General features: G+C 63.4%; 201 protein-coding genes, 2 tRNA genes, 9 pseudogenes and 2 riboswitches (2 of these 214 running past the window's edge). Of the genes and pseudogenes, 108 read left to right on the forward strand and 104 right to left on the reverse strand.

Features of this window, described 5'->3' with window-relative positions; all coding sequences use genetic code 11:
• The 11 genes and pseudogenes from LOY22_RS26935 to ubiE all read right to left on the reverse strand — a co-directional run.
• Positions 1 to 520, reverse strand: partial view of a methyl-accepting chemotaxis protein gene (locus LOY22_RS26935; protein WP_374045263.1) — the 5' portion only. 353 nt of this gene lie to the left of the window's left edge; 520 of the gene's 873 nt are visible here — the first part of the coding sequence; it begins with the start codon at positions 518 to 520; its stop codon lies off the left edge, out of view.
• A pseudogene (locus LOY22_RS26940) lies at positions 503 to 1618 on the reverse strand (methyl-accepting chemotaxis protein); the annotation flags it as partial. The pseudogene LOY22_RS26940 and the gene LOY22_RS26935, both read right to left, overlap by 18 nt.
• A gap of 24 nt (positions 1619 to 1642) precedes the next feature.
• A complete protein-coding gene (locus tag LOY22_RS01805) occupies positions 1643 to 2350 on the reverse strand; it encodes a 16S rRNA (uracil(1498)-N(3))-methyltransferase (protein ID WP_213602671.1) in 708 nt (235 codons plus the stop codon).
• Positions 2347 to 3138 carry a twin-arginine translocase subunit TatC gene (gene tatC / locus LOY22_RS01810; protein WP_045193879.1) on the reverse strand — a complete coding sequence of 264 codons (792 nt, stop codon included), beginning with the start codon at positions 3136 to 3138 and terminating at the stop codon, positions 2347 to 2349. The genes LOY22_RS01805 and tatC overlap by 4 nt, the downstream gene beginning before the upstream one ends.
• A pseudogene (gene tatB, locus LOY22_RS01815) lies at positions 3135 to 3517 on the reverse strand (Sec-independent protein translocase protein TatB). Before tatB ends, tatC begins: the two are co-directional and overlap by 4 nt.
• A 3-nt stretch (positions 3518 to 3520) precedes the next feature.
• Positions 3521 to 3789: pseudogene (locus tag LOY22_RS01820) on the reverse strand (twin-arginine translocase TatA/TatE family subunit).
• A 25-nt stretch (positions 3790 to 3814) separates the two neighbouring features.
• Positions 3815 to 4150 (reverse strand): phosphoribosyl-ATP diphosphatase, encoded by a 336-nt coding sequence (locus tag LOY22_RS01825; protein ID WP_010222337.1) that lies wholly within the window; start codon positions 4148 to 4150, stop codon positions 3815 to 3817.
• A gap of 1 nt (position 4151) precedes the next feature.
• Positions 4152 to 4544, reverse strand: a complete 393-nt coding sequence (hisI, locus tag LOY22_RS01830; RefSeq protein ID WP_038997556.1) for a phosphoribosyl-AMP cyclohydrolase — start codon at positions 4542 to 4544, stop codon at positions 4152 to 4154.
• A 72-nt stretch (positions 4545 to 4616) separates the two neighbouring features.
• The gene (gene ubiB / locus LOY22_RS01835) at positions 4617 to 6224 is read right to left on the reverse strand and encodes a ubiquinone biosynthesis regulatory protein kinase UbiB (RefSeq protein WP_045193871.1); all 1608 of its coding nucleotides are present in this window, start codon (positions 6222 to 6224) and stop codon (positions 4617 to 4619) included.
• Positions 6221 to 6844, reverse strand: coding sequence for an SCP2 domain-containing protein (locus LOY22_RS01840; RefSeq protein ID WP_123564872.1), 624 nt, complete (start codon positions 6842 to 6844; stop codon positions 6221 to 6223). The genes ubiB and LOY22_RS01840 overlap by 4 nt, the downstream gene beginning before the upstream one ends.
• Positions 6844 to 7614 (reverse strand): bifunctional demethylmenaquinone methyltransferase/2-methoxy-6-polyprenyl-1,4-benzoquinol methylase UbiE, encoded by a 771-nt coding sequence (ubiE, locus tag LOY22_RS01845; protein WP_045193869.1) that lies wholly within the window; start codon positions 7612 to 7614, stop codon positions 6844 to 6846. Before ubiE ends, LOY22_RS01840 begins: the two co-directional genes overlap by 1 nt.
• 124 nt (positions 7615 to 7738) lie before the next feature.
• Between ubiE and LOY22_RS01850 the strand changes: the two genes are divergently transcribed.
• From LOY22_RS01850 to LOY22_RS01860, 3 genes are all read left to right on the forward strand, one after another.
• Entirely contained in the window at positions 7739 to 8014 is a 276-nt protein-coding gene (locus LOY22_RS01850) for a polyhydroxyalkanoic acid system family protein (RefSeq protein WP_045193867.1), read from the forward strand.
• A 228-nt stretch (positions 8015 to 8242) separates the two neighbouring features.
• Positions 8243 to 8662, forward strand: coding sequence for a phasin family protein (locus LOY22_RS01855; protein WP_045193865.1), 420 nt, complete (start codon positions 8243 to 8245; stop codon positions 8660 to 8662).
• A gap of 10 nt (positions 8663 to 8672) precedes the next feature.
• On the forward strand, positions 8673 to 9473 hold the full coding sequence (locus LOY22_RS01860) for a phasin family protein (RefSeq protein ID WP_258595985.1): 801 nt from the start codon (positions 8673 to 8675) through the stop codon (positions 9471 to 9473).
• A gap of 117 nt (positions 9474 to 9590) precedes the next feature.
• On the opposite strand, the gene LOY22_RS01865 is transcribed toward LOY22_RS01860, so the two are convergent.
• The 15 genes from LOY22_RS01865 to gshB all read right to left on the reverse strand — a co-directional run bounded on the left by LOY22_RS01865 (position 9591) and on the right by gshB (position 24542).
• A complete protein-coding gene (locus LOY22_RS01865; protein WP_045193863.1) occupies positions 9591 to 10205 on the reverse strand; it encodes a TetR/AcrR family transcriptional regulator in 615 nt (204 codons plus the stop codon).
• A gap of 13 nt (positions 10206 to 10218) precedes the next feature.
• Positions 10219 to 11901 carry a class II poly(R)-hydroxyalkanoic acid synthase gene (gene phaC / locus LOY22_RS01870; RefSeq protein ID WP_093376960.1) on the reverse strand — a complete coding sequence of 561 codons (1683 nt, stop codon included), beginning with the start codon at positions 11899 to 11901 and terminating at the stop codon, positions 10219 to 10221.
• A 119-nt stretch (positions 11902 to 12020) separates the two neighbouring features.
• Positions 12021 to 12872, reverse strand: coding sequence for a poly(3-hydroxyalkanoate) depolymerase (gene phaZ, locus LOY22_RS01875; protein WP_045193860.1), 852 nt, complete (start codon positions 12870 to 12872; stop codon positions 12021 to 12023).
• A 60-nt stretch (positions 12873 to 12932) separates the two neighbouring features.
• A complete protein-coding gene (gene phaC / locus LOY22_RS01880; protein WP_213602665.1) occupies positions 12933 to 14612 on the reverse strand; it encodes a class II poly(R)-hydroxyalkanoic acid synthase in 1680 nt (559 codons plus the stop codon).
• 350 nt (positions 14613 to 14962) lie between these two features.
• Positions 14963 to 15340, reverse strand: coding sequence for a DUF971 domain-containing protein (locus LOY22_RS01885; protein WP_258595995.1), 378 nt, complete (start codon positions 15338 to 15340; stop codon positions 14963 to 14965).
• Between the two features lie 104 nt (positions 15341 to 15444).
• Positions 15445 to 16782, reverse strand: a complete 1338-nt coding sequence (hslU, locus tag LOY22_RS01890; protein WP_258595997.1) for an ATP-dependent protease ATPase subunit HslU — start codon at positions 16780 to 16782, stop codon at positions 15445 to 15447.
• A gap of 77 nt (positions 16783 to 16859) precedes the next feature.
• On the reverse strand, positions 16860 to 17390 hold the full coding sequence (gene hslV / locus LOY22_RS01895) for an ATP-dependent protease subunit HslV (protein WP_028945572.1): 531 nt from the start codon (positions 17388 to 17390) through the stop codon (positions 16860 to 16862).
• 177 nt (positions 17391 to 17567) lie between these two features.
• A complete protein-coding gene (locus LOY22_RS01900) occupies positions 17568 to 18839 on the reverse strand; it encodes a dihydroorotase (RefSeq protein ID WP_213602663.1) in 1272 nt (423 codons plus the stop codon).
• Entirely contained in the window at positions 18836 to 19840 is a 1005-nt protein-coding gene (locus LOY22_RS01905; RefSeq protein WP_010221491.1) for an aspartate carbamoyltransferase catalytic subunit, read from the reverse strand. Before LOY22_RS01905 ends, LOY22_RS01900 begins: the two co-directional genes overlap by 4 nt.
• 12 nt (positions 19841 to 19852) lie before the next feature.
• A complete protein-coding gene (gene pyrR / locus LOY22_RS01910) occupies positions 19853 to 20371 on the reverse strand; it encodes a bifunctional pyr operon transcriptional regulator/uracil phosphoribosyltransferase PyrR (protein ID WP_258596000.1) in 519 nt (172 codons plus the stop codon).
• A 62-nt stretch (positions 20372 to 20433) separates the two neighbouring features.
• Positions 20434 to 20865 (reverse strand): Holliday junction resolvase RuvX, encoded by a 432-nt coding sequence (gene ruvX / locus LOY22_RS01915; RefSeq protein WP_093376944.1) that lies wholly within the window; start codon positions 20863 to 20865, stop codon positions 20434 to 20436.
• A complete protein-coding gene (locus tag LOY22_RS01920) occupies positions 20865 to 21434 on the reverse strand; it encodes a YqgE/AlgH family protein (protein WP_045193852.1) in 570 nt (189 codons plus the stop codon). The genes ruvX and LOY22_RS01920 overlap by 1 nt, the downstream gene beginning before the upstream one ends.
• A gap of 71 nt (positions 21435 to 21505) precedes the next feature.
• Positions 21506 to 22489: an ankyrin repeat domain-containing protein gene (locus LOY22_RS01925; protein ID WP_093376935.1), complete on the reverse strand. Its 984-nt coding sequence runs from the start codon at positions 22487 to 22489 to the stop codon at positions 21506 to 21508.
• An 84-nt stretch (positions 22490 to 22573) separates the two neighbouring features.
• Entirely contained in the window at positions 22574 to 23479 is a 906-nt protein-coding gene (locus tag LOY22_RS01930; RefSeq protein ID WP_038997538.1) for an energy transducer TonB, read from the reverse strand.
• A gap of 109 nt (positions 23480 to 23588) precedes the next feature.
• The gene (gene gshB / locus LOY22_RS01935; protein WP_045193851.1) at positions 23589 to 24542 is read right to left on the reverse strand and encodes a glutathione synthase; all 954 of its coding nucleotides are present in this window, start codon (positions 24540 to 24542) and stop codon (positions 23589 to 23591) included.
• Here gshB and LOY22_RS01940 point away from each other — a divergent pair.
• The 9 genes and pseudogenes from LOY22_RS01940 (at position 24541) to LOY22_RS01975 (ending at position 34759) form a co-directional block, all read left to right on the forward strand.
• The gene (locus LOY22_RS01940) at positions 24541 to 24819 is read left to right on the forward strand and encodes a hypothetical protein (RefSeq protein ID WP_258596004.1); all 279 of its coding nucleotides are present in this window, start codon (positions 24541 to 24543) and stop codon (positions 24817 to 24819) included. The two genes, gshB and LOY22_RS01940, sit on opposite strands and share 2 nt — an antisense overlap.
• A gap of 37 nt (positions 24820 to 24856) precedes the next feature.
• Positions 24857 to 25267, forward strand: coding sequence for a twitching motility response regulator PilG (gene pilG, locus LOY22_RS01945; RefSeq protein ID WP_045193849.1), 411 nt, complete (start codon positions 24857 to 24859; stop codon positions 25265 to 25267).
• Positions 25268 to 25310: 43 nt separating this feature from the next.
• A complete protein-coding gene (gene pilH / locus LOY22_RS01950) occupies positions 25311 to 25676 on the forward strand; it encodes a twitching motility response regulator PilH (protein WP_045193983.1) in 366 nt (121 codons plus the stop codon).
• Complete coding sequence (locus LOY22_RS01955; protein WP_082075373.1) at positions 25673 to 26227, forward strand: chemotaxis protein CheW; 555 nt, start codon at positions 25673 to 25675, stop codon at positions 26225 to 26227. Before pilH ends, LOY22_RS01955 begins: the two co-directional genes overlap by 4 nt.
• A 15-nt stretch (positions 26228 to 26242) precedes the next feature.
• Positions 26243 to 28288: a methyl-accepting chemotaxis protein gene (locus tag LOY22_RS01960; protein ID WP_045193845.1), complete on the forward strand. Its 2046-nt coding sequence runs from the start codon at positions 26243 to 26245 to the stop codon at positions 28286 to 28288.
• A gap of 1039 nt (positions 28289 to 29327) precedes the next feature.
• Positions 29328 to 33110 (forward strand): annotated as a pseudogene (locus LOY22_RS01965) (Hpt domain-containing protein); the annotation flags it as partial.
• 129 nt (positions 33111 to 33239) lie between these two features.
• Positions 33240 to 33626, forward strand: a pseudogene (locus LOY22_RS26945) (PleD family two-component system response regulator); the annotation flags it as partial.
• Complete coding sequence (locus tag LOY22_RS01970; RefSeq protein ID WP_093376918.1) at positions 33619 to 34086, forward strand: chemotaxis protein CheW; 468 nt, start codon at positions 33619 to 33621, stop codon at positions 34084 to 34086. The pseudogene LOY22_RS26945 and the gene LOY22_RS01970, both read left to right, overlap by 8 nt.
• Before the next feature lie 55 nt (positions 34087 to 34141).
• On the forward strand, positions 34142 to 34759 hold the full coding sequence (locus tag LOY22_RS01975) for a PAQR family membrane homeostasis protein TrhA (protein WP_045193841.1): 618 nt from the start codon (positions 34142 to 34144) through the stop codon (positions 34757 to 34759).
• On the opposite strand, the gene LOY22_RS01980 is transcribed toward LOY22_RS01975, so the two are convergent.
• Both LOY22_RS01980 and LOY22_RS01985 read right to left on the reverse strand, forming a co-directional pair.
• Positions 34756 to 35475 carry a 16S rRNA (uracil(1498)-N(3))-methyltransferase gene (locus tag LOY22_RS01980; protein WP_045193840.1) on the reverse strand — a complete coding sequence of 240 codons (720 nt, stop codon included), beginning with the start codon at positions 35473 to 35475 and terminating at the stop codon, positions 34756 to 34758. The genes LOY22_RS01975 and LOY22_RS01980 overlap by 4 nt on opposite strands.
• 99 nt (positions 35476 to 35574) lie before the next feature.
• A complete protein-coding gene (locus LOY22_RS01985) occupies positions 35575 to 36981 on the reverse strand; it encodes an adenosylmethionine--8-amino-7-oxononanoate transaminase (protein WP_045193839.1) in 1407 nt (468 codons plus the stop codon).
• A 190-nt stretch (positions 36982 to 37171) separates the two neighbouring features.
• Here LOY22_RS01985 and LOY22_RS01990 point away from each other — a divergent pair, with 190 nt between their 5' ends.
• The 3 genes from LOY22_RS01990 (at position 37172) to LOY22_RS02000 (ending at position 40449) form a co-directional block, all read left to right on the forward strand.
• On the forward strand, positions 37172 to 39022 hold the full coding sequence (locus LOY22_RS01990; protein WP_093376915.1) for a flavin monoamine oxidase family protein: 1851 nt from the start codon (positions 37172 to 37174) through the stop codon (positions 39020 to 39022).
• A gap of 262 nt (positions 39023 to 39284) precedes the next feature.
• On the forward strand, positions 39285 to 39836 hold the full coding sequence (locus LOY22_RS01995; protein ID WP_045193834.1) for a cytochrome b: 552 nt from the start codon (positions 39285 to 39287) through the stop codon (positions 39834 to 39836).
• A 34-nt stretch (positions 39837 to 39870) separates the two neighbouring features.
• Positions 39871 to 40449, forward strand: coding sequence for a YceI family protein (locus tag LOY22_RS02000; RefSeq protein ID WP_093376912.1), 579 nt, complete (start codon positions 39871 to 39873; stop codon positions 40447 to 40449).
• A 64-nt stretch (positions 40450 to 40513) separates the two neighbouring features.
• Here the strand turns inward: LOY22_RS02000 and LOY22_RS02005 are convergent, their stop codons facing one another.
• From LOY22_RS02005 to LOY22_RS02035, 7 genes are all read right to left on the reverse strand, one after another.
• The gene (locus LOY22_RS02005; RefSeq protein ID WP_176794195.1) at positions 40514 to 42397 is read right to left on the reverse strand and encodes a DEAD/DEAH box helicase; all 1884 of its coding nucleotides are present in this window, start codon (positions 42395 to 42397) and stop codon (positions 40514 to 40516) included.
• Positions 42398 to 42618: 221 nt separating this feature from the next.
• Positions 42619 to 43404: an ABC transporter substrate-binding protein gene (locus LOY22_RS02010; RefSeq protein WP_258596022.1), complete on the reverse strand. Its 786-nt coding sequence runs from the start codon at positions 43402 to 43404 to the stop codon at positions 42619 to 42621.
• A 65-nt stretch (positions 43405 to 43469) separates the two neighbouring features.
• Positions 43470 to 44552 carry a hypothetical protein gene (locus tag LOY22_RS02015; protein WP_093376904.1) on the reverse strand — a complete coding sequence of 361 codons (1083 nt, stop codon included), beginning with the start codon at positions 44550 to 44552 and terminating at the stop codon, positions 43470 to 43472.
• Positions 44553 to 44661: 109 nt separating this feature from the next.
• Positions 44662 to 45507: a methylenetetrahydrofolate reductase [NAD(P)H] gene (gene metF, locus LOY22_RS02020; RefSeq protein ID WP_045193827.1), complete on the reverse strand. Its 846-nt coding sequence runs from the start codon at positions 45505 to 45507 to the stop codon at positions 44662 to 44664.
• 93 nt (positions 45508 to 45600) lie between these two features.
• Complete coding sequence (gene ahcY / locus LOY22_RS02025; RefSeq protein ID WP_045193826.1) at positions 45601 to 47010, reverse strand: adenosylhomocysteinase; 1410 nt, start codon at positions 47008 to 47010, stop codon at positions 45601 to 45603.
• Positions 47011 to 47031: 21 nt separating this feature from the next.
• Positions 47032 to 47136: riboswitch (S-adenosyl-L-homocysteine riboswitch) on the reverse strand.
• Positions 47137 to 47235: 99 nt separating this feature from the next.
• Positions 47236 to 47745: a hypothetical protein gene (locus LOY22_RS02030; protein ID WP_093376898.1), complete on the reverse strand. Its 510-nt coding sequence runs from the start codon at positions 47743 to 47745 to the stop codon at positions 47236 to 47238.
• A 78-nt stretch (positions 47746 to 47823) separates the two neighbouring features.
• On the reverse strand, positions 47824 to 48330 hold the full coding sequence (locus tag LOY22_RS02035; RefSeq protein ID WP_123564896.1) for an inclusion body family protein: 507 nt from the start codon (positions 48328 to 48330) through the stop codon (positions 47824 to 47826).
• 336 nt (positions 48331 to 48666) lie between these two features.
• Between LOY22_RS02035 and LOY22_RS02040 the strand changes: the two genes are divergently transcribed.
• On the forward strand, positions 48667 to 49065 hold the full coding sequence (locus tag LOY22_RS02040) for an acyl-CoA thioesterase (RefSeq protein WP_010221517.1): 399 nt from the start codon (positions 48667 to 48669) through the stop codon (positions 49063 to 49065).
• 66 nt (positions 49066 to 49131) lie between these two features.
• Here LOY22_RS02040 and LOY22_RS02045 read toward each other — a convergent pair whose 3' ends face one another.
• The gene (locus tag LOY22_RS02045) at positions 49132 to 50367 is read right to left on the reverse strand and encodes a sodium:proton antiporter (RefSeq protein WP_045193825.1); all 1236 of its coding nucleotides are present in this window, start codon (positions 50365 to 50367) and stop codon (positions 49132 to 49134) included.
• A gap of 200 nt (positions 50368 to 50567) precedes the next feature.
• On the opposite strand from LOY22_RS02045, the gene LOY22_RS02050 reads away from it, so the two are divergent.
• Together LOY22_RS02050 and LOY22_RS02055 are read left to right on the forward strand one after the other, a co-directional pair.
• On the forward strand, positions 50568 to 51401 hold the full coding sequence (locus tag LOY22_RS02050) for an EamA family transporter (protein ID WP_045193824.1): 834 nt from the start codon (positions 50568 to 50570) through the stop codon (positions 51399 to 51401).
• A 25-nt stretch (positions 51402 to 51426) separates the two neighbouring features.
• Positions 51427 to 51813 carry an MAPEG family protein gene (locus LOY22_RS02055; RefSeq protein ID WP_093376890.1) on the forward strand — a complete coding sequence of 129 codons (387 nt, stop codon included), beginning with the start codon at positions 51427 to 51429 and terminating at the stop codon, positions 51811 to 51813.
• A gap of 6 nt (positions 51814 to 51819) precedes the next feature.
• Here the strand turns inward: LOY22_RS02055 and LOY22_RS02060 are convergent, their stop codons facing one another.
• Positions 51820 to 52971 (reverse strand): murein transglycosylase A, encoded by a 1152-nt coding sequence (locus tag LOY22_RS02060; protein WP_045193821.1) that lies wholly within the window; start codon positions 52969 to 52971, stop codon positions 51820 to 51822.
• Between the two features lie 130 nt (positions 52972 to 53101).
• On the opposite strand from LOY22_RS02060, the gene LOY22_RS02065 reads away from it, so the two are divergent.
• Positions 53102 to 53548, forward strand: coding sequence for a cytochrome c (locus LOY22_RS02065; protein ID WP_258596027.1), 447 nt, complete (start codon positions 53102 to 53104; stop codon positions 53546 to 53548).
• Positions 53549 to 53594: 46 nt separating this feature from the next.
• On the opposite strand, the gene LOY22_RS02070 is transcribed toward LOY22_RS02065, so the two are convergent.
• The 4 genes from LOY22_RS02070 to LOY22_RS02085 all read right to left on the reverse strand — a co-directional run bounded on the left by LOY22_RS02070 (position 53595) and on the right by LOY22_RS02085 (position 58097).
• The gene (locus LOY22_RS02070) at positions 53595 to 53990 is read right to left on the reverse strand and encodes a DUF1090 domain-containing protein (RefSeq protein WP_045193820.1); all 396 of its coding nucleotides are present in this window, start codon (positions 53988 to 53990) and stop codon (positions 53595 to 53597) included.
• A 59-nt stretch (positions 53991 to 54049) separates the two neighbouring features.
• Entirely contained in the window at positions 54050 to 55729 is a 1680-nt protein-coding gene (gene ligB / locus LOY22_RS02075) for an NAD-dependent DNA ligase LigB (RefSeq protein WP_258596028.1), read from the reverse strand.
• A gap of 163 nt (positions 55730 to 55892) precedes the next feature.
• Positions 55893 to 57083 (reverse strand): methionine adenosyltransferase, encoded by a 1191-nt coding sequence (gene metK, locus LOY22_RS02080; RefSeq protein ID WP_038997515.1) that lies wholly within the window; start codon positions 57081 to 57083, stop codon positions 55893 to 55895.
• 12 nt (positions 57084 to 57095) lie between these two features.
• Positions 57096 to 58097, reverse strand: a complete 1002-nt coding sequence (locus LOY22_RS02085) for a metalloregulator ArsR/SmtB family transcription factor (RefSeq protein ID WP_045193817.1) — start codon at positions 58095 to 58097, stop codon at positions 57096 to 57098.
• A gap of 259 nt (positions 58098 to 58356) precedes the next feature.
• Between LOY22_RS02085 and tkt the strand changes: the two genes are divergently transcribed.
• From tkt to LOY22_RS02130, 9 genes are all read left to right on the forward strand, one after another.
• Entirely contained in the window at positions 58357 to 60354 is a 1998-nt protein-coding gene (tkt, locus tag LOY22_RS02090; RefSeq protein WP_093376877.1) for a transketolase, read from the forward strand.
• Positions 60355 to 60457: 103 nt separating this feature from the next.
• Positions 60458 to 61525, forward strand: a complete 1068-nt coding sequence (epd, locus tag LOY22_RS02095; protein WP_093376873.1) for an erythrose-4-phosphate dehydrogenase — start codon at positions 60458 to 60460, stop codon at positions 61523 to 61525.
• Positions 61526 to 61537: 12 nt separating this feature from the next.
• Positions 61538 to 62701: a phosphoglycerate kinase gene (locus tag LOY22_RS02100; protein WP_045193813.1), complete on the forward strand. Its 1164-nt coding sequence runs from the start codon at positions 61538 to 61540 to the stop codon at positions 62699 to 62701.
• Positions 62702 to 62732: 31 nt separating this feature from the next.
• Positions 62733 to 62951 (forward strand): hypothetical protein, encoded by a 219-nt coding sequence (locus LOY22_RS02105; protein ID WP_045193812.1) that lies wholly within the window; start codon positions 62733 to 62735, stop codon positions 62949 to 62951.
• 51 nt (positions 62952 to 63002) lie between these two features.
• On the forward strand, positions 63003 to 63329 hold the full coding sequence (locus tag LOY22_RS02110; protein WP_045193810.1) for an MliC family protein: 327 nt from the start codon (positions 63003 to 63005) through the stop codon (positions 63327 to 63329).
• A gap of 95 nt (positions 63330 to 63424) precedes the next feature.
• Entirely contained in the window at positions 63425 to 64489 is a 1065-nt protein-coding gene (gene fba, locus LOY22_RS02115) for a class II fructose-bisphosphate aldolase (protein ID WP_043863595.1), read from the forward strand.
• A 213-nt stretch (positions 64490 to 64702) separates the two neighbouring features.
• Entirely contained in the window at positions 64703 to 66823 is a 2121-nt protein-coding gene (locus LOY22_RS02120; RefSeq protein WP_213602647.1) for a bifunctional diguanylate cyclase/phosphodiesterase, read from the forward strand.
• A 39-nt stretch (positions 66824 to 66862) separates the two neighbouring features.
• Entirely contained in the window at positions 66863 to 67363 is a 501-nt protein-coding gene (locus LOY22_RS02125) for a YgjP-like metallopeptidase domain-containing protein (protein WP_045193804.1), read from the forward strand.
• 17 nt (positions 67364 to 67380) lie between these two features.
• The gene (locus LOY22_RS02130; protein WP_093376863.1) at positions 67381 to 67677 is read left to right on the forward strand and encodes a helix-turn-helix domain-containing protein; all 297 of its coding nucleotides are present in this window, start codon (positions 67381 to 67383) and stop codon (positions 67675 to 67677) included.
• Between the two features lie 80 nt (positions 67678 to 67757).
• Here LOY22_RS02130 and LOY22_RS02135 read toward each other — a convergent pair whose 3' ends face one another.
• Positions 67758 to 68210, reverse strand: coding sequence for a GNAT family N-acetyltransferase (locus LOY22_RS02135; protein WP_258596032.1), 453 nt, complete (start codon positions 68208 to 68210; stop codon positions 67758 to 67760).
• Between the two features lie 232 nt (positions 68211 to 68442).
• On the opposite strand from LOY22_RS02135, the gene LOY22_RS02140 reads away from it, so the two are divergent.
• The gene (locus tag LOY22_RS02140; RefSeq protein WP_093376858.1) at positions 68443 to 69183 is read left to right on the forward strand and encodes an ABC transporter substrate-binding protein; all 741 of its coding nucleotides are present in this window, start codon (positions 68443 to 68445) and stop codon (positions 69181 to 69183) included.
• Here LOY22_RS02140 and yccS read toward each other — a convergent pair whose 3' ends face one another.
• The 7 genes from yccS to LOY22_RS02175 form a co-directional block, all read right to left on the reverse strand.
• A complete protein-coding gene (yccS, locus tag LOY22_RS02145) occupies positions 69184 to 71367 on the reverse strand; it encodes a YccS family putative transporter (protein WP_093376854.1) in 2184 nt (727 codons plus the stop codon).
• 118 nt (positions 71368 to 71485) lie between these two features.
• The gene (locus LOY22_RS02150; RefSeq protein WP_258596035.1) at positions 71486 to 72667 is read right to left on the reverse strand and encodes an NAD(P)/FAD-dependent oxidoreductase; all 1182 of its coding nucleotides are present in this window, start codon (positions 72665 to 72667) and stop codon (positions 71486 to 71488) included.
• Positions 72668 to 72766: 99 nt separating this feature from the next.
• Complete coding sequence (dbpA, locus tag LOY22_RS02155) at positions 72767 to 74104, reverse strand: ATP-dependent RNA helicase DbpA (RefSeq protein WP_249744453.1); 1338 nt, start codon at positions 74102 to 74104, stop codon at positions 72767 to 72769.
• Between the two features lie 105 nt (positions 74105 to 74209).
• A complete protein-coding gene (gene mdtD / locus LOY22_RS02160) occupies positions 74210 to 75667 on the reverse strand; it encodes a multidrug transporter subunit MdtD (protein ID WP_258596037.1) in 1458 nt (485 codons plus the stop codon).
• A gap of 40 nt (positions 75668 to 75707) precedes the next feature.
• Positions 75708 to 77039, reverse strand: a complete 1332-nt coding sequence (locus LOY22_RS02165; protein WP_258596039.1) for a TldD/PmbA family protein — start codon at positions 77037 to 77039, stop codon at positions 75708 to 75710.
• A complete protein-coding gene (locus LOY22_RS02170) occupies positions 77039 to 78481 on the reverse strand; it encodes a TldD/PmbA family protein (RefSeq protein ID WP_093376844.1) in 1443 nt (480 codons plus the stop codon). The genes LOY22_RS02165 and LOY22_RS02170 overlap by 1 nt, the downstream gene beginning before the upstream one ends.
• A gap of 32 nt (positions 78482 to 78513) precedes the next feature.
• Entirely contained in the window at positions 78514 to 80316 is a 1803-nt protein-coding gene (locus LOY22_RS02175) for an acyl-CoA dehydrogenase (RefSeq protein WP_258596042.1), read from the reverse strand.
• A 189-nt stretch (positions 80317 to 80505) separates the two neighbouring features.
• Between LOY22_RS02175 and LOY22_RS02180 the strand changes: the two genes are divergently transcribed.
• Positions 80506 to 81105 carry a hypothetical protein gene (locus LOY22_RS02180; RefSeq protein WP_195885528.1) on the forward strand — a complete coding sequence of 200 codons (600 nt, stop codon included), beginning with the start codon at positions 80506 to 80508 and terminating at the stop codon, positions 81103 to 81105.
• 278 nt (positions 81106 to 81383) lie between these two features.
• Here LOY22_RS02180 and putA read toward each other — a convergent pair whose 3' ends face one another.
• Complete coding sequence (putA, locus tag LOY22_RS02185; RefSeq protein WP_213602642.1) at positions 81384 to 85337, reverse strand: trifunctional transcriptional regulator/proline dehydrogenase/L-glutamate gamma-semialdehyde dehydrogenase; 3954 nt, start codon at positions 85335 to 85337, stop codon at positions 81384 to 81386.
• Positions 85338 to 85689: 352 nt separating this feature from the next.
• Between putA and putP the strand changes: the two genes are divergently transcribed.
• The 10 genes and pseudogenes from putP to LOY22_RS02230 all read left to right on the forward strand — a co-directional run bounded on the left by putP (position 85690) and on the right by LOY22_RS02230 (position 96534).
• Entirely contained in the window at positions 85690 to 87174 is a 1485-nt protein-coding gene (gene putP, locus LOY22_RS02190) for a sodium/proline symporter PutP (RefSeq protein ID WP_045193789.1), read from the forward strand.
• A 262-nt stretch (positions 87175 to 87436) separates the two neighbouring features.
• Complete coding sequence (locus tag LOY22_RS02195; RefSeq protein ID WP_045193787.1) at positions 87437 to 88273, forward strand: 23S rRNA (adenine(2030)-N(6))-methyltransferase RlmJ; 837 nt, start codon at positions 87437 to 87439, stop codon at positions 88271 to 88273.
• A gap of 104 nt (positions 88274 to 88377) precedes the next feature.
• The gene (locus tag LOY22_RS02200) at positions 88378 to 90135 is read left to right on the forward strand and encodes a carbamoyltransferase (RefSeq protein ID WP_038997493.1); all 1758 of its coding nucleotides are present in this window, start codon (positions 88378 to 88380) and stop codon (positions 90133 to 90135) included.
• Positions 90119 to 91249: a glycosyltransferase gene (locus tag LOY22_RS02205; protein ID WP_258596050.1), complete on the forward strand. Its 1131-nt coding sequence runs from the start codon at positions 90119 to 90121 to the stop codon at positions 91247 to 91249. The genes LOY22_RS02200 and LOY22_RS02205 overlap by 17 nt, the downstream gene beginning before the upstream one ends.
• Positions 91249 to 92145 carry an antimicrobial resistance protein Mig-14 gene (locus tag LOY22_RS02210; protein ID WP_258596052.1) on the forward strand — a complete coding sequence of 299 codons (897 nt, stop codon included), beginning with the start codon at positions 91249 to 91251 and terminating at the stop codon, positions 92143 to 92145. The genes LOY22_RS02205 and LOY22_RS02210 overlap by 1 nt, the downstream gene beginning before the upstream one ends.
• A pseudogene (locus tag LOY22_RS26950) lies at positions 92142 to 92349 on the forward strand (PIG-L family deacetylase); the annotation flags it as partial. The gene LOY22_RS02210 and the pseudogene LOY22_RS26950, both read left to right, overlap by 4 nt.
• A 98-nt stretch (positions 92350 to 92447) precedes the next feature.
• Positions 92448 to 93542, forward strand: a pseudogene (locus LOY22_RS02215) (PIG-L deacetylase family protein); the annotation flags it as partial.
• Positions 93543 to 93593: 51 nt separating this feature from the next.
• A complete protein-coding gene (locus LOY22_RS02220; protein WP_045193782.1) occupies positions 93594 to 94550 on the forward strand; it encodes a glycosyltransferase in 957 nt (318 codons plus the stop codon).
• A gap of 67 nt (positions 94551 to 94617) precedes the next feature.
• Complete coding sequence (locus tag LOY22_RS02225) at positions 94618 to 95391, forward strand: glycosyltransferase family 2 protein (RefSeq protein WP_093376811.1); 774 nt, start codon at positions 94618 to 94620, stop codon at positions 95389 to 95391.
• A gap of 48 nt (positions 95392 to 95439) precedes the next feature.
• Positions 95440 to 96534, forward strand: coding sequence for a glycosyltransferase (locus LOY22_RS02230; RefSeq protein WP_258596057.1), 1095 nt, complete (start codon positions 95440 to 95442; stop codon positions 96532 to 96534).
• A 5-nt stretch (positions 96535 to 96539) separates the two neighbouring features.
• On the opposite strand, the gene LOY22_RS02235 is transcribed toward LOY22_RS02230, so the two are convergent.
• Positions 96540 to 97142 (reverse strand): toluene tolerance protein, encoded by a 603-nt coding sequence (locus tag LOY22_RS02235; protein ID WP_093376803.1) that lies wholly within the window; start codon positions 97140 to 97142, stop codon positions 96540 to 96542.
• Positions 97143 to 97241: 99 nt separating this feature from the next.
• On the opposite strand from LOY22_RS02235, the gene LOY22_RS02240 reads away from it, so the two are divergent.
• The 3 genes from LOY22_RS02240 to hldE all read left to right on the forward strand — a co-directional run bounded on the left by LOY22_RS02240 (position 97242) and on the right by hldE (position 101794).
• Positions 97242 to 98417, forward strand: coding sequence for an O-antigen ligase (locus LOY22_RS02240; RefSeq protein WP_258596059.1), 1176 nt, complete (start codon positions 97242 to 97244; stop codon positions 98415 to 98417).
• A 15-nt stretch (positions 98418 to 98432) separates the two neighbouring features.
• Positions 98433 to 100241, forward strand: coding sequence for a lipid A export permease/ATP-binding protein MsbA (msbA, locus tag LOY22_RS02245; RefSeq protein ID WP_045193777.1), 1809 nt, complete (start codon positions 98433 to 98435; stop codon positions 100239 to 100241).
• A 131-nt stretch (positions 100242 to 100372) separates the two neighbouring features.
• Positions 100373 to 101794, forward strand: coding sequence for a bifunctional D-glycero-beta-D-manno-heptose-7-phosphate kinase/D-glycero-beta-D-manno-heptose 1-phosphate adenylyltransferase HldE (gene hldE / locus LOY22_RS02250; protein WP_258596061.1), 1422 nt, complete (start codon positions 100373 to 100375; stop codon positions 101792 to 101794).
• A 33-nt stretch (positions 101795 to 101827) separates the two neighbouring features.
• Here hldE and LOY22_RS02255 read toward each other — a convergent pair whose 3' ends face one another.
• From LOY22_RS02255 to LOY22_RS02270, 4 genes are all read right to left on the reverse strand, one after another.
• The gene (locus LOY22_RS02255) at positions 101828 to 102790 is read right to left on the reverse strand and encodes a hypothetical protein (protein ID WP_045193775.1); all 963 of its coding nucleotides are present in this window, start codon (positions 102788 to 102790) and stop codon (positions 101828 to 101830) included.
• 47 nt (positions 102791 to 102837) lie between these two features.
• Positions 102838 to 103647, reverse strand: a complete 810-nt coding sequence (locus tag LOY22_RS02260) for an aldo/keto reductase (protein ID WP_093376798.1) — start codon at positions 103645 to 103647, stop codon at positions 102838 to 102840.
• Positions 103644 to 104819 carry an FAD-binding oxidoreductase gene (locus LOY22_RS02265; RefSeq protein ID WP_093376795.1) on the reverse strand — a complete coding sequence of 392 codons (1176 nt, stop codon included), beginning with the start codon at positions 104817 to 104819 and terminating at the stop codon, positions 103644 to 103646. The genes LOY22_RS02260 and LOY22_RS02265 overlap by 4 nt, the downstream gene beginning before the upstream one ends.
• 67 nt (positions 104820 to 104886) lie before the next feature.
• Entirely contained in the window at positions 104887 to 105219 is a 333-nt protein-coding gene (locus tag LOY22_RS02270; RefSeq protein WP_028945643.1) for a multidrug efflux SMR transporter, read from the reverse strand.
• A gap of 86 nt (positions 105220 to 105305) precedes the next feature.
• Between LOY22_RS02270 and LOY22_RS02275 the strand changes: the two genes are divergently transcribed.
• Positions 105306 to 106196, forward strand: a complete 891-nt coding sequence (locus tag LOY22_RS02275) for a LysR family transcriptional regulator (RefSeq protein WP_045193769.1) — start codon at positions 105306 to 105308, stop codon at positions 106194 to 106196.
• 14 nt (positions 106197 to 106210) lie between these two features.
• Positions 106211 to 107479 (forward strand): lipid IV(A) 3-deoxy-D-manno-octulosonic acid transferase, encoded by a 1269-nt coding sequence (gene waaA, locus LOY22_RS02280; protein WP_258596074.1) that lies wholly within the window; start codon positions 106211 to 106213, stop codon positions 107477 to 107479.
• 88 nt (positions 107480 to 107567) lie between these two features.
• Here the strand turns inward: waaA and LOY22_RS02285 are convergent, their stop codons facing one another.
• Positions 107568 to 109001, reverse strand: a complete 1434-nt coding sequence (locus LOY22_RS02285) for a TolC family outer membrane protein (protein ID WP_045193767.1) — start codon at positions 108999 to 109001, stop codon at positions 107568 to 107570.
• Positions 109002 to 109142: 141 nt separating this feature from the next.
• Positions 109143 to 109247: riboswitch (TPP riboswitch) on the forward strand.
• A gap of 157 nt (positions 109248 to 109404) precedes the next feature.
• Between LOY22_RS02285 and thiC the strand changes: the two genes are divergently transcribed.
• Together thiC and cytX are read left to right on the forward strand one after the other, a co-directional pair.
• Positions 109405 to 111291, forward strand: coding sequence for a phosphomethylpyrimidine synthase ThiC (thiC, locus tag LOY22_RS02290; protein ID WP_258596076.1), 1887 nt, complete (start codon positions 109405 to 109407; stop codon positions 111289 to 111291).
• A gap of 113 nt (positions 111292 to 111404) precedes the next feature.
• On the forward strand, positions 111405 to 112697 hold the full coding sequence (cytX, locus tag LOY22_RS02295; protein ID WP_093376774.1) for a putative hydroxymethylpyrimidine transporter CytX: 1293 nt from the start codon (positions 111405 to 111407) through the stop codon (positions 112695 to 112697).
• Here cytX and LOY22_RS02300 read toward each other — a convergent pair.
• On the reverse strand, positions 112666 to 113412 hold the full coding sequence (locus LOY22_RS02300) for an RsiV family protein (protein WP_093376769.1): 747 nt from the start codon (positions 113410 to 113412) through the stop codon (positions 112666 to 112668). The two genes, cytX and LOY22_RS02300, sit on opposite strands and share 32 nt — an antisense overlap.
• Positions 113413 to 113598: 186 nt before the next feature.
• On the opposite strand from LOY22_RS02300, the gene LOY22_RS02305 reads away from it, so the two are divergent.
• The 9 genes from LOY22_RS02305 (at position 113599) to LOY22_RS02345 (ending at position 122865) form a co-directional block, all read left to right on the forward strand.
• Complete coding sequence (locus LOY22_RS02305) at positions 113599 to 114219, forward strand: NUDIX domain-containing protein (protein ID WP_093376764.1); 621 nt, start codon at positions 113599 to 113601, stop codon at positions 114217 to 114219.
• Complete coding sequence (locus LOY22_RS02310) at positions 114210 to 114662, forward strand: DUF1249 domain-containing protein (protein ID WP_045193762.1); 453 nt, start codon at positions 114210 to 114212, stop codon at positions 114660 to 114662. Before LOY22_RS02305 ends, LOY22_RS02310 begins: the two co-directional genes overlap by 10 nt.
• Positions 114663 to 114746: 84 nt before the next feature.
• Complete coding sequence (cpdA, locus tag LOY22_RS02315) at positions 114747 to 115562, forward strand: 3',5'-cyclic-AMP phosphodiesterase (protein WP_093376759.1); 816 nt, start codon at positions 114747 to 114749, stop codon at positions 115560 to 115562.
• Positions 115563 to 115664: 102 nt separating this feature from the next.
• A complete protein-coding gene (locus LOY22_RS02320; RefSeq protein WP_258596079.1) occupies positions 115665 to 116273 on the forward strand; it encodes a YqiA/YcfP family alpha/beta fold hydrolase in 609 nt (202 codons plus the stop codon).
• 36 nt (positions 116274 to 116309) lie between these two features.
• Positions 116310 to 118214, forward strand: coding sequence for a DNA topoisomerase IV subunit B (gene parE, locus LOY22_RS02325; RefSeq protein ID WP_045193757.1), 1905 nt, complete (start codon positions 116310 to 116312; stop codon positions 118212 to 118214).
• Positions 118211 to 119197 carry an esterase-like activity of phytase family protein gene (locus tag LOY22_RS02330; RefSeq protein ID WP_045193756.1) on the forward strand — a complete coding sequence of 329 codons (987 nt, stop codon included), beginning with the start codon at positions 118211 to 118213 and terminating at the stop codon, positions 119195 to 119197. The genes parE and LOY22_RS02330 overlap by 4 nt, the downstream gene beginning before the upstream one ends.
• Positions 119194 to 119712: a TIGR02281 family clan AA aspartic protease gene (locus LOY22_RS02335; RefSeq protein WP_045193755.1), complete on the forward strand. Its 519-nt coding sequence runs from the start codon at positions 119194 to 119196 to the stop codon at positions 119710 to 119712. The genes LOY22_RS02330 and LOY22_RS02335 overlap by 4 nt, the downstream gene beginning before the upstream one ends.
• A gap of 10 nt (positions 119713 to 119722) precedes the next feature.
• A complete protein-coding gene (gene parC / locus LOY22_RS02340) occupies positions 119723 to 121981 on the forward strand; it encodes a DNA topoisomerase IV subunit A (RefSeq protein WP_045193754.1) in 2259 nt (752 codons plus the stop codon).
• A 176-nt stretch (positions 121982 to 122157) separates the two neighbouring features.
• Positions 122158 to 122865, forward strand: coding sequence for a membrane integrity-associated transporter subunit PqiC (locus LOY22_RS02345; protein WP_045193753.1), 708 nt, complete (start codon positions 122158 to 122160; stop codon positions 122863 to 122865).
• Between the two features lie 505 nt (positions 122866 to 123370).
• Here LOY22_RS02345 and LOY22_RS02350 read toward each other — a convergent pair.
• Positions 123371 to 124873, reverse strand: coding sequence for a histidine kinase (locus tag LOY22_RS02350; protein WP_258596093.1), 1503 nt, complete (start codon positions 124871 to 124873; stop codon positions 123371 to 123373).
• A gap of 135 nt (positions 124874 to 125008) precedes the next feature.
• On the opposite strand from LOY22_RS02350, the gene serB reads away from it, so the two are divergent.
• Positions 125009 to 126223 (forward strand): phosphoserine phosphatase SerB, encoded by a 1215-nt coding sequence (serB, locus tag LOY22_RS02355; protein ID WP_045193750.1) that lies wholly within the window; start codon positions 125009 to 125011, stop codon positions 126221 to 126223.
• Between the two features lie 56 nt (positions 126224 to 126279).
• Here serB and asd read toward each other — a convergent pair whose 3' ends face one another.
• The 3 genes from asd to LOY22_RS02370 are packed head-to-tail and all read right to left on the reverse strand — an operon-like array spanning position 126280 to position 129544.
• Complete coding sequence (gene asd / locus LOY22_RS02360) at positions 126280 to 127143, reverse strand: archaetidylserine decarboxylase (protein ID WP_045193749.1); 864 nt, start codon at positions 127141 to 127143, stop codon at positions 126280 to 126282.
• A 9-nt stretch (positions 127144 to 127152) separates the two neighbouring features.
• A complete protein-coding gene (locus LOY22_RS02365) occupies positions 127153 to 127962 on the reverse strand; it encodes a rhodanese-like domain-containing protein (RefSeq protein WP_093376749.1) in 810 nt (269 codons plus the stop codon).
• Positions 127963 to 128008: 46 nt separating this feature from the next.
• On the reverse strand, positions 128009 to 129544 hold the full coding sequence (locus LOY22_RS02370) for an HDOD domain-containing protein (protein ID WP_258596102.1): 1536 nt from the start codon (positions 129542 to 129544) through the stop codon (positions 128009 to 128011).
• Positions 129545 to 129675: 131 nt separating this feature from the next.
• Here LOY22_RS02370 and motA point away from each other — a divergent pair, with 131 nt between their 5' ends.
• Complete coding sequence (gene motA / locus LOY22_RS02375; RefSeq protein WP_038997459.1) at positions 129676 to 130527, forward strand: flagellar motor stator protein MotA; 852 nt, start codon at positions 129676 to 129678, stop codon at positions 130525 to 130527.
• Positions 130528 to 130530: 3 nt separating this feature from the next.
• Positions 130531 to 131553: a flagellar motor protein MotB gene (motB, locus tag LOY22_RS02380; RefSeq protein WP_258596104.1), complete on the forward strand. Its 1023-nt coding sequence runs from the start codon at positions 130531 to 130533 to the stop codon at positions 131551 to 131553.
• A gap of 67 nt (positions 131554 to 131620) precedes the next feature.
• Here the strand turns inward: motB and LOY22_RS02385 are convergent, their stop codons facing one another.
• Both LOY22_RS02385 and rsgA read right to left on the reverse strand, forming a co-directional pair.
• Positions 131621 to 132103 (reverse strand): TIR domain-containing protein, encoded by a 483-nt coding sequence (locus LOY22_RS02385; protein WP_045193744.1) that lies wholly within the window; start codon positions 132101 to 132103, stop codon positions 131621 to 131623.
• Positions 132104 to 132361: 258 nt separating this feature from the next.
• On the reverse strand, positions 132362 to 133393 hold the full coding sequence (gene rsgA / locus LOY22_RS02390) for a small ribosomal subunit biogenesis GTPase RsgA (protein WP_093376733.1): 1032 nt from the start codon (positions 133391 to 133393) through the stop codon (positions 132362 to 132364).
• A gap of 91 nt (positions 133394 to 133484) precedes the next feature.
• Here rsgA and orn point away from each other — a divergent pair, with 91 nt between their 5' ends.
• Positions 133485 to 134027 carry an oligoribonuclease gene (gene orn, locus LOY22_RS02395; protein WP_045193742.1) on the forward strand — a complete coding sequence of 181 codons (543 nt, stop codon included), beginning with the start codon at positions 133485 to 133487 and terminating at the stop codon, positions 134025 to 134027.
• Positions 134028 to 134127: 100 nt separating this feature from the next.
• Entirely contained in the window at positions 134128 to 134739 is a 612-nt protein-coding gene (locus LOY22_RS02400; protein ID WP_038997454.1) for a trimeric intracellular cation channel family protein, read from the forward strand.
• A 46-nt stretch (positions 134740 to 134785) separates the two neighbouring features.
• Here the strand turns inward: LOY22_RS02400 and queG are convergent, their stop codons facing one another.
• Complete coding sequence (gene queG / locus LOY22_RS02405) at positions 134786 to 135883, reverse strand: tRNA epoxyqueuosine(34) reductase QueG (protein ID WP_258596114.1); 1098 nt, start codon at positions 135881 to 135883, stop codon at positions 134786 to 134788.
• Positions 135884 to 135945: 62 nt separating this feature from the next.
• On the opposite strand from queG, the gene LOY22_RS02410 reads away from it, so the two are divergent.
• The 13 genes and pseudogenes from LOY22_RS02410 to LOY22_RS26960 all read left to right on the forward strand — a co-directional run bounded on the left by LOY22_RS02410 (position 135946) and on the right by LOY22_RS26960 (position 150243).
• On the forward strand, positions 135946 to 136806 hold the full coding sequence (locus LOY22_RS02410) for an NAD(P)H-hydrate dehydratase (protein ID WP_258596116.1): 861 nt from the start codon (positions 135946 to 135948) through the stop codon (positions 136804 to 136806).
• Positions 136794 to 137264, forward strand: a complete 471-nt coding sequence (gene tsaE, locus LOY22_RS02415; protein ID WP_045193739.1) for a tRNA (adenosine(37)-N6)-threonylcarbamoyltransferase complex ATPase subunit type 1 TsaE — start codon at positions 136794 to 136796, stop codon at positions 137262 to 137264. Before LOY22_RS02410 ends, tsaE begins: the two co-directional genes overlap by 13 nt.
• 3 nt (positions 137265 to 137267) lie before the next feature.
• Positions 137268 to 138692, forward strand: coding sequence for an N-acetylmuramoyl-L-alanine amidase (locus LOY22_RS02420; RefSeq protein WP_213602626.1), 1425 nt, complete (start codon positions 137268 to 137270; stop codon positions 138690 to 138692).
• A complete protein-coding gene (mutL, locus tag LOY22_RS02425) occupies positions 138689 to 140590 on the forward strand; it encodes a DNA mismatch repair endonuclease MutL (protein WP_045193737.1) in 1902 nt (633 codons plus the stop codon). Before LOY22_RS02420 ends, mutL begins: the two co-directional genes overlap by 4 nt.
• A 1-nt stretch (position 140591) precedes the next feature.
• The gene (gene miaA, locus LOY22_RS02430; protein WP_258596124.1) at positions 140592 to 141563 is read left to right on the forward strand and encodes a tRNA (adenosine(37)-N6)-dimethylallyltransferase MiaA; all 972 of its coding nucleotides are present in this window, start codon (positions 140592 to 140594) and stop codon (positions 141561 to 141563) included.
• A 96-nt stretch (positions 141564 to 141659) separates the two neighbouring features.
• A complete protein-coding gene (gene hfq / locus LOY22_RS02435; RefSeq protein ID WP_010221594.1) occupies positions 141660 to 141920 on the forward strand; it encodes an RNA chaperone Hfq in 261 nt (86 codons plus the stop codon).
• A gap of 12 nt (positions 141921 to 141932) precedes the next feature.
• Complete coding sequence (gene hflX / locus LOY22_RS02440) at positions 141933 to 143234, forward strand: ribosome rescue GTPase HflX (RefSeq protein WP_010221595.1); 1302 nt, start codon at positions 141933 to 141935, stop codon at positions 143232 to 143234.
• Positions 143235 to 143330: 96 nt separating this feature from the next.
• Positions 143331 to 144491: an FtsH protease activity modulator HflK gene (gene hflK / locus LOY22_RS02445; RefSeq protein WP_045193733.1), complete on the forward strand. Its 1161-nt coding sequence runs from the start codon at positions 143331 to 143333 to the stop codon at positions 144489 to 144491.
• Complete coding sequence (hflC, locus tag LOY22_RS02450) at positions 144491 to 145360, forward strand: protease modulator HflC (protein ID WP_045193732.1); 870 nt, start codon at positions 144491 to 144493, stop codon at positions 145358 to 145360. Before hflK ends, hflC begins: the two co-directional genes overlap by 1 nt.
• Positions 145361 to 145635: 275 nt before the next feature.
• On the forward strand, positions 145636 to 146823 hold the full coding sequence (locus tag LOY22_RS02455; protein WP_045193730.1) for an ATP phosphoribosyltransferase regulatory subunit: 1188 nt from the start codon (positions 145636 to 145638) through the stop codon (positions 146821 to 146823).
• A 54-nt stretch (positions 146824 to 146877) separates the two neighbouring features.
• Entirely contained in the window at positions 146878 to 148170 is a 1293-nt protein-coding gene (locus tag LOY22_RS02460; RefSeq protein ID WP_010221599.1) for an adenylosuccinate synthase, read from the forward strand.
• A 954-nt stretch (positions 148171 to 149124) separates the two neighbouring features.
• Positions 149125 to 149337 (forward strand): annotated as a pseudogene (locus LOY22_RS26955) (methyl-accepting chemotaxis protein); the annotation flags it as partial.
• 201 nt (positions 149338 to 149538) lie between these two features.
• Complete coding sequence (locus LOY22_RS26960) at positions 149539 to 150243, forward strand: methyl-accepting chemotaxis protein (RefSeq protein ID WP_408980944.1); 705 nt, start codon at positions 149539 to 149541, stop codon at positions 150241 to 150243.
• Positions 150244 to 150324: 81 nt separating this feature from the next.
• Here the strand turns inward: LOY22_RS26960 and LOY22_RS02470 are convergent, their stop codons facing one another.
• The 4 genes from LOY22_RS02470 to LOY22_RS02485 all read right to left on the reverse strand — a co-directional run bounded on the left by LOY22_RS02470 (position 150325) and on the right by LOY22_RS02485 (position 153343).
• On the reverse strand, positions 150325 to 151893 hold the full coding sequence (locus tag LOY22_RS02470) for an iron ABC transporter permease (RefSeq protein WP_195885554.1): 1569 nt from the start codon (positions 151891 to 151893) through the stop codon (positions 150325 to 150327).
• Entirely contained in the window at positions 151893 to 152906 is a 1014-nt protein-coding gene (locus LOY22_RS02475) for an extracellular solute-binding protein (RefSeq protein WP_045196863.1), read from the reverse strand. The genes LOY22_RS02470 and LOY22_RS02475 overlap by 1 nt, the downstream gene beginning before the upstream one ends.
• 176 nt (positions 152907 to 153082) lie before the next feature.
• Positions 153083 to 153169: transfer RNA gene (locus LOY22_RS02480), tRNA-Leu, on the reverse strand.
• Positions 153170 to 153256: 87 nt separating this feature from the next.
• Positions 153257 to 153343, reverse strand: a tRNA-Leu gene (locus LOY22_RS02485).
• Positions 153344 to 153609: 266 nt separating this feature from the next.
• On the opposite strand from LOY22_RS02485, the gene rnr reads away from it, so the two are divergent.
• The 11 genes from rnr to LOY22_RS02540 all read left to right on the forward strand — a co-directional run bounded on the left by rnr (position 153610) and on the right by LOY22_RS02540 (position 170125).
• Positions 153610 to 156207 (forward strand): ribonuclease R, encoded by a 2598-nt coding sequence (rnr, locus tag LOY22_RS02490; RefSeq protein WP_045196866.1) that lies wholly within the window; start codon positions 153610 to 153612, stop codon positions 156205 to 156207.
• Entirely contained in the window at positions 156204 to 156956 is a 753-nt protein-coding gene (rlmB, locus tag LOY22_RS02495) for a 23S rRNA (guanosine(2251)-2'-O)-methyltransferase RlmB (RefSeq protein WP_045196868.1), read from the forward strand. The genes rnr and rlmB overlap by 4 nt, the downstream gene beginning before the upstream one ends.
• 254 nt (positions 156957 to 157210) lie before the next feature.
• Entirely contained in the window at positions 157211 to 157633 is a 423-nt protein-coding gene (rpsF, locus tag LOY22_RS02500; RefSeq protein ID WP_045196870.1) for a 30S ribosomal protein S6, read from the forward strand.
• 28 nt (positions 157634 to 157661) lie between these two features.
• Complete coding sequence (rpsR, locus tag LOY22_RS02505) at positions 157662 to 157892, forward strand: 30S ribosomal protein S18 (RefSeq protein WP_009403887.1); 231 nt, start codon at positions 157662 to 157664, stop codon at positions 157890 to 157892.
• 36 nt (positions 157893 to 157928) lie between these two features.
• A complete protein-coding gene (locus LOY22_RS02510) occupies positions 157929 to 158828 on the forward strand; it encodes a hypothetical protein (protein ID WP_045196874.1) in 900 nt (299 codons plus the stop codon).
• Positions 158829 to 158849: 21 nt separating this feature from the next.
• Positions 158850 to 159296, forward strand: a complete 447-nt coding sequence (rplI, locus tag LOY22_RS02515; RefSeq protein ID WP_093376705.1) for a 50S ribosomal protein L9 — start codon at positions 158850 to 158852, stop codon at positions 159294 to 159296.
• A gap of 110 nt (positions 159297 to 159406) precedes the next feature.
• Positions 159407 to 160804: a replicative DNA helicase gene (dnaB, locus tag LOY22_RS02520; RefSeq protein WP_045196878.1), complete on the forward strand. Its 1398-nt coding sequence runs from the start codon at positions 159407 to 159409 to the stop codon at positions 160802 to 160804.
• A 101-nt stretch (positions 160805 to 160905) separates the two neighbouring features.
• On the forward strand, positions 160906 to 163209 hold the full coding sequence (locus tag LOY22_RS02525) for a YgiQ family radical SAM protein (protein ID WP_093376702.1): 2304 nt from the start codon (positions 160906 to 160908) through the stop codon (positions 163207 to 163209).
• A 200-nt stretch (positions 163210 to 163409) separates the two neighbouring features.
• On the forward strand, positions 163410 to 166694 hold the full coding sequence (locus LOY22_RS02530) for a DUF2126 domain-containing protein (protein WP_258596137.1): 3285 nt from the start codon (positions 163410 to 163412) through the stop codon (positions 166692 to 166694).
• Positions 166695 to 166733: 39 nt separating this feature from the next.
• Positions 166734 to 169220: a circularly permuted type 2 ATP-grasp protein gene (locus LOY22_RS02535; protein ID WP_258596139.1), complete on the forward strand. Its 2487-nt coding sequence runs from the start codon at positions 166734 to 166736 to the stop codon at positions 169218 to 169220.
• Positions 169220 to 170125 (forward strand): transglutaminase family protein, encoded by a 906-nt coding sequence (locus LOY22_RS02540; RefSeq protein WP_258596141.1) that lies wholly within the window; start codon positions 169220 to 169222, stop codon positions 170123 to 170125. Before LOY22_RS02535 ends, LOY22_RS02540 begins: the two co-directional genes overlap by 1 nt.
• A 28-nt stretch (positions 170126 to 170153) precedes the next feature.
• On the opposite strand, the gene LOY22_RS02545 is transcribed toward LOY22_RS02540, so the two are convergent.
• A complete protein-coding gene (locus LOY22_RS02545; protein ID WP_045196888.1) occupies positions 170154 to 170741 on the reverse strand; it encodes a TIGR00730 family Rossman fold protein in 588 nt (195 codons plus the stop codon).
• Between the two features lie 355 nt (positions 170742 to 171096).
• Here LOY22_RS02545 and azu point away from each other — a divergent pair, with 355 nt between their 5' ends.
• The gene (azu, locus tag LOY22_RS02550) at positions 171097 to 171543 is read left to right on the forward strand and encodes an azurin (RefSeq protein WP_258596143.1); all 447 of its coding nucleotides are present in this window, start codon (positions 171097 to 171099) and stop codon (positions 171541 to 171543) included.
• Positions 171544 to 171605: 62 nt separating this feature from the next.
• On the opposite strand, the gene nadE is transcribed toward azu, so the two are convergent.
• Together nadE and pncB are read right to left on the reverse strand one after the other, a co-directional pair.
• Positions 171606 to 172433, reverse strand: coding sequence for an ammonia-dependent NAD(+) synthetase (nadE, locus tag LOY22_RS02555; RefSeq protein WP_045196892.1), 828 nt, complete (start codon positions 172431 to 172433; stop codon positions 171606 to 171608).
• Between the two features lie 3 nt (positions 172434 to 172436).
• Complete coding sequence (gene pncB, locus LOY22_RS02560; protein WP_045196893.1) at positions 172437 to 173639, reverse strand: nicotinate phosphoribosyltransferase; 1203 nt, start codon at positions 173637 to 173639, stop codon at positions 172437 to 172439.
• Between the two features lie 469 nt (positions 173640 to 174108).
• On the opposite strand from pncB, the pseudogene LOY22_RS02565 reads away from it, so the two are divergent.
• From LOY22_RS02565 to LOY22_RS02590, 6 genes and pseudogenes are all read left to right on the forward strand, one after another.
• Positions 174109 to 175230 (forward strand): annotated as a pseudogene (locus LOY22_RS02565) (branched-chain amino acid ABC transporter substrate-binding protein); the annotation flags it as partial.
• Between the two features lie 174 nt (positions 175231 to 175404).
• Positions 175405 to 176319 (forward strand): ABC transporter permease subunit, encoded by a 915-nt coding sequence (locus LOY22_RS02570; protein ID WP_010221625.1) that lies wholly within the window; start codon positions 175405 to 175407, stop codon positions 176317 to 176319.
• 2 nt (positions 176320 to 176321) lie between these two features.
• The gene (gene livM / locus LOY22_RS02575) at positions 176322 to 177605 is read left to right on the forward strand and encodes a high-affinity branched-chain amino acid ABC transporter permease LivM (RefSeq protein ID WP_045196897.1); all 1284 of its coding nucleotides are present in this window, start codon (positions 176322 to 176324) and stop codon (positions 177603 to 177605) included.
• Positions 177602 to 178477, forward strand: coding sequence for an ABC transporter ATP-binding protein (locus LOY22_RS02580; RefSeq protein WP_038997426.1), 876 nt, complete (start codon positions 177602 to 177604; stop codon positions 178475 to 178477). Before livM ends, LOY22_RS02580 begins: the two co-directional genes overlap by 4 nt.
• A complete protein-coding gene (locus LOY22_RS02585; RefSeq protein WP_258596156.1) occupies positions 178474 to 179190 on the forward strand; it encodes an ABC transporter ATP-binding protein in 717 nt (238 codons plus the stop codon). The genes LOY22_RS02580 and LOY22_RS02585 overlap by 4 nt, the downstream gene beginning before the upstream one ends.
• A 676-nt stretch (positions 179191 to 179866) precedes the next feature.
• Positions 179867 to 180634 (forward strand): SDR family oxidoreductase, encoded by a 768-nt coding sequence (locus LOY22_RS02590; RefSeq protein WP_093376681.1) that lies wholly within the window; start codon positions 179867 to 179869, stop codon positions 180632 to 180634.
• 12 nt (positions 180635 to 180646) lie between these two features.
• On the opposite strand, the gene LOY22_RS02595 is transcribed toward LOY22_RS02590, so the two are convergent.
• The 3 genes from LOY22_RS02595 to LOY22_RS02605 all read right to left on the reverse strand — a co-directional run bounded on the left by LOY22_RS02595 (position 180647) and on the right by LOY22_RS02605 (position 183010).
• The gene (locus LOY22_RS02595; protein ID WP_258596159.1) at positions 180647 to 181756 is read right to left on the reverse strand and encodes an AGE family epimerase/isomerase; all 1110 of its coding nucleotides are present in this window, start codon (positions 181754 to 181756) and stop codon (positions 180647 to 180649) included.
• A gap of 133 nt (positions 181757 to 181889) precedes the next feature.
• Positions 181890 to 182519 (reverse strand): TetR family transcriptional regulator, encoded by a 630-nt coding sequence (locus tag LOY22_RS02600; protein WP_045196907.1) that lies wholly within the window; start codon positions 182517 to 182519, stop codon positions 181890 to 181892.
• A gap of 134 nt (positions 182520 to 182653) precedes the next feature.
• Complete coding sequence (locus tag LOY22_RS02605; protein ID WP_258596162.1) at positions 182654 to 183010, reverse strand: hypothetical protein; 357 nt, start codon at positions 183008 to 183010, stop codon at positions 182654 to 182656.
• A 341-nt stretch (positions 183011 to 183351) separates the two neighbouring features.
• Between LOY22_RS02605 and LOY22_RS02610 the strand changes: the two genes are divergently transcribed.
• The gene (locus LOY22_RS02610) at positions 183352 to 185412 is read left to right on the forward strand and encodes an AsmA family protein (protein WP_258596170.1); all 2061 of its coding nucleotides are present in this window, start codon (positions 183352 to 183354) and stop codon (positions 185410 to 185412) included.
• Positions 185413 to 185528: 116 nt separating this feature from the next.
• Here the strand turns inward: LOY22_RS02610 and LOY22_RS02615 are convergent, their stop codons facing one another.
• Both LOY22_RS02615 and osmE read right to left on the reverse strand, forming a co-directional pair.
• On the reverse strand, positions 185529 to 186059 hold the full coding sequence (locus tag LOY22_RS02615; protein WP_045196913.1) for a bacterioferritin: 531 nt from the start codon (positions 186057 to 186059) through the stop codon (positions 185529 to 185531).
• 90 nt (positions 186060 to 186149) lie between these two features.
• A complete protein-coding gene (gene osmE / locus LOY22_RS02620) occupies positions 186150 to 186503 on the reverse strand; it encodes an osmotically-inducible lipoprotein OsmE (protein WP_045196915.1) in 354 nt (117 codons plus the stop codon).
• A 123-nt stretch (positions 186504 to 186626) separates the two neighbouring features.
• Between osmE and LOY22_RS02625 the strand changes: the two genes are divergently transcribed.
• On the forward strand, positions 186627 to 187517 hold the full coding sequence (locus LOY22_RS02625) for a triacylglycerol lipase (RefSeq protein ID WP_045196917.1): 891 nt from the start codon (positions 186627 to 186629) through the stop codon (positions 187515 to 187517).
• Here LOY22_RS02625 and LOY22_RS02630 read toward each other — a convergent pair.
• On the reverse strand, positions 187498 to 188391 hold the full coding sequence (locus tag LOY22_RS02630; RefSeq protein WP_258596173.1) for a DMT family transporter: 894 nt from the start codon (positions 188389 to 188391) through the stop codon (positions 187498 to 187500). The two genes, LOY22_RS02625 and LOY22_RS02630, sit on opposite strands and share 20 nt — an antisense overlap.
• Positions 188392 to 188489: 98 nt before the next feature.
• Between LOY22_RS02630 and LOY22_RS02635 the strand changes: the two genes are divergently transcribed.
• Both LOY22_RS02635 and LOY22_RS02640 read left to right on the forward strand, forming a co-directional pair.
• Complete coding sequence (locus LOY22_RS02635; RefSeq protein WP_093376659.1) at positions 188490 to 189281, forward strand: helix-turn-helix transcriptional regulator; 792 nt, start codon at positions 188490 to 188492, stop codon at positions 189279 to 189281.
• Between the two features lie 62 nt (positions 189282 to 189343).
• Positions 189344 to 189625, forward strand: coding sequence for a PsiF family protein (locus LOY22_RS02640; RefSeq protein ID WP_045196923.1), 282 nt, complete (start codon positions 189344 to 189346; stop codon positions 189623 to 189625).
• Positions 189626 to 189631: 6 nt separating this feature from the next.
• Here LOY22_RS02640 and LOY22_RS02645 read toward each other — a convergent pair whose 3' ends face one another.
• The gene (locus LOY22_RS02645; protein ID WP_143013252.1) at positions 189632 to 190552 is read right to left on the reverse strand and encodes a hypothetical protein; all 921 of its coding nucleotides are present in this window, start codon (positions 190550 to 190552) and stop codon (positions 189632 to 189634) included.
• A 219-nt stretch (positions 190553 to 190771) separates the two neighbouring features.
• Here LOY22_RS02645 and LOY22_RS02650 point away from each other — a divergent pair, with 219 nt between their 5' ends.
• Entirely contained in the window at positions 190772 to 191779 is a 1008-nt protein-coding gene (locus LOY22_RS02650) for an AI-2E family transporter (protein ID WP_045196927.1), read from the forward strand.
• A 50-nt stretch (positions 191780 to 191829) separates the two neighbouring features.
• On the opposite strand, the gene LOY22_RS02655 is transcribed toward LOY22_RS02650, so the two are convergent.
• Entirely contained in the window at positions 191830 to 193095 is a 1266-nt protein-coding gene (locus tag LOY22_RS02655; RefSeq protein ID WP_093376649.1) for an Hsp70 family protein, read from the reverse strand.
• A gap of 159 nt (positions 193096 to 193254) precedes the next feature.
• On the opposite strand from LOY22_RS02655, the gene cbpA reads away from it, so the two are divergent.
• Both cbpA and LOY22_RS02665 read left to right on the forward strand, forming a co-directional pair.
• Positions 193255 to 194214, forward strand: a complete 960-nt coding sequence (cbpA, locus tag LOY22_RS02660; protein WP_045196930.1) for a curved DNA-binding protein — start codon at positions 193255 to 193257, stop codon at positions 194212 to 194214.
• A 2-nt stretch (positions 194215 to 194216) separates the two neighbouring features.
• The gene (locus LOY22_RS02665; protein WP_045196932.1) at positions 194217 to 194522 is read left to right on the forward strand and encodes a chaperone modulator CbpM; all 306 of its coding nucleotides are present in this window, start codon (positions 194217 to 194219) and stop codon (positions 194520 to 194522) included.
• Between the two features lie 64 nt (positions 194523 to 194586).
• Here LOY22_RS02665 and LOY22_RS02670 read toward each other — a convergent pair whose 3' ends face one another.
• The 7 genes from LOY22_RS02670 to urtA form a co-directional block, all read right to left on the reverse strand.
• Complete coding sequence (locus LOY22_RS02670) at positions 194587 to 195108, reverse strand: GNAT family N-acetyltransferase (RefSeq protein WP_093376645.1); 522 nt, start codon at positions 195106 to 195108, stop codon at positions 194587 to 194589.
• Between the two features lie 5 nt (positions 195109 to 195113).
• On the reverse strand, positions 195114 to 195641 hold the full coding sequence (locus tag LOY22_RS02675) for a GNAT family N-acetyltransferase (RefSeq protein WP_093376640.1): 528 nt from the start codon (positions 195639 to 195641) through the stop codon (positions 195114 to 195116).
• Between the two features lie 38 nt (positions 195642 to 195679).
• On the reverse strand, positions 195680 to 196378 hold the full coding sequence (gene urtE, locus LOY22_RS02680) for an urea ABC transporter ATP-binding subunit UrtE (RefSeq protein ID WP_093376637.1): 699 nt from the start codon (positions 196376 to 196378) through the stop codon (positions 195680 to 195682).
• Positions 196379 to 196398: 20 nt separating this feature from the next.
• On the reverse strand, positions 196399 to 197259 hold the full coding sequence (gene urtD / locus LOY22_RS02685) for an urea ABC transporter ATP-binding protein UrtD (protein ID WP_371128632.1): 861 nt from the start codon (positions 197257 to 197259) through the stop codon (positions 196399 to 196401).
• The gene (gene urtC / locus LOY22_RS02690; protein WP_258596183.1) at positions 197256 to 198335 is read right to left on the reverse strand and encodes an urea ABC transporter permease subunit UrtC; all 1080 of its coding nucleotides are present in this window, start codon (positions 198333 to 198335) and stop codon (positions 197256 to 197258) included. The genes urtD and urtC overlap by 4 nt, the downstream gene beginning before the upstream one ends.
• Positions 198335 to 199831: an urea ABC transporter permease subunit UrtB gene (gene urtB, locus LOY22_RS02695; protein ID WP_258596185.1), complete on the reverse strand. Its 1497-nt coding sequence runs from the start codon at positions 199829 to 199831 to the stop codon at positions 198335 to 198337. The genes urtC and urtB overlap by 1 nt, the downstream gene beginning before the upstream one ends.
• Before the next feature lie 115 nt (positions 199832 to 199946).
• Positions 199947 to 201212, reverse strand: coding sequence for an urea ABC transporter substrate-binding protein (urtA, locus tag LOY22_RS02700; RefSeq protein ID WP_195885576.1), 1266 nt, complete (start codon positions 201210 to 201212; stop codon positions 199947 to 199949).
• A gap of 246 nt (positions 201213 to 201458) precedes the next feature.
• On the opposite strand from urtA, the gene LOY22_RS02705 reads away from it, so the two are divergent.
• Positions 201459 to 202034: a hypothetical protein gene (locus LOY22_RS02705; protein WP_256326692.1), complete on the forward strand. Its 576-nt coding sequence runs from the start codon at positions 201459 to 201461 to the stop codon at positions 202032 to 202034.
• 54 nt (positions 202035 to 202088) lie between these two features.
• Positions 202089 to 202637, forward strand: coding sequence for a hypothetical protein (locus LOY22_RS02710; protein ID WP_038997400.1), 549 nt, complete (start codon positions 202089 to 202091; stop codon positions 202635 to 202637).
• Here the strand turns inward: LOY22_RS02710 and cycA are convergent, their stop codons facing one another.
• The 16 genes from cycA to cbiE all read right to left on the reverse strand — a co-directional run bounded on the left by cycA (position 202638) and on the right by cbiE (position 217132).
• Positions 202638 to 204056: a D-serine/D-alanine/glycine transporter gene (gene cycA / locus LOY22_RS02715; RefSeq protein ID WP_093376614.1), complete on the reverse strand. Its 1419-nt coding sequence runs from the start codon at positions 204054 to 204056 to the stop codon at positions 202638 to 202640.
• A 110-nt stretch (positions 204057 to 204166) separates the two neighbouring features.
• A complete protein-coding gene (locus LOY22_RS02720; protein WP_093376609.1) occupies positions 204167 to 205189 on the reverse strand; it encodes an iron ABC transporter permease in 1023 nt (340 codons plus the stop codon).
• Positions 205186 to 206136, reverse strand: a complete 951-nt coding sequence (locus LOY22_RS02725; protein ID WP_045196954.1) for an ABC transporter substrate-binding protein — start codon at positions 206134 to 206136, stop codon at positions 205186 to 205188. The genes LOY22_RS02720 and LOY22_RS02725 overlap by 4 nt, the downstream gene beginning before the upstream one ends.
• Positions 206133 to 206921: an ABC transporter ATP-binding protein gene (locus LOY22_RS02730; RefSeq protein WP_258596191.1), complete on the reverse strand. Its 789-nt coding sequence runs from the start codon at positions 206919 to 206921 to the stop codon at positions 206133 to 206135. The genes LOY22_RS02725 and LOY22_RS02730 overlap by 4 nt, the downstream gene beginning before the upstream one ends.
• Positions 206922 to 206982: 61 nt before the next feature.
• Positions 206983 to 208350 (reverse strand): PepSY domain-containing protein, encoded by a 1368-nt coding sequence (locus LOY22_RS02735; RefSeq protein WP_258596193.1) that lies wholly within the window; start codon positions 208348 to 208350, stop codon positions 206983 to 206985.
• A 56-nt stretch (positions 208351 to 208406) separates the two neighbouring features.
• Positions 208407 to 210473 carry a TonB-dependent copper receptor gene (locus tag LOY22_RS02740; RefSeq protein WP_093376590.1) on the reverse strand — a complete coding sequence of 689 codons (2067 nt, stop codon included), beginning with the start codon at positions 210471 to 210473 and terminating at the stop codon, positions 208407 to 208409.
• 78 nt (positions 210474 to 210551) lie between these two features.
• A complete protein-coding gene (locus LOY22_RS02745; protein ID WP_093376587.1) occupies positions 210552 to 210980 on the reverse strand; it encodes a DUF2946 domain-containing protein in 429 nt (142 codons plus the stop codon).
• A 19-nt stretch (positions 210981 to 210999) separates the two neighbouring features.
• Positions 211000 to 211473 (reverse strand): copper chaperone PCu(A)C, encoded by a 474-nt coding sequence (locus LOY22_RS02750; protein ID WP_045196966.1) that lies wholly within the window; start codon positions 211471 to 211473, stop codon positions 211000 to 211002.
• A gap of 47 nt (positions 211474 to 211520) precedes the next feature.
• Complete coding sequence (locus LOY22_RS02755; protein WP_045196971.1) at positions 211521 to 211913, reverse strand: DUF2946 domain-containing protein; 393 nt, start codon at positions 211911 to 211913, stop codon at positions 211521 to 211523.
• 96 nt (positions 211914 to 212009) lie between these two features.
• Entirely contained in the window at positions 212010 to 212867 is an 858-nt protein-coding gene (locus LOY22_RS02760; protein ID WP_045196972.1) for an SPFH domain-containing protein, read from the reverse strand.
• A gap of 23 nt (positions 212868 to 212890) precedes the next feature.
• Positions 212891 to 213328, reverse strand: a complete 438-nt coding sequence (locus tag LOY22_RS02765) for an NfeD family protein (protein WP_045196974.1) — start codon at positions 213326 to 213328, stop codon at positions 212891 to 212893.
• A gap of 59 nt (positions 213329 to 213387) precedes the next feature.
• Positions 213388 to 213798, reverse strand: a complete 411-nt coding sequence (gene vapC, locus LOY22_RS02770; protein WP_213602580.1) for a tRNA(fMet)-specific endonuclease VapC — start codon at positions 213796 to 213798, stop codon at positions 213388 to 213390.
• Positions 213798 to 214028 (reverse strand): type II toxin-antitoxin system VapB family antitoxin, encoded by a 231-nt coding sequence (gene vapB, locus LOY22_RS02775; protein ID WP_093387177.1) that lies wholly within the window; start codon positions 214026 to 214028, stop codon positions 213798 to 213800. The genes vapC and vapB overlap by 1 nt, the downstream gene beginning before the upstream one ends.
• 92 nt (positions 214029 to 214120) lie before the next feature.
• Positions 214121 to 214834 (reverse strand): cobalt-precorrin-6A reductase, encoded by a 714-nt coding sequence (locus LOY22_RS02780; RefSeq protein ID WP_258596203.1) that lies wholly within the window; start codon positions 214832 to 214834, stop codon positions 214121 to 214123.
• Complete coding sequence (locus LOY22_RS02785) at positions 214831 to 215928, reverse strand: cobalt-precorrin-5B (C(1))-methyltransferase (RefSeq protein WP_093376577.1); 1098 nt, start codon at positions 215926 to 215928, stop codon at positions 214831 to 214833. The genes LOY22_RS02780 and LOY22_RS02785 overlap by 4 nt, the downstream gene beginning before the upstream one ends.
• On the reverse strand, positions 215921 to 217132 hold the full coding sequence (cbiE, locus tag LOY22_RS02790; RefSeq protein ID WP_093376572.1) for a precorrin-6y C5,15-methyltransferase (decarboxylating) subunit CbiE: 1212 nt from the start codon (positions 217130 to 217132) through the stop codon (positions 215921 to 215923). The genes LOY22_RS02785 and cbiE overlap by 8 nt, the downstream gene beginning before the upstream one ends.
• A 116-nt stretch (positions 217133 to 217248) precedes the next feature.
• Between cbiE and cobG the strand changes: the two genes are divergently transcribed.
• The 7 genes from cobG (at position 217249) to LOY22_RS02825 (ending at position 223780) form a co-directional block, all read left to right on the forward strand.
• Entirely contained in the window at positions 217249 to 218583 is a 1335-nt protein-coding gene (gene cobG, locus LOY22_RS02795; RefSeq protein WP_283817167.1) for a precorrin-3B synthase, read from the forward strand.
• Positions 218576 to 219202: a precorrin-8X methylmutase gene (locus LOY22_RS02800; protein ID WP_093376563.1), complete on the forward strand. Its 627-nt coding sequence runs from the start codon at positions 218576 to 218578 to the stop codon at positions 219200 to 219202. Before cobG ends, LOY22_RS02800 begins: the two co-directional genes overlap by 8 nt.
• Entirely contained in the window at positions 219202 to 219933 is a 732-nt protein-coding gene (locus tag LOY22_RS02805; RefSeq protein ID WP_213604495.1) for a precorrin-2 C(20)-methyltransferase, read from the forward strand. The genes LOY22_RS02800 and LOY22_RS02805 overlap by 1 nt, the downstream gene beginning before the upstream one ends.
• On the forward strand, positions 219933 to 221633 hold the full coding sequence (cobJ, locus tag LOY22_RS02810; protein ID WP_258596207.1) for a precorrin-3B C(17)-methyltransferase: 1701 nt from the start codon (positions 219933 to 219935) through the stop codon (positions 221631 to 221633). The genes LOY22_RS02805 and cobJ overlap by 1 nt, the downstream gene beginning before the upstream one ends.
• Before the next feature lie 103 nt (positions 221634 to 221736).
• Positions 221737 to 222426 carry a hypothetical protein gene (locus LOY22_RS02815; RefSeq protein WP_213602571.1) on the forward strand — a complete coding sequence of 230 codons (690 nt, stop codon included), beginning with the start codon at positions 221737 to 221739 and terminating at the stop codon, positions 222424 to 222426.
• Between the two features lie 54 nt (positions 222427 to 222480).
• Complete coding sequence (locus tag LOY22_RS02820) at positions 222481 to 223164, forward strand: hypothetical protein (protein ID WP_213602569.1); 684 nt, start codon at positions 222481 to 222483, stop codon at positions 223162 to 223164.
• The gene (locus tag LOY22_RS02825; RefSeq protein WP_093376545.1) at positions 223157 to 223780 is read left to right on the forward strand and encodes a hypothetical protein; all 624 of its coding nucleotides are present in this window, start codon (positions 223157 to 223159) and stop codon (positions 223778 to 223780) included. Before LOY22_RS02820 ends, LOY22_RS02825 begins: the two co-directional genes overlap by 8 nt.
• On the opposite strand, the gene LOY22_RS02830 is transcribed toward LOY22_RS02825, so the two are convergent.
• Positions 223777 to 224373 carry a MarC family protein gene (locus LOY22_RS02830; RefSeq protein ID WP_093376541.1) on the reverse strand — a complete coding sequence of 199 codons (597 nt, stop codon included), beginning with the start codon at positions 224371 to 224373 and terminating at the stop codon, positions 223777 to 223779. The genes LOY22_RS02825 and LOY22_RS02830 overlap by 4 nt on opposite strands.
• 45 nt (positions 224374 to 224418) lie before the next feature.
• Positions 224419 to 225903: the 3' portion of a hybrid sensor histidine kinase/response regulator gene (locus LOY22_RS02835; protein ID WP_045196995.1), read on the reverse strand. 1287 nt of this gene lie beyond the right edge of the window; the window shows 1485 of its 2772 coding nt (coding positions 1288-2772); the start codon falls outside the window, past its right edge; it ends in the stop codon at positions 224419 to 224421.

The following is a 225903-nucleotide window of genomic DNA, read 5'->3' on the forward strand; positions in this document are numbered from 1 at the left end:
CGGTGGACTGCTGGGTGCGCTGGGCCAGGCTGCGCACTTCATCGGCGACCACGGCAAAGCCACGCCCGGCTTCACCGGCGCGGGCAGCTTCGATGGCGGCGTTGAGGGCCAGCAGGTTGGTCTGCTGGGCCACCGACTTGATCACATCGAGCACACTGCCGATCTTGTCGCTTTCGGCCTTGAGCTGGCCCATGGCTTCGCTGGAGTGGTTGACCTCGCTGGCCAGGCGCTCGATCTGGGCGATGGCTTCGCCGACCACCCGATCGCCTTCGCGGGCCTGCTGGTCGGCCATCACCGCCGCCTCGGAGGCTTCCTCGGCGTTGCGCGCGACTTCCTGCACAGTGGCGGCCATTTCGTTCATGGCGGTGGCGACCTGGTCGGTCTCGACCTTTTGATTGTTGACCCCGGCGCTGGTCTGCTCGGTGACTGCCGACAGCTCTTCGGCGGCGCTGGCAATCTGGGTGACGCCGTCGCCGATGCCACCGATCAGTTCGCGCAGGCTCACAGTCATGCGCTGCATGCTGCGCTGTAATTGGCCCAGCTCGTCACGGCGATCGACCTTGAGGTCGTGGCGCAGGTCGCCACTGGCGACGCGGTCGGCGGCGTTGAGGGTCTGGCGCAGGGGGATGACGATCTGCCGGGTAATCGCCCAGGCGGCCAGCAGGCCGAACAACAGGGCCAGCACGGTGGCCAGGGCTAGCATCGACTTGGCATGCTGCGACTCGGCATCGCGCAGGCCGGTGAGGGTGGTGGTCAGTTGCTGGCTTTGCTCGATCAGGCTCTGGCCGAGCACGATCATTTGCTGCGCGGCCTGCTCGGAGGCGCTTTGCGCATTGCCGAACTCGATCACCGCGCCACGGTAGTTGCCCAGTGCGCGGGCGGCCTGGTTGAAGTTGCTGGTGTAGCTGGCCGGCAGGACTTCGGCCAGGGTCTTGAGTTGCGAGGTGGCCTGGTCGATGGCTTCAAGCGCCGTTTGCTGGAACTCGGGCTTGCCGCTGTAGGTATAGCCACGCACCTGGAAGCGCGCCTGTTGCAGCAGTTTGCTGGCGCCGACCACGCTGTTGAACAGGTTCAGATCGCTGCCGCCGAGCAGTTGTTGCTCGACCTGGGCGATCAGCGCTGCGGCCTCGTCGGCGCTGCTGCCGAGCACGGCGCGAGCGGCTTCGCGCTGCTGGGCGGCTTTGTCGGCACTGGTCAGGGCCTGGTGGTACTGGCGCACGGCGTCGTGCTGCTGCTCGATCCGGCGGCGGTTCTCGGGCAGGACAATACGTTGGTCGACCGCTTGCAGCTGGCGTTCAAGCGCCGCCAGGGCGTTGCTCAGGCCCTGCGCTGCAGCCTCGTCGCCCTTGAGCTGGAAGCCCTGGCGGGCAATGCGCAGCTCCAGGGTGGCCTGGTGCACCTGGGAGATGCCGCCCAGGGTGTCGCCACGCTCGGTAATGCCGTTCAGGCCCTGCCAGCCGGTCAGGGTAATGGCCAGGGTCAGCAACAGGACCAGGCCGAAGCCGATGCCGAGTTTGAGATTGACGCTCACGTTACCCAGGTGCTGGGCTAACCAACGGTACATGGTGGGACTCCATTGCGATCGGCAGAGGCGATTATTGTTCTGGTGCCAATGCATCGGCCTGGAGCGGCAAAACTGAAGTCAGAACAAGCGTGCCAATAGCGCGGTGACCGCGGTCTCGACGCGCAGGATGCGTTCGCCAAGCTGTACCGGGGCAAGGCCGGCTTTGCCCAGCAGGTCGATCTCGTAGGGAATCCAGCCACCTTCCGGGCCGATGGCCAGGGTAACGGGCTCGTTCAACCCGCGTGGGCACGGCGGGTACTGGCCAGGATGGCCAACCAGGCCGAGGGTGCCGGCGCTGATGGCTGGCAGGCGGTCTTCGACAAACGGCTTGAAACGCTTTTCGATGATGACTTCGGGCAGCACCGTGTCGCGGGTCTGCTCAAGGCCGAGGATCAGCTGTTCGCGGATCGCCTCGGATTCGAGGAACGGTGTTTGCCAGAAGCTCTTTTCGACCCGGTAGCTGTTGACCAGGATGACCTTCGGCACTCCCATGGTGGCAACGGTCTGGAACACCCGGCGGAGCATCTTCGGCCGTGGCAGCGCCAGCACCAGGGTCAGCGGCAGTTTGGCCGGAGGCGGCTGGTCGAAACTGACCTTGAGTTCTGCTTCATGGCCTTCCAGGCGCAGGACTTCGGCCTGGCCCATCAGCCCGCCGATACGCCCGACCCGCAGGCTGTCGCCCACTGCCACGCGGTGGATTTCCTGCATGTGGGTGAAGCGCCGGTCAGCCAGCACCACACGGTCGGCCGCGATGAAATCGGCTTCTTCGAGTAACAGCAGGTTCACGGCTGGGTCGCTGGCGGTTGGTCGTTATGGTCGTCGGCAGCATCTTGCGGGTGCTCGCTGCGTTTGCGGATCAGCCCGCCAAACAGCACGCCGATCTCGAACAGCAGCCACATCGGCACCGCCAGCAGGGTCTGCGAGAAGATGTCCGGCGGGGTGAGGATCATGCCGACCACGAAGCAGCCGATGATCACGTACGGGCGGATCTTTCTCAGGTACTTCACGTCGACCACGCCGATCCACACCAGCAGCACTACGGCCACCGGGATCTCGAAGGCCACGCCGAAGGCGAAGAACAGGGTCATGACGAAATCCAGGTAGCTGGAAATGTCCGTCATCATCGACACCCCTTCCGGGGTGGCGCTGGCGAAGAAGCCGAAGATCAGCGGGAACACCAGGAAATAGGCGAAGGCCATGCCGGCGTAGAACAGGATGATGCTCGACACCAGCAACGGAATGGCGATGCGCTTTTCATGGCGGTACAGGCCCGGCGCGATGAAGCCCCAGATCTGCTGCAGGATCAGCGGAATGGCCAGGAACAGCGAAACGATCATGGTCAGCTTGAACGGCGTCAGGAACGGCGAGGCGACGTCGGTGGCGATCATCGTTGCGTTGGCCGGCAAGTGCGCGCGCAATGGCGCCGAGACCAGGGTGTAGATCTGCTGCGCGAAGGAAAACAGCCCGGCGAAGATCAGGAAGATGGCCGCGACGCAGCGCAGCAGGCGTGTACGCAACTCGGTGAGGTGCGAAACCAGCGGCATCGGCTGGTCGTTTTCCGGAATATCGCTCATGGGGCTCGCGGTGGCTGTGTCGGTTCGGTGGGCGCGCTGGTGGCTGGCGACGTGGGTTCGCTGCTGACCGGGCGGGCGCCGGGGCGCTTTCGCTGGTAGCTGCCGGGGTTGCCGGCGGCTCGGGCGTGACGCTGTTGGGGTTGAGGATCTTGCGCGCTTCCTGCTCCATGGAGAGGATGTGCTCGTTGTGCAACTGACGACGGATGTCATCGGCGCCGATTTCGCGCTCGACCTCCTGCTTGATCGCATTGAAGCTGCGCTTGAGCCGGCCGATCCACAGCCCGGCGGTGCGCGCGGCACCCGGCAGGCGCTCGGGGCCGAGCACCAGCAGGGCCACCAGGCCCACGAGCAACAGTTCGCTGAAGCTGATCCCGAACATTGATCAATCTTTCCTGATCGGCTCTTCGACCTTGTGGGCCTGGCCGTCGATGGTCTGCGGCTGGTTCAGCGGCGAAGCGGCCTGGGCTGGACCGGTTGCACTGGCGGTGGCGTCTGCTCGGCCGGCTTGGACTCTTCTTCGTTCATGGCTTTCTTGAAGCCCTTGATCGACTCGCCCAGGTCGCTGCCGAAGTTCTTCAGCTTCTTGGTACCGAACACCAGTACCACCACGACCAGCAGGACGATCCAGTGTTTCCAGTCAAAAATACCCATGGTGCAATCCCTCGAAATAATTCAGTTAGGCCGACGGCTGACGCGCTGCTTTCTCGGCGTGCCCGGACAGGCCGAAGCGGCGGTCCAGTTCGTCCAGCACCGCCTGCGGGTGCTGGCCCAGTTGAGCGAGCATGACCAGGCTATGGAACCACAGATCGGCGGTCTCGTAGATGACATCGCTGCAGTCGCCACTGTGGGCGGCGTCCTTGGCGGCGATGATGGTCTCGACCGACTCTTCGCCGAGCTTTTCCAGAATCTTGTTCAGGCCCTTGTGATACAGGCTGGCCACGTACGAGCTGTCGGGCTCGGCGCCTTTGCGCGCTTCCAGTACTTCGGCCAGGCGGGTCAGGGTGTCGCTCATGTCAGTGTCCTGCGCTGTAGATGGCATTCGGGTCCTTGAGGACGGGGTCGACGGTCTTCCACTCACCGTGCTCGAAGACCCGGTAGAAGCAGCTTTCGCGGCCGGTATGGCAGGCGATATGACCCAGTTGCTCAACCATCAGGATGATCACGTCGGCGTCGCAGTCCAGGCGCATTTCGTGCAGTTTTTGCACGTGGCCGGACTCTTCGCCCTTGCGCCACAGTTTGCCACGCGAACGTGACCAGTAGATGGCCCGCTGCTCAGCGGCGGTCAGCGCCAGCGATTCGCGGTTCATCCAGGCCATCATCAGCACGCGCCCGGTCTTGTGGTCCTGGGCGATAGCCGGTACCAGGCCATCGCTGTTCCAGTTGATCTCGTCCAGCCAGTCTTTCATCTTCGACTCCAAAACCGGGTTCGATCCTTTGCCGAACCCTTGCGCTAGTGTGCCAGCCAGCGGCCCGGCTGGCTATCGACGCACGATCAGGTAGAGGCCGGCGGCCAGCATCAGCCAGGCCGGCCAGGCAGCAGGGGCGCTGAGGCTCACCGCGCCGGCTGCCAGAGTGGCGCCGCCGCCAAGCAGGCCGGCACCGAGCAGGCGCAGGGCCCAGTGATCGCTCTTGTGCTGCCAGGGCGCTGGCGGGTCGGCCAGGTGCGGCTGCGACATGCGTTCGAGCAGGTCGCGGGTCATGCCGGCCAGGTGCGGGATCTGCTCGACCTGGCCATGCAGGTTCTGCAGCAGGGTCTTGGGGCTGACGCGCTCGCGCATCCAACGTTCGAGGAACGGCTGGGCGGTGCTCCACAGGTCGAGGTCGGGGTACAGCTGGCGGCCCAGGCCTTCGATGTTGAGCAGGGTTTTCTGCAGCAGCACCAGCTGCGGCTGGACTTCCATGTTGAAGCGCCGCGCGGTCTGGAACAGGCGCATCAGCACCTGGCCGAAGGAAATATCCTTTAACGGTTTTTCGAAGATCGGCTCGCACACGGTGCGGATCGCCGCTTCGAATTCGTTGAGCTTGGTCTGCGCCGGTACCCAGCCCGAATCGATGTGCAACTGCGCCACACGGCGGTAGTCGCGCTTGAAGAAGGCAAACAGGTTGCGCGCCAGGTAGTCCTGGTCCTCGGGGGTCAGGCTGCCGACGATGCCGCAGTCGATGGCAATGTACTGCGGGCTCCACGGCTTGACCGTGCTGACGAAGATGTTGCCGGGGTGCATGTCGGCGTGGAAGAAGCTGTCACGAAACACCTGGGTGAAGAAGATCTCCACGCCGCGCTCGGCGAGCATCTTCATGTCGGTGCGCTGGTCGGCCAGGGTCGCAAGGTCAGTGACCTGAATACCGTAGATGCGCTCCATCACCAGCACTTTCGGCCGGCACCAGTCCCAGTACACCTGGGGCACGTACATCATCTCCGAGCCTTCGAAGTTGCGCTTGAGCTGGCTGGCGTTGGCCGCCTCGCGCAACAGGTCGAGTTCGTCGTAGATGGTCTTTTCGTAGTCGTTGACCACTTCCACCGGGTGCAGCAGGCGCGCATCGGCCGAAACCCGTTCGGCACCACGGGCGATCAGGAACAACCAGGCGAGGTCCTGGGCAATGATCGGCTTGAGGCCCGGGCGCACGACCTTGACCACCACCTCTTCACCGCTCTTGAGCTTGGCCGCGTGGACCTGGGCTACCGACGCCGAAGCCAGCGGCTCGACGTCGAAGCGGCTGAACACCTCGCTGATCTTCGCACCGAGCTGTTCTTCGATCAGGGCGATGGCTTTTTGCGGATCGAACGGCGGAACCCGGTCTTGCAGCAGCATCAGCTCGTCGGCGATGTCTTCGGGCAGCAGGTCGCGGCGGGTCGAGAGCAACTGGCCGAACTTGATGAAGATCGGCCCCAGGTCCTGCAGTGCCAGGCGCAGGCGCGCGCCACGGCTAAGCTGCAGCTCCTTGCGCGGTAGCCAGCGCCAGGGCATGGCATAGCGCAGGCCCATCAGCCACCAGGGCAGGGGCAGGGCGAACAGCAGGTCATCGAGACGGTAACGGATCACGACGCGCTGGATGCGCAACAGACGGCGGACGGCAAGCAGCTTCATGCGTTATCGCTGGTATCAAGGGATCGGGCAAGGCGCTCGATGCGCGCCTCAAGGCGTTCAATATCGACTTTGAGCGTGTCGAGTTCGCTGAAACGGGCTTCGGCTTCGCGCTGGCCGACCAGGGTCCGGGCCTCTTCGGCGAGGTACTCGGAAAGGTTCTGGTTGAGCGCCGCCAGGCCCTGGCGGGTCCAGTTGGCGCGGCTGCGCAAGTGGCCGCTGAGCAGTTGCGTGGCGACCGGGCCGAGCCAGCGCGAGACTTCGTACTCCCAGTCGAGCTCCAGGTCCTGCAGTACCGCCACCAGGTCGAGCAGCACCGCGCTGTCGCCTTCAAGCTCGACCTGCGGGCTGTGCAGCACGGCGCTCTTGTCCTGGCTCAGGGCCAGGCGCAGCAGGCTGCTGGCCGGCGCGCGCAAGGTGCAGTCGGCCTCATTGGCCCAGTGCGTGGCAAGCATCAGGCCTTCGTCACTGGGCAGGATGAACAGCTGCAGGGCCGGCTGGCGGCAGTCGATGGCAATCACCTTGCCGTCGAGCGGGCGCAGGCGCGGCAGCGCTGTGCTGTCCAGGCGCAAAACACGGTTGAGGCCGTGTTCGACGCTGGCGAGCAGGCCGGCCAGGAGCATCAGGGCTTGATTCCGCGGTGCAGGGCGACGATGCCGCTGGTCATGTTGTGGTAGGTGACGCGGTCGAAACCGGCCTCGACCATCATCGCCTTGAGGGTTTCCTGGTCAGGGTGCATGCGGATCGATTCGGCCAGGTAGCGATAGCTTTCCGAGTCGTTGGTGATCAGCTTGCCGGCCAGCGGCATGAAGGCGAACGAATAGGCATCGTAGACCTTGGACATCAGCTTGTTGGTCGGCTTGGAAAATTCCAGCACCAGCAGGCGGCCGCCGGGCTTGAGCACCCGCAGCATGGAGCGGATGGCGTCTTCCTTGTGGGTGACGTTGCGCAGGCCGAAGGCGATGGTCACGCAGTCGAAATGGTTGTCCGGGAACGGCAGCTTTTCGGCGTCGGCCTGGACGAACTCGATGTTGCCGGCCACGCCGCGGTCGAGCAGGCGGTCGCGGCCAACCTTGAGCATCGACTCGTTGATGTCGGCCAGTACCACCTGGCCGGTGGGGCCGACCAGTTGCGAGAACTTGGCCGCCAGGTCGCCGGTGCCGCCCGCGATGTCGAGCACCCGGTTACCCGGACGCACGCCCGACAGCTCGATGGTGAAGCGCTTCCACAGGCGGTGCATGCCGCCGGAGAGTACATCGTTCATCAGGTCGTACTTGGCCGCCACCGAGTGGAACACCTCGGCGACTTTCTCGGCCTTCTGGCTTTCCGGCACGTCTTTGTAGCCGAAGTGGGTGGTGGGTTCGGCGTGGTCGCCTTTGCGCTGATCGTTCATATCGCTTCACCGGAAAAAATTACTGGCCATTCTAGGGCGTACGGTCGGATTTGTCTTGGCGGGGTGTGTCGCAGGTGGGGCGCGGGCATAATATAAGTATGCCTTCGAACCCAGGATTGAATGAATGACCCAGATCAGCGTTGAACGCAAACACAGCCTGGGCCGCGACGCGGCCCGGCAAAAGGCCGAGGCCCTGGTCGACAAGCTGGCCCGCGAATACGACCTCAAGGCCAGCTGGAATGGCGACCGCGTCGAGGTCAAGCGCAGTGGCGCCAACGGCAGCGTGCAGATTGGCGAGGACAGCATCAAGGTCGAGCTGAAGCTGGGCATGATGCTGTCGATGATGAGCGGGACCATCAAAAGCGAGATCGAGCGGGCGCTGGATAAGGCGCTCGCCTAGCGGCTCAAGGGGGGAGCTGCAAGCTTTAAGCTGCAAGTGGTTCGCGGTGAGTGGGAGGGGCACGACAGTTTCAAGATCACCGCTGCCCTTTCTTGCCGCTTGAAGCTTGAAGCTTGTCGCTGCCCCCTTTATTAGTGTGCCAATTCTAATTTTTCCCCCTACCTTGTGCTCAAGCCCAACTTCGCTGGGCAGTTCCTCCATTTCCGTTCAGAGCGTGAGGTGCAGAGCATGGCCAAAGTTATCCTGAAGAAAAAAGACGACGCCCAGCGCACGTTGGGTGAAGTGCGCAGCTACGCGCGCAAGATCTGGCTGGCAGGCCTCGGGGCTTACACCCGGGTCGGCCAGGAAGGTGCCGACTACCTGAAAGAGCTGGTCAAGGCCGGTGAATCGGTAGAAAAACGCGGCAAGAAAAAGCTCGATGCCAAGGTCGATGCCGCCAACTCCGAGATCGATTCGGTGAAGGGCGAACTGAGCAGCGTGAAGGGCAAGGTCGAGGTTCAACTCGACAAAATCGAAAAGGCTTTCGACACACGGGTCGCGAGCGCCTTGAATCGCATCGGCATTCCGTCTAAACATGACGTGGAGACACTCTCTGTCAAGCTCGATGAGCTCACGGCATTGCTTGAACGTGTCGCACGTAAACAATAAGGAGAGCGGGATGGCTGGCAAGAAGAATACTGAAAAAGAAGGCAGCTCCTGGGTCGGGGGGATCGAGAAGTATTCCCGCAAGATCTGGCTGGCTGGTTTGGGTATCTACTCCAAGATCGATCAGGATGGCAGCAAGGTGTTTGACAACCTGGTCAAGGAGGGTGAGAAAGCTGAAAAACTCGCCAAGGGCTCTGTCGACTCCGCCAAGGCAACCGCCAAGTCGGCGACCTCGCGCATCAGCGACGTCAAGGACCGCGCCCTGGGCAAGTGGGACGAGCTCGAAGGTGCTTTCGACAAGCGCCTGAACAGTGCGATCTCGCGTCTTGGCGTACCGAGCCGCAGTGAGGTCAAGGCGCTGCATTCGAAGGTCGATACGCTGACCAAGCAGATCGAGAAGCTGACCGGTGCATCGGTTACGCCTATCTCGAAGAAACCGGCAGCGAGCAAGACCGCAGCCAAGCCATTGGCCAAGGCTGCAGCGAAACCTGCGGCCAAGCCTGCAGCCAAGCCAGCGGCGAAAACTGCAGCGGCAAAACCTGCAGCCAAGCCAGCGGCGAAAACCGCAGCGGCAAAACCTGCGGCCAAGCCAGCAGCCAAGCCGGTAGCAGCCAAGCCAGTAGCCAAACCGGCTGCGGCGAAGAAGCCAGCAGTGAAAAAGCCAGCGGCCAAGCCAGCAGCTAAACCTGCAGCGGCGAAGCCGGCGGCCCCTGCGGCCAGCGCTGCACCGGCGCCAAGCCCGGCGCCAGCAGCCAGCGCTGCTCCGGTCGCAGCGGTATCGTCGCCATCGGCAAGCCCGACCAGCCAGGCCTGATTTCAGGCGGCTGTCAGTCTACGCCCGGCCTTGTGCCGGGCGTTTTCATTATGGGTGTTGTACCGGGTTTGTGGGAGCCGGCCTTGCCGGCGAAAGGGCTGCGAAGCAGTCCTAGGGTCAGCCATCCAGATACCTCAAGGCCAGCTGCTCTGCCGCATACCGCGACCCCGCCTCCAGGTGCGGCGCCACCAGCATCATCACCTGGTAGACCACCACTCCGACCTCACCTTCACGGGCCAGCACCCGTTGGTAATCGAGCGAGAACAACAGGGTCAGGGTGATCTGTTCCACCAGTTGCCCCAGCGCCCGCGTATCGCTGAGCACCTGGCCCTGGGCCTTGAGGCTGGCCAGCAGCGCCGCCAGGGTGCGCTTGAGCGCGTTGAGCAGGTTGCGCATGCCGCGGGCCAGCTTGGGCAGGCGCCCGGTCAGGTTCGACAGGTCCTGGAACAGAAACCGGTACTGGGCCATGCGCTCGACGATCAAGTGCAGGAACAACCAGTAGTCCTCGGCATCCAGGCGCACTTCCAGCGGCGGGTCGAGCAGCGGCGTGAGCTCGTCCTCGAAGCGTTCGAACAACCCCAGCACCAGCGGCTCCTTGCCGTGGAAGTGGTAGTAGAGGTTGCCCGGGCTGATGCCCATTTCGTTGGCAATCTCCAGGGTCGAGACATTCGGCTCGCCCTGGCGGTTGAACAGTTGCAGGGCACATTCGAGGATACGGTCGCGGGTTTTCATCCGTTCTTCTTGTTCAGCGCGCCTGCACGTAGCTGCCGGGCGCGGGGTCCATGGGAGGGTAGTTCTGGTTGCCGAGGGCCATCAGGGTTTCGCGCTGCACGCCGGAGCGTGCCTGAATCCACTCCAGCCACTGCGGCCACCAGCTGCCGTCGACCTGCTTGCCATCGTAGAGCCAGGCCCGCGGGTCGCTGCTCAGGCGCGGGTTGTCGACGTAGTGCGCCTTGGGGTTGCCCGGCGGGTTGATGATGCTTTGCACATGGCCGCTGTTGGCAAGGATGAAGCGCTTGTCGCCGCCGAGCAGTGCCGCCGAGCGGTACACCGCATCCCAGGGGGTGATGTGGTCGTTGCTGCCGGCGACGCTGAAGCTGTCGACGTTGACCTTCTGCAGGTCGATCGGCGTGCCGCATACCTCAAGGCCTGCGGCGCGGGCCAGCGGGTTGTGCTTGAAGAAGTCCAGCAGGTCGCCGTGCAGCGCCGCCGGCAGGCGGGTGTTGTCGTTGTTCCAGTAGAGGATGTCGAACGCCGGTGGCGCCTTGCCCAGCAGGTAGTTGTTGACCCAGTAGTTCCAGATCAGGTCGTTGGGGCGCATCCAGGCGAACACCCGGGCGATCTCGCGGCCATCGAGCACGCCTTGCTGGTAGGAACGGCGCTTGGCCGCTTCGAGGGTCTGCTCGTCGGCGAACAGGCTCGCCGGGCTGTCGATCTGGCTGTCGAGCAGGCTGACCAGGTAGGTGGCGCTGCTGACCCGGCGCAGTTGGCGCTTGGCTTGCAAATGGCCTTGCAACGCCGCCATGGTCAGGCCACCGGCACAGGCGCCCATGAGATTGACCTCGCGGCTGCCGGTGATCGCCCGGCACACGTTGAGTGCTTCCTCCAGCGCCTCGACATAACTCGACAGGCCCCACTCACGGTGGCGCGGGTCGGGATTGCGCCAGCTGATCATAAAGGTCTGCAGGCCGTTCTTGAGCATGTACTGGACGAAGCTGTTGGCCGGGCTGAGGTCGAAGATGTAGAACTTGTTGATCTGCGGCGGCACGATCAGCAAGGGCCTGGCGTACTGTTTTTCGCTCATCGGCTTGTACTGGATCAGTTCCAGCAGCTCGTTGCGAAACACCACCGAGCCCGGCGTGGTGGCCAGGTTACGGCCGACTTCGAAGGCCTGCGGATTGACCTGGCGCGGCAGACCGTCGTTGTGGCGCAAATCATCGAGCAGGTGGTTGATGCCGCGCACCAGGCTCAGGCCGCCGGAGTTGAACAGCTCCTTGACCGCCAGCGGGTTGAGCAGCGAGTTGCTCGGCGCCACGGCATCGTTGAGCAGGGTGAACAGAAAGTGTGCGCGGGCGCGATCATCGGGTGCCAGCTGGCTTTCATCGATCCACAGGCGGGTCTGCTTCTGCCACGCCAGGTAGGCCTGCAGGCCGCGACTGTAGAGTGGGTTCTGGCTCCAGGCGGGGTCTTTGAAGCGGTTGTCGCGAGGGCCGGGCTGGTAGGGCGTTTCACCCAGCAGCACCTTGCCCAGCTGACCGCCCAGGGCGAGCATGTGCTTGGCGGTATGCAGCGGATGGCGTAAGCCATGACGGCTGACGCTGCGCAAGGTCGAGAGCAGGTCGCGGCCGCGCAGACCGCTGATTGCACTCTGCACGTTCATATAGGTGGCGGGGACCGGTAGCGATCCCTTAGCGGGTTTGTCTTTCATCAGGCAACACTCCGTCGTCAGGCCATCAACAAACACATCAATGCAAGAGCGACACCAACCTCACGCCGCGCACCCGGGGTGCCTGGCATCCTGCCATGGGCTCGGGTGTGGCAGGCGTCTCAGCTGCTGGGGGCGGGCCGAGGGTGCATGACGGCGCGTTGGCGCTCTTGCTGGAGAAACTTCATGATGATCGGGGCGACGGCCTCGGCCCGGGTGATCAGGAACAAGTGGCCGTCGTCGATTATGTGTAGCTGGGCATTGGGAATTCGCCAGGCCAGCAGGCGCATGTTGATCAAGGGAATCAACGGGTCATCGTCACCGGCCAGCACCAGGGTCGGCTGCTGGATCTTGTGCAGCCAGTGAATGCTGGTCCAGCCGAGCCCGGCGAACAGTTGCCAGTAGTAACCGAGCTTGCCACCTGAGCGCACCTTGGCCGCGTGCGACAGGGCCAGGTCCGGGTCCCGGCGAAAGGCGCCGCCGTAGATCTGCGGGGCGATGCGGATCACATGGGACGGTTGCACGTAGCGCCGGGGGCTGGCCATCAACCACAACACCTTGGGCTTGCCCGGCACCATCACCGCGCCAGCGGCGGTGGCAGCCAGCACCAGTTTCTTGCAGCGCTCGGGGTAGTCATGGGCGAACTGCTGGGCCAGCGCCCCGCCCCAGGACACGCCAATGACATTGACCTGGCCATAGTCGAGGTAATCGAGCATGCGCGCGGTAAGCTTGGCCAGGCCCGGAAAACGGTAGGGGTGGCGCGGGGTCGATGAACCGCCGACCCCCGGCACGTCGAAAGCAATTACCTCAAGGTCCGGGTCCAGGGCCTGGATGAAGGGGAACACCAGCTCCAGGTTGGCGCCGATGCCATTGAAGATCAGCAAGGGCGTCAAGTGCGGCTTGCCGGGTCGGACGGCGGTGCGGATGGTCTGGCCATCCAGGTCGACGGTCCTGAAAATATACGGTTGCGGCATGCGCGAAGCCCTGTGTTGGATAAACGCCGCAGCCCTCGCGAGCTGCGGCGGTGTTCGCTATCAACGCTCGTGAACGTAGGTCCCTGGCGCGGCGGCACCGGCGACGTAAGCCTTGTTGCCAAGGTTGACCGGGGCTTTTTTCAGCTTGCCGGAACGCTCGGCCAGCCAGGTGTGCCAGTACAGCCACCAGGAATCGGTGTGCTTGGTCGAGTTCTCTTGCCAGTCGAGGGCGCTGGCGGGCATTTCACTGTTGGTCATGTAGCGCGCCTTGGGGTTGCCCGGCGGGTTGAGGATGCTCTGGATATGGCCGCTGTTGGACAGCAGGAACTCGACCTTGCCACCGAACAACTGCGCCGACTTGTAGCATGACTGCCACGGGGTGATGTGATCGGCGGTACCGGCGACGCTGAAGATGTCGGTGGTCACCTGCTTGAGGTCGATCGGCGTGCCGCACACTTCCAGTGCATCGGGGCGCAGCAGTGGGTTGTTTTTGAACATTTCGATCAGGTCGCCGTGGAAGGCGGCCGGCAGTCGCGTGGTGTCGTTGTTCCAGAACAGGATGTCGAACACCGGCGGCTCGTTGCCCAGCAGGTAGTTGTTGACCCAGTAGTTCCAGATCAGGTCGTTGGGGCGCATCCAGGCGAATACCTTGGCCATGTCGCGGCCTTCGAGCACACCGGCCTGATAGGAGTGGCGCTTGGCCGCCTCGAGGGTCTGCTCGTCGACGAACAGCGCCACCTGGGTATCGAGGGTGGTATCGAGCACGCTGACCAGCAGGGTCAGGGCGTTGACCTTCTTTTCGCCCAGCGCCGCGTAGTGGCCCACCAGCGCAGTGCAGGTGATACCGCCGGAGCAGGCGCCGAGCATGTTCAGGTCCTTGCTGCCGGTGATCGCCAGGATCACGTCGACCGCTTCCTTGAGCGCGTCGATGTAGGTCGACAGGCCCCATTCGCGCTGGGACTTGGTCGGGTTGCGCCAACTGACGATGAAGGTCTGCACGTTGGAGCGCAGGCAGAAACGCGCCAGGCTCTTTTCCGGGCTGAGGTCGAAGACGTAGAACTTGTTGATCTGCGGCGGTACCACCAGCAGCGGCTTTTCCAGCACCTGCTCGGTGATCGGCCGGTACTGGATCAGTTCCAGCACGTCATTGCGAAACACCACCGCGCCTTCGCTGGTGCCGAGGTTCTTGCCGACTTCGAAGGCGTCCATGTTCACCTGGCTGGGCATGCCGCCATTGTTGACCATGTCCTTGGCCAGGTTCGACAGGCCGTCGAGCAGGCTCTTGCCACCGGTTTCGAAGAAGCGCTTGACCGCCGCCGGGTTGGCTGCGGTGTTGGTCGGCGCCATGGCCTCGGTCATCAGGTTGATGACGAAGTGGCCGCGGCTGATGTCCTGGTCGGAGAGGTTGCTGGTATCGATCCAGTCGTGCAGTTCCTTGCGCCAGGCCAGGTAGGTCTGCAGGTAGCGGCGATACAGCGGGTTCTGGCTCCAGGCCGGGTCGTGAAAACGGCGGTCATCGCCCTCGGGCTGCAAGCTCGACTTGCCGAAGATCACATCTTTCAGCTCCATGCCGAAATGGGCGACATGCTTGGCACTGTGCAGCGGTTGACGAATGGCCTGACGCAGGACCATTCGAGCAGATGTCAGCAAATCCTTGCGGCGCAAGCCGATCACCGGGTTCAGACCCAGGGTGTTTTCCGAGGCTTGGCGCTGCAGGTCATCGTTATTCTTGTTACTCATCTACGACGCTCCGTTGTCCTGAGACGAGTACCGGTTTGACTGTGCGCGTTACACAGACGAACGCCCGGTACTGCTGCTCGGGTGACCAGTGATAACGAACTGCGGTCCTGCGGCCGGATGCAAACGACGATGAGCCATGCGGGTTTTTTCTGCGTGAGAAGACTGCCTGCTTTCGCTCGCGACCTCTACATACCAGCCCGACCCTGCATTAAATCCGATGCAGGGAACTTGCCAGATCCATTGGTTACCCGACTTTTTGGTATAGCGCAAGACGGCCACTCATTGGCCGTGGTGCAGGCATTCAAGCAAATAGAATTAGAAAATGCGCTCTAAACCCTGAGGGGCCCGAGCTAGAGCATCAGCTTGACGATCGACTCGTTGGGGTCGCGGGATTTGCCGGCTTTTTTCAGCTCGCCAAGGTAGTCATCCCAGAGTTCCTGCTGGCGCAGGCACAACTGCTCGAGGTATTCCCAGGTGAACAGGCCGCTGTCGTGGCCGTCGTCGAAGGTCAGTTTCAGTGCGTACTGGCCGGCAGTTTCCAGCCCGCTCAAGCCAACGCCAAGCTTGCCGTACTGGAGGATCGGATTGCCGTGGCCCTGGACCTCGGCGGAAGGGGAGTGCACGCGCAGGAATTCGGCGGGCAGGTTGTACACCTCGCCTGGCCCGTAGGTCAGGGTAAGGGTCTTGGAGGCTTTGTGCAGGTTGATGCCGGTGGGGATTCTGGTCATGGATAAGGGCTCTTGGGCTACAAGCTGCAAGCTACAAGCTACAAGAGAAGGCGTCCAGCGCACTTGACTTGCAGCTTGCAGCTTGCCGCTTGAAGCTTGCCGCTTTAGAGAATGTAGCGAGACAGGTCTTCGTTCTGCGCCAATTCGCCCAGGTGGCTGTTGACGTAGTCGGCGTCGATGCGGATCGGCGCTTCGCTGTGGGCGCTGGCCAGGTCGCCGGCGCTGAACGACACCTCTTCGAGCAGGCGCTCGAGCAAGGTGTGCAGGCGACGGGCACCGATGTTCTCGGTTTTCTCGTTGACCTGCCAGGCGATCTCGGCCAGGCGCTTGATGCCGTCGGCGGCGAACTCGATGTTCAAGCCTTCGGTTTTCAGCAGCTCACGGTACTGCTCGGTGAGCGAGGCGTGCGGTTCGCTGAGGATACGCTCGAAGTCTTCCGGGCTCAGGGCCTTGAGTTCGACACGAATCGGCAGGCGGCCTTGCAGCTCCGGCACCAGGTCGCTCGGCTTGCTCAGGTGGAAGGCACCGGAGGCGATGAACAGGATGTGGTCGGTCTTGACCATGCCCAGCTTGGTGTTCACTGTGCAGCCTTCGATCAGTGGCAGCAGGTCGCGCTGCACGCCCTCACGGGAAACATCGGCGCCGCCAACGTTACCGCGCTTGGCAACCTTGTCGATTTCGTCGATGAACACGATGCCGTGCTGCTCGACCGCTTCCAGGGCCTTGGCCTTGAGCTCGTCTTCGTTGACCAGGCGCCCGGCTTCTTCGTCGCGCACCAGCTTGAGCGCTTCCTTGACCTTGAGCTTGCGGCTCTTGCGCTTGCCCTTGCCCATGTTGGCGAACAGGTTCTGCAACTGGTTGGTCATCTCCTCCATGCCCGGCGGCGCGGAAATATCGACACCCACGGCCTCGGCCACTTCGATCTCGATTTCCTTTTCGTCCAGCTGGCCTTCGCGCAAGCGCTTGCGGAACAGCTGGCGGGTGTTGGAGTCCTGACTGGCGACCTGGTCTTCGTTGAAGCCGGTGCGCGCCGGTGGCAGCAGGGCGTCGAGGATGCGCTCTTCGGCAGCATCTTCGGCGCGGTGGCCGACGCGGATGATTTCCTGCTCGCGGAGCATCTTGATCGCGGCATCGGCGAGGTCGCGGATGATCGACTCGACGTCACGGCCGACATAGCCGACCTCGGTGAACTTGGTCGCTTCGACCTTGATGAACGGGGCGTTGGCAAGCTTTGCCAGGCGCCGGGCGATTTCGGTCTTGCCGACGCCGGTCGGGCCGATCATCAGGATGTTCTTCGGCGTCACTTCAACGCGCAGCTCGGCCGGCAGCTGCATGCGCCGCCAGCGGTTGCGCAGGGCGATGGCGACGGCGCGCTTGGCGTCGTCCTGGCCGATGATATGGCGGTTGAGTTCGTGGACGATCTCGCGGGGGGTCATGGACATGATAGTGATGGTCCTTGGGCTCGATAAGTCAGCGTGGAAAAGCCCGGCCACCGGGGCCGGGCGCCAGAACAGCTGAATTACTCGGCCAGGTCCTGCTCCTCGATGGTCAGGTTGTGGTTGGTGAACACACAGATGTCACCGGCGATGTTCAGCGCGGTCTCGGCGATTTCGCGGGCCGAGAGGTCGGTCTTTTGCAGCAGCGCGCGGGCGGCGGCCTGGGCGTAGGCGCCACCGGAGCCCATGGCGATCAGGCCGTCTTCGGGCTCGACCACGTCACCGTTGCCGGTGATGATCAGCGATGCGTCCTTGTTGGCTACCGCCAGCATGGCTTCCAGGCGGCTCAGGGAACGGTCGGTACGCCACTCCTTGGCCAGCTCCACGGCGGCGCGGATCAGATGGCCCTGGTGTTTTTCCAGTTGCCCTTCGAAGCGTTCGAACAGGGTGAAGGCGTCGGCGGTGGCACCGGCGAAACCGGCGATGACCTGGCCGTGGTACAGGCGGCGGACTTTCTTGGCGTTGCCTTTCATCACGGTGTTGCCGAGAGAAACCTGGCCGTCGCCGCCCATGACGACTTTGCCGTGGCGGCGAACTGAAACGATGGTGGTCAAGGGAGAGTCTCCACGCAGCGGGGCGAAAATGCCTGATGCAGACTCATATGGGGGTGGTGGGAAGGATTTCAACCTTGCAGGATGAGTGGTAATGGCTATCGCGGGTCAAGCCCGCTCCCACAGAGATGGGTGAAATCCTGTGGGAGCGGGCTTGACCCGCGATGTAGCAGCGCAAACTCAGGCTTCGTGACTGATATGCCCATCGACCAAGGTATAACGCACCGCACTCGGCAGGCAGTGGCCGATGAACGGGCAGTTGTCGCCCTTCGAGCGCCATTGCTCGCCGGCCAGGGTCGAGGCCTTGGCGTCGAACAGCACCAGGTCTGCGGCACTGCCTACCTTCAGCTCGCCCGCTGGCAGGCGCAGCGCTGCTGCAGGGCCTGCAGACAAACGTTGCAACAAAGTCGGCAAGTCAAGCAGACCGTCTTCCACCAGGGTCATGGCCAGCGGCAGCAACAGTTCGACACTGCTGATGCCCGGCTCGGTGGCGCCGAACGGTGCCAGTTTGGCATCCCGCTCGTGGGGCTGGTGATGGCTGGAAATCGCCTGGATCACCCCGGACTTCACCGCCTCGCGCAGGCCGTCGCGGTCGGCGCGGGTGCGCAGCGGCGGTTGCACGTGGTAGAGGCTGGAGAAGTCGCGCAGCGCTTCATCGGTGAGGATCAGCTGGTACAGGGCCACGTCGGCGGTCACCGGCAGGCCCAGTTCCTGGGCCTGGGCGATCAGCCGCGCGCCGCGGGCGCTGGTCAGCTGGCTGAAGTGCGCACGCACGCCGGTCTGTTCGACCAGCAGCAGGTTGCGCGCCAGGGCCACGGTCTCGGCGGTTTCCGGGATGCCCGGAAGGCCGAGGAAGCTGGCCATGGCGCCTTCGTGGGCCAGGCCACCCTGGGCCAGGTCGCGGTCCTGGGAGTGGAAGATCACCGTCAGGTCGAAGGTCGCGGCGTATTCCAGGGCGCGGGCCAGGGTGCGGTTGTTGGCAAAGGCATTGAGGCCGTTGCCAAAGGCCACGCAGCCGGCGTCGCGCAGGGCAATCAGCTCGGCAAGCTGCTCGCCTTCAAGGCCTTTGCTCAGGGCGCCGATCGGGTAGACCTTGCTGTGCCCGGCTTCGCGGGCGCGGTCGAGAATCAGCTCGGCCACTGCCGAGGTGTCCAGCACCGGCTTGGTCTGCGGCGGGCAGCACAGGCTGGTGACGCCACCGGCAGCGGCAGCGCGGGTTTCGCTGGCGATGCTGCCCTTGCGGCTGTAGCCGGGCTCGCGCAGGGCGACGTTGAGGTCGACCAGGCCGGGGGCGGCTACCAGGCCTTGGGCGTCGATGCTGCGCGCCGGCTTGAAGCCTGCCGGGGCGGCGCCGATGGCGATGATCTTGCCGGCATCGATGTGCAGGTCAGTGGTCTGGTCCAGGCCGCTCAGCGGGTCGATGACCCGGGCGCCGAGAATACTGAGGGTCACTGGGCGTTCTCCTGCTCGAATTGACGTTGCGCGGTCTGCCCGCTCATGGCCATGGACAGCACCGCCATGCGCACGGCGATGCCGTAGGTGACCTGGTTGAGGATCACCGAGTGGGCGCCGTCGGCCACCGCTGATTCAATCTCGACGCCGCGGTTGATCGGGCCCGGGTGCATGACGATGGCATCCGGCTTGGCCCCGGCCAGGCGCGCGGTGGTCAGGCCGAACAGGCGGTAGAACTCGCCTTCGCTGGGCAGCAGGCCGCCGGCCATGCGCTCACGCTGCAGGCGCAGCATGATCACCACGTCGACGTCCTTGAGGCCTTGCTCGAGGTCGGTGTAGACCTTCACCCCATACTGCTCGATACCGATCGGCAGCAGGGTTTTCGGGCCGATCACGCGGATGTCCGGGCAGCCCAGGGTTTTCAGCGCGAGCATGTTCGAGCGCGCCACCCGCGAGTGCAGGATGTCGCCGACGATGGCCACCGAGAGGTTCTCGAAGCCGCCCTTGTGCCGACGAATGGTGAGCATGTCGAGCATGCCCTGGGTCGGGTGGGCGTGGCGGCCGTCGCCGCCGTTGATGATCGCCACCTCCGGGCACACGTGCTCGGCGATGAAGTGCGCGGCGCCCGAGTCGGCATGACGCACGACGAACATGTCGGCGGCCATGGCTTCGAGGTTGCGCAGGGTGTCGAACAAGGTTTCACCCTTGCTGGTCGAAGAGGTCGACACGTTCAGGGTGATGACGTCGGCCGACAGCCGCTGGGCGGCCAGTTCGAAGGTGGTGCGGGTGCGCGTGGAGTTCTCGAAGAACACGTTGCAGACGGTCTTGCCGCGCAGCAACGGGACCTTCTTCACGGCCCGGGCGCCGACTTCGAGGAACGAGTCGGCGGTGTCGAGGATTTCGGTCAGCAGTTCGCGGGGCAAACCGTCGAGCGAGAGAAAGTGGCGCAGCTGGCCCTGATCATTGAGCTGCAGCGGGCGCTTGGCGTCGATTGGCGTCATCGCGGGGGACTCTTAAAGGGCGGAAGCGGAGGCGAGGTCCTGGCGCTCGAGGGCGAGCGGTGCGGGTCCGGTCAATTTTACCCGTTCATGGGCAGCCAGCGACAGGGTGGCGCCGACCACATTCGGCCGGATCGGCAATTCGCCGGCATCCAGGTCGAGCAGGCAGACCAGGGTCACGCTGGCCGGGCGGCCATAGTCGAACAGCTCGTTGAGGGCGGCGCGGATGGTACGCCCGCTCATCAGTACGTCGTCGATCAGCACCAGGTGCTGGCCTTCGATCTCGAACGGCAGGTCGGACGGGCGCACCTGCGGGTGCAGGCCGTTCTGGCTGAAGTCGTCGCGGTAGAAGGAAACGTCGAGCGTGCCCAGGGCGGCGTCGCTGCCCAGCTCTTCGAGCAGGGCCTGGGCGACCCAGACACCCCCGGTGCGGATGCCGATGAAACGCGACTCGGCAATGGCGCGGCGGGCCAGATGGGCGCGAAGGTCGACGGCCATCTGCCGGATCAGTTCGGCGGGATTGGGTAGGCTCATGCTTGCTCCTCAAGAGGCCGGGGAGCGGTGCGCTGGCCCGGCTTGAATGCGATGATCGGGTCTCAGGCCCCGGTATTGGCCTCCAGCCAGCCCTGCAGCAGCAAGGCGGCGGCAATGGCATCCACCGGATTGTCGCGGTAACTGCCGCGCTGGCCGCCACGGGCCATGCGCTCGCCCTTGGCTTCGAAAGTGGTCAGGCGTTCGTCGTGGGTGTGGACCGGCAGGTTGTATCGACCATTAAGGCGGCGGGCGAATTTTTCTGCGCGCTCGCTCATCTCGCTGGGGCTGCCATCCATGTTCAAGGGCAGGCCGACCACCAGGGCGTCGGGTTTCCACTCTTTGATCAGTTTTTCCACCTGGGCCCAGTCCGGCGTGCCGTTCTGCGCCTTGAGGGTGCACAGCTCGCGGGCCTGGCCGGTGATCACCTGGCCGACGGCGACGCCGATCTGGCGGCTGCCGTAGTCAAAGCCCAGCAGTAGACGTACTTCGGCCATCAGGCGTGCCCCGCCTGGCTGGTCAGCAGGCTGAGGTTGATCCCCAGGCTTGCCGCCGCGGCGGCAAGGCGCTGCTCACAGGCCATGCCGAAGATGATCTCGGGGTCGAACGGGCAGTTCAGCCAGGCGTTGTCGGCCAGTTCCGCTTCCAGCTGCCCGGCTTCCCAGCCGGCATAGCCGAGGGTAATCAGGCTCTGTTTCGGGCCCAGGCCGTCGGCGATGGCGAACAGCACGTCCTGGGAGGTGGTCAGCGACAGGCCGTCGAGTTCGACGGTGGCCTGGAAGCTGCGCTCGCTGGTGTGCAGGACGAAGCCGCGGTCGGTTTGCACCGGGCCGCCCATATAGATTGGTACATGAATGCAACTGGCCGGCGGTTCGACGTCCGGGCGCAGCTGTTCGAGGATATCGGCCAGGTTGAGGTCTTGTGGCCGATTGACCACCAGCCCCATCGCCCCATTGGCGTTGTGCTCGACGATGTAGGTCAAGGTCTGCGCGAAGTTCGGGTCGGCCATGTGTGGCATGGCAATCAGGAACTGATGCTTGAGGTAATCCGGGCTGAGGTTCTTCATGCCTGATAGTGTGGCGGTGAGTGGCCACGCTGACAAGGTGCTGGCGTCACCTTGTCAGCTTTACTGCGGGGTTACTTGAACAGCTTGACCACTTCTTCGGTGTACAGGGTTGGCGACTCTTCAGCGGCCGACAGCACGTACTCCTGGACGGTTTGCTGCTTGGCCTGCGGGTACTTGGCCAGGTAGCTCTCCGGGAACGCCGGGGCCTTGAGGCTGGAGCCGGCCTTGATCAGCGCGGCGACGCAGTCCGGGTTGTCCGTGCGGGCGGCTTCTTCCAGCGGCGTACCGACCGGGAAGGTGCCGTGCTGCTCGTGGTAGGCATCGATCGAGCTGCCTTTTTTCAGCAGCAGGGCAATGCGCTCGGCCGCTTGTGGGTCAGGCTGGCCGTTCATCTCAAAGGCGCGTTCGCAAACATGGTGCAGCGGCGTCGTGCCGGTCAGGGTTACCTGGTAGGGATTGGCGCCGGCAGCGACCAGCAGCTTGATCACCTCCAGGTTCGAGGCACCCGGTCCGGTCAATGGGGTAAAGCCGTTCGGCCGGACGGCCTTGGCATCGGCGCCGGAAGCCAGCAGCAGCTTGATCAGTTCGGCTGAGCCCTTGCCTGCTGCGGTGTTCAGCGGCGTAGCGGAATCGCCCTGGGCCAGCACGTTGACGTCGGCGCCGGCCTTGATCAGGCCCTTGACCATGCGCAGGTCGGCCTCGGAGGCCTTCGATTGCTCGGCCTGGTTGAGGACGAACAGCAGCAGGGTTTCGCCGTTTTCCTGGATAGGTGTGTTGACGTCACCGATCTTTGGCAGGAACAGCTCGAACGGCGCGACGATCTTGTAGGAGGCGGCCAGGAACATCGGCTGGCCTTTCGGATCGGCACCCTGGTCGAGCAAGGCCTGGATCTTGGCCAGGCGCGCCGGGGTTTCGTCGTACTTGTACTCGCCAACTTCGTTGTACAGCTTCTGCGACAGCTCGGCGGCGTCGGCGAAGGCAGTAGCAGGCAGGACGCAGGCCGCCAGGGCCAGGCCGAGGGCGGCTGTTTTGCGGGCGAAATTGATGCGCGACATCAACAGAATCCTTTCTTGAGGGGGATATACGGGCGCGCATCATCGCAAAATGGCTATTGTTTTGCCATCAGGCGGAGCCTTAGATCAATTACTCTGCAGCCGGTCGCCGCGGGCGAAACGCCAGGTACGGATGATCTCCAGCCGGTCGATATCGGCCAGGTCGCCGGTGAACGGCGCGAATGGTGCGGCCAGGCGCACGATGCGCTGGGCGGCCTGGTCGAGCAGCGGCTGGCCTGAGGACTCCAGCACCAGCACTTCATACAGCGAACCGTCGCGGTTGATCGACACCATCAGCCGCAGGCTGCCGTAGATCTGCTGGCGCCGGGCTTCGTCGGGGTAGTTGAGGTTGCCGATACGCTCGACCTTCTTGCGCCACTCGTCCTTGTACCAGGCACCCTTGTCGCGCATGGTCGAGGCGGCATTAAGCCTGTGGATGCGCGGGCGCTTGGCGTACAGCTGCTGCTCGTTGGACAGTTCGGCTTCGAGGCTGGCGATCTGGCTGGACAGCTGCGAGCTGTCGAAGTCCGGGGTCGCGGCCTTGGGTTTGGGCTGCGGCTTGGCTTCCTTGGGTCGGGTTTCGACCTTTTCCGGCTTCGGCGCCTTGGTCGCCACTACTGCCTTGGGCGGCGTCGGTTGCGGTTGTACTTCGGGCTTGGCGGCCGGCGGCGGGGTGACCTTGTTGATCTTGCTGTCCTGGAAGGGCGCTACTTCGGTGGTTTTCGGCACCGCCTTCTTGTCCAGGGTGCCGCTGCCTTGCTGATTGTCCTGGGCCAGGTAATCGGCCTTCTGCGGCGCTTTCTCGCTTTTGAAGGTGGCCAGGGTGATTTCCATGGTCCGGCGGATTTCTTCGGGCTTGGCGAAGGTGAAGCCGACACCGAGAATCAGCGCCAGGTGCAGCAGCGCTGCCAGGAACAAGGTAAAACCCAGGCGATCCACCGGGCGTACGCGGGGTGGAGAGAAGTCGGCAGGGATGTCAGCAGGAAGCGTCATCAGGTATCCAGCAGCTGCAAAGACCGGGGGAAACCGGCAGAGCAGGTGCCCAGGTCATAAAAACGACCGGCATGATACCCCACTCTGCGCGGTTGCTCCGCGTCGGCTGTCAGCGCGCCTTGAGCTTGCGATCAATGGCATCCATCAACTGCACGCCGATCTGGGTGCCGAAGGCGTTGTCGATCTCGCGGATGCAGGTCGGGCTGGTGACGTTGATTTCGGTCAGGTGCTCGCCGATCACGTCCAGGCCGACGAACAGCAGGCCCTTCTCGCGCAGGGTCGGGCCGACCTGTGCGGCGATCCAGCGGTCGCGGTCGGTCAGCGGGCGGGCTTCGCCACGGCCGCCGGCGGCAAGGTTGCCACGGGTTTCGCCCGAGGCCGGAATGCGCGCCAGGCAATAGGGCACCGGCTCGCCGTCGATCATCAGGATACGCTTGTCGCCGTCCTTGATGGCCGGCAGGTAGCCTTGCGCCATGATTTGCTGGGTGCCGTTGCCGGTCAGGGTCTCGAGGATTACCGAGAGGTTCGGGTCGCCCGGGCGATGGCGGAAGATCGAGGTGCCGCCCATGCCGTCCAGCGGCTTGAGGATGGTGTCGCCCTGCTGGTTGACGAATTCGCGCAGGATATCGGCGCGGCGGCTGACCAGGGTCGGTGGCGTGCACTGCGGGAACAGCGTGGCGAACAGCTTTTCGTTGCAGTCGCGCAGGCTCTGCGGGCGGTTGACCACCAGCACGCCGGCGGCTTCGGCCTGTTCCAGCAGGTAGGTGCTGTAGACGAACTCCATGTCGAACGGTGGATCCTTGCGCATCAGGATCACGTCCAGCTCGCTCAGGGCGCTGTCTTGCTCGGCGTCCAGCTCGAACCAGTGCTCCGGGTCGGCGAACACTTTCAGCGGGCGCATGCGTGCGCGGGCCTGGCCGGCGCCTTGGTAGAGGTCCTGCTGCTCCATGTAGAACAGCGACCAGCCGCGCTCCTGGGCGGCCAGCAACATGGCCAGCGAGCTGTCCTTTTTATAGGAAATGCGCGCAATGGGGTCCATGACAATCCCGAGGCGAACGCTCATGGGCAAAATCCTCTCAGCGGCAATGGGCCGCATTGGCTCGAATGAAAAGTGGCGTCAGGGTGGCGCTCGCAGCGCTGGCGGTCAAGGGAAAAACGCATCCTGGGCGGCGCTGCGCCGGGTGTCGGCGCGGGCCGATGGAATGCACCCCCCAGAGTGTGCTAAAAAGGCCTGGCACGTGGCCTGCACGGCCGTCTCCAGCTGCAAGCCACAAGCCATAAGCCACAAGAAAAAGCACGCCGCGTTCACCCTGCTTTTTCTTGCCGCCAGAAACTTGTAGCTTGCCGCTCATAGCGAGCAGCGATGGTAGAGCAATTATGGAACAGCCCGGCGCGGCATTGAAGGTGATGGTGATCGACGATTCCAAGACGATTCGCCGCACCGCCCAGATATTGCTCGGTGAAGCAGGATGTGAGGTCATCACGGCCATCGACGGTTTCGATGCCCTGGCCAAGATCATCGACCACCAGCCGCAGATCATTTTCGTCGACGTGCTGATGCCGCGTCTGGACGGCTACCAGACCTGCGCCCTGATCAAGCAGAACAGCACCTTCAAGGACACGCCGGTGATTCTCCTGTCGTCCCGCGATGGCCTGTTCGACAAGGCCCGTGGCCGTGTCGTCGGCTCTGATCAATTTTTGACCAAACCTTTCAGCAAGGAAGAGCTGCTGGACGCAATCAAGGCCCATGTGCCCGGATTCGCCGCAGAAGAACAACACGCACCCTGACGTTGCGCCGCCGCGCAGGCGTCTATTCCTTATGGGGAACAGCATGGCCCGAGTTCTGATCGTCGACGATTCGCCGACCGAAATGTACAAACTGACCGGTATGCTCGAAAAGCACGGGCATGAAGTGCTCAAGGCCGAAAACGGCGCCGATGGCGTAGCCCTGGCCCGCCACGAAAAGCCCGATGCGGTACTGATGGACATCGTCATGCCCGGGGTCAACGGCTTCCAGGCCACCCGCCAGTTGAGCAAAGACCCGGAAACCGCGCATATCCCGGTGATCATCGTCACCACCAAGGACCAGGAGACCGACAAGGTCTGGGGCCAGCGCCAGGGCGCCAAGGACTACCTGACCAAGCCGGTGGACGAAGACACCCTGATCAAAAAGCTCAACGACGTGCTCAAAGGTTGACCACCCAGCCCATGGGCGAGTCGCTGACGGCCTTCGAGCTGCTGCTGGACATCGACCGGCGCTGCCGGCTGCTGGCCGCCGACCTGCCGTTGCAGGAAACCCGCCTGCAGAGCTGGAGCGGCATCGGCTTTCGCATTGCCGAACAGTGGTTCGTCGCGCCCATGGGCGAAGTCGCCGAAGTGCTGCACGAGCCGCGCCTGAGCCGCATCCCCGGGGTCAAGCCCTGGGTCAGCGGCGTCGCCAACCTGCGTGGCCGGCTGCTGCCGGTGATGGACCTCTGCGGTTTCTTCGCCCTGGGCCTGTCGGCACCGCGCAAGCAGCGACGAGTGCTGGTGCTCGACCATGACGAGTTGTTTGCCGGCTTGCTGGTCGATGAAGTGCTGGGTTTGCAGCATTTCCCGCTGCACAGCCTCGACCTGTCGCCGCCAACGCCGTTGCTCAGTGCGGCCGCGCCCTTCGTCCAGGGGCATTTCCAGCGTGAGCGCAGCTGGGCGATCTTCAGCCCCTTCGCCCTGGCCCAGGCGCCGGGTTTCCTCGATGTCGCGCTGTAAAGGAATGCCACCTCCGTGACCACGACCAAGACGGCTCCATCGCCCCAGGGTTCCCGCAGCAGCGCGCAGATCGCGGCGCTGTTCGTGGTGCTGATCCTGTCGATCATCCTGCTGTTCGCCAACTTCGCCTACCTCAACACCCAGGCCAACTACGACAAGCAGTACATCGGCCATGCCGGCGAACTGCGCGTGCTGTCCCAGCGCATCGCCAAGAACGCCACTGAAGCGGCGGCCGGCAAGGCCGTGGCCTTCCGCCTGTTGAGCGAGGCGCGCAACGACTTCGAACAGCGCTGGGGCTACCTGAAAAAGGGCGATGCCAGCACCGGCCTGCCCGCTGCGCCGCCGGCGGTGCGCAAGGAAATGGACGCGGTGCTGCGCGACTGGGAAAACCTGCGCAAGAACACCGACACCATCCTGGCCAGCGAGCAGACCGTGCTGTCGTTGCACCAGGTCGCCGCGACCCTGGCCGAAACCGTGCCGCAGTTGCAGGTGGAGTACGAGAAGGTCGTCGAGATCCTCCTGCAAAGCGGTGCGCCGGCCAGCCAGGTGGCCGTGGCCCAGCGCCAGTCGTTGCTGGCCGAGCGTATTCTTGGCTCGGTGAATACCGTACTGGCCGGCGACGACACCGCTGTGCAGGCCGCCGATGCCTTCGGCCGCGACGCCAGCCGTTTCGGCCAGGTGCTCGAGGCCATGCTCGGCGGTAACGAAGCGATCCAGGTTACCCGCGTGCAGGATCCGGACGCCCGCGCGCGCCTGGGCGAGATCGCCGAGCTGTTCCAGTTTGTCGCAGGCTCCGTCGACGAAATCCTCGAAACCTCGCCCGAGCTGTTCCGTGTGCGCGAAGCCGCCGGGAGCATCTTCGGCCTTTCGCAAACCCTGCTCGATGAAGCCTCGCGCCTGGCCACCGGGTTTGAAAACCTGGCAGGCGGCCGAACCCTGGATACCGTCGGCGGCTATGTACTGGGTTTGCTGGCGCTGGCGTCGATCATTCTCATCGGCCTGGTGATGGTTCGCACCACCCACCGCCAGTTGCACGAAACTGCCGAGAAGAACGAGCGCAACCAGCAGGCGATCATGCGCCTGCTCGACGAAATTGAAGACCTTGCTGACGGCGACCTGACCGTAACCGTGTCGGTGACCGAAGACTTCACCGGCGCCATTGCCGATTCGATCAATTACTCCATCGACCAGCTGCGCGACCTGGTGGCGACCATCAACCTCAGCGCCGAGGAAGTTGCCGCCGCCGTGCAAGACACCCAGAACACCGCGCGCCAACTGGCCAAGGCCTCCGAGCACCAGGCCCAGCAGATCAGCGATGCCTCGGTGGCGGTGGGCGACATGGCTGAATCCATCGACCGCGTTTCCACCCACGCCTACGAATCGGCCAAGGTGGCCGAGCGTTCGGTGGCTATCGCCAACAAGGGCAACGAGGTGGTGCACAACACCATCAACGGCATGGACAACATCCGCGAGCAGATCCAGGACACCGCCAAGCGGATCAAGCGCCTGGGCGAGTCGTCCCAGGAGATCGGCGATATCGTCAGCCTGATCGACGACATTGCCGACCAGACCAACATCCTCGCCCTCAACGCGGCGATCCAGGCTTCGCTGGCCGGTGAAGCCGGGCGCGGTTTTGCCGTGGTTGCCGACGAGGTACAGCGCCTGGCCGAACGCTCATCGTCGGCCACGCGGCAGATCGAAGCGCTGGTGCGTACCATTCAGGCCGACACCAACGAAGCGGTGATCTCCATGGAGCAGACCACCGCCGAAGTGGTGCGCGGTGCGCGCCTGGCCCAGGATGCCGGGGTCGCCCTGGCCGAAATCGAAGGCGTGTCGCAGACCCTCGCCGACCTGATTCACAGCATCTCCGACGCCGCCCAGCTGCAGACCTCTTCGGCCGGGCAGATCTCGCATACCATGTCGGTGATCCAGCAGATCACCTCACAAACTTCGGCCGGCTCCACCGCCACCGCCGAGAGCATCGGTAACCTGGCGCGCATGGCCAGTGAAATGCGCCGCTCGGTGTCCGGTTTTACCCTGCCGCCGACGCCACCGCGTTGAGGGCATCATGGTGATGGGAGCAGTTATGGCGGATCGGCACGATACGGTGGCGCTGGCCTGGGTCAGAGGGGCGATCGCCGACTGCCTGGGCCAGGCGCGCCTGACCCTTGAACACTTTGCCGCCGAGCCCGGCGATGAAGCGGTGCTCGACGGATTCGTCGAACAGCTGCACCAGGTGCGCGGCTGCCTGCTGATGCTCGAACTGCACGGCGCGGCGCTGCTCGCCGAAGAAATGGAACAACTGGGCCTGGCCTTGCGCCAGGGCCGCGCCAGCCAGCGCGGTGAAGCGCTGGGCGCGTTGTTTCGCGGCCTTGAGCAATTGCCGCTGTATCTGGAGCGCCTGCGCAGCGCCCGCCGCGACTTGCCGTTGGTGGTGTTGCCAGTGCTCAACCAATTGCGTGCCGAGCGCGGTGCCCAGGCCCTGGCCCAGGACAGCCTGCTGAGCAGCAGCCCGGCCGACGCCGAAGAGCTGGCCAACCTCGACCTGTACCTGGGCACCTGGCGCGATCGCCTGCAGGCCGGGCCGGATCGTGATGCCTTGCGTTCGGTGGTTGCCGCCCTGTGCGAAGACCTCAAGCGGGTCAAGGAGCGCCTCGACCAGTTCGTGCGCGGCGACCGCCAGCATCTGGATGAACTGGAGCCGTTACTGGCACCGCTGCGCCAGATCGCCGACACCCTGGCGGTCCTCGGCTTCGGCCAGCCGCGGCGGGTGATCATCGACCAGGTGCTGGTGCTGCAAAGCCTGGCCCAGGGTCAGCGCGAGCCTGCCGATGCGCTGCTGATGGATATCGCCGGCGCGCTGCTGTATGTCGAGGCCACCCTGGCCGGCATGGTCGGGCCGCTGGAGCAGAACAGCCAGAGCCCGCTGCCGGGCACCGACCTGGCGGAGATTCGCCAGCTGGTGCTGGAGGAAGCCTTCGCCGTGCTGCAGCAGGTCAAGGACCTGATCGGCGATTGCCTCGACGCCGGCTGGCAGCCGCAGCGTCTGCAGCCAGTGCCGGGCCTGCTGCAACAGGTGCGTGGCGCGCTGGCGATGCTGATGCTGCCGCGCGCAGCGGCGTTGATCGGGCAGTGCGGCGACTACGTGCATGCACAGCTGCTGGGCAGCGAGACCCTGGCGGATACTGCAGCCCTGAGCCACCTGGCCGAGGCCGTGAGTGCCTGTGAATGCTACCTGCAATGGCTGATTGCCGATCCCCAGGCCAACCCTTCGCGGTTCCTCGAGGCGGCGCAGCACAGCCTGGCTGCTTTGGGTTATCGGCCCGAGCCGGAACCGGCGTTGGTGGAAGCGCCTGTTGTTGCGGCGGATGAAGAAGCACCAATCGACGACGAGCTGCGGGAAATTTTCCTCGAAGAGGCCCACGAACTTCTGCCTTTGCTCAATCAGATGTGGACGCGCTGGCAAGCCGACGGCGCCGATCGTGACGCCCTGATCGAACTGCGCCGCGGTCTGCACACCCTCAAGGGTAGCGGGCGGATGGTCCGCGCCCAGGTGCTGGGGGAACTGGCCTGGGCGGCGGAGCACCTGCTCAATCGCGTGCTCGAGGGCCGGGTAGATATCGGTGCAGCGCCCCTGGCCGCCTTGCAGCAAGCGCTGGACACACTGCCTGGCTTGCTCGGCGAGTTTGCCCAGGCACTGGCGCCGGCGCATCCGCAGGTTGAACAACTGGCCGCGCACCTGCACGCCCTGGCCATGAACGACCCGCGCAGCGAGGCCGAGGCCGGCGAAGCCATCGACCCGCAATTGCTGGAGATCTTTCGCAACGAAGCCCTGGGTCACCTGGACAGTCTCGAAGCCTTCCTGCACGAGGCCGACAAGCAGTTGCCGCTGGCAGTCAGCGATAACCTGCAGCGCGCCCTGCACACCCTCAAGGGCAGTGCGGCGATGGCCGGGGTAGTACCGATTGCCGAGCTGGCCGGCGCCCTGGACTTGCTGGCGCGGGAGTTCAAGGCCCATCAGCTGGCCTTCGACCTGGAAGAAATCTACCTGCTGGAAACTGCCGAGCCGCTGCTGCGCCGTGGCGTGCAGCAGCTCTCCAGCGCGCCTCTGGCGCCGATTGCCGGGGCCGCGACGCTGATCGCCGATATTCACCAGGTGGTCGATGCGCGCCTGCAAGCTTTGCTCGAGGCGCCAAGCCAGGGCCTGCGGGTCAAGCGCGACCCGCAACTGATTGCCAGCTTCCTGGCCCAAGGCATGGACATCCTGCTCGACGCCGAATCGTTGCTTTTGCGCTGGCAGGAGCACCCGGGCGAGCGCCAGGAACTCAATGCCCTGCTTGATGAACTGACCACCCTCGGCCAAAGCGCACACCTGGCCGACCTGTGGCAGGTGGATGAGCTGTGTGAAGCCTTGCTCGACCTCTATGGCGCCGTGGAGGAGAGCAGCCTGGCGGTCAGCCCGCGGTTCTTCAGCGAGGCGCAAAGCGCCCATGAAGCGCTGATCGACATGCTCGACCAGATCGCCGCCGGCCAGGAAGTCGACCCGCGTCCGGAACGCCTGCAGGCCTTGCGCGAGCTGCTTGACGAAGGCCTCGACCCATCGGCCATGGGCCTGGTCAATAGCCAGGGCGGGACAATCACCGAGCTTGCCAGTGCCACCGCCGAACTTGCGGCCCAAGCGCCGGACCCGGCCATGCTCGAACTGTTTCTCGATGAAGCCAGCGACATTCTCGACAGCGCCGACCAGGCCCTGGCGCGCTGGCTACTGGATACCGACAACGCCTCGGCGCTGTCGTCGCTGGCCCGCGACCTGCAAACCCTCAAGGGGGGCGCGCAGATGGCCGCCATGGGCGCGTTCGAGGTGCTGGCACAAGAGCTTGAGCTGCTTTACGAAGGTTTGGTGGACCGGCGCTTCAGCCCTGGCGCCGAGCTGTTTGCCCTGCTCAAGCGCAGCCACCAGCAACTGGCGCAGATGCTCGAACAACTGCAGCAAGGCCAGGTGCCGGCTGCCCAGGTAGAGCTGCTGGCGGCGCTGCGCGAGTTTCGTCATGAGGCGCCGCCGCCGGTGCCTGTGGATAAACCCGTCGAAGCGCAGCAGGATGCCGGCGACAAAGAGCTGCTGGAGATCTTCCTCGAAGAAAGCCTGGACCTGGTCGAAAGCTCCAGCGCGGCCTTGCTGCGCTGGCAGGCCGAACCGCGTAATGGCGTTGAGGTAGAGAACCTGCTGCGCGACCTGCACACCCTCAAGGGCGGTGCGCGGATGGTCGAGATCGGGCCGATCGGCGATCTGGCCCATGAACTGGAGTTTCTCTACGAACTGCTCGCCGCCGGCCAGTTGCAACCGAGCCCGGCGCTGTTCAGCCTGCTGCAGAATTGCCACGACCGCCTGGCGCACATGCTCGATGCGGTGCGCCTGCAGCAACCGTTGCACGCGGCCACGGCGCTGATCGACTACATCCGCAACTTCAGCAGCGCCGCATTGGCCGATACCGCTGCCGGTCAGGCGCACCCGGATACGGCGCCGCCAGAGCTGCCGGTGACCGCCCCTGAGCGTGGCGCCGGGGATATGGTCAAGGTGGCCTCGGAGCTGCTTGATGACCTGGGCAACCTGGCCGGAGAGAATTCGATCATCCGTGGCCGCATTGAGCAGCAGGTCAATGACGCCCAAGTGGCCCTGAACGAGATGGAAACCACCCTGGAGCGCATGCGCGACCAGTTGCGCCGCCTGGATACCGAAACCCAGGGGCGCATCCTCAGCCGCCAGGCCGATGGCGACGGCCAGGCCTACGACGATTTCGACCCGCTGGAAATGGACCGCCATTCGCAGCTGCAGCAGTTGTCGCGAGCGTTGTTCGAATCGGCCTCCGACCTGCTCGACCTCAAGGAAACCCTGAGCGTGCGCGCCCATGACGCGCACAGCCTGTTGCAGCAACAGGCGCGGGTCAACAGCGACCTGCAGGAAGGCCTGATGCGCACCCGCATGGTGCCGTTCGAGCGCCTGGTGCCGCGCTTGCAGCGGGTAGTGCGACAGGTCTCCAGCGAGCTGGGCAAGCAGGTCGAACTGGTGGTCGGCAATGCCGAGGGCGAGATGGACCGCAGCGTTCTGGAACGCATGATGGCGCCGCTGGAGCACATGCTGCGCAACGCCGTCGACCATGGCCTGGAGTCGCGCGAGGCGCGCCTGGCAGCGGGCAAGCCTGCGCACGGGCTGATCTCGCTGAACCTGCTGCATGAAGGCGCCGACATCGTCATCGAAATGACCGACGACGGTGCCGGGGTGCCGCTGGAAGCCGTGCGGCGCAAGGCGATCAAGCGTGGTTTGCTCGACCCTGCAGCGGTGCTCAGTGACCACGAGATCATGCAGTTCATCCTCCAGCCAGGGTTTTCCACCGCCGAGAAGATCACCCAGATTTCCGGCCGCGGCCTGGGCATGGACGTGGTCCATGAAGAGGTCAAGCAGCTCGGAGGTTCGATGGTGATCGAGTCGAAGCCGGGCAAGGGCGCGCGCTTTTTGATTCGCCTGCCATTCACGGTGTCCATCAACCGTGGCTTGATGGTGCACTACGGCGAAGAGCAGTACGCGATTCCGCTCAATACCATCGAAGGGATCGTCCGCGTGCCGCCGGCCGAACTCGAGGCGTGCTATCAGCTTGATCCGCCGCATTACCAGTACGCCGGGCATCGCTACGAGCTGCGCTACCTGGGCGAGCTGCTGCAGGGGGCGGCGCAGCCGAAACTGTTGGGCCAGAGCCTGCCGCTGCCGGTGCTGCTGGTGCACTCCCACGACCAGCAATACGCTGTGCAGGTCGATGGCCTGGCGGCCAGCCGCGAGATCGTGGTCAAAAGCCTGGGGCCGCAGTTTGCCGCGGTCCAGGGCTTGTCCGGGGCGACCTTGCTGGGCGATGGCCGGGTGGTGCTGATTCTCGATCTGCTCGGCCAGTTGCGCGGTTTGCAGCAGCAGTTGGCGCTGCACCAGCACAGCAGCGAAGGCCTGCGCCGGGACAGCCATGGCAGCTTGCCGCAACGGCCGCTGCTGGTAATGGTGGTGGATGACTCGGTGACGGTGCGCAAGGTTACCGGCCGCCTGCTCGAACGCCACGGCATGAACGTACTGACCGCCAAGGACGGGGTCGATGCCATGGCCCTGCTGCAGGAGCATCGCCCGGACATTCTCCTGCTGGATATCGAGATGCCGCGCATGGACGGCTTTGAGGTCGCCACGCAGATCCGCCACGACCCCAGGCTCAAGGACCTGCCGATCATCATGATCACTTCGCGTACCGGCCAGAAACACCGCGACCGGGCCATGGCCATCGGCGTCAATGACTACCTGGGCAAGCCCTATCAGGAATCGGTGCTGCTGCAGAGCATCGCCCAATGGAGTCGCCGCGATGCTTGAACAACCGGCCCGGCAAAACCGGCGCAGCAGCCTCACCGGCCTGCTGCTGCCCTTGAGCGATCGCTGCCTGGTACTGCCCAACGTGGCCGTGGCCGAACTGATCGGCTTTCAGGCCGGCAGCCCGGCGCTGGACGCGCCCGAGTGGATGCTTGGCTGGATCGACTGGCGGGGCCAGCGCCTGCCGCTGCTGAGCTTCGAGTCGGCCTGCGACGGCCAGTTGCAGGTTGGCGAGCGGGCGCGGATCGTCGTGCTCAATGCCCTGGGCGACAGCCCGCTGCGCTTTGTCGCCTTGCTGGTGCAGGGTATTCCGCGCTCGTGCAAGCTCGACAGCCAGCTCAACTACGTCGATGTGCCGCTGGCCGGCCTGGAGCTGGCGGCGGTACAGGTGGGCGAACAGGTGGCACGGGTGCCGGACCTGCCCGCGCTGGAGCAACTGTTGGTAGACGCAGGGGTGGTTTGAAGCATTTGCCTGTGTAGGATGGGAGACCTGTTTTAAGTCAGGAGGATCCTGTTGCATGTATCACGGTGAACGTTTCAACGCCTGGACCCATCTGGTCGGCGCCGTTCTGGCCTGCATCGGCGCCATCTGGCTGCTGGTGGTGGCGAGCCTGCAAGGCGACCCCTGGAAGATCGTCAGCCTGGCGATCTATGGCTTTACCCTGCTGTTGCTTTACAGCATCTCGACCCTTTATCACAGCGTGCGCGGCAAAGCCAAAGTGATCATGCGCAAGCTCGATCACCTGTCGATCTACCTGTTGATTGCCGGCAGCTATACGCCGTTCTGCCTGGTCAGCCTGCGCGGGCCCTGGGGTTGGAGCCTGTTCGGGGTGGTCTGGGGGCTGGCGGTGATCGGCATGCTGCAAGAGATCAAGCCGCGCTCCGAAGCGCGGGTCATGTCGATCATCATCTATGCGCTGATGGGCTGGATCGTGCTGGTGGCGGTCAAGCCGCTGCTCGCCAGCCTCGGCGCCGCAGGCTTTGCCTGGCTAGCGGCCGGTGGCGCGTTCTACACCATCGGCATCATCTTCTTTGCCTACGACAGCCGCTTTCGCCATTGGCATGGCATCTGGCACCTGTTCGTGATCGCCGGCAGCCTGCTGCACTTCATCGCGGTGTTCTTCTACGTGCTCTAGAAGTCGCCCCACAGCTGCTGGGCCACGGCCAGGGCCACGACTGGCGCGGTTTCGGTGCGCAATACGCGCGGGCCCAGGCGTGCGGCATGGAAGCCGGTGGCCTTGGCCTGCTCGACTTCGGCCTCGCTGAGGCCGCCTTCTGGGCCGATCAAAAACGCCAGGCTGGCGGGCTGCTGATGGCTGACCATGGGTTCGGCGACCGGGTGCAGGACCAGCTTGAGGTCCTGGTCGCAGGCCTTGAGCCAGTCTGCCAGCGGCTGTGGCGGGTGGATGACCGGTACGCTGGAGCGCCCGCATTGCTCGCAGGCGCTGATCGCCACCTGGCGCCAATGAGCCATGCGCTTGTCGGCGCGTTCATCCTTGAGGCGTACTTCGCAGCGCTCGCTGACGATCGGGGTGATAGCGCTGACGCCCAGTTCGGTGGCCTTCTGGATTGCCCAGTCCATGCGCTCGCCGCGCGACAGGCCCTGGCCGAGGTGAACTTGCAGGCTGGAGTCGGCTTGCCCGGCGAAGGCTTCGTCGAGCTGCACGCGGACGGTTTTCTTGCCGACTTCCAGCAGTTGGCCGCGAAACTCCTGGCCGCTGCCGTCGAACAGTTGCACGGCATCGCCAACCGCCATGCGCAGCACGCGGCCGATGTAGTGGGCCTGGGCTTCGGGCAGGTCGTGGGCGCCGAGGCTCAGGGGGGCGTCGATGAAAAAGCGGGACAGTCTCATGTACTAACTCTAAAAATGTGTTGGCAGTGCGGGCTTCATCGCGGGGCAAGCCCGCTCCTACAGGGATCTTTGCAGGAGCGGGCTTGCCCCGCGATGCTGTTAGCCCGGATCGCGGAAATCAGGGTGAAAATCAGCCGGCACTGCCACGCTGACGCGGCTGCTGGTGGCAATGTCGATACCCTCGGTGGCCACCTCGGCGAGGAAGTCGATCTGCTCCGGGGTGATCACGTATGGCGGCAGGAAATACACCACGCTGCCCAGCGGGCGCAGCAGGGCGCCACGGCTCAGGGCGTGCTCGAAGACCTTCAGGCCACGGCGTTCCTGCCACGGGTAGGCGGTCTTGCTGGCCTTGTCCTGGACCATCTCGATGGCCAGGGCCATGCCGGTCTGGCGCACTTCGCCAACTTGCGGGTGGTCGACCAGGTGCTCGGTGGCGCTGGCCATGCGCTGGGCCAGGGCCTTGTTGGCCTCGATGACATTGTCCTGCGCGAAGATATCCAGGGTCGCCAGCGCCGCGGCACAGGCCAGTGGGTTGCCGGTGTAGCTGTGCGAGTGGAGGAAGGCGCGCAGGGTCGGGTAATCGTCGTAGAAGGCGCTGTACACCTCGTTGGTGGTCAGGCACGCGGCCAGCGGCAGGTAGCCACCGGTCAGGGCCTTGGACAGGCACAGGAAATCCGGGCGGATGCCGGCCTGTTCGCAGGCGAACATCGTCCCGGTGCGGCCAAAGCCCACGGCGATCTCGTCGTGGATCAGGTGCACGCCATAGCGGTCACAGGCCTCGCGCAGCAGCTTGAGGTATACCGGGTGGTACATGCGCATGCCACCGGCGCCCTGGATCAGCGGTTCGACGATCACCGCGGCGACCGTGGCGTGGTGTTCAGCCAGGGTCTGCTCCATGGCCGCGAACATGTTGCGCGAGTGCTCTTCCCAGCCCATGCCCTCGGGGCGCAGGTAGCAATCGGGGCTTGGCACCTTGATGGTGTCGAGCAGCAGCGCCTTGTAGGTCTCGGTGAACAACGGCACGTCGCCGACCGACATCGCCGCGATGGTCTCGCCGTGATAGCTGTTGCTCAGGGTGACGAAGCGCTTCTTCTCTGGCTGGCCTTTGTTCAGCCAGTAGTGAAAGCTCATTTTCAGCGCCACTTCGATACAGGACGAACCATTATCGGCGTAGAACACCCGGTCCAGGCCTTCGGGGGTGATCTGCACCAGGCGCTCGGACAGCTCGATCACCGGCTGGTGGCTGAAGCCTGCGAGAATCACGTGCTCAAGCTGGTCGACCTGGTCCTTGATGCGCTGGTTGATGCGCGGGTTGGCATGGCCGAAGGCGTTGACCCACCAGGAGCTGACGGCGTCGAGGTAGCGCTTGCCTTCGAAGTCTTCCAGCCACACGCCTTCGCCGCGCTTGATCGGAATCAGCGGCAGTTGTTCGTGATCTTTCATCTGGGTGCAGGGGTGCCACAGGACCTTGAGGTCACGTTGCATCCACTGTTGGTTGAGGCCCATTTCGATTCTCCTGGCGACGGCGGCTCGGACATGCCGCGCAAGCCTATGCAATGCGCCGGTCGAGAACAACCCGTGCGCTGCAATCAGGGTGCTGGCGTTGCTGGCGGGGGCGCTTGGCGTGGCGTATCCTTCGGCTACTCTTTCTGGGGGATCCCCCCAAACACTTCTGCTTTGATCCGGAGTTCGCCGAATGTCTGCTGGTTGGCTGCGCGCCTGTGCGCTGGTAATGATAGGACTGTTCAGCGGCACTGCGCTGGCCAAGGACAAGGCCCCGACGGCAATCGTCGTCGGTGGCGGTCTGGCCGGCCTGACAGCCGCCTATGAGTTGCAGAACAAGGGCTGGCAGGTGACCCTGCTGGAAGCCAAGACCGGTATGGGCGGGCGCTCGGGCCTGGCCACCAGTGAATGGATCGGCAACAGCAAGGCCCAGCCGGTGCTCAACCAGTACCTGGATGCCTTCAAGCTCAGCACCTTGCCGGCACCTGAGTTCGTGCGTACCCCGGGTTACCTGATCGATGGCGAGTATTTCAGCGCCGCCGACCTCAGCACCAAGCAACCGGCCACCGCCGAAGCGCTCAAGCGTTACGAGAAGACCCTCGACGACCTCGCACGCTCGATCGACGATCCGCTGAACCCGGCGGCCAACAGCACCCTGTTCGCCCTCGACCAGCTCAACGTTTCCGGCTGGCTCGACAAGCTGCAACTGCCGGCCACCGCGCGCCAGCTGGTCAACCAGCAGATCCGTACCCGCTATGACGAGCCGTCGCGCCTGTCGCTGCTCTATTTCGCCCAGCAGACCCGCGTCTACCGCGGCGTCAGCGACCGTGACCTGCGCGCCGCACGCCTGCCAGGTGGTAGCCCGGTGCTGGCCCAGGCCTTCGTCAAGCAATTGAAAACCATCAAGACCCAGTCGCCGGTCAGCGCCATCATCCAGGACAAGGACGGCGTCACCGTCAAGGTTGGCAGCGTCGGTTACCAGGCCGACTACGTCGTGCTGGCCGTACCGCTGCGCGCGCTGTCGAAGATCCAGATGACTCCGGGCCTGGACACCAAGCACCTGGCCGCCCTCAAGGGCACCAACTACGGCTGGCGCGACCAGCTGATGCTCAAGTTCAAGACCCCGGTGTGGGAAAGCCGCGCGCGGATGTCTGGCGAGATCTACAGCAACACCGGCCTGGGCATGCTCTGGATCGAGCCTGCGCTCAAGGGCGGCGCTAACGTGGTGATCAACCTCTCCGGTGACAACGCGCGCCTGCTGCAAGCCTTTGGCGACAAGCAGATGGTCGACCAGGTGCTGATCCGTCTGCACGCCTTCTACCCGCAAGCCCGTGGCGCCTTCACCGGCTACGAAGTACGCCGTTACAGCACTGACGTGGGTACCGGTGGCGCCTACCTGGCCTATGGCCCTGGGCAGATCAGCAAGTACTGGCGCCTGTGGGAGCGTCCGGTGCAGCGGGTTGCCTTTGCTGGCGAGCACACCGATGCGATGTACCCGGGCACCCTCGAAGGCGCTCTGCGCAGTGGCCAGCGCGCTGCCAGCCAGGTCCAGGACCTGGCCGCGGGCAAGTCGTTCGAGCCGGTCAAGGCGGTTGCCGCCACGGCCGCTGCCGGCACCGCGGCTGCCGCGGCGAGCAAAGGTAATTTCTTCAGCAACCTGTTTGGCGGATCGTCCGACAAGCCGGCCAAGGCCGAAGAGCCGGTGAAGAAGGAAGAGGGCAAGCCAGGCTTCTTCAAGCGCATGTTCGGTAGCGATGACAAGCCTGCCGAGCAGCCAGCGGCCAAGCAGGCCGAGGTGGCTCCGGCCCCTGCGCCGGCGCCAGCACCTGCGGTCGCCCCGGTTGCCAAGGAAGAGCCAGCCAAGGCGCCGGTGAAAGCCGCTCCGGCCAAACCAGCGGCCAAGCAGGCACCGGCGAAAAAGCCGGCAGCCAAGGCGCAACAGCCGAAGAAAACCGCAGCCAAGGCTGCGCCTGCGAAAAAAGCCGCCGCCAAGGCGGAACCAGTGAAAAAGCCGGTAGCCAACACCCAGGCCAAGGCGCAGTAATGCGCTGACTTCATCGCCGGCAACGCCGGCTCCTACAGGGGCAAGTACACACCGAACCTGTGGGAGCCAGCCTTGCCGGCGATGGGCCGCGCAGCGGCCCCAAGGCCCGCAGGGTCTTCCCTTCCCACGTAGTTAATGTTTCCTTAATAGCTTCGTTTCATACTAAAGATCATATTTCTCGATATTTCAGAGCAAGTTTTTCTGCTTTTATTCGATTAATAAATCGTTAGTCTGAGCACAGTTCTTACAGGGAAACACGGCAATGCAACTGCGCAACTCACCTTCTCGTTATGGCTTTGTCAGCATCGTCCTGCACTGGGGTGTTGCACTGGCTGTATTCGGCCTGTTCGGCCTGGGCCTGTGGATGATGGGCCTGGACTACTACAGCCCATGGCGCAAAGACGCCCCCGACCTGCACAAAAGTATCGGCCTGGTGCTGCTCGGTGTGATGCTCCTGCGCGTGCTCTGGCGCTTTCTCAGCCCACCGCCGCCAGCGCTGCCCAACCACGGCAAACTCACCCGCCTCGCCTCCAAGGCCGGCCATGGCCTGCTGTACCTGGGGCTGTTCGCGGTGATGTTCGCCGGCTACATGATTTCTACCGCCGACGGCGTTGGCATCCCGGTGTTCGGCCTGTTTGAAGTGCCGGCGCTGGTCAGCAACCTGCCCGATCAGGCCGATGTCGCCGGCGAGATCCATTTCTACCTGGCCTGGGGCCTGGTGATCTTTGCCGGGCTGCACGGCCTGGCAGCCCTGAAACACCACTTTATCGACCGTGACGCGACCCTGATCCGCATGCTGGGCCGCAAAGCTTGATGTTCAACCTCAACTCCAAAAGGGATATAGACGCATGTTGAAAAAGACTTTTGCCGCTCTGGCGCTCGGTACCGCACTGTTCTCGGCCGGTCAGGCAATGGCAGCAGACTACAAGATCGACAAGGAAGGCCAGCACGCCTTCGTTGACTGGAAGATCAGCCACCTGGGCTACAGCTTCATCCACGGCACCTTCAAGGACTTCGATGGCTCCTTCAGCTGGGACGCCGCCAAGCCTGAAGCCAGCAAGATCGCCGTCGACCTGAAAACCGCCAGCCTGTGGTCCAACCACGCCGAGCGTGACAAGCACATCGCCAGCAAAGATTTCCTCGATGTGAGCAAGTTCCCAGAGGCCAAGTTCGTCTCCACCGCTGTCAAATCGACCGGTGAGAAAACTGCTGACGTGACTGGCGACCTGACCCTGCACGGCGTCACCAAGCCAGTCATCTTCAAGGCCACCTTCAACGGTGAAGGCAAGGATCCATGGGGCGGCGAGCGCGCCGGCTTCAACGCCAAGACCACGCTGAACCTGAACGACTTCGGCATCAAAGGCCCAGGCCCGTCTTCGCAGACCCTGGATCTGGACATCTCGATCGAAGGCATCAAGCAGAAGTAATGCTTGCTGCATAAACGAAAACGCCGCCCCTAGGGGCGGCGTTTTTGTTGGCGCGGTCGCTGAATCAGCGGTTACGCGTCAGCAGCGCAGGCTTCTCGCCACGTGGACGGCTTGGCAGCTGCTCGAGCTGTTCGGCAGTCGGGAAGCGGTCGACCTTCGACTCCTTGTGGACGATCTTCGGCTGCGGCTGGCCCTCACGCGGATTGCGCACGGCCGGCTCTTTGCTCGCTTGATCGTCGCGCGCCGGGCGGCGATTGCGACCGCCACCGTCGCGGCTGCCGCCACCATTACGGGCACCGCCGCCGCGCTTCTCGCCATTGGCCGAAGCACCACCACCGCTGCGCGGACCGTTGTTGCTGCGCGGCTGGCCGCCACGTGGCTGGCCACCGGTGCTGGCGCCGGTGCCGGTCTGGGCAGGTGCGCCCGGACGACGGTTACGGCCCTGGTTGCCCTTGTTCTGGTAAGGGCTGACGTAGTCGGCGCGGTTGCCGAAGTTGTCGACTTCGTCATCCAGGAACTCTTCCGGATCACGATTGGCCGGAACTTGCGGAACACCTGGCTGGCCCGACTGGGCCTGCCGCGGTTTGTTGTCGCGGGGCTTGCGCTCCTGGCGACCACCGGCGGATTTCTCCGCGGTTTTTTCCTTGTCCTTGTCGCGGCCTTTGTCTTTGCCCTGGTCCTTACCCTTGTCCTTGCGACCGCCGCTACCGGCATTGCTGCCATCGGCGCGCTGGCCACGGCCACCACGCGGACTGTTTTGCGGACGCTCACGGGTCTCGGGTTTCTCGGCTTCGACCTTGGAGGCATCAAAGCCCATCAGGTCGCCATCCGGGATCTTCTGGCGGGTAACGCGCTCGATGCTCTTGAGCAGTTTTTCTTCATCCGGAGCGACCAGCGAGATGGCCTCGCCCGAACGACCGGCACGACCGGTACGGCCGATACGGTGAACGTAGTCTTCTTCAACGTTGGGCAGTTCGAAGTTGACCACGTGCGGCAACTGGTCGATGTCCAGGCCACGGGCGGCGATATCGGTGGCAACCATGATGCGCACGCTGCCGGCCTTGAAGTCGGCCAGGGCCTTGGTGCGCGCGTTCTGGCTCTTGTTGCCGTGGATCGCGGCGGCGGTCAGGCCGTGTTTTTCCAGGTACTCGGCCAGGCGGTTGGCGCCATGCTTGGTACGGGTGAACACCAGCACCTGTTCCCACGCACCGGTGGTGATCAGGTGTGCCAGCAAGGCGCGCTTGTGGCTGGCCGGCAGGCGGTAGACGCGCTGCTCGATACGCTCGACTGTGGTGTTCGGCGGCGTGACCTCGATGCGCTCGGGGTTGTGCAGCAGCTTGTCGGCAAGGTCAGTAATGTCTTTGGAGAAGGTCGCCGAGAACAGCAGGTTCTGACGCTTGGCCGGCAGGCGGGCAAGGACCTTCTTCACATCATGGATGAAGCCCATGTCGAGCATGCGGTCGGCTTCGTCGAGCACCAGGGTCTCGACGTGGGACAGGTCAACGCTGCCCTGGCCGGCGAGATCCAGCAGGCGGCCGGGGCAGGCCACCAGCACGTCGACACCCTTGGCCATGGCCTGAACCTGTGGGTTCATGCCGACGCCACCAAAGATGCAGGCGCTGACGAATTTGAGGTCGCGGGCGTAAACCTTGAAGCTGTCGTGAACCTGGGCGGCCAGTTCGCGCGTCGGGGTCAGCACCAGTACCCGCGGCTGGCGTGGGCCATGGCGCTGGGATTTGTCCGGGTGACCACCGGGGAACAGGCGTTCAAGGATCGGCAGGGCGAAACCGCCGGTTTTACCAGTACCTGTCTGGGCAGCAACCATCAGGTCGCGGCCTTGCAACACGGCGGGAATGGCCCGCTGTTGCACCGGAGTGGGCTGGGTGTAGCCCGCAGCCTCGATGGCGCGAACTAGAGCCTCGGAGAGACCGAGGGAAGCAAAGGACATGAGTAATCCTGTTCTAATGGGGACTGAGCCCGATGGGATAATCTTGCCTGGCGCGACGGGCATCAGCTGATGCTATCGCGTCCGGTCCAGCAGGGTCTTCAATGCGCATCCGGGGCGGCGGGCGGGCTCTGGGCCGCGCTGTCCTGCCGGTCGGGATGCCTTTTGCAAGGCCGAGCGTCCGGGCGTAAGCCTGGCGGGAAGGCCCGAGTATAACAGAGCATTCAGCGCATGCTGCTTTCCTGCTGCTCAACGGCGGTTGGAAAGTTTTCCGCAGTGCCGGCGTAGCGTGCATGCAGCGCGGCATAGGCCGGCTCGCGCTTGAAGCGCCGCAGCTCGGCGGCAAAGCGCTGGGCCAGCAGGTCCATGCCGACATTGCGGCGCACCGCCAGGTACTGGCTGTGGCGGCTGATCACCAGAGGCAGTTCGCTGATCTGCTGTTCCAGGCCCAATGTCTTGATCATATAGCGGCCCACACGGCGGTCGGTGATCAACAGGTCGATACGTCCGCGCTGGAGCTTGCCGAAGTTGGCCTCGTGAGTGGGGGCCGGCTCGCGGGTGAACAGTGGTGAGTCGATAAACGCGCCACCATAGCTGTAACCGGGCGAAGTGCCGACGGTAAGGCCGCGCAGGTCTTCCAGGCGCTTGACCTTGTGCGGGCGAGCGTTGGCATAGAACAGGGTAAATTCGACGTCGGACAGCGGCTCGCTGGGGTAGAACAACTGGCTGTCGCGCTGTTCGGTCTGGAAGATGTCCAGCACGCCATCGGCCAGGCCCTGCTCGATCATCGCCAGGCAGCGCTTCCAGGGCAGGAACTGCCATTCCACCTCGACCCCCAGGCGCTTGAATACCTCGGCGGTGACCTCATAGTCGATGCCTTTGGCCTGGCCGTCTTCGAGATAGACGTAGGGGGCCCAGGGTTCGGTGACGATACGCAGCTTCTCGCCGTGGGCAAAGGCACTCAGGCAAGTGAGGATCAGCGCGGTCAACAGGCGGGTGAAATTGGGCATGGCTGGAGATTACGACGTGTGCACGGCTATGGCTAGTAGCCGTGCATGTCGAGCCAGCCTGGCTGTCAGCGCTGTGATCGCTTTAACAGTGAATCACGCACCGTGCGGTGCTTGCGGCCCAGCGACAGGCGCATGCCTGGGTGCTCGAACCATCGCTGCAGGGTATCGGCGCAGATCGGCCGCGGATGGCGAGCCCTGGCATTGTCCAGGGCCTTGTCCCACCAGGCCGTAGCGCAGGCGCGGTCGAACTCGTTGGGGTAGTCGTAGCAGCCATTGAGCAACTCGCGCATGAACTGGCGCTGTTCGCTCGGCAGGGCCAGGCTCAGCGCCTTGTAGCCCAGGCGTTGCAAGGTCGGCGGTTTGGGCAACTGGGCGTTGACGCGGGTGACATCCGCCAGTGCCTCTTCGCTCAGGGGCGCGTGCTGGTGCTTGGCCAGCCAGGCCTGGACCTTGGCCCGGAACAACTGCTTGCGGCTCCAGTAGTGATGGATCAGGTCGGTGCACTGGTTGACCTGCATCTGCCGGTAGGCGGCCACGCCCAGGCAGAACTCCTCCAGGGTGTAGGCGCCGTTGGCGTGGGGGTAGTACTCGTCCATCAAGGCGATGGAGCGGTCCAGCAATGGCGCATCTTCCTGCATCAGGCCAATCACCCCGGAGTTCAGCAGCGGCATGTGCCGGTCGGCCAGCCCGCGTTCTTCGAGCATTGCTGCCAGGCTCTGGAACAGCGGGCACTGAGGATCATTGCCATAGGTACTGCCGATGGCATTGCACAGCAGGGTGCCTGGCTTGACCCGGCGGAACAGCTCGATGGGCGACTGATGGAAGAACGTGTCGGTATCGATCAGCACGGCCATGGGCGCGCTGGCCAGCACCTGACGCAGCACCACGTGCTTGCTGCGAAAGTGGTAGCCGTAGGGCTGGTTCCAGGCTTCACGGGTGGCGGCGTCGAGTGGATGAACAGTTACCGGCAGGTGCCGGTAGGGTTCGGGATTGTCGCTGTAAACCTGGATATCAAGTGCTTCCCCGGGTGTCTTGCGCAGGTTGGCCAGGGCGCTGACGATGCTGAACTGGGCTTCCTGGTGGTAGGTGGGCGGCCCGAAGACCAGGTAAACGAGTTGCGGTCGAGCAGGGGTAAGTCCTTGGCGCATGAAGGCACGAAAATCCGTCTGGGGGCAGGAATGCAGAAAGGCCCTTAGCGTAAGCTAAAGGCCTTTTCAGTATTCTGACGCAATTGTTACCTGCGGTGTAGCGGTTCGATCAGCGGGGCAACTTGAGGTTGTTCCAGATCGCCAGGCTCGGGTCGGCCTGGTTCAAGGTGTAGAAGTGCAACCCTGGAGCGCCGCCTTGCAGCAGTTGCTCGCACATGCGGGTGATGACGTCTTCACCGAAGGCCTGGATGCTCTTCACATCGTCGCCGTAGGCTTCCAGCTGCTTGCGGATCCAGCGTGGGATCTCGGCGCCGCAAGCGTCAGAGAAGCGCGCCAGCTTGCTGTAGTTGGTGATCGGCATGATCCCCGGTACTACCGGAATATCCACACCCAGCTGCTGCACGCGCTCGACGAAATAGAAGTAGCTGTCGGCGTTGAAGAAGTACTGGGTGATGGCGCTGTCGGCGCCGGCGTTGGCCTTGCGCACGAAGTTCTTCAGGTCGTCCTCGAAGTTGCGCGCCTGGGGATGCATCTCCGGGTAGGCGGCGATTTCGATATGGAAGTGATCGCCGCTTTCCTGGCGGATGAACTCCACCAGTTCGTTGGCGTAGCGCAGCTCACCGCTGGCCATGCCCATGCCCGACGGCAGGTCGCCGCGCAAGGCGACGATGCGCTGGATGCCGGCTGCCTTGTACTGGGTCAGCAGCGAGCGCAGGTCGTCCTTGCTGTCGCCGACGCACGACAGGTGCGGGGCGGCGGGGACTTTCACTTCGCTTTCCAGCTGCAGCACGGTGTTCAGCGTGCGGTCGCGGGTCGAGCCACCGGCACCGTAGGTGCAGGAGAAGAAATCCGGGTTGTAGCTGGCCAGCTGGCGGGCAGTGGCGAGCAGTTTTTCATGTCCAGCATCGGTCTTGGTCGGGAAGAACTCGAAGCTGTAACGACGTTCCTGAGACATAGAAGGTTCTCTTCAGCGGCAAGCTACAAGCCGCAAGCGACAAGCAGAAGCGGCGCGAACCGCTTGCAGCTTGCAGCTTGCAGCTACCAACTTTCAGTAACGGTAGGCGTGTGGCTTGAATGGCCCTTCAACAGTCACGCCGATGTATTCGGCCTGTTGCGGGGTCAGTTGGGTCACTACACCACCGAAGCCGCGGACCATTTCCAGGGCCACTTCTTCGTCGAGTTTCTTCGGCAGGACTTCAACGGTCAGGCGCTCGGCTTTCTGAGCGGCTGGCAGGTCGGCGTACTTCTGTTCGAACAGGAAGATCTGTGCCAGGACCTGGTTGGCGAACGAGCCGTCCATGATCCGGCTTGGGTGACCGGTAGCGTTGCCCAGGTTCACCAGGCGGCCTTCGGCCAGCAGGATCAGGTAGTCGTCGTTCTGTGGGTCGAAGTCGCCGTGGCCGGTACGGTGGATCTTGTGTACCTGTGGTTTGACTTCTTCCCAGGCCCAGTTCTTGCGCATGAAAGCGGTGTCGATTTCATTGTCGAAGTGGCCGATGTTGCAGACCACGGCGCGCTTTTTCAGGGCCTTGAGCATGTTGGCATCGCAAACGTTGACGTTACCGGTGGTGGTCACGATCAGGTCGATCTTGCCCAGCAGGGCCTTGTCGATGCTCGCTTCGGTGCCGTTGTTGATACCGTCGATGAACGGCGAGACCAGCTCGAAGCCGTCCATGCAGGCCTGCATGGCGCAGATCGGGTCAACTTCGGAAACCTTGACGATCATGCCTTCCTGACGCAGCGACTGGGCCGAGCCCTTGCCCACGTCACCGTAACCGATGACCAGCGCCTGCTTGCCCGACAGCAGGTGGTCGGTGCCGCGCTTGATGGCATCGTTGAGGCTGTGACGGCAGCCGTACTTGTTGTCGTTCTTGCTCTTGGTGACCGAGTCGTTGACGTTGATCGCCGGGACTTTCAGCTCGCCCTTGGCCAGCATGTCGAGCAGGCGGTGCACACCGGTGGTGGTCTCTTCGGTGACGCCGTGGACGCGCTCCAGTACCGCCGGGTATTTCTTGTGCAGCAGCTCGGTGAGGTCGCCGCCGTCGTCGAGGATCATGTTGGCGTCCCATGGCTGGCCATCCTTGAGGATGGTCTGCTCCAGGCACCACTCGTACTCTTGCTCGGTCTCGCCTTTCCAGGCGAACACAGGGATGCCGGCAGCGGCAATGGAGGCAGCGGCCTGGTCCTGGGTCGAGAAGATGTTGCAGGACGACCAGCGCACTTCGGCACCCAGGGCGACCAGGGTTTCGATCAGCACGGCGGTCTGAATGGTCATGTGGATGCAGCCGAGGATTTTCGCACCCTTGAGCGGTTGCTCTTCAAGGTACTTGCGGCGCAGGCCCATCAGCGCTGGCATTTCCGATTCGGCAATGATGGTCTCGCGACGGCCCCAGGCAGCCAGGGAGATGTCGGCGACTTTGTAATCGGTAAAACCAGCAGGCGTGTTTACAGCGCTCATTGAGAGCCTCCATTCGTAGTGTGCGAATGGGCGCCGTTGTGCGTTTAGTGTCCGCAGGCAGGCCTGGCGGGACAACGCCCCATCCGAGCCTGACAGGTTGAACCTGCTGCAGCGCCCCTCGGACAGGTGGCGGGAACGGTGGCCAATGCAGCCACCGTCGAATAATGCCGGGCGATTATAGCCGGGCTTTTCGAGCTTCCCAAGCGCTAAAGACAAATCTGCGGCTCAGCCGGTCGGCGCCGTGACCAGCAGGTCCAGGTGCAGGCTCAGGTATGCCAGCGGCTCGCAGCCCTGGGTCAGCAGCATTACCTGCCAGGTCAGCTTGAATTCGCCCGGATGGTCGCTGTGCAGATGCCAGTGGTAGTCGTCGACCTCGCGGCACGACGGTTGCAATGGTGCGGATGCCTCCGGACGTGCCAGGCGCAGATTGTGCTGTTCGATCAGCTCGATTGTCAGCGGCGGCGTGCTGGCAGGGCTGTGGCTGAACAGTATTTCTTCGCCGAGCAGTGCTACCGGCACCATGCGCAGCAGTAGCGGGGTCCCGGCTTCGAGGGTCAGTCGGGGGGAGTCGACAAGCAGAGAGCCGTCCGGCTCCGCTCGGGTGTGCAAGATGCACAGGTGGCGAGGGTTGAGCGCGACGGGCGTACCCGGGTTGCCGGGCAAAGGGTCGAGCGAGGCAAGCAGGCCCTGGGCATCGACGATCAGTACAACGTGTTCAGGTTTCTCCGTAGCCATGATGAGCTCCTTCCATGAGCACCAATTGGGGCGGGTTGCGGTGTGCGCCGCCGGCTGGCCGGCGGCGCTTGCCCTGGATCAGTTGGTGATGGTGATGAACGGATCCCATTCGAAGTAGCCGCAGCACTTGCAATCACGATCGACGATCATGAACTTGAAGTGGTAGGTGACCTTGCCTTGCGCAAGCAAGTCGCCACGCCAGTAGTAGTTGTCGTTGATCTGGCAGGTCGGCACGGTTTTGTTGTTGGCATTGGGCACGGCCGATTGCACTTTGGCCTTCAGTGCCCGAGGGTCTTCCAGCAGTTGGTGATTGGGGTCGTCGCAAACGAACCCATAGAGGATCACCGACTGCTCGAAGCCAAAGGAAATGCTCTGTTCACGCCAGCGCACGACATCACCTACGCGACCCTTGAGGTGCAACTCGCCGCCGGCCTGGCCAGAGATGACGTTGTCCTGGTAGGTGACCATGTAGATGTGTTCTGGCGGGATGAACGTGGGCTTGTTCGGGTCTTTGCTCGGATTGGGGAATTTCTTGAGGATGGTTTCGGTGTCGAAGTTGATGCTGACGTCGATAACTCTGGACATGAGTGGATTCCTTTTCACTGTACGAGTAGGTCAATGGTGAGCCTCGGATGCTCTCCACTGGCACTGCCCGGAGCTTCGCTTCCTGCGATGCCGGTGCTGCCGCGCCGTATGCCAAGTTCCGGTGGTCCGACTACCTGGAGTGATCTGCGGATCACATGCTCAGGCTAGCCGCATCGATTGGGCTGTCAAAGCGTGCCGAGCGGAATTTTGCTGGCTACTGACCAATGGTCGTAATGGTCGAATCCCCCGGAATGGGACTACCATGTAACGCAAGAGCCCAAGGGCTGAGATTGCCCTTCGGTGCTTGTTTTTCAGAGGCCAAGGTCAGGAGTAACGATGAATTTCCACACCCGCAAATGGGTAAAACCCGAAGACCTCAACCCCAACGGCACCCTGTTCGGCGGCAGCCTGCTGCGCTGGATCGACGAAGAGGCGGCGATCTATGCGATCGTCCAGCTGGGCAACCAGCGCGTGGTGACCAAGTACATCTCGGAGATCAACTTCGTCAGCGCTTCGCGCCAGGGCGACATCATCGAACTGGGCATCACCGCCACCGAATTCGGCCGCACCTCGATCACCCTCAAGTGCGAAGTGCGCAACAAGATCACCCGCAAGAGCATCCTCACCGTCGACCGCATGGTCTTCGTCAACCTCGGTGAAGACGGCTTGCCGGCGCCGCACGGGCGCACTGAGATCAAGTACATCAAGGATCAGTTCGATACCGCGGTGGAGTGATAGGCGCCGCCGGCAAGCCGGCTCCCATATATCCCTGTGGGAGCAGGCTTGCCAGCGATAGCGGTCTCAAGGCTGCTCGGTAACCCCGCGCACCACCCGGCCGATCGTCAGGCCCTGCAGCAGGATCGACGACAGCACCACGATGTAGGTGATGCTCAGCAGCAGATCACGCTCGGTGCCCGATGGCAGCGACAGCGCCAGGGCCACCGACACACCGCCACGCAGGCCACCCCAGGTCAGCACCCGCACGGTACCGCGCGGAACGGTGCGCCAACGGCGCAGCATCAGGATGGCCGGTGCCACGGTCAGCAGGCGCGACAGCAGGATCGCCACCGCCAGCACGCCGGCCGCCGCCAGGTGCATCCACGAGAATGGCAGCAGCAACAGCTCCAGGCCGATCAGGGCGAACAGCAGGGCGTTGAGCATGTCGTCGATCAGTTCCCAGAAACCGTCCAGGTAGCGGCGGGTCATGTCGTTCATTGCCAGGTTGCGGCCCAGGTTGCCGATGATCAGGCCGGCCACGACCATGGCGATCGGCGCCGAAACGTGCAGCTCATAGGCCATGGCCGAACCGCCGATCACCAGTGCCAGGGTCAGCATGACCTCGACCTGGTACTGCTCGATGCTTTTGATCATGCGGTAGGTGATGTAGCCCACCAGGCCGCCGAACAGAATGCCGCCAATGGCTTCGCGGGCGAACAGGATCGCGGTGTCGGCCACCGTCGGTGTTTCGCCAAGCTGGGCGATGCCCAGCAATACGGTGAACACCACGACTGCAGTGCCGTCGTTGAACAGCGACTCGCCAACGATGGTGGTCTTCAGTGGCTTGGAGGCATTGGCGGTACGCAGTGCGCCGAGAACCGCGATCGGGTCGGTCGGCGAGATCAAGGCACCGAACAGCAGGCAGTAGAGCAGGCTCACATGCCAGCCGAACAGGGCGAAAATCCAGTGGGCGAGAAAGCCGATGACCACGGTGGCGATCAGCACGCCGACGGTCGCCAGCAGCCCGATCGGCCAGCGGTAGCTGCGCAGGTCGGCAAGGTTTACGTGCAAGGCGCCGGCGAACAGCAGGAACGACAGCATCCAGTGCATCAGCAGATCGTTGAAGTCGATCTGGTTCATCAAACCCTGCACGCGCTCTTCCAGGCCGGGGTAGCCGATCACGCTCAAGCCTTGCAGCAGCAGCGAGAACAGCAAGGCGGTGACCATCACGCCGATGGTTGGGGGCAGGCCGATGAAACGGTAATTTACATAGGTGAGGAGGGTGGTCAAACAGATAAACGCAGCAACGAGCTCAAGCATCCTAGGTCCTGTAGTGGCTTCCAAGTCGACACCCGATAGCCTCGGGCATTTCTTTGATGACCTGCCGAGGGCTTCGGGACACACTTTTGACTGGTTTCGTTGACCGCGTTCTTTCGATTTCGTTTCCAGCCGCCTGTGCTGAAGTGGTTATATAGCGCCTGGCCATTGATGACCTCACCTGCCTTGCCAAGGACCATTGCGTGTTAGCCACCTCATTGGTATTGGTCGCGGCGCTGCTGCACGCGACCTGGAACACCCTGATCAAATTCAGCGGCGAACGCCTGCTGGTGATTGCCAGCATGGACGTGGTGGCGCTGGTATTTGCCCTCGCCATGGTCGCGTTCGTCCAGGTGCCGCCGGCCGAGGTCTGGCCGTGGATGCTGGCCTCGGCAGTGTTTGAACTCTTCTACCGGTTCCTGCTGATACAGGCCTATCGGGTCGGTGACCTGGGGCTGGTCTATCCGTTGATGCGCGGCCTGTCGCCGCTGGTGGTGCTGGCGCTGACCCTGACCTTTGCCGGCGAAGCCCTGAGCAGCCAGCAGATCATCGGCATCCTGCTCATTCCCTGTGGCATGGCCTGCCTGCTCTGGCAGGGCGGCGGCGGTGACCGGCTGCCCTGGTCGATGCTGCCGGTGGTGGCCTTGATCGGCCTGTGCATCGGTTGCTACACCTGGCTCGACGGCCAGGCGATCCGCCTGTGGTCGCAGCCGCTGGACTATCTTGTATGGCTGACGCTGATCAGTGCCTGGCCGTTTCCGCTGCTGGCAGGGGTGGCCCGGCGCGCGCCGTTCATGCTGTTCTGGCGGCTGCAGTGGCGCTTGGGCCTGGCGGTGGGTTTTTGCGTGTTGTTCAGCTATGCCCTGGTGCTCTGGGCCATGCAACTGGGGTCGGTGGCCGAGGCGGCGGCGCTGCGCGAGGTCAGCGTGATTCTGGTGGTGCTGTTCGGCATGCGCTACCTCAAAGAACCTTTTGGCGGGCCGAGGCTCTTAGCCTGTGCCCTGGTGCTGATCGGCATGCTGATCATGAAACTCTGATAATTCTACTGACAAGGACTTGGCCATGACTGTTGCCTTCTGGTGTGTACTGATTGCGTTGTTTTTGCCCATTGTCTGTACCAGCATCGCCAAGGTTGCCAGCGGGCGCTTCAACCTGCGCCAGAACCACGACCCGCGGGCTTTCCTCGACAAACTCGAAGGCTTGCCGCGCAGGGCCCACGCGGCGCAATTGAACAGCTTCGAAGCTTTCCCGGCGTTCGCCGCGGCAGTGATCATCGCCGACATCGTCGGCAACGCCGAGCAGGTGACCCAGGACGTGCTGGCGGTGCTGTACATCACCAGCCGCCTGCTCTACATCATCTGCTACCTGGCCGACTGGGCCGCCCTGCGTTCGCTGGTGTGGTTCGTCGGCCTGGGCCTGATCGCGTCGTTCTTCTTCGTCTCGATCTGAGCCGCGTCACGGCACCTGGGGCACGGCCGGCAAGGCTGCGCCCTTGGGCCACAGCAGCCAGATCTGGCCTTGCTGCTTCATGTCGCCGGCCAGTTTGCCGGCTTCAGTGCCAGTGCCCCAGAACAGGTCGGCGCGCACTTCGCCGGTGATCGCCCCGCCGGTATCCTGGGCGGCCACCGGACGCACCACCGGCGCGCCATCAGGGCGCGTGGTCGAGAGCCACAGCAGGCTGCCCAGCGGAATCACCTTGCGGTCGATGGCCACGCTGTAGCCGGCGGTCAATGGCACATTGAGCGAGCCGCGCGGGCCTTCGTTGCTGTCCGGGCGGGTGCTGAAGAACACGTAGCTGGGGTTGCTCGCCAGCAGTTCCGGAACCCGCGCCGGATTGCTCTGGGCCCAGGCATGGATGCTGCCCATGGTCACTTCTTCTTTCTTCAATTGCCCTTGTTCCACCAGCCAGCGGCCGATCGGGCGATAGGGGTGGCCATTCTGGTCGGCATAGCCGATGCGCAGTTGGCGGCCGTCTTCCAGCTGGATGCGGCCAGAACCCTGGATCTGCAGGAACTGCAGGTCCATCGGGTCGGTCAGCCAGGCCAGTACCGGTGCCTTGGCGCCCTGGGCATTGATGGTTTCTGCGGTGTCGTAGGGTTTGAGTACCCGGCCTTCGAGGCGGCCACGCAGACGCTTGCCCTTGAGTTCGGGATAGACGCTGTCCAGCGCCACCACGATCATGTCGTCCGGTACGCCATAGACCGGCACAGTGGCGCTGTCGGTCTGGGTCAGGCTACCGGGGTAGACCGGCTCGTAGTAACCAGTGATCAAGCCGTTGGCGTTGTTCTCGGCCGAACGCATGCTGTAGACGTCCAGCTGCGCCTGAAGAAAGCTGCGTACTTCAGCCGGGCTGGCAGCAATGGCTGCCGCTGCGCTGCAGGTGTTGGCCCAGATCGCATCACGCTTGAGCCGCTCGCAGGCACTGCGCCAGGACTCGAAACCGGCGACCAGGTCGCTGTCGCTGACCTGTGGCAGGTCTTCCCAGGTGGCGCCGACGTAGGTAGCCAGCGGGTGTGGCTTGGGTTTTTCCGGCGCGCTGCCGTTGCAGCCGGCCAGCAGGGCCAGCACCGACAGGGTCCAGCCGAGGTGGCGCAAAGGAAGTTTCATCAACGGGGTTCCTCGACGGTTGGCGTGGCTTGCAGCCGTTTTCGCAAACCGTAGTTTTAATAAGGGTATTGGTCTTTGCCGGTGAGGCGAGGATACTGGCCGCCTTTTTCCGTGAGCCGAAGTGATCAAGATGCTCAAGCGACTTTCTGTTGTACTGCTGGCGTGTTTGACCCTGAGTGCCTGTGGCGGGGTCGATCCCAACTCGCCACTGGGCCAGCGCAAGACGATCTTCAAGCAAATGCTCAAGACCAGTGAAGACCTCGGCGGCATGCTGCGTGGGCGCCTGGCCTTCGATGGGCAGAAGTTCGCCGATGGCGCGGTCAAGCTCGACAACCTGTCCCGCGAGCCCTGGAAGCACTTTCCACAGGTTCGCGAAGAGGATGATACCAGCGCCCGCGCCGATGTCTGGGAGAAGCAGGCACGCTTCCAGGACCTGGCTCGGCAGATGGAGGCCAGTACCGCCGAACTGGTCGCGGTGACCCGCACCCAGCCGCTCAAGGCGGCTGACCTGGCTGAGCCGATGGACAAGGTCGAGGCGGCGTGCAAAGCCTGTCATACCGAGTTTCGAAATCACTGAGTGGCTGTGGGAGCGGATAAATCCGCTCCGACAATAACGCTGTCAGTTACTTCTCCAGCTCTTTCAGAGCGTCTTGCAGCTCCTGCTTGGACTCTGCCAGCTTGTCCTTGCGCTTGTTGATCTTCTCGGCGTCACCTTTTTTCATGGCCTTGTCCAGGTCCTTGGTGCGCTGGTTCACTTCGTGACGGGCATCGAGGACTTTCTGTTCGCGCTCTTTGCGCAGGCTGGCATCGGTGCAATGCTCGGTCACTTCGCTGAGGGCTTTTTCCAGGCCGGCTTGCTGATTGCTGTTGCCATGGGCGCGAGCCTGTTCGATCTGTTCGCTGATGGCTTGCTTCTTGGCTGCGCAACCGGTCAGGCCTGGCTGTTGTTCGGCAGCCAGCAGGGGCGTGGCCAGGAGTGAACAGACGGTGAACAGGGCAAGCGGGGAAAGCAGTTTCATTAGGGGCTCCGTTGTCGCGGGCTTGGCAGAATCCATGATGCTGCCCTGATCCGGCGAAATTAGAAACCCTCGATTGTGTGTCTGCGCAATTGTTCGGCCACTATCTGCACCTGCGGTGAGCGGAAAAATGCCAGCAATTGCGCGCTGCGGCCTGGGCCAACACCCGGCTCGGCCAGCCATTGCCCGGCATCGCGCTGGCGCAGGTCTGCCCAGGTGGTGTCCGCTGCCAACGGCGTCGCGGCTGGAACGCCGAGGGCACTGAGCCAGCGAACAAAGGGTTGCTGGCGGGCCTGGTCGAAGGCTTGCAGTAACTGCTGGCGGCTGCGTTCGCCAAGCTCTGGCACCGATTGCAAGTCTTCATCCTGCAGGTCGAGCCAGTCGCCCAGGCCTTGCACATGGCCACTGTCGATGAGTTTTTCCCAGGTGCCTGGGCCCAAACGGGGCATGTTCAGGCCTTGCTTGGAGCTGAGCCAATTGAGGCGGGCGACGAATTGGCTACGGCAGCCATCGCCGGGTTGCCAGCAACTTAGCGAGTGGTAGTGGGCAGGGTCAGGGGTTGCGATGTCCATGCGTTGAACACTTCGGTGCACCACCTCATCCAGGCGTGGAATGGTCAGCCCGGCGAGGCTGATGGCCACCTGGTCGCCGGGGCGGATGTCCAGCTGCTGCCAGCGTTGGAAGGAGCCGAGGCTGACCTGGCGGATCTGCCGGTCATCCAGTTGCACCGGCTCGATCTTCAGCACCGGGGTGATACGCCCGGTACGGCCGATGTTGAAGTGTACGCCCCGGACTTGTGCCAGCGCCTGGGCAAAGGGGTATTTCCACGCGGTTGCCCAGTACGGGTCGCGCGCTTGCCAGCGACTGCCGTGTGGGCGCTGGCCCTGGCGCAGCACCACGCCGTCGCTGGCGAAGGGCAGCGGGCTGCGGTACCAGTGTTCGCGCCAGCGGGCAGCCTCGGCGAAGCTGCTCAAGGGCTCGCTGTAACGCTCGCTATGCTCAAAACCCAACGCGCTCAAGCCTTTGAGTCGTTCGCGCTGATCGGCCGGCCCCAGTGGCCAGGCCCAGACAAACAAGCCGACCACCGCGCCCTGTTCGGCACTGATACGTTTGCGCGCCAGCAGGCCGGCGACATTGCCGCGGGCGTTGAGGCTGCCGGCATTGGCCTGTACGTGGCCGTCCAGGCGCCAGAACAGTTCGCCCTGGAGCACCAGGTCGAGTGGCTCGGGCAACTGCTGGTTGAGTGTGCCCAGGGCCGGGATGTGCCGGCTCCAGTCGTGGCCATGGACGCCGTCGCCGCGGCTGATCAGTTGCACCAGCTTGCCGTCGCGATAAACCAGGGTAGCGGCCACGCCATCGACCTTGGGCTGAATCCACAGCTCTTGCTTGCCGTGCATCCAGGCTTTGACCGCCGCATCGTCGGCCAGCTTGCCAAGGCCGGTATGGGCAATCGGGTGGCGCAAGGGGCCGACAGCGGTTTTCAACGGGCTGTCCTGCGGCCTGGCTGGCGTCGGGAAGCAGCTTTGCAGATGGCCCAGGCGTGTGCGGCTCTGGTCATAGAGTTCGTCAGCGACCAGCGAGACACCCTGACGGTGATAGTGATCGTCCCAGTCGGCAAGCGTCTGCTGGAGCTGGCGGATTTCAGCCCGGGCCTGAACAGACGGCCAGTCGGGGCAAGTCTGCGCGTGTGCCGGAAGCAGCCAGAAGAAGAGCAGAAGGGACAGCAGGGGCGTGTGCTGCATGGCGAGCATCCTTGCTCGGCGGGGTGGAATACCAAGCCTAGGAAAGATTGAGCGCCTTGAAGGTGTTCAACATGTCAGGTCATGTGTCTTGACCAATGAAAAAGCCCCGACCAGTCACCCGGCCGGGGCTTCGCTTGCAACTTGCAGCTTGTAGCTTCAGCCCTTACAGACCGGCAGCAGCGCGCAGGGCGTCGACGCGGTCGGTGCGTTCCCAGGTGAAGGTGGTGAAGGTGTCGTCGCCGACAGTCTTCTGCTGCGGGATACGGCCGAAGTGACCGTAGGCAGCGGTTTCCTGGTACATCGGGTGCAGCAGGTCGAGCATGGTGGTGATCGCGTACGGACGCAGGTCGAAGCACTCGCGCACCAGCTGGACGATCTTGTCGTCGGAGATCTTGCCGGTGCCGAAGGTGTTCAGCGAGATCGACGTCGGCTGAGCGACACCAATGGCGTAGGAAACCTGGATCTCGCAACGCTCGGCGAGGCCGGCGGCGACGATATTCTTGGCCACGTAGCGCCCGGCGTAGGCGGCGGAGCGGTCAACCTTGGACGGGTCCTTGCCGGAGAACGCGCCACCGCCGTGACGGGCCATGCCGCCGTAGCTGTCGACGATGATCTTGCGACCGGTCAGGCCGCAGTCGCCTACCGGGCCACCGATGATGAACTGGCCGGTCGGGTTGATGTGGAACTGGGTGTCCTTGTGCAGCAGTTCGGCCGGCAGGGTGTGCTTGACGATCAGCTCCATCACCGCTTCCTGCAGGTCTTTTTGCGACACTTCAGGGTTGTGCTGGGTCGACAGCACCACGGCGTCGATACCCACTACTTTGCCGCCTTCGTAACGGCAGGTAACCTGCGATTTGGCGTCCGGGCGCAGCCACGGCAGCAGGCCGGACTTGCGCGCTTCGGCCTGGCGCTCGACCAGACGGTGCGAGAAGCAGATCGGTGCTGGCATCAGCACGTCGGTTTCGTTGCTGGCGTAGCCGAACATCAGGCCCTGGTCGCCGGCGCCCTGGTCTTCAGGCTTGCTGCGGTCAACGCCCTGGGCGATGTCTACCGATTGCTTGCCGATGATGTTCATGACCGCGCAGGTCGCGCCGTCGAAGCCAACGTCGGAGCTGTTGTAACCAATATCGACGATGACTTTGCGAACGATGTCTTCCAGATCGACCCAGGCCGAGGTGGTGACTTCGCCAGCGATGATCGCGACGCCGGTTTTTACCAGGGTTTCGCACGCCACGCGGGCGAATTTGTCCTGGGTGATGATGGCGTCCAGCACCGCATCCGAAATCTGGTCGGCGATTTTGTCCGGATGCCCTTCAGACACGGACTCGGAGGTGAAAAGGGAGTATTCGCTCATCTCGACGGGTTCCTAAAATTTACCGATGGTGATGTCGCCAGCCGGTCGCTGAAAGTGGCGGACCTGAATCTGGAAACCATTACGTAAGCCCACATAGAGGCTGTCCCCGGGAGCCAGTCCCGCAGCGCTGGCCCAACGGGCCAGGTCGTCCTGCTCGAAGCCCAGCCAGATATCGCCACAGGCCTCTCTGGCCCAGCTCTGGTCGTGGCTGCACAACTCTGTTACCAACAGGCTTCCGCCTGGTTTCACGCGGTTGGCCAGCTGCCGCAGGGCTTCGGCCGGGGCGCTGAAATGGTGCAGGACCATGTTCAGCACTACGCAGTCGGCTTCCACATCCGTTGCACTGAGTGCATCGGCCAACTGCAGGTTCACATTAGCCAGACCTTCACGCTCGCAGACCCTACGGGCCAGGTCGAGCATGGTCGGGCTGTTGTCCAGGGCGGTGACCCGGGCAAAGCGCCGGGCCAGCTCGGGAAGAAACTCGCCATCGCCGGGGCCCACTTCAAGGGCCTCGGCGCCGGCTTCAAAACTGAGCTTGTCGAGCAGGGCCAGCAAGCTTTCGCGGTACTGCGGCAAGCCGGCAATCAAATCCTGCTGGGCGCGAAATTTCTCTTCGACACGCAGGAAAAAGTCCTGGCTGGTGGCAGCCCGGCGTTGTTGCACCTGGGCGATACGGGCCTGGACCTCATCGGCCAGACTCAGCCCGTCGACTTCTTCAAGTAATGCCGCATGCAGCTTGCCGCCCAGGCTCAGGCCATCGGGCAGGGCGCGGCGGTAAAAGATCGCATTGCCTTCGCGGCGGGTCGCGACCAGGCCTGCCTGGGCCAGGACCTTGAGGTGATGGCTCATGCCCGACTGGCCAATGGCGAAGATCTGCGCCAGTTCCAGTACGCCGAACGAATCGCTGGCCAGGGCGCGCAATACGTTAAGGCGCAGCGGATCGCCGCCGGCTTTGCACAGGGCAGCCAGCGCATCGCTTTGCTCTTGGCGGATCGACGGCACGGGTAGGTTCATGGAGCGGCAGTCTAGTCAGGCAACGATTGCCTCGCAAGGCCAATATCAAAAAGTTTTGATATTGCTCGATAAGCGGGGCAATTCGTCGCAGGCCAAGCGACCGATCCGGCTGTTTGCCCGGGTTAACGCCTGATTCTTTGCTCAATCACAGGAAAATCATGCTGCATCGACCATCCGTCATTGCCCCCGGACACGTGCCTGGGCGAAAATGGCCGCCTTTTTTCGTTTCGTAACTAATTCAACACCCAGGAGATAAGCGATGCCCAGCCGTCGTGAGCGTGCCAACGCCATTCGTGCCCTCAGCATGGATGCCGTGCAAAAGGCCAACAGCGGCCACCCCGGTGCCCCTATGGGCATGGCGGATATCGCCGAGGTTCTGTGGCGTGACTACCTGAAGCACAACCCGACCAACCCGAACTTCGCCGACCGCGACCGCTTCGTGCTGTCCAACGGCCACGGTTCGATGCTGATCTACTCGCTGCTGCACCTGACTGGCTACGACCTGTCGATCGACGACCTGAAAAGCTTCCGTCAACTGCACAGCCGTACCCCGGGCCACCCGGAGTTCGGTTACACCCCGGGCGTCGAGACCACCACTGGCCCGCTGGGCCAGGGCCTGGCCAACGCCGTCGGTTTCGCCCTGGCGGAAAAAGTCCTGGCTGGCCAGTTCAACCGCGCAGGCCACAACGTCGTCGACCACCACACCTATGTGTTCCTGGGTGACGGTTGCATGATGGAAGGTATTTCCCACGAAGTCGCTTCCCTGGCCGGTACCCTGGGCCTGGGCAAGCTGATCGCCTTCTACGACGACAACGGCATCTCCATCGACGGCGAAGTCGAAGGCTGGTTCACCGATGACACCCCTAAGCGTTTCGAAGCCTACAACTGGCAGGTGATCCGCAATGTCGACGGCCATGACGCCGACGAAATCCGCACCGCCATCGACACCGCGCGCAAGAGCGAGCAGCCGACCCTGATCTGCTGCAAGACCATCATCGGTTTCGGCTCGCCGAACAAGCAGGGCAAGGAAGATTGCCACGGTGCTCCGCTGGGCAACGACGAAATCGCCCTGGCGCGCAAAGAGCTGAACTGGAACCACGGCCCGTTTGAAATCCCGGCTGAGATCTACGCCGAGTGGGATGCCAAGGAAGCCGGCAAGGCCGTCGAAGCCGAATGGGACCAGCGTTTCGCTGCCTACTCCGCCGCTCACCCGGAGCTGGCCAACGAACTGGTGCGTCGCCTGAGCGGTGACCTGCCGGCCGATTTCGCCGAGAAAGCAGCAGCCTACATCGCTGAAGTCGCGGCCAAGGGCGAGACCATCGCCAGCCGTAAAGCCAGCCAGAACGCCTTGAACGCCTTCGGCCCGCTGCTGCCTGAACTGCTCGGCGGCTCGGCTGACCTGGCCGGTTCCAACCTGACCCTGTGGAAAGGCTGCAAAGGCGTCAGCGCTGAAGACGCCAGCGGCAACTACATGTTCTACGGCGTGCGCGAGTTCGGCATGACCGCGATCATGAACGGCGTCGCCCTGCACGGCGGCCTGGTGCCTTACGGCGCGACCTTCCTGATGTTCATGGAATACGCCCGCAACGCGGTGCGCATGTCGGCGCTGATGAAACAGCGGGTCATCCACGTCTACACCCACGACTCCATTGGTCTTGGCGAAGACGGCCCGACCCACCAGCCGATCGAGCAACTGACCAGCCTGCGCAGCACCCCGAACCTGGACACCTGGCGCCCAGCCGATGCCGTCGAGTCGGCGGTCTCCTGGAAGTTTGCCCTGGAGCGTAAAGACGGCCCGTCGGCGCTGATCTTCTCGCGTCAGAACCTGCAGCACCAAGAGCGTGATGCCGGGCAGATCGCCAACATCAGCCGCGGCGGCTACGTCCTCAAGGACTGCGCCGGCGAGCCTGAGCTGATCCTGATCGCCACCGGTTCCGAAGTCGGCCTGGCGGTTCAGGCGTTCGACAAGCTGACCGAGCAAGGCCGCAAGGTCCGCGTCGTGTCGATGCCGTCGACCAGCGTGTTCGATGCCCAGGATGCTGGCTACAAGCAGTCGGTACTGCCACTGCAAGTCGGCGCGCGGATCGCCATCGAAGCGGCCCACGCCGACTTCTGGTACAAGTACGTCGGCCTCGAAGGCCGCGTCATCGGCATGACCACCTACGGCGAGTCGGCACCTGCATCGGCCCTGTTCGAAGAGTTCGGTTTCACCCTGGAAAACATCCTGGGTACTGCTGAAGAGCTGCTGGAAGACTGATCAACAGTGCTGGAATCATCGCGGGGCAAGCCCGCTCCTACAGTTCTGTAGGAGCGGGCTTGCCCCGCGATTGCAGATAACGCTTCTGTTCCGTGAGCATCCCATGCCCCAATCGCGTCCTTACAAAGTTGCACTCAACGGCTACGGCCGTATTGGTCGTTGCGTCTTGCGCGCACTCTTTGAACGGGGGGCGAAGGCGGGCTTCGAGATCGTTGCGCTGAACGACCTGGCCGACCAGGCCAGTATCGAATACCTGACACGCTTCGACTCCACCCACGGGCGTTTCCCCGGAGAGGTGAAGGTCGACGGCGATTGTCTGCATATCAATGGCGACTGCGTGAAAGTCTTGCGCAGTGCCACCCCGGAAGGGATCGACTGGGCGGCGCTGGGCGTCGACCTGGTGCTGGAGTGCTCCGGCGCCTACAACACCCGCGCCGATGCCATGCGTTTTCTCGACGCCGGCGCGCCGCGGGTGCTGTTTTCCCAGCCCATGGCCAGCGAGGCGGATGTCGACGCCACGGTGGTCTACGGAATCAACCAGGATTGCCTGGACGGCAGCGAGAAGCTGGTGTCCAACGCCTCCTGCACCACCAACTGCGGCGTGCCGCTGTTGCGGGTGCTGGACCAGGCTTTTGGCCTGGAGTACGTGTCGATTACCACCATCCACTCGGCGATGAACGACCAGCCGGTCATCGACGCCTATCACCACGAAGACTTGCGCCGTACCCGTTCGGCGTTCCAGTCGGTGATCCCGGTGTCCACGGGCCTTGCCCGTGGTATCGAACGGCTGCTGCCGGAACTTGCCGGGCGAATTCAGGCCAAAGCCGTACGCGTGCCGACCGTCAATGTGTCGTGCCTGGACATCACCCTGCAGACCGCCCGCGACACCACCGCGGCCGAGGTCAACCGGGTGCTGCGCGAAGCCGCCCTGAGCGGCCCGCTGCAGGGGCTGCTGGCCTACACTGAACTGCCGCACGCCAGTTGTGATTTCAACCATGACCCGCATTCGGCGATTGTCGATGCCAGCCAGACCCGCGTTTCCGGCCCCCGGCTGGTCAACCTGCTGGCCTGGTTCGACAACGAATGGGGTTTTGCCAACCGTATGCTCGACGTTGCCGATCACTTTCTGCACGTCGTCAATCAAACCCGCTCCACTTGTAAACAGCCCTGAAGGACTGCATTCATGACCGTGTTGAAGATGACCGACCTCGATCTGCAAGGTAAGCGCGTACTGATCCGCGAAGACCTCAACGTGCCTGTGAAGGACGGTGTGGTTGCCAGCGATGCGCGCATCCTCGCTTCGCTGCCGACCATCAAGCTGGCCCTGGAAAAGGGCGCGGCCGTGATGGTCTGCTCGCACCTGGGCCGCCCGAGCGAAGGCGAGTTCTCTGCCGAGAACAGCCTCAAGCCGGTCGCCGAGTACCTGAGCAAGGCCCTGGGCCGCGACGTGCCGCTGGTTGCCGACTACCTCGACGGTGTCGAAATCAAGGCCGGTGACATCGTCCTGTTCGAGAACGTGCGCTTCAACAAGGGCGAGAAGAAGAACGCCGACGAGCTGGCGCAGAAGTACGCCGCCCTGTGCGATGTGTTCGTGATGGACGCCTTCGGTACCGCTCACCGCGCCGAAGGCTCGACCCACGGCGTAGCCAAGTTCGCCAAGGTCGCTGCTGCCGGCCCGCTGCTGGCGGCCGAGCTGGATGCCCTGGGCAAGGCCCTGAAAGCCCCGGCCAAGCCGATGGCGGCGATCGTTGCCGGCTCCAAGGTGTCGACCAAGCTGGACGTGCTCAACAGCCTGAGCCAGATCTGCGACCTGCTGATCGTCGGCGGCGGCATCGCCAACACCTTCCTGGCCGCGGCCGGTCACCCGGTCGGCAAGTCGCTGTACGAGCCTGACCTGATCGACACCGCCAAGGCCATCGCTGCCAAGGTCAACGTACCGCTGCCAGTGGACGTCGTGGTTGCCAAGGAATTCGCCGAAAGCGCCGCCGCGACCGTCAAACTGGTTGCCGACGTTGCCGAAGACGACATGATCCTCGACATCGGCCCGCAAACCGCGGCCAACTTCGCCGAGCTGCTGAAGTCGTCGAAGACCATCCTCTGGAACGGCCCGGTCGGCGTGTTTGAATTCGACCAGTTCGGTAATGGCACCAAGGTCCTGGCCCAGGCCATCGCCGAGAGCGCGGCGTTCTCCATTGCCGGTGGTGGCGATACCCTGGCGGCCATCGACAAATATGGCGTTGCCGAGCAAATCTCCTACATTTCTACCGGTGGCGGTGCTTTCCTCGAGTTCGTCGAAGGTAAAGTGCTGCCGGCCGTTGAAGTGCTGGAACAGCGAGCCAAGGCCTGATCCATTCGGCCTGGCAAAGGGAGCGACCTGCATGGTCAAGCAATTGCCTGTGATTATCCTGGCCGGTCTGCTCGGCGCTTGCTCCAGTAACCCGGAGCAGGCGCCGGCAAAGCCCGGCGCGCCGAAAGGCGGCTGCTATCAGTCTGAATGGCAGGCTGAAACGGCACCGGTGATCAACAAAAGGCTGGGCCCGGATGGCCTGGAAAAATACGACGACGAACATCAGCGCCGGGCCCAGGGTTGCCCTTGATCGGTTCACGGCAACCTACCGGCCGGTTTGTGGTCTGCTAGAGGATATTGGATGAAAGCGGTTGCGGCCTTGATGGCCCTGGCAGTACTCGGTGGTTGCGCAAGCCTCAAGCCTGCGCCGGCACCGGCCGACAACTGGACCCGCTGGGTCTGCGACAGCCAGGTTGAAGTGCTCTGGCGCTTTGCCGACAGCAGCCAGCAGGAGGTGGACGTACGCCTGGGTGGCGGCGACCAGGTCTACCGGCTCAAGCCGGAGCCCAGTGGCTCGGGTGCGTTGTACAGCGATGGAGTGCTGGCGTTCCACAGCAAGGGTGACGAAGGCCTGGTGTACTGGGTCGCCACCAACGATTTGATAGGGCGGGGCTGCAAGGCGCCGTGACTGGCCGGGCCTCGAAGGCCCACACTACTTGAATAGCAACCGCCGCTGCGGCAGGCTTGCACGAAAAACGACGCTTGTCGGGAGAGAGATACACAATGGCACTCATTAGCATGCGCCAGATGCTGGACCACGCCGCTGAATTCGGCTACGGCGTTCCAGCTTTCAACGTCAACAACCTCGAGCAGATGCGCGCCATCATGGAAGCCGCCGACAAGACCGACTCCCCGGTGATTGTCCAGGCCTCGGCCGGTGCCCGCAAATACGCCGGCGCGCCGTTCCTGCGCCACCTGATCCTGGCTGCGATCGAAGAATTCCCGCACATCCCGGTGTGCATGCACCAGGACCACGGCACCAGCCCTGACGTCTGCCAGCGCTCGATCCAGCTGGGCTTCAGCTCGGTGATGATGGACGGCTCGCTGGGCGAAGACGGCAAGACCCCGACTGACTACGACTACAACGTCCGTGTTACCCAGCAAACCGTTGCCATGGCTCACGCCTGCGGCGTTTCGGTTGAAGGCGAGCTGGGCTGCCTGGGTTCGCTGGAAACCGGCATGGCCGGTGAAGAAGACGGTATCGGCGCCGAAGGCGTACTGGATCACAGCCAGATGCTGACCGATCCGGAAGAAGCTGCCGACTTCGTCAAACGCACTCAGGTCGATGCCCTGGCCATCGCCATCGGTACCAGCCACGGTGCTTACAAGTTCACCAAGCCGCCTACTGGCGACGTGCTGGCGATCGACCGCATCAAGGAAATCCACAAGCGCATCCCCAACACCCACCTGGTGATGCACGGTTCGTCCTCGGTACCGCAAGAGTGGCTGGCGATCATCAACCAGTACGGCGGCGACATCAAGGAAACCTACGGCGTGCCGGTTGAAGAAATCGTCGAAGGCATCAAGTACGGCGTGCGCAAGGTCAACATCGACACCGACCTGCGCCTGGCGTCCACCGGTGCCATGCGTCGCTTGATGGCCACCAACCCGAGCGAATTCGACCCACGCAAGTTCTTCGGCGAAACCGTCAAGGCCATGCGCGACGTCTGCATCGCCCGTTACGAAGCCTTCGGCACTGCTGGTAACGCCTCGAAGATCAAGCCGATCTCCCTCGAAGCGATGTTCCAGCGCTACGCCAAAGGTGAGCTGGCCGCCAAGGTCAACTAAGCCTGAACAGAAAAGCCCGCAGCGATGCGGGCTTTTTTGTGCCTGCGCGCCAGGAAGGCAATGCGCATGGCCCGGCCAGACAGACCGTTAGTCGGCTAACAGGCCATTCCGACCATGATGGCAATGTGCTGACTTCAGATTTATGGCAGCCGGGTCTAGAGTTACGCACAGATTTCAGCCGAAGCCCGGCATTGGTGCCTTAAGAGAAGCAGCATGGATTGCGCGCAACCTCAGTCACACGATAGCGGCTCAGTACTGCTGGTCGTTGACGATTATCCGGAAAACCTGATCAGCATGCGGGCCTTGCTGGCCCGCCAGGACTGGCAAGTACTCACCGCGAGCTCGGGGACGGAAGCCCTGAGCGCGCTGCTCGAACATGAAGTGGACCTGGTGCTGCTCGATGTGCAGATGCCGGGCATGGACGGTTTCGAGGTTGCCCGCCTGATGCGCGGTAGCCAGCGTACGCGGTTGACGCCGATCATCTTCCTCACCGCCAACGAACAGTCCCAGGCCGCTGTGCTCAAGGGCTATGCCAGTGGTGCGGTGGATTACCTGTTCAAACCCTTCGATCCGCAAATCCTCAAGCCCAAGGTTCAGGCCCTGCTCGAGCAGCAGCGCAACCGGCGCTCGCTGCAGCGCTTGAGCCGCGACCTGGAAGCGGCGCGGGCGTTCAACGCCTCGGTGCTCAACAATGCCGCCGAAGGCATCCTGGTGGTGGGCGAAAAGGGTGAGATCAGCTTTGCCAACCCGGCCATTTCGCAATTGCTCCAAGCCCCGGTCGAGCTGCTGCAAGGTGCCAACCTGCTAGATTTCGTGCAGTCGCCGGGGATGACCTTGTGGGCCGAATCGGCGTTCTACCAGGCCTACCTGGAGCGGCAGATCTTCCGTATCCACGATGCCCTGCTGCGTACCGCCGGCGGCCAGCCGGTGCCGGTAGCGCTGTCGTGCTCGCCATTGACCGACGGCCAGCGCGCCATGGTGGTGACGGTGCTGGACATGTCGGTGGTGCGCCACCTGCACCAGCAACTGGAGTTTCAGGCGGTTACCGACCCCTTGACCGGGCTGCTCAACCGCCGTGGCTTCTACCAGGCCGCTGAAAGCGCCCTGGTGCGTAATGAGCGCAGCGACAAGACCCAGGCGCTGATGTACCTGGACCTGGACGGTTTCAAACGTATCAATGATTTTCTCGGCCATGAGGCCGGCGACCGGGTGCTGCATTGGGTCGCCGAGCAGCTCAAGGATTGCCTGGGCGCCAATGCGATCCTGGCGCGCATGGGCGGCGATGAGTTCACCGCCTTGTTCGATGCCCTGGAATACCCTGAGCAGGCGGCGCGTTTCGCCGAGGGGGTGATCGAGCGCATGTCGATCTGCCAGCAGATAGAGGGCATGGAAGTGACCCTCGGCGTGAGCATCGGCATTGCCACCTACCCCGATTGCGGCGCCAACCTCGACGGCCTGCTGCGCGCGGCCGACGCTGCGATGTATGCGGCCAAGCAGGCCGGGCGCCAGCAGTATCGCTACTACGACCAGGACCTCAATGGCCGGGCGCGCTCGCGGCTGATGCTCGAAGACTCGGTGCGCAGCGCCATCGAGCACAAGGATTTCAGCCTGGTCTACCAGCCGCAGGTGGCATTTGCCGACGGCCGTCTACGCGGCTTCGAGGCGCTGCTGCGTTGGCAGCACCCCAGTGTCGGCGACGTGCCGCCGGGGTTGTTCCTGCCCTTGCTGGAAGAGGCGCGGCTGATTTCGCGCCTGGCCAGCTGGATATACGCCCAGGGCGCGGCGCAGCGGCGTGACTGGCAGGAATGCTTCGAGCCGACACTGGTGCTGGGCATTAGCCTCAGCCGCGTGCAGTTCGCCATGCCCAACCTGGCCGAGGAACTGGGCCGGGTGATCGCCATCCAGGGCCTTGATCCGGCGCAGCTGGAGGTCGAGGTGGCCGAGACGTCGTTGATGGTCAATAACGACGTGGCTTTGAAACAGTTACACAAGTTGCGCGAGCTGGGCGTGCGCATCGCCCTCGACGATTTTGGTGCGGGCGATTGTTCGCTGCGGCTGCTGCGCGACCTGCCAATCGACACGCTTAAACTCGACCGCCACCTGGTCGCACGCTTGCCCGGCTCGCAAGCGGACGCGGCGCTGGTGCGTTGCGTCATCGACCTGTGTCGCCAGTATGCAATCAGCGTGATCGCCGAAGGTGTCGAAACCCTCGAGCAGGCGCACTGGCTGCAGGCCAACGGCTGCGAATATGTGCAGGGCTTTTTGGTGGCGCGACCGATGACGGCCAGTGATGCCGGGGCGTTTCCGGGCTTTTTTGCCTGGCAGCAGCTGTAGTTGGGTACACTGGCGCCTTTACCGTCAGCCGTTTTGCCCATGACCGTGCTCAAGTACCTGCAAGCCTATCCACCCGCCCTGCAAGACCAGGTTCGCCAGTTGATTGCCAGCAATCGCCTGGGCGACTACTTGCAGCAGCGCTACCCGGACCGGCACGCGGTACAAAGCGACAAGGCGCTGTACAGCTATGCCCAGGCGCTCAAGCAGGAGCACCTGCGCAACGCGCCGAACCTCGACAAGGTGCTGTTCGACAACCGCCTTGACCTCACCCACCGCGCGCTCGGCCTGCACACGGCGGTGTCGCGGGTGCAGGGCGGCAAGCTCAAGGCCAAGAAGGAAATCCGCATCGCTTCGTTGTTCAAGGAGGCGGCGCCGCAGTTTCTTAAGATGATCGTGGTGCACGAACTGGCGCACCTGAAAGAGTCCGATCACAACAAGGCGTTCTACCAGCTCTGTGAATATATGCAGCCGGGCTACCATCAACTGGAATTCGACCTGCGCGTTTACCTGACCTACCGCGAGCTGCCCGCCAGCCTGTAGGCCCTGAGGATTTGCCAATGGAAGTGAGCAAGACCAAGAGCAGTTTCTACCGCCGGCTGTATGTCGCCTGGCTGATCGACAGCCAGACTGCCAGCACCGTCCCGGCCTTGATGGAAGCCACCGGCATGCCGCGGCGCACCGCCCAGGACACCATTGCCGCCCTGGCCGACCTGGACATCGTCTGTGAGTTCGAGCAGCAGGCAGGGGCGCGCAATCATGCCGGGCACTACCGGATTCGCGACTGGGGGGCGATCGACAAGCAGTGGATCACCCAGCATTTGCGCGGTATCCGTGAAGTGCTGGGCTATCCCTGAAGGCCCCATCGCGGGTCAATCCCGCTCTTACATAATTGTGGGAGCGGCGGTGCGGCGACCCGACTTGACCGGCGATGCTGCTAGTCCCGCCGCATACCAATGTGTGGGATATCGTCTTCCAGATACTCCTCTCCCGCCACCTTGAAACCATGGCGTGCATAGTAGCCCTGCAAGTGCGCCTGGGCTGACAGGTACACCGGCACTTCAGGCCAGTAATGCTCTGCGTACTTGAGTCCATGCTCCATCAGTTCATGGCCGAGTCCACGACCACGTGCCTCGGGGGCGATCAGCACCCGGCCTATGACCACGTCACCGCCCTGGGACTGTGGATCGAGCAAACGCAGGTACGCCAGCAACTGGTCACCTTCCCAGGCCATCAGGTGGTAGGTGTCGCCTTCCAGGTCCTGGCCATCGACTTCCTGGTAGGCACATTTCTGTTCGACCACGAACACTTCGGTACGCAGTCGCAGAATGGCATAGAGTTGTTCCTTGCCAATGTCACTGTGGTGTTTGCAGATCCAGTCGATGGCCATGGGCGTCTCTCAAGCGGTTGATAGCCCTGATCATGGCAGACTGCGCGGCGACGGTCTAATTGCGCCAGGTCAATACAGGCTCGAAGTCGACCGGAATAGAGGCCATTTGATATCATTTGCCTCTGCCCGATTACTTCTTCTTTGTGTAACCTGCGATGGCTGATAGGCACTGAACATTCTCAAGCAGTTGAAATCAACGGCGCGAACCAGGGGTTCGCTAAAGGATTTGAGCATGCGGCCATTGCTTCGAGTCTTGGCTTCAATGGGAATACTGCTACTGCTGAGCACATCGGCACAGGCCACCCGGCTGCGGCTGGTGGCCGACAGCTGGCCACCGTTCACCGATGCCAGCATGGCCAACGGCGGCCTGGCCACGGCCATCGTCACCACCGCCCTGACCCGTGCCGGTTATACCAGCCAGTACGAGCAGGTGCCCTGGGCCCGGGCGCTGCTGGGGGTGGGGGAAGGCCGCTACGATGTGCTGGTCAACGCCTGGTACAACGACTCGCGTACACAAATTGGCCAGTTCTCCGCCAGCTACCTGACCAACCGTATTCGGCTGCTCAAGCGCAAAGGCGATGCGCTGCGCTTCAATGCCTTGAGCGACCTCCATCCGTTCCCAGTCGCTGTGGTGCGCGATTACGCCTACTCGCCCGAGTTCGACAGTGACGCCCAATTGCAGAAGGTTCCGGTGCGCAGTTTTTCCGTTGCTGTCGGCATGCTCGCCGCCGGGCGTGTACGCCTGGCGCTGGAGGATGAGTTCGTTGCCGGTTATTACCTCAAGCGCGAACCGAAAGAGGTGCGTGAGGCGGTGGAGTTCTTCGACAAGCCGGTCAGCGAGAACAGCCTGCATATCCTCGTCAGCCTGAAGAATCCCGAGCACCAGCAGATCGTCGCCGGTTTCGACCGCGCCATTGCCCAGATGAAAGCCGATGGCAGTTATGCCCGGCTGCTCAAGCAGCACGGCCTGTAATCAGGCCGGCGCGCTGTCCTTGATCAGGTGTGCGGCGAGGGTGCGCAGTGGCGCCAGTTGCCGGCAGATCAGCGCCAGCTGGGTTTGCACCAGGCGCTGGTTTTCGTCGAGCTCTTCGGGCATCTGCTCAAGCTCATTGGCCAGGGCCTCTTCGGCATCACTGTGGATCGCTACCGGCAACTTGCTGGCCAGGCCTTCGGCGATTTCATCCAGGCTGCTGGCCAGGCTGGCCCCGGCGCCATCGATCAACTGCTGGCGAACCTCGGCATCCAGGGCCGTGTCGCGGTGCGCGCCGAGGCCCGACAGATAACTGAGCAGGGTGTGCGACAGCACCAAAAAACGGAAACCGACGTCGGCCTCCTTACGAAAATGCCCCGGCTCCATGAGCATGTTGGCCAGGGTGGTCGACAACGCTGCGTCGGCGTTGTGGGCGTTGCGCCGGGCCAGGCGGTAGGCGAGGTCGTCGCTCTTGCCCTGGGCGTACTGCTGCATGATCTGGCGCAGGTAGGTGCTGTTGCAGCTCAAGGTGTTGGCCAGCACCTTGTTCAGGCGCCGGCCCTGCCAGTCCGGGAGGAACAGGAATACGGCGAGGATGGCGATCAGGCTGCCCACCAGGGTATCGAACAGGCGCGGCAGGAACAGCCCGTAGCCATCGCCGATCTGGTTGAAGCAGAACAGCACCATCAGGGTGATCGCTGCGGTTGCCAGGGTGTAGCGGGTGGTGCGGTTGACGAAGAACACCACCCCGGCGGCCACGGCGAACAGTGACTGGATGATCGGGCTGGGGAACAGGTCGAACAACGCCCAGCCGACGGTCAGGCCGATGCCCGTACCGATGATCCGTTGCACCAGCTTGCGCCGCGTGGCGCCGTAGTTGGGCTGGCAGACGAACAGGGTGGTGAGGATGATCCAGTAGCCCTGGGTCGGGTGAATCAGGTGCACCATGCCATAGCCGATCGACAGCGCCAGAGGCAGGCGCAGGGCGTGGCGAAACAGCAACGAGGTCGGCGTCAGTTGCTGGCGCAGGCGGCTCCAGACGTCCTTGAAATTGCGCGGCGAGCGGTCGAGCAGGCTGCTGTCGCTGGCATCGGCAAGGTTGTCGGGGTTGCTGGCATCGCTGAGCAGGCGGTCGAGGGTCGCCAGGTTTGCCGCCAGCGCCCGCAGCGAACGCAGCAGGCCACGCCAGGCCGGGTTGCTCTGGATGCGCAGGTGTTCGAGCGAGGCGTGCAGGTCTTCCAGGGCCTGGGCGAAGCTGGTGTCGTAGGTGAACGGCTGGCGCAGCTGGATGGATTCGGACAACTGCTGGCACGCAACGCCCTGCTGGCGCAGCAGGCGCTGGCAGCGGAACAGCACGTCGCTGTGGAAAAAGGCTTCGGTCAGGGCGTTGTAGGGGTAGTGCGAAGAACTGGCACGCTCATGGATGTCCTGGGCCAGGAAGTACAGCTTCAGGTAGCGGCTGACCTTCGAGCCAGGCCGGCCATTGCCGACCCGGTGCAGGATGATCTCCTTGGCCGCATTCAGTGCGGCCACCACCCGGCCGTTCTGCTGCGCCAGTTCCAGGCGCCGGGCTTCGACATCCAGCTGGCGGATCGGCTCGAACAGGGTGGCCTTGAGCTTGAGGTAGCGACCCAGCTCGCGGAACAGCCGGGCCAGGCTCTGCTGCACCGGCTGGTTGGAAAACAGCGCCTGCCATAGCACTGAAAGCAGGCCGTACCAGGCGGCGCCGGCCACCAACAGCAACGGCTCGTGCCAGAAGTCAGTGACTTCGCCGCCGCGCTGGTCGACGCCGATCATGGTGTACACCGACAAAATCAGCGTCGCCGAGGCAATCGCGCCGTAGCGCTCGCCGAGCGCACCGAGCATGGTCAGGGCAAAGCTGGCCAGGGCCAGGGCGCAGCCGAAGATGATCGGGTAGGGGAACAGCAACTCCACCGACAGCGCGGCAACCGTGAAGCACACCAGGGTCACCGCCAGGGCATTCAGGCGCCCCTGCCAGCTGTCGTCGGTCTCGGCCAGGGCGCTGGCGATAATCCCCAGAAACAGCGGGATCAGCAGGCTCATCTCGTCCTTGTACCAGCACAGCAGCATGCTGCCGGTCAGGGCGATGAGAACGCGGATGGCGTAGCTGAACTTGTCCAGGGCCCAGAGGCGGCGCAACGATTGGCTGAACGAGGAAGATGACATGTCGGGTCGGCAGGCCTTGGGCGATGATCGAAATTGAGCCAGTCAGATGGCAGCGGTGTTACCGCCGCCATCTGACCAGCAAAATTTGTTCCTTGATGCGCTGATTCTACCGCGAAGGTTAGACGAACTGCGCGGCCGCGTACGCCGAGGCCCAGGCCCACTGGAAGTTGAAGCCGCCCAGGTGGCCACTGACGTCGAGCACTTCACCGATAAAGTACAGCCCCGGGCTTTTCAGCGACTCCATGGTTTTCGACGAAACCTCGCGGGTATCGACGCCGCCCAGGGTTACCTCGGCGGTGCGGTAGCCCTCGGTACCGGCCGGCACCACCTGCCAGGCCCCGAGCTTGTCGCTGACCTGGGCCAGTTCCGCCGGGGTGTACTGCTTCATCGGTTTGGAGACGAACCAGTACTCGGCCAGCAGGTTGGCCATCTTCTTGGTGAAGATTTCGCCGAGCAGGGTCTTGAGCTCGCTGTTGGGGCGCTCGGCTTGCTGCTGTTGCAGCCAGCTCAGGGCGTCGTGCTCGGGCAGCAGGTTGATCTCAACCGTGTCGCCGGCCTGCCAGAACGAAGAAATCTGCAGGATCGCCGGGCCGCTCAGGCCGCGGTGGGTAAACAGCAGGTTTTCCCGGAAGCTGCTGGCGTTGCAGCTGGCCACGCAATCCACCGAGGTGCCCGACAGTTCAGTGCAGATCGCCTTGAGCTGCGGCTCGGTGATGGTGAACGGCACCAGGCCGGCACGGGTCGGCAGCAGGGTGTGACCGAACTGGCGGGCCACCTGGTAGCCGAAGCCGGTGGCACCCAGGGTCGGGATCGACAGGCCGCCGGTGGCGATGACCAGCGACTGGCACTGGAACTGGCCGGCGCTGGTTTCCAGCAGGTAGCCGCTGTCGAGTTTTTCGATCTGCTCGATGCGGGTGTCCATGCGCAGCTCGGCGCCAGCGTTGTCGCACTCGTCCAGAAGCATGCCGAGGATGTCGCTGGACTTGTTATCGCAGAACAGCTGGCCGAGCTTTTTCTCGTGGTAGGGCACGCCGTGCTTGCCGACCATCTCGATGAAGTCCCACTGGGTGTAGCGGGCCAGGGCCGATTTGCAGAAGTGCGGGTTGTGCGAGAGGAAATTGCTCGGCTCGGTGTACATGTTGGTGAAGTTGCAGCGGCCACCGCCAGACATGAGGATCTTCTTGCCCGGTTTGTTGGCGTGGTCGAGCAGCAGCACCTGGCGGCCGCGTTTGGCGGCGCTCAGGGCGCACATCAGGCCGGCGGCGCCAGCGCCGATGATGATCACTTCGGTGGAACGCACTGCAAAATCCTCGAGAATTCGGTGGTGAAGCGATCGCGGGGCAAGCCCGCTCCTACAGGGAGGGTGTGTAGGAGCGGGCTTGCCCCGCGAAAAAAGTAATCAGACGATCCGCACCCGCAACGAGCGGCCCTTGATCTTGCCGCTGTTGAGCCGCTGCAGCGCCTGTTTGGCCACCGCGCGCTCGACGGCGACGAAGGCCTGGAAGTCGAAGATGGCAATTTTGCCGACCTGGGTGCCCGGCAGTCCGGCATCGCCGGTCAGGGCGCCAAGAATGTCGCCAGGGCGCAGCTTGTCCTTGCGCCCGGCAGCGATGCACAGGGTGCTCATGGTCGGCAGCAGCGGTGCACCATTCTGGGCCTTGAGGCTGTCCAGCTGTTCCCAGCGCAGGGCGGCCTTCTGCATGTCTTCGATGGCCTGGGCGCGATGGCCTTCGGCCGGGGCCACCAGGCTCACCGCCAGGCCTTTCTCGCCGGCACGGCCGGTACGGCCGACGCGGTGCACGTGGATCTCGGCATCGCGGGCCAGCTCGACGTTGATGACCATGTCCAGGGCGTCGATATCCAGGCCGCGGGCGGCGACGTCAGTGGCCACCAGCACTGACAGGCTGCGGTTGGCGAACAGGGTCAGGACCTGGTCGCGGTCACGCTGCTCCAGGTCGCCATGCAGGGCCTGGGCGGCAATGCCCTTGGCCTGCAGGTGCTCGACCAGCTCCTGGCACTGCTGCTTGGTGAAGCAGAACGCTACGCACGACTGCGGGCGGAAATGCCCGAGCAGCTTGCTCACCGCGTCCATGCGCTGTTCCGGGGTGATCTCGTAGAAGCGCTGCTCGATCTGGCTGTCGGCGTGCTGCGACTCGACCTTGACGGTTTGCGGGTCGCGCATGAAGGCCGAGGCCAGTTGCTTGATGCCGGCCGGGTAGGTGGCGGAGAACAGCAGGGTCTGGCGGCGCTTCGGGGTCTGGCCGATGATGTCGGCGATGGCGTCGTAGAAGCCCATGTCGAGCATGCGGTCGGCTTCATCGAGCACCAGGGTGTTGAGGCCATCGAGCACCAGGGTGCCTTTGCTCAGGTGCTGCTGCACGCGGCCCGGGGTGCCGACGATGATGTGCGCGCCGTGCTCCAGCGAAGCGATCTGCGGGCCCAGGGACACGCCACCGCAGAGGGTCAGAATCTTGATGTTGTCTTCGCTGCGGGCCAGGCGGCGCAGCTCTTTGGCCACCTGGTCGGCCAGCTCGCGGGTCGGGCACAGCACCAGCGCCTGGCACCCGAAGTAACGCGGGTTGAGCGGGTTGAGCAGGCCGATGCCGAAGGCGGCGGTCTTGCCGCTGCCGGTCTTGGCCTGGGCGATCAGGTCCATGCCCTTGAGCATCACCGGCAGGCTTTGGGCCTGGATCGGGGTCATCTGGGCGTAGCCGAGGGCGTCCAGGTTGGCCAGCATGGCGGCGGACAGCGGCAAAGTGGCGAAGGCGGTGGCAATGGTGGTCACGAGACTGGCCTGCAAAACAAAATGTCGCGCAGTGTACCAGCCTCATGGCCTTTAGCCCTAAGGCTCGATCTCCGGTTCCGGACGAGGGGCACGCCTTCCGTCTGCCCTGGACAACTGCATGAAGATCGCCGCCGCCAGCATGGCCATCAGGCCGATGGTCACAAAGGTCAGTTGGAACGCCCCGAGGGTGCTCTCGACGCCTTCGGCACTGCCCGCTGCGGTAAAACCGCCAAGCAGGGCGCCGGCACAGGCCACACCGAGGCTCAGCGACAATTGCGCGACCACCGACAGCAGGCTGTTGCCGCTGCTGGCGCTGTTGTCGTCGAGATCGATCAGGGTCACGGTGTTCATCGCTGTGAACTGCATCGAGTTGACCGCACCCAGCAAGCCCAGTTGCAACAGCAACAGGGCGTAGGGCGTCTGTTCGTCGACCAGCCCCAGGCTTGCCAGCAGCAGGCCCAGCAGCAGGGTATTGCCGGTGAGAATGTTGCGATAGCCGAAGCGCTCGATCAGCGGCCGGGCAATCGACTTGGCGGCCATCGCCGCCGCAGCCAGGGGGATCATGCTCATGCCGGCCTGGGACGGTGAGTAACCCAGCGCCACTTGCAGCAACAGCGGCACCAGGAACGGCAGGGCGCCGCTGCCCAGGCGGGCAAACAGGTTGCCGAGGATACCCACCGAAAAGGTCCGGGTGCGGAACAGTTTTGGCGAAAACAGCGGGTTGTCGACGCTGCCGGCGCGCAGCCAGTAGGCGGCCAGGCAGGCCATGCCGGCAAACAGCAGCAGCATTACCCGCAGGTGCGGCAGGTGCAGCTCGCCCAGGCCTTCCATGGCAATGGTGATCAACACCATTGCCGCGCCGAACAGCACGAAGCCGATGCCGTCGAAGCGGGTACGCTCCGAGCCGCGCAGGTCGGGGATGAACTTCCACACCGCATAACAGCCGATGGCGCCAACCGGCAGGTTGAGCAGGAAGATCCAGTGCCAGCTGAGAATTTCCACCAGCCAGCCGCCCATGGTCGGGCCCAGCAACGGCCCGAGCAGGCCGGGGATGGTGATGAAGCTCATGATCCGCACCAGCTCCGAGCGTGGATAGGCACGCAGTACCACCAGGCGCCCGACCGGTAGCATCAAGGCGCCGCCCAGGCCCTGGATCACCCGTGCCGCTACCAGCATGCCGAGGCTGCTGGCCAGGGCGCAGAGCAGCGAACCAAGGCTGAACAGGAGGATGGCGCCGAAGAAGATGCGCTTGGTGCCAAAGCGGTCGGCAATCCAGCCCGAGGCCGGGATCAGCAGGGCCACGGTGAGCATGTAGGCGATGATCACCGACTGCATGCGCAGCGGGTCTTCGGCCAGGTCGCGGGCCATGGCCGGCAGGGCGGTGTTGAGGATGGTGCCGTCGAGCGACTGCATGAAAAAGGCGATGGCCACCACCCAGGGAATCCAGCGGGCGGTGGTCGGGTCCAGCGGGGCGCGGTTGGGCATGGGTTGGTGTGCAGTCCTTGAGGGCCTCATCGCGGGTCTGTGGCAGCGGGCTTGACCCGCGATGGGCTAATTACAGTGTCAACGTCAGGCGTTTGACCAACGCTCCCGGCAAATGGCTCGAACTGGTCTGGCGCTGGCCGTAGGTGCTGGTCGACAGAATCAGCTCGCGTTCGGTCGTCAATGCCTCCAGTTGCGAACCCAGCAAACTGTAGACGCTGTCGTCAAAGCGCATGGTGCTCACCGGCGCCTGGATCTCGCCGCTCTCGACCCAGAAGGTGGCGAAGCGGGTCAGGCCGGTCATGCGCGCAGCGGGCAGGTCCGAGTAGTTCAGGTACCAGAGGTTGCTGATGTACAGGCCGGTGCCCAGGCGGGCGAGGACTTCGCTCTGCGCAAGCTCGCCGCCGGCCATGCTCAGCGCGCATGGCGACTCGTAGCTATCGGCACCGTTGGCCGCCAGTTCGAACTCGGCGGCGCTACGGGCGCAGATCAGCCGATCGTGGGCCCGGCCCTGGTCAATCAGGCGCAGGTCGCTGCGCACCAGGCCTTCGTCCGAAAACGACGGGCTCAGCGAGCCGCTGACCTGCTCGCTTATCTGGACCAACGGGCTCAGGCTGGCATCGGCGCTGTACAGGCGTTGCAGCGGGCTGTTCTTGGTGGCGATGGCCTGGGCCGAGAAGCCGCCCCAGCAGAGCATGCCCATGATCTCGTCCAGCGCTGCCGGTGCCAGGTAGGCGCGGTACTGACCGGGGGCGAGCTTTTTCAGCGGGCGGCCGAGGTAGTCGAGCTGTTCGCGGGCCTGCTGCAGGCGCAGGGCGAAGGCTTCGCCGTCCCAGGTCTGGCCGGCATAGTTGGCTTTGACCGCCTCGCCGTTGCTGTGGAACAGGCTCCAGTCGAAGTTGAAACTGTTGGCCTGGTGCCAGCCAAAGGCCCCGAACGAGCTGGCAAAACCCCGGCAGATCGGGCCCGCGGCGTAGATGCCAACCAGGTCCAGATCACCCGCGCCTTGCTCGATCTGCGCCAGCACCGCAGCGCTGTCTGGCAGCGCTTGATCCTGCACGCTATGGCTGTGCCAGGCGCTGTCATTGAGTTGCAGGTAAGGGTCGGGCTCAAGCAGCGGCAGGGTCTGGCGCAGTTGCTCCAGGGCTTGTTGCAGGCGCAGCTGATCGACCTCGGCGTCGTTGCCGAGGGTGAACTGCAGCTCGGCCTGGCGCCCGTCGGCGACCAGCTTGAGCACGCAACTGGCCTGTTGCACTTCGCCGGCCTGGCGCACCCTGGCGTGGTTGAAGCGGATGAACTGCGAGTGCTCGCCGCTGTAGCTCAAGGTGAAATGCTCTGGCGCGCACACCGCGTCGCGCAGGCTGGCGACCAGGTGCTGGAAACTTTGCAGTGGGGTGGCAGCCATCAGGCGTCTCCTCCGAATACGTCGATCTGGCTGAATACGCAGGCGGGGGAGGCATGGCCCACGCGTACCACCTGGTTCGGCTCGCCCTTGCCGCAGTTTGGCGTGCCCAGTACCTGCAAGGTGCTGGCGTCACCGACGGCGCTGAGATTGCCCCAGAACCGGGCGGAGATGCCGCGGTAGTTGGGGTTCTTGACCACGCCCTTGAGCTCGCCGTTTTCGATCAGTTGGCCCCATTCGCAGCCGAACTGGAACTTGTTGCGCGCATCATCAATCGACCACGAGCGGTTGGTGCGCATCAGGATGCCCTGTTCGATACCGCCGATCAGTTGCGCCAGGGTCTTGTCCCCCGGCTCGATGTTGAGGTTGGCCATGCGGTCGATCGGTGCGCGGTTCCAGCCGCAGGCGCGGCTGTTGGCCACCCCTTCAAGGCCGGAACGGAACTGCGACAGGGCACCACCGAGCGGGCGGACCAGCAAACCGTCCTTGATCAGGTACTGCTTGTGCGCAGCGCTGCCGTCATCGTCGTGGCTGTAGCTGGCAAGCTCTTCGCGGATCGACGGGTCGAAGGTTACGTTGAGCAATTTCGAGCCGTACTGCAGGCTGCCGAAGTCGCTGGCTTTGACAAAGCTGGTGCCGGCGTAATTACGCTCGTCGCCGAGGATACGGTCCATTTCCAGCGGGTGGCCGATGGATTCGTGGATCTGCAGCATCATCTGGTCGGGCATCAGCAGCAGGTCGCGCACACCACTGGGTGTGTTCGGCGCCAGCAGCAGTTGCAGGGCCTGCTCGGCGACTTTGGCCCCGGCACCAACCAGGCCGCAGCGCTCGATCACATCGAGGCCGCCCTGCTGGCCGAAGTTCTCCCGGCCCAGGGTACGGGTCTGGCTGTCCTGGCCGTCGAAGGCGGTGGTGCTGAAGCCCGGGTAGATAAAGCGCTGGGCCTGGCGCAGTTCGGCGCCGGCGGTGTTCAGGTAGATCTGCTCGATAGTGCTGATGCCCAGGCTTGCCTGCCAGTTCACCAGGCGGCTGTCGTCCGGCACGCTGGCAGATTCCTGGGCAAGCAGGGCGTAGCAGTCGGCCAGGGACGGGAAGGCTTGCTCAAGGTTGGGCGAGCAGTAATCGGCGCGGCCTGTGGCCAGCGGTTGCTCGCGCAGGTCGAGCAGGGCGCGCCCGGCGATTTGCCGGGCCAGTGCCTCAGCCTGCTCCAGGGCACGCTGCAAGCCGGCTTGCGAGAGGTCGGCGGTGGCGGCGTAGGTTTCCACGCCATGGACGCGCACGGTGAGCATCGCGCCTTCGTCGCGGCTGAGAAACGGCGGCTCGGCGATATTCTTGCGCACCGACAGGTGTTGCTGGCTTTGCTGCACATAACGCAGGGAGAAAAATTCGCCACTGCTGCGCAGGGCGGCGAAGCGCTGGCGCAGCAATGCGGTCAACTCGAACATGCGGGAACCTCCGTGTGCGCGGTGGTTCCCCCTCAGAACCACTCGTCGTGCATGCTCAGGCAGGTATCGTCACGGGCCGCGAGCAATGCCAGCTCATTATGGCAGCCCGGCACTTCCCAGGTCAGGAAATAACGCGCGGCCTGCAATTTTCCCAGGTAGAAGTCGCGATCGGCCGGGTTGCCCCGGGCCAGGCCTTGTTCAGCGTGGATTGCCTGCTCCAGCCAGCGCCAGCCGATCACGCAGTGACCGAAAGCCTTTAGATACAGCGCCGAGTTGGCCAGGGCTGCATTGACCTGGCCCTGGGCCAGATCGCCGAGCAGGCCGAGGGTCACTTCCTGCAGGCGATTGAGCAACTGCTCCAGCGGTACCCGCAGACGATCCAGGCTGCTGTGCGGATGGGCTCTCTCGCAGGTGCTGGCGATCAGGCGGACCAGTTGCTTGAGCCCGGCACCACCGTTTTGCGCCAGCTTGCGCCCGAGCAGGTCCAGCGACTGGATGCCGTGGGTGCCTTCGTGAATCGGATTCAGGCGGTTGTCGCGGTAGTACTGTTCGACCGGGTACTCGCGGGTGTAGCCATGGCCGCCGAGAATCTGGATGGCCAGCTCGTTGGCCTTGAGGCAAAACTCCGAAGGCCAGGACTTGACGATCGGCGTCAGCAGGTCGAGCAGTTCATGGGCCTGCTGGCGAACCGTATCGCTTTCGCCGCTCTGGGTGTCATCGAACAGCCGCGCGGCGTACAGGCCCAGATCAAAGGCGCCTTCGACGTAGGCCTTCTGGGTCAGCAGCATGCGCTTGACGTCGCTGTGATTGATGATCGGCACGGCAGCGGTGGCCGGATCCTTGTTGTCTGGCAGGCGCCCTTGCGGACGCTGGCGGGCGTACTCCAGCGAGTACAGATAGCCAGCATAACCAAGCATCACCGCGCCCATGCCGACGCCGATACGCGCCTCGTTCATCATCTGGAACATGCAGGCCAGGCCCTGGTGTGGCTTGCCCACCAGGTAGCCGACGCATTGGCCGTTGTCGCCGAAGTTCAGCGCCGTCGACGTGGTGCCGCGCCAGCCCATCTTGTGGAACAACCCGGCCAGCAACACATCGTTGCGCGGGCCGAGGCTGCCGTCGGCGTTGACCAGGAACTTGGGCACGATAAACAGCGAAATGCCCTTCACCCCGGGCGGCGCATCGGGCAGCTTGGCCAGGACCATATGCACGATGTTTTCCGACAACGGATGGTCGCCGCCGGAAATGAATATCTTGTTGCCGCGCAGCCGATAGCTGCCATCGCCGGCTGGCTCGGCGCGGCTGCGAATATCGGCCAGGGACGAGCCAGCGTGCGGCTCGGTCAAGGCCATGGTGCCGAAGAAGCGGCCTTCGATCATCGGTTGCAGGAACAGGCGCTTCTGCTCGTCGCTGCCAAAGCTTTCAATCAGGTTGGCGGCGCCCATGGTCAGGAACGGGTAGGCCGTGGTACCGGCGTTGGCCGCCTGGAAGTGGGCGAAACAGGCTTGCGAGAGCAAGGTCGGCAACTGCATGCCACCGGCTTCGAAGTCGCGGCTGGCGTTGAGAAAGCCGGCTTCAAGGAAGGCATCGACCGCAGGCTTGACCTCGGGGATCAACAGCGCCTCGCCATTTTCATAGCGCGGCTCGTGCTCATCGCCCTTGCGATTATGCGGGGCGAAATACTTCTCGGCGATGGTCCGCGCAGTGCTCAGAGCGGCATCGAAGGTTTCGCGGTTGTGCTCGGCAAAGCGCGGGCGTTGGGTCAGGGCCTCGGCGTCGAGCACTTCGTAGAGTTCGAAGGCCAGGTTGCGGGCGCTGAGCAGGGTCTCGGACATGGCGGCATTCCTGTCTGGGGATGGGCCGAGTCTAGGTAGTGACGTTGCTACTGCACAGTGAAATAGATACGGGTGATGGCAAGGCACAAGGCGTTTGGGAATGTTCGTACCCTTGCTTCGGAGCCAGAGGGCAGATCTGTGATGCACGAGCAGGCTTAGATAGTCGGCCCATTACCGAAGGCCGTAGCCATGACCACTAACAGCACCGCTTCGATGAGCCCTGATCTCTCTGATGCCACAGGCAGGGGGCCAATGTTCTTCGTCGTATCGATCAGAAAGTTGATCGTGATGAACCTGTTCACCTTTGGTTTTTATTGGCTTTTTTGCCATTACCAAAGCTGGGCGCTCTACCGGCGGGAAACCGGGGAGCGAGTGTTGCCGCTGGTAAGAAGCATCTTCGGCATTCTGTTTCTTTACAGCCTGCTGAGCAGGGTCGATCGGCAATTACACCTGTCTGGTCGTAGCTACAGGTGGTCACCGTTCTGGTTGGTATGCGCCTTGATCCTGCTGACAGCGCTCTCGTTGTGGGCAAACCAGATGATGGAGCTGGCGCCGCTGCCGTTGTTGAGTGCGGTATTGGCTATGGATGTCGTGATTCTTTGGGTAATGGCCAGGATTCAGGGAGCGATAAACACCTGCGTAGGCGACCCGAAAGGCCAGTCTAATTCCCGCTTGTCACTCCTGAATTGGGCCTGGATGTCGGTCGGGATTCTGGTTTGGATAGTGCTGGTGTCTTTTCTCGTGGTTTTGCTGGCAGGTTTTTTCATCGGGATCTTTGTTGATGTCTGAGGCCTTCGGTCGTCAGCCTATGAATCAGCTCCCACGTATGACCCGGTTTTGGTGGGGGGGATGGATGCATTTTTTATAGTCTTTTATGTCCAGGGTGGTCTTCGTGGCGGTCAGATCCCTGGTTTTCGTCATTGCTTCCGAGGTCGTGAAGGCGGGTAGCCTGGGGTGGCTGGTGCGTCATCAACGTGCGAAGTTTCTGGGCTAGAAAGCATCGCGGGTCAAGCCCGCTCCTACGCTGTAGGAGCGGGCTTGACCCGCGATAGAGGCGCCGCAGGTTATCAGCCGATCGTCATCAGGCTCGCGTTACCACCGGCAGCAGCAGTGTTGACGCTCAGTGCGCGCTCGATTACCAGGCGCTCCAGGGCAATCGCGGTTTCACCCGACGACAGGCCGTGAACACCGACGATGGCACCGGCGCGCTTGGCCACCTGCTCGCACACGGCGCGCAGTTGGTCGGAGTCGCCATGGTGGAGGACGGCGTCGAATACCACGTCATCCTTGTTCCAGTCGGCCACCAGCTGGATGCGCGCTTGCACTTCCTTCGGCAGGCGATTGCGCAGGGTCTTGCTCAGCTCGCCTTCCGGCCACACCGCCGAGCTGCCCACGGCCAGTACCGCCGCCAGTTGGGTCAGCAGGTCAGCTTCGACCTCGGCCAGGCACAGCACGTGCTCGCGCGGCAGGATGGTGTAGCTGTTGCGCTCGCCGGTCGGGCCCGCCAGCAGGCGGCTGATACCGCTTTGCGATTGCTGGGCGAACTGCTCGCACAGGCCGCTCAGGTCGTTCAGCTGATTGCTCGCCGCCCAGGCTTTGAGGGCTTGCAGCGGTTTGCTCAGGCTGTCGCGCAGGCGGGTGTCCGGGGCGTTTTCGCCGTCGGTGCGCTGGAACGACTGCTCGATGGCGCCCGCCGGGCGGGTCGACAGCAGGCGGTACAGGTACAGCGGGCCACCGGCTTTCGGGCCGGTACCGGACAGGCCTTCACCGCCGAATGGCTGCACGCCGACCACGGCGCCGACGATGTTGCGGTTGACGTAGACGTTACCGGCATTGACGTTGTCGATGACCTTGGCAATGGTTTCGTCGATCCGGGTGTGGACACCCAGGGTCAGGCCGTAGCCGGAGGCGTTGATCTGCTCGATCAACTGGTCGAGGTTCTTGCGGTTGTAGCGCACCACGTGCAGTACCGGGCCGAAGATCTCGCGCTGCAGTTCGTCGAAGCTTTCCAGTTCGATCAAGGTTGGCATCACGAAAGTGCCGCGCTTGATCTCTTCACCATCGGCGATTGCCATCTGGTACACGGTACGGCCTTTGTCGCGCATACCCTGGATGTGCTTCTCGATACCGGCCTTGGCTTCGGCGTCGATCACCGGGCCAATGTCCACGGCCAGGCGCTCGGGGTTGCCCAGGCGGCTTTCTGCCATGGCGCCCTTGAGCATTTCGATGACGCGGTCGGCAGAATCTTCCTGCAGGCACAGTACGCGCAGGGCCGAGCAACGCTGGCCAGCGCTGTCGAAGGCAGAAGATACGACGTCGATGACCACCTGTTCGGTGAGCGCCGAGGAGTCGACGATCATCGCGTTCTGGCCGCCGGTTTCGGCGATCAGCGGGATCGGACGGCCCTGGGCATCCAGGCGGCCGGCGATGTTGCGTTGCAGCAGGCGGGCGACTTCGGTAGAGCCGGTGAACATCACGCCTTTGACCCGATCGTCACCGACCAGGCGGGCGCCGACGGTTTCGCCGCGGCCCGGCAGCAGTTGCACTACGCCTTCGGGGATACCGGCTTCGAGCAGCAGGCGCACGGCCTGGGCGGCAACCAGCGGGGTCTGTTCGGCCGGCTTGGCCAGCACCGGGTTACCGGCGGCAAGTGCCGCGGCAACCTGGCCACTGAAGATCGCCAGGGGGAAGTTCCATGGGCTGATGCACACTACCGGACCCAGCGGGCGGTGAGCGTCGTTGCTGAAATCGTTGCGCGCCTGGACGGCGTAGTAACGCAGGAAGTCGACGGCTTCACGCACTTCGGCGATGGCGTTGGCGAAGGTCTTGCCGGCTTCGCGGGCGAGCAGGCCCATCAGCGGCTGGATCTCGGCTTCCATCAGGTCGGCGGCACGCTCCAGGATCGCGGCGCGTTCGGCCGGCGGGGTGGCCTGCCAGATCGGCGCGGCATTGAGCGCGCACTGGATGGCGTTGTCGACGTCAGTGACGTTGGCTTCCTGGACATGACCCACCACATCGCGCAGGTCAGCCGGGTTCAGCACCGGCGCCGCCGCTTCGTTGCTGGAAGCGCAAGCGAGCATCGGCGCGGCTTTCCAGTCGTTGTGGGCGCTGGCCAGCAGGGCGCAGGACAGCGAAGCCAGGCGGTGTTCGTTGGCCAGGTCGATACCGGCGGAGTTGGCCCGCTCGGTGCCATACAGGTCACGCGGCAGCGGAATGCGCGGGTGCGGCAGGCCGGTATTGCCTTCCTGGGTAGCCATCTGTTCGATGGTGGCGACCGGGTCGGCGACCAGTTCCTGGATCGAGATCGACTGGTCGGCAATACGGTTGACGAACGAGGTGTTGGCGCCGTTTTCCAGCAGGCGGCGAACCAGGTAGGCCAGCAGGGTTTCGTGGGTACCGACCGGGGCATACACGCGGCACGGACGGTTCAGCTTGCCATCGGCGACCTTGCCGACAACCTGCTCGTACAGCGGCTCGCCCATACCGTGCAGGCACTGGAATTCGTACTGGCCCGGGTAATAGTTCTGGCCGGCGATATGGTAGATGGCCGACAGGGTGTGTGCGTTGTGGGTGGCGAACTGCGGGTAGATGACTTCCGGCACCGACAGCAGTTTGCGTGCACAAGCAATGTAGGAAACGTCGGTGTACACCTTGCGGGTATACACCGGGTAGCCTTCCAGGCCTTCGACCTGGGCGCGCTTGATCTCGCTGTCCCAGTAAGCACCTTTTACCAGGCGGATCATCAGGCGATGGCGGCTGCGGCGGGCCAGGTCGATGACGTAGTCGATCACATACGGGCAGCGCTTCTGGTAGGCCTGGATGACGAAACCGATACCGTTCCAGCCGGTCAGTTGCGGCTCGAAGCACAGGCGCTCGAGCAGGTCCAGGGACAGCTCCAGGCGGTCGGCTTCCTCGGCGTCGATGTTCAGGCCGATGTCGTATTGCTTGGCCAGCAGGGTCAGCGACAGCAGGCGCGGGTACAGCTCGTCCATGACGCGCTCGTACTGGGCGCGGCTGTAGCGTGGGTGCAGGGCCGAGAGCTTGATCGAGATGCCCGGGCCTTCATAGATGCCGCGACCGTGGGAAGCCTTGCCGATCGAATGGATAGCCTGCTCGTAGGACGCCAGGTATTTCTGCGCGTCATGTTCGGTCAGCGCCGCTTCGCCGAGCATGTCGTAGGAATAACGGAAGCCTTTGGCTTCGAACTTGCTGGCGTTGGCCAGGGCTTCGGCGATGGTTTCGCCGGTCACGAATTGCTCGCCCATCAGGCGCATGGCCATGTCGACGCCCTTGCGGATCATCGGCTCGCCGCTCTTGCCGATGATGCGGCTGAGCGAAGAGGTGAGGCCGGATTCGTTGTGGGTCGAGACCAGCTTGCCGGTCAGCAGCAAGCCCCAGGTGGCGGCGTTGACGAACAGCGACGGGCTGTTGCCCAGGTGCGGCTGCCAGTTGCCGGTGCTGATCTTGTCGCGGATCAGGGCGTCGCGGGTGCCTTTGTCGGGGATGCGCAGCAGGGCTTCGGCCAGGCACATCAGCGCCACGCCTTCCTGCGACGACAGGGAGAATTCCTGCAGCAGGCCCTGAACGATGCCGGCACGGCCGCCAGCGCTCTTCTGGTTACGCAGTTTTTCGGCGATGCCGGCGGCCAGCTTGTTGGTGGCTTCGGCCATGGCGGCCGGCAGGCGCGCCTGCTCCAGCAGCATCGGTACCACTTCCGGCTCAGGGCGGCGGTAGGCGGCGGTGATGGCCGAGCGCAAGACCGACTGCGGCAGGATGCTTTCGGCAAATTCTAGGAAGCATTGGTGGGCGTGGTCGGCCTGTACTTCACCGGCATCGTCGGCATGAATGCCGGGCTGACCGTTGAGTTCGGTCAGGGTGGCGCCACCCTCGAGCTTCTCCAGGTAATTGAAGATCGCTTGTTTGATCAACCAGTGCGGCGTGCGATCGATAGAGGTCGCAGCTGCTTTGAGTCGCTCACGGGTAGGGTCGTCGAGTTTGACCCCAAGGGTGGTCGTCGCCATTTCTTATCCTCATTATTGCCACAGGCTGTGGCTTAAGCTGGCGCCAAGATTAGCCGTGCGCGATTTTGGGTGCAACCTAGTGCAACCCAAAATATGCAGGAAAAAAGTGCTACTCGTCCGGAGGGTAAAACCACACAGCAAAAATGGCTGTTTGTGGTGCATTTTCTTCTGAAAACAGGTCTTCTTGCTCCAAAAGGGAGCAAAAACCCGCTGTTACGCAAAATTTCCGACGAGGTGCAACTTGATTGTAAAAACAGGTTGCACCCTCTTTGCGTTGTTGCATAGGATTCGCGGCCTGGGTGCAACCTCTTCGAGGCTGTCGCTACATAAAAACAAACGCCAGGGCGCAACAATGAGTGTAAGCAATCCAACCTTGATCACGTTCGTGATCTATATCGCGGCAATGGTGCTGATCGGCTTCATGGCCTATCGCTCTACCAACAACCTTTCCGACTATATTCTTGGCGGTCGCAGCCTCGGCAGCGTGGTTACCGCGCTTTCGGCCGGTGCTTCGGACATGAGTGGCTGGCTGTTGATGGGCCTGCCGGGCGCTATCTACATGTCGGGCCTGTCGGAAAGCTGGATCGCCATCGGCCTAATCATCGGTGCCTATCTGAACTGGCTGTTTGTTGCCGGCCGCCTGCGGGTGCAGACCGAGCACAACGGTGATGCGCTGACCCTGCCGGATTACTTCTCCAGCCGCTTCGAAGATAACAGCGGGCTGCTGCGGATCATCTCCGCCGTGGTGATCCTGGTGTTCTTCACCATCTATTGCGCCTCCGGCATCGTTGCCGGCGCCCGTCTGTTCGAAAGCACCTTCGGCATGTCCTACGAGACAGCGCTGTGGGCTGGTGCGGCGGCAACCATTGCCTACACCTTCGTTGGTGGTTTCCTGGCAGTGAGCTGGACCGACACCGTCCAGGCTACGCTGATGATCTTCGCCCTGATCCTGACCCCGGTTATCGTGTTGATCGCAACCGGCGGTCTTGACACCACCTTCGCTGCCATCGAGCTGAAGGACGCGGGCAACTTCGACATGCTCAAGGGCACCACTTTCATCGGCATTATCTCGCTGATGGGCTGGGGTCTGGGCTACTTCGGACAGCCGCACATCCTGGCGCGCTTCATGGCCGCTGACTCGGTCAAGTCGATCGCCAAGGCCCGTCGCATCTCCATGACCTGGATGATCCTCTGCCTGGTCGGTACTTGCGCTGTGGGCTTCTTCGGTATCGCCTACTTCTCGGCGCACCCTGAAGTCGCAGGCCCGGTCACCGAGAACCACGAGCGTGTGTTCATCGAGCTGGCCAAGATCCTCTTCAACCCATGGATTGCCGGTGTCCTGCTGTCGGCCATCCTGGCGGCTGTCATGAGTACCCTGAGCTGCCAGCTGCTGGTGTGCTCCAGTGCCCTGACCGAAGACTTCTACAAGACCTTCCTGCGCAAGGGTGCCTCGCAGCTGGAGCTGGTCTGGGTCGGTCGCGCCATGGTGCTGCTGGTGGCCGTGGTCGCCATCCTGATCGCCTCCAACCCTGAGAACCGCGTGCTGGGCCTGGTCAGCTACGCCTGGGCCGGCTTCGGTGCTGCCTTCGGTCCGGTGGTACTGATCTCGGTACTGTGGAAAGGCATGACCCGTGACGGCGCACTGGCCGGTATCCTGGTCGGTGCGATCACCGTGGTGGTGTGGAAGCACTTCTCCATCTGGGGCCTGTACGAAATCATCCCGGGCTTCATCCTCGGCGCCCTGGCGATCTACTTCGTCAGCCGGGCCGGCAGCCCGTCGAAGGCGATGGTTTCGCGCTTCGAAGCCGCCGACGAGGCGTTCAAGGCCGGTCATTGATCGACTGTTGAGCTTCGCCTGACCACGGCCCGGCCTCGCAAGAGTCTTGTGGGAGCGGGCCTTGTCCCGCGATCGAGCGCGAAGCGGTCGCAATTCAGGTAGCAGCAGGTGGGCTGGCGGCATTGGTCTCATCGCGGGGCAAGCCCGCTCCCACTGGGCTTGACCCGCGATGGCTGACATCGCGGGTCAAGCCGCATCTGCGCATCGCCGCTCCCCCTGTTGTGCATGACAAGGTAAACTGCGCGGTCTTGCAGGAGTTGCCATGAACTATCGTCACGCCTTCCACGCCGGCAACCACGCCGACGTCTTCAAACACCTTGTGCTGACCCGCCTCATCGCCTTGATGTCGCGCAAGGAGCAGCCGTTTGCCTACCTCGACACCCACGCAGGCTTGGGTCTTTACGACCTGCAGGGCGATCAGGCGACACGTACCGGCGAGTGGCTGGAAGGTATCGGCCGCCTCTGGGGGCGCGACGACCTGCCGGAAATCACCGCGGACTACCTGCGCATCCTGCGCAAGATGAACCCCGATGGCGAGCTGCGCTATTACCCGGGCTCCCCGGAACTGGCCCGACGCCTGGCCCGTCAGCAAGATCGCGTGCTGCTTAACGAGAAACACCCCGAAGACGGTCGCCTGCTCAAAGACAACATGAAGAAGGACCCGCGCGTTGCCGTGCACCTGGGCGAGGGCTGGCATGTGCCGCGGGCCTTGCTGCCGGTGCAGGAAAAGCGTGCGGTGATGCTCATCGACCCGCCGTTCGAGCAGGCCGACGAGCTCAAGCGTTGCACCCAGGCGATGAAAGAGACCATCAGTCGCATGCGCCAGACTGTCGCGGCCATCTGGTACCCGATCAAGGACCAGCGCCAGCTGGTGCGCTTCTACCAGGACCTGACCAGCACCGGCGCGCCTAAACTGCTGCGGGTCGAGCTGTATGTGCACCCGCAGGACAGCCCGCAGGGCCTCAACGGCTCGGGCCTGGCCATCGCCAACCCGCCATGGGGCCTGGAAGAAGAACTGCGCACGCTGTTGCCATGGCTGTCGCAGGTGCTGGCGCAGACTCAGGGCAGCTGGCGGATGGATTGGCTGATCGCCGAATAAGCGCGGCAAGCCCGCTCCCACACTTTGCGTTATAATCCCGCTCTTTGGCTGCCGCTCGGCCCACGTGCCAGCGCGCATATATACAGATTGAAGAGGCTAGACCCTTGGCATTGACGATTCTTGGCCTGTCCGGCGCCCTTAGTCATGACCCTTCCGCGGCCCTGTACATCGACGGCAAGCTGATTGCCGCCGCTGAAGAAGAGCGCTTCGTGCGCGATAAACATGCAAAGAACCGCATGCCCTACGAATCGGCGAAGTTCTGCCTGGAACAGGCCGGTATCAAGCCGTCCGACGTTGATGTGGTGGCGATTCCGTTCGCCCCGATCAGCCTGTTCGGCGAGGCTCGCTGGCACTACGCCAAGCGTTACTGGTACGCCCCGGACCGCGCCCTTGACGCGATCCTGATGGGCAACCGTCGCTACAAGCGTTACCGCAAGAAGATCGTCTGGTGCCTGGAGCAACTGGGCTTCGACCCGAAAAAGGTCAAGATCGAGCCGGTCGAGCACCACCTGGCCCACGCCTCCAGTGCCTACCACTGCTCCGGTTTCAAAGAGAAAACCGCGATCCTCGGTATCGACGGTAAGGGCGAATACGCCACGACCTTCTTTGGCTACGGCGAAAACGGCAAGATCCACAAGATCAAGGAATTCTTCGATCCGGACTCCCTCGGTGGCCTGTACGGCGCGATCACCGAGTTCCTCGGTTTCGAAATGCTCGATGGCGAGTTCAAGGTCATGGGCATGGCGCCTTACGGCGACGCCAGCAAGTACGATTTCTCGCGCCTGGCCTCGTTCGAAAACGGCGAGCTGGTGATCAACACCGACTACGCCAACGTCATCGGCCTGCGTCGTTATAAAGAGAAGGGCAAGGGTTTCTACTTCTCGCCAAAACTGATCGAGTGGCTGGGCCCGAAACGCGAAGGCGACATCGCCGACGAGCCGTACATCCACTACGCCGCGAGCATGCAGGCGCTGTTTGAGAAGCTCGCCCTGCAGATGATCGACCACTACCTGGGCGACATCCTCAAGGAGACCGGCAAACTGGCCTTCGCTGGCGGCTGCGCGCTTAACGTCAAGCTCAACCAGAAGATCATTGCTCGCCCTGACCTCAAGGAACTGTTCGTCCAGCCGGCTTCCGGCGACGCCGGCACCGCGGTCGGAGCTGCTGCTTATGTGTCCCACGCCCGTGGTGTACCGGTTGAGAAGATGGAACACGTCTACCTCGGCCCTGCGTACTCCAACGAAGACGTGATCGCCGCCTGTGCCCGTCATCCGAGCCAGCCAAAATGGCGCAAGCTGGAGAACATGCCCGAGCAGATCGCCAAGATCATGGTCGACGGCAACCCGGTGGCCTGGTTCCAGGGCCGCATGGAGTTCGGCCCGCGTGCCCTCGGCGGTCGTTCGATCATCGGTTGCCCGAGCGTGGAAGGCGTTGCCGACCGCATCAACCACCAGATCAAGTTCCGCGAGCGCTGGAGGCCTTTCTGCCCGTCGATGCTCGACACCGTCGCGCCGCAGATGATCAAGATCGATCACCCGGCGCCGTTCATGACCTTCACCTTCGAAGTGGCTGAAGAGTGGAAGACCCGCGTGCCGGAAGTCGTCCACGAAGACGGCACCTCGCGCGCCCAGGTGCTCAAGCGCGAGTACAACCCGCGCTACTACGACATGATGAAGGCGCTGGAGACCCTGACCGGCAACGGTGTGTCGCTGAATACTTCGCTCAACCGTCGTGGCGAGCCGATGATCTGCTCGCCGACCGATGCGCTGAACATGTTCTTCGGCTCGGACCTGCAGTACCTGATCATGGAAGACATCCTGGTGGTCAAGGACGGCGCGGACACTTATGACGTCCAGGGCTGAAAAACGCGTCCTGCAGTTCTGTCATGGTTATGACGGTCCGTTCCTGGACTGTGCGCGCCAGTACGCCAGCCTGTTCGACGGTAGCGGCTACAAGGTCACCACGGTGTTCCTGACCGGCGCTGCCGACCCTCAGGTCGCGGCCGGCTGCGCCTCGGACGAGGTGATCTTCCTCGAGTTCAGCTCCAAGGCCATTCGTGGCCTTAAGCTGGGGGCGATCCGCGCCTTGCGGCGGATCGTCGCCAGCCGCCAGTTCAGCTTCTGCATCGCGCACCGCTTCAAGCCGATCTATATCGCCTTGCTCGGCAGCAACTTGCCAGTGATCGGCGTGCACCACGCCTTCGGTGACTACCTGCGCCGCAGCCGCCAGCTGTTTGCCAACCTGTTCAGCAAACGCCTGAGCCTGCTCGGTGTTTCTGACGCAGTGCGCGACGACATGCGCAAATGCCTGCGCAAGTGGCCGGCCGAGCGTATCCAGACCCTCTACAACCGCATCGACATCGAGGCGCTGCAGGCCAGCCAGGTGCCCGCCGCGCAGGCGCGCGAGGCGTTGGGCCTGGACCCGCAAGCGTGGATCGTCGGCAACGTCGGCCGCCTGCATCCAGACAAAGACCAGGCCACCTTGCTGCGTGGTTTCGCCCAGGCCTTGCCGCAACTGCCGGCCGGCGCTCGCCTGGCCATTCTTGGCAAGGGTCGCCTGGAGCAGCAACTCAAAGAGCAGGCCGCCGAACTGGGAATCGCCGCGCACGTGGATTTTCTCGGTCAGGTGCCTGACGCTCGTCGCTACTTTCGTGCTTTTGACGCCTTCGCCTTGAGCTCCGACCATGAGCCGTTCGGCATGGTCCTGCTCGAAGCCATGGTCGCCGGCGTGCCGCTACTGGCTACGGCCTGCGGCGGTGCGGTCGAGGTGGTCGAGGGTGTCGGCATCCTCTTCCCGCTGGGCGACGCCGAGCGTCTTGGGCAAGGTTTTCAGCACCTGGCCGCACTGGATGCCGGGCAGCGCCAGGAGTGCGCCGGGCGCATGCTTGAGCGTTTGCGTGAGCGCTTCTCCGATGCCGCAGTGCGCGAGGCCTTCTGGCAACTGCCGCACGTTCGTGCCCTGACAGCGGAGGCCTGATGCTCAACCATATTCAGGGCTGGCGCGAGCGCGGCTGGACGCAGATCGATGCGCCAACCTACGCCCTGGCCTGGGAAAAGTTTGGCGGCAGTGTCGCCACCCATCCACTGGTTGTTGAACAGCTGGCTGACCTGGCGCAGATCCCGGTGCGTTACCTGGGCTGGGAGCAAAACGGCGAGCTCAAGGCTGCGATTCCCACCTGGGGTCGCTACCTGGCGCTGTCCAAAGATGTGCTTAAGCGTCAGGGCAAAAAAGGCCTGTACGACCTGGGCAATGCCGAGCTGATCCTGCCCGCCGCTGCCGATGCCCAGGCGCCGCTGCGTCATGCCGGGCGTTATCTGTCCGAGCTCAACCAGGGCCGTTTTGCCAACCTCAAGGCGCAGGCCGAATCGCTGGCCATGGCGCGTACGCCGGAAGACCTGTCGAAGAAGTTTCGCTACAACCAGCGCCGTGAACTGCGCCTGCTGGAAGAGGCGGGCGGCCAGGTGCGGCCGGTCACGGATTTTTCCAGTAGCGAACTTGCGGCGATCTACTGCGACCTGTTCCAGCGCCGCTGGGAGTTTCCGGCTACTGGCGCCGAGCGCATGGCCGAGGTGATCGAGCGCCTGCGCGAGCTGTTGATCGGTTCGGTGCTGTTTCTTGACGATGCGCCGATTGCCATCCAGCTGGTTTATCGGGTCGAAGCGCCAGCGTGGATCAGTGTCGAGTACATCAACGGTGGTGTCGATCCGCAAACCAAGGCTTTCAGCCCAGGTAGCGTGCTCAGCTTCCTCAATACCCAGGCTGCCTGGGAAGATGCCCGTACGCGTAACAAACCCTTGCGGTTCTCCTTCGGCCGTGCCGATCGCGAGTACAAGGACCGTTGGTGCAACCCCGTGCCGGTGTTTCAGGTGTGAGCCGCAAGCAGCAGTTGCTCAAGCGCCACCGGCGCAACAAGCGCCTCGGGCTGCTGATCGGCTTGTTGGTGCTGCTTGCCCTGGGGTTTTTTGTCCAGTGGTGGTTGCCGCTGCTGCTGTTGCCGCTGTTGTGGGTCGCCCACGAGGCGTGGTTTGCCGACCATCTGTTCTACTCTCCGGCTGAAGACTATCAGTATCAGTTCCCGCCAGACTGTGTGGCGCATTCGGTCGGACTGGTCGATGGAATTGTGCGCCTGGAATCGCCGCTGCAGCTTGGTGCTGAGCAGACGATGATTCTTCAGGTGCACCTGAAAAGCAATTGGCTGGGGCGGTTCCTTGATCCTGCGGTAAGCCTGGGCAGTGACGACGTTCAGACGTTCGAGCGGGGCGTGAACGGCCTGCGTTACCTGAACCTCACCGGGCTGGCCGAGGCGTTGATGGCTGGACAGTTGCGCCTGCGTGGACGCCACTGCCGGCTGGTGGGCGAGGCAACGCTATGGGTTGCGCCACAGGCCGATCTTCGCCAGCGCCGGGTCATGGTCATCGCGCCCCATGCCGATGATGCCGAGCTCGCAGCCTTTGGCTTCTACAGCCAGGCCGAGGAAACCTGGGTGGTGACCTTGACTGCCGGTGAAATCGAAGCCGAACACTACCAGCAAATGGGCCTGGAAAAGGCCGAGGCTGCGCGCCTGAAAGGCCGTTTACGAGCCTGGGACAGCATCGCTGTGCCGCGTTGGGCCGGGGTGCCCGAGTCTCGCTGCGTGCAGTTGGGGTATTTCTGCTTGCAACTCCCGGCCATGCAGGCCGCGCCTGCTGAGCCAATGGCTTCGCGCGAGGCCGGGCTTGCCGATACCCGCCTGTTTCGCCAGTTCAACCCGCTGACCCTGCCGGGTGATGAAGACGGCGCGCCAACCTGGAACAACCTGCTGGCCGATCTGCGTGCACTGTTGCTCAGGGCCCGGCCGCAGGTGCTGGTGATGCCGCACCCGACCCTCGATCCGCACCCTGATCATATCTGCGCCCAAGCTGCTGTGCTCGAAGCGCTGCAAGGCCTTGAGTGGCAGCCTGAAACCCTGCTGTGCTATGCCAATCACCTGCATGACAACGACCGCTGGCCCATGGGTGATAGCGGTGCAGGCATTGCTTTGCCGCCGCAACTGCAAGCAGCCCAGGCCTGGTCTCCCTACTGCCTGGTGCTGGGCCTGCCCGCCCAGCGCGACAAAGCCATGGCCCTGGGCATGATGCACGACCTGCAGCCGCCTGCGCCGTTCAAGCGCCGCCTGCGCCGCCTGCTGCAACGCTGGCTGGCCGGGCGTCGTCCTTCGCCCTATGGCGAGAACGAATTCTTTCGCAAGGCTGTGCGTCGACACGAATTGTTCTGGCGTCGTGAGCTCTGATCACGATGCTACAAGATTGAAAGCTGTGGCCTGAGCGCCGCAAGGAAGACAATGAAAGTTCTATTTCTGGTGCAGAAAGAACAACGGGCGATCCTCGACCGTTTGTATGACGGCGTTGCTGCGCACAGCGACTGCGACCTGCGCTGGCTGAGCAGTGACGAGCAGCGCAACCTGCGCCGCTACTTCCGCCGCGAAGTCGACGTCGACAAGTACGACCGGATCGTGTTTTTCCTGCGCTTCAAGCAAGAGATTCGCCAGGTCGGTTTCATTCGTACGGTGCCCAATCTGGTCATCCTCGAACATGATGCCTACCAGAACTACATCCCCTGCAAGTACACCGGCAAGTTCAGCGCCCATTACCGCCAACTGCCTTGGGCGCGGGTCATCAGTTCCGGTTACATGGTCAGTGAGCGCCTGCGTCAGGAGGGTTTCGATGCCGAGTTCGTACCCAAGGGCTACGACCAGCAGCTGTTGGCCGACCAGGGTCGTGAACGGGATATCGAGCTGGCTTTTGTCGGCAGCACCAACAGCGTTGCCTACAGTGGCCGCAAGGCATTGCTCGATGAGTTGGCGCAGGTGGAAAACCTGCTGGTAACCCGTACCAAGTCCGGTGAAGAGTATTGCGACACGCTCAACCGCATCCGTTTTTTTGTTAGCGCGGATGTCGGCATGGGCGAATACATGATCAAGAATTTCGAGGCGATGGCCTGTGGCTGCGTTTTGCTGGCCTTTGACCAGGGTGAGGCGGAAAATCGCGCCCTGGGTTTGAAAGACATGCATAACGTGGTGCTCTATGACAGCATTGCCCAGTTGCAAGAGAAGCTGAAAGTATTGCGTGCCGACCCCGGGCTGGTCGAGCGTATCGGCAACAACGGCCGTGATCTGGCCGTCTCGCAATTCAGCTTCGCCCAGGTAGGTCGTAGCATCGTGGAAAAAATGCAGCCACCTCTTCGTCCCCGTCCAGCCCTGACTGGCTGGCAGCGCTTGCGTTTGAGACTGGGCATATGAGCCGGCTGTCCTGAAACCAGACAAGTAGTCTCGAACATTTGAATACAGTTAATGGGGAGGGAGTCCGGTGCGATTCTGCCAAGATAGCGACGTAACACTGGTTGTCACCAGTTGCGGACGCTTCGATTTGCTAAAACTTACGCTGGAAAGCTTTGACCGCTTCAATACCGCGCCTATCCGTGAAGTGTTCATCACCGAAGATTCGGGAGATGACGCTGTTCACCAGGCTGTGCCCGAGCATTGGAAGCCGCACTGCAAGGTCTTCGTCAATCGTCCGAAACTGGGTCAGCTGGCCTCGATCGATCTCGCTTACAGCCATGTAAAAACCTCTTACATCTTCCATTGTGAAGATGACTGGGAGTTCTACCGTCCTGGCTTCGTCGAAGACTCGCAAGCGATCCTGGCGGTCAGCCCTGAGCTGCTTCAGGTCTGGTTGCGCAGTTATGTCTATGACCTGAAGTTGCATAGCCCCTACATCCACCTTGGTGAGCGCCAGGTGATTGCCGGTGTGCCCTGCTACCCGTTGTTGTCGGACAAGCCTGAGTGGCAGAGTTTTTCTCTGAACCCGGGGTTGCGCCGTTTGAGCGATTATCAGCGCTGTGCGCCGTTCGCCGCCTATGCTGGTGAAAAGGCACTGTCAAAGCGCTATGCAGAATTGAACCTGACCGGCGTGAGCCTGGAAGGTGATGCCGTGTTGCATACCGGCTTCGGCATGCACGTCAGCCTGCCTGAAGAGCGTCAGCGCAAAGCACGCCGGCGTCAGCGCGAGCGGGTCAAGCTGGCAGCTGCCTTGTTGATCGGTTTGGCAGTGGGAGTGGCTATTGGCTTTCTTGCGAATTGATTCAACTGGCTTGCCAGTGATCCAGTCCGATACAAGGGGTACATCCCCGTGAATATCGTCAACATTATGTGGGCTGGCGGTTCGCCGTATGTCTCGGTGCACAAGGTGCATCAACAAATTCTGTCCCAGGCCGGGCCTGGGGCGAAAATCAGCAGTTGGCTGCTGCAGGGGGAGGGTGCCTGCTATGGCGGTGAGTCAACGCGCGAGTGGCATTTGTCCCATCGCCTGCTCAAGGGGCGGCATGTCTGGCGCGCATTGCGTCCCTGGTTGCGGGGGCGGTTTCGCGATGCGCTGGAACAAGCCAATGCTCAGGTGCTGTTGCTTGACGGGTTGGGCGTGTCGCGCTTGATACTGCCGCTGCTCAAGGTCATGCCGAACTTGCGGGCCACCGTCGTGTTTCATGGCAAGACCCGCCTGCGCCGGGCCGATATTGCCTTGTTGCGCGCTTTTCCTGCCTCTCGGCTGACGTTTGTCGCCGTCTCACAAACCCTTGCCGATGCATTGGCGCAAGACCTCGGGGTGCCGGTGCAGGTGTTGCGTACCGCCCTTGAACCAGATGGCTTTCGTCGCAACTTGCTAGGCCGGCAACAGGCACGTCAGGCGCTGGGGCTCGCGGAGCACGGCGTACGTGTCCTGGGCGCAGTCGGCCGGTTGGTCGATAGCAAGGGTTTTGACTACTTGCTCGATGCCTTTGCCCAGGCTGCTCGGCAGCAAGCTGATCTGCGCCTGGTGATCCTCGGTGAGGGCGGCTTGCGCTCACAGTTGCAGGCGCGGATCCAGGCGCTTGATCTGGCTCAGAAAGTCTCGATGCCAGGGCACTGTGTCGGGCTGGAAAAGCTCTACAGGGCATTTGACTGGCTGTTGATTCCTTCGCACTCCGAAGGGTTGGGCCTGGTGCTGCAAGAGGCGGTAATGGCCGATGTGCCTGTCCTGTGCAGCGAGTTGCCGGTGTTTCGCGAGCAGTTGGGAATCGCAGGCTACTATGCGCCGGCGGGTGATGTCGGCGCCTGGAGCAACGCGATTGCCGCGTGCTCGGATCTTCAGGCAAGCACTGTTGCCAACGCTCAATACCAGGCCCTGCAGCCCGAGCAGGCCTGGCAACGCTTCAGTCAGGCTTCCAGGGCGTTACTGGGCAGGGCCTGAGTTCTTTACGGCAGCAGTGCGCGCTCAAGCTCAGCCAGGGGAAACTGGTCAGCCAACTGTTCCCGGGCAATGTACCGGGCAAAATGTTGCACGTTGCGTCGAATCATTCGGCTGGACAACGGGGCTCGCAGGAAACGCATGTCGGCGACATCGATCAAGCCAAGTTGCTGCTCAGGGGTAACAACAATGTTGCCAAGGTGCAGTGAGCGGAAGTAAATACCCGCCTGATGCAGCTGGCGCACCAGTCCGATCAGATCCGGAAGGCGTTCCTGCCAGCTGAAACCGGGCTCGCGAGACAGCTGGCTCAAGGTTTTGCCGGGCAGTGGACGGTACAGTACCGCCGTCATTCCAGGTGCGTCCAGCTTGTAGTACTCCAGCACTTCAAGCGTAGGAATTCCCTTTTTCTTTAGCATCACCGCGTTATCGATAAAGCGTCGGGAGTAAGGTCGCAGCAGCGCAGAAGAAATTAACCGCTTGCGCCTGAAGAGCTTGAGGATATTGCCGTCTGTTAACAGGTAGACTTTAGCGCCGTAGCTGTCGGCCTCCAGTATCTGGGCACCAAGCGTCAGCTGATTGAAGTCGACTTGGGGGAGCCGGGAACATTGCATGGTAGGGGCCTTGTTAGCGGGCAAGCAAAATGACCGGCAATAATGCCGAAAAGTTCAGGGTTGCACCATGCCGGTGTTGTTGAATCAATGGGGAAGTGCATGATGTATTCGAGGCGCTGGGCGCAGGCCTGGCTGGCAATTGGCTTTTTCTGGTTTTTGGTGGGCATTGCCCTGGCGCCAAGCAACAAGCTTTACCAGCAAGGGCTGGTTGCGTTTCTGTGGCTGCCTACGCTGGTCATGCTGTGGTCTGCCCGCGCATTGCTGGTCGAGCTTTGGCATGCACAAAAGGCACTGTGCCTGGCGTTGCTGCTGATGCTCGGCTGGACCGCTTTGAGCTTGTCGTGGGCCGCCACAGAGGAGCCCGGGCGTGAACTCAAGCGCCTGCTGTACATAGCGGTATTCCTGCTGTTCTTCCCCCTGTTGGCCCAACTCGGGGAGCAGCGCATTCGCCTGCTGATGCTTCTGGGTGGGGCGGGGCTGGCTATCGGTGCCGTATTGTCGATCGTGCAGTTTTATCTGGTCCGCGGCGAGGAGTGGGCATCCAGGCTGTATGGCATCGGTGAAATTTCCCACCCAATCCTTGGTTCTTACGTCATCGGCGCAGCGATTGTCTGGATGATCCATTGGCCAGTTAAACAACGCCTGATGCAGTTGCTCTGGGGTGTTGCCCTGCTCTGCCTGGGGGCATTCGTGTTGTTGTGCCAGAGTCGTGGTGCGGCCTTGGGCTTGCTGATCACGATGCTGGCCATGCCGCTCTGGTGCCGTGACCGCAGAAGCCGGGTGATTGCTGCAACAGCGCTGGTAGGCGCTGCCATTGGTTTTGCGCTGTTGTACTCGCTGGTCATGTACCGGGGGGCGTCCTACCGGCCGGAGATCTTCGAGGTAAGCCTGCAGATGATCGGTGAACATCCCTGGACCGGCCTGGGCCTGGGGTCGTTCTACTCCATCAGCGCCGCCGGTATGCAGTTCGACCACACCCACAACATGTTCACCCACATTGCCATCGAACTGGGTATCCCCGGCATGCTGTTGTGGCTGGCGGTGTGGCTGTGCACTTTGCGCGAAATCTGGAAATCCCGCGATACAGCCTTTGGCAAAGGTCTGATGGGCCTGTGGTTGTTCTCGACCCTGGCCATGCAGTTCGACGCCGCAAGCCTGACCGGCACCCCGCGAGCAGAGTGGTTCATCAGCTGGCTGCCGGTCGGCCTGGCCACTGTCCTGGTCTGGGTACGTGCCCGGGCACCAGGCTGTGATAAAATTTCCGGTTCTATCTGAACAGCGAGCTCGACGATGGCCGAAACACCGCGAGAGGCGGAGCAGAGCTCCAGCCTGAAAATCTACTTCCGGCTGCTGAGCTACGTGAAGCCGTATATCGGCATTTTTCTGCTGAGTATCATCGGCTTCGTGATCTTTGCCTCGACCCAGCCGATGCTGGCCGGCATCCTCAAGTACTTCGTCGATGGCTTGAGCAACCCGCAGGCGGTGTTGTTCCCCAACGTGCCGTATCTCAAGGACCTGCAACTGCTGCAGGCCGTGCCGCTGCTGATCGTGCTGATCGCCGCCTGGCAGGGTCTGGGCTCGTTCCTGGGCAACTACTTCCTGGCCAAGGTTTCCCTGGGTCTGGTTCACGACCTGCGGGTCGAGTTGTTCAACAAGCTGCTGGTGCTGCCCAACCGCTACTTTGACAGCCACAATTCCGGCCACCTGATTTCGCGCATCACCTTCAATGTGACCATGGTCACCGGTGCTGCGACCGATGCCATCAAGGTGGTGATCCGCGAAGGCCTGACCGTGGTCTTCCTGTTCATCTACCTGCTGTGGATGAACTGGAAGCTGACCCTGGTGATGCTGGCGATCCTGCCGATCATCGCCGTGATGGTCGGTACCGCGAGCAAGAAATTCCGCAAGCAGAGCAAGAAGATCCAGGTGGCCATGGGCGATGTAACCCATGTCGCCTCGGAAACCATCCAGGGCTACCGCGTGGTGCGCAGCTTCGGTGGCGAGAGCTACGAGCAGCAACGCTTTGCCAACGCCAGCCAGAGCAACACCGACAAGCAGCTGCGCATGACCAAGACCGGCGCGGTGTACACGCCGATGCTGCAACTGGTGATCTACACCGCCATGGCGGCATTGATGTTCCTGGTGCTGTTCCTGCGCGGCGAGGCTACTGCCGGTGACCTGGTAGCCTACATTACCGCAGCGGGCCTGTTGCCCAAGCCGATTCGGCAGTTGTCGGAGGTTAGCTCGACCATCCAGAAAGGCCTGGCCGGTGCCGAAAGCATCTTCGAGCAACTGGACGAGGCGCCGGAGGTCGACAGCGGCACCGTCGAGCTGGACCGTGTGGTCGGGCGTCTCGAGGTGCGCAACCTGAACTTTACCTATCCGGGTACTGACCGCCAGGTGCTGACCGATATTTCCTTTACCGCAGAGCCCGGGCAGATGATCGCCCTGGTGGGGCGTTCAGGTAGCGGCAAGTCGACCCTGGCGGCACTGATACCACGCTTCTATCACCACGATGACGGACAGATCCTCCTCGACGGCGTGGAGATCGAGAACTACCGCCTGCGCAACCTGCGCAAGCACGTCGCCCAGGTGACCCAGCACGTGACCCTGTTCAACGACACCGTGGCCAACAACATCGCCTATGGCGACTTGGCCGGGGCGCCGCGGGCCGAGATCGAAGCCGCTGCCGCCGATGCCTATGCCAAGGAGTTCGTCGAGCAGTTGCCGCAAGGCTTCGACACCCAGGTCGGTGAAAACGGCGTGCTGCTCTCCGGTGGCCAGCGCCAGCGCCTGGCGATTGCCCGGGCGTTGCTCAAGAATGCGCCATTGCTGATTCTCGACGAGGCCACGTCGGCCCTGGATACCGAGTCCGAGCGACACATCCAGGCCGCCCTGGATCATGTGATGAAAGGCCGCACCACCCTGGTGATCGCCCACCGCCTGTCGACCATCGAGAAGGCCGACATGATCCTGGTCATGGACCAGGGCAAGCTGGTCGAGCGTGGCACCCATACCGAGCTGCTGGCAGCCAACGGCTTTTACGCCAGGCTGCACGCCATGGGCCTGGACGAGCCGGCCAAGGTCGACATCACCTGAGTCAACCGCGCCGGGGCCTTGTGCCCCGGCAGCGTTTCCCTGGAATGCCTGGCAACAAGGCGGTAAACAAGCCGTCGCTTTGCCTGTGCTAATATCCTGCCCCTGTTAATTATTTTGTATATGGGTTGCCCATGAAGTTGTCCATGCCGCGTTTCGATCAAGCCCCGGTACTGGTGGTGGGCGATGTCATGCTCGACCGCTACTGGCATGGCGGTACCTCACGGATTTCACCTGAAGCGCCGGTGCCGGTGGTCAAGGTCGAACAGATCGAGGACCGTCCGGGCGGTGCCGCCAACGTCGCCTTGAACATCGCTGCCCTTGGCGCGCCGGCGGCGCTGGTCGGGGTGACCGGCCAGGACGAGGCTGCCGACAGCCTGGCCAACAGCCTGCAGGCTGCCGGTGTGCGCTCGATCTTCCAGCGTATCGCCCATCAGCCGACCATCGTCAAGCTGCGGGTCATGAGCCGCCACCAGCAGTTGCTGCGTATCGATTTCGAAGAACCCTTCGCCACCGACCCGCTGTCCCTGGGCGCCGAGGTCGATACCTTGCTCGACGGCGTCAAGGTGCTGGTGTTGTCGGACTACGGCAAGGGCGCGTTGAAAAACCACCAGAGCCTGATCCAGGCCGCCCGCGCCAAAGGCATTCCGGTGCTGGCCGACCCCAAGGGCAAGGATTTCTCGATCTACCGAGGCGCCAGCCTGATCACCCCGAACCTCAGCGAGTTCGAAACCATCGTTGGCCGTTGTGCCGACGAGGCCGAGCTGGTGGCCAAGGGCGCCCAGTTGATGAGCGAGCTGGAACTGGGCGCCTTGCTGGTGACCCGTGGCGAGCACGGCATGACCCTGCTGCGCCCCGATCACCCGGCCTTGCACTTGCCGGCCCGGGCCCGTGAAGTGTTCGACGTGACCGGTGCCGGTGACACGGTGATCTCGACCCTCGCCGCCGCCATCGCTGCTGGTGAAGAGCTGCCTCATGCGGTCGGCCTGGCAAACCTTGCCGCCGGTATCGTGGTCGGCAAGCTGGGTACTGCTGCAATCAGCGCCCCCGAGCTGCGCCGCGCGATCCAGCGCGAAGAGGGTTCCGAGCGTGGCGTGCTGAGCCTCGACCAGTTGCTGCTGGCCATCGACGATGCCCGCGCACACAACGAGAAGATCGTCTTCACCAACGGCTGCTTCGACATTCTCCATGCCGGCCATGTGACCTACCTGGAGCAGGCCCGGGCCCAGGGCGATCGTCTGATCGTCGCGGTCAACGACGACGCCTCGGTCAGCCGCCTTAAAGGCCCGGGCCGGCCGATCAACAGCGTTGACCGGCGCATGGCCGTACTCGCTGGCCTCGGCGCCGTGGACTGGGTGATCAGCTTCCCTGAGGGCACCCCGGAAAACCTGCTGAGCCAGGTCAAGCCGGATGTGCTGGTCAAGGGTGGTGACTATGGCATCGACCAGGTGGTCGGCGCCGACATCGTCAAGGCCTACGGCGGTTCCGTGAAGGTGCTGGGGCTGGTGGAAAACAGCTCGACCACCGCCATCGTCGAGAAGATCCGCAAGAACTGAAGCATCGCGGGGCAAGTCGCCCCGCGCTCGGTTCTACTTGCGCAGCCCGCCACGCGCCATCTGCAACAACTCCCGCGCCCTGCCGGTCAGCCGCTTCAAGCCGCTGTCCGGTTTTGCGGGTGTCAGGCCTTGCTGCCTGACCCAATCCTTCCAGCGAATCCGCTCATCCCTGACCAGCCAGCCATCCTGTTGGGCAAAGCTTTCTGCCAGGTACAGCCCGCGGGTGCTGGCCGGCACCAGGCGATCCTTGCTCAGGGTGTAGAGCTCGGCGCGTGGCTGGCCGTCTTCCAGCGGCATCAGGTACAGGTCGGGGCGTTTACGGTTGAGGCGCGCGACCAGTTGGTCGCCTTCAAGGCGTTCGTCGACGTGGAACAGGCTCAGTGACTTGGCCTCGCGTGGTACTTGCAGGCACAGGTCGTAGATCAGTTGCAGCGAGGCAGTTGGCAAGTGCACATATGCCCGTGGCCGTTCCAGCAATTGCAGGTTGGCGCAGCGTACCGGCCGTGCGGCGCCGGACTGCGGCGTCAGCACAAAGGGCAGGGCTTCGCGGTAGTGCAGGGCGTCGGCGTAGGGCGCCGGCAGCCAGGTATCGTTGAAGCGCCCGCCCAGCCAGCCTTCCGGGGTTTCCAGCAGGCATTCCTCGGCCACCTCCTGAATTGCCGTATGCAGCGGCAGGTTCAGCTCCTGGGCCGGCACATAGCCTGAAATCAGTTTCAGCACGACATCGCCACGGTCCTGGCGGCGCTGGCGTACCAGCACCCAGTAATCGCGGTTCTGCCAGCGCAGGGTCAGGCGCACCGAGACGCCGAGGTTGGCCAGTTCGACAGCAAAGTGCTGGCTGTCGGCAACCTGGATCGGCTTGCGCCGTTGCAGGGTCTGGGCGAAGTTCAGCGGCATGCCGATGCTCTGGTACACCAGCCCTTCGGGGCTGGCCTCGACGTGCAAGGGCAGGGTCTTGAAGTTGCTCGGGTTCTTGCGGATCAGCGTTCGCGGCATGTCGGCTCCGTCTTGCGTTGGGGTCGGCCGCGGCGGCGGCGTGAGTGTCAGCGGCGCAGCACCTTGGCAACGGTTGCCACGTTATGGGCCAGGTGCAGCGGATTGATGGTGCCGACAATAGCACTGCTGACCCCGGGGTGGGCGAACAGCAGTTCGAAGCTGGCGCGCACCGGGTCGACACCGGGGCTAAGGCACACATGGCCGCTGGCCAGGGCCTTTTTCACCAGGATCGCCTTGCCGTGCTTGGCGGCGTAATCAATCACCGGCCGTTCGGCCTGCTCGTTCAGATTGTAGGTGACCATGGCGCAATCGCCGCGCTCGAGCGCCTTGAGACCGCCCGCTGCGGTTTTGCCAGACAGCCCGAAACCACGGATCTTGCCCTCCTGCTTGAGGGCTTCGAGGGTTTGGTAAACCTCCTCGTGCTCAAGGATGTGCAAGTCGTTGCCGTCGGAATGCACCAGTACCAGGTCGATGCAGTCGGTTTCCAGGCGCTTGAGGCTACGCTCGATGGAAAAGCGCGTGTGCGCTGCGCTGAAGTCGAATCGCGACTGGCCGTCCTCGAACTCCTCGCCGACCTTGCTGACGATCACCCACTGGTCGCGCTGGCCGCGTAATAGCGGGCCGAGGCGTTCTTCGCTGCGGCCATAAGCGGGTGCGGTATCGATCAGGTTGATGCCCAGCTCGCGAGCCTGGGCCAGCAGCATCCGTGCTTCGTGGTCGTCAGGAATAGTGAAGCCGCTGGGATATTTGACGCCCTGGTCGCGGCCAAGCTTGACCGTGCCCAGGCCCAGTGGCGAAACCGTCAGACCGGTACTGCCGAGGGGCCGATGCAAATCGTGCAGGCTCGGCAGGCTCATGGCAGCAGTTGCTCCCACACCGGCAGGGCCATGGGCGGTCGCGGCAATTCGGGCAGGGCCGGCTGGCCGCCTGGCTTGATGCCGTCGCGCTCAAGGTTGGCCAGCACCCGGTCACTGAAGTCCGGCGCCAGGGCCAGCTTGGTCGGCCAGCCCACCAGCAGGCGTTGCTGCTCGGCGAGGAAGGCGTTGTCGGGGCGCACCAGGCCCGATTGCGCAGGCTCGGCGCGGTCGATGCGCACGGTGGCCCAGCGCACCTGGCTGAGGTCGATCCAGGGCAGCAGGTTGCTGACTTCTTTTTTCGCCGCGGCAATCTGCGCTTCAGGCTCGCGGGCTACGCCGTCGGCTTCGGCCAGGTCGCCGCCCAGGTACCAGACCCACTGGCCATCGGCGCCCGGGTGGCTGGTGACGGTGATGCGCGGCTTCGGCCCGCCGCCCAGGCAATGGGCGTACAGCGGCTTGAGGCTGGCGCCCTTGGCCATAACCATGTGCAGCGGCCGGCGCTGCATGGCTGGCTGGCTCAGGCCCAAGGCTTCGAGCAAGGCGGCGTTGCCGGCACCGGCGCTGAGCACCACGCGCTGGGCGCGGATTTCGCGGCCATCGACGCGCAGGCCGGCCAGTTCGCCATTCTCTTCAAACGGTTCGATGCTTTGCCCGGCAAGCAGGCTGTCACCGGCCAGTTCCGCGAGCTTGTTGAGCAGGCTTGGCACATCGACGACCAATTCGGCCAGGCGATAGACCTTGCCTTTGAAGGCACGGTCCTGCAGGGCGGGTGGCAACTGCTCGCCCTTGACCTGGTCGACCCGGCCGCGCACGGCCTTGCTGGCAAAGAAGCTGGTGAGGTTGCCGGCCAGGGTGCCAGGTGACCACAGGTAGTGGGCTTCGGACAGCAGGCGCACGCCGGACAGGTCCAGCTCGCCATTGCCGGCCAGGGCCTCGCGCCAGCGCCGGGGCATGTCGGCGATGGCTTCCGAGGCGCCGGTCAGGGCACCGTGCAGCGCGTACTTGGCGCCACCGTGGATGATCCCCTGGGATTTGAGGGTCTGCTCGCCACCGAGGCTGGCGCGTTCCACCAGAACTGTCGAATAGCCGAGCCGGCGCAGGCGGGCATTGAGCCAGAGGCCTGCGACCCCGGCGCCGACGATCAGCACATCGGTGGAAATTACGGTTGGCATGCATGAACCTCACAAGCGTGGACAGACGCCCAGTATACAGCCTGTGAGCCATTGCACCTGTTGCCGATCAATGCCCGGCGGTTTTCGAGAAGACCTGGATCACCACCACGCCGCCGACGATCATGGCCATGCCGAGCATTGCCGGCAAGTCCAGCTTCTGGCCGTAGATCACCAGCGCGGCGATGCTGATCAGGACGATACCCAGGCCCGACCAGATGGCATAGGCAATGCCCACCGGAATGCTGCGCACCACCAGGGTCAGCATCCAGAACGCCACGGCATAGCCACAGACCATCAGCAGCAGCGGCAGGGGCGTGCTCAGGCCCTTGACGGCTTTCATCGAGGCGGTGGCGATGACTTCGGCGCAGATGGCGATAGCCAGGTAGGTGTAGGCATTCATGACGGTGATCCTCTGTTCTGGCTGGGCATTCTAGAGCAAGCCTGAATGGGGTAAAGTCATTACCTATCTTTTCTGGAGATAGGTTGATGGCCGAGCAGTGGAATCTGGAGCAGTTGCGCATGTTCGTGCGGGTCGCCGAGCTGCGCTCGTTCTCGGCAGTAGCCCGTGAACAGCGCAAGGCGCAATCGGCGGTGAGCAACGGCATCGCTTTGCTTGAGGCTGACCTGGGGGTGACCCTGTTCGAGCGTAGCAGCGGCCGCCAGCCGCGCCTGAGCGAAGCCGGCGCAACCTTGCTGGAAGATGCCCGCGAGCTGCTGCGCCAGTGCGAGCGCCTGGATGGCCGGGCCCTGGCCCTGATGCGCGGGCAAGAGGCGCAATTGCGGGTGGCCCAGGATGAGGCCATGCCCTATCAACCGGTGATCGACAGCCTTGATGAACTGGCCCGGCAGTTCCCCTTGCTCGAAGTGCAGATGGCCAGCGGCGCCCAGGGCGACGTGGCGCGCAAGCTGATCGAGCGGCGCGCCGATCTTGGCCTGCTGTTCCACCATGACCAGATGCCGGTGTCTCTTGAGCGCCGGGCGGTGGGGCGGATCGAGATGGTTACTGCCTGCGCCGTGGATCATCCCTTGACCCGTCTTGAGCGCGTCAGCCGTCAGGACCTGGCCCGCCACCGCCAGTTGCTGATCACCCCGCAGGAAAGCGGCTACCCCGGTGGCGAGCCGATCAGCCCACAGATCTGGCGCGCCGACAGCTTCTACGCCATGGCCGAATTGCTGATGCGTGGCCTGGGCTGGGCCTGGTTGCCGCGGCATGTGGTGCAGTACCCCACCTACCAGGCGCAGATGGTCGAGCTTGCCAGCGAATGGACACCGCCGGCACTGGTGGTCGAGCTGGTGTGGCGCCGTGACGAGCCACTGGGGCCCGCCGCGCAGTGGTTGGCCGAACGCTTCGCAGTGCACTTGCGCGCCATTGGCTAGTACACTTCGGCGCCATGAACAGAACCCTCTATACCTTGCTGTTTCACCTGGGCCTGCCGCTGGTTGCGCTGCGCCTGTTCCTGCGTTCGCGCAAGGCGCCGGCCTATGGGCAGCGCATCGCCGAGCGTTTTGCCTGCAAGCTGCCGGCCATGGCCAGGGGCGGCATCTGGGTGCACGCGGTGTCGGTGGGCGAGAGCATTGCCGCCGCGCCGATGATTCGCGCCTTGCTGCAGGCTTATCCGCAGCTGCCGATCACCATCACCTGCATGACCCCGACCGGTTCTGAGCGGGTGCGGGCGATGTTCGCCAACGAGCCGCGCATCCAGCACTGCTACCTGCCCTACGACTTGCCCTGGGCCGCCGGGCGCTTTCTCGATCACGTGCAGCCCAGGCTTGCGGTGATCATGGAGACCGAGCTGTGGCCTAACCACATTCATCAGTGCGCCAAGCGCGGTATTCCGGTGGCCCTGGCCAATGCGCGGTTGTCCGAGCGTTCGGCGCGGGGCTATGCGCGCTTTGCTGGCCTGACCCGACCGATGCTGGCCGAGATGAGCCTGATCGCGGTACAGACCGAAACCGAAGCCCAGCGCTTTCGCCAGTTGGGCGCGCGACCGGAATGCGTGCAGGTAACCGGCTCGATCAAGTTCGACCTGAGCATTGACGAGCAGCTGTTGCCGCGCGCCCGAGCCCTGCGTGAGCAGTGGCAGGCCGGCCAGCGGCCGGTATGGATCGCGGCCAGTACCCATGAAGGCGAGGACCCGATCATCCTCGCCGCCCACCGGCAGTTGCGCGAACACCATGCCGACGCCTTGCTGATCCTTGTGCCGCGTCACCCGGAGCGTTTTAACAGCGTGTTCGAGCTGTGCCGCGGGCAGTTGCCGACCGTGCGCCGCTCCAGTGGTGAAGCGGTCGTGGCCGATACCGCAGTGTTGCTTGGCGACACCATGGGCGAGCTGCTGTTTCTCTATGCCCTGGCCGATATCGCCTTCGTAGGCGGCAGCCTGGTGGCCAATGGCGGGCACAACCTGCTGGAGCCGGCGGCGCTGGCGCTGCCGGTGCTCAGTGGCCCGCACCTGTTCAACTTCCTGGAAATTGCGGCGATGCTGCGCGAGGCCGGCGCCTTGCAGGAAGTCGATGATGCCCAGGGGCTGGCGGCCGAAGTTCGCCGCCTGATTGAGTTGCCGCGGGATGCGCAGCGCATGGGCGCGGCGGGGTTGGCGGTGATGAAGGCCAACCAGGGCGCCTTGCAGCGCTTGCTTGAAGGCTTGGGGCGCTTGCTCTGACGTCATCGCGGGTCAAGTCGAGGCGTTTCAGGGCCGCTCCCACAGTAGGAGCGGCGGTGCGACGCCTCGACTTGACCCGCGATGCGTTTCAGGGCCGGGCTTCGAAGTTGGCCTTGGCCGCTGCTGCCAGGTCTGGCGGCAGGAAGTCCTTGTCCGGGTTGTAGTCCGGTTTCAGGTAGCGGCTCAAATCGCTCAGGTCCTGCGGGCTCAAGGTGCCAGCGGCTTGCTTCAGGCGCAGGTTGTCGAGGATGTAGTCGTAGCGGGTGTTGTTGTAGTCACGCACCGAGGTGTACAGCTGGCGCTGGGCATCGAGCACGTCGACGATGTTGCGGGTACCGACCTGGTAGCCGATTTCGGTGGCTTCCAGGGCGCTCTGGTTGGAGATGATCGACTGCTTGCGCGCTTGCACCTGCTCGACGTCGGTGTTCACCGCGCGGTGCAGGTTGCGGGTGTTTTCCACCACCTGGCGGCGCAGGCTCTCGCGCTGCTGCTCGCTCTGGCTCAGGCGCTGGTAAGCCTCGCGTACCTGCGAGCTGGTCAGGCCGCCGCTGTAGATCGGAATGTTCAACTGCAGGCCGATGCTGGTCTGCTCGACATCGCCGCTGTAGTTCTGCCCGGTGAGGTTGGGGTTGGAAAAGCCCAGGCTGTCGTTGTCGCCCTTCTGGTAGCGCGCTACCGCATCGACGGTCGGCGCGTGCCCGGCCTTGCGCTGGCGCAGGGTCTCTTCGGCGGCGCTCACCGCGTAGTTGGTGGCCAGCAGGTTGAGGTTCTGCTTGCCGGCAGTCTCGACCCAGGCTTTGGCGTCGTTCGGCACCGGCAGTTGCACCGGCAAGGTGTGGACGATGCCCTGCACCGAGTTGTAGTCGCGGTTGGTCAGGGTGATCAGCGCCTCGAAGGCGTCGTCGACCTGGCGCTGGGCAACGATGCGGTTGGCCCGGGCGGTGTCGTAGCTGGCCTGGGACTGCAGCACGTCGGTCTTGTCCGACAGGCCAACGTCAAAACGCTCGTTGGACTGGTCGAGCTGGCGCTTGAACGCCGCTTCCTCGGCCTTGGTCGAGGCCAGGGTGTCCTGGGCGCGCAGCACGGCGAAATAGTTTTCGGCGCTTTGCAGGATCAGGTTCTGCTCGGTGGCCGACAGCTCCAGTGCCGCCTGTTCGTTGACCGCTTCGGCCGCCTGCAACTGGAACCAGCGATCAGCGCGAAAGACCGGCTGGGCCAGGGTCGCGGACCAGGAGTTGCCGCTGCGGTTGGCGGTAATCGAAGGGCTGTCGATCTTGGTGCGGTTGTTCATCATTTCGGCGCCGGCCGAAAGGTTCGGCAGCAGGCCGGCACGGGCCTGGGGCACCACTTCCTTCTGGGCGCCGTAGTTGGCGCGGGCGGCCGCCAGGTCGGCGTTATTGTTCACGGCTTCCTGATAGACGCTGACCAGGTCGGTCTTCGCCGACAGGGGCACGTCCGCTGCCCAGGCCATTCCGTTGGTAGCACAAGACACGGCAAGGGCCAGTGAAAGTTTGCGCAGCATAGGGCAATCCTTGAACGGTGAGAATTTCTGAACTGGTGAGTGTAGTTGCGCAGCCATTTTGCAACAATCCGCTATTTGCGCCATTTATCGTGTCCATGTCCAGGTGCTTGGCTTTGTATGCCACTCCAGCTTAGACTGGCCGCGTTCTTGTCGGGGTGCCTTGTGTTGAGGCTGAGATCGGATAATCCGGATCCCGTTGAACCTGATCAGGTTAGCGCCTGCGTAGGGAACAAGATTTCTCGCTTTCCCGGCGAGTCTCTTGTGCCAGGTCCGGGAATGTCGAGTCAGCCACCACAGCTGCAGGCATCACCGCGCATTTGGCACAGCACCACCCATGGTGCGTCCGTGCCTTTCAGGTTCTCCCCGACATTCCACTGCTAGGAAGCCGTCTGGAGAGCCTGTGATGAGTAAACAAGAAAAATATACCAATCTGAGTGAATCGGCCCGGGTCGATCAACAATCCGTACAGCCATTCACCCGCTCGCGCAAAATCTATGTCGAAGGCTCGCGCCCGGACATCCGCGTGCCCATGCGTGAAATCAGCCTCGACGACACCCCGACCGACTTCGGCGGCGAAGCCAACGCCCCGGTACTGGTCTACGACACTTCCGGCCCCTACACCGACTCTAGCGTTATCATCGACGTGCGCAAGGGCCTGGGCGACGTACGCTCGGCCTGGATCGACGCCCGTGGCGATACCGAGCGCCTGGCCGGCCTGTCGTCGGACTTCGGCCAGCAGCGCCTGGCCGATGCCGAGCTGACCAAGCTGCGTTTTGCCCACGTGCGCAATCCGCGCCGGGCCAAGGCCGGCGCCAACGTCAGCCAGATGCACTACGCCCGCCAGGGCATCATCACCGCCGAGATGGAATACGTTGCCATCCGCGAAAACATGAAGCTGCAAGAAGCCCGTGCCGCCGGCCTGCTTGACCAACAGCATGCCGGGCACAGCTTCGGCGCGAGCATCCCGAAAGAAATCACCGCCGAATTCGTCCGCGAAGAAATCGCCCGCGGCCGCGCGATCATCCCGGCCAACATCAACCACGTGGAGCTGGAGCCGATGATCATCGGCCGCAACTTCCTGGTGAAGATCAACGGCAACATCGGTAACAGCGCCCTGGGCTCGTCCATCGAAGAAGAAGTGGCCAAGCTGACCTGGGGCATCCGCTGGGGCTCGGACACGGTGATGGACCTGTCCACCGGCAAGCACATCCACGAAACCCGCGAGTGGATCATCCGCAACTCGCCAGTGCCAATCGGTACCGTACCGATCTACCAGGCCCTTGAGAAGGTCAATGGCGTGGCCGAAGACCTGACCTGGGAGCTGTTTCGCGACACCCTGATCGAACAGGCCGAGCAAGGCGTTGACTACTTCACCATCCACGCCGGCGTACTGCTGCGCTATGTGCCGCTGACCGCCAAGCGCGTCACCGGCATCGTCAGTCGCGGTGGCTCGATCATGGCCAAGTGGTGCCTGGCGCACCACAAGGAGAACTTCCTCTACACCCACTTCGACGAAATCTGCGAAATCATGAAGGCCTACGACGTCAGCTTCTCGCTCGGCGATGGCCTGCGTCCGGGCTCGATTGCCGACGCCAACGACGAAGCGCAGTTCGGCGAGCTGGAAACCCTCGGCGAGCTGACCAAGATCGCCTGGAAGCATGACGTCCAGTGCATGATCGAAGGCCCGGGCCACGTGCCGATGCAGCTGATCAAGGAGAACATGGACAAGCAGCTCGAATGCTGCGACGAAGCGCCGTTCTACACCCTTGGCCCGCTGACCACCGACATTGCCCCGGGCTACGATCACATTACCTCGGGCATCGGTGCGGCGATGATCGGCTGGTTCGGTTGCGCCATGCTCTGCTACGTCACGCCCAAGGAACACCTGGGCCTGCCGAACAAGGATGACGTCAAGACCGGCATCATCACCTACAAGATCGCCGCCCATGCCGCCGACCTCGCCAAGGGCCATCCCGGCGCGCAGATCCGCGACAACGCACTGTCCAAGGCGCGCTTCGAATTCCGCTGGGAAGACCAGTTCAACCTCGGCCTGGACCCGGACACCGCACGCAGCTTCCATGACGAAACCCTGCCCAAGGATTCGGCCAAGGTCGCGCACTTCTGCTCGATGTGCGGGCCGAAGTTCTGCTCGATGAAGATCACCCAGGAAGTGCGTGAATACGCTGCCAACCAGCGCATCGAAGCGGTGGACGTGGCGCTCGAGGATGGCATGCGCGAGCAGGCCGAGCGGTTCCGCCAGGAAGGCAGCCAGTTGTACAAAAAGGTGTAACCCGTTTCGCGGGTCAAGTCGGGTCGCCGCACCGCCGCTCCCACTGCAGGAGCGGGCTTGCCCCGCGATAGGCGCAAAAGAACAACAAATTTCCTCCTGTCGAGACCACACTCGTGAGCACACCCAGCCAGTTTTCCCCCGATCACCCGGTCAGCGCCGAGCAACGCGTGCTCAGCGGCCGCGACCTCTGTTCTTTGTGGTTTTCCCTCGGCATCGGCCTGATGGTGCTGCAGACCGGTGCTTTGCTCGGCCCCGGCCTGGGCCTGGCCAATGCTGTGCTGGCGATCATCGTCGGCACCAGCGTCGGCGTGCTGCTGCTCGCCGCGGTCGCGGTCATCGGCAGTGATACCGGCCTGTCGTCGATGGCCGCCCTGCGCCGCAGCCTGGGCAGCAATGGCGCGCGTCTGCCAGCCATGCTCAACCTCCTGCAACTGATCGGCTGGGGCTCGTTCGAAATCATCGTCATGCGCGATGCCGCCAGCCTGCTTGGCGAGCGCGCCTTCGGCGAAGGCAGCGTGCTGACCAATCCGTTGCTGTGGACCTTGTGCTTCGGCGCGCTGGCCACCTTGCTGGCGGTCAGCGGGCCGTTGACCTTCGTGCGCAAGATTTTGCGCAAGTGGGGCATCTGGCTGCTGATCGGCGCCTGCCTGTGGCTGACCTGGAACCTGTTTGCCAAGGCCGATCTGGCCGCGCTGTGGGCGCGCGCCGGCGATGGTTCGATGCCGCTGGCGATTGGCATTGATATTGCCATTGCCATGCCGCTGTCGTGGCTGCCATTGATTGCCGACTACTCACGCTTCAGCCAGCGCGCCAGCCGGGTGTTTGCCGGCACGGCGCTGGGCTATTTCATCGGCAACGTGTGGATGATGAGCCTGGGCGTGGCCTACACCCTGGCCTTTGCCCCGGCGGGCGAGGTCAATACCTTGCTGCTGGCCCTGGCTGGCGCCGGCCTGGGCATTCCGTTGCTGCTGATCCTGCTCGATGAGTCGGAAAAAGCTTTTGCCGATATTCACTCGGCGGCGGTCTCCACAGGTTTTCTGCTGCGCTTGAAGGTCGAGCACCTGGCCTTGGCCATTGGCGTGCTGTGCACCCTGATCGCCAGCTTGGCGCCGCTGGCGCAGTACCAGAACTTCCTGTTGCTGATCGGCTCGGTGTTCGCGCCGCTGTTCGGCGTGGTGCTGGTCGATCACTTCATCGTCCGCCGCCGGCACAGCGACTCAAGCCCGATCCACAGCCTGCACTGGCCGGCATTGCTGGCCTGGGCGATTGGCGTAGCGGCTTACCATTTGCTGGCGCACTACGCGCCGAACGTCGGCTCGACCCTGCCGGCCTTGCTGCTGGCAGGGGTGGTCTATTGGGCCGCCGCGCCGGCAGTCAGCCGCGACCGGGAAACAACTCCGGCCTGATCACGCCGTTCAGGCGCGGGTAGGGGATTTTCAGCTCGATATGGCCCATGGAGTACGGGGCGATGGCATAGACCTCGTACTTCAGCACCACCGCGCCGTAGGTCAGGGCGATGTGCGGGGTCTGGCGGAACGGCCAGGTCTTGACGAACTCGGCGTCCTTGTCCATGCCGGTGCTGATCAGCCAGCCTTTGTGGGCTTCTTCGGCGGTCTTCCAGAAGGTCGCTTCCTGGCCCGGCACCAGCATGTCCTGCAGGCTCAGCACCTTGTCCTGCTGGCGCGAATAGTTGATGAAGCCGCGTCCGGGCATGCCGTGGGCGCCGCCGGTGTCCAGGTAGCTGGACAGTTCGATGATCACCAGTCCGTCATGCTGCTCGCGTACCTTGGCTTGCAGGTAGCTGCTGTTGCGGCTTTGCGCGCTGGCCATGAACTGCTCTTCGTAGGCTTTGAGCGAGCTGGGCAGGGCGCTGCGCTCGTTGTCCTGGGTCAGTTGCAGCAGGCGTTTCTCGACGATCCCGTCCAGCTTGGGGTTGGCCGGGAAGTGGATGGTGTCGATGTTGACCAGCGGGCAATCGGCATTGCTGCAACCGGGCTTGATGTGCTCCCAACGGTCGCGCTTGACCTCCAGCGGTGTGCGCATGTTGGGCTGGAACAGGCTCTGACAAGCGCCAAGGGCCAGGGCCAGCACGGCCACGGAAGTCAGTTTCACAAGCGTCATGATGATCCTTGTAAGGCAAAGGTGATCGGACTTGGACCGTCGGCAAGGCCGTCAGTTCGCCACTAAGCTGAATAGACCAGCGGGGTGCCTATCCTCGCAGCCTGGACGGTATCTTTAAAGAGGTGAAACGCAGCGGTACGCAGGTTAGGATGGCGCGATGCGGTAAATGAGGTAATGAGGATTCCCATGTCTGACACGTTCAACAACGCTGTGCCCAGCCAGGTCGAGATCGTCGATCGGGCCACTTGCTACAAGGGCTTCTACCGCCTCGACAAGGTGCGCCTGCGCCACGAGCTGTTCGCCGGTGGCATGGGTCGTGAGATCAGCCGCGAGCTGTTCGTGCGCCATGATGCGGTGTGTGTGCTGCCTTACGATGCCCAGCGCGACGAAGTGGTGCTGATCGAGCAGTTTCGCGTCGGCGCCATCGGCAAGGTCGACAACCCCTGGCTGATCGAACTGGTCGCCGGTCTGATCGACAAGGACGAACAACCGGAAGAAGTTGCACACCGTGAGGCCGAGGAGGAAGCTGGGCTGGTGTTCAGTACGTTGTGGCCGATGACCCGGTATTTCCCGTCACCGGGCGGCAGCGACGAGTTTGTGCATCTTTACCTGGGCCGTTGCAGCAGCGTTGGGGCCGGTGGCCTGCACGGGCTGGAAGAAGAAGGCGAGGATATTCGCGTGAAGGTCTGGGCGTTCGAGGATGCGCTGCAGGCCGTGCGCGACGGCAAAATTGCCAACGCGGCAACCATCATTGCCTTGCAATGGCTGGCCTTGAACCGCGCTGAAGTCAGGGGGCTATGGTCGTGAATCTGCTGCGCGAGCGCTACCGGGTAGATCTGGTCGGGTTGCAGGCTGCCTGCGAGGCCAACTATGCGCGCCTGATGCGCCTGCTGCCCGACATGCGCAGCACCCAGAGCTCGCGCCGGATCGGCATGACCCAGGGCGACCAGATGCTTGGCGTGCTGGTCCTCGATGTAGTGCTCGCCTGTCCCTACACCACCACCTTGCGCGTGCGCCAGGAGCACAGCCTGCCCTGGCTGCCGGTGCCGCAGCTGGAGGTGCAGGTCTACCACGACGCGCGCATGGCCGAAGTGGTCAGCGCCGAGCACGCCCGGCGTTTTCGCAGTATCTATCCGTACCCCAATGCGGCCATGCACCAGCCGGACGAAAAGGCCCAGCTCAATCTGTTCCTCGGTGAATGGCTGAGCCATTGCCTGGCCTGTGGCCATGAGTTGGCCGTCGTTCGCTGAAATGTGATGACGGTCGTTTTCGAGTATTTGCTCAACGCCCGCCAGCCGCCATAATCGCGCTGAATCCGTTCAAGGAGTCGGCCCTTGCCGCAACCATCGATCCCCCCTAGCGACGCGCCGGTGTACCTGGTGCAACTGACCGACAGTCATTTGTTTGCCGACGCGCAAGGCACGCTGCTGGGCATGAATACCCGCGACAGCCTGCAGCGGGTGATCGAGCGGGTACGCGACGAGCAGCCGCGGATCGACCTGCTGCTGGCCACCGGCGATTTGTCCCAGGATGGTTCGGTCGAGTCCTACCGCTGTTTTCGTGACCTGACCGCGAGCCTTGAGGCCCCCGCGCGCTGGCTCGCCGGCAACCATGACGAGCCGTTGCCAATGGAACAGGCGGCGCAGGGCACTGATTTGCTTGATCCGCAGGTGGATATCGGCAATTGGCGAATCCTCATGCTCAACTCGGCGGTGGCCGGTTCGGTGCCGGGCTTGCTCGATGACGGCCAGCTCAGGTTGCTAAAGAGCGCCTTGGACGAAGCGCCCGAGCGCCATCACCTGATCTGTTTCCATCACCAACCGGTATCTATCGACTGCGCCTGGATGGCGCCGATCGGCTTGCGCAACGCCGACGCACTGTTTGCTGTGCTGCAAGGTTATCCACAGGTGCGGGCCTTGCTCTGGGGCCATATTCACCAGGAGTGGGACCAGGTTCGCGACGGCGTGCGGCTATTGGCCTCACCCTCGACCTGCATCCAGTTCGAGCCGCGCAGCGAAGACTTCAAAGTCGGCGAGCAGGCCCCCGGCTACCGCTGGCTGCGCCTGCAGGCGGACGGCTCGATCGACACCGGCGTGTCGCGGGTCAGCGACTTCGAATTCACCGTCGACTACGAAGGCGACGGCTATTAAGTGTTGCCAAATCGCTGAAACTGCTGCATCTGCCGTCTAACAGGCTAAAATGCGCGCTTTCCTGCCTGGCGATCCAGGCATTCAAGGCGCATCGGGGGCGGCATGTCGGGTTCGATTCTCTATATTCACGGGTTCAACAGCGCGCCGTCGTCGAAGAAGGCCAGCCAGCTGGTAGCGGTCATGGCCCAGCTGGGGCTGGCTGAGCGCCTGCGCGTGCCGGCCCTGCATCATCACCCGCGCCAGGCCATCGCCCAGCTTGAGGCGGCGATTGCCGAGCTCGAATCGCCATTACTGGTCGGCAGCTCGCTCGGCGGCTACTATGCCACCCATCTGGCCGAGCGCCACGGGCTCAAGGCCCTGCTGGTCAACCCGGCGATCAACCCGCACCGGCTGTTCGACGGCTACCTGGGGCCGCAGCAGAACCTCTATACCGGCGAAAACTGGGAACTGACCCTGGACCACGTGCAGGCTCTGGCCGAGCTGGAAGTGCCGGCGCCGACCGATGCCGGGCGCTTTCAAGTGTGGCTGCAGACCGCCGATGAAACCCTGGACTACCGCCAGGCCGAGCAGTTCTACCGTGCCTGTGCACTGCGCATCCAGGCCGGTGGCGATCACAGCTTCCAGGGCTTTGCCGAACGCCTGCCAGCCCTGCTGAGCTTTGCCGGCATTGCCCCGCAGCAGTATCAAACACTCGATTTTTCTGTATTTTGATAACCTATTTTCACCCACGACTGACGACGAGAACCCATGGCCATTCCCAGCGCTAGTGCCTATAACGCAGACGCCATCGAAGTCCTCTCCGGCCTTGACCCGGTGCGCAAGCGCCCGGGCATGTACACCGACACCAGCCGGCCGAACCACCTGGCCCAGGAAGTGATCGACAACAGTGTCGACGAAGCCCTGGCCGGGCACGCCAAGTCGGTGCAGGTGATCCTCCACGCCGACCATTCCCTGGAAGTGTCCGACGATGGTCGCGGCATGCCGGTGGACATCCACCCTGAAGAGGGCGTGTCCGGGGTCGAGCTGATCCTCACCAAGCTGCACGCGGGTGGCAAGTTCTCGAACAAGAACTACCAGTTCTCCGGCGGCCTGCACGGGGTGGGTATTTCGGTGGTCAACGCCTTGTCCAGCCAGGTGCGGGTCAAGGTCAAGCGCGACGGCAACGAGTACCAGATGACCTTCGCCGATGGCTACAAGGCCACCGAGCTTGAAGTAGTCGGCAGCGTTGGCAAGCGCAACACCGGCACCAGCGTGTACTTCGCCCCGGACCCCAAGTATTTCGATTCGCCGAAATTCTCCATCAGCCGCCTCAAGCACGTGCTCAAGGCCAAGGCTGTGTTGTGCCCGGGGCTGCTGGTCAGCTTCGAAGACAAAGGCACTGGCGAGAAGGTCGAGTGGCATTACGAAGACGGCCTGCGCTCCTATCTGGTCGATTCGGTCAGCGAGTTCCTGCGCCTGCCCGACGAGCCGTTCTGCGGCAGCCTGGCCGGTAACAAGGAGGCGGTCGACTGGGCCCTGCTGTGGCTGCCCGAAGGCGGCGACAGTGTCCAGGAAAGCTACGTCAACCTGATCCCCACGGCCCAGGGCGGTACCCACGTCAACGGTCTGCGCCAGGGCCTGCTCGATGCCATGCGCGAGTTCTGCGAGTTCCGCAACCTGCTGCCGCGCGGCGTCAAGCTGGCGCCGGAAGACGTCTGGGAGCGCATCAGCTTCGTGCTTTCGATGAAAATGCAGGAGCCGCAGTTCTCCGGGCAGACCAAAGAGCGTCTGTCCTCGCGCGAGGCTGCCGCGTTCGTTTCTGGCGTGGTCAAGGATGCCTTCAGCCTGTGGCTCAACGCTCACCCGGAGGTGGGCATGCAGCTGGCGGAGCTGGCGATCAACAACGCCGGCCGGCGCCTGAAGGCGAGCAAGAAGGTCGAGCGCAAGCGCGTCACCCAGGGGCCGGCACTGCCGGGCAAGCTGGCCGACTGCGCCGGCCAGGACCCGATGCGTGCCGAGCTGTTCCTGGTCGAGGGTGACTCGGCCGGCGGTTCGGCCAAGCAGGCGCGGGACAAAGAGTTCCAGGCCATCCTGCCGCTGCGCGGCAAGATCCTCAACACCTGGGAAGTCGATGGCGGCGAAGTCCTGGCCAGCCAGGAAGTGCACAACATTGCCGTGGCCATTGGCGTCGATCCCGGCGCTGCCGACATGAGCCAGTTGCGCTACGGCAAGATCTGCATCCTTGCCGACGCCGACTCCGACGGCCTGCACATCGCCACCTTGCTCTGTGCATTGTTTGTCCAGCACTTCCGCCCGCTGGTCGAAGCCGGCCACGTCTATGTGGCCATGCCACCGCTGTATCGCATCGACCTGGGCAAGGAAATCTACTACGCCCTCGACGAAGCCGAACGCGACGGCATCCTCGACCGCCTGGTGGCCGAGAAGAAGCGCGGCAAGCCGCAGGTCACCCGATTCAAGGGCCTGGGTGAGATGAACCCGCCGCAACTGCGGGAAACCACCATGGACCCGAACACCCGACGCCTGGTCCAGCTGACCCTCGACGACCTGGACGGCACCCGCGAAATCATGGACATGCTGCTGGCCAAGAAGCGCGCCGGCGATCGCAAGAGCTGGCTGGAATCCAAAGGCAACCTGGCCGAGGTCCTGGCTTGATACGTGTGGCCCTGACTGCGGCTCTGGCGCTGTTGACGCTTCCGGCACTGGCCGCGCCGTGGCCGGAGCTCAAGCTGGTTGCCGAACACCCGGTCGAGGGCATGCGTGGCGGCAATCTGTCTGGCCTGAGCGAATGCCGAGGCGGGCTGTGGGCGGTTTCCGACCGCGATGACGAGCTGCTTTACCGCCTGGATACCTCGGCTGCCGTCTGGCAAGCCGAAGCGCTGCACATGGAGGTACCGCCGGTACCGGACAGCGGTTTGCCCTGGGGCTTGCGCTCGCGCACCTGGGCTGCCGCGCAGGTGCGCGGCGGCGAGCTGGACTTCGAAGGCATCAGCTGTGATGCCGCCGGCAACCATTACCTGGTCAGTGAAGCCCATGCGGCCGTGCTGCAGGTGCCAATGGAAGGCGCGCCCAACTGGCTGAAGATCGACCCGAGCATGGTCCGCCAGGCGCGGGCCAGCGGCATGCTGCTGCACTTCAATGCACTGTTCGAAGGCCTGGCGGTGAGCCCGGCCGGCGACCGTATCTGGCTGGCGGCCGAGCGCGAGCGCCGCGGCCTGCTGCTGATCAACCGCCAGCAGACCACCTGGAACTGCGGCAACGGTTGTGTGCTGCTCAGCGAAGCCGGGGTCGAGATGCAGCCGCCGCAGATGCCCAGGCCGCGCCCGGTGTCGCGCGACTTTGCCGACCTGGCCCTGTTCAACGACAAGCTCTTTACCCTGGAGCGCAACGCCTATCGCATTTGCCGGCGTGATGCGCAGACAGCCAAGGTCGAGCGCTGCTGGTCGTTTGCCGCCGATGCCCTGGCCGAACCCCGGCGTTACTCGCAGCCATTCGGCCTGGCCGAGGCGCTGGTGATCGATGACAAGGGCGCCTGGATTGGCCTGGACAACAACGGTGCGACCCGCCAGGACGGCGAATCGCGACCGATTGTCTGGCGCTTTGCCGCGCCGGCCGGCGGCTGGAGTGGCAAATCGTGAGCCAGCCGCCGGGCAAGCGTGCTGGCCGGGTACTGCTGATTCTGGCCTGGGCGGCCGGATTGTTCCTGGCCACGCGCTTTTTCGGCGAATGGGAGCAGCGTCAGGCCAACCCCAATGCCGTGGTCACCTCGCAACACGGCGAGGGTTACATCGAAGTGCAACTGGCCGGCAACGGCCAGGGGCATTTCGTCGCCGATGGCCGGATCAACGGCCAGACGGTACATTTTCTGCTCGATACCGGGGCGACCGACGTGGCGATCCCCGAAGCCCTGGCCGGCAAGCTAGGCCTGGAGCGCGGCGCGCCGGTGATGTTGAGCACCGCCAATGGCCGCACCCAGGGCTACCGCACGCGCCTGGACCAGCTGCAGCTGGGCGATATCCTCCTGCGCAATGTGCGCGCGCTGGTGGTGCCGGGGCTCGATGGCGAACAGGTTTTACTGGGCATGAGTGCCCTGAAACAACTCGAATTTACCCAGCGTGGCGGCACCTTGCTGCTGCGCCAGAACCTGAAATGATGAGGCCCGCATGAGCGACTCCCTTGATCTCAGCCTCGATGGCGTAGAGCGCCGGTCACTGGCTGACTTCACCGAACAGGCCTACCTCAACTACTCCATGTACGTGATCATGGACCGCGCCTTGCCGCATATCGGCGACGGCCTGAAGCCGGTGCAACGGCGCATCGTCTATGCCATGAGCGAACTGGGCCTGGACGCCGACTCCAAGCACAAGAAGTCGGCGCGTACCGTCGGTGACGTGCTCGGCAAGTTCCACCCCCATGGCGACTCGGCCTGCTATGAAGCCATGGTGCTGATGGCGCAGCCGTTCAGCTACCGCTACACCCTGGTCGATGGCCAGGGCAACTGGGGGGCGCCGGATGATCCGAAGTCCTTCGCCGCCATGCGCTACACCGAGGCGCGCCTGTCGCGCTACTCCGAAGTACTGCTCAGCGAGCTGGGCCAGGGCACTGCGGACTGGGTGCCGAACTTCGACGGCACCCTCGATGAGCCTGCGGTGCTGCCGGCGCGCCTGCCGAACATCCTGCTCAACGGCACCACCGGTATCGCCGTGGGCATGGCCACCGACGTGCCGCCACACAACCTGCGCGAAGTCGCCTCGGCCTGCGTACGCCTGCTCGATGAGCCCAAGGCCACGGTCGAGCAGCTCTGCGAGCATATCCAGGGCCCGGACTACCCGACCGAAGCCGAGATCATCACCCCGCGTGCCGAACTGCTGAAAATCTACGAAAGTGGCCGTGGTTCGGTGCGCATGCGCGCGGTTTACCGCATTGAGGACGGCGATATCGTCGTTACCGCGTTGCCGCACCAGGTCTCCGGGGCCAAGGTGCTGGAGCAGATCGCCGCGCAGATGCAGGCCAAGAAGCTGCCGATGGTCGCCGACCTGCGCGACGAGTCGGACCACGAGAACCCGTGCCGCATCGTCATCATCGCCCGCTCCAACCGGGTTGACCTCGACGAGCTGATGCAGCACCTGTTCGCTACCACCGATCTTGAGTCCAGCTACCGGGTCAACGTCAACATCATCGGCCTGGATGGCCGCCCGCAGCTGAAAAACCTGCGGGCGCTGCTGGTCGAATGGCTGGAATTCCGCGTGCAGACGGTGCGCCGCCGGCTGAAGTTCCGCCTCGACAAGGTCGAGCGCCGCCTGCACCTGCTCGAAGGCCTGTTGGTAGCCTTCCTCAACCTGGATGAAGTTATCCACATCATCCGCACCGAGGACCAGCCGAAAGCTGCGCTGATTGCCCGCTTCGACCTTACTGAAACCCAGGCCGAGTACATCCTCGAGACCCGCCTGCGCCAACTGGCGCGCCTGGAAGAGATGAAGATCCGCAACGAGCAGGACGAACTGGCCAAGGAACAAGCCAAGCTGATTGCCCTGCTGGGCAGCGAAACCAAGCTGCGCAAGCTGGTGCGTGCCGAGCTGATCAAGGATGCCGAAACCTACGGCGACGACCGCCGCTCGCCAATCGTCGCCCGTGCCGAAGCCAAGGCCCTGTCGGAAAACGAGCTGATGCCGACCGAACCGGTCACCGTGGTGCTCTCGGAGAAGGGCTGGGTGCGTTGCGCCAAGGGCCACGATATCGACGCCACGGGCCTTTCCTACAAGGCTGGCGATGGCTTCAAGGCCGCCGCTGCCGGGCGCTCGAACCAGTTTGCCGTGCTGATCGACTCCACCGGCCGCAGCTACTCGCTGGCCGCCCACACCTTGCCATCGGCCCGGGGCCAGGGCGAGCCGTTGACCGGCCGTCTGACGCCGCCACCGGGCGCAAGCTTCGACTGCGTGCTGCTGCCCGAAGATGACGCCCTGTATGTGATCGCCTCCGACGCCGGTTACGGCTTCGTGGTCAAGGGCGAGGACCTGCAGGCCAAGAACAAGGCCGGTAAAGCCCTGCTCAGCCTGCCCAACGGTGCCAAGGTCATTGCCCCGCGCCCGGTCGCCGATCGCGAGCACAACTGGCTGGCGGCGGTGACCACCGAAGGCCGCCTGCTGATCTTCAAGGTCAGCGACCTGCCGCAACTGGGCAAGGGCAAGGGCAACAAGATCATCGGCATCCCGGGTGACCGGGTGGCCTCGCGTGAAGAATTTGTCACTGATCTGGCGGTCATTCCCGACGGCGCGACCCTTGTATTGCAGGCCGGCAAGCGTACCCTGTCTCTGAAGGCCGACGACCTTGAGCATTACAAGGGCGAACGTGGGCGCCGGGGCAACAAATTGCCCCGTGGCTTCCAGCGGGTTGACGCGCTGTTGGTCGAAATTCCCGGATAAGCCGGGTTAGACAGCCTGAACGGGTATTTTCGTGCCCGTTCGCGGTTGAAACACTGGAGTCGAGCCGCTATTTCGCGGATGATAGGCCCCTTGCGGTACCAGCGTGGCTGTGTATCCGAACGAATCTATATGAGTATCACTGCGGTTTGCCTTGTGGCGACCGCCTGGATGGGATGATGAAATTTCTGCGCCTTCCGTTGGTTCTGCTGTGTGGCGTGCTCGGACTGGCTGGTTGCAGCATGCACCAACCGGTATCCCTGTATCAGCTCGACAGCGGTGAGCCTGGCCAACCCAAGCAAAGCGCGGGTATGGCAGTGGTTCTCGGCCCAGTGTCGATTGCCGACTACCTGCAACGCGAAACCCTGCTGCAACGCCAGGCCGATGGCAGCCTGACTGCTGCCACCGATGGCCGCTGGGCCGGTAGCCTGTCGGCCGACATCGACCAGTTGCTGGTCCGTCAGCTGGCCTGGCGTCTGGACAGCCAACGTGTGGTCCTGGCCCCGGCCAGCACCGGTTTCACCCCGGATGTACAAGTGCTGCTGTCGATTACCCGCCTGGACTCCGGCACCAACCAGCCAGCGATTCTCGACGCCCAGTGGCGCCTGCTCGATCGCCGTGGCCAGGTCCGTGACAACCGCATCGTGCACCTGGAGCAGCAGCACCAGGGTAGCGAGAGCGCCCAGGTACAAGCCCAGGGCCAGTTGCTGCAAAAGCTCGCCGAGCAGTTGAGCATTGCCTTGAAGCCGCTGGCCAACCAGCCGGCAGTGGTGGAAGAACAACAACCGAAGAAAGCTGCACCGGTACAAGTGCGCAAAGAGCCGGAAAAGCCGAAGATCCCGTTGGCTACGCCGATTCGTACCGACCTGGAAGTGTTCCGCTTCTAAATCGAGGACTTACAAGAAGCCCGCAGCGATGCGGGCTTTTTTGTGCCCGTGTGGGAGCCGCGGTGCGACGATCCGACTTGACCCGCGATGCGGCCGGCGCAGGCGACACATCGGGTTGCTAGCGTTTTCGCGGGGCAAGCCCGCTCCTACAGGGCAATAAAAAAGGTTCTTCACGGAATCCCGGGGGCTATGATTCTTGGGTTGGGTTGCGGACTTATCCATTCGGTGTGGCGCCGCTGTTGGCCCCTTCCGCCCTTACGGCGGGTCCCTTTTGTTCTTGGCAAAAGGAAACAAAACCGCTCGCTCCAGCGTAGGGCCGTATGCAGGAGCAAGCGGTTTTGCCTACTTCTTCCCAAGAGAAAAGTAGGCCGCCGTAAAGGCGGAAGGGGCCAACAGCAGCCCCACACTGAATGGATAAACTCGCAGCCTCAACATCCCAACCCGGGATTCCGTGAAGAGCCATAAAAAAGCCCGCATCACTGCGGGCTTTTGCTCTGCCAAGGGGTCAGCTCTTGACCCGGCGCTCATGCATCCGCGCCAGTTGCCGCTCCAGCATCGATGGGTACGGCTCCATCAGACGCTCGACACAGCAAGCGCCTTCGGGGCTGGCGATCGGGCGAATCCGCGCACGCTGACGAACCAGGGCGTCGTCGCTGATCTTGCGCTCGACCAGCAGCAGGTTGCGGCTGTGCTGCGACAGGGCCAGGGCATCCTGGGCTTTTTCGGTCAGCAGCAGGTCGATCTGGCTCAGGCCGTGCAGGTCTTCACCCAGGGCCAGGCCCAGCTGCAGTTGCAGGGTGATGCCGCTGTCGGCCACTTCGATTTGCAGCTCATGGCCCAGGGCACGCAGCAGTTCGCCACAGCAGATGGCATTGGTGAGGTAGTCCTCGCCGCTGTCCTGGCTGTGGAACAACAGCAGGGTGCTGCCGTCGTTGAGGGTGTGCACTTCGCTTTCATACAGTGAGGCTGCCTGGTCGAGGCAGTCGCGGTAGCGTTCCAGCAGCTCGGTCAGGCGCGTGCGCGGCAGGCGTCGCAGTTGCTCCTGGGAGCCCAGTTGCACCGCCAGCACGGCGCTGGCCTGTGGCTCGCGGTTGACCGGGGCTGCCGGGGCAGGGGCGGGGCTGTGGTCCTCGTCGAGCAGGTCGGCGAAGGCGTCATCGCTGTCGTCGTCCGCTACAGGCTTGACCGGTTTGGCGGCTTTGGCCACAGCCGGTTGTTCGTCGAAGCTCGGGTCGCGCAGGTTGCGCACTTCGAACTCCGGCTCATCCTCATCCTCATCGAAGGACTCTTCTTCTTCCGGCTCGATTTCCCGTGGTGGCGGGGCCAGGCGGGTGTGCAGCTGACGCGCCAGGTCGCCGATTTCATCCTGGCGTTCGATGGCCGGGGTGAACTCGTTGATGTCGCGCAGCCAGACCCGCAGCTGCAACAGCGGCGTGGAGATGTAGCGGCCCAGGCGCAGGCTCATGGCTAGCGCCAGGGCCAGCAGGATACCGGCAAGGATGCCCATGCTCTGCAGGCTGATGGTCAGCGGCTGCTGGAACTGGCTCATGTCCAGGCTGATGCGCAGTTGCCCGGCGGTCACGTCCTGGAAGGTGATCTTGGTCTGGTACAGGCCTTCGGCTTCACCCAGCAGGCCGTTTTTCGGGCGCTGGCCGGCTTCGGCGAGGATCCGGTTGTCGACGCTGTAGATCGCTGCATGGGCCACCAGCGGGTTCTTCACCAGGTTGCCCAGCAGCACGTTGAGGCTGAGGATGTCGTTGGACACCAGCAGCTCGGTGGCCGAGGTGGCGGTCTGGGTGGTCAGGCTCTGCCCGAGGGCATCGGCCTGCTCATGCATGGCTTCCTTGAACTGCAGGCCCATCACGCAGGCGTAGATCACCAGCGCCAGTGCCACCAGAAACACGTTATGGCAGGCGATACGCAGCGCCAGCGGTATTCGGCGTTGGCGCAGGGCGTGGAAGATCAGCAGGAAGAAGTTGTCGGTCTTAACGGGCGTGGGCCGGTTCACAGAGCGCGGCTCTTTATGTCGGAGAAGTTGCTGCGCAGTATAGCGAGCGCTCAGGGGCGGGCAAAGTATCGACTGCGCCCGATGGTCAGCGAAAATCGGTAGAATGCGCTTTTTTTCAACGAGTCGGAGCCCGTCTTGCGCGAAATCGTTCTGATTAACATCACCGGTGAAGACCGCCCGGGTCTTACCGCCGCCATCACCGGCGTCCTGGCCCAGGGTGGAGTGAACATCCTCGACATCGGTCAGGCGGTGATTCACGACACCCTGTCCTTTGGCATCCTGGTCGAAATTCCGGATACCGAGAAGGCCTCGTCGGTGCTCAAGAACATCCAGTTTGCGGGTAACGAACTCGACCAGCAGGTGCGGTTTACCCCGGTTTCCGAGGCCGACTACCAGAATTGGGTCGAAGGCCAGGGCAAAGCCCGGCACATCGTCACCCTGCTGACCCGGCGGGTGACTGCCGAGCAACTGCAGCGGGTCAGCTCGATCACCGCCAAGTACGGGCTGAACATCGACCATATCGATCGCCTCTCGGGTCGTGTCGCGCTGGACACCCCGGCCGAGCAGAGCAAGGGCTGCATCGAGTTCTCGGTACGAGGCGAGCCGGCTGATCCGCAAGCCCTGCGCGCCGAGTTCCTCAGCGTCGCCCAGGAGCTGAACGTCGACATCGCCTTCCAGCAGGATTCGTTGTTCCGTCGCAACCGCCGCCTGGCGGTGTTCGACATGGACTCGACGCTGATCGAAGCCGAAGTGATCGACGAGCTGGCCAAGGCTGCCGGGGTCGGTGAGCAGGTATCGGAAATCACCGAGCGGGCCATGCGTGGCGAGCTGGATTTTCGTGCCAGCTTCAAGGAGCGCCTGGCGCTGCTCAAGGGCCTGGACGTTGGCGTGCTGGACCAGATCGGTGCGTCGCTGCGCCTGACTGAAGGCGCCGAGACGCTGTTCGCCGAACTCAAGCGCCTGGGTTACAAGACCGCCATCCTCTCCGGTGGCTTCACCTACTTTGCCAAGCAGCTGCAAGCCAAGCTGGGCATCGACTACGTATTCGCCAACGAGCTGGAAGTGGTCGATGGCAAGGTGACCGGCGTGGCGGTCGAGCCGATCGTCGACGCCCAGCGCAAGGCTGACCTGCTGGGTGAGCTGGCGCGCAAAGAAGGCCTGCAGATGGAGCAGACCATTGCCGTCGGCGATGGCGCCAACGACTTGCCGATGCTGGCGATCGCCGGCCTGGGCGTGGCGTTCCGGGCCAAGCCGCTGGTCAAGCAGTCGGCCAAACAGGCGATCTCGACCCTGGGTCTCGATGGTGTGCTTTACCTGCTGGGTTTTCGCGATCGCGACGCTCGCGCCTGACGGACCTGGCTCCCACAGGTACAAAAAAGCCCGCATCGCTGCGGGCTTTTTCAGTTTCAGGCCTGTGCCGGCAGTGCCAGGCGCTCGCCCATGCTCACCGCAGAGCCGGCGCCGAGCTCTTCGGCCCATTTCACCTGCTCTGGCCCGAACAGCACCACGGCCGTCGAACCGAGTTTGAAACGGCCCAGCTCCGCGCCTTTTTCCAGGTGGATCGGCGCGCGGCTGGCTTCGTCGTAGCGCACCGTCTTCAGTTCACGCTTGGGTGGCGTTACCAGGCCGGCCCAGACGGTTTCGATCGAGGCGACGATCATCGCACCCACCAGTACCACGGCCATCGGCCCGCGCTCGGTGTCGAACAGGCAGACAACGCGCTCGTTGCGGGCGAACAGCTCCGGAACGTTTTCGGCAGTGGTCTGGTTGACCGAGAACAACCGGCCCGGTACGTAGATCATCTCGCGCAAGGTGCCGGCCAGCGGCATGTGCACGCGGTGGTAGTCCTTGGGCGACAGGTAGATGGTCGCGAACTGGCCACCCATGAACGGCGCGGCATTGGCCGGATCGCCACCCAGCAGCTCGAGGGCGCTGAAGCTGTGGCCCTTGGCCTGGAAGATGCGGCCGTGCTCGATAGGGCCGAGCTGGCTAACGGCGCCGTCGGCCGGGCAGAGGATTGCCCCCGGGGTTTCATCCAGCGGACGTGCACCGGGCTTGAGGGCGCGGGTGAAGAAGGCGTTGAAGTGCTCGTAGGCAGTAACGTCTTCGACCAGGGCCTGGGACATGTCCACCTGGTAGCGCTTGGCGAACCAGCTGGTGAAGGCGTTCTTGAACCAGCGCACGCGGCATTCGGCAACGCAGCCGGCCAGGCGCGAGAGCAGGTGGTGGGGCAGCAGGTACTGGCTGATGATAAACAAGCGGGATTTCATTGGGTTTCCTTAAACTTCGACAGGGGTGTCGGGGTGGTTGCCCCATTCGCCCCAGGATCCGGCGTAGGCTTTGACCCGAGGGTAGCCCAGATGCTTGGCCACCAGGTAGGTAAAGCCGGATCGGTGGTGGGTCTGGCAGTGGGTGACCACTTCCTTGTCTTTGCTGATGCCCAGCTGCTCGAGGATCTCGGGCATGTCCTTGCGGATGCGCTGGTGATCGTTCAGGTCCATGCCGGCGGTCCATTCGAAATTGACTGCGCCGGGAATGTGCCCGCCCTTGGCTGCGAGAACTTTCTCGCCGCGGTATTCGGCCGGGCTGCGCGCGTCCCAGATCACCAGGTCGGCAGCGTTGAGGCGGCTTTGCAGGTATTCGCGGGTGGCCGTAGGCTCTTCGTGCAGGGTCAGGTTGACCGTGCCGCTGGCAGCGTCGGGTACTTCAGTGTTGAGGTTGCTCGCTGGCCACGCGTGGACACCGCCGTTGAGGTAGTGGTAACGGGAGTGACCGATTACATCCAGCAACCAGATGAAACGCCCGGCCCAGCCGCCGCCCTCGTCGTCATAGACCACATAGACCGCATTGGCGTTATGGCCGAGCTCGGCGAAGAGTTTTTCCAGGTCGGCCTTGGCCGGCAACAGGCCCGGCGCAGGAGGCTGGCCTAGCTGGGTGCGCTTGAAGTCGACGAAGCGCGCCCCCGGAATATGCCCGCTGGCATAGCGGTTGGGGCTGGTTAGGTCGACCAGGATCAACTCTGGCGCATCCAGGCGGGTTAGCAGGTCTGCCGGCTCGATAACCAGGGGCAGGCCAGAAAAGTCAGTCATCCAGAGTCTCCAGGGCGGAACAGAGGGGGCGATTGTAGCGCATGGCTCAGGCGCTGCGGTTGCTGAAGGCGGTCAGGGCCCGCTCGATGCATTGCGCGGTTTTGCCGAAGGCTTGCACGCTGACGTCCGCCAACGGCTTGCCGCCCTGGTCGGCGACCAGCAGCATCACCACCCGGCCATTGCTCGACAGCGAGCGCAGCAGCACGTGTTCGCTGCGAAACAGGGCGCGCAGGCTGGGCGGCAGCAGGGCTGAGAACTGCGCGTGGTTTTCCGGGGTCAGGCGCAGTTGCGCCGCTTTGCTCAGCAACCGTTGCAGCAGTTTGCTTTGTTCAATCGGCAGCACCAGGCTGGCGGCTTCCGCCGGCAGGCCGGCAATCTGGTGGACGCGCAGCTGGCTCAGGGTCTTGTCGGTCATCAGCAGCATCACCCGCTGCATGCCGCAGGCGACCAGCGCGTCGCGAGCCAACGTCGTCAGGTGGATAGCATTGCTGAACGGGCTGGGCTCGGTCAGCAGCTCCCCGCAGAGTTTGCGCCAGGTGCCCAGGGCCTGGGCCGAAGGCGTTGGCGGGGCGATCTGGCCCTGATGCAGGCGGTGCTGGTGCCATGGCCAGAGCAGCGCCTCGGCCGGGTGGAACAGGCCAGGGCAGGCGTGATGACGGGCGCTGATTGCCGCTTGTTGGTGCACCAGTTGCTGGACATCATCCAGCGGCGTTTGCAGGTAAAGGCTGGTGAGCAGTTGCCAGCGCTGCACATGGGCATTGGTCCAGCCAACCTGCGAGGCCAGGGCCAGGCCGTTGGCCAGCAGCACGGTATTGGCCGGCTGGTTGAACCAGCGGCGCAGGCTTGGTTGATCGTCCAGGCGCTGCTGCTGGTGCAGGCTGTCCTGGTCACGGGCGATGAGGATTGCCTGGGCCAGTAGCCGGCGCTCCTCCTGAAGTAAATGGTAACCGCGCGTTACCCAGTCCGGCAGGCGCCAGTGTTCGGCCAGGGCCTTGCACAGGCTCATGACCCGCACGCCGAACAGCTCTTGTTCCACCCGCAGTGCCGATTCGCCTTTGTGCACCACACGCAGCTCCCACTCATCGAGGAGCTTGGGGTGAGTCAGCGCCAGGGGCCACAGCGGTGACAGAAACAGCAGGCTGCCCCAATGGATTTCCTGCCACAGCCGCGCCAGGCGGCTGGCGAACAGGCCGTTGGCCTGCTGGCTGGCGTGCTGGCTGACCAGCTGCAGCTGACGCAGGGTCGGGGCAATTTCGGCTTCGGGCAGCGCCGGCAGGCGCTCCAGCAGTTCTGCGGTACGCGCCAGCCCCAGGCGGTTGAGGGCGATCTCCAGGCTCTCGGCCGGTTCGCCCAGGCCGGTATTGCTGTGGTGGTTGGCCTCGCGCATGACGCTGAGCACCAGTGCCGGGCTGTCCTGCATCAGTTCGGCGATGTCGCGCAACGAGCGGCGGCTGTCGCCAATGGCGGCTTTGACCCGTTCGTAGCTGGCCAGCGGAACCGGCAGGCGCACGCTATCGAGGAGCTTGACCCAGGCATCGAGTGTTTTTGGTGTTTGACTTGGCACGATGGTTTCAATAGGCATGCTGGAGGTAGGCCGAACTGGCTTTTCGCCTTGACTGACTATAGTCTGGCGCAGTTCTGCCGATAAGTAGAAGAAGAGTTTTTTTAACTTCCGCTCACGACCCTGACCACGACAGTAAGTGCTTTCTATCTATGGCTAAAATTATCGGCATCATCGTCGTATTCGCGAGTGTGCTCGGCGGATATGTACTTTCCCACGGCAAGATTGCGGCCCTGATCCAGCCTTTCGAAGTGCTGATCATCGGTGGTGCTGCTTTCGGTGCGTTCCTCCAGGCCAACCCTGGTTACATGACCATGCATGTAATCAAGAAGTCGCTGAAGATGTTCGGCACGCGCTTTACCCACACCTTCTATATCGAGGTGCTGGGCCTGGTCTACGAGATTCTCAACAAATCCCGTCGCGAAGGCATGATGGCGATCGAAGCCGATATCGAAGACGCCGCTGCCAGCCCGATTTTCGCCAAGTACCCGGCGGTACTGGGTGATGAACGCATGACTGCGTTCATCTGTGACTACCTGCGCATCATGTCCACTGGCAACATGGCCCCGCACGAGCTTGAGGGCCTGTTCGACATGGAACTGCTGAGCATGAAGGAAGAGCTCGAGCACCCGTCCCATGCCGTGACCGGCATCGCCGACGGCATGCCCGGCTTCGGTATCGTTGCCGCGGTACTGGGTATCGTAGTGACCATGGCCTCGCTGGGCGATGGCGACCAGAAGTCGATCGGCCTGCACGTCGGTGCGGCGTTGGTCGGTACCTTCTTCGGTATTCTCGCCGCCTACGGCTTCTTCGGCCCGCTGGCCACTTCCCTGCGCCATGACGCCAAGGAAGAGCTGAACGTCTACGAGGCGATCAAGGCCTCGCTGGTGGCTTCGGCCTCGGGCATGCCGCCATCGCTGGCCGTGGAATTCGGGCGCAAGGTGCTGTTCCCGGCCCACCGCCCGAGCTTCGCCGAGCTGGAACAAGCAGTTCGCGGTCGCTAAGCCATGGAGAACAATCAGCCCATTATCGTCAAGCGCATCAAGCGCTTTGGCGACGGCCACCACGGTGGCGCCTGGAAGATTGCCTTCGCCGACTTCGCTACGGCGATGATGGCGTTCTTCCTGGTGCTGTGGCTGCTGTCGACGGCCACACCGGAGCAGAAGATCGCCATTGCCGGCTACTTCAAGGACCCGATCGGCTTTTCCGAAAGCGGCACGCCGTACATCATCGACCTGGGCGGTTCGCCCCAGCTCGCCCCGGAAAAAACCATCAACCCGGAAGAAAAGTCCGAGCCAACGCCTGAGTCCAGCATCCCGATCGACCAGAATACGGTCGAGAACATGGCCGAGCAGGTTGAGCGCGAGCGCCTCGAGTTGCTCCTGCAGGAGCTGCAGAACAAGGTTGAAGAGAACCCGCAACTGCAGAAGTTCAAGGACCAGATCCTCTTTGAGATCACCCAGGACGGGCTGCGCATCCAGATCATGGATGCCGAGAACCGGCCAATGTTCGACCTTGGCAGCGCGCGCCTGCAGCCGTACTTCGAGGACATCCTGCTGGCCATGGCCGACACCATCAAGGCGGTGCCGAACAAGATCAGCATCAGTGGCCATACCGATGCCAAGCCATACGCCGGCACCGGCGACTTCGGCAACTGGGAACTGTCGGCCAACCGCGCCAATGCCGCACGCCGCGCGCTGGTCGCCGGTGGCTACCCGGATACCCAGGTGGCGCGGGTGGTCGGCTATGCCTCGTCGTCGCTGTTCGACCGGCAAAACCCGCTCAACCCGGTCAACCGTCGGATCGACATCATCGTCCTGACCAAGAAGGCCCAGCGCACCATCGAAGGCGAGCAGACCCAGCCTGCCGCCCCCGAAGCCGGCCAGCCAGGCGCCGCGACTCCGGCTCCAGGGGCGACCCCGGAGCCAGCCCCGGCGGCCGAGCCCGAGCCGATGCAGCCACGGGAGTTGCGCCAGAAGCTGAACATCTTCGAAGACGGTGTATTGAAGATGGACGAAAACAAGCAGTAAGCCTGCTGGCTGAAAAAAAACGCCCGTGCGCAGCGATGCCCACGGGCGTTTTGCTTGGCGCTACAGGCTAAAAGCCGCGGCGGATCTTGGCCTTGAGGTCGGCATGGAAGAAGTCGGCGTTGGAGCGGTTGGTGGCATTGGCCTCGCAGGCTTCGCTGTCGATCGAGCGCTTGAAGGTTTGCTCGTCATGGTAGGCGCGTACGTAGAGGTCGATGTGTTCGCGGTTGGTCATGGTTGGCCACTTCTCCAGATACCCCGGCAGCGTGGCCTCGCCGCACTGGTAAAAGGCTACCCGGCGATTGACTAGAGTGGCGGCGCCAAGCTGGAAGGGCACCCACCAGGCCTCGGCGGTTTCCGGTGCGAGCACGGCAATCAGGTGGGTGCACTGGCTGATGTTGCGGCGGATGATTCCGCTGATGTCGTCGGTGGTCTGCTGGGCCTCGCTGTCGAACAGGTCCAGCTGGGTATTGATGCCTTCAAGCTTGAGCCGCTCATTGATGATGAAGGCGTCCAGGCGTTCGCTGTGGCGATAACTGATAAAGACTGGCATCAGAAGTGCCCTCCCACGCTGGAGGGAGTGGCGTTGATGCGCAATAGCTGAATTGTCATGGTTGATTCCTTTCATACGCAGGGCATGGGGTCGATTCGCTTCATGGCGGCGAATCTTGAAAGGTGACAATCAGCGAAAGTCTTTCGCACAGCAAGGTACGACCAGCAAAGCAGATGCTTCCTGCTTTGCTGGGTAATAAATCCTACGGATGAGTCCTACTTTGAACCGTTTGAGGCCCGTTTCCGGGCCTCAGATGTTTCAGTAAGTGTCTTGCGGCAGGCTGGCGATGATCGAGCGGTAGCTGTTCATCCGTTGCTGCTGCACGCGGCCGTCTTCGAGGGCCTTGAGCAGTGCACAACCCGGCTCGCGGTCGTGCTTGCAGTCGCGAAAGCGGCAGGTGCCGAGCAGGTCGGTGAACTCGATAAAGCCGGCTTCGACATCGGCGCGGCTGACGTGGCCCAGGCCAAATTCGCGGATGCCCGGGGAGTCGATAAGCTCGCCACCACCGGGGAAGTGGTAAAGACGGGCGGTGGTGGTGGTGTGAGTACCCTGGCCGGACCATTCCGACAGATCGCCGACGCGGGTCTGAACCTCGGGCAGCAGGCTGTTGACCAGCGACGACTTGCCAACCCCGGACTGACCGACGAACACGCTGATATGGCCGTCAAGCTGGGCCTGCAGTTGCTCCATGCCGTTGCCGTGGTGCGCCGACACTTCCAGCAACGGGTAGCCAAGCTGGCGGTAAACTGCCAGCAATGCATTGAGCGCCGGAGCGTTCTGCTCGTCGATCAGGTCGGCCTTGTTCAGCAGCAGCAAGGGGCGGATGCCGGCATGCTCGGCCGCGACCAGGTAGCGGTCGATCAGGTTGGCATGGGGTTCCGGCGCCGGGGCGAAGACGATCACGATCAGGTCGACGTTGGCCGCTACCGGTTTGAGCTGGCCACGGCTGTCCGGGCGGCACAGCTCGGTATGGCGCGGCATCTGCGCGACAATCACGCCAATACCCTGGTTGCCGGCGCGCCAGACTACCTTGTCGCCGGTGACCAGCGCCGGCAGGTTGGCCCGCAGGTGGCAACGGAACACCTGGCCGGCAACGTCGCCGTCCTGGGCTTCGACTTCGACCTGCACGCCAAAGTGAGCGATGACCAGGCCCATTTGCTCCGGGCCGAGGTCACCGCCTTCGAGCTCCTTCAGGGTCTGTTGTTCGCGTTTGGCGGCGCGGGCAGCGCGTTCACCCTGGATTTTTTCGATGCGCCAGTTCTGGCGTCGATTGAGCTGGCGTTTGGCCATGAAGGTTCCGTGTTCGGGATGCAATATTTAACCGCGGGGAGTTTAGCACGCTCCACTAGGCTAAACTGCGCACCTACCGAGGAGCAGAATCATGCAGAACCCACAGAACCTGATCTGGATCGACCTGGAAATGACCGGTCTGGATCCGGATCAAGACGTCATTATCGAAATGGCCACCATCGTCACCGACAGCGACCTCAATACCTTGGCCGAAGGCCCGGTGATCGCCATTCACCACAGTGACGAGGTGCTGGCGCGCATGGACGAGTGGAACACCCGCACCCACGGCGCCTCCGGCCTGACCCAGCGGGTCAAGGACAGCCGCGTCAGCATGGCCGAAGCCGAGGCGCAGACCATCGCCTTCCTGGAACAGTGGGTGCCAAAGGGCAAGTCGCCGATCTGCGGCAACAGCATCTGCCAGGACCGCCGCTTCCTCTATCGCCACATGCGCAGCCTGGAAAACTACTTCCACTACCGCAACCTCGACGTCTCGACCCTCAAGGAGCTGGCAGCACGCTGGGCCCCTGAAGTGCGTGACAGCTTCAAGAAGGGCGGCACCCACCTGGCGCTGGACGATATTCGCGAGTCGATCAACGAACTGCGCCACTATCGCCAGCACTTCATCAAGTTCTGATCGCAACGCCGCCGGCTTGTACAGACAATCCGCGCGGCGCCCCCTTTTGGTGCCTGTGGCAACTGGTTAGACTGCGCGCCCCTTTGCACGGATCTGCGCCATGTTGTTGATGCTCTACCTCATTGCTATCACTGCCGAAGCCATGACTGGCGCGCTGTCTGCCGGGCGCCGCGGCATGGACTGGTTCGGCGTGGTGCTGATCGCCTGCATCACCGCCCTGGGCGGTGGTTCGGTGCGCGACGTGCTGCTGGGGCATTACCCGCTGACCTGGGTCAAGCACCCGGAATACTTGGTGCTGACCAGTTTCGCAGCGCTGATGACGATCTTTATCGCGCCTTTGATGCGCCACTTGCGCTCGCTGTTCCTGGTGCTCGATGCCCTGGGGCTGGTGGCCTTTACCCTGATTGGCTGCATGACCGCGCTGGAAATGGGCCAGGGCATGCTGGTGGCGTCGATCAGCGGGGTAATCACCGGGGTGTTCGGCGGGATCCTCCGGGATATCTTCTGTAACGATATTCCGCTGATCTTCCGTCGGGAGCTGTATGCCAGTGTGTCGTTCGCCGCGGCCTGGTTTTACCTGGGCTGCGTGTACTTCAATGTGCCAGGCGAGCAGGCGATTCTGCTGACCCTGTTCGGCGGCTTCCTGCTACGCCTGCTGGCGATTCGCTTCCACTGGGAAATGCCCAAGTTTCATTACAACGACGAGCATTGAAGGCTTAAGCGGCAAGTGCCAAGCCACAAGCTGCAAGTCGAGGCGATCAGCTTGACGCTTGTGGCTTGGCGCTTGCCGCTGCTTTCATGGCGTGCTGCGCCAGCGCCCACTGCACATGCTCACGCACCAGCTCCGACGGAAAATCCTGCCGCGCCTTGAGCGCCTCCAGTACCTGGATGGTCGACGGCGCATTGCCAAGCCCCACCGCCAGGTTGCGCAACCAGCGCTCATAGCCGGCACGGCGCAGCGGCGAGCCTTCAGTGCTGTCGAGGAAGGTCTGTTCATCCCACATGAACAGCTCGGCAAGCCCGGCGCTGTCGAGGTTGTGCCGGGGCTTGAAGTCGTTTTCACCGCTCGGTCGGGCGAAGCGGTTCCATGGGCAGACGATCTGGCAGTCATCGCAGCCAAATACCCGATTGCCGATCAACGGTCGCAGATCTTCCGGGATCGCGCTTTTCAGTTCGATGGTCAGGTACGAGATACAGCGCCGGGCATCCAGCACATAGGGGCCGACAAAGGCCTGGGTCGGGCAGATGTCCAGGCAGGCGCTGCAGCGGCCGCAGTGTTCGCTGGCCTGCGGCGGGTCGACCGGCAGCGGCATGTCGACAAACAGCTCGGCAAGAAAGAAGTAACTGCCGGCCTTGCGGTTGAGCAGCAGGGTGTTCTTGCCGATCCAGCCCAGGCCAGCCTGCTCGGCAATGGCCTTTTCCAGCACCGGGGCGCTGTCGACGAAGGCCCGGAAGCCGAACGGGCCGATATCCTTCTGGATGCGCTCGGCCAGGTGCTGCACGCGTTTGCGCACCAGCTTGTGGTAGTCGCGACCCAGGGCGTAGCGGGAGATGTAGGCTTTTTCTGGATGCGCCAGCTGCTGGGCCATGCGCGTGTCGCCCGGCAGGTAGTCCATGCGCAGCGACACCACGCGCAAGGTGCCGGGCACCAGCTCATCGGGGTGCGAGCGCTTGCTGCCGTGGGCGCCCATGTAATCCATTTCGCCGTGGTAGCCCGCCTCGAGCCAGCGTTCCAGATGTTTTTCATGCTCGCCCAGGTCCACCCCGGTGATGCCGACATGGGCAAAACCGAGCTCTCGGCCCCAATCCTTGATCGATTGGGCCAGCGCAGGTAGATCGGGGGCAGAAGCAGACATGGGAATAAGGCAATACGGACTCAGGTGCGTATAATTCTGCCAGACATCAGAGCCTTTGACCCATGCCTCAGACCAAACACCCCGCAAACGAGCCCCATCGGCTCACCAGCGTCACCCTTGCGCCCTTGGCGCCACGTTCTGCTGACGCCCATAAGGGCGACTTCGGCCATGTGCTGGTGGTGGGTGGTGATCGCGGCACTGGCGGCGCGGTGCTGCTCAGCGCCGAAGCGGCGTTGCGCTGCGGCGCCGGTCTGGTATCGCTGGTCAGCCGGCCTGAGCATGTGCCTGCGGCCATGGCCCGCCTGCCCGAGGTGATGAGCCTGGGCGTGCATTCGGCCAACCAGCTGATGGCGCCGATCGAGCGGGCCTCGGTGCTGGTGGCAGGTCCAGGCCTGGGCCAGGCGGCCTGGGGGCGCAGCTTGTTGTCGGCGGTGGCCAGCAGCCCACTGCCTCAAGTGTGGGACGCCGATGCCCTCAACCTGCTGGCGCGCCAACCCTTGCCGCTGCCCAAGGGCAGCATCATTACCCCGCACCCGGGCGAGGCTGCGCGCCTGCTCGGTGTATCGACCGAAGCGGTACAGGCCGACCGGCCCGGGGCGGCGCGCAAACTCGCGCGCAAATACGCGGTCGTATGCGTGCTCAAAGGCGCCGGCACCCTGGTCGCCGATCCGGCCGGGCAGTTGGCGCTGTGCTCGCGTGGTCATCCGGCCATGGCCGGCGCCGGTCTGGGCGATGTGCTCAGCGGCGTGCTCGGCGCTTTGCTGGCCCAGGGCATGTCGGCCTGGGACGCGGCCTGTCTGGGCGTCTGGCTGCATGCCTGCGCCGGCGAGCGCCTAGGCGCGCAGGGCCGTGGCCTGGCCGCCAGCGACATGGTCCCGGCAATTCGTCAGTTATTGGAGGAACATTCAGCGTGTCTGGCATAACCCTGTTTTTGGCCGATGAAGAGGCCATGGTGAATTTGGGCAAGCGTATTGCCGAAGTGACCAAAGGCCACGGCGTGATTTTTCTTGAAGGGGACCTGGGGGCCGGCAAGACCACCCTGTCGCGGGGCATTATTCGCGGCCTTGGGCACCAAGGTGCGGTAAAAAGTCCTACCTTTACTGTGGTTGAACCGTACGAGATTGGTGATGTTCGTGCCTTCCACTTCGACCTTTATCGCCTGGTCGATCCGGAGGAGCTGGAATTCATGGGCATCCGCGATTATTTCGAAGGTGACGCCTTGTGCCTGTTCGAGTGGCCGCAAAAAGGGGCAGGCATTTTGCCAAAGCCCGACCTGACCATTACCATAAGCCCCCAGGCGGGCGGTCGTTCGCTCAACCTGTCGCCGCAGGGGGCACGTGGCGAAGCCTGGTGTGCCGCTCTGGCCTTGGAATTCAAATAGAAAATGGGGATAGGTATGCGCATTCGCGCACTGGTTTCTGTCGTAGGACTGCTGCTTACGGTAGTGACCGTTAACGCTCTGGCCGTCACGCAAGTCAAAAGTGTGCGTTTATGGCGAGCGCCCGATAACACACGGCTGGTCTTCGACCTCTCGGGCCCTGTGCAGCACAGCGTGTTTACCTTGACCGCCCCGGACCGCCTGGTGATCGACATAAATGGCGCGACCCTGGCTGCGCCGTTGTCGGTGTCCACCTCCAATACCCCGATTACCAGCGTGCGCTCGGCCCAGCGTACGCCGACCGACCTGCGCGTGGTGGTCGACCTGAAAAAGTCGGTGACGCCCAAGAGCTTCACCCTGGCGCCCAATGCCCAGTACGGTAACCGCCTGGTAGTCGACTTGTTCGACCAGGAAGCCGATGCCGCGCCGCCACCGCCCACACCGCCGGTGGCAACCACCCCTGCGGTACCGGTCACGCCGGCGCAACCGGCGATCAAGCTGACCCCGGTGCCCAATGGCAAACGTGACATCGTCATCGCCATCGATGCCGGTCACGGCGGTGAAGACCCGGGTGCCTCCGGTTCGCGCGGCCAGCATGAAAAAGACATCGTCCTGGCCATCGCCAAGGAACTGCAGCGCCAGATCAACACCGAGAAGGGCTTTCGCGCCGAGCTGACCCGTACCGGCGATTACTTCATCCCGCTGCGCAAACGCACCGAGATTGCCCGCAAGAAGGGCGCCGACCTGTTCATCTCGATCCACGCCGACGCCGCACCGTCCAAGGCCGCCTTCGGTGCCTCGGTGTTCGCCCTGTCCGATCGCGGCGCTACCTCGGAAACCGCACGCTGGCTGGCCGATAGCGAAAACCGCTCCGACCTGATCGGTGGCGCCGGTAACGTCAGTCTCGATGACAAGGACCGCATGCTCGCCGGCGTGCTGCTTGATCTGTCGATGACCGCTTCGTTGAGCTCCAGCCTCAATGTCGGCCAGAAGGTTTTGGGCAACATGGGCCGCATCACCCCGCTGCACAAGCAGCGCGTCGAGCAGGCCGGGTTCATGGTGCTGAAATCGCCGGACATCCCGTCGATCCTGGTGGAAACCGGCTTTATCTCCAACGCCAACGAGGCGGCCAAGCTGGCCACCCCAAGCCACCAGCAGTCGCTGGCGCGTTCGATTCACAGTGGCGTACGTCAGTTCTTCCAGCAGAACCCGCCGCCGGGCACCTATGTGGCCTGGTTGCGTGACAGCGGCAAGATCGCCCAGGGCCCGCGCGAGCACTCGGTGCGCCCGGGCGAGACCCTGGCGATGATCGCCGTGCGTTATCAGGTCAGCGTCGCCAGCCTGCGCAGTGCCAACAGCCTGAAGACCGATGAACTGAAAGTCGGCCAGCACCTGAACATCCCGACCACGGCACTGGCGGCCCAGCAATGAGCAGCAGTGCCCGGATCGAGCTGCTCAGCCCGCGGCTGGCCAACCAGATTGCCGCCGGTGAGGTGGTCGAACGCCCGGCCTCGGTGATCAAGGAACTGCTGGAAAACAGCCTCGATTCCGGTGCCAAGCGCATCGATGTAGAGGTTGAGCAGGGCGGCGTCAAGCTGCTGCGCGTTCGCGACGACGGTGGTGGTATCGCTGCCGACGACTTGCCGCTGGCCCTGGCCCGCCACGCCACCAGCAAGATCCGCGACCTGGAAGACCTTGAGCGGGTCATGAGCCTGGGTTTTCGCGGTGAAGCGCTGGCGTCGATCAGCTCGGTCGCTCGCCTGACCCTGACTTCGCGTACCCGCGACGCCGAACAGGCCTGGCAGGTGGAAACCGAAGGCCGCGACATGGCCCCGCGGGTGCAGCCGGCGGCGCATCCGGTCGGTACCTCGGTGGAAGTGCGTGACCTGTTCTTCAATACCCCGGCACGGCGCAAGTTCCTCAAGACCGAGAAAACCGAATTCGATCACCTGCAGGAAGTGATCCGCCGCCTGGCGCTGGCGCGCTTCGACGTCGGCTTTCACCTGCGCCACAACGGCAAGAGCATCCTCAGCCTGCATGAAGCCCATGACGATACCGCGCGCGCTCGCCGTGTCGCGGCAATCTGCGGCCCGGGTTTCCTCGAGCAGGCACTGCCGATCGAGGTCGAGCGCAACGGCCTGCACCTGTGGGGCTGGGTCGGGTTGCCGACCTTCTCGCGCAGCCAGGCTGATCTGCAGTACTTCTTCGTCAACGGCCGCGCGGTGCGCGACAAGCTGGTCGCCCACGCCGTGCGCCAGGCCTACCGTGATGTGCTGTTCAACGGCCGGCACCCGACTTTCGTGCTGTTTTTCGAGGTCGACCCTACCGGTGTCGACGTCAACGTGCACCCGACCAAGCACGAAGTACGCTTTCGTGACGGGCGCATGGTCCATGACTTTCTGTACGGCACCCTGCACCGCGCCCTGGCCGATGTACGCCCGGAAGACCAACTGGCCGCGCCCGCTGCCAGCAGCGAGATCGTCCGCCCGAGCGGTATTCAGGCCGGTGAATTCGGCCCCCAGGGCGAGATGCGCCTGGCCGCCAATCTGCTGGAGCAGCCGCCCGCTGAACCGGGCCTGCGCCCGTCCGTGGGCAGCAATGGCAGTGGCGCCGGTTATCAATACCAGTACACGCCAAGGCCGACCCAGGCCTTGCCTGCGGCCGAGGCCCAGGGTGTGTACCGGGAATTTTTCGCGCCGCTGGCCGAGGCAGCACCGCCAGCCTTGCCCGAAGGCCAGGGCGACATCCCGCCGCTGGGCTATGCCCTGGCCCAGCTCAAGGGCATCTATATCCTGGCTGAAAACGCCGTCGGCCTGGTGCTGGTGGACATGCATGCCGCCCATGAGCGGATCATGTACGAGCGCCTCAAGGTGGCCATGGCCAGCGAAGGCCTCAGCGGCCAGCCGCTGCTGGTGCCCGAATCCCTGGCCTTGAGCCAGCGCGAAGCCGATTGCGCCGAAGAGCACGCCGAGTGGTTCCAGCGCCTGGGCTTCGAGTTGCAGCGCCTGGGCCCGGAAAGCCTGGCGATACGGCAGATTCCGGCGCTGCTCAAGCAGGCCGAGGCCAACCGCCTGGTCCAGGACGTACTGGCCGACCTGATGGAGTACGGCACCAGCGACCGCATTCAGGCACACCTGAACGAACTGCTCGGAACCATGGCCTGCCACGGCGCCATCCGCGCCAACCGGCGCCTGGCCATCGCTGAAATGAACGGCCTGCTGCGCGATATGGAAAACACCGAGCGTAGCGGTCAATGTAACCATGGCAGGCCGACCTGGACCCAGATGGGCCTGGACGATCTGGACAAACTGTTCTTGCGCGGTCGATGACATGAGCGGCAACCCCCCCGCGATATTCCTGATGGGCCCGACTGCGGCGGGCAAGACCGACCTTGCCATCGAACTGACCAAGGTGTTGCCGTGCGAGCTGATCAGTGTCGATTCGGCGCTGGTCTACCGTGGCATGGACATCGGCAGCGCCAAGCCGTCGAAAGAGATCCTCGCCGCCCATCCGCACCGGCTGATCGACATCCTCGACCCGGCCGAAAGCTATTCGGCCGCCGATTTTCGTCGTGATGCCCTGGAGGCCATGGCCGAGATCACCGCGCGCGGCAAGATTCCGCTGCTGGTCGGCGGCACCATGCTTTATTACAAGGCATTGCTCGAAGGCCTGGCGGACATGCCGGCGGCCGACCCGCACGTGCGTGCCGAGCTCGAAGAGCAGGTTCAGCGCCTGGGTTTGCACGCCCTGCACCAGCAACTGGCGGCGGTCGACCCGGAGTCGGCGGCGCGTATTCATCCCAATGACCCGCAGCGGCTGATCCGCGCGCTGGAGGTTTACCGGGTCAGCGGCCTGACAATGACCGAACATCGTCAGCGTCAATCCGCGCAAAGTAGCGCCGCAGGCGCGTCCGCAGCGGGACAATTGCCCTATACTGTCGCCAGCCTGGCCATTGCGCCAACCGATCGGCACATACTGCACGAGCGGATTGCGCTACGATTCGGGCAAATGCTGGAACAGGGCTTCGTTGACGAGGTCCGATTGCTGCGAGCCAGAAGTGACTTGCACGCGGGGCTGCCGTCTATACGGGCGGTTGGTTATCGCCAGGTCTGGGATCACCTTGATGGCAAGTTGACTTCAGTTGAAATGCAGGAGCGCGGCATTATTGCCACTCGCCAACTGGCGAAGCGGCAGTTCACCTGGTTGCGTAGTTGGGCTGACCTGCACTGGCTGGACAGCCTGGACTGCGACAATCTGTCTCGCACCTTGAAATACCTTGGATCGGTCTCCATATTGAGCTGAGTCCTTGCAATTGCCGTCTATCCTTGGGGTGGGGCGGCTTGAGCCATCAGTTTTTCTTTGATTTTTTTACTATTGATCCTTACAGGAGTGCGGCATATGTCAAAAGGGCATTCGCTACAAGACCCTTACTTGAATACTTTGAGAAAAGAAAAAGTTGGGGTTTCGATCTATCTGGTTAACGGCATCAAGCTGCAAGGCACGATCGAATCCTTCGACCAGTTCGTGATTCTGCTGAAGAACACCGTCAGCCAGATGGTTTACAAACACGCCATCTCGACAGTTGTCCCTGTGCGTCCGATCCGTCTGCCTAGCGCAACCGAATCCGAGCAAGGCGACGCTGAGCCAGGTAACGCCTGATAGGAGTCTGCTTTGTTCTTTGAGCGCCACGGTGGTGGTGAACGGGCAGTCCTCGTTCACTTGGAAGGTCAGAACCCTGAGGCGCGCGAAGATCCGCAGGAGTTTCAGGAGCTGGCACTGTCGGCTGGGGCCGATATTGTCGCGTTCGCCAATGTGGCGCGACATCAGCCCACCGCCAAATACCTGATTGGCAGCGGCAAGGTCGAAGAATTGCGCGACCTGGTCAACGCCGAACAGGTAGATTTGGTGATTTTCAATCACACCCTCACCCCCAGTCAGGAACGTAACCTCGAACGAGTCTTCGAGTGTCGCGTGCTTGACCGCACCGGTCTGATTCTCGATATCTTCGCCCAGCGGGCGCGTACCCATGAAGGCAAGCTGCAGGTCGAACTGGCTCAGCTCGAGCACATGAGCACGCGGCTGGTACGTGGCTGGACTCACCTTGAGCGGCAAAAAGGCGGTATCGGCCTGCGCGGCCCGGGTGAAACCCAACTGGAAACCGACCGCCGCCTGCTGCGGGTACGCCTGCGCCAGATCAAGGCGCGCCTGGAGAAGGTCCGCAGCCAGCGTGAGCAGGCTCGTCGTGGCCGTAAACGGGCGGATATCCCTTCGGTTTCCCTGGTCGGCTACACCAACGCCGGCAAATCCACGCTGTTCAACGCCCTGACCCAGTCCGAGGTCTACGCTGCCGACCAGTTGTTCGCGACCCTCGACCCGACCTTGCGCCGGCTCGAGCTCGACGACCTCGGGCCGATCGTGCTGGCCGACACCGTGGGCTTCATTCGTCACCTGCCGCACAAGCTGGTCGAGGCATTTCGGGCTACGCTCGAAGAGTCGAGCAACTCCGACCTGCTGCTGCACGTGATCGACGCCCATGAGCCTGAGCGCATGGCGCAGATCGAGCAGGTCATGGCGGTACTGGGAGAGATCGGTGCAGAAGGCTTGCCGATCCTCGAGGTCTATAACAAACTCGACCTGCTTGAAGGCGTCGAGCCGCAGATTCAGCGCGATGCCGATGGCAAGCCGCAACGGGTTTGGGTCTCGGCCCGCGATGGTCGGGGGCTGGAACTGGTGGGGCAGGCGGTCGCCGAATTGCTGGGGGATGACCTGTTTGTCGGTACCTTGCGCCTTGAGCAGCGTTTTGCCCGGCTGCGCGCGCAGTTCTTTGAACTGGGTGCGGTGCAGAGCGAAGAGCACGACGATGAAGGCAGCAGCCTGCTGGCTGTGCGACTGCCGCGGGTGGAGTTGAACCGCCTGGTCAGCCGCGAAGGTTTGCAGCCGCTGGAGTTCATCGAGCAACATACTTTGCAATAAATGCCCGGCGACGCGGTCGGGCAGCCGTGACAGGCATTCTGTAGCATTGGACGGCGCGCCGTGGGCGCGTCTTTGCTTTATCAGATGGAGAGCGCTATGGCTTGGAATGAGCCGGGTGGCAACTCGAACAATCAGGATCCGTGGGGCGGGCGCCGTGGTGGCGACAAGAAAGGGCCACCGGATCTCGACGAGGCCTTCCGCAAGCTGCAGGACAGCCTGAACGGCATGTTCGGCAGTGGCAAGAAACGCGGTGGTGATGGCGGCATCGGCAAGGGCGGTGGCTTCGGCCTGCTCGGTATCGGTCTCGCCGTGCTTGCAGCTATCTGGCTGTACAGCGCCGTGTACGTGGTCGACGAACAGGAGCAGGCAGTCGTGCTGCGCTTCGGCAAATACTACGAAACCGTAGGGCCGGGCCTGAACATCTACTTCCCGCCGATCGATCGCAAGTACATGGAGAACGTTACCCGCGAACGTGCCTATACCAAGCAGGGGCAGATGCTGACCGAAGACGAGAACATCGTCGAGGTGCCGCTGACCGTGCAGTACAAGATCACCAACCTGCAGGATTTCGTGCTGAACGTCGATCAGCCTGAAGTCAGCCTGCAGCACGCGACCGACAGCGCCCTGCGTCATGTGGTGGGTTCCACCGCAATGGACAAGGTACTGACCGAAGGTCGTGAGCAGATGGCCGTGGAAATCAAGGAGCGCCTGCAGCGTTTCCTCGATACCTACCGTACCGGTATCACCGTCACCCAGGTCAACGTACAGAGCGCGGCAGCCCCGCGTGAAGTGCAGGAAGCCTTCGACGACGTGATCCGTGCCCGTGAAGACGAGCAGCGTGCCCGCAACCAGGCCGAGTCCTACGCCAATGGCGTGGTGCCAGAAGCCCGTGGTCAGGCCCAGCGGATCATCGAGGACGCCAACGGTTACCGCGACGAAGTCGTCTCGCGCGCCAAGGGTGAGGCCGACCGCTTCACCAAGCTGGTCGCCGAGTACCGCAAGGCCCCTGAAGTGACCCGTCAGCGCTTGTACCTGGACACCATGCAGGAAGTCTACAGCAACACCAGCAAGGTCCTGGTCTCCGGCAAGGACGGTCAGAGCAACCTGCTGTACCTGCCGCTCGACAAGATGATCCAGAACAGTGGTTCGCGTATTGCGCCGACCACCAGCGCTGCGCCTTCGGCCAACGCTGATGCGGCCCGTGCGGCGGAACTGCAACAGCAGCAAACACAGTTGCGTACTAGGGAGAGCCGCTGATGAGCAATAAATCGCTGATCGCCCTGATCGTGGCCGTGGTGCTGGGGATCGTGGCCTGGAACAGCTTCTACATCGTGGCCCAGACCGAGCGTGCGGTACTCCTGCAATTTGGTCGTGTGGTCCAGGCTGATGTCCAGCCCGGCCTGCATGTGAAGGTTCCTTACGTCAACCAGGTGCGCAAGTTCGACGCCCGCCTGATGACCCTGGACGCCCCGACCCAGCGCTTCCTGACCCTGGAAAAGAAAGCGGTGATGGTCGATGCCTACGCCAAGTGGCGGGTCAAGGATGCCGAGCGTTTCTACACTGCAACCTCGGGCCTCAAGCAGATTGCCGACGAACGTCTGTCGCGCCGTCTGGAAAGCGGCCTGCGTGACCAGTTCGGTAAACGCACCCTGCACGAAGTGGTCTCCGGTGAACGTGACGCGCTGATGGCTGACATCACTGCCTCGTTGAACCGCATGGCCAGCAAGGAGCTGGGTATTGAAGTGGTCGACGTTCGCGTCAAGGCCATCGACCTGCCCAAGGAAGTCAACCGCAGCGTGTTCGAGCGCATGAGCACCGAGCGTGAGCGTGAAGCCCGCGAGCACCGTGCCAAGGGTAACGAGCTGGCTGAAGGCATTCGTGCCGACGCCGATCGTCAGCGCCGGGTTCTGCTGGCCGAAGCCTACCGGGAATCGGAAGAAACCCGCGGTGACGGTGATGCCCAGGCGGCGTCGATCTACGCCAAGGCCTACGGTCAGGACCAGGACTTCTACGCGTTCTATCGCAGCCTCAAGGCTTACCGCGAGAGCTTTGCCGACAAGAGCGATGTGCTGGTGCTCGATCCGAGCAGCGACTTCTTCCGCTTCATGGGCAAGTCCAAGCCATAAGCATCTACCCCGCCGGGCGGCTAAAACGCCTGGCGGGGTGATCCCGCGAGAAAACGGGTGTATGATGCGGCAGCCGGGAAATTCCCGGCTTTTTTGCGTCTGCAAGATCGAACGGTTCAAACCCGGTTCGGGTCTACAGAGCAGCCCAAGGTATTCGAGGGTATAGGCACGGCGGTAGCGCTGGAATCGGTGCTGCGCGCCATTGTTTGCCGATACCTGCTTCACTCAAGGCTCGCCCGTGGGCAAGCCGCCCGGACCATAGGGGAAATGGCGTAATGGCAACGGTAGACCGCTGGCTGCTGCCAGATGGCATCGAAGAAGTACTGCCACCTGAGGCGGCGCGCATCGAGATCGCGCGTCGGCAGGTGTTGGATCTGTTCCAGAGCTGGGGTTATGACTTTGTCGTGACCCCGCATATCGAGTACCTGGAATCGCTGCTCACCGGTGCCGGCCAGGACCTGGACCTGCGGACCTTCAAGGTCATCGACCCGCAATCGGGCCGGCAGATGGGTTTCCGTGCCGACATCACTCCACAGGTTGCGCGCATCGATGCGCATACCCTGCGTCGTGAAGGCCCGAGCCGCCTGTGCTATGCCGGCAGCGTGCTGCACGCCTTGCCGCGGGCGTTGTCGACGTCGCGCAGCCCGATCCAGCTCGGTGCCGAGCTGTACGGCGACGCCAGCCCGGTCAGCGACGTCGAAGTGATCAGCCTGATGCTGGCCATGCTGCAACTGGCCGATGTGCCGGACGTGCACATGGACCTCGGTCATGTCGGTATCTACCGTGGCCTGGCCCGCGCCGCCGGTCTGTCCGGAGCAATCGAGCAGCAGTTGTTCGATGCCCTGCAGCGCAAGGCCGTCGACGAAGTGATCGAGCTGACTGCCAAGCTGCCAGCGGACCTCGCCGCTATGTTGCGCTCGCTCACCGAGCTGTGCGGTGGCCGTGAAGTGCTGGCCGAGGCGCGCGTGCGCCTGGGCCGTGCACCGGCTGCGGTACTGGCGGCACTGGATGACCTGATGGCGATCGCCGAGCGGCTGGCCACGCGTTATCCCGGGCTGCCGCTGTATTTTGACCTGGGCGAGTTGCGCGGCTACCACTACCACACCGGTGTGGTGTTTGCCGCGTTCGTCCCGGGTGTCGGTCAGTCGATCGCCCAGGGCGGTCGTTACGACGACATCGGAGCGGACTTTGGCCGGGCACGCCCGGCCACCGGTTTCTCCACGGATTTGAAGACCCTGGTCACACTGGGGCGAGCCGAGGTGGTATTGCCGTCTGGCGGGATCTGGATGCCCGACAGCAGCGATGCGGCACTCTGGCAGTTGGTCTGCCAATTGCGCAGTGAAGGTCAGCGGGTGGTTCAGGCCTTGCCTGGGCAGCCATTGACTGCCGCCGTAGAGGCGGATTGCGATCGGCAATTGATTCAGCAAAACGGGCTTTGGCAGGTTCTGCCGCTGGCCATTTGAGATTCCCCGCCGGCACGAGCCGGCGCCAAGTTTGCGCGAATGAGGACAAGTGTTATGGGTAAGAATGTCGTAGTCCTGGGCACCCAGTGGGGTGATGAGGGCAAAGGCAAGATCGTTGATCTGCTGACCGAACATGCTGCCGCCGTAGTGCGCTACCAGGGTGGCCACAACGCAGGCCACACCCTGGTGATCGACGGTGAGAAGACCGTGCTGCACCTGATCCCGTCGGGCGTGCTGCGCGAAGGCGTGCAGTGCCTGATCGGCAACGGCGTGGTGGTAGCACCGGACGCCCTGCTGCGTGAAATCAACAAGCTCGAAGAGAAAGGCGTACCGGTGCGCGAGCGCCTGCGCATCAGCCCTTCCTGCCCGCTGATCCTGTCCTACCACGTGGCCCTCGACCAGGCTCGTGAAAAAGCCCGTGGCGAGCAGAAGATCGGCACCACCGGTCGCGGCATCGGCCCGGCCTACGAAGACAAGGTTGCCCGTCGCGGCCTGCGCATCGGTGACCTGTTCCACCGCGAGCGTTTCGCTGCCAAGCTCGGCGAGCTGCTGGACTACCACAACTTCGTGCTGGTCAATTACTACAAAGAACCTGCAATCGATTTCCAGAAGACCCTGGACGAGTGCATGGAATACGCCGAGCTGCTCAAGCCGATGATGCTCGACGTCACCGCCGAGCTGCACAACCTGCGTCGCGCCGGCAAGGACATCATGTTCGAAGGCGCCCAGGGCTCGCTGCTGGACATCGACCACGGTACCTACCCGTTCGTGACCAGTTCCAACACCACCGCTGGCGGCATCGCTACCGGTTCGGGCGTTGGCCCTATGTACCTGGACTACATCCTCGGTATCACCAAGGCCTACACCACCCGCGTTGGCTCGGGCCCGTTCCCGACCGAACTGTTCGATGACGTCGGTGCCTTCCTGGCCAAGCGTGGTCACGAGTTCGGCGCCACCACCGGTCGCGCCCGCCGTTGCGGCTGGTTCGATGCCGTGATCCTGCGTCGCGCCATCGACGTCAACAGCATCTCCGGCCTGTGCCTGACCAAGCTGGACGTGCTCGACGGCCTGGAAACCATCCGTATCTGCGTTGGCTACAAGAACGAGAACGGTGCGGTCATCGATGCCCCGACCGACGCCGACAGCTACATCGGCCTGGAGCCGGTGTACGAAGAAATGCCGGGCTGGAGCGAGTCGACCCTGGGTGCCAAGACCCTGGAAGAACTGCCGGCCAACGCCCGTGCCTACATCAAGCGTGTGGAAGAGCTGGTCGGCGCGCCGATCGACATCATCTCCACCGGCCCGGACCGCAACGAGACCATCGTGCTGCGTCATCCGTTCGCCTGATTCGCGACTGATGTAAAGACAAAGGCCCCTTGATAGGGGTCTTTGTCGTTTCTGTCGGCTGATCGGCACAACCTTTGCTGTAAGAATCACTCCAGTGGTGCCATCACTTTAATGGCCCCAGAAGTAGAGGGTTCTTTCGTGTCCGCCGTTCTCTCACTGTTACGAAGCCGCCTGTTGCGGCCTGTCTTTGTTGCCCTCGGTATCGCTCTTTTGGTGCAAGTGCTGGTCGCGGTCGCGCTGACCCGGAGCACGGTCACAGCCCTTGAGGCCGATCTGGGCAAGCGTCTGGCCGCCGACAGCCAGCAACTTTCCGCCGAGCTTGAGCAGGCCGGGCGCGAAGTCAGCTCCGGGCTCGACAGCCTCTCCGCCAGTACCCGCCAGCGCCTGACCGCAGGTTTGTCCACGCGTTTGCAGGATGAGCAGGCGCAGTTGCGCGCGACCCTGGAAAAGAACCTCAAGGATTCGGCCAACGACATGGCCGAACTGCTCGCCTCGGTGGCGCCACGGGCCATGTGGGACAACGACGTGCCGACCCTGTCGGAGTTCTCCCGCCGGGCCCAGCGCAACCCTAGCGTGCTGTTCGTGGTGTACGACGACGCCCAGGGTCAGCACTTGACCCGCTACCTCAACCGGCAGAACCCGATCAACCAGGCGCTGCTGGAAAAGGGCCAGGGCGAGCGGGCGCTGGACAAGGTACTGGACGCCGCGCGCAACGACCCTTCGGTGTACTTCGTCGAGGCCTCGATCAACCCTAACGGGGTCGAGATCGGCAAGGTACTGATGGGCGTTTCCACGGCCGTGGTCGACCACGAGCTGGTGGCGCTGGACAAGCGCTTCTCGGCGTTGATCGCCAGCGGTGATCAGTTGGTCGGCGACAGCCTGGTGGGTGCCGCCGCCGACAGCAACAAGGCTTTGCGCGCGCGCCTGGAAGCAGCGCAGGGCAGTGCTGCCGGTATGCAGGCCAACACCTCGCAAAGCGTTCAGGACGCGGCCGCGACCCTGCGCTGGAACATCGGTGTGGGGCTGGCCCTGGTCGGCCTGGGCGTGCTGCTGGTGGTCGCCGTGGTGCTGGGGCGGCGCGTGGTCAACAAGCTGCGCCTGCTGATTGCGGCACTGAACGACCTGGCGGCGGGTGAGGGTGATCTGACCAAGCGTGTTTCCATCGACAGTCGCGACGAGATCGGCGACATGGCGGCGGCGGTCAACCAGTTCGTCGCCAAGCTGCAGCCTATTGTGCGTGAGGCTGGCGAAGTGGCCCAGCGTACCGGCATCGAGATCGGCGCCATGACCCAGCGCAATGCCGGCGCCGATGCTGCTGCCGAGCTGCAGCGTGATGAAGTTGCAGCCAGCCTGCGCGACCTGTCGAGTATGGCCGATGAGGCCCAGGCCGAAAGCCAGGCGATGCAATCGGCCCTGCAGCAGGTGGTGGATATTCGCCAGGCCACCGACGAGAACAGCCGCACTTCCACCCAAGTGGCCAAGCTTATCGAAGACCTGGCCGGGCAGGTCGAGACCGGCTCCAAGGTCATCGAGCGCCTGGCCCAGCAAAGTGAGCAGATCGAGGTGGTGCTGACGGTAATTCACGGCATTGCCGAACAGACCAACCTGCTGGCGCTCAACGCTGCCATCGAAGCGGCGCGCGCCGGGGAAACCGGGCGCGGTTTTGCCGTGGTGGCCGATGAGGTGCGAGCACTGGCGAGCAAGACCCAAAGCTCGACCGGCGATATCCAGGCGCACATCGGCGCATTGCAGCAGGGCGCCAAAGAGGCAGTGGCGGCGATCAGCCAGGCCGGGCGCCAGGCTAGCGAAGGCCTGCTGGTGCTGCGCGACAACGCGCGCTTGCAGCAATCGGTGCAGGCATCGGTTGAGCAGGTGCATGCGGCGATTGGCCTGGCTACCCGTGCGGCCGAGCAGCAGGCTCATGGCGCGCAGGCCGTGCGTGGTCGGGTGCAGACCATTCACGCCCAGGCCGAGCGGGCTGCCGAGGTGGTGCTGCAAACCACCGCCAGCAGCAAGGTGCTCGATGACCTGGCGGCGCAGCTCAAGGCCAGCCTGGGGCAGTTCCGCGCGTGAGAGTAATCGCGGGGCAAGTCGAGTCGTCGCACCGCCGCTCCCACGGTGGGAGCGGGCTTGCCCCGCGATGCTTTTCAGGTATCACGCGCGGTTCAGATACATCCGCGTGGTCAGCAGGTACACCGGCAGCCCCGACACCAGGATCAGCAACGCCGCATAGGGCGCTGCCGCCGCGAACTCGACGTTGGCGGTATGCGCCCACACTTCGGTGGCCAGGGTGGTCATGCCGGTCGGGCTGAGCAGCAGGGTTGCGGTCAGCTCCTTCATGGCATCCAGGAACACCAGTGCGAACGCCGCCGCCAGGGCCGGGAAGATGATCGGCAGGGTCACCCGGCAAAACGCCGTGAACTGGGTTGCGCCCAAGGTGCGGGCGGCTTCTTCGAGCTGCGGCGCCGCCTTGTTCAAGGCTGTGCGCACCGGCGCCTGGGCCAGGGGCAGGAACAGCAGCGCGTAGGCCAGCAGCAACAAGCCAGTGGTTTGGTACAGTGCCGGCACATAGTGCAGGGCGAAGTACACCAGGGTCAGGGCGATCACCAGGCCGGGCAGGGCGTGCAGCAGGTACGGCAGGCGTTCGGCCCAGATCGCCAGGCGGCCCTTGTAGCGCACCACCAGGAAACTCACCGGCAGTGCCAGCAGCAAGCTCAATCCGGCACCACCCAGCGATAGCGACAACGATGAGAACAGCGCGCGACTGATATCGGCCACCGGAAAGGCCGCCGACGAACCAACGCTCAGCCAGTAACCGAGCATGCCCAGTGGAATACCGCTGCCCAGCAGCGCCAGGACCAGGCAATACAGCTGCCCGACCGGCATCCACCCGCGCAGGCGAATCGGCGCACCGCGACGCGCCACGCCCTGGCCGATGCGCACATGGCGGGCCTTGCCGCGCACACGCAGCTCCAGCCAGAGCATCAGCAGGCACATGAACAACAGCACTGCCGAGAGCATCGCAGCGTTGGCGTTGCTGAACTCCAGCTCAAATTGCTGGTAGATCGCCGTGGTAAAGGTCTGCAGGCCGAGGATCGACAGGGCGCCGAACTCCACCAGCATGTGCAGGGCAATCAGCAGGCTGCCACCAATGATCGACGGCCACAGCAGTGGCAGGGTGATGCGCCAGAACACGCCCCAGCGCGTCTGCCCCAGGGTCCGTGCCGACTCTTCCAGTGAGGTATCGAGGTTGCGCAGGGTCGCTGCAACCGGCAGGAACACCAGTGGGTACTTGGACAGGCTCATCACCAGGATGGCACCGCCCAGGCCTTCGAAGCGCGGGCTCAGCGACACCCAGGTAAAGCCGCTGACAAAGGCTGGCACGGCAAACGGCAGGCACAGGATCACGCCCCACAGGCGCCGTCCGGGCAGGTCACTGCGCTCCAGCAACCAGGCCAGGGATACACCCAAGGCCATGCAGGCCAGGGTGACGCCGGCCATCAGCATCAGGGTGTTGCGCATCAGGCCCCAGACGAACGGGCGCCAGAGCAAGTGCAAGGCTTCGCGCCAGCCGGCTTCCCAGGTTTTCAGCGCTACGTACAGCAGCGGCAGCAGGCTCAGCCCGACCAGCAGCAGCACCGGCAGCACCACCCAGATCGACGGGCGCTTGCGCTTGGGAATATAACGGCTGGCCAGTGCGGCCGCGGGCAGGGCTGCGCTCATTACAGCAGGCCAACTTCGCGTTCGAGTTCCAGGGCTTCTTCAGCGTTACCCAGGTCGGCCGGGGTGATTTTTGGCGGACGCAGGTCTTCGAAGGGCTTCAGGCCCTGGTCCGAGACCATGCCTTTATGCAGCGGATACTCGGCGGTGGTCTGGGTGATTACCCGCTGGCCTTCTTCGCTGGCCATCCAGGCCAGCAGGGCCTGGGCTTCTTTCGGGTGCTTGCTGGCTTTTACCGCCGCGGCGCTGGAGATGGTCACCAGGCCACCGACGTCGCCGTCGGCCAGGTAATAGAGTTTCGAATCCAGCTGGCCGCGCTCTTTCTTCAGGGCGTACCAGTAGTAATTGTTGACCAGCACGGCCGCCACTTCGCCATTCTCCACGGCTTTGAGCGCAACCATATTGTTGGTGTAGGTCTTGCCGAAGGCTTTGAGGCCGGTCAGCCATTCTTCGGCGGCCTCGCGACCGTGCAGCTTGAGGATGGCCACGGCCTGTTCCTGGAAGGCGCCGCTGGTCGGCACGAAACCGATCTTGCCGTCCCACTCGGGGTCGGCAAAGTCCATCACTGAAGGTGGCAGGTCTTTCTCGTCGATTACCTTGGGGTTGAAGGCGACCACGCGGGTGCGTGCGGTAACGCCCATCCAGGTACCGTTGGCGGCGACGTATTCCTTGGGCAGGACCTGCAGGGTCGAATCATCGATCTTGGCCAGCAGGCCCAGTTCGCCGAGGTTGTTCAGCGGTGGCGATTCTTCGGTGTAGATGACGTCGGCGGGGGAGCGATCACCTTCTTCGATGATCTGGCTGGCCAGCTGGTTGCTGCTGCCCTTGCGGATATTGATGTGGATGCCGGTCTTGGCCTCGTAGGCCTTGGCGATGGCTTCACCGATTTCCTTGTGCTGGCCGTTGTACAGGGTCAGCGACACCGGGTCGGCGGCCATGGCGGCTGGGGTGCCGAGCAGCATGGCGAAAACAGAGACGGCCAGGCCGCGCAACAGGGGGTTATTGCGGAACGTCATGCGGGTACTTCCTCGCTTGCGGCTACATATCTGGAAACAATGATAATCGATATCGCTTCTCAAATGCCCTTGTGAGGGAAAATTCATGAGCAGGCTATCGGTCGTTTCGGGATTGCAGGCGAGGAAAAGGGTAGGGCAGAAACGAAAAAACCCGCTTTCGCGGGTTTGATCTGAATTGGTGCCCAGAAGAAGACTCGAACTTCCACGACCGTAAGGTCACCAGCACCTGAAGCTGGCGTGTCTACCAATTTCACCATCTGGGCAAAATGAAGCGGTGTAGCTTGTAACGAAAACAGTGTAGCGTGTTGCAGTAAATCTCAGAAGCCAGCGGCAGTTCTAAGATTTGAAATTGGTGCCCAGAAGAAGACTCGAACTTCCACGACCGTAAGGTCACCAGCACCTGAAGCTGGCGTGTCTACCAATTTCACCATCTGGGCATTTCGCTGAGGAACATGATGCTTCACATCGTGCTGCTTCTCAACTATAACGACGGTGTCCGTCGTTGTGGTGCGCACTATACGGATGCTCCTGAGAGCTGTAAACCCCCGTTAAGAAAAAATCTTAAAAAATTCAAGTCGTTGTTCCTTATGATGGTTTTGGCAGCATCCAGGGGGCTCTGACAGGGCTGTCCAAGCCTGAAATTTCCGGTTTCAATACGCCTATGCCAAACTAACCCTTATATAGACAAGGTGAACCCCTCCTAATGGCCGATTGGCAGACCCTCGATCCCGAGGCCGCTCGTGAAGCGGAAAAATACGAAAACCCTATTCCTAGCCGTGAGCTGATCCTCCAGCGTCTGGACGAGCGCGGCTCGCCGGCAGCCCGTGAGCAGCTGGTCGAAGAGTTCGGCCTGACCACCGAAGACCAGATCGAAGCCCTGCGCCGCCGTCTGCGCGCGATGGAGCGTGACGGCCAGCTGATCTATACCCGGCGCGGCACTTATGCCCCGGTAGACAAGCTCGACCTGATCCTCGGCCGCATCGCCGGCCACCGTGACGGCTTTGGCTTCCTGATCCCGGATGACGGCAGCGACGACCTGTTCCTGAGCCCTGCGCAAATGCGCCTGGTGTTCGATGGCGACCGCGCCCTGGCCCGGGTTTCCGGCCTGGATCGCCGTGGCCGCCGCGAAGGCGTGGTGGTCGAAGTGATCTCCCGCGCCCACGAAAGCATCGTTGGCCGCTACTTCGAAGAAGGCGGTATCGGCTTTGTCACCCCCGACAACCCCAAGGTCCAGCAAGAAGTGCTGATCACCCCGGGGCGTAACGGCGGTGCCAAGATCGGCCAGTTCGTCGAAGTCAAGATCACCCACTGGCCGACCCCGCGCTTCCAGCCCCAGGGCGACGTTACCGAAGTGATCGGCAACTACATGGCCCCGGGCATGGAAATCGACGTTGCCCTGCGCAGCTACGACATTCCGCACGTCTGGCCCGAAGCGGTGATCAAGGAAGCGCGCAAGCTCAAGCCGGAAGTCGAAGAGAAAGACAAAGAGCACCGCGTCGACCTGCGTCACCTGCCGTTCGTCACCATTGACGGCGAAGACGCCCGCGACTTCGACGATGCGGTGTACTGCGAGAGCCTGGGCAAATTGCGCCTATTCTCCGGTGGCTGGCGCCTGTACGTGGCGATTGCCGACGTTTCCAGCTACGTGCGCCTGGGCTCTGCCCTGGATGCCGAAGCCCAGGTGCGCGGCAACTCGGTGTACTTCCCCGAGCGCGTGGTACCGATGCTGCCTGAAGAGCTGTCCAACGGCCTGTGCTCGCTGAACCCGCACGTCGACCGGCTGGCGATGGTCTGTGAAATGACCATCAACAAGTCCGGGCAGATGGTCGATTACCAGTTCTATGAAGCGGTGATCCACTCCCATGCACGCCTGACCTACAACAAGGTCAGCAGCATGCTCGAACACGCTCGTACCCGCGAAGGCAAGGCCCTGCGCGAGCAGTACAGCGAAGTGGTGCCGGACCTCAAGCAGCTCTATGCGCTGTACAAGGTGCTGCTGGCGGCCCGTCATACCCGTGGCGCGATCGACTTCGAAACCCAGGAAACCCGGATCATCTTCGGTTCCGAGCGCAAGATCGCCGAAATCCGCCCGACCGTGCGCAACGACGCTCACAAGCTGATCGAAGAGTGCATGCTGGCGGCCAACGTGGCCACCGCCGAGTTCCTCAAGAAGCACGAAATTCCGGCCCTGTACCGTGTTCACGACGGCCCGCCACCGGAGCGCCTGGAAAAACTGCGCGCCTTCCTCGGCGAGCTGGGCCTGTCCCTGCACAAGGGCAAGGACGGTCCGTCGCCCAAGGATTACCAGGCATTGTTGGCGAGCATCGCCGACCGCCCGGATTTCCACCTGATCCAGACCGTGATGCTGCGCTCGCTGAGCCAGGCGGTGTACAGCGCCGACAACAACGGCCACTTCGGCCTGAACTACGAGGCGTACACCCACTTCACCTCGCCGATCCGCCGCTACCCGGACCTGCTGACCCACCGGGCGATCCGCAGCGTGATCCGTTCGCGTCAGGAAACCCCGCACGTCAAGCGTGCCGGTGCCATGAGCATCCCCAAGGCGCGCATCTACCCGTATGACGAGGCGACCCTGGAGCAGCTCGGCGAGCAGTGCTCGATGAGCGAGCGGCGTGCCGACGAGGCCACCCGCGACGTGGTCAACTGGCTCAAGTGCGAGTACATGAAAGACCGCGTCGGCGAGAGCTTCCCGGGTGTGATCACCGCGGTGACCGGCTTTGGCCTGTTCGTTGAGCTGACCGACATCTACGTCGAAGGCATGGTCCATGTCAGTGCCCTGCCGGGCGACTACTACCACTTCGACCCTGTGCACCACCGCCTGGCCGGTGAGCGTACCGGGCGCAGCTTCCGCCTGGGCGATACCGTCGAAGTGCGGGTGATGCGCGTCGATCTCGAGCAGCGCAAGATCGACTTCGAGATGGCCGAGAACACCCTCAAGGCGCCGATTGGCCGCAAGCAGCGTGGTGAAGGTGTGCGCCCGCAAGACGGCAAGCCGGTGCCGGTGCTCGACAAGAAGGCCGAGGCGCCGGCCAAGGCTGCAGAGCCTGCCCGTCGCAGCCGCAAGAACGAAACTGCCGAAGCCTATTTCCCAGCCAATGCCGTGGCCAACAACGCCGAAGTGCGCAAGAGTCGGGAAATGAAAAAGGCCTTGATGTCCGATGCCAAGCACGCAGGCGGCAAGCCTGCGTCGAAGTCGGGCAAATCGGAAAAACCGAGCAAGCATCGTAAAGGGCCGCCGAAAGCCGGCTCCGCGTCACGCAAACCCAAGGCCAAGTCATGAGTCAGTTGGAAAAAATCTACGGCGTGCATGCCGTGGAAGCCCTGTTGCGTCACCACCCCAAGCGGGTCAAGCAGATCTGGCTGTCCGAAGGCCGTAGCGAGCCGCGCCTGCAGGCGCTGCTGGAGCTGGCCGGGCAAAACCGCGTGGCGGTCGGCCAGGCTGAACGCCGCGAGATGGATGCCTGGGTTGAAGGCGTGCACCAGGGCGTGGTGGCTGAAGTCAGCCCGAGCCAGGTCTGGGGCGAGGCGATGCTTGAAGAACTGCTCGACCGCACTGAAGGCGCGCCGTTGATCCTGGTACTCGACGGTGTCACCGACCCGCACAACCTCGGCGCCTGCCTGCGCACCGCCGATGCCGCCGGCGCGCTGGCGGTGGTGGTGCCCAAAGACAAGTCGGCGACCTTGACCCCAGCGGTTCGGAAAGTGGCCTGCGGTGCGGCAGAAGTCATTCCGCTGGTGGCGGTCACCAACCTCGCGCGGACTCTGGAGAAGCTCCAGCAACGTGGCCTGTGGGTGGTCGGTACTGCGGGCGAGGCCGAGCAAGAGCTGTATCAGCAGGACCTGACCGGCCCGACCATCCTGATCATGGGCGCCGAGGGCAAGGGCATGCGCCGCTTGACCCGCGAGCACTGTGATTTTCTGGTCAAGCTGCCGATGGCAGGCAGCGTCAGCAGCCTGAACGTGTCGGTGGCGACGGGCGTGTGCCTGTTCGAGGCCGTTCGTCAGCGCCAGGCAAAGCGCCAGGCTTGATTTCGGCGTTGCATCTATCGCGGGTCCAGCCCGCTCCCACAGGTCCTTGTGGGAGCGGGCTGGACCCGCGATGCTTTTAAGGCTGTTCAAATAATCACCAATGACCTTGCTTGTCCCCCGGCGCTTCTCTACAATTGCGCCCCTTGCCATGTTGGCAGGCGTTCACGCGCCTCTTCCCAGGGCAAGACATACAAGTGTCCTTCACTCCTTGTCTGACCACTCTGGTGGCAGACTACAACCCGTAAGGAGCATTCATGCGTCATTACGAAATCATCTTTCTGGTCCACCCTGACCAGAGCGAGCAAGTCGGCGGCATGGTTGAGCGTTACACCAAGCTGATCGAAGAAGACGGCGGTAAAATCCACCGTCTGGAAGACTGGGGCCGTCGTCAACTGGCCTATGCAATCAACAATGTTCACAAGGCTCACTACGTGATGCTGAACGTTGAGTGCACCGGCAAGGCCCTGGCCGAGCTGGAAGACAACTTCCGCTACAACGATGCCGTGATCCGTAACCTGGTCATCCGTCGCGACGAAGCCGTTACCGGCCAGTCCGAGATGCTCAAGGCTGAAGAGAACCGCAGTGAGCGCCGTGAGCGTCGCGACCGTCCTGAGCACGAAAGCGCCGAAAGCGCTGATAGTGATGACAGCGACAACAGCGATAACGCTGACGAGTAATCCACGGACCTTTTGAGGAGCCTATTACATGGCACGTTTCTTCCGTCGTCGTAAATTCTGCCGCTTCACTGCTGAAGACGTGAAAGAGATCGATTACAAAGATCTCAACACCCTGAAAGCTTATGTATCCGAAACCGGCAAAATCGTTCCAAGCCGTATCACCGGTACCAAAGCTCGTTATCAGCGTCAGCTGGCTACCGCTATCAAGCGCGCCCGCTTCCTGGCCCTGCTGCCCTACACCGACAGCCACGGCCGCTGAGACCGGGTCGTCGACAAGTAGCAAAGGATAAAATGCATGCGCGCCTTGGCTGATTTCATCATGCGCGGTCGCGTGCAAGCCACCCTCGTGGTGGTGGGTTGTGCGGCTTTGCCGCTGTTGTTCTGGTTGAGTGCCGCCGCCGGGAGCCTGGTGTTCCTGCGGCGCGGTTTCAAGGACGCTTCCGGTGTCCTCGCCTGGGCTTTGTTGCCGGCGATGGCCTGGTGGTTCTTCGGCGAGCCGCGCACCTTGATGGTGTTGCTGGGTACGCTGGGTCTGGCGGCGCTGTTGCGCGCCGGGCAGTCCTGGAACCGGGTGCTGTTGTTCAGCATCGGCATGGGCCTGGTGTACGGGGTTGTACTGGGTTCGGTGTTCCGCGAACCGATTGAAGCTCTGGCTGGAGCGCTTGAAAAAGCCCTGCCGCAGATGCTCGACGGTCTCTACCAACAGTTATCGGTAGAGGAGCGGGGCCGCCTTGGAAGCCTTATTGCACCGGTGCTCGTCGGCCTGATTGCGGCGTTGTTGCAAGCCGTCAGTGTGCTGGCCCTGATGTTGGGCCGTTACTGGCAGGCGTTGTTGTATAACCCGGGTGGTTTTGGTCGCGAGTTTCAAGCGGTCAGGCTCCCCCTGGTGCCGGCGCTGGTGCTGGTGGTGCTCATGCTGGTGGGGCCGAATTTCGGTCCTGAGCTGGCGATGTTGACACCCCTGTGCAGCATTCCACTGATGTTTGCAGGGCTCGCCCTGCTGCATGGGCTGGTGGCGCAAGGACGACTGGCCAAGTTCTGGCTGGTCGGGTTGTACGTGACGCTGGTGCTGTTTATGCAGCTGACTTATCCGTTGCTCGTGGTCCTGGCCATTGTCGACAGCCTGATTGATTTTCGCGGTCGCAAGGCGCCCCCAAAAGGTGCCGATAACGATTCCGCGAACGGTGAAGGTTAAAAGTTAAGAGGTTATTACCAAATGGAACTGATCCTGCTGGAAAAAGTCGCCAACCTGGGCAACCTGGGCGACAAGGTAAAAGTTAAGTCCGGTTACGGTCGTAACTACCTGCTGCCATTCGGCAAAGCCACCGCTGCGACCGCTGCCAACCTGGCTGCGTTCGAAGAGCGTCGTGCTGAGCTGGAAAAAATCGCTGCAGAGAAAAAAGCTTCGGCCGAAACTCGCGCTGCCCAACTGGCTGAGCTGGAAGTGACCATCACTGCCACCGCCGGTGACGAAGGCAAGCTGTTCGGTTCGATCGGCACCCACGACATCGCTGATGCCCTGACCGCCTCCGGCGTTGAAGTGGCTAAAGCTGAAGTTCGTCTGCCGAACGGCACCATCCGTAACGTCGGCGAATACGACGTTGCCGTGCACCTGCACAGCGACGTTGAAGCCACCGTTCGCGTGGTTGTTGTCGCAGCCTAAGCTGTACCGATCGGCTGGCACCTTGGGTGTCAGCCGGTTAACATCGGGCACGATCCTGCTTTGCAGGTCGTGCCCTTTGTCTTTTTCATCACCCTGATTCCTGCGTGGCCATGAACGAGATAACCGCCCCCGAGCAATATGATCTGCAAACCGCTGCCCTGAAGGTGCCGCCGCATTCCATCGAGGCCGAACAGGCCGTGCTCGGTGGCTTGATGCTGGACAACAACGCCTGGGAGCGCGTGCTCGATCAAGTCTCCGACGGCGACTTCTATCGGCATGACCACCGCCTGATCTTCCGCGCCATCCACAAGCTCGCCGACCAGAACGCCCCGTTCGACGTGGTGACCCTGCACGAGCAGCTGGACAAGGAAGGCCTGAGTTCGCAGGTTGGCGGCCTGGGTTACCTGGGCGAACTGGCCAAGAACACCCCGTCAGTGGCCAACATCAAGGCCTATGCCGCGATCATCCGCGAGCGGGCAACCCTGCGTCAGCTGATCAGCATCAGCAACGAGATCGCCGACAGCGCCTTCAACCCGCAAGGGCGCAATGCTGCCGAGATCCTCGACGAAGCCGAACGGCAGATCTTCCAGATCGCCGAAGCGCGGCCGAAGACCGGCGGCCCGGTGGGCGTCAACGACCTGCTGACCAAGGCCATCGACCGCATCGACACGCTGTTCAATACCGACAGTGCGATCACCGGCCTGTCCACCGGCTACACCGACCTCGACGAGAAGACCAGCGGCCTGCAGCCGGCCGACCTGATCATCGTCGCCGGCCGGCCGTCGATGGGTAAGACCACCTTCGCCATGAACCTGGTCGAGAACGCGGTACTGCGCAGCGACAAGGCGGTGCTGGTGTACTCGCTGGAGATGCCAGGCGAATCGTTGATCATGCGTATGCTGTCGTCGCTCGGGCGCATCGACCAGACCAAGGTGCGCTCCGGCCAGCTTGAAGACGACGACTGGCCGCGGCTGACCTCGGCGGTCAACCTGCTCAACGACCGCAAGCTGTTCATCGATGACACCGCCGGCATCAGCCCGTCGGAAATGCGCGCCCGGACCCGCCGCCTGGTGCGCGAGCACGGCGACATCGCCCTGATCATGATCGACTACCTGCAGCTGATGCAGATCCCGGGCTCCAGCGGCGACAACCGTACCAACGAGATTTCCGAGATCTCCCGCTCGCTCAAGGCCCTGGCCAAAGAGTTCAACTGCCCGGTAGTTGCCCTGTCGCAGCTCAACCGCTCCCTCGAACAGCGGCCGAACAAGCGCCCGGTGAACTCCGACTTGCGCGAATCGGGTGCGATCGAGCAGGACGCCGACGTGATCATGTTCGTTTACCGCGACGAGGTGTACCACCCGGAGACCGAGCACAAGGGCATTGCCGAAATCATCATCGGCAAGCAGCGCAACGGCCCGATCGGCTTTATCCGCCTGGCCTTCATCGGCAAGTACACACGCTTCGAAAACCTCGCGCCGGGCAGTTACAACTTCGACGACGACGAGTAAGGGCAATTTGGACAATTCCGACCTTGAGCGTCGGAATTGGTCAATTTTTGTGCTATATTCCGCGCCCGCGATTTTTCATCGATTAGCCACCGGTCACTGACATGCAAGCAGCCAAACCACTTTTCGACTATCCCAAGTACTGGGCCGAATGCTTCGGGCCAGCACCGTTCCTGCCGATGAGCAGGGAGGAGATGGATCAGCTCGGCTGGGATTCCTGCGACGTCATCATCGTGACCGGTGATGCCTACGTCGACCATCCGTCGTTCGGCATGGCCATCATTGGCCGCCTGCTGGAAGCCCAGGGCTTTCGCGTGGGCATCATTGCCCAGCCGGACTGGCAGTCCAAAGACGACTTCATGAAGCTCGGCGAGCCGAACCTGTTCTTCGGCGTCGCGGCCGGCAACATGGATTCGATGATCAACCGCTACACCGCTGACAAGAAGATCCGCTCCGACGACGCCTATACCCCGGGCGGCATGGCCGGCAAGCGTCCGGACCGCGCCAGCCTGGTGTACAGCCAGCGCTGCAAGGAAGCCTACAAGCATGTGCCGATCGTCCTCGGCGGCATCGAAGCCTCCCTGCGCCGCATCGCTCACTACGACTACTGGCAGGACAAGGTCCGTCATTCGATCCTGATCGACGCCTGCGCCGACATCCTGCTGTACGGCAACGCCGAGCGGGCCATCGTCGAAGTGGCCCAGCGCCTGTCGTTCGGCGAGTCGATCGAGAGCATCACCGACATTCGCGGCACCGCCTTCGTACGCCGTGATACCCCGCAAGGCTGGTACGAGGTCGACTCGACCCGTATCGACCGTCCGGGCAAGGTCGACAAGATCATCAACCCGTACGTCAACACCCAGGACACCCAGGCCTGCGCCATCGAGCAGGAAAAGGGCGAGGTCGAAGACCCCAACGAAGCCAAGGTTGTGCAGATCCTCGCCAGCCCGCGCATGACCCGTGACAAGACGGTCATCCGCCTGCCGTCGTTCGAGAAGGTCCGCAACGACCCGGTGCTCTATGCCCACGCCAACCGCGTGCTGCACCTGGAGACCAACCCGGGTAACGCCCGTGCCCTGGTGCAGAAGCATGGCGAAGTGGACGTGTGGTTCAACCCGCCACCCATTCCGATGACCACCGAAGAAATGGACTACGTGTTCGGCATGCCCTATGCGCGCATCCCGCACCCGGCGTACGGCAAGGAGAAAATCCCCGCCTACGACATGATCCGCTTCTCGGTGAACATCATGCGCGGCTGCTTCGGCGGCTGCACCTTCTGCTCGATCACCGAGCACGAAGGGCGCATCATCCAGAACCGCTCGCACGAGTCGATCATTCGCGAGATCGAAGAGATTCGCGACAAGGTGCCCGGCTTTACCGGGGTCATCTCCGACCTCGGCGGCCCGACTGCGAACATGTACCGCATCGCCTGCAAGAGCCCCGAGATCGAATCGGCGTGCCGCAAGCCGTCGTGCGTGTTCCCGGGCATCTGCCCGAACTTGAACACCGACCACTCGGCGCTGATCAAGCTGTACCGCAGCGCCCGTGACCTGCCAGGGGTGAAGAAGATCCTCATCGCCTCGGGCCTGCGTTACGACCTGGCGGTAGAGTCGCCGGAGTACGTCAAGGAGCTGGTGACCCACCACGTCGGCGGCTACCTAAAGATTGCCCCGGAGCACACCGAGGAAGGCCCGCTGAACCAGATGATGAAGCCGGGCATCGGTAGCTATGACCGCTTCAAGCGCATGTTCGAGAAGTACTCGAAAGAGGCGGGCAAAGAGCAGTACCTGATCCCGTACTTCATCGCCGCGCACCCGGGCACCACCGACGAAGACATGATGAACCTGGCCCTGTGGCTCAAGGGCAACGGCTTCCGTGCCGACCAGGTGCAGGCGTTCTACCCGTCGCCAATGGCCTCGGCCACGGCCATGTACCACTCGGGCAAGAACCCGCTGCGCAAGGTCACTTACAAGAGCGACCCGGTGACCATCGTCAAGAGCGAGCAGCAGCGCCGCTTGCACAAGGCCTTTTTGCGCTACCACGATCCGAAGGGCTGGCCGATGCTGCGTGAAGCCCTGGAGCGCATGGGCCGCGCCGACCTGATCGGCCCGGGCAAGCACCAGTTGATCCCGCTGCACCAGCCGGCGACCGACAGCTACCAGAGTGCCCGGCGCAAGAACTCGACCCCGGCCGGCAGCCACAAGGTGGCCAAAGAGCAGAAGATCCTCACCCAGCACAACGGCTTGCCGCCGCGTGCCAGCGATGGTTCCAAGCCGTGGGACAAGCGTGAACAGGCCAAGGCGGCGGCGTTTGCCCGCAACCAGGAAGCGGCCAAGGCGCGCAAAGATGCCGCCAAGGGCGGCAAGGGCAAGAAAAAGCCCGCCCGCCAGCCGGTTCTGCCGCGCTAACTGAAACGCCAGCCTTCGGGCTGGCGTTTTTGTTTGCGTCGCTGGCAAAGCCTCAAATCTGTGCAAGGCTTGCACGGCGGCCTCGCTACGGTGCGCTTTTGGTGCGACTGTACCGGCTGCATGCAGGGAATCGCAGGCCTGGGCCCATGGCACAAGTCTTGCGCGGTTCCACTACCGCCCAGGCTCGCAGGAGGCCCGCCGTGTCGATTCATGTCGCCTTGCACCATGTCACCGAGTACCGCTACGACCGTGCAGTTGAACTGGGCCCGCAAATTGTTCGCCTGCGCCCGGCTGCTCACAGCCGCACGAGGATCCTCTCCTACGGGCTGAAGGTGCAGCCGGACGGACATTTCATCAATTGGCAGCAGGACCCACAGGGCAACTACCTGGCGCGCCTGGTATTCCCGGAAAAGACTGACAGCCTGCGCGTGGAAGTCGACCTGGTCGCCGAGATGGCGGTGTTCAATCCGTTCGACTTCTTTCTCGAACCCTACGCCGAGCAGATTCCCTTCAGTTATGGCCGAGACGAACGCCACGAACTGCTGCCCTACCTGGAGCAACTGCCGCTGACGCCGAAGTTCGCTACCTACCTGGACAGCATCGAGCGCACGCCCCAGGCCAGTGTCGATTTCCTGGTGGCGCTCAATCAGCGCCTGAGCGAGGACATCAGCTACCTCATCCGCCTCGAGCCCGGTGTGCAAACCCCGGAGCAGACCCTGGAACTGGGTTCCGGCTCCTGCCGCGACTCGGCCTGGCTACTGGTGCAGTTGTTGCGCCACCTGGGCCTGGCGGCGCGGTTCGTCTCCGGTTATCTGATTCAGCTGACCGCCGACATCAAGGCACTGGACGGCCCGTCGGGCACCGAAGAGGACTTCACCGACCTGCACGCCTGGTGCGAGGTGTACCTGCCCGGCGCCGGCTGGATCGGCCTGGACGCCACCTCCGGGCTGTTTGCCGGGGAAGGGCATATCCCATTGGCTTGTAGCCCCGATCCGACTTCAGCGGCACCGATCAGCGGCCTGGTCGAGCCCTGCGAATGCACTTTCGAGCATGAAATGAGTGTCGAGCGCCTGTGGGAATCGCCGCGGGTGACGCTGCCCTACAGCGACGAACAATGGCAGGCCATCGTCGCCCTCGGGCGCCAGGTAGACAGCGACCTGAAAGCAGCGGACGTGCGCCTGACCATGGGCGGTGAACCAACCTTCGTGGCCATTGACGACCCTGACGGCGCCGAGTGGAACACCGCAGCGCTGGGCGCGAACAAACGGCGCCTGGCCGGTGAGCTGTTCCAGCGCCTGTACAAGCATTACGCGCCCCATGGCCTGGTGCACTTCGGCCAGGGCAAATGGTACCCGGGCGAGCAACTGCCGCGTTGGTCGCTCAACTGCTTTTGGCGGCGTGATGGTGTGCCGCTGTGGAACAATCCGGCGTTGATCGCCGACCAACACCAGGATCTCGGCGCCGACAGCGCGCTGGCCGCGCGCTTCCTGGCCAGCGTTGCCGAACGGCTGAGGCTGCCTGCGCGTTATGTCTTCGGCGCCTACGAAGACTCACTCTATTACCTGTGGCGCGAGGGCGGCCTGCCGTCCAACGTGCGCCCCGACGCTGCGCGCCTGGACGACGAGATGGAGCGTGCAAGGCTGCGCAAGGTGTTCAGCCAGGGCCTGGACAAGGTCATCGGCCAGGTGCTGCCGCTGGCCCGCAGCGCCGACGAGCAACGCTGGCAGAGCGGACGCTGGTACTTGCGCGATGAGCATTGCCGCCTGGTGCCGGGCGACTCGCCGCTGGGTTACCGCTTGCCGCTGGCGGCGCAGCCCTGGGTCAAGGCCGCGGAATATCCCTACGTGCATCCGACCGATCCCAACCAGGTGCTCGGGGATCTGCCTGATCGTGACCAACTGCTCAAGGCCAGCGCCGGGCAGGCGCTCGATGAGCAGGAGCACGCAGCCCCCGAGGTCGATGCCTCGGCCGACTGGCTGACCCGTACCGCGCTGTGTGCAGAGCCGCGAGAAGGGCGCCTGTACCTGTTCATGCCACCGCTGTCTCGCTTGCAGGATTACCTCGAACTGGTTGCGGTGATCGAAGCCACCGCGGCCGAGCTGCATTGCCCGGTCATCCTCGAAGGCTACGAGCCGCCGGCCGATCCGCGCCTGGCCAACTTCAAGGTGACTCCCGACCCCGGCGTCATCGAGGTCAACGTGCAGCCTTCGGCCAGTTGGGACGAACTGGTGGAGCGCACCGAGTTCCTATACGAGCAGGCGCGCCTGACGCGCTTGAGCAGCGAAAAATTCATGATCGACGGCCGACACACCGGCACCGGTGGCGGTAACCATTTCGTCCTCGGTGGCGCCACCCCGGCCGACTCGCCGTTCCTGCGCCGCCCTGACTTGCTACGTAGCCTGATCAGCTACTGGCACAATCACCCGTCGCTTTCCTACCTGTTTTCCGGCCTGTTCATTGGTCCGACTTCCCAGGCGCCACGGGTGGATGAAGCGCGTAACGATGCGTTGTATGAGCTGGAGATCGCTTTCGCGCAGATGCCGGCAGCGGGCGAGGAAGGCCCGCCGTGGCTGGTCGACCGGCTGCTGCGCAACTTGCTGATCGACGTTACCGGCAATACCCACCGCGCCGAGTTCTGCATCGACAAGCTGTACTCCCCGGACGGCCCGGCCGGGCGTTTGGGGTTGCTGGAACTGCGCGCCTTCGAGATGCCGCCGCATGCGCGCATGAGCCTGGTCCAGCAACTGCTGCTGCGCGCCCTGGTCGCGCGTTTCTGGCGTGAGCCCTATGCGCCCAAGCGCCTGGCCCGCTGGGGCACCGAGCTGCATGACCGGTTCATGCTGGGGCACTTTATCGAGCAGGACTTTGCCGATGTGCTGGTCGAGCTCAACGCCGCAGGCTACCCGCTGCGTGCCGAGTGGTTTGCCGCACACCTGGAGTTTCGTTTCCCCAAGGTCGGCGACTATGCCGTCAACGGCATCGAGCTGGAACTGCGCCAGGCCCTGGAGCCCTGGCATGTACTGGGCGAGGAGGGTACTGGCGGTGCCACGGTGCGTTATGTCGACTCGTCGCTGGAGCGCCTGCAGGTCAAGGTCAGCGGCCTGCCGCCGGAGCGTTATCAACTGACCTGTAACGGTCGGGCGCTACCCTTGCAAGCCACCGGACGCGTCGGTGAGTTCGTCGCGGCGGTGCGCTATCGCGCCTGGCAGCCGGCCAATTGCCTGCAGCCAACCATTGCGGTGCAGGCGCCGCTGGTGTTCGACTTGCTCGATACCTGGATGGGCCGCTCGCTGGGCGGTTGCCAGTACCACGTGGCGCATCCGGGCGGTCGCAACTACCAGACCCTGCCGGTCAATGCCAACGAAGCCCAGAGCCGGCGCCAGGCACGCTTCTTCCGCCTCGGACACAGCCCGGGTGTAGTGGACATACCATCGGCGCAGGTGAACCCGGAACTACCCTTTACCCTGGATTTGCGCCGCGGCTGAGCGCTACTCTGAACTGACCTGTGGCCTTCGAGCATTGCCATGCCTGACCTGTTGGATGCTTACCCGCTGAGTGCGGGGACTTATCACGAGATGCTCGAAAGCCAGGGTGCGGTGCGTGCGCACTGGCAGCCGTTGTGCGCTTACCTGCAGCGCAGCGGGCCGGCGCAACTGGCCCAGCGCCAGGCCTCGCTGACCCGCCAGTTGCGCGAGAACGGCGTCACCTACAACGTTTACGCCGACCCCAAGGGCGCCGACCGGCCCTGGGAGCTGGACTTGTTGCCGCACCTGCTGCCTGCCGCCGAATGGCAGCAACTGGCCGCCGGTGTCGAACAGCGCGCGCGCTTGCTCAATGCGGTACTGGCCGATATCTACGGGCCGCAGCAGTTGATCAGCGAAGGCCTGCTGCCCGCCGAGCTGGTCTATGGCCATAACAATTTCCTCTGGCCCTGCCAGGGTATAGCGCCACCTGAAGGCACCTACCTGCATGTCTACGCGGTGGACGTGGCCCGTGCCCCGGACGGGCGCTGGTGGGTGACGGCAGACCGCACCCAGGCGCCGTCGGGCGCAGGCTTCGCGCTGGAGAATCGCACCATCGTTTCGCGGGCGTTGCCCGAGCTATACCGCGACTTGCAGGTGCACCACCTGGCCGGTTTCTTCCGCACCCTGCAACAGACCCTGGCGCGCCTGGCACCCAGTGACCAGGAGGCGCCACTGGTGGTGCTGCTGACCCCAGGGCGCTTCAACGAGAGCTATTTCGAGCACCTGTACCTGGCGCGGCAGCTGGGTTATCCACTGGTCGAGGGCAGCGACCTGACCGTGCGCGATGCCACCGTATACCTCAAGACCCTGAGCGGCCTGCGCCGGGTGCACGCAATCATGCGGCGCCTGGACGATGATTTCTGCGACCCGCTGGAGCTGCGCACCGACTCGGCCCTGGGCGTGCCCGGCTTGCTCGATGCCGTGCGCCAGGGCCGGGTGCTGGTGGCCAATGCGCTGGGCAGCGGCGTGCTTGAGTCGCCGGGCCTGCTCGGTTTCTTGCCGGCGATCAACCAGCGCTTGTTTGCTGAAGAACTGAGCCTGCCGTCGATCGCCACCTGGTGGTGCGGTGAGCCACCGGTGATGGCACGGGCACTGGAGCAGTTGCCGAAGCTATTGGTCAAGCCGGCGTTCCCGTCACAGAGTTTCAGCCCGGTGTTCGGCCGTGACCTCGACCCGGCCCAGCGCCAGGCCCTGGCCGAACGCATCCAGGCGCGGCCTTACGCCTATGTCGCCCAGGAGCTGGCGCAGTTGTCCCAGGCGCCGGTGTGGCAGGCCGACAAGGGCCAGGTGCAGCCGCGGGCCATTGGCATGCGTGTGTACGCGGTGGCCTCGGCGGACGGTTATCGGGTGCTGCCCGGTGGCCTGACCCGGGTTGCTGCGCAAGCTGACGCCGAGGTGGTGTCGATGCAGCGCGGTGGCGCCAGCAAGGACACCTGGGTGCTCGGCGAAGCGGCGCCAGCGGGCGAGCAATGGCGGGCCCAGCGCACCATCGGCGTGGCCGAGCTGATCCGCCAGGACCCTTACCTGCCGTCGCGGGTGGTGGAGAACCTGTTCTGGTTCGGGCGCTACTGCGAGCGCTGCGATGCCAGTGCGCGCCTGCTGCGGATCATCCTCACCCGCTACCTGGACGGCGACGATCCGCTGGCCCTGCAGGCGGCGGTGGAACTGGCCGATGAATTGTCGCTGCTGCCGGAGGAGGGCGAGTTGCCCGAGCGCCTGCGCGCGGCGCTGGACGATGGCGACTGGGCCTTCAGCCTGCGGGCCAATTTGCAGCGTCTGCACTGGGCGGCGTCGCAGGTGCGCGGCAAGCTCTCGCGGGAGAACTGGCAGGCGCTGGTCGAGCTGCAGCGGGAGGCGCAATGCCTGGAAGATGCCGAGGCGGACTTTGGCGAGCGGGTGGATTTTCTCAACCGCCTGGTGATGTCGCTGGCGGCGCTGTCGGGTTTTGCCCTCGACGACATGACCCGCGACGAAGGCTGGCGCTTCCTGATGATTGGCCGGCGTATCGAGCGATTGCAGTCACTGTGCAGCAGCCTGGCGGCGTTTCTGCGCGGGCCGGCGGTGTACGACCAGGCCGGGCTTGAATGGTTGCTGGAGCTGGGCAATAGCAGCATCACCTACCGCTCGCGCTACCTGGCGGTGGCGCAGTTGATCCCGGTGCTCGATCTGCTCCTGCTCGATGAACAGAACCCCCACGCCGTGCTGTTCCAGCTCAAACTGCTGGTGCGTGCCAACCAACGCTTGAGCGAGGAATTCGACAGCCCACGCGACCCGGCTCTGGCGCTACTGGCCGAGCAATTGCGTCACTTCGACCTGCGCAGCCTGGAAGACCCGTTGTTCGGCAGCGCCAGTGTACAAGCGGTGCTGTCGGGGCTTGCTGACCTGCTGCAAGGGGTGGCTCTGGCCAGTGGCGAGATTTCCGAGCGCCTGGCCCTGCGCCATTTCGCTCACGTCGAGGATGTCAGCCAGCAGACGGTGTCGCTGTGATGAGTGCGCGCTACCAGATTATCCACGACACCCATTACCGCTACGACAGCCCGGTGTCCCTGGCCCAGCAGCTGGCGCACTTATGGCCACGGCCTTGCGCCTGGCAACGCTGCACGGCCCAGGCCCTGCAGGTCAGCCCGCAGCCGACCCAGCGGCGCGATGAGTGGGACGTGTTCGGCAACCCGCTGACGCGCCTGGCGTTCGAGCGTCAGCATGAGCAGTTGCGGGTGGTGGCGCGCTTGCAGGTTGAAGTGCTCGAGCGGACGGCGCCGGACTTTGCCGCCTCGCCGGCCTGGGAGCAGGTGCGCGAGGCCCTGACCTATGCCAGCCAGCCGATGGCAGCGGCGCTTCTGGAAGCCTGCCGTTACCGATTCGAGTCGCCTTATGTGCGCCTCAAGCAGCGCTTCGTGGCCTTCAGCGAATCCTCTTTCGAGCCTGGCCGGGCATTGCTGGAAGGCGTGCAGGCGTTGATGGAGAAGATCTTCAGCGAGTTCACCTTCGATGCCGAAGCGACCCAGGTCGCCACGCCGCTGGTGGAGGTGCTGGAGCGCCGCCGCGGCGTGTGCCAGGACTTTGCCCACCTGATGCTCGCCTGCCTGCGCTCGCGCGGCCTGGCGGCGCGTTATGTCAGCGGCTACCTGCTGACCCGGCCGCCACCCGGCCAGCCACGGCTGATCGGCGCCGATGCCTCGCATGCGTGGATTTCAGTGTTTTGCCCGGGGCAGGGCTGGATCGATTTCGATCCCACCAACAACCTGCGCCCGGCGCTGGAACACATCACCCTGGCCTGGGGCCGGGATTTTTCCGATGTCTCGCCGCTGCGTGGGGTGATCCTCGGTGGCGGCAGCCATGACCCGCAGGTGCAGGTCACGGTGATGCCGCTGGATGAGGCCACAGCCTTGTAGGAGCGGGCTTGCCCCGCGATGAGGCGGGTCAATCAGGCTTCTTGTCGACCCACTTGGGCAGCACCGGGGCTTCAAAGTTGTCCATGGCCTCGAGCAGCTCGGCTGGCGAGTCGGCCAGTTGCAGCATGGCGCGGTGTTGCGGGCGCACGAAGCCTTCTTCCACCACATGGTCAAGGAAGCTGCCCAGCTTGCTGTAGAAGCCGTTGACGTCGAGCAGGCCCAGGGGCTTGGCGTGGTAACCCAACTGGCCCCAGGTCCAGACTTCGAACAGCTCTTCCAGGGTGCCCAGGCCACCGGGCAGGGCCACGAATGCGTCGCTCAGTTCGGCCATGCGTGCCTTGCGCGCGTGCATGCCGTCGACCACTTCCAGGCGGGTCAGGCCGGTGTGGCCGATCTCGGCGTTTTTCAGCGCTTCAGGGATGATGCCGATGACTTCGCCACCGGCGGCCATGGCCGCATCGGCAACGATACCCATCAGGCCCACGGCGCCACCGCCGTACACCAGGGTCAGGCCGCGCGCGGCGATGGCCTGGCCGAGGGCGATGGCCGCCTCGCGGTAGGCCGGGTTGACGCCGGTGCTGGCGCCACAGAACACACAAACGGAACGTACGGGCATTGCTTCTCTCCGGTTACAAGCGCACACAGAGTAAGGTGCTGGCCGCTCGCTTCCAAGCCCGCAGTCGTTACTCCGGCCGGGCGAATTCGCATGAGGCGCCCGCAGCGCCGCAGGCGTAGGCGGCCAGCAGGCCATTGAAGAAAGTACCAAAGGACATGATCGTTTACTCCTAAATGAGAGGTTGTCTCATCCTCCCTCAAAGGTGCATGATGGGCACTTAGATTTCCTGTATACAATCCATAGAACAAATTCACTGCCTGGCTCTTCGGCCAGTGCTTGACCCACATCATGGGCCGGCCTTGCGGTTTCAGGCAGTCTGCAAACTGATAAAAAACCCCTGCCATGGAGATTCACGATGTTTGCCAAAGTTGTCGCAGTATCCTTGCTGACCCTCGCCAGCACTCAGGTATTTGCCGCTGAGTGCAAGGTCACGGTCGATTCCACCGACCAGATGTCCTTCAACACCAAGGCCATCGAAATCGACAAGAGCTGCAAGACCTTCACTGTCGAACTGACCCACTCCGGTTCGTTGCCGAAGAACGTCATGGGCCACAACCTGGTCATCAGCAAAGAAGCTGACATGCAGCCGATCGCCACCGACGGCCTGGCTGCCGGCATCGACAAAAACTATCTGAAAGACGGTGACGAGCGCGTGATCGCCCACACCAAGATCATTGGCGCTAAGGAAACCGACTCGGTGACCTTCGACGTGTCCAAGCTGAAAGCTGACGAGAAGTACGGCTTCTTCTGCTCGTTCCCTGGCCACATCTCGATGATGAAAGGCACTGTTACCCTGAAGTAATTCGGGTACCTGATCGCGGGGCAAGCCCGCTCCCACAGGAGCGGGCTTGCCCCGCGATGCGTTCAAGGCGCGAACGGCATCTCGCGCTTGTGCTGGGTCTTGCGGTAGGTGGCGCTGATGATGTCGAACGCTTCCTGGCTCACCGCCTCGCCATGCAGGAACGCATCGATCTGCGCATAGGTGACGCCGTGGGACGCTTCGTCCGGCTTGCCTGGCGCCAGGTCCTCAAGGTCTGCAGTCGGCACCTTCTCCACCAGTGACTCCGGCGCGCCAAAGCTGCGCGCGATGGCCCGCACCTGGTTTTTCACCAGGCCACTGAGCGGTGCCAGGTCGCAGGAACCATCACCAAACTTGGTAAAGAAGCCCATCACCGCTTCGGCGGCATGGTCGGTGCCGATCACCAGGCCCTGGCGGGCACCGGCGATGGTGTACTGGGCAACCATGCGCATGCGCGCCTTGGTGTTGCCGACGACGAAATCGACCATCGCCGGCGCGCCGTTTTCCAGGGCCTTGACCTCGGTCGCCAGGGCACGCACGGCCGGGGCGATGTCGACAGTGTGCACCTCGTCGGCCTTGATCACCTCCAGGCAGGCCTGGGCGTCGTGTTCGTCGTGCTGCACCTGGTACGGCAGGCGCACGGCAATGAAGCGGTACTGCTCATCAGCCGTCTCGCTGCGCAGTTCATTGATCGCCCGTTGCGCCATCAGCGCGGCGGTCAGCGAGTCAACACCACCACTGATACCCAGCACCAGGGTCTTGAGCCGTGCGTTGTGCAGGCAGGTCTTGATGAAGGCCACGCGCCGGGCCACTTCGGCTTCGAGCGCGGCGCTGTCGGCGAACGGCGGCTGGACCTTGAGCGCTTGCGCAATCTCTCGCTGGACGGCTTGCATGAATTACTCCTTGGACACTTTGAAGACGTGGCGCAGGTAGGCGACGAAGTTTTCGTCGCGGCATTGGGTCTTGGCCGCCTCATCGGAAATCTTGGCGACGGGCTGGCCGTTACAGTCGGTCATTTTAAGCACGATGCTCATCGGCGCCACCCCGGGCAGATCGCAGGTGAGGTTGGTGCCGATGCCGAAGCTGACATTGATGCGCCCGCGCAGGGCCCGGAAGATCTCCAGCGATTTGGTCAGGTTCAGGCCGTCGGAGAACACCAGGGTCTTGGTCATCGGGTCGATCCCCAGCTTGCGATAGTGGCTGATGGCCTTTTCCGCCCACTGCACCGGATCGCCCGAGTCATGGCGCAGGCCGTCGAACAGCTTGGCGAAGTACAGGTCGAAATCGGTCAGGAAAGCATCCATGGTGATGCAATCGGTGAGGGCGATGCCCAGCAGCCCGCGGTACTCGCGCACCCAACAATCGAGCGCGGCAATCTGGCTGTCGATCAGCCGCGGCCCCAGTTGCTGGTGGGCCATGATCCATTCGTGGGCCATGGTCCCCAGTGGCTTGATATCCAGTTTCCGTGCCAGGTGCACGTTGCTGGTGCCGACGAAACGCGCGGGGAAATCTTCCTTGAGCACCCGTACCACTTCTTCCTGAACCTTGTAGGAGAAGCGTCGGCGGGTGCCGAAGTCGGCGACCTGCAATTCGGCCAGCTCCTCGCTGCTGGCATTGGCCTTGAGCCAGTCGAACTTACGGTACAGCTGGTCGCGGGCGTCGCTGAGTTTGGCCTGGGGGTGGCGATGGCGGTTGCGCACTTCACTGATGATCGCAAGCAAAGGTACTTCAAACAGGATCACGTGCAGCCAGGGGCCGCGCAGGCGCAAGTACAGCTGGTCGTTCTCGACCCCCAGTTGCAGGTAGCGCAGGTTGAAGCGGAACAGGCCGAGAAAGCGCAGGAAGTCCGGCTTCATGAAGCTGATCTGCTCGAGGAAGCCCAACTGGCCATTACCCAGGCTCAGTTCGCACAACTGCTCGATCTGCTCGCGGATCTGCGCCAGATAAGGGCGCAGGTCTTCACCATTGCGGCAGCGGAACTCCCATTCCACGTCGACGTTGGGGTAGTTGTGCAGCACGGCCTGCATCATGGTCAGCTTGTAGAAATCGGTGTCGAGCAGGTTCTGCACGATGCGATCGGCAAATGCACTCTCGCTCATAGGGGGCTCCAAAGGGGGCGCGCGCCATCACCGCCAGCGACGGCGCACAGACCTGCGCATTGTGCCAGCCTTTGCCGCCACGCGGGCAGGCCGAGGCCGGGGTAATTCGGTAGCAGGCTACAGGTAGCGGCGCTTTTGTCGGGCAGCGGCTAGCCTGTAATGGTGCCCGCTGTAGCAGTCGCGCACCAAGGATGTGCAGTTCGGTTACGCATCCTGTTACAGGCTGGTTGCACGTAACCACAACCCAGGGTTGCAATGATGGCACTTCGCGGTTGCTCTTTTTTCTCGTGTCCGGTGGCGCTTGTCGTGAGGCAGACGGTTGCACGACCAGTAAAAAAAGGCCGTGAATCCTGGCTGCGCAACTTGTTCACGAGTTTTTCCAGAATAAAAAACCAATGGCACGGCCCTTGCTCAGAGCAATTGCTGAAAGTTGTAGTGCCAACCAAAAAAACTCCAGGAGCACCACCTCATGTCGCAGACGTTTTACAAGAAAGGCTTTCTGGCCCTCGCCGTAGCTACGGCGCTGGGCGTTTCTTCGTATGTTCAGGCCGACATCAAGATCGGCGTAGCAGGCCCGATGACCGGTGCCAACGCAGCGTTTGGCGAGCAGTACATGAAAGGTGCACAGGCAGCGGCTGACAAGGTCAATGCCGCGGGCGGCGTCAACGGCGAGAAGATCGTGCTGGTCAAGGGCGACGATGCCTGCGAGCCGAAGCAAGCCGTGGCCGTGGCCAACCGCCTGGTCGACCAGGACAAGGTGATCGGTGTGGTCGGGCACTTCTGCTCGTCCAACACCATTCCGGCGTCTGAGGTGTATGACGAAGCCGGTGTCATCGCCATCACCCCGGGCTCGACCAACCCGCAGGTGACCGAGCGCGGCCTCGGTGCGATGTTCCGTATGTGCGGGCGTGACGATCAGCAGGGCATTGTCGCCGGCGACTACATTGTCGATGTGCTCAAAGGCAAGAAGGTTGCAGTAGTGCACGACAAGGACACCTACGGCCAGGGCCTGGCAGATGCCACCAAGGCCCAGCTTGAAAAACGCGGCGTGAAACCTGTTCTCTACGAAGGCCTGACTCGTGGCGAGAAAGACTTCAGCGCCCTTGTCACCAAAATCCGCTCCACCGGGGCAGACGTGGTCTACTTCGGTGGTCTGCATCCTGAAGCGGGTCCACTGGTACGGCAGCTCCGCGAGCAAGGCCTGAAAGACGTCAAGTTCATGTCCGACGACGGCATCGTAACCGACGAACTGGTCTCCACCGCTGGTGGCGCGCAATACGTCGATGGCGTGTACATGACCTTCGGCGCCGACCCGCGCCTGCTGCCAGACAGCAAGGCGGTGGTCGAGGAGTTCCGCAAAGGCGGCACCGAGCCAGAAGGCTACACCCTGTATGCCTACGCTTCGGTCCAGGCCCTGGCTGCAGCCTTCAACGGCGCCAAGTCGAACAAGGGCGAAGACGCTGCCAAGTGGCTCAAGGCCAACCCGGTGCAAACCGTGATGGGCGAGAAAAAGTGGGACAGCAAGGGCGACCTGACGGTCTCTGACTATGTGGTCTACCAGTGGGACAAGGACGGCAAGTACCACCAACTGGAAAACAAAAATAACAACGGTAGGCGACCCGGGCCTGAGCCCGGGTCGCTACCCGGTTTTGCGCCGTACCTGTCTTTTCTCGTAGATCTGCACAACCCTGCGCTGCGAGGGCCGCTTCATCCGGGGCTCACCGTAGTCGGCGCTTGTGCAATCTCAAATACGTGAGATTGCGTTATGGATGGTATTTTCCTGCAGCAACTGGTCAACGGGCTGACCCTCGGGTCCGTCTATGGCCTGATCGCCATCGGCTACACAATGGTCTATGGCATTATCGGCATGATCAACTTCGCGCACGGCGAGGTGTATATGATTTCCGCGTACCTGGCGGCAATCAGCCTGGCATTGCTGGCGTATTTCGGTATCGAATCCTTCCCCTTGCTGATGCTCGGGACGCTGATCTTCACGGTGGTGGTCACCGGAGTCTACGGCTGGACCATCGAACGCATCGCCTACAAACCCCTGCGCAACTCCACCCGCCTGGCGCCGCTGATCAGTGCCATCGGCATCTCGCTGATCCTGCAGAACTACGCGCAGATCAGCCAGGGCGCACGCCAGCAAGGCGTACCGACCCTGCTTGAAGGCGCCTGGCGCGTCGAAGTGGGCACCGGTTTCGTGCAACTGACCTACACCAAGATCTTCATCCTGGTGGCGGCCTTCGTCGGCATGGCGGCGCTTACCTACATCATCAAGTTCACCAAGCTCGGGCGCATGTGCCGGGCCACCCAGCAGGATCGCAAGATGGCTTCGATCCTCGGTATCAACACCGACCGGGTGATCTCCTATGTGTTTGTCATCGGTGCTGTCATGGCGGCCCTGGCCGGCGTGCTGATCACCATGAACTACGGCACCTTCGACTTCTACGCGGGCTTTATCATCGGCATCAAGGCCTTCACCGCCGCGGTGCTCGGTGGCATTGGCTCGCTGCCGGGCGCCATGCTCGGCGGGATCATCCTCGGGATTTCCGAGTCGCTGTTCTCCGGGCTGATCAACTCCGACTACAAAGACGTGTTCAGTTTCTCGCTACTGGTGCTGATCCTGATCTTCCGTCCCCAAGGCCTGCTGGGTCGCCCACTCGTGGCGAAGGTGTAAGTATGTCTGCTGCCAAAACAACTACATTCGATATCAAGCGCAGCCTGATCGATACGGTCCTCGCCGGGCTGATTTCCCTGATCGTTTTCGGGCCCATCGTCGGCGTGGTGCTCGACGGCTACAGCTTCAACCTTGAACCGACCCGTGTCGCCTGGCTGGTGGCCGGGGTGATGGTCGGGCGGTTTTTCCTCAGCCTGTTCCTGCAGACGCCCAAGGGCCAGTCGATTCTCCAGGGCTTCGAGGGCAGTGGTTCCGGCGTGCACGTGCTGGCGCCGGACTACAAGTCGCGGCTGCGCTGGATCATTCCGGCACTGATCGTGATTGCCATCGTCTTCCCATTCTTCGCCAACAAGTACCTGCTGACCGTGGTCATCCTCGGCCTCATCTACGTACTGCTGGGTCTGGGCCTGAACATCGTGGTAGGTCTTGCCGGCCTGCTCGACCTGGGTTACGTGGCCTTCTACGCCATCGGCGCCTACGGCCTGGCCCTGGGTTACCAGTACCTGGGCCTGGGCTTCTGGACGGTGTTGCCCCTGGCGGCAATCGCTGCGGCGCTGGCCGGGTGCATATTGGGCTTTCCGGTGCTGAGGATGCATGGCGACTACCTGGCCATCGTTACCCTCGGCTTTGGTGAGATCATCCGTCTGGTGCTCAACAACTGGCTGTCGTTCACCGGCGGTCCCAACGGCATGCCGGTGCCGTCGCCAACCTTCATGGGCCTGGAGTTCGGCCGTCGGGCCAAGGACGGCGGGGTGCCGTTCCACGAGTTCTTCGGCATTGCCTACAACCCCAACGTGAAATTCCTGTTCATCTACATCGTGCTGTTCCTGGTGGTGCTGGCGGTGCTGTACATCAAGCACCGGTTGACCCGCATGCCGGTCGGCCGCGCCTGGGAAGCGCTGCGCGAAGACGAGATCGCCTGCCGGTCCATGGGCCTGAACCATGTGCTGGTGAAACTCTCGGCCTTCACCCTCGGCGCCTCTACCGCCGGCCTTGCCGGGGTGTTCTTTGCCAGCTACCAGGGCTTCGTCAACCCGTCGTCGTTCACCTTCTTCGAGTCGGCGCTGATCCTTGCCATCGTCGTGCTCGGCGGCATGGGCTCGACCGTCGGCGTGGTGATTGCTGCGTTCGTGCTGACCGTGGCGCCGGAGCTATTGCGCAGCTTCTCCGAGTACCGGGTGCTGCTGTTCGGCGTGCTGATGGTGTTGATGATGATCTGGAGACCGCGCGGCCTGATTCGTATCAGCCGTACCGGTGTAGTCCCGCGTAAAGGAGTGGCGCCATGAGCGATGACGTGATTCTCTCGGTTGAAAACCTGATGATGCAGTTTGGCGGCATCAAGGCGCTCAGCGATGTCAGCCTCAAGGTCAGACGCAACCAGATCTTCGCCCTGATCGGCCCCAACGGCGCCGGCAAGACCACGGTGTTCAACTGCCTGACCGGCTTCTACAAGGCCAGTGGCGGCAAGATCGAACTGAACCTGCGCGGCACCCGCACCAATGTCATCCAGCTGCTGGGCGAACGCTTTCAGCTGGGCGATTTCGTCTCGCCCAAGCGCTTCATCAACCGCCTGCACTACAAGATGTTTGGCGGTACTCACCTGGTCAACCGCGCAGGGCTGGCGCGGACCTTCCAGAACATTCGCCTGTTCCGGGAAATGTCGGTGGTCGAGAACCTGCTGGTGGCCCAGCACATGTGGGTCAACCGCAACCTGCTGGCCGGCGTGCTCAACACCAAGGGCTACCGCAAGGCCGAAAGCGATGCCCTCGACCATGCCTTCTACTGGCTGGAAGTGGTCGACCTGGTCGACTGCGCCAACCGCCTGGCCGGTGAGCTGTCGTACGGCCAGCAACGGCGCCTGGAGATTGCCCGGGCCATGTGCACGCGGCCGCAGATCATCTGCCTCGACGAACCGGCTGCCGGCCTCAACCCGCAGGAAACCGAAGCGCTGAGCAAAATGATCCGCGTGCTGCGCGACGAACATGACCTGACCGTGGTGCTGATCGAGCACGACATGGGCATGGTCATGAGCATTTCCGACCATATCGTGGTGCTTGACCACGGCAACGTGATCGCCGAAGGCGCGCCACAGGACATCCGTCACAACCCGACGGTGATTGCTGCCTACCTGGGCGCCGATGAAGAGGAACTGGTATGAGTACACCGATCCTCGAACTGAAAGAGATCGACGTGTTCTACGGGCCGATCCAGGCCCTGAAGAAAGTCTCGCTGCACATCGATGAAGGCGAAACGGTGAGCCTGATCGGCTCCAACGGTGCCGGCAAGTCGACCCTGCTGATGTCGATCTTCGGCCAGCCGCGGGCGGCAGCCGGGCAGATCATCTACCGTGGCACCGACATTACTCACAAATCGTCGCACTACATCGCTTCCAACGGCATTGCCCAGTCGCCGGAAGGTCGCCGGGTGTTCCCCGACATGTCGGTGGAAGAGAACCTGATGATGGGCACCATCCCGATCGGCGACAAGTTCGCCAGCGAGGACATGCAGCGCATGTTCGAACTGTTCCCGCGGCTCAAGGAGCGGCGCAACCAGCGCGCCATGACCATGTCCGGCGGCGAGCAGCAGATGCTCGCCATCGCCCGGGCTTTGATGAGCCGGCCCAAATTGCTGCTGCTCGATGAGCCGTCGCTGGGCCTGGCGCCGATCGTGGTCAAGCAGATCTTCGCCACCTTGCGCGAGCTGGCGAAGACCGGCATGACCATCTTCCTGGTGGAGCAGAACGCCAACCATGCGCTGAAGCTCTCGGACCGCGCCTATGTAATGGTCAACGGTCATATCCGCATGACCGGTACTGGCCAGGAGCTGTTGGTCAACGAGGAGGTGCGCAACGCTTACTTGGGCGGGCACTGATCGTTGGTGAAAAAAAGCGCCCCGGCTGACGGGGCGTTTTTTTGTCCACAGTTTTGTGGAAAACATTGTCCAGACATTCTTTTGGGCGCGACAGAACGTCGCTTCAGCGGGCGTTTTCATAGAGGTTTGAGTTGTCCACCATTGGTGTGGAACCGACTGTGGGTAACTTGGGTGCAGCTTGCTGAAGCCCTTTGTTTACAAGGCTTCCAGGGTTGTGGTTGTTTTTTGATCAGGTTTTTTCGCGGCTTTCGCATCGGGGTTTGTCAAGTGTTTTGTCCTTAGCGCAAATGGCGATTAAAGTGCGCTTCCGGCCTGTGGATAACTCTGTGGGCAAGCCTTGGAAAGATCGGCGAAGACAGCGTCGTTACAGGCCTGGAGCCATCATGGAAATCCACGCCTTCGACGCCTGTTGCCGGCCTTAGGTCAAGGCCTGCGCCAGAGGTCAAGGGAAATACTTGCGCAAGCCCCGGATTACGCGGCTTGCAGGGTTTTCGAGTTGCCCCCGGATTTTGTGGAAGGGCTTGTGGATAACATGCGTAAAGCTTGCCGCAGGCCTTCTATACCGGGGCTTTCACAGCTTTGATCGTTTTTTGTACAGTGATGCGAATTGCTTGCTGCCGAACGCGGCCGCGGGCATGCTGCAACCCCTGTGATCAGCCTCATCAAGGAGACCCGCATGACCTCTACCGTATTCATCACTGGCGCAACTTCCGGCTTCGGCGAAGCCTGCGCCCGTCGTTTTGCGCAAGCCGGTTGGTCGCTGGTGCTGACCGGTCGCCGTCAGGAGCGCCTGGAAGCGCTGTGTGCCGAGCTGTCGCAACAAACCGAAGTGCACGGCCTGGTACTCGACGTGCGTGACCGCAAGGCCATGGAAGAAGCCATCAACAACCTGCCACCGTCGTTCGCCAAGCTGCGCGGGCTGATCAACAATGCAGGCCTGGCCCTGGGCGCCGACCCGGCGCCCAAGTGCGATCTGGACGACTGGGAAACCATGGTCGACACCAACATCAAGGGCCTGATGTACAGCACCCGCCTGCTGCTGCCGCGGCTGATCGCCCACGGCCGTGGCGCGACCATCCTCAACGTCGGCTCGGTAGCCGGCAACTACCCCTATCCGGGTAGCCATGTGTATGGCGGCACCAAGGCGTTCGTCGGGCAGTTCTCGCTGAGCCTGCGCTGCGACCTGCAGGGCACTGGCGTGCGGGTTAGCAATATCGAGCCGGGCCTGTGCGAGAGCGAGTTCTCGCTGGTGCGTTTCGCTGGCGACCAGGCGCGTTACGATGCCACCTATGCCGGCGCCGAGGCGATCCAGCCGCAGGATATCGCCGAGACCATCTTCTGGATCATGAACCAGCCGGCGCACATCAACATCAACAGCCTTGAGCTGATGCCGGTGAGCCAGGCGTGGGCAGGGTTCTCGATCGATCGTTCAGGCAAGGCTTGACCCGCGACAGCGTCAAACCTGACGCTGCAGTCCTTCCAGGCAAGTCGCCAGGTGGTAAGGCGTAGTCGACGGCATATCGGCGCGGCTGACCTTGCCACTGGCATCGCGGCACTCATGCCAGCCACCGTCATGCAGGAAGTTCTGCTGCAGCGCCTTGAGCTGGGCCAGCACCGTGGCGGCGCTGGCCGGGCGCAAGGTCAGGGCGCGCAGGTATTCGGCCTGGGCCCAGATGCGCTGGGTGGCGTCGCGCACCTGGCCCTCGGCGCTGAGCATGGCCAGCACGGCGCTGTCCTTCACACCGCACTGTTCGGCATAGGCAAATGCGCGGCTGAGCGAGGCATGCAGCTCGCTACCGCGTAGCAGCGGTGAAGACTCCAGCAAGTAGAACCATTCGAACTGGTGACCGGGTTCGAACCAGTTATCCACAGCCCCGCGTGGTTTCTCCAGCATCACCCCGTGTACGGGGTCGATGAAGTGTGTCTGCATCGCCGCAGCCAGGCTTTGCAGGGCTTGTTCGACAGCCTTGTCGTCACGCACCGAGAGGGTGGCGAGGAAGGCTTCGGCCAGATGCATCAGCGGGTTCTGCAGCGGGCCGCTGGCCAGGTCCGACCAGTCTTCGCCAAGGCTCGCCTCGTACAGGCCGTCATCACGGGTGAACTGCTCGGTTACCACTTCCAGCGCGGCATTGAGGGCCGATTCGACCAGTGGCTCATGCACCTTGCCCCAGTAATGCGCGCAGGCAAAGACGATGAAGGCATGGGTGTAGAGGTCTTTGCGCCGGTCCAGCGGCTTGCCCTGGGCGTCGATGCTGTAGAACCAGCCGCCGTGCTCGGCATCATGGAAATGCCGCTGCAACGAGCGAAACAGCGCGGCGGCGCGTTCGCTGGCGCCGGGTTGCTCGATGCGGCTGCTGAACAGGTACAGCTGGCGCGCGCAGGCCATGGCCCGGTAGCGTTGCACCGGCATGGGTTGCTGCTGCGGGTCGAGGGCTTCGAAGGGCAGGGCCATCTCTGCATTCCAGCCCGGGCCTTGCCACAGCGGCACGATGCGCTGGTCAAAGTGCGCCTGGACCTCGGCGAGCAGGGCGGGCAGTTCAGGCTGGGCAGTACGAAGGTCGGGCATGGAAAATTTCGTCGCGGTCGGTGCGTTTGCGCGCAATGGTAGCAGGAAAAGGCGCTGACTTTGCCGGCCTCATCGCGGGCTAGGAGCGGGCTTGCCCCGCGATGAGGCCAGTACAGCCAGCACAGCAGACTGCCTACAGCGCACTGAGCCCCTGCCAGTGCTTGGCACCGACAAAGATGAAGCGCAGCTGCTGGGTGATCTTCTCCTGGGCGCTGATCGGTTCACCGGCGTTGTCGCTTGGCTCGTCGATCAGCTCCGGCAGGGTGGCGAACACGGTTTTCACCACCAGGTCAGCCATCACCGCCAGGGCCGCGGCGTCCAGATGCTGCCAGCGCGGCATGCGCGCAAGGTCGGTGGCCAGGTCCGAGCTGATGCCCTGGCGCAGGGTACCGATGGCTTGGCGCACCGGTTGCGAACCGCCATATTGCTCGCGGGCGAGAAACAGGAACTGGGCACGGTTGGCCGCCACCACATCGAGAAAGATCCGCACCGAGGCGTCGGTGATGCCGCCCAGCTCGAATTCGTTCTGGCGCACCAGGCGGATGGTCTGGCGGAAGGTTTCGCCCACTTCATTGACCAGGGCCAGGCCCAGTTGGTCCATGTCGGTAAAGTGCCGGTAAAAACCGGTAGGGACGATGCCTGCGGTTTTTGCCACTTCGCGCAGGCTGATGCTGCCGAAGCCTCGACCGCTCTCCATCAGGTGGCGGGCGGCATCCAGCAGGGCGTGGCGGGTCTGTTGCTTTTGTTCGGCGCGCGGCAGCATGGCAAGTATCGGCAGGCAGTGAAACAGCCCTGCACTCTAATAGCCTGGCGCCAGAAAAACAAAGCCCGGTCAATGGACCGGGCTGGGAGGGGAGCTGCTACAGCGCTGGTGTGTCTTGTTGTCTGGCATAGGCTTCAGCTCGCGCGTTGGTTTTCGATCAGGCGATCAGAGCCACCTTCTGCGACCTCGAAGCGTGCTTTCAGACGGTCAGAACCACCTTCGGCTACTTTGTAATACTGTTTCAGGCGATCAGCACCACCCTCGGCGACTTTGACCCGGTCATTCAGGCGATCAGCACCGCCTTCGGCAACGCGGTTGTTACGTTCCAGCAGGCGATCGGAACCACCTTCGGCCAGCGGGTTCAGCGGTTGCGAAATGACCGTCGAGCTCGAACGCGCTTCGGCGGTCAGCGCCTGGTCGGCGGCAGGTACGGCAAAGGCGTTGGCGGCCAGGATGGACAGGGACAGGCTCAGCAGTAATTGGCGTTTCATGATTCGGTGCTCCTCGGCGGGGCTGGAAAGTGGGTACGGAACCAATGCTACGCCGGGAAACGCCAGATAAAAGTTCATAAAGATAATGGTAACAATCAACGCAATTGATGCTTCGCGCCAGCCGCTCTAGAACGTGGTTTGTGGCGCCATGAGCAACTGCGGCGGAGCCGTTACCGAGGTCGGCGAACACGCTAACAATCGACAAAAGTTGAGAAAAAGGTCAGAAAAAACCTGGTTATCATGGCCAATCGATTAAACCCCTCGGCGTTTCATCAGTCCGAACAGATAAGTGCCCTCAACGCGCCCGCTTTTTGCCATGCAGTCATCAGGAGAATCGTGCAATGACGCGCCCCGCCAAAATCATCACCTGGACCCTCGCCAGCCTGCTGCTGGTGCTGGCGGTGCTGGTGGTCGTCATCGCCACCTTCGACTGGAACCGGGTCAAGCCCACCCTTAATGCCAAGGTGTCCGAAGCGCTGCACCGGCCCTTCGCCATCAACGGCAACCTGGCGGTGCGCTGGCAGCGCGAGCCGGAGCAGGGTGGTTGGCGCGCCTGGCTGCCATGGCCGCACTTCATCGCCGAAGACCTGACCCTGGGCAACCCCGACTGGCTCAAAGAGCCGCAGATGGTCGGCCTCAAGCGCGTCGAGTTCCGCCTGGCGCCGCTGCCGCTGCTGCTGCAGCAGATCGTCATTCCGCGCATCGACCTCAACCAGCCGACCGCCAGCCTCAAGCGCCTGGCCGATGGTCGCGCCAACTGGACCTTCGACTTCGGCCCCAAGGATGAGCAGGCAGAGCCGTCGAAGTGGGTGCTGGACATCGGCGCCATCGGCTTTGACAAGGGCCAGGTCAGCCTCGATGACCAGACCCTGAAGACCCGGCTGGACGTGCTCATCGACCCGCTGGGCAAGCCGATCCCTTTCAGCGATATCGTCGGCAAGGCTTCGGCACAAAAGGCCGGTGCCGCCCAGGACTACGCCTTCGGCCTCAAACTCAAGGGTCGTTACAAAGGCCAGGCATTGGCCGGTACCGGCAAGATCGGCGGTTTGCTGGCCTTGCAGGACGCCTCGCAACCGTTCCCGCTGCAGGCCGACATGGCCATTGGCGGTACCCGCATCGCCGTGGCCGGCACCCTCACCGACCCACGCAACCTCGGTGCCCTCGACCTGCGCCTGCGCCTGTCGGGCGCAAGCCTCGCTAACCTGTATCCGCTGACTGGCGTGACCCTGCCCGATTCGCCGCCCTACGCCACCGACGGTCATCTGACCGCCAAGCTGCATGAACCCGGTGGCGCGGTGTTTCGCTATGAAGGCTTCAACGGCAAGATCGGCGACAGCGATATCCATGGCGACCTGGCATTCGTTGCCAGCCAGCCACGACCGAAGCTGAGCGGCAAGCTGGTTTCCAACCAGTTGCTGTTCAAAGACCTGGCACCGCTGATCGGCGCCGACTCCAATGCCCAGCAGAAAGCCCGCGGCGGTGCCAGCAAGCAACCGGCAGGCAAGGTCTTGCCGGTCGAGGAGTTTCGTACCGAACGCTGGCGGACCATGGACGCCGACGTGACCTTCAGCGGCAAGCGCATCGTGCACAGTGCCGAGCTGCCGTTCACTGACCTGTCCAGCCACTTCGTCCTCGATGACGGTGTGCTGCGCCTGGAGCCACTGCGCTTTGGCATCGCTGGCGGCAAACTCGACGCCCAGGTACGCCTCGATGGCCGTAGCGTGCCGTTGCAGGGCAGGGCGCAATTGAGTGCGCGCAACTTCAAGCTCAAGCAACTGTTCCCGACCTTCGAGCCGATGAAGACCAGCTTCGGCGAGCTCAATGGCGACGCCGACATCAGTGGGCGCGGCAACTCGGTCGCAGCCTTGCTGGCCACCGCCAATGGCGACCTGAAGATGCTCATCAACGATGGTGCGATCAGTCGTGGCTTGATGGAAATCGCCGGGCTCAACGTCGGCAACTATGTGGTCGGCAAGCTGTTTGGCGACAAGGAAGTGAAGATCAACTGCGCGGCAGCCGATTTCGGTATCAAGGACGGTTTGGCCACGACCCGGGTGTTCGTCTTCGATACCGAGAACGCGATCATCTACATCGATGGCACGGCCAACTTTGCCAGCGAGCAACTGGACCTGAAGATCAACCCCGAATCCAAGGGCGTGCGCCTGTTCTCGTTGCGCTCGCCGCTGTATGTGCGCGGGCCGTTTGCCAAGCCCAGTGCCGGCGTGCAGGCGCTGCCGCTGGCGCTGCGGGGTGCGGGGATGGTGGCGTTGGGCGTGGTTGCCGGCCCGGCAGCCGGCTTGCTGGCGTTGATTGCGCCAAGTGGTGATGTGCCCAACCAGTGCACACCATTGCTGGAGCAGATGAAGGCTGGCAAGGCGCCGCGGGCGGTGAAGAGGGGTTGAGGGGAAGCAATCGCGGGTCAAGTCGGGTCGTCGCACCGCCGCTCCCACAGGTCTGGTGCACTCAGTTCCATTGTGGGAGCGGCGGTGTGGCGACCCGACTTGACCCGCGATAAGGTCTACAGACCTTGCAGTAAATCCGCCATGTCGTCGGCGTGCTCTTCTTCCTGGGCCAGGATATCTTCGAAGATGCGCCGGGTGGTCGGGTCGCTTTCGCCAATGTACTGGATGATCTCGCGGTAGCTATCGATGGCGATCCGCTCGGCGATCAGGTCTTCCAGGACCATTTCCTTGAGGTTGTTGCCAGCGACGTACTGGGCATGGGAGTTCTTGCTCAGGTTGTCGGGGTTCAGGTCCGGCTCGCCGCCCAGCTGGACAATGCGCTCGGCCAGCTTGTCGGCATGCTGCAGCTCCTGGGTGGCATGTTCGAGGAATTCGTCGGCGGCGACACTGGCCTTGATCCCGCTGGCCATGTAGTAGTGGCGCTTGTAGCGCAGGGCGCAGACCCACTCGGTGGCCAGCGACTCGTTGAGCAGGCGCAGGATTTTCTCCCGGTCGGCGCTGTAACCCTCGGTCACCGCGCCCTGCTCGACATGCTGGCGGGCGCGTTCGCGCAAGGTTTTAACATCGGTCAGTTCAACGTTGCTCATCATCATCTCCAGGCTGAAAACGGATCGATCTTCACGCTCTGTCGGCGCGCTGGTTACTTAAGCTGTGAGTCCCCGGCACGCGGAAAAGTTTTATAGCTTGGCCTTGGCCTTGTCGACGGCATCGTCGTCGACCTGGCGTTGTTCGCAGGTCTTGAAGCCCTTGGCGTCGACATGGCCGGTGGCGTCGAAGCGCACGTAGTAGGCCTGCTGCTTGCCGTCACGGTTGAGGATGTAGTTGTTGCAGGTACCGCCATGGGGCAGGTCGATCACCGTCGAGGGGCTGCCGCCAATGGCAATCACCCGCTGCATGGTCATGCCGTTCTCGACCTGCTTGACCAGCGGTTCTTCGTGGTAGGTGACGTAGTCCACCGGGTTCTCCGGCCGGCTGCCACAGGCGGCCAGGGTGGCGGTGGTCAGCAGAATGGCCAGGGTATGCTTGTACATGGTTGAGCTCCTTGCTGAGGGTCTATTGGCTTGGAACCCCAGCGAGCGGCGGGAGTTCGATTGCGATTGCCATCGAATTGCCTGTAGGGTTGGCCGACTGTCCACGGAACGGGGAATGCAGCCATGGCCCAAGGGCTCGCCACGCGTTATCCACTGCTGCTGGTGCCGGGCATGCTCGGGTTTGTCCGCTTGCTGCTGTATCCCTACTGGTTCGGGATCGTTTCGGCGTTGCGCCGGGGCGGTGCCCAGGTGTTTGCCGTGCAGGTTTCGCCGCTGAACTCCTGCGAAGTGCGCGGCGAGCAGTTGCTGCTGATCATCGCCGATATCCGCCAGCGTACCGGCGCCGACAAGGTCAACCTGCTCGGCCACAGCCAGGGCGCCCTGACCGCGCGTTATGCGGCGGCCAAACGGCCGGAATGGGTGGCCTCGGTCACCTCGATTGCCGGGCCCAATCACGGCTCGGAGCTGGCCGATCACCTGCATGACTATTACCCCGCCCACTCTGCCCGCGGCCGTGTGCTCAAGGCTTTGCTGCACGGGTTGGCGGTATTGATGGGTTGGCTGGAAACCGGCTGGCGCGGACCGAAACTGCCGATCGACGTGCACGCCTCGCACCAGTCGCTCACCAGTGCCGGCGTGGCGCGCTTCAACCAGGCTTATCCACAGGGTCTGCCGACGACCTGGGGCGGCGAGGGCCCGGCCCAGGTCAATGGTGTGCGTTACTACTCCTGGTCCGGCACCTTGCAGCCGGGCCTGACCGATCGCGGTCTCAACCGCCTGGATGGCAGCAACCGCTTCTGCCGCCTGTTCGCCCGCACCTTCGTACGGGAAAAGGGCCAGTGCGACGGCATGGTCGGGCGCTTCAGTTCGCACCTGGGCCAGGTGATCGGCGATGACTATCCGCTCGATCACCTGGACATCGTCAACCAGTCGCTAGGGGCGGTAGGCAAGGGCGCGGAGCCGGTGCGGCTGTTCACCGAGCATGCCGCCAGGCTCAAGGCTGCGGGGCTGTAGCGCGGCGGCGCAGGGGTGTTTTCCAGCGTTCGGCGAGGATCACCCCGACCAGGGTCATCACCCCGCCGACCAGGTGATAGAGCGCCAGTTGCTCGCCCAGCACCATGGCGGCGATCACTGCCGTGACTGCCGGTAGCAGGTTGAAGAACAGCGTCGTGCGGCTCGGGCCGAGGCGGCTGACCGCCTGCATCCAGGCCAGCGGCGCGATCATCGAGGCCAGTACGCAGGCATAGATCACCAGGCCGATATTGCCAGCGCCCAGGCCGGTCTTCGGTGAAAACACGAACAGCGGAAACAGCACGATGATCGCCACCAGCACCTGCAGGTACAGCAGTTGCAGCGGCGCGATGCGCAACTGCCACTTTTTCAGCAGGGTGCTGTACACCGCATAGGCCAGGGTGGCAATCAGCATCAGCGCATCGCCACTGTTTACGCCGTGTTGCACCAACGCCGCCAGATCACCGGCCGAGACCACCACCAGCACACCGACGAACGACACCACGGCGCCAATCAGCGCGCCGATGGTCAGCCGCTGGCCGAGGCTGATGATCGCCAGGGCCAGGGACATCAACGGCATCAGCGAGAGGATGATGCCCATGTTGGTGGCGCTGGTGATGGCGGCGGCGAAGTAGGCCAGGCTCTGGTACACCGCCATGCCGAGCACGCCGAGGATGAAGATCTTGCCGAGGTTCGGGCCGATGGCTGACCAGTTGCGCAACACCGGGCGCAGCAGGAAGGGGGTGAACAGCAGGCCGGCCAGCAGCCAGCGATAGAAACCGATCTCGGCCGGGTAGATCGCCCCGGCGGACATCTTGGTGACCACGGTATTGCCGGCCCAGATGAAGATTGCCAGCAACGGAAACGCATAATTCATGAAACGGGAACTCTTGAGGATACAGGCGGCAATTATCCACTTGTCTGTCCCGTTGCTTATACTTGTATCCAGACAACCTGCGCATAGATCCAGACAGCATGCCGATAAAGTACCTGAACATCCCGCAATTCGAGACCTTGCCGGCCCCGGTGTACTTTCGCTATGACGAATTCGGCGCCGACACCCACAGTGCCGCCCACCGGCACGCCTGGGGCCAGCTCAACTATGCGGCCCACGGCATCATGCACCTGGAGATCGCCGGCCAGCGCTTCATCTCGCCGCCGCACTATGCGGTGTGGGTGCCGCCCGATACCGAGCACAGCTGCTACAACCCCCAGGCCATTGTCTATCGCTCGGTGTACCTGGATCGCGAGATGTGCAAAGGGCTGCCAGGCGAGCCTTGCACCTTGGTGATCAGTGACATACTCAAAGCCATACTCGGCGATTTTGCCGCCCGTGACGTCAAGGTGCCTGAAGATGAAGCCGACCAGCGTTTGGCCCAGGTGCTGGTTGACCAACTGCGCCGCGCCCCGGCCCAGACCTGTTACCTGCCCTACGCCCGCAGCGCCGGTTTGGCTGAAGTATTGCAGGCGCTGCACGCCGAGCCTGGCGACAATCGCCCGCTCGGCCATTGGGCGGCCAGCGTGCATGTCAGTGAACGCACCCTGGCCCGGCAGTTCATTCGCGAGCTGGGCATGAGCTTTGGCGAATGGCGCCTGCGCCTGCGCTTTTTGCGTGCCATCGAGGCCCTTGAGCAGAACCTGCCGACCCAGCAGATTGCTTTCGACCTGGGCTACAGCAGCGCCTCGGCATTTATCGCCATGTTCCAGCGCCAGGCCCATTGCACCCCGGAGCAGTACCGGCGGCAGGCTCGCGCTGGAGGTTTGTAAGAATATTTGTCTACACTTCGGCCAAGGCTGCGCGTGGTGCGCAGCGACCAGGAGAAAACGCCATGAAGATGGTGCGTGTGCCGTTGCTGTTGCTCGGTTTGCTGATGTGTTCCCAAGGATTTGCCGCCACGGCGCAACAGGAGAAAATGAAAACCTGTAACGCCGATGCCACCACCAAGGCGCTCAAGGGCGACGAGCGCAAGGCGTTCATGAGCACCTGCCTGAAAGCCAAGCCTGCGACCCAGCAGGACAAAATGAAAACCTGCAACGCCGACGCCACCACCAAAGCGCTCAAGGGTGATGAGCGCAAGGCGTACATGAGCGACTGCCTGAAGAAAAAGTAACCTGCGTCAGTTGGCGTAAGTCACCGACTCGAGCCGGTCCAGGCCCTGGCCGATAAACAGCGAGAACGGCCGGCCGGCGTGGTCGGCCAGCTCCCGGCAGTCACTCTGGAGCATGCTGATGCGCTGGTCGGTGCCTGAGTAGAGGTTAACGCTCTGCTTGCCCAGCGAGCCGATTTCGAAGGCCATCTCGAACGGGCCGTACGGATTGCGCTGCAGCGTCCGTTCGGCTTGCCAGGCCTTGATCTGCCCGTTGCGGATTCGTTCCTTCAGGACCGGGTCCTTGAAGTCGAACTGTGCAGGCACCGTGGCATAACGCATCTGACCGTACTCGATGACCACCTGCGCACGTTCCGACGGACCTTCCTCGAGCTGCACGATCGACCTGAGCTTGAATGGCCCGCGCGAGACTTCGGCCAGCACGTGGCAGGTGATGATGCTCGACACTTCGCTTTTTTTCTCGGCGGCCTGGATGCTGTCCATGAGGGTGGCGGTGGAAAGCGCTTCGATACGGCTGCCAAGCTTGATCTCGAGGGTGACCGGGCCCTTGATCTTTTCCAGCGCCTCGCGCCAGACCTGGTACTGGGGCTCCAGTGACTGCGGTTCAAGGGTGACGTCGACTTCCCAGGACGTGGCCGCTCGGGCCCGGGGGATTTCGTCGAACAACTCGCGCAGGGCCTGACGCTTACCGGCATCGAGCGAGCGCGAGACGCTGATGAGCAAGTCCTGGCGGTGGTCATTGTCGAGTTCGACCTCGATGTCCTTCGGGTCGATACCCAGTTTCAGGATGGCCTGGTACAGGTCATCGCCGTATTGCTGTTTGAGGTCGCCATAGTAGGCGCTTACCGGCTGGGCGAAATGCAGGGTGGCGAAATCTTCCGAACAGCCGCCAAGCAGCAACAGGGGAAGCAGGACAAGCAGTTTGCGCATGGTTTTGAACTCTGTGCCTTGAAGGTGGGAAGGCACAGAGGGATTCCTGTTTCGCCTGCCTGCGAATGCGCCAGCGCGGCGCCGCCATTCCATTGGGGGCGGCAATCATAGAAACATCAGGGCGGCATTACCAGCCGCAACGCCGCTGCGTGCCACTATGCCTGCCGGGCGAAGGCTGGCAGACTGCCGGTTTTCCATGCCGTCGCCTTTCGAGGTTGTATGACCTTTACTCAGCGCCAGATCACCCTGGCCAGTTGGATCATCGTCTTCACCGGCCTGTTGCTGGTGTTGCCGCTCAAGTTGCTGCCAAGCCTGTTGGCCGGGCTGCTGGTGTTCGAACTGGTCAACATGCTCACACCCAAGCTGCAGCACCTGATTGCCGGGCAACGGGCGCGCTGGCTGGCGGTCGCGCTGCTCGGCACTCTGGTGGTCAGCACCCTGACCTTGCTGTTTGCCGGCGCCATCAGTTTTTTGCTGCACGAGGCTGAAAACCCCGGGGCATCGCTGGACAAGTTCATGCTCCTGGTCGACCAGGCGCGCGGGCAACTGCCGCCGTTCATCGACGCCTACCTGCCGGCCAGTGCCTCGGAGTTCAAGGTGGCCATCGGCGAATGGCTCAAGACCCACCTGGGCGAGCTGCAACTGGTGGGCAAGGGCGCGGCGCACATGTTCGTCACCTTGCTGATCGGCATGATCCTCGGCGCCATCGTCGCCTTGCAGCGCATTCCCGACATCTCCAAGCGCAAGCCCCTGGCGGCGGCGCTGTTCAACCGCCTGGCGCTTTTGGTGCAGGCGTTTCGCAACATCGTCTTTGCGCAGATCAAGATTTCCCTGCTCAACACCTTCTTCACCGGCATCTTCCTCGCCGTGGTGCTGCCGCTGTTCGGTGTGCACCTGCCGCTGACCAAGACCCTGATCGTGCTGACCTTCCTGCTCGGCCTGCTGCCGGTGATCGGCAACCTGATGTCCAACACCCTGATCACCATCGTCGGCCTGTCGTTGTCGATCTGGGTGGCGATGGCGGCGCTGGGTTATCTGATCGTTATCCACAAGGTCGAGTACTTCCTCAATGCGCGGATCGTTGGCGGGCAGATCAGTGCCAAGTCGTGGGAGTTGCTGCTGGCGATGCTGGTGTGTGAGGCGGCGTTCGGGCTGCCGGGGGTGGTGGCCGGGCCGATTTACTACGCCTACCTGAAGAGTGAGTTGCGCCAGCAAGAGCTGGTGTGAAGCCTGATCGCGGGGCAAGTCGAGGCGTCGCACCGCCCCGCGATAGTTTTTCAGCCGTACCGCTTGCGCGCCTCGATTGCCAAGCCGCTGCCAATGCTGCCAAAGATGTTGCCTTCGACATGCCGGGCATTGGGCAGCATCGCCGCCACGCTCTGGCGCAGCGCCGGAATGCCGCTGGAGCCGCCGGTGAAGAACACCGTATCGACCTGCGCCACACCCACGCTGGCCTTGGCCAGCAGCTCGCTGACACTGCCGCGCACGCGCTCGAGCAGATTGTCGATCGACTCTTCGAACAGCGCCCGGGTCAGATCGACGCTGAGCCCCGGCTGCACCCGCTTGAGGTCGACCAGGCGGCGGTCGTTGTGGGTCAGTTCGATCTTGGTCTCTTCCACTTCCATCGCCAGCCAGTGCCCGGCGCGCTGTTCGATCAGCTTGAACAGGCGGTCGATGCCGTCGGTGTCTTCGATGTCGTAGCGCATGCTGCCCAAGGCCAGCTGGGATTTTTGCGAGTACACCGAGTTGATGGTGTGCCAGGTGGCCAGGTTCATGTGGTGGCTGGTGGGCATGAAGGCGCCGCTTTTCATCCGGCTGCCGTAGCCGAACAGCGGCATCACGCCCTGCAGGCTCAGCTGCTTGTCGAAGTCGGTACCGCCGATGTGCACGCCGCCGGTGGCGAGGATGTCCTGCTGGCGGTCGTCGAGCATGTGCCGCTCCGGGGCCAGGCGTACCAGGGAGAAGTCCGAGGTACCACCGCCGATGTCGACGATCAGCACCAGCTCTTCGCCCTGGATGCTCGACTCGTAGTCGAATGCGGCGGCAATCGGTTCGTACTGGAACGAGACGTCCTTGAAGCCGATTTTCTTCGCCACTTCTGCCAGGGTGTCCTCGGCTTCCTGGTCGGCGGCCTGGTCGTCATCGACGAAATGCACCGGGCGGCCCAGCACTACCTCGTCGAAGGCGCGGCCGGCATTGGCCTCGGCGCGCTTTTTCAGCTCGCCGATGAACATGCCCAGCAGGTCCTTGAACGGCAGCGCGGTGCCCAGCACGCTGGTGTCGTGCTTGATCAGCTTGGAGCCCAGCAGGCTCTTGAGCGAGCGCATCAGGCGGCCTTCATAGCCTTCGAGGTATTCGTGCAGGGCCAGGCGGCCGTACACCGGGCGGCGCTCCTCGATGTTGAAGAACACCACCGACGGCAGGGTGATCTTGCCGTCTTCCAGGGCGATCAACGACTCCACGCCCGGGCGGTGCCAGCCGACGGTGGAGTTGGAGGTGCCGAAGTCGATGCCGCAGGCACGGGCCGGGGATGCTTGACTCATGGATTGTACTTCCGGGGAAAAACGGCCGCGCAGTTTATGCCAGCTGGCAGCAGAATCAAGACCGATTATCTGCTTTGCGGCAAACCCATGGGCACCTTGAAAGGCTATGCTTGACCCCAATCTACACAAGCATTCGATTAACCCATGGTGATTCCTTAGATGGACTTCAAAGACTATTACAAGATTCTTGGCGTTGAGCCCACTGCGGATGACAAGGCGATCAAGACCGCCTACCGCAAGCTTGCGCGCAAGTATCACCCCGACGTCAGCAAAGAGCGTGACGCCGAGGAGAAATTCAAGGAGGCCAACGAGGCCTATGAAGCCCTGAGCAGCCCGGAAAAACGCGCCGAGTACGACGAGCTGCGCAAGTACGGCCAGCATGGCCGGCCGTTCCAGGGCCCGCCGGGCTGGCAAAGCCGTGGTTCGGCAGGTGCCGAGGGCTTCGGCGACGGTGGCGATTTTTCCGATTTCTTCAGCTCGATCTTCGGTTCGCGCGGTGGCAACGGCAATCCTTTTGGCCGCGGCCAGCAACGCAGTGCCGGACGGCGGGGGCAGGACGTGGAAATGGAACTGGCGATTTTCCTTGAGGAAACCCTGTCCAGCGAATCCAAGCAGATCAGCTTCCAGGTGCCGCAGCACAACGCCAGCGGCCAGCGCACCGGCTTCACCACCAAGACCTTGAACGTGAAGATCCCGGCCGGCGTCAGCGACGGCGAGAAGATCCGCCTCAAGGGCCAGGGTGCCCCGGGCGTTGGTGGCGGCGCCAATGGCGACCTGTTCCTGACCATTCGCATGGCACCGCACCCGCTGTTCGATGTCGAAGGTCATGACCTGATCATCACCGTGCCGCTGGCACCGTGGGAAGCCGCATTGGGCACCAAGGTCGAGATGCCGACCCTGACCGGCAAGGTCAACCTGACCATCCGTCCGGACAGCCAGAACGGCCAGCGCCTGCGGATCAAGGGCATGGGCCTGAGCAACAAGCAGGGCCAGCGTGGCGACCTGTATGCGCAATTGAAGGTGGTGATGCCGAGCCAGTCCGATGCCGCTGCCCGTGAGCTGTGGAGCAAGTTGTCGGAAAAGGCTGCGTTCAACCCGAGGACACAATGGAGTAGCTGATCATGAGCAGTACCCTGATCGTTCAACTGGACATGCAGACCCTCTGTCAGGAAGCCGATCTGCCGGCGGCCTACGTGATCGAAATCGTCGAACACGGCATTGTCGAGCCTTCCGGGCGAACGCCGGAAGACTGGCTGTTTGACGATCAGGCGCCGGTGCTGGCCAAGCGCGCGGCCAAACTGCATCACGATTTGCAACTGGAGTGGGAAGGGGTGGCGCTGGCGCTGGAGCTGCTGGAGGAAGTGCAGCAGCTGCGCAGCGAGAACAGCATGCTCAGGCAGCGCCTGGGGCGGTTTGTGCAGGGCTGATCGCGGGGCGCTTCTACAGGATCACACAATCTCTGTGGGAGCGGGCTTGCCCCGCGATGAGTCCCTAAAGCAATTTGTAGTACAACGCCGTCGCCCGATAAACCCCATCCGGCCCACAGGCGTAGTCGGGAAGCTCGCCGGCCTTGCTGTACCCCAGCGAGCGGTAAAAGTCCTCGGCCCCGGAGCCGGCCTCGGTATCCAGGTAAAGCATGCCGCGCTGCTTTTGCCGCGCCGTCAGTTCCAGCGCCTGGATCAGTTGCTGGCCGAGGCCGCGACGCCGCGCGGCACTGTGCACCAGCAGCTTTTGCACTTCGGCGCGGTTCAAGCCGTTGGGTTTCAGGCACAGCCCTAACTGCACACTGCCGAGCACTTCCTTGTCCTTGCCCACCACCCACAGCAACAGCTCGCCGCTGACCAGGCGCTGGCGCACTTCTTCGAAGTAGTGCTCGGCCTGCTGCGCATCGATATCCGCCAGAAACCCCACCGAAGCTCCGTGTTGCACGGCATCGAGCAGCAACGCCACCAGGCCGTCGCGGTAATAGGCAAAGCTTTCATGGGTTACACGGTTGAGCTGCGCAGCATTCACAGGCGTCACTCCATTGTCGGCGGCGGGGCATCGGGGTTGAGGATCAACTGCATGAAGGTCAGGTCCAGCCAGCGGCCAAACTTCACCCCGACCTGGGGCATCTGCCCGTTGAGGGTGAAGCCCAGGCGCTGGTGCAGGCGAATCGAGGCGCTGTTGCCGCTTTCGATGGCGGCGACCATCACATGCTTGTTGCAGGCGCGGGCCCGTTCGATCAGCGCTTGCATCAGCCTGGGGCCCAGGCCGTTGCCGCGCTGGTCGCTGCGGATGTACACCGAGTGCTCGACGGTATGGCGAAAGCCTTCGAACGGCCGCCAGTCGCCAAACGAAGCATAGCCCAGTACCTGCCCGCCAGCGTCGACCGCCACCAGGATCGGGTAGCCCTGGGCCTGGCGGGCGTCGAACCAGGCCTGGCGGTTGGCGAGGTCGACCGCTTGCTCGTTCCAGATCGCCGTGGTGTTGAGCACGGCATCATTGTAGATCTCGCGAATGCCCGGCAGGTCGGCAGGCACAGCATCGCGCAGCAGGTAGGTCATGGCAGGGTCTCGAACAGGGGCACGGTGATCGGCTCAGGTTAAATGGTTACCAGGCCGCGCACACCCTCGGCTTGCATATTTTCGCCACGCCCGGCCTGGATGATTTCGCCGCGTGACATCACCAGATACTGGTCGGCAAGCTCGGCGGCAAAGTCGTAGAACTGCTCGACCAGCAGGATCGCCATGTCGCCACGGGCAGCCAGCTTGGCGATCACCGCGCCGATCTCCTTGATCACTGAAGGCTGGATGCCCTCGGTGGGTTCGTCGAGGATCAGCAGCCGCGGCTGGCTGGCCAGGGCACGGCCGATGGCCAGTTGTTGTTGCTGGCCGCCGGAGAGGTCGCCGCCACGGCGCTGCTTCATCTGCTCCAGTACCGGGAACAGCTCGTAGATGAACGCCGGCACGCTCTTGGCCTGGCCGGCGCCGAAGCGCGACAGGCCCATCAGCAGGTTCTCCTCGACCGTCAGGCGCGGGAAGATCTCCCGGCCCTGGGGCACGTAGGCGATCCCGGCGTGCACCCGCTGGTGCGGCTTGAGCGTAGTGATTGCCTGGCCTTCCCAGTGCACGCTGCCTTCACGGGTGGGCAGCAGGCCCATCAGGCAGCGCAGCAGGGTGGTCTTGCCGACGCCGTTGCGCCCGAGCAGGCAGGTGACCTCGCCAACTTTGGCCTCGAACGACAAGCCACGCAGGATGTGGCTGCCGCCGTAGTATTGGTGCAGGGAATCGATTTTCAGCATGTTGTCGTCCTGTGTTGGCCTCATCGTCCGAGATAAACCTCGATTACCCGGTCATCCGCCTGTACCTGCTCCAGCGAGCCTTCGGCCAGCACACTGCCCTGGTGCAGCACGGTGACGTGGTCGGCGATGCTGCCGACAAAGCCCATGTCGTGCTCGACCACCATCAGCGAATGCTTGCCGGCCAGGCGCTTGAACAGTTCGGCGGTGAACTCGGTTTCAGCATCGGTCATGCCCGCCACCGGCTCATCGAGCAGCAGCAATTGCGGGTCTTGCATGAGCAGCATGCCGATCTCGAGGAACTGCTTCTGGCCATGGGAGAGCAACCCGGCCTGGCGCTGGGCCGAGCCGCTCAGGCGAATGGTCTGCAGGATCTCGTCGATACGGTCGCGCTGCTCGCCGCTCAAGCGCGCAACCAGGCTGGCCAGCACCGACTTGTCGGCCTTCTGCGCCAGCTCCAGGTTCTCGAACACGCTCAGCGCCTCGAACACTGTCGGCTTCTGGAACTTGCGGCCGATCCCAGCCTGGGCGATCTGCACTTCGCTCATGCGCGTCAGGTCCAGGGTGTCGCCGAACCAGGCCTTGCCGCTGGTGGGGCGGGTCTTGCCGGTGATCACGTCCATCAGCGTGGTCTTGCCAGCGCCGTTGGGGCCGATGATGCAGCGCAGTTCACCGACGCCGATGTACAGGTTGAGGCTGTTGAGCGCCTTGAAGCCGTCGAAGCTGACGTTGATGTCTTCCAGGGTCAGCACCGTGCCGTGACGCACATCCAGGCCTTCGCCGCGGCGCTGGCCAAGGCCGATGGCATCGCGGCCGCTGCCGGCGTCGAGGATCGGTTCGAGCATGAATTCCGGGTGCACCGGCGCTAGCGGGATGGCTCTCATTGTTCGCCCCTTTTCTTCAGCAGTCCGACCACGCCCCGTGGCAGGTACAGGGTCACCAGGATGAACAGCGCACCCAGGCAGAACAGCCAGTACTCGGGAAAGGCCACGGTGAACCAGCTTTTCATGCCGTTGACCAGCCCGGCGCCCAGCAGCGGCCCGATCAGCGTGCCGCGCCCGCCGAGGGCCACCCACACCGCAGCTTCGATGGAGTTGGTCGGCGACATTTCGCTGGGGTTGATGATGCCTACTTGCGGCACGTACAGGGCCCCGGCCAGGCCGCACAGCACCGCACTCAAGACCCAGACGAACAGCTTGAAACCACGCGGATCGTAGCCGCAGAACATCAGCCGGTTCTCGGCATCGCGCAGCGCGGTCAATACCCGGCCGAACTTGCTCCGGGCCAGGCGCCAGCCCAGGTACAGGCTGGCCACCAGCAAGGCGACGGTAAGCAGGAACAATACTGCGCGGGTGCTTTGCGCAGTGATTTCAAAGCCGAGGATGCTGCGAAAGTTGGTGAAGCCGTTGTTGCCGCCAAAGCCGGTTTCGTTGCGAAAGAACAGCAGCATGCCGGCGAAGGTCAGGGCCTGGGTCATGATCGAGAAGTACACGCCCTTGATCCGCGAGCGGAAGGCGAAAAAGCCGAACACCAGCGCCAGCAAACCGGGCGCCAGCACCACCAGGCACAGGGCCCAGGCAAAGTGCTGGGTGCCGGCCCAGTACCAGGGCAGCTCGCTCCACGACAGGAAGGTCATGAACGCCGGCAAGCCATCAGCGGCCGCTTCGCGCATCAGGTACATGCCCATGGCATAGCCGCCGAGGGCGAAGAACAGGCCATGGCCCAGCGACAGCAGCCCGGCGTAGCCCCAGACCAGGTCCAGGGCCAGGGCGACGATGGCGTAGCAGAGGATCTTGCCGACCAGGGTCAGTGTGTAGGCCGAGACCTGCAGGCTGTGCCCGGCGGGCAGCAGCGACAACAAGGGCAGGGCCAGCAGCACCAGCAGCACAGCGGCGCCGATGGCCAGGGTCCAGCGCGGGCCGGCCTTCTGGCTGGCGGTTACAAGCAGAGGCTGGTTCATCAGTCGATTACCCGTCCCTTGAGCGCGAAGAGGCCTTGCGGGCGTTTCTGGATGAACAGAATGATCAGCGCAAGGATGAGGATCTTGCCGAGCACCGCACCAATCTGCGGCTCCAGCAGCTTGTTGGCGATGCCCAGGCCGAAGGCCGCCCAGAGGCTGCCGGCCAACTGGCCGACGCCGCCGAGCACCACCACCAGGAACGAGTCGATGATGTAGCTCTGGCCCAGGTCCGGACCGACGTTGCCGATCTGGCTCAGGGCCACGCCGCCGAGCCCGGCGATCCCCGAGCCGAGACCAAAGGCGAGCATGTCCACCCGCCCGGTGGGCACCCCGCAGCAGGCGGCCATGTTGCGGTTCTGGGTGACCGCGCGCACGTTCAGGCCCAGGCGCGTGCGGTTGAGCAGCAACCAGGTCAGCAGCACCACGAACAGGGCGAAGGCGATGATCACCAGGCGGCTGTAGGGCAGCACCAGGTTAGGCAGCACCTGAAGGCCACCGGAAAGCCAGGCCGGGTTGGCCACTTCGACGTTCTGCGCGCCGAACAGCAGGCGGATGGCCTGGATCAGGATCAGGCTGATGCCCCAGGTCGCCAGCAGGGTTTCCAGCGGCCGCCCGTACAGGTGGCGGATCACCGTGCGCTCCAGCAGCATGCCGACCCCGGCGCTGACAGCGAAGGCCACCGGCAGGGCGATCAGCGGGTAGAACTCGATGGCCCCGGGGGCGTAGCGCTGCACCAGTATCTGCACCACGTAAGTGGCGTAGGCGCCGAGCATGAGCATCTCGCCGTGGGCCATGTTGATCACCCCGAGCAGGCCGAAGGTGATCGCCAGGCCCAAGGCCGCGAGCAGCAGAATCGAGCCTAGCGACAGGCCGCTGAAGGCCTGGCCGAGCAACTCGCCGAACAACAGCTTGCGCTTGACCTGGGCCAGGCTGGTTTCGGCGGCGGTGCGCACCCCAGCGTTGTTTTCGACACCGGGTGTGAGCAAGGCCTCCAGGCGCGTGCGGGCCATGGGATCGCCGGTTTCGCCGAGCAGGCGCACCGCGGCCAGGCGTACCGCCGGGTCGCTGTCGACCAGTTGCAGGTTGGCCAGGGCCAGGCCGAGGGCGGCATGCACGGCGGCGTCTGCTTCGCTGGCGAAGCGCCGGTCGAGGAAGGCGACCTGGGCCAGCTGCGCACTTTTTTGCAGTTGCTGGGCAGCCGCCAGGCGCACTGTGCTATCTGCGCTGAGCAACTGATGGCTGGCCAGGGCGTTATCCACAAGCCCGCGCAGGCGGTTGTTCAGGCGCAGCTTGCGGGTGTCGCCGGCGGCGATGCGGCCTTGTTGCAGGGCGCTTAGCAGCTCAAGACGGGCCGGGTCCGGTTGCGCCGCCCAGTCCTGGAGCAGGCGCGCCTGCTCATTGGCCTTGGCGGCGATGAAGTAGTCTGCGTCGCTGGCCTGGGCAGTCAGGGGCAACAGCAGGAGGCTGAGGAAAAGGCACAGGAGGGCCTTGGACATGACGGTTTCCTTGTGGTGTGCTGTACGGCCGCATCGCGGGTCAAGTCGAGGCGTCGCACCGCCGCTCCTACAGTGGGAGCGGCGGTGCGACGACTCGACTTGACCCGCGATGGGCTCAGTTGCCCTTCACCGCATAATCCGGCCGCTTGTCGTTACCTGGAATGAACGGGCTCCACGGCTGCGCTCGCAGCGGTTGCTCGGTTTCCCAGACCACACTGAACTGGCCGTCATCCTGGATCTCGCCGATCATTACCGGCTTGTGCAGGTGGTGGTTGCTCTTGTCCATGGTCAGGGTGTAGCCCGATGGCGCCTTGAAGGTCTGCCCGGCCAGGGCTTCGCGGACTTTGTCGACATCGGTGGACTTGGCTTTCTCGACCGCCTGGGCCCACATGTGGATGCCGACGTAGGTGGCCTCCATCGGGTCGTTGGTCACCGCCTTGTCGGCGCCCGGCAGGTTTTTGGCCTTGGCGTAGGCTTTCCAGTCGGCGACGAACTGGCTGTTGACCGGGTTATCCACCGATTCGAAGTAGTTCCACGCCGCCAGGTGTCCCACCAGCGGCTTGGTGTCGATGCCGCGCAGTTCTTCCTCGCCTACCGAGAAGGCCACCACCGGCACGTCGGTGGCTTTCAGGCCCTGGTTGGCCAGCTCCTTGTAGAACGGCACGTTGGAGTCGCCGTTGACCGTGGAGATCACCGCGGTCTTGCCGCCAGCAGAGAACTTCTTGATGTTGGCGACGATGGTCTGGTAGTCGCTGTGGCCGAACGGCGTGTACACCTCTTCGATGTCCTTGTCGGCCACGCCCTTGCTGTGCAGGAAGGCGCGCAAAATCTTGTTGGTGGTGCGCGGGTAGACGTAGTCGGTACCGAGCAGGAAGTAGCGCTTGGCGGCGCCGCCGTCTTCGCTCATCAGGTACTCCACTGCCGGGATCGCCTGCTGGTTGGGCGCGGCACCGGTGTAGAAGACGTTCGGCGACATCTCTTCGCCTTCGTACTGCACCGGGTAGAACAGCAGACCGTTGAGCTCTTCGAACACCGGCAGCACCGACTTGCGCGACACCGAGGTCCAGCAGCCGAATACCACCGCGACCTTGTCCTGGGTCAGCAACTGGCGGCCCTTTTCGGCGAACAGCGGCCAGTTCGACGCCGGGTCGACCACCACCGGTTCCAGCAGCTTGCCGTTGACCCCGCCCTTGGCGTTGATCTGCTCGATGGTCATCAGGGCCATGTCCTTGAGCGAAGTCTCGGAAATCGCCATGGTCCCCGACAGCGAATGCAGGATGCCGACCTTGATGGTCTCGGCGGCCTGGATGCTCCAGCTCAGGCCCATCGCCGCGATGGACGCGCTGAGGGTAAAGGCCTTGATCAGACTGCGACGCTTCATAGTGCTCTCTCCATGGAATCGGATGTTCTGTTGGGCAGATGGCGACTTCGCCCAAGAGCGTTAGCAAGGGCTGTGCCGAGTGGCGCGCAGCTGTCTGGGGCGGGGTTTGCACGGCGATTGGCGATGGCGGGCGAGCATGCTTGCACCGTGATGGCGCTGTGCCCGGTGCGCGGCAAACAAGTCTGCACAGCTTTGGTTCGCGCAGGTATCATCGCCGCCTTTGAACGCAGTTCAGGGATGACGACAGTGAACAGATTCGCCCGTGCAGGGATGGTGATGGCCGGCGTGTGGGCCGCGATGGGGCAGGTACAGGCCAGTGAGCCGTCCTCGCTGTATTTTCGCTGTAGCATGACCAAGGCGCAGTACGCCACGGTCATGGCCGCCCGGCCGGGCGAGGCCGCGGCATTCACTGACTGGCAGCAGTGGTTCGATAGCAAGGAAATGTACGGTGGCGGCAAGGTCGATACAGACGACCTGCGGCCGATGCCGGCCGAGACCCTTAGCCAGATCGCCGGCGGCAGCCGTTACGGCTCGCTATCGGAGTACGACGAAAAAACCGGCGTGTGGCGCTTCGCCCTGCTGCAGTTCAGCGAAAACTACGGGGCGATGATCTCCATGCTGGCGCCACTGCGCAGTGTCGCGCCGTACTGCGCCGCCGACTCCGACAGCTTCATGCTGGTCTATTCGTACATCTGGGGTGACGGCGACAACGCCTACCTGACCCTCAACGGCCGCAGCCAGTTTGCCGAGGCACCGACCCCAGCGCAACGCGCCGAGGCCGATGCCGTGCTGGCCGAACTGCTCAAGGCAGCAGAAGGCTGAGCCTCTCTGAGCTCGGTTTGATCAGTATTCACCCACGGAACAAGGAAAGACCCGATGGAAGCTTCGTCGCTGTACATTCGCTGTAACCTCAACCCCGCTGCCTATCAGGCCGCGATGAGCGCGCCGGTAGCCAACCCGCGGCAGTTCGACGACTGGCAATGCTGGTATGACAGCAAAGACGCGTACGGCCCGGGCGAACTCCCCGCCGAGGACCTGGATCGTACCGCCTCCTGCAGCCTGGGTGATCTGATCGAAGGCTGGGTTGAGTTTTCTGCGGGCAACAGCAGTCATTACGATGAGCAGGCTGGGGTGTGGACGTTCGCCGTGCTGGAGTTCACCGACAATTATGGCGAGATGCTGCAACTGCTGGCGCCGCTGCGGCAACTGGCGCACTACGCCGAAGTCGACTCGGACAGTTTTCTAGTTATCCTTCCTTACATCTGGGGAGGTGACATCAATGCCTGCCTGAGCCTTGGCCAGGGCCGCAGTGTGTTCATCGACGGCCCGAGCGAGGCGCAACGAGCCGAAGCCGACGCCGCACTGGAACAGCAGTGGGACCGTGCGGCGTCGGCGTACGAACAAGAAGGCTTGAAGTTCGACTGATCAGTTGTCGGCGTTGGCGGTCAGCAGCGCGCGATTGCGCCGCACGAACTGGTAAGTGACGGTCAGCAGCACGAACCACAACGGCGTGACGATCAGCGCCTGGCGGGTGTCGTGCTCAAGGCTCAGCAGCACCAGGATGAAGGCGAAGAACGCCAGGCACACCCAGCACATCAAGCGCCCGCCAGGCATCTTGTACTTCGAGGCTTGGTGCAGCGCGGCGCGCTGTTTGCGGTAGTTCAGGTACGACAGCAGGATCAGCGACCAGACGAACATGAACAGGATCGCCGACACCGTGGTCACCAGGGTGAAGGCTTCGACCAGGTCCGGAATCACGTACATCAGCAGCGCCCCGGCCAACAGGCAGGTGCACGAGAACAGCAGGCCGCTGGCCGGCACGCTGCGCTTGGACAACTGCTCAAAACGCTTGGGTGCATCCCCCTGCTGGGCCAGGCCGAAGAGCATGCGGCTGGTGGAGAATACGCCGCTGTTGGCCGACGAGGCCGCCGAGGTCAGCACCACGAAGTTGATGATGCTGGCCGCCGCCGGCAGACCGGCGAGCACGAACAGCTCCACGAACGGGCTCTTGCCCGGCACCACGTCACGCCACGGCGTCACCGCCATGATGGTGATCAGCGCCAGCACGTAGAAGACGATGATGCGGATCGGGATCGAGTTGATTGCCCGTGGCAGGTTGCGCTCCGGGTTCTTCGCTTCGGCGGCGGTGGTGCCCACCAGTTCGATGCCGACAAAGGCGAACACGGCAATCTGGAAACCGGCAAAGAAGCCCATCAGGCCATGGGGGAACATGCCCTGGTCGTTCCACAGGTTGGCAAGGTCCGCGGTGCGTCCGGCCGGCGACTGGAAGCCGGCCATGACCATGTACAGGCCGGTGCCGACCAGGGCGACGATGGCGATGATCTTGATCATGGCGAACCAGAATTCGATCTCGCCGAACATCTTCACCGTGATCAGGTTCAGCGACAGCAGCAGGCCGACACAGGCAATCGCCGGCGCCCACTGCGGCAGGTCGGGGAACCAGAACTGCGAATAGGCCGATATCGCGATGACGTCGGCGATGCCGGTGATGATCCAGCAGAACCAGTAGGTCCAGCCGGTGAAGTAGCCGGCCCAGGGCCCGAGCAGGTCGGCCGAAAAATCGATGAACGACTTGTAGTTGAGGTTCGATAGCAGCAACTCGCCCATGGCGCGCATGACGAAGAACAGCATGAAGCCGATGATCATGTAGACGAAGATGATCGACGGGCCGGCAAGGCTGATGGTCTTGCCCGAGCCCATGAACAGCCCGGTACCGATGGCGCCACCGATGGCGATCAGCTGGATATGGCGGTTGGACAGGCTGCGTTGCAGGTGGTCATGGTTTTCCGGCGTGGGTTGTTGCGGGGGCAGGTTCGCGGTCATAGGCAGGCATTCCGTTGAGTTCAGTCTTGTTGTGCGCCGCTAGGCTAACACGCGCCTTCCTGGCGCTAGCGCGACAATACGTCTCAACGCGGGGGCGGTGTTGACCGTGATCAACGTCGGCGCATCAGGCCGATAAAGAACAGACCGCCAATGGCGGCAGTGGCGATGCCGATCGGCAGGTCCTCGGGCGAAATCAGCGTACGTGCGGCGACGTCGACCCAGATCAGGAACAGGCTGCCCAGCAGCAGGCACACCGGCAGCAGGCGGCTATGCTCGGCGCCGACCAGGCGCCGGGCGATGTGCGGCACCATCAGGCCGACAAAGCCGATCGAGCCGCTGATCGCCACCAGCACGCCGGTCAGCAGCGAGCAGATCAGAAACGCCAGCAGGCGCACCTTGCGCGCGTTCAGGCCAAGGGTCACGGCGGTCTGCTCGCCGGCCATCAACGCATTCAGCGAGCGGGCCATGCCCAGCAACAAGGCCAGGCCGAGCAATACGCTGATCGCCGGAATCGGCAGCAGCTCCCAGCGCGCCAGGCCCAGGCCACCGAGCATCCAGAACATCACTGCCGAGCTTGCCCGGTGGTCACCGAGAAACAGCAGCAGGTTGGCCGCCGCCATCATCACAAAAGCCACGGCCACGCCGCACAGCAGCAGGCGGTCGCTGTCCAGGCGGCCGTGGCGGCTGGCAATGGCCAGCACCAGCAGCATGCTGCACAGCGCGCCGATAAAGGCGGCCAGGGGCAAGGTCAGCACGCCGAGCAGCTCGCCGATATGCAGCACCACCAGCACCGCACCCAGGGTTGCCCCGGAAGTGACGCCGAGCAAGTGCGGGTCGGCCAGCGGGTTGCGCGTCACCGCCTGCAGCACCGCGCCGATCATCGCCAGCCCTCCGCCCACCAGCGCCGCCAGAAGCATGCGCGGCACGCGGATCAGCCAGACGATATGTTCCTGGCCCGTGGTCCACGCCGGTGTCTCGGGGGTAACGCCGAACAGCTTGAACAGCAGTACGCGCCACACCACCTCGACCGGCACCGGTGCCGAGCCAAAGCCCAGGGACACCACGCAGGACACCAGCAGCAGGGCCAGCAGCGTGAGCAGCAACAACCGCTGCCGGGAGTTTGCCGACCTCATGCGCCGTGCAGGCTCTTGGCGATGGTCTCGATGGCTTCGACGTTCTCAAGGCTCGGCGTGGCCGCCACGTAGGGAATGACCACGAAGCGCTTGTTGCGGATCGCCTCCACCGATTGCAGGGCCGGATGCTGTTCGAGGAACGCCTGTTTCTGCGCGGCGCTGACTTCGCCGTAGTCGACGATGACGATGACCTCGGGGTTGCGCTCGACCACGCTCTCCCAGTTGACCCGGGTCCAGCTGGCTTCGATGTCATTGAGCACATTGCGCCCGCCGGCGGCGGCGATCAGTGCCTCGGGCATGCCCAGACGCCCGGAGGTCATGGCCCGGTCTTCACCGCTGTCGTAGAGGAACACCCGTGGACGCTCGGCCGGCAACTGCTGCTGGACCACGGCAACGCGCGCTTGCATGTCGCCGATCAACTGCTCGGCACGCGCCTGCACGTCGAAGATCCTGCCCAGGTTGCGCAGGTCGGTGTAGGTGTCATCGAGGCTGGCTGCCGGGCGCTTCATGACAAAGGCGCAGGATTCAGTCAGCTCGTACACCGGGATGCCCAGCGGCGCCAGGCTTTGCGGGGTGAGGTCGCCGCCGACGCGCATGCCGTAGTCCCAGCCGGCGAACAGGAAGTCGACATTGGCGTTGAGCAGGGTTTCCACCGACGGGTACTTGGCCGCCAGTTCCGGCAGGCCGTCGAGTTGCTTGCGCAGCTGCGGGGTGACCGCCTTCCAGCCGCTGACACCGCTATAGCCGACCATGCGCGAACGCAGGCCGAGGGCGAGCATCATCTGGGTCATGTTGATGTCGTGGCTCAGGGCATGCTCCGGGGCCTTGGTGAAAGTCACCTGGCGGTTACAGCTTTGCACCGTCAACGGGTATTGGGTGGCCTCGGCGAAAGCGCCGGGGCTGGCCAGCAGCAAGGCCAGGCCGAGCAACAGGATGGATCGAATCATCGCTGGGTTATCCAGGTAAGGCGAGGGTGGTCAGCCAGAGGGTGGCGGTCGATCAGCGCTTGTACGCCGAACACCTCCTGCAGCAATTCGGCGGTCAGCACCTGGTCTGGCGTGCCGCTGGCGACGATGCGGCCGTGGTCGAGCACGTACAGGCGATCGCAAAAGGCCGCCGCCAGGTTCAGGTCATGGATGCTCGCCAAGGTGCCGATGCCCAGGCGCCGCACCTGCTGCAGCAGCTCCAGCTGGTAACGCGGGTCAAGGTGATTGGTCGGCTCGTCGAGGATCAGCACCTGCGGTTGCTGGACCAGAGCCCGGGCTAGGATCACCCGCTGTTTCTCGCCACCGGACAGGCTGGCGAAGGTGTGGTCGTCAAAGCCCTGCAGGCCGACTGCCTGCAAGGCGTCCTGGACCCGTTGGCGATCGGCCGGGCTGTCGCCGTCGAACAGGCCTTTGTGCGGCGTGCGGCCCATGGCCACGACTTCCTCGACATTCAGGCCGAAGGCATCGGGAAACTCCTGCAGCACCACGGCGATACGCTGGGCGCACCAGCGCGGCGACTGCTGCCACAGGTCATGCTCGCCCAGGCGCACCTGGCCGCGTTCCGGCTTGTTGAAACGGTAGGCGCAGCGCAGCAGGCTGGTCTTGCCGCTGCCATTGGGGCCGATCAGGCCGACGAACTCGCCGGCGCCGACCTGCAACTCGACGTCGCGCAGCTGGAACTGGTGGTGGCAATGGCCGTGGCCCAGGGGCGACCAGTGCAGGTCGCTGATACTCAGGGTGCTCATCAAGGTCCTGCGGGCCTGCGGGCGATGACGCCAAAAACAGGCCCGTATCGAAAACGGGCGCTCATGTTAGCGGATTTGTCCGCGCCAGCGGTTGTGCATAACGATCCACCAGCCACACCAGCAGCATCGAGCCGCCCACCAGCGGGAAGGCCGCCCCCAGAATCAGCATGATCACGGTCGCGGTCTTCCAGCGCGGCAGGTCATGGCGCAGCGGCGGTACACCGAGGCCACCTTCGGGGCGGCGTTTCCACCACATCACCAGGCCGCTGACCGAGCCGAGCAGGATCATCAGGCAGATCAGCAGGACAATAAGCTGGTTCAGTGTGCCGAACATCTTGCCTTCGTGGAGCATCACCCCAAGCTCGGTGGCGCGGGCGACGTTGCTGTAATCCTGCCAGCGTACGTCCACCAGCACCTGGCCGGTGTACTGGTCGACATGCAAGGTGGCGTCGTTGCGCGGGTCGTCGGCGAACACGGCAATGGTGTACACGCCTTCGGCACTGGTTGGCAGGGTAATGCTGTAGCCAGGTTCGACGCGGCGGGTAGTGGCCAGCTCTTCGATCTGTTGCAGGCTGACCTGCGGCGCCGCCGGGGCGCTGGAGCCCATGCTGTGGCCGGCATGCTCGGCGTGGGCGGCGGATTGCGGCATCGGTGTGTTTTCCATGGCCCAGGGCACGGTCTGGCGGCTGGCGCTGTTGAGCGCCCGGGCTTGCTGGTCGGACTGCGGCACGTCGTTCCACATTGCCGCCGGAAAACGGTTCCACAGGTCGGCGTACTGCTTGCCCCAGAAGCCGGTCCAGGTCATGCCGCTGAGCAGCATCAACAACAACAGCGCCGCGCCCCAGAAGCCTGTGACCGCATGCAGGTCGCGCCACAGCAGGCGCCCACGGGCGTTCAGGCGCGGCCACAGCACACCGGCGCTGCGCTTGCCGCGCGGCCACCACAGGTACAGGCCCGAGACCACCAGCACCACGCCCCAGCCGGCGGCCAGTTCCACCAGGCGATCGCCAGTGGTGCCGATCATCAGTTCACCGTGCAGCGCACGGGCCACGGCCTGCAGGTTGTTTTTCGCGTCCTGTTCGCCGAGCAGCTGGCCGCTGTAGGGGTCGACGAACACATTCAATTCACGGCCAGCGTTGTGCACCACGAACTGGGCACTGCGATCACTGGCGGTTGCCGGCAGGTACTGGCTGACCTGGCCCTTGGGGTAAGCCTGCTGCACCTGTTGCAGCAGGCTGTCGGCGTTGTGCCGGTGATGCCCGGCCTCGACCACCATCAAGTCGCGATACAGCAATGGGGCGAGCTGCGGCTTGAACAGGTAGATGATCCCGGTGATCGCCAGCAGGATCATGAACGGCGCGACGAACAACCCGGCGTAAAAATGCCAGCGCCACGCCAGGTTGTAGAAGGATATGTGCGGTTTGCTCATGCAGCGCTCCCGTGTTGCCTGGGTAAGGCGCGATCAACGATCGCGCCCGGGTTGGATCAGAAACTCAGGTCGACCTTGGTCCAGAACGTACGCCCCGGCTCGTTGATCGGCTGCGGGTCGGTGGCCGGGTAGCCGAAGCCGGCGTTGCCCGCCAGGTTCAGGTGCTCGGCGTAGGCTTTGTCGAACAGGTTGTCGACCCCGGCGCTGAGCTTGAGGTTGTTGCTGACCTTGTAGGCGCCGTTCAGCGAGAACACGCCGAAACCGCCGCTCTTCTCGTAGTCCTTGCCCACCACGTTGCCGGAGTTTTCGGCAATGCGGTTCTGCGCCGCCACCAGGCGCCACAAGGCCCCGGCGCTCCACACATCACGGCTGTAGGTCAGGCCCAGGCGGCTTTCAAGCGGTGGCATCTGCGGCAGTGCCTTGCCGTCGCTGCTGTTCTTGCCCCAAGCGTAGGCCAGGGTAGCGTCGGCTTTCCAGTTGCTGGTCAATTTGTACGCCGCGCCCAGTTCGCCGCCCATGATCCGCGCGTCGATGTTCTGCGCTTGCGAGCTTGGCATGCCCATCATCCCCGGCCGGTAGTCGAAGAGGATGTAGTCGCGGATCTGCCCGACATAGCCCGAGGCCCAGGCGTCGACGGTTTCGGTCTGGTACTGGATGCCGAAGTCGAGCTGGGTGGTTTTCTCCGGCTTGATGCTGTCGAAGGCATTGACCGAACCTGCCGGGCCGGACTTGGGCGAGAACAGCTCCCAGTAGTCGGGGAAGCGCTGGGCGTGGCCGAGGCCGACGTAAGTGGTGGCGGGGACATCTACCAAGTCGTGCTCGTAGCGGATAAAACCGCTGGGCAGGGTATCGGCGCGGGTGTCGCCACGGGTGGCGCTGGTGGCGCGGTAATCCTTGGCCGAGGCGCGGTCCAGGCGCGCGCCGGTGATCAGCCTGTCCTGTTCGGCGGCGTACCAGGTCAGCTCGCCGAACACCCCGTAGTTGTGGAAGTCGGCGTCCTTGGTCCAGGCCATGTGCTTGTGCACATCGACGCCCATGCCGCTGCGCTGGCGGTGTTCGTTGGTTTGTGCGTCGATGCCGCTGATCAGTTGCAGGTCATCCCAACGCCAGGTGCCCTTGATCCGCCCGCCAAGGGTGCGGCGGTCGACGTTGCTGACCATCGGCATGCCCATCATGCCCATGCCCGAGGGCGTGCGCAGGCTGTAGTTGTCCATCACGTGGTCGGCGTAGTTGTAGTAGACCTGGGCTTCGAGCTTGTCGAAGACCTCGCCGATGTTGGACTTCTCCAAGCGCAGGCCAAGGCTTTCGCGCTTGAACTGCGAGCCGTCCATGCCGCGCCCGGCATAACGCGCTTCACCGTCGCCCTTGCCGGCGGTCAGTTCCACCAGGGTGTCGGCGTCCGGGGTCCAGCCCAGGGCGACGTCACCGTTCCACTTGTCCCAGCGCGACGGCACGGTGTCGCCATTGCCGTCCTCATAGTCGTCCGAGCGCGACTGGTTGCCGACGAAGCGCGCATAGCCGTAGCGATTGCCGGCGGCGGCATCCAGAACCTTGTCGAAGCGGCCGTTGGAACCGCCCAGCAGGCTGGCGTTGACGCGGCTGCCCAGCTCGCCGAATTTTTCCGGCTCGCGGTCGAAAAGGATGGTCCCGGCCGATGCGCCCGGGCCCCAGATCACGCTTTGCGGGCCCTTGATCACGGTCAGGCGGTCGTAGGTCTCCGGCGAGATGTACGAGGTCGGGGCGTCCATGCGGTTGGGGCAGGCGCCGAGCATCACGCCGCCGTTGGTGAGGATGTTCAGGCGCGAGCCGAACATGCCGCGCAGCACCGGGTCACCATTGGTGCCGCCGGCGCGGATGGCCGAGAAGCCGGGGATGGTTTTCAGGTAGTCGGCGCCATCGCTGGCCGGCACCGGCTGGCGTGGGTCCTTGGGGTTGGTGACGATAGTCAGCGGCGAGCTCGGGGCCACGGCGGTGATCACCGTCGGGCTCAGCTCGGCCTGGTCATGGACATGTGCGTCTTCGGCCTGGCTTGCGGCCAGGGCCAGAGGGCTGAGCAGGGTGCCGCAGATCACGGCGATGGTCCCTTGCAGGGACAGACGAAAAACAGCGGTGCAGCCGGACATAATGATTCCAACATCGATCAGTCATAAGGGGGCGCGCAGTCTACGGCTGATGCCGGACTTCGGGCGCAGGGAGTGAACTCAGACGACGATGAAGGGTGGCGGCGCGCGGCTGCGGGCGCCGGGGAATACCGTTTGCCGGGCATGGCCCTGGCGCGGGTAGACGATCAGCCGGTTGCTGGCGGGTACGGCTTCGGTGTTGAGCAGGCTCAGGGCCTGGGGCAGCGCCGGGCAATGGAAGAACAGGCTGCAGTAACCGCACTTCTCCCAGATCACCTTCAGCGCCGGGCTGCCGCCGTGATGGTTGTCGGCATGGCAATCGGCGGCGCTGTCCATGGCCATGCTCATGTTCATGCCTGGCGGCATGGCACGGTGATCCATCGGCATCGACTGGGAAACCAGTGGGCCGATAAAGATCATCAACATGGCAAACAGGCTCAGCCAGCTGCCGCGAAGCGTCCTGGAACCAGGACGTGCGGGGCGGGTGAACCTGCTGCGGGCGCTAGTCACGCCGGGCAGCCTTCAGCGATCAGTGATTGTGAGCGGCTGCCTCGTCGGGTGCCTGTTTCTGCACCGCGACCTCGACGGTGATGTCACCGGCGTGCTTGAAATGCAGGGTCAGCGGGAAGCGCTTGCCATCAGCCAGCAGGCTGCGGTCCTTGGGCTGCATCAGCATCACATGGTAGGCGCCGGGGGCGAATTTCAGCTCGCCGCCTGCAGGCACTTCGACGCTCATTACCTGCTGCATTTTCATCAGGCCATCTTTGTGCACATGCTCGTGCAGCTGGGCATCGTCGCTGATCGGGCTGTCGACGCCGGTCAGGGTGTCGGCGCTCTTGCCGTTGTTATGCACGACAAAATAGGCGGCAACGTTGGGCGCGTTCGGCGGCAACTCCTGCGACCACGGGTGAGCGATATGCAGCTCGCCAACGGTGTATTCATGGGCAGTGGCAAAGGTCGCCGGCAGCATCAGCGCAGCCAGCAGCAGGGCGTTCTTGAACATGGTGATTCTCCAGTCGATTCAGGTTCGCAACAGGTAGCGTAGTGAACTCAGACCAGAGGGGAGGCGCGGGGGTTGAGGGCCGGCCACTGTTGGCGTGGCGTGGGTTGATAGGCGGTGAGCAGCGGTTCGAGCCCGATCGACAGGGCTAGCGGTTTGCTCAGTTGCGGCGCATGCCCGGGAAGCGCCAGCAACGGCGCGGCGCCCGAGCAGCACCAGCAGTGCTGCATGTTCGAATGGTCATCGCCTTGCTGGCCGAGGTCGATCTTGCCCAGGGCCATGATTGCCGGATTGGCCTTGGCCCCGACGCTCGAACAGAAGGCCCCCCACAGCAGTTGTTCGGCCGGGCCCTTGGGGGCTGCGGACGCCAACGGCATGGCCAGCAGATTGAACAGCACTGCGAAGCAGGCGATCCAGGCGATGGCGGGCCGATATGGGGACATGGAAAGATCCGGTCAGGAATCAGAGGTGGCTATTGTAGCGCCCAGTATAGGAAAAATTACCGGGGGTGCGGTGAAGTGCCGCACTCCCGGTTCGCATCAGGCCTGTTTGTTGCGGCCCATCAGGCCGCGCACGGTTTCCTGCAGGTCGGCCGGCAGCACCACGACCTTGGCGTTGTCGCTGCTGGCAAGGCTTTCCATGGCGCCGATGTAACGCTCGCCGAGCAGGTACATGGCCGGGGTGATTTCGGTGCCGACCGCGTCCCGAACCAGGGTGATGGAACGCGCCGAGGCTTCGGCGAGGTTGATCTGCGCTTCAGCGTCGAGCTTGGCCGCCTGTTGGCGCGCTTCGGCTTCGAGAATGGCGGCCTGCTTGGCGCCTTCGGCGCGGGTGACGTCGGCTTTGCGTTCACGCTCGGCGGCGGCCTGGCGCTCCATGGCCGCCTGCATGTTCTGCGACGGCTTGATGTCCTGGATCTCTACCGAGCGCACGGTCACGCCCCAGTCTTCGGTCTGCTCGGACATCGCTTCGCGCAGGCGCGCCTTGATCTGCTCGCGGCTCGACAGCGCTTCGTCGAGGTCCATGGCGCCAACGATGGCACGCAGCGAGGTCATGGTCAGGCTGGTGACCGCGAAGCTGAAGTCCTGCACGCCGTAGGCGGCTTTTTGCGGGTCGACGACCTTGGCGAAACACAGCGCGTTGGCGACGATCACCGCGTTGTCGCGGGTGATGATTTCCTGCTGCTGCACGTCGAGGATGATGTCCTTGGTCGGCAGGCGGTAGGCGACCACGTCCATGTACGGGATCAGCAGGTTCAGGCCCGGCTTGAGGGTGCTGTGGTAGCGGCCCAGGCGCTCGACGATCCACTCCTCGCCCTGGGGCACGATGCGCACGCCCTTGAACAGGGTGATGAGGGCGAATGCGGCGATGGTGCCGACGACGATAAGGCTGGTCATGAGTCAATGCTTCCTTTTACTGATCAGGCCCGGGCAACCCGGGCGGTATTGCCTTCGATGGCAGTGAGGCGCACGCGCTCGCCGGCCGGGATCTCGGCATCGGCGACGCACACCCATTCTTCATTGCCGAGAATCGGCTTTTGAAAGCGCACGCGGCCCTTGTGAAACTCGGAAACCGTGGCAGTGAGCAGGCCGACTTCGCCGATCACGCTATCGGCAGTCCAGCGGGTGTCCGGCTGCTTCCTGCGAAACACCTTGAACCACAGCAGCGTGGTGATCGACGAGAACACCACCCACAGCAGCACCTGCATATCGAGCTGCAGGCTCGGCGCCAGGAAGGCAATGAACGAAACCAGCACGGCACCAATGCCGAACCAGAGGATGAAGAAGGTTGGCAGGACCAGTTCGAGCACTACGAGGCCGAAACCGAATACCAGCCAGATCCACCATTGCATTTCCATATGGGTGAGGTCTTCCGGGGGGAGGAGGGGGTAGTTTAAGGCACTCAGAGGGCGATGGGCTATTGAGCGGGGTTGAGCCAGTCTTCCACGCGCAGCCCAGGAACACGCTGGAATTCGCGGATGTTGTTGGTTACCAGTAGCAACCCCAATGAACGCGCATGTCCGGCAATCATCTGGTCATAGGGGCCAATCGGTGTTCCGGCTCGGGCCAACTCTGCACGCAACTGACCGCTGTGAGCCGCAGCACGATCATCGTAACTGAGGACCTCCAGGCGTGCGGCGAATCCTTCGACTACGGCAAGATTGCGTTCAGGTGCAGCGGATTTTTCAGCGCCATACATCAATTCCATCAGCGTCACTGTGCTGATGCACAGTTGGCCGTAATGGCGATTGAATGCTTCACGTACGACCAGAGGCTTGTTCTTGAGGGTGAAGATGCAGATGTTGGTATCGAGCATGTACTTGAGCATCAGAACCCCTCACGCTCCTGATCGGTGTCTTGCTCACGTTCGGCCATGAAGTCCGGGCTGACATCCTGACCTTCGAACCAGCTGTCCCAGGCTTCACCGGAGGGAGAAATAATTCGGGTTCGCCCCACTGCGACTATATCCACGCGTTTGACATCCTCTGGCAGGGCTACGGACTTGGGCAGGCGCACAGCTTGGCTGCGGTTGCTCTTGAAGACGGCACCTTGCTCCATGATCCACCTCGTTGTATATGCCAAATGTATATCCAAGTTTAAAAGAGCGCCGACATCTGTCAACGGGATATGCCTTTGCCCTTGGAAAATACTCACTGAAGTGCTTGCAGCAGTGCTTGAACCGTCGAGAAACTGCGAGTGGCGGGAGGGAGGTCAGGCCTGCGAAGCACCAGTACCGGTAGGCTGCGCTCACGTGCCACTTGCAATTTAGGCTCGGTCGCCCCGCTGCCGCTGTTCTTGCTGATCAGCACATCGATCTGCCGACGCTCGAACAGCGTGCGTTCGTCTTCCAGGTGGAATGGCCCGCGGGCGCCGATCACTTCGCAGCGTGCATTGCCGGGGCAGGCTTCGAGGGCGCGCAAGGTCCAGAATTGATGGGCGGGAATTTCGTGCAGATGCTGCAACGGCTCACGGCCGAGGGTGAACAGCGGGCGCTGGAACGGGCGCAGGGCGTCGATCAGTTCGGCCCAGTCGCTCACCTCGCGCCAGTCATCGCTGGCCTGGGCTTGCCAGGCCGGGCGGCGCAACGCCCAGCACGGCACACCGGTGAGTTGCGCGGCGTGGGCGGCGTTGGCGCTGATGCGGGCGGCATAGGGGTGAGTGGCGTCGATCAGCAGGTCGATGCGTTCTGCGCGCAGGTAAGCGGCCAGGCCCTCGGCGCCGCCAAACCCGCCGACCCGTAGCTGACAGTCCAGGTCAGTAGGCACCCGGCCGATCCCGGCCAGGCTGTAGACGTGCTGTGGGCCCAGGGTGCGGGCAATGGCCAGCGCCTCGGTGACGCCGCCGAGCAACAGGATGCGCGTCATGCAAAGCCCCCCGCATGGCCTACGATGCCGCCCTGACGATCAATGGCGAACACTTCCACCTGCACCTGCGCCGGCACCACGCTGCGGGCAAAGGCCAGGGCGTGGGCGCAGACCGCATCACCCAGGGCAATGCCGGCGGCACTGGCGAGGGCCAGGGCCTGCTGGCTGGTGTTGGCCTGGCGAATAGCGTCTTGCAACGCCGGGTCGGCACCAATGGCTGCAGCCCAGTCGGCCAGTTGCGGCAGGTCGATGCTCGAATGGCGGCTGTGCAGGTCCATGTGCCCGGCGGCCAGCTTGCTGATCTTGCCGAAGCCGCCGCACAGGCTGAGTTTATCCACAGGCACCTTGCGCAGGTGCTTGAGCACCGCGCCGACAAAATCGCCCATTTCGATCAGGGCGATTTCCGGCAGGTTGTAGACCCGGCGCATGGTGTCTTCGCTGGCATTGCCGGTGCAGGCGGCGATGTGCTGGTAGCCGTTGGTCTTGGCCACGTCGATGCCCTGGTGGATCGAGGCGATATAGGCCGAGCAGGAGAACGGCCGGACAATGCCGCTGGTGCCGAGGATCGACAGGCCGCCAAGAATGCCCAGACGCGGGTTCATGGTCTTCAGCGCCAGGCTTTCGCCGTCCTGCACGTTTACCGTGACCTCGAAGCCGCCGCTGTAGGCGAATTCGGCGGCCAGGCGCAGCAGGTGCTCGGTCATCATCCTGCGTGGTACCGGGTTGATCGCCGGTTCACCCACGCCGAGCACCAGGCCTGGGCGGGTCACCGTGCCGACGCCGTGGCCGGCAACAAAGCGCACACCGGGTTCGGCCTGCAGGCGCACGCGGCTGTAGAGCAGGGCGCCGTGGGTCACGTCCGGGTCATCGCCGGCATCCTTGAGGGTGCCGGCTTCGGCGCCGTCCTCGTGCAGGCGACAAAACTCCAGGCGCATCTGCACCACCTTGCCCTTGGGCAAGGTGATCTGCACCGCATCGTTGCTCTGGCCGCCCAGCAGCAGCCGCGCCGCCGCCAGGCTAGTGGCGGTGGCGCAACTGCCAGTGGTCAGGCCGCTGCGCAGTGGCGCGGGTTGTTCGCGGGTTTCGTCACGCATCGGCAGGCTTGACCGCGTCTAGCAGGGTGATCGGCAGGGCCTGGCGCCAGGTGTCGAACTCGCCCAGGGGTTGCGCCTGGGCGATATGGATGCGGGTCAGCTCGCCGCCATGCTGCTCGCGCCAGTTGACCAGCGCCAGTTCACTTTGCAGGGTCACGGCATTGGCCACCAGGCGGCCACCCGGGCGCAGTTGCTGCCAGCAGTGTTGCAGCACGCCTTCGCGGGTCACGCCGCCACCGATGAAGATCGCATCCGGGCGTTCCAGGCCCTGCAGGGCCATCGGCGCACGACCTCGAATCAACTGCAGGCCAGGCACGCCAAGGGCATCGCGGTTGTGTTCGATCAGTTGCTGGCGGCCCTCGTCGGACTCGATCGCCAACGCCCGGCAACTGGGGTGGGCGCGCATCCACTCGATACCGATCGAGCCGCTGCCGGCGCCGACATCCCAGAGCAGTTCGCCCGGCTGCGGGGCCAGGCGCGCCAGAGTGATGGCGCGCACATCGCGCTTGGTCAGCTGGCCGTCGTGTCTGAAGGCGCTGTCTGGCAGACCGGCAAGCGGCGACAGGCGCGGTGCATCGGGCGTGGCCAGGCATTCGATGGCGACCAGGTTCAAGTCGGCAACTTGCGGGTGCGGCCAGTGCGCGGCAGTGCCCTCGAGGCGACGCTCGGCGCTGCCGCCCAGGTGCTCGAAGACCTGCAGGCGGCTCAGCGCGAAACCGCGTTCGCGCAGCAGGGCGGCGATCGCGGCCGGGCTGCTGCCATCGTTGCTCAGCACCAGCAGGCGCACGCCGCTGTACAGTTGGGCGTTGAGCGCAGCGATCGGCCGCGCCACCAGCGAGAGCGTCAGCACCTCCTGCAGTGGCCAACCCAGGCGGGCGGCGGCCAGGGCGCAGGAAGAGGGCATCGGCAACACGTTCATTTCGCTGACGTCGAGCTGGCGCGCAAGGCTTGCGCCTACGCCATAGAACATCGGGTCGCCGCTGGCCAGCACGCACACCGGCTCGCCGCGCAGGGCCAGTACCGGCGCCAGGGAAAACGGGCTGGGCCACAGCAGGCGTTCGCCGCTGATGCAGTGCGGCAGCAGGTCCAGCTGGCGCTGGCCGCCAAACACCCGTGAAGCGCCCAGCAGCGCGCGCCGGGCCTGCTTGCCCAGGCCACTGAAGCCGTCTTCACCGATACCTACTATTGTCAGCCAGGGCGACATGGATTTCCTCAATTCAACGCAATCCGACCGGCAGGCTTTTCATGCCTTCGGACAAAGCAGGCATAATACCGCGCCTTCTACACTGAAGTGCCTTTTCACGATTGCCGGGTGACCTTTTGAACCAGCCTGTATCGGCCCACCAGCCCCAAGCTTCGCTGCGTCCCTCGGCCTGTCCGGGGTTGTGGCGCATCGTCCAGGCGCTGGACGGCGGCATCTGCCGGATCAAGCTGGCCGGCGGGGCGCTGACGGCGGCTCAGGCCGAGGCCGTGGCCGCTGCGGCCGAGCGTTATGCCGGTGGTGAAATCGAAGTCACCAACCGTGGCAACCTGCAGATTCGCGGCATCGGCGGCGACCACGCCGGGCTGATCGAAGGGCTGCTGGCCGCAGGCCTGGGCCCGCGCGAGGCCGCCGGCGACGATGTGCGCAACCTGATGCTCAGCCCCGTCGCCGGCCTTGATCGGCAGATGCTGTTCGATACCCGGCCTTTGGCGCAGCAGGTGCTGCAGTCGCTGGAAACCACCCCGCGTTTTCATCAGCTCTCGGCCAAGTTCGCCGTGCAGCTGGATGGCGGCGAGGCCCTGGCGATGCTTGAACACCCCCATGACCTGTGGCTCAGCCCGCTGAAGCTTGACGACGAACTGTGGCTGGCATTCGGCCTTGCCGGTTGCCCGGCCGCGGATGCGCCGTTGGGTGCTGTACCCCTGACACGCGGGCACGAACTGGTACTGGCGGTACTCAAGCGCTTTCTCGATCTGGCCCGGCCAGAGCAGACGCGGATGCGCCAGTTGCTCAGCGAACATACGCCCGAGGCGTTTATCGCCGGGCTGGTTTTGCCGGTGCGGGCGGATGCGGCGGTTTGCCAGTGGCGTCGCTCGCCGGTAACGGCGGGCTATCTGGGGATTTATCCACAGCTGCAACACGGCCTGAGCGCCGTCGGTTCGGCAGCGCCCCTGGGGCGTCTGAACCCTTCGATGCTGCGCGCTGCGGCCCGGCTGGCACGGGAGCAGGGCGACGGCACCTTGCGCATGACCCCTTGGCAGGGCGTGCTGCTGCCCAACATTGGCCACCATCATGCCGGGCAAGTGGTCGACGGCCTGGCCCGATTGGGGCTGTTGGTCTCGACCCATGATCGACTGGCGCGCCTGGTCGCCTGCACCGGTTGCGCCGGCTGCGCCAAAGGCCAGGCCGAAACCAAGGGCGATGCGCGCCTGCTGGCCACCATGCTGGCACCCGGAGCACCGGCCAGCGTGCACTTGAGCGGCTGCCTGCGCTCGTGCGCCATGGCCCACGTGGCGCCCGCCACCTTGCTGGCGCAAAGCCCCGGCCACTACGACTTGTACCTGCGTGACGCAACCGAGCCTGGCTTCGGCCGCCTGCGCGCACGCAACCTCACACTAAAAGAAGCCGGCGCACTGCTAGACGCCTGCTCACGGAGCACCCTTGATGATTGATTACATCCGCGATGGTCAGGAGATCTATCGCAATTCCTTCGCGATCATTCGAGAGGAAGCCCGGCTCGATCGCATCCCGGCCGATCTGGAAAAGCTTGCGGTCCGCGTGATACACGCCTGCGGCATGGTCGATGCAATCGATGGCCTGCAGTTCTCCCCGGGTGCCGGCAAGGCCGGGCGTGATGCCCTGGCCGCCGGCGCGCCGATCCTCTGCGATGCGCGGATGGTGTCCGAGGGTATTACCCGTGCACGCCTGCCAGCCAACAACTCGGTGATCTGCACCCTGCGCGACGAGCAGGTGCCGGAACTTGCCCGCGAGCTGGGCAACACCCGCTCGGCGGTGGCCCTGGAGCTGTGGCGGCCGCACCTGGAAGGCAGCGTGGTAGTTATCGGCAACGCGCCGACTGCGCTGTTCTACCTGCTGGAAATGCTCGACGCTGGCGCGCCTAAACCGGCGTTGATTCTCGGCTTCCCGGTGGGCTTTGTTGGCGCCGCCGAGTCCAAGGCGATGCTCGCTGCCGACAGCCGTGGCGTGCCGTTCGTGATCATGCAAGGGCGCCTGGGCGGCAGCGCCATGGCCGCCGCCGCGGTCAATGCCCTGGCCACGGAGGTCGAATGATGCAGGCTCGTGGACGTTTGCTGGGCCTGGGCGTTGGCCCCGGCGATCCAGAACTGATTACCGTCAAGGCGCTGCGTTTGCTGCGCGAGTCGCCGGTGGTGGCCTACTTTGTCGCCAAGGGCAAGCGCGGCAACGCCTTCGGCATCATCGAAAGCCATCTGCAGGAAGCCCAGACCTTGCTGCCGCTGGTGTACCCGGTGACCACCGAGGTGCTGCCGGCGCCGTTGTCTTATGAACAGGTCATCAGCGACTTTTACGATGCCGCCAGCCTTGAGGTTGCCGCGCACCTGGATGCCGGCCGCGATGTGGCGGTGATCTGCGAAGGCGATCCGTTCTTCTACGGCTCCTACATGTACCTGCACGACCGCCTCGCCGAGCGCTACGATGCGCAAGTGATCCCGGGGGTCTGCTCGATGCTCGGCGGCGCCTCTGTGCTCGGTGCGCCGCTGGTGTATCGCAACCAGAGCCTGTCGGTACTCTCCGGCGTGCTGGCGTATGACGAACTCAAGCGCCGCCTGGCCGATGCCGATGCCGCGGTGATCATGAAACTTGGGCGTAACTTCCCCAAGGTTCGCGATGTGCTGGCCGAGCTCGGCCTGGCCGAGCGTGCCCTGTATGTGGAGCGGGCAACCATGGCCAACCAGAAGATCGTCGCCCTGGACCAGGTCGATCCGCAGTCCTCGCCGTACTTCTCGCTGATCATCGTGCCCGGTGAAAGGTGGCAAGGTTGATGACCCGTAAAGCCCCGGCCATTGTCATCCTTGGCAACGGCAGCCTGGCCACTGCCCGCAAGATCCAGCAGTTGTACCCGGACGCATTGATCCATGGCCTTGAGGGCCGGGTCGAAGGCGCCGACCGCAGTTACCAGGAATTCGGCGCCACCGTGCGCCAGCTCTATCAGCAAGACACGCCGATCATCGCCCTGTGCGCTGCCGGTATCGTCATCCGCACCCTGGCCGGCCTGTTGCTGGAGAAGGGCGCCGAGCCGCCGGTGCTGGCGGTGGCCGAGGATGGCAGCGCTGTGGTGCCGCTGCTCGGCGGGCTCGGCGGGGTCAATCGCATGGCCCGGGAAATCGGCGCCGGCCTGGGCGTGGCGGCGGCGATCACCACCAGTGGCGAGCTACGTTTCGGTACCTGCCTGCTCAACCCGCCCAGCGGTTATGCCCTGGCCGACCTTGAGCTGGGCAAGCGTTTCGTCTCCGACCTGCTGGCCGGCGAAAGCGTGCGTATCGACGGCGCTGCGCCCTGGCTTGAACAGGCGCAGCTGCCGCAAAGCGAGCAGGCGCACCTGGCGATTCATGTTGGTTGTGATGCCCGTGCAGCCTCGGCCAATGAGCTGGTGATCTACCCGCGTTGTGTCATGGTCGCGGTCAGCGAAGTGCTGCCGGAACTGGCCCAGGCCATTCGCGCTGCCCTGCAGGCGGCGCGGATTGCCGAGCCGGCGCTGGCTTGCCTGCTGGCCGCAGAGCAGCACATGGCCAACCCGGCCCTGCACGCGGCTGCTGCCGAGCTGGGCGTGGACTTGCGCTTTGCCCCGGGTGCTGGTGATGCCAGCGCCCTGGCCGCTCAGGCACTGCCGCAATTGCTGCCACCACAGTCGGTGAGCGATGGCCTGGCCATCGTGGTCTCGAACCAGCCGATCGATCCGCAGCAGATCGGCCGCGCCCGCGGGCGCCTGGCGGTGATCGGCCTCGGGCCTGGCGCTGCCGACCTGATGGTGCCGGCGGTCAAGGCGGAGCTGGCGCGGGCCAACGACATACTCGGCTATGAAACTTATGTGCGCATGGCCGGGCCGTTCCGTGCCGATCAGGTGCTGCATTGCACCGACAACCGCGAAGAGATGCAGCGTGCCCGGCATGCCTTCGAGCTGGCGGCGCAAGGGCGTTCGGTAGTGGTGGTGTCTTCGGGCGACCCTGGTGTGTTCGCCATGGCCGCGGCGGTGCTCGAAGCGCTGCACGAGTCGAACGATCCGGATTGGCACGCAGTGGAGCTGGAAATGCTGCCCGGCGTTTCCGCTTCCCTGGCAACTGCAGCGCAGGCCGGCGCTCCCTTGGGCCACGACTTCTGCGTGCTGTCGCTGTCGGACAACCTCAAGCCCTGGTCGATCATCGAGAAGCGCCTGGACCTGGCCTGCCAGGCCGACCTGGCGCTGGCCTTCTACAACCCGATCTCGCGCTCGCGGCCGTGGCAGCTCGGGCGGGCCCTGGAAATTGTCCGCCAGCATCGAGCCGAGCTGACTCCTGTAGTCCTTGGCCGCGACATCGGTAGGCCGGGTCAGACACTGAGGGTGGTCAGTCTCGGTGAGCTGCAAACGGACATGGTCGATATGCGCACCATGGTGCTGGTCGGATCCTCGACGACCTGCGAGTTTGCCCGCGCAGACGGTGGTCAGTGGGTCTATACCCCGCGTTGGTATCCACCGCAGCATTGATGCTGCCGTGGAAGGCTTTCGATCCTGATTGAAGCGGCCGTCTCGAATAGCGTGAAGCCCCCCGTCGATGGCGACCGGGGCTTCATGAAAAGGGCTATTCGAAATGAACGACACCGCCGAAATTCTGAGCACCAATACCGCTGCAGTTCTGGAACAATCGCTGATGGCGTTTGGTGCTGGCATGTCCGTGCAAAGCCGCACCGACGTGAAAAACTCTTACCAGTTCGCATCGCTGGTGGCCAGCAAGCTGTATGACCAGGAAGGCCAGGGTGAAGCCTGGTTCAAGCAGTTTCTTAAAGTTCTGCAGGACTGCGGCTGGGTCACCGCACGTCGTAGCTATGAGCGCGAATTTACTTCCTCCAAGACGTTGACTGTCGGTGCCGTCGCCTCCAAGGCGCTGGGCGCGATAGGCACTGCGGTGATGGGCGGCCCCGTCGGTGTGGCGCTGAACAAGCTGACTGGCGATGCGCTGGCAAAGCTGGGGCAGGTCGAGCAGGCGCAGAAGCTGTTTGATCGCAACGTCAAAAACAAAAAAACCGCCACCATCGGTCTGGCCTCCTGTATCGAAACCTCTGAGGGTGAAGTGGTCCTGGCCATGAGCTGCCTACATTCGGACACCTCTGCCAAGGACCTGGATGTCTTCGTTCTGGAATGGAACAGCAGCTCTGCCGAGTTCTACACCGGCTCTGCAGCACTGTCGTTCAACAAGTCAGTGTATGAGGGCGTACGCGCCACCATTGAAGGGAGACTCGGCGAGCGCAGCATCAATAACGTACTGGACTACGAGATCTGATTGTTCGGGATGGCTCGTCAGGCGGGCCATCCTGCCTTTGCAGGAGCAAAGACCATGGAAACGGATGACTATTCGGTATGCACGGCGGGCGGCACCTTGCTGTTGATTGCCCCGCAAGTGGCGCCTGCCCAGCGCCAGGCGGTGTTCGACTCGCTGCTGTATTCGCAGTTACGGGCCAACAAGCTGGCCGGGTCGCGCTTCGAGCACTATCAAGCCTGGTTTGGAAGTTACCGAAAGGAACTCTCGGCGCGGGGGTGGATCATCACCCAGTTCTACCACGATACGCAGTCTGCAAGCGCCGGCTCGTTGCTGGCGCCCATTCAGCCGTTGCGCCTGTGGCTGGACAGCCAGTACGAGACGGCGGACGGCATCATTGAAGCGGCCTTGGGCAGGCTCAACGGCACGCAGAGCAGCCTGGATGAATTTCGCGACTTCACTTTCGAGGGGCGCGAGTGTGGCACGCGTATTGCCCTTGAGATTGGCCTGGTTCATCCAGGGCCTGTCATCAGCCTGTGCAGCATCGCCTTGCATGCGTCGGAGCCGGTAGAGCAGGTCAGTATCGAGGGGCCGTTGCTTGCCAAGGGGTTTCAGGGGGAGGTGTTGGTCAAAGGGCTGGTGGCGCATCTGGATGGTCAGCAGTACGAGCCGCAGCGTGTTCAGTTGCGAGCTTTGATCGAGCGTAAGCAACAAGAGCATCCTTCGTTGACCAGGAATCTGCCAGGAGGCATCCATGAGTGAACAACAGGTAGCCGTAGTGGGCGCAAGCCTGATGTCGTTCATGCCCGGCTTGTCGCCGGGGCAGCGCAGCTCGGTACAGCTGGCAATACTGCAGGCCGAGCAGGAAACGCGCTTTGTCCACGAGCAGGGCCAGGTTCAGGACTGGTTCAGCTATTACAAGAACAAGCTGAAGTTCTACGGCTGGGACGCGGTGCCGCCTAGCGAGGTCCATTGGCCGGGCAACGAGCGCTCGGATGTTGTCGATAGCGCGCTAAAGGCCATCTCGGCCGTCGCCGGCAGCCAGTATGCAAGTTCGACGGAATTGGCCATGCGGGGGCTCAAGCAGGACGCCAGGGCCTTGGTACAGTTTGAGCGGCGTACGCGTGAGCAGGGCGTGTTTCAGTTGTTGCCGTGTGCGCCGGGCCGAAATGGCTCGGTGGATATGGTGCTGTATTACGAAGAGCTTGAGCAATCGCAAATCACCGCCGGCTTTCTGTTTCGTAAACGCCGGCACCAGCAGGTCAGGGCCGAGCTGGTGCGCTTTAACACCCGTCTGTTCGATCAACAGTTCAGAAGCAAGGTGGAGCGGAGCCTGGCGACTATCGCCCTGCGGGAAATCCTTGAACTGGAGCTTTAGGGCACCAGGTAACCCTTGATTCCGGTAAAGATGATCTGCGCCGCCAGGGCGCAGACAAACAACCCCATCAAACGGCTGACAATCTGCAGGCCCTGGTCGCCGAGAATCCGCTCGATACGGTTCGACAGGTACAACACCAGGCCGACGGTAAAGCTGGCCATGGCAATACTGACGATGGCCAGCAGCTTGTCGTCCCAGTGCGGCTGGCCAATCCCCATTACCAGCAGTGCACCGATGGTACCGGGGCCGACGGTCAGGGGGATGGTCAGCGGCACGATGGTTACATCCTGCTGCACGTTGTCGGTCTGCACCGCCGACTTGCCCTGGGCCATGCCCAGCGCGGAAATGAACAGCACGCTGCCGGCACCGATGCGAAATGCATCCACGGTGATGCCGAATATGCCGAAGATCACCCTGCCGAACAGGTATAGCAATACGCTGGCGATCAGCACGGCGATTGCCACGCGCCAGGCCAGTTGCTTGCGCTCCTTGCTGGAGTAGCCGCGGGTCAGGCTGATAAAGCACGAGAGCACGAAGAACGGGCTGTAGAGCACGAGCATTTTCAGGTAGACGCTGAACAACTCATGGAGCATGGTCGAGGCTCGCGGCAAGGGTGATGTGGAGCAAGTGTATGCGAATTACGGGGTTGGAATCTGACTTGATTCGGCTTCGCGATGCGCCACCCAATGCTCGATCAGCTCGCGCAACTGCGACAGTTCCACCGGTTTGGACATGTGCCCGTCCATGCCGGCCAGGCGTGCGCGTTCCTTGTGCTCGGCGAGGATGTGCGCGGTCAGGGCCACCACCGGTGTGCGCCGGCGCTGGTTGCTGACTTCCCAGATGCGCAGTTGCTGGGTGGCCGAGAAGCCATCGAGCACTGGCATTTCGCAGTCCATCAACACCAGGTCGTAATGGTTGGCCTTCATCGCCTGCAGGGCTTCCTCGCCATTGCTGGCGGTGTCCGGCTCCAGGCTCAGCTTGCCGAGCATGCCACGGATCACCTTGGTCGAGATGTTGTTGTCCTCGGCCACCAGGATGCGGAAATCGCTGGGCAGGTTCAGTGGCGCCGACAGCCCGGTCTGCACCGGGATGCTCGGCTGGCCCTTGCTGCGCTGGGACAGCTCTTCGGCCAGGGTGGTCTTGAGAGTGTAGCCGGCCACCGGCTTGGCAAGGATGCGCTTGACCCCGGCATTGCGGGCGATGACCTTGCTTGGCGCGTTGCTGATACCGGTGAGCATCACCAGCAGGATGTCGTGGTTCAGGCTCGGGTCTTCCTTGATCTTCGCCGCCAGTTGCATGCCGGTCATGCCCGGCATGTTCTGATCGAGCAGCACCGCATCGAAGTAATCGCGCAGGTGCGCCTTGGTGCGCAACAGGGCCAGGGCTTCCTTGCCCGACGGCACGGCGCTGACGTTCATGCCCCAGGCGCTGCACTGCTGGACCAGGACCTTGCGGCAGGTGTCGTTGTCGTCCACCACCAGCACCCGGGCGCCGCGCAGCGGGCCGTCGAGGTCGGTGGGTGGCTGTTCGAGGCGGTGCGGGTCGAGCGGCAGGGTCATCCACAGGGTGTTGCCCATGTTGTGGCTGGTCTTGATGCCGAACTCGCCCTGCATCAGGGTGATCAGTTGCTTGGCGATGACCAGCCCCAGGTGGCCGCCGAGCTTGTTGCTGGAGAGGAAGTGCTTGCTGTGCAGCTCTGCCTGCAGCAGCGCTTCGCGCTCGCCCGGCGGGATCGGTTCGCCGCTGTCCTGCACGGCAATGCGCAGGCGCGGGCTGTCGCCGCGCTGGTCGAGGGCGACCACCAGCAGGATCTCGCCCTGGTCGGTTTTCTTCAGGGCGTTTTCCAAAAGGCTCAGCAAGGCCTGGCGCAGACGCGTCGGGTCGCCACTGATGACCCGCGGTACCTGCGGCTGGGTGAAGCTGATCAGTTCGATGTTCTGCTGCTCGGCCTTGGCCCGGAAGATACTCAGGCAATCCTCGATCAGGGCATTGAGGTCGAACTGCACGTCATCCAGCTCGATCTGCCCGGATTCGAGCTTGGAGATGTCGAGAATCTCGTTGATCAGGGTCAGCAGCTCGTTGCCGGCGCTGTGGATGGTCTGCACGTAGTCGCGTTGCTTGAC

It is taken from the genome of Pseudomonas sp. B21-035, assembly GCF_024748945.1.
In the GTDB taxonomy this organism is placed as follows: Bacteria; Pseudomonadota; Gammaproteobacteria; order Pseudomonadales; family Pseudomonadaceae; genus Aquipseudomonas.

What these genes read in the sequence shown, in the direction of transcription:
- tatC (WP_045193879.1), bottom strand. Translation starts at nt 3,138, where the DNA reads ATGAGCGATATTCCGGAAAACGACCAGCCGATGCCGCTGGTTTCGCAC.
- LOY22_RS01825 (WP_010222337.1), bottom strand. Translation starts at nt 4,150, where the DNA reads ATGAGCGACACCCTGACCCGCCTGGCCGAAGTACTGGAAGCGCGCAAA.
- hisI (WP_038997556.1), bottom strand. Translation starts at nt 4,544, where the DNA reads ATGAAAGACTGGCTGGACGAGATCAACTGGAACAGCGATGGCCTGGTA.
- ubiB (WP_045193871.1), bottom strand. Translation starts at nt 6,224, where the DNA reads ATGAAGCTGCTTGCCGTCCGCCGTCTGTTGCGCATCCAGCGCGTCGTG.
- LOY22_RS01840 (WP_123564872.1), bottom strand. Translation starts at nt 6,844, where the DNA reads ATGCTCCTGGCCGGCCTGCTCGCCAGCGTCGAACACGGCCTCAACCGT.
- ubiE (WP_045193869.1), bottom strand. Translation starts at nt 7,614, where the DNA reads ATGAACGATCAGCGCAAAGGCGACCACGCCGAACCCACCACCCACTTC.
- LOY22_RS01850 (WP_045193867.1), top strand. Translation starts at nt 7,739, where the DNA reads ATGACCCAGATCAGCGTTGAACGCAAACACAGCCTGGGCCGCGACGCG.
- LOY22_RS01855 (WP_045193865.1), top strand. Translation starts at nt 8,243, where the DNA reads ATGGCCAAAGTTATCCTGAAGAAAAAAGACGACGCCCAGCGCACGTTG.
- LOY22_RS01860 (WP_258595985.1), top strand. Translation starts at nt 8,673, where the DNA reads ATGGCTGGCAAGAAGAATACTGAAAAAGAAGGCAGCTCCTGGGTCGGG.
- LOY22_RS01865 (WP_045193863.1), bottom strand. Translation starts at nt 10,205, where the DNA reads ATGAAAACCCGCGACCGTATCCTCGAATGTGCCCTGCAACTGTTCAAC.
- phaC (WP_093376960.1), bottom strand. Translation starts at nt 11,901, where the DNA reads ATGAAAGACAAACCCGCTAAGGGATCGCTACCGGTCCCCGCCACCTAT.
- phaZ (WP_045193860.1), bottom strand. Translation starts at nt 12,872, where the DNA reads ATGCCGCAACCGTATATTTTCAGGACCGTCGACCTGGATGGCCAGACC.
- phaC (WP_213602665.1), bottom strand. Translation starts at nt 14,612, where the DNA reads ATGAGTAACAAGAATAACGATGACCTGCAGCGCCAAGCCTCGGAAAAC.
- LOY22_RS01885 (WP_258595995.1), bottom strand. Translation starts at nt 15,340, where the DNA reads ATGACCAGAATCCCCACCGGCATCAACCTGCACAAAGCCTCCAAGACC.
- hslU (WP_258595997.1), bottom strand. Translation starts at nt 16,782, where the DNA reads ATGTCCATGACCCCCCGCGAGATCGTCCACGAACTCAACCGCCATATC.
- LOY22_RS01905 (WP_010221491.1), bottom strand. Translation starts at nt 19,840, where the DNA reads ATGACGCCAATCGACGCCAAGCGCCCGCTGCAGCTCAATGATCAGGGC.
- pyrR (WP_258596000.1), bottom strand. Translation starts at nt 20,371, where the DNA reads ATGAGCCTACCCAATCCCGCCGAACTGATCCGGCAGATGGCCGTCGAC.
- ruvX (WP_093376944.1), bottom strand. Translation starts at nt 20,865, where the DNA reads ATGGCCGAAGTACGTCTACTGCTGGGCTTTGACTACGGCAGCCGCCAG.
- LOY22_RS01920 (WP_045193852.1), bottom strand. Translation starts at nt 21,434, where the DNA reads ATGAAGAACCTCAGCCCGGATTACCTCAAGCATCAGTTCCTGATTGCC.
- LOY22_RS01925 (WP_093376935.1), bottom strand. Translation starts at nt 22,489, where the DNA reads ATGTCGCGCATCAATTTCGCCCGCAAAACAGCCGCCCTCGGCCTGGCC.
- LOY22_RS01930 (WP_038997538.1), bottom strand. Translation starts at nt 23,479, where the DNA reads ATGACGCTTCCTGCTGACATCCCTGCCGACTTCTCTCCACCCCGCGTA.
- LOY22_RS01940 (WP_258596004.1), top strand. Translation starts at nt 24,541, where the DNA reads ATGGGCAAAATCCTCTCAGCGGCAATGGGCCGCATTGGCTCGAATGAA.
- gshB (WP_045193851.1), bottom strand. Translation starts at nt 24,542, where the DNA reads ATGAGCGTTCGCCTCGGGATTGTCATGGACCCCATTGCGCGCATTTCC.
- pilG (WP_045193849.1), top strand. Translation starts at nt 24,857, where the DNA reads ATGGAACAGCCCGGCGCGGCATTGAAGGTGATGGTGATCGACGATTCC.
- pilH (WP_045193983.1), top strand. Translation starts at nt 25,311, where the DNA reads ATGGCCCGAGTTCTGATCGTCGACGATTCGCCGACCGAAATGTACAAA.
- LOY22_RS01970 (WP_093376918.1), top strand. Translation starts at nt 33,619, where the DNA reads ATGCTTGAACAACCGGCCCGGCAAAACCGGCGCAGCAGCCTCACCGGC.
- LOY22_RS01975 (WP_045193841.1), top strand. Translation starts at nt 34,142, where the DNA reads ATGTATCACGGTGAACGTTTCAACGCCTGGACCCATCTGGTCGGCGCC.
- LOY22_RS01980 (WP_045193840.1), bottom strand. Translation starts at nt 35,475, where the DNA reads ATGAGACTGTCCCGCTTTTTCATCGACGCCCCCCTGAGCCTCGGCGCC.
- LOY22_RS01985 (WP_045193839.1), bottom strand. Translation starts at nt 36,981, where the DNA reads ATGGGCCTCAACCAACAGTGGATGCAACGTGACCTCAAGGTCCTGTGG.
- LOY22_RS01990 (WP_093376915.1), top strand. Translation starts at nt 37,172, where the DNA reads ATGTCTGCTGGTTGGCTGCGCGCCTGTGCGCTGGTAATGATAGGACTG.
- LOY22_RS01995 (WP_045193834.1), top strand. Translation starts at nt 39,285, where the DNA reads ATGCAACTGCGCAACTCACCTTCTCGTTATGGCTTTGTCAGCATCGTC.
- LOY22_RS02000 (WP_093376912.1), top strand. Translation starts at nt 39,871, where the DNA reads ATGTTGAAAAAGACTTTTGCCGCTCTGGCGCTCGGTACCGCACTGTTC.
- LOY22_RS02005 (WP_176794195.1), bottom strand. Translation starts at nt 42,397, where the DNA reads ATGTCCTTTGCTTCCCTCGGTCTCTCCGAGGCTCTAGTTCGCGCCATC.
- LOY22_RS02010 (WP_258596022.1), bottom strand. Translation starts at nt 43,404, where the DNA reads ATGCCCAATTTCACCCGCCTGTTGACCGCGCTGATCCTCACTTGCCTG.
- LOY22_RS02015 (WP_093376904.1), bottom strand. Translation starts at nt 44,552, where the DNA reads ATGCGCCAAGGACTTACCCCTGCTCGACCGCAACTCGTTTACCTGGTC.
- metF (WP_045193827.1), bottom strand. Translation starts at nt 45,507, where the DNA reads ATGTCTCAGGAACGTCGTTACAGCTTCGAGTTCTTCCCGACCAAGACC.
- ahcY (WP_045193826.1), bottom strand. Translation starts at nt 47,010, where the DNA reads ATGAGCGCTGTAAACACGCCTGCTGGTTTTACCGATTACAAAGTCGCC.
- LOY22_RS02030 (WP_093376898.1), bottom strand. Translation starts at nt 47,745, where the DNA reads ATGGCTACGGAGAAACCTGAACACGTTGTACTGATCGTCGATGCCCAG.
- LOY22_RS02035 (WP_123564896.1), bottom strand. Translation starts at nt 48,330, where the DNA reads ATGTCCAGAGTTATCGACGTCAGCATCAACTTCGACACCGAAACCATC.
- LOY22_RS02040 (WP_010221517.1), top strand. Translation starts at nt 48,667, where the DNA reads ATGAATTTCCACACCCGCAAATGGGTAAAACCCGAAGACCTCAACCCC.
- LOY22_RS02045 (WP_045193825.1), bottom strand. Translation starts at nt 50,367, where the DNA reads ATGCTTGAGCTCGTTGCTGCGTTTATCTGTTTGACCACCCTCCTCACC.
- LOY22_RS02055 (WP_093376890.1), top strand. Translation starts at nt 51,427, where the DNA reads ATGACTGTTGCCTTCTGGTGTGTACTGATTGCGTTGTTTTTGCCCATT.
- LOY22_RS02060 (WP_045193821.1), bottom strand. Translation starts at nt 52,971, where the DNA reads ATGAAACTTCCTTTGCGCCACCTCGGCTGGACCCTGTCGGTGCTGGCC.
- LOY22_RS02065 (WP_258596027.1), top strand. Translation starts at nt 53,102, where the DNA reads ATGCTCAAGCGACTTTCTGTTGTACTGCTGGCGTGTTTGACCCTGAGT.
- LOY22_RS02070 (WP_045193820.1), bottom strand. Translation starts at nt 53,990, where the DNA reads ATGAAACTGCTTTCCCCGCTTGCCCTGTTCACCGTCTGTTCACTCCTG.
- ligB (WP_258596028.1), bottom strand. Translation starts at nt 55,729, where the DNA reads ATGCAGCACACGCCCCTGCTGTCCCTTCTGCTCTTCTTCTGGCTGCTT.
- metK (WP_038997515.1), bottom strand. Translation starts at nt 57,083, where the DNA reads ATGAGCGAATACTCCCTTTTCACCTCCGAGTCCGTGTCTGAAGGGCAT.
- LOY22_RS02085 (WP_045193817.1), bottom strand. Translation starts at nt 58,097, where the DNA reads ATGAACCTACCCGTGCCGTCGATCCGCCAAGAGCAAAGCGATGCGCTG.
- tkt (WP_093376877.1), top strand. Translation starts at nt 58,357, where the DNA reads ATGCCCAGCCGTCGTGAGCGTGCCAACGCCATTCGTGCCCTCAGCATG.
- epd (WP_093376873.1), top strand. Translation starts at nt 60,458, where the DNA reads ATGCCCCAATCGCGTCCTTACAAAGTTGCACTCAACGGCTACGGCCGT.
- LOY22_RS02100 (WP_045193813.1), top strand. Translation starts at nt 61,538, where the DNA reads ATGACCGTGTTGAAGATGACCGACCTCGATCTGCAAGGTAAGCGCGTA.
- LOY22_RS02105 (WP_045193812.1), top strand. Translation starts at nt 62,733, where the DNA reads ATGGTCAAGCAATTGCCTGTGATTATCCTGGCCGGTCTGCTCGGCGCT.
- LOY22_RS02110 (WP_045193810.1), top strand. Translation starts at nt 63,003, where the DNA reads ATGAAAGCGGTTGCGGCCTTGATGGCCCTGGCAGTACTCGGTGGTTGC.
- fba (WP_043863595.1), top strand. Translation starts at nt 63,425, where the DNA reads ATGGCACTCATTAGCATGCGCCAGATGCTGGACCACGCCGCTGAATTC.
- LOY22_RS02120 (WP_213602647.1), top strand. Translation starts at nt 64,703, where the DNA reads ATGGATTGCGCGCAACCTCAGTCACACGATAGCGGCTCAGTACTGCTG.
- LOY22_RS02125 (WP_045193804.1), top strand. Translation starts at nt 66,863, where the DNA reads ATGACCGTGCTCAAGTACCTGCAAGCCTATCCACCCGCCCTGCAAGAC.
- LOY22_RS02130 (WP_093376863.1), top strand. Translation starts at nt 67,381, where the DNA reads ATGGAAGTGAGCAAGACCAAGAGCAGTTTCTACCGCCGGCTGTATGTC.
- LOY22_RS02135 (WP_258596032.1), bottom strand. Translation starts at nt 68,210, where the DNA reads ATGGCCATCGACTGGATCTGCAAACACCACAGTGACATTGGCAAGGAA.
- LOY22_RS02140 (WP_093376858.1), top strand. Translation starts at nt 68,443, where the DNA reads ATGCGGCCATTGCTTCGAGTCTTGGCTTCAATGGGAATACTGCTACTG.
- yccS (WP_093376854.1), bottom strand. Translation starts at nt 71,367, where the DNA reads ATGTCATCTTCCTCGTTCAGCCAATCGTTGCGCCGCCTCTGGGCCCTG.
- dbpA (WP_249744453.1), bottom strand. Translation starts at nt 74,104, where the DNA reads ATGCTGGCCAACCTGGACGCCCTCGGCTACGCCCAGATGACCCCGATC.
- mdtD (WP_258596037.1), bottom strand. Translation starts at nt 75,667, where the DNA reads ATGAGGCCCTCAAGGACTGCACACCAACCCATGCCCAACCGCGCCCCG.
- LOY22_RS02165 (WP_258596039.1), bottom strand. Translation starts at nt 77,039, where the DNA reads ATGGCTGCCACCCCACTGCAAAGTTTCCAGCACCTGGTCGCCAGCCTG.
- LOY22_RS02170 (WP_093376844.1), bottom strand. Translation starts at nt 78,481, where the DNA reads ATGTTCGAGTTGACCGCATTGCTGCGCCAGCGCTTCGCCGCCCTGCGC.
- LOY22_RS02175 (WP_258596042.1), bottom strand. Translation starts at nt 80,316, where the DNA reads ATGTCCGAGACCCTGCTCAGCGCCCGCAACCTGGCCTTCGAACTCTAC.
- LOY22_RS02180 (WP_195885528.1), top strand. Translation starts at nt 80,506, where the DNA reads ATGACCACTAACAGCACCGCTTCGATGAGCCCTGATCTCTCTGATGCC.
- putA (WP_213602642.1), bottom strand. Translation starts at nt 85,337, where the DNA reads ATGGCGACGACCACCCTTGGGGTCAAACTCGACGACCCTACCCGTGAG.
- putP (WP_045193789.1), top strand. Translation starts at nt 85,690, where the DNA reads ATGAGTGTAAGCAATCCAACCTTGATCACGTTCGTGATCTATATCGCG.
- LOY22_RS02195 (WP_045193787.1), top strand. Translation starts at nt 87,437, where the DNA reads ATGAACTATCGTCACGCCTTCCACGCCGGCAACCACGCCGACGTCTTC.
- LOY22_RS02205 (WP_258596050.1), top strand. Translation starts at nt 90,119, where the DNA reads ATGACGTCCAGGGCTGAAAAACGCGTCCTGCAGTTCTGTCATGGTTAT.
- LOY22_RS02210 (WP_258596052.1), top strand. Translation starts at nt 91,249, where the DNA reads ATGCTCAACCATATTCAGGGCTGGCGCGAGCGCGGCTGGACGCAGATC.
- LOY22_RS02220 (WP_045193782.1), top strand. Translation starts at nt 93,594, where the DNA reads ATGAAAGTTCTATTTCTGGTGCAGAAAGAACAACGGGCGATCCTCGAC.
- LOY22_RS02235 (WP_093376803.1), bottom strand. Translation starts at nt 97,142, where the DNA reads ATGCAATGTTCCCGGCTCCCCCAAGTCGACTTCAATCAGCTGACGCTT.
- LOY22_RS02240 (WP_258596059.1), top strand. Translation starts at nt 97,242, where the DNA reads ATGATGTATTCGAGGCGCTGGGCGCAGGCCTGGCTGGCAATTGGCTTT.
- msbA (WP_045193777.1), top strand. Translation starts at nt 98,433, where the DNA reads ATGGCCGAAACACCGCGAGAGGCGGAGCAGAGCTCCAGCCTGAAAATC.
- hldE (WP_258596061.1), top strand. Translation starts at nt 100,373, where the DNA reads ATGAAGTTGTCCATGCCGCGTTTCGATCAAGCCCCGGTACTGGTGGTG.
- LOY22_RS02255 (WP_045193775.1), bottom strand. Translation starts at nt 102,790, where the DNA reads ATGCCGCGAACGCTGATCCGCAAGAACCCGAGCAACTTCAAGACCCTG.
- LOY22_RS02260 (WP_093376798.1), bottom strand. Translation starts at nt 103,647, where the DNA reads ATGAGCCTGCCGAGCCTGCACGATTTGCATCGGCCCCTCGGCAGTACC.
- LOY22_RS02265 (WP_093376795.1), bottom strand. Translation starts at nt 104,819, where the DNA reads ATGCCAACCGTAATTTCCACCGATGTGCTGATCGTCGGCGCCGGGGTC.
- LOY22_RS02270 (WP_028945643.1), bottom strand. Translation starts at nt 105,219, where the DNA reads ATGAATGCCTACACCTACCTGGCTATCGCCATCTGCGCCGAAGTCATC.
- LOY22_RS02275 (WP_045193769.1), top strand. Translation starts at nt 105,306, where the DNA reads ATGGCCGAGCAGTGGAATCTGGAGCAGTTGCGCATGTTCGTGCGGGTC.
- waaA (WP_258596074.1), top strand. Translation starts at nt 106,211, where the DNA reads ATGAACAGAACCCTCTATACCTTGCTGTTTCACCTGGGCCTGCCGCTG.
- LOY22_RS02285 (WP_045193767.1), bottom strand. Translation starts at nt 109,001, where the DNA reads ATGCTGCGCAAACTTTCACTGGCCCTTGCCGTGTCTTGTGCTACCAAC.
- thiC (WP_258596076.1), top strand. Translation starts at nt 109,405, where the DNA reads ATGAGTAAACAAGAAAAATATACCAATCTGAGTGAATCGGCCCGGGTC.
- LOY22_RS02300 (WP_093376769.1), bottom strand. Translation starts at nt 113,412, where the DNA reads ATGACGCTTGTGAAACTGACTTCCGTGGCCGTGCTGGCCCTGGCCCTT.
- LOY22_RS02305 (WP_093376764.1), top strand. Translation starts at nt 113,599, where the DNA reads ATGTCTGACACGTTCAACAACGCTGTGCCCAGCCAGGTCGAGATCGTC.
- LOY22_RS02310 (WP_045193762.1), top strand. Translation starts at nt 114,210, where the DNA reads ATGGTCGTGAATCTGCTGCGCGAGCGCTACCGGGTAGATCTGGTCGGG.
- LOY22_RS02320 (WP_258596079.1), top strand. Translation starts at nt 115,665, where the DNA reads ATGTCGGGTTCGATTCTCTATATTCACGGGTTCAACAGCGCGCCGTCG.
- parE (WP_045193757.1), top strand. Translation starts at nt 116,310, where the DNA reads ATGGCCATTCCCAGCGCTAGTGCCTATAACGCAGACGCCATCGAAGTC.
- parC (WP_045193754.1), top strand. Translation starts at nt 119,723, where the DNA reads ATGAGCGACTCCCTTGATCTCAGCCTCGATGGCGTAGAGCGCCGGTCA.
- LOY22_RS02345 (WP_045193753.1), top strand. Translation starts at nt 122,158, where the DNA reads ATGAAATTTCTGCGCCTTCCGTTGGTTCTGCTGTGTGGCGTGCTCGGA.
- asd (WP_045193749.1), bottom strand. Translation starts at nt 127,143, where the DNA reads ATGAAATCCCGCTTGTTTATCATCAGCCAGTACCTGCTGCCCCACCAC.
- LOY22_RS02365 (WP_093376749.1), bottom strand. Translation starts at nt 127,962, where the DNA reads ATGACTGACTTTTCTGGCCTGCCCCTGGTTATCGAGCCGGCAGACCTG.
- LOY22_RS02370 (WP_258596102.1), bottom strand. Translation starts at nt 129,544, where the DNA reads ATGCCTATTGAAACCATCGTGCCAAGTCAAACACCAAAAACACTCGAT.
- motA (WP_038997459.1), top strand. Translation starts at nt 129,676, where the DNA reads ATGGCTAAAATTATCGGCATCATCGTCGTATTCGCGAGTGTGCTCGGC.
- motB (WP_258596104.1), top strand. Translation starts at nt 130,531, where the DNA reads ATGGAGAACAATCAGCCCATTATCGTCAAGCGCATCAAGCGCTTTGGC.
- LOY22_RS02385 (WP_045193744.1), bottom strand. Translation starts at nt 132,103, where the DNA reads ATGCCAGTCTTTATCAGTTATCGCCACAGCGAACGCCTGGACGCCTTC.
- rsgA (WP_093376733.1), bottom strand. Translation starts at nt 133,393, where the DNA reads ATGGCCAAACGCCAGCTCAATCGACGCCAGAACTGGCGCATCGAAAAA.
- orn (WP_045193742.1), top strand. Translation starts at nt 133,485, where the DNA reads ATGCAGAACCCACAGAACCTGATCTGGATCGACCTGGAAATGACCGGT.
- LOY22_RS02400 (WP_038997454.1), top strand. Translation starts at nt 134,128, where the DNA reads ATGTTGTTGATGCTCTACCTCATTGCTATCACTGCCGAAGCCATGACT.
- queG (WP_258596114.1), bottom strand. Translation starts at nt 135,883, where the DNA reads ATGTCTGCTTCTGCCCCCGATCTACCTGCGCTGGCCCAATCGATCAAG.
- LOY22_RS02410 (WP_258596116.1), top strand. Translation starts at nt 135,946, where the DNA reads ATGCCTCAGACCAAACACCCCGCAAACGAGCCCCATCGGCTCACCAGC.
- LOY22_RS02420 (WP_213602626.1), top strand. Translation starts at nt 137,268, where the DNA reads ATGGGGATAGGTATGCGCATTCGCGCACTGGTTTCTGTCGTAGGACTG.
- mutL (WP_045193737.1), top strand. Translation starts at nt 138,689, where the DNA reads ATGAGCAGCAGTGCCCGGATCGAGCTGCTCAGCCCGCGGCTGGCCAAC.
- miaA (WP_258596124.1), top strand. Translation starts at nt 140,592, where the DNA reads ATGAGCGGCAACCCCCCCGCGATATTCCTGATGGGCCCGACTGCGGCG.
- hfq (WP_010221594.1), top strand. Translation starts at nt 141,660, where the DNA reads ATGTCAAAAGGGCATTCGCTACAAGACCCTTACTTGAATACTTTGAGA.
- hflK (WP_045193733.1), top strand. Translation starts at nt 143,331, where the DNA reads ATGGCTTGGAATGAGCCGGGTGGCAACTCGAACAATCAGGATCCGTGG.
- hflC (WP_045193732.1), top strand. Translation starts at nt 144,491, where the DNA reads ATGAGCAATAAATCGCTGATCGCCCTGATCGTGGCCGTGGTGCTGGGG.
- LOY22_RS02455 (WP_045193730.1), top strand. Translation starts at nt 145,636, where the DNA reads ATGGCAACGGTAGACCGCTGGCTGCTGCCAGATGGCATCGAAGAAGTA.
- LOY22_RS02460 (WP_010221599.1), top strand. Translation starts at nt 146,878, where the DNA reads ATGGGTAAGAATGTCGTAGTCCTGGGCACCCAGTGGGGTGATGAGGGC.
- LOY22_RS26960 (WP_408980944.1), top strand. Translation starts at nt 149,539, where the DNA reads ATGGCCGATGAGGCCCAGGCCGAAAGCCAGGCGATGCAATCGGCCCTG.
- LOY22_RS02470 (WP_195885554.1), bottom strand. Translation starts at nt 151,893, where the DNA reads ATGAGCGCAGCCCTGCCCGCGGCCGCACTGGCCAGCCGTTATATTCCC.
- LOY22_RS02475 (WP_045196863.1), bottom strand. Translation starts at nt 152,906, where the DNA reads ATGACGTTCCGCAATAACCCCCTGTTGCGCGGCCTGGCCGTCTCTGTT.
- rnr (WP_045196866.1), top strand. Translation starts at nt 153,610, where the DNA reads ATGGCCGATTGGCAGACCCTCGATCCCGAGGCCGCTCGTGAAGCGGAA.
- rlmB (WP_045196868.1), top strand. Translation starts at nt 156,204, where the DNA reads ATGAGTCAGTTGGAAAAAATCTACGGCGTGCATGCCGTGGAAGCCCTG.
- rpsF (WP_045196870.1), top strand. Translation starts at nt 157,211, where the DNA reads ATGCGTCATTACGAAATCATCTTTCTGGTCCACCCTGACCAGAGCGAG.
- rpsR (WP_009403887.1), top strand. Translation starts at nt 157,662, where the DNA reads ATGGCACGTTTCTTCCGTCGTCGTAAATTCTGCCGCTTCACTGCTGAA.
- LOY22_RS02510 (WP_045196874.1), top strand. Translation starts at nt 157,929, where the DNA reads ATGCGCGCCTTGGCTGATTTCATCATGCGCGGTCGCGTGCAAGCCACC.
- rplI (WP_093376705.1), top strand. Translation starts at nt 158,850, where the DNA reads ATGGAACTGATCCTGCTGGAAAAAGTCGCCAACCTGGGCAACCTGGGC.
- dnaB (WP_045196878.1), top strand. Translation starts at nt 159,407, where the DNA reads ATGAACGAGATAACCGCCCCCGAGCAATATGATCTGCAAACCGCTGCC.
- LOY22_RS02525 (WP_093376702.1), top strand. Translation starts at nt 160,906, where the DNA reads ATGCAAGCAGCCAAACCACTTTTCGACTATCCCAAGTACTGGGCCGAA.
- LOY22_RS02535 (WP_258596139.1), top strand. Translation starts at nt 166,734, where the DNA reads ATGCCTGACCTGTTGGATGCTTACCCGCTGAGTGCGGGGACTTATCAC.
- LOY22_RS02540 (WP_258596141.1), top strand. Translation starts at nt 169,220, where the DNA reads ATGAGTGCGCGCTACCAGATTATCCACGACACCCATTACCGCTACGAC.
- LOY22_RS02545 (WP_045196888.1), bottom strand. Translation starts at nt 170,741, where the DNA reads ATGCCCGTACGTTCCGTTTGTGTGTTCTGTGGCGCCAGCACCGGCGTC.
- azu (WP_258596143.1), top strand. Translation starts at nt 171,097, where the DNA reads ATGTTTGCCAAAGTTGTCGCAGTATCCTTGCTGACCCTCGCCAGCACT.
- nadE (WP_045196892.1), bottom strand. Translation starts at nt 172,433, where the DNA reads ATGCAAGCCGTCCAGCGAGAGATTGCGCAAGCGCTCAAGGTCCAGCCG.
- pncB (WP_045196893.1), bottom strand. Translation starts at nt 173,639, where the DNA reads ATGAGCGAGAGTGCATTTGCCGATCGCATCGTGCAGAACCTGCTCGAC.
- LOY22_RS02570 (WP_010221625.1), top strand. Translation starts at nt 175,405, where the DNA reads ATGGATGGTATTTTCCTGCAGCAACTGGTCAACGGGCTGACCCTCGGG.
- livM (WP_045196897.1), top strand. Translation starts at nt 176,322, where the DNA reads ATGTCTGCTGCCAAAACAACTACATTCGATATCAAGCGCAGCCTGATC.
- LOY22_RS02580 (WP_038997426.1), top strand. Translation starts at nt 177,602, where the DNA reads ATGAGCGATGACGTGATTCTCTCGGTTGAAAACCTGATGATGCAGTTT.
- LOY22_RS02585 (WP_258596156.1), top strand. Translation starts at nt 178,474, where the DNA reads ATGAGTACACCGATCCTCGAACTGAAAGAGATCGACGTGTTCTACGGG.
- LOY22_RS02590 (WP_093376681.1), top strand. Translation starts at nt 179,867, where the DNA reads ATGACCTCTACCGTATTCATCACTGGCGCAACTTCCGGCTTCGGCGAA.
- LOY22_RS02595 (WP_258596159.1), bottom strand. Translation starts at nt 181,756, where the DNA reads ATGCCCGACCTTCGTACTGCCCAGCCTGAACTGCCCGCCCTGCTCGCC.
- LOY22_RS02600 (WP_045196907.1), bottom strand. Translation starts at nt 182,519, where the DNA reads ATGCTGCCGCGCGCCGAACAAAAGCAACAGACCCGCCACGCCCTGCTG.
- LOY22_RS02605 (WP_258596162.1), bottom strand. Translation starts at nt 183,010, where the DNA reads ATGAAACGCCAATTACTGCTGAGCCTGTCCCTGTCCATCCTGGCCGCC.
- LOY22_RS02610 (WP_258596170.1), top strand. Translation starts at nt 183,352, where the DNA reads ATGACGCGCCCCGCCAAAATCATCACCTGGACCCTCGCCAGCCTGCTG.
- LOY22_RS02615 (WP_045196913.1), bottom strand. Translation starts at nt 186,059, where the DNA reads ATGAGCAACGTTGAACTGACCGATGTTAAAACCTTGCGCGAACGCGCC.
- osmE (WP_045196915.1), bottom strand. Translation starts at nt 186,503, where the DNA reads ATGTACAAGCATACCCTGGCCATTCTGCTGACCACCGCCACCCTGGCC.
- LOY22_RS02625 (WP_045196917.1), top strand. Translation starts at nt 186,627, where the DNA reads ATGGCCCAAGGGCTCGCCACGCGTTATCCACTGCTGCTGGTGCCGGGC.
- LOY22_RS02630 (WP_258596173.1), bottom strand. Translation starts at nt 188,391, where the DNA reads ATGAATTATGCGTTTCCGTTGCTGGCAATCTTCATCTGGGCCGGCAAT.
- LOY22_RS02635 (WP_093376659.1), top strand. Translation starts at nt 188,490, where the DNA reads ATGCCGATAAAGTACCTGAACATCCCGCAATTCGAGACCTTGCCGGCC.
- LOY22_RS02640 (WP_045196923.1), top strand. Translation starts at nt 189,344, where the DNA reads ATGAAGATGGTGCGTGTGCCGTTGCTGTTGCTCGGTTTGCTGATGTGT.
- LOY22_RS02645 (WP_143013252.1), bottom strand. Translation starts at nt 190,552, where the DNA reads ATGCGCAAACTGCTTGTCCTGCTTCCCCTGTTGCTGCTTGGCGGCTGT.
- LOY22_RS02650 (WP_045196927.1), top strand. Translation starts at nt 190,772, where the DNA reads ATGACCTTTACTCAGCGCCAGATCACCCTGGCCAGTTGGATCATCGTC.
- LOY22_RS02655 (WP_093376649.1), bottom strand. Translation starts at nt 193,095, where the DNA reads ATGAGTCAAGCATCCCCGGCCCGTGCCTGCGGCATCGACTTCGGCACC.
- cbpA (WP_045196930.1), top strand. Translation starts at nt 193,255, where the DNA reads ATGGACTTCAAAGACTATTACAAGATTCTTGGCGTTGAGCCCACTGCG.
- LOY22_RS02665 (WP_045196932.1), top strand. Translation starts at nt 194,217, where the DNA reads ATGAGCAGTACCCTGATCGTTCAACTGGACATGCAGACCCTCTGTCAG.
- LOY22_RS02675 (WP_093376640.1), bottom strand. Translation starts at nt 195,641, where the DNA reads ATGACCTACCTGCTGCGCGATGCTGTGCCTGCCGACCTGCCGGGCATT.
- urtE (WP_093376637.1), bottom strand. Translation starts at nt 196,378, where the DNA reads ATGCTGAAAATCGATTCCCTGCACCAATACTACGGCGGCAGCCACATC.
- urtD (WP_371128632.1), bottom strand. Translation starts at nt 197,259, where the DNA reads ATGAGAGCCATCCCGCTAGCGCCGGTGCACCCGGAATTCATGCTCGAA.
- urtC (WP_258596183.1), bottom strand. Translation starts at nt 198,335, where the DNA reads ATGAACCAGCCTCTGCTTGTAACCGCCAGCCAGAAGGCCGGCCCGCGC.
- urtB (WP_258596185.1), bottom strand. Translation starts at nt 199,831, where the DNA reads ATGTCCAAGGCCCTCCTGTGCCTTTTCCTCAGCCTCCTGCTGTTGCCC.
- urtA (WP_195885576.1), bottom strand. Translation starts at nt 201,212, where the DNA reads ATGAAGCGTCGCAGTCTGATCAAGGCCTTTACCCTCAGCGCGTCCATC.
- LOY22_RS02710 (WP_038997400.1), top strand. Translation starts at nt 202,089, where the DNA reads ATGGAAGCTTCGTCGCTGTACATTCGCTGTAACCTCAACCCCGCTGCC.
- cycA (WP_093376614.1), bottom strand. Translation starts at nt 204,056, where the DNA reads ATGACCGCGAACCTGCCCCCGCAACAACCCACGCCGGAAAACCATGAC.
- LOY22_RS02720 (WP_093376609.1), bottom strand. Translation starts at nt 205,189, where the DNA reads ATGAGGTCGGCAAACTCCCGGCAGCGGTTGTTGCTGCTCACGCTGCTG.
- LOY22_RS02725 (WP_045196954.1), bottom strand. Translation starts at nt 206,136, where the DNA reads ATGATTCGATCCATCCTGTTGCTCGGCCTGGCCTTGCTGCTGGCCAGC.
- LOY22_RS02730 (WP_258596191.1), bottom strand. Translation starts at nt 206,921, where the DNA reads ATGAGCACCCTGAGTATCAGCGACCTGCACTGGTCGCCCCTGGGCCAC.
- LOY22_RS02735 (WP_258596193.1), bottom strand. Translation starts at nt 208,350, where the DNA reads ATGAGCAAACCGCACATATCCTTCTACAACCTGGCGTGGCGCTGGCAT.
- LOY22_RS02740 (WP_093376590.1), bottom strand. Translation starts at nt 210,473, where the DNA reads ATGTCCGGCTGCACCGCTGTTTTTCGTCTGTCCCTGCAAGGGACCATC.
- LOY22_RS02750 (WP_045196966.1), bottom strand. Translation starts at nt 211,473, where the DNA reads ATGTTCAAGAACGCCCTGCTGCTGGCTGCGCTGATGCTGCCGGCGACC.
- LOY22_RS02755 (WP_045196971.1), bottom strand. Translation starts at nt 211,913, where the DNA reads ATGTCCCCATATCGGCCCGCCATCGCCTGGATCGCCTGCTTCGCAGTG.
- LOY22_RS02760 (WP_045196972.1), bottom strand. Translation starts at nt 212,867, where the DNA reads ATGACCAGCCTTATCGTCGTCGGCACCATCGCCGCATTCGCCCTCATC.
- LOY22_RS02765 (WP_045196974.1), bottom strand. Translation starts at nt 213,328, where the DNA reads ATGGAAATGCAATGGTGGATCTGGCTGGTATTCGGTTTCGGCCTCGTA.
- vapC (WP_213602580.1), bottom strand. Translation starts at nt 213,798, where the DNA reads ATGCTCAAGTACATGCTCGATACCAACATCTGCATCTTCACCCTCAAG.
- vapB (WP_093387177.1), bottom strand. Translation starts at nt 214,028, where the DNA reads ATGGAGCAAGGTGCCGTCTTCAAGAGCAACCGCAGCCAAGCTGTGCGC.
- LOY22_RS02780 (WP_258596203.1), bottom strand. Translation starts at nt 214,834, where the DNA reads ATGACGCGCATCCTGTTGCTCGGCGGCGTCACCGAGGCGCTGGCCATT.
- LOY22_RS02785 (WP_093376577.1), bottom strand. Translation starts at nt 215,928, where the DNA reads ATGCGTGACGAAACCCGCGAACAACCCGCGCCACTGCGCAGCGGCCTG.
- cbiE (WP_093376572.1), bottom strand. Translation starts at nt 217,132, where the DNA reads ATGTCGCCCTGGCTGACAATAGTAGGTATCGGTGAAGACGGCTTCAGT.
- LOY22_RS02800 (WP_093376563.1), top strand. Translation starts at nt 218,576, where the DNA reads ATGATTGATTACATCCGCGATGGTCAGGAGATCTATCGCAATTCCTTC.
- LOY22_RS02805 (WP_213604495.1), top strand. Translation starts at nt 219,202, where the DNA reads ATGCAGGCTCGTGGACGTTTGCTGGGCCTGGGCGTTGGCCCCGGCGAT.
- cobJ (WP_258596207.1), top strand. Translation starts at nt 219,933, where the DNA reads ATGACCCGTAAAGCCCCGGCCATTGTCATCCTTGGCAACGGCAGCCTG.
- LOY22_RS02815 (WP_213602571.1), top strand. Translation starts at nt 221,737, where the DNA reads ATGAACGACACCGCCGAAATTCTGAGCACCAATACCGCTGCAGTTCTG.
- LOY22_RS02820 (WP_213602569.1), top strand. Translation starts at nt 222,481, where the DNA reads ATGGAAACGGATGACTATTCGGTATGCACGGCGGGCGGCACCTTGCTG.
- LOY22_RS02825 (WP_093376545.1), top strand. Translation starts at nt 223,157, where the DNA reads ATGAGTGAACAACAGGTAGCCGTAGTGGGCGCAAGCCTGATGTCGTTC.
- LOY22_RS02830 (WP_093376541.1), bottom strand. Translation starts at nt 224,373, where the DNA reads ATGCTCCATGAGTTGTTCAGCGTCTACCTGAAAATGCTCGTGCTCTAC.